157 protein-coding genes, 5 tRNA genes and 1 pseudogene (1 of these 163 only partly in view) are annotated in these 187,945 nt (G+C 60.0%); 73 read left to right on the top strand and 90 right to left on the bottom strand.

Annotated elements, in window-relative coordinates; all coding sequences use genetic code 11:
• Positions 1-156: 156 nt before the first annotated feature.
• Positions 157-363 (bottom strand): cold-shock protein, encoded by a 207-nt coding sequence (locus ACFOZ5_RS07470; protein ID WP_379886395.1) that lies wholly within the window; start codon positions 361-363, stop codon positions 157-159.
• Between the two features lie 497 nt (positions 364-860).
• Here ACFOZ5_RS07470 and ACFOZ5_RS07465 point away from each other — a divergent pair, with 497 nt between their 5' ends.
• The gene (locus tag ACFOZ5_RS07465) at positions 861-2,603 is read left to right on the top strand and encodes an aldehyde dehydrogenase family protein (protein ID WP_379886394.1); all 1,743 of its coding nucleotides are present in this window, start codon (positions 861-863) and stop codon (positions 2,601-2,603) included.
• 159 nt (positions 2,604-2,762) lie between these two features.
• Here ACFOZ5_RS07465 and ACFOZ5_RS07460 read toward each other — a convergent pair whose 3' ends face one another.
• The gene (locus ACFOZ5_RS07460; protein WP_379886393.1) at positions 2,763-3,134 is read right to left on the bottom strand and encodes a MerR family transcriptional regulator; all 372 of its coding nucleotides are present in this window, start codon (positions 3,132-3,134) and stop codon (positions 2,763-2,765) included.
• Between the two features lie 80 nt (positions 3,135-3,214).
• On the opposite strand from ACFOZ5_RS07460, the gene ACFOZ5_RS07455 reads away from it, so the two are divergent.
• A complete protein-coding gene (locus tag ACFOZ5_RS07455) occupies positions 3,215-4,246 on the top strand; it encodes an SDR family oxidoreductase (RefSeq protein ID WP_379886391.1) in 1,032 nt (343 codons plus the stop codon).
• Positions 4,247-4,296: 50 nt separating this feature from the next.
• Here ACFOZ5_RS07455 and ACFOZ5_RS07450 read toward each other — a convergent pair whose 3' ends face one another.
• The gene (locus ACFOZ5_RS07450; protein WP_379886390.1) at positions 4,297-4,974 is read right to left on the bottom strand and encodes a hypothetical protein; all 678 of its coding nucleotides are present in this window, start codon (positions 4,972-4,974) and stop codon (positions 4,297-4,299) included.
• Positions 4,975-5,564: 590 nt separating this feature from the next.
• Between ACFOZ5_RS07450 and ACFOZ5_RS07445 the strand changes: the two genes are divergently transcribed.
• The 3 genes from ACFOZ5_RS07445 to ACFOZ5_RS07435 all read left to right on the top strand — a co-directional run bounded on the left by ACFOZ5_RS07445 (position 5,565) and on the right by ACFOZ5_RS07435 (position 8,556).
• The gene (locus ACFOZ5_RS07445; RefSeq protein ID WP_379886389.1) at positions 5,565-7,154 is read left to right on the top strand and encodes an ABC-F family ATPase; all 1,590 of its coding nucleotides are present in this window, start codon (positions 5,565-5,567) and stop codon (positions 7,152-7,154) included.
• 96 nt (positions 7,155-7,250) lie between these two features.
• Positions 7,251-8,216: a zinc-binding metallopeptidase family protein gene (locus ACFOZ5_RS07440; protein WP_379886388.1), complete on the top strand. Its 966-nt coding sequence runs from the start codon at positions 7,251-7,253 to the stop codon at positions 8,214-8,216.
• A gap of 82 nt (positions 8,217-8,298) precedes the next feature.
• Positions 8,299-8,556, top strand: a complete 258-nt coding sequence (locus ACFOZ5_RS07435) for a TIGR02647 family protein (RefSeq protein WP_379886387.1) — start codon at positions 8,299-8,301, stop codon at positions 8,554-8,556.
• Between the two features lie 100 nt (positions 8,557-8,656).
• Here ACFOZ5_RS07435 and ACFOZ5_RS07430 read toward each other — a convergent pair whose 3' ends face one another.
• A complete protein-coding gene (locus ACFOZ5_RS07430; protein WP_379886386.1) occupies positions 8,657-9,319 on the bottom strand; it encodes a DUF2202 domain-containing protein in 663 nt (220 codons plus the stop codon).
• Between the two features lie 531 nt (positions 9,320-9,850).
• Between ACFOZ5_RS07430 and ACFOZ5_RS07425 the strand changes: the two genes are divergently transcribed.
• Complete coding sequence (locus ACFOZ5_RS07425) at positions 9,851-10,339, top strand: GNAT family N-acetyltransferase (RefSeq protein ID WP_379886384.1); 489 nt, start codon at positions 9,851-9,853, stop codon at positions 10,337-10,339.
• A gap of 137 nt (positions 10,340-10,476) precedes the next feature.
• Here the strand turns inward: ACFOZ5_RS07425 and ACFOZ5_RS07420 are convergent, their stop codons facing one another.
• Positions 10,477-12,249, bottom strand: coding sequence for a hypothetical protein (locus tag ACFOZ5_RS07420; protein WP_379886383.1), 1,773 nt, complete (start codon positions 12,247-12,249; stop codon positions 10,477-10,479).
• A 223-nt stretch (positions 12,250-12,472) separates the two neighbouring features.
• On the opposite strand from ACFOZ5_RS07420, the gene ACFOZ5_RS07415 reads away from it, so the two are divergent.
• The 10 genes from ACFOZ5_RS07415 to ACFOZ5_RS07370 all read left to right on the top strand — a co-directional run bounded on the left by ACFOZ5_RS07415 (position 12,473) and on the right by ACFOZ5_RS07370 (position 24,312).
• Complete coding sequence (locus tag ACFOZ5_RS07415; RefSeq protein WP_379886382.1) at positions 12,473-14,869, top strand: Lon protease family protein; 2,397 nt, start codon at positions 12,473-12,475, stop codon at positions 14,867-14,869.
• Positions 14,859-15,707, top strand: a complete 849-nt coding sequence (locus tag ACFOZ5_RS07410; protein ID WP_379886381.1) for a universal stress protein — start codon at positions 14,859-14,861, stop codon at positions 15,705-15,707. Before ACFOZ5_RS07415 ends, ACFOZ5_RS07410 begins: the two co-directional genes overlap by 11 nt.
• A 75-nt stretch (positions 15,708-15,782) precedes the next feature.
• Positions 15,783-17,402 carry a BCCT family transporter gene (locus ACFOZ5_RS07405; protein ID WP_379886380.1) on the top strand — a complete coding sequence of 540 codons (1,620 nt, stop codon included), beginning with the start codon at positions 15,783-15,785 and terminating at the stop codon, positions 17,400-17,402.
• Entirely contained in the window at positions 17,374-17,835 is a 462-nt protein-coding gene (locus ACFOZ5_RS07400) for a universal stress protein (protein ID WP_379886379.1), read from the top strand. The genes ACFOZ5_RS07405 and ACFOZ5_RS07400 overlap by 29 nt, the downstream gene beginning before the upstream one ends.
• Before the next feature lie 163 nt (positions 17,836-17,998).
• Entirely contained in the window at positions 17,999-20,203 is a 2,205-nt protein-coding gene (locus ACFOZ5_RS07395) for an OsmC domain/YcaO domain-containing protein (protein ID WP_379886378.1), read from the top strand.
• A gap of 102 nt (positions 20,204-20,305) precedes the next feature.
• Entirely contained in the window at positions 20,306-20,821 is a 516-nt protein-coding gene (locus ACFOZ5_RS07390; protein ID WP_379886377.1) for a PaaI family thioesterase, read from the top strand.
• 94 nt (positions 20,822-20,915) lie between these two features.
• On the top strand, positions 20,916-21,566 hold the full coding sequence (locus ACFOZ5_RS07385; RefSeq protein ID WP_379886376.1) for a cupin domain-containing protein: 651 nt from the start codon (positions 20,916-20,918) through the stop codon (positions 21,564-21,566).
• 232 nt (positions 21,567-21,798) lie between these two features.
• On the top strand, positions 21,799-22,581 hold the full coding sequence (locus ACFOZ5_RS07380) for an SDR family oxidoreductase (RefSeq protein ID WP_379886375.1): 783 nt from the start codon (positions 21,799-21,801) through the stop codon (positions 22,579-22,581).
• 172 nt (positions 22,582-22,753) lie between these two features.
• The gene (locus tag ACFOZ5_RS07375) at positions 22,754-23,437 is read left to right on the top strand and encodes a hypothetical protein (RefSeq protein WP_379886374.1); all 684 of its coding nucleotides are present in this window, start codon (positions 22,754-22,756) and stop codon (positions 23,435-23,437) included.
• A complete protein-coding gene (locus ACFOZ5_RS07370) occupies positions 23,434-24,312 on the top strand; it encodes a TraB/GumN family protein (RefSeq protein ID WP_379886373.1) in 879 nt (292 codons plus the stop codon). Before ACFOZ5_RS07375 ends, ACFOZ5_RS07370 begins: the two co-directional genes overlap by 4 nt.
• 60 nt (positions 24,313-24,372) lie before the next feature.
• Here ACFOZ5_RS07370 and ACFOZ5_RS07365 read toward each other — a convergent pair whose 3' ends face one another.
• Positions 24,373-25,536 carry a pectate lyase gene (locus ACFOZ5_RS07365; RefSeq protein WP_379886372.1) on the bottom strand — a complete coding sequence of 388 codons (1,164 nt, stop codon included), beginning with the start codon at positions 25,534-25,536 and terminating at the stop codon, positions 24,373-24,375.
• A 684-nt stretch (positions 25,537-26,220) separates the two neighbouring features.
• Here ACFOZ5_RS07365 and ACFOZ5_RS07360 point away from each other — a divergent pair.
• The 4 genes from ACFOZ5_RS07360 (at position 26,221) to ACFOZ5_RS07345 (ending at position 31,550) form a co-directional block, all read left to right on the top strand.
• Positions 26,221-26,940 carry a hypothetical protein gene (locus ACFOZ5_RS07360; RefSeq protein WP_379886371.1) on the top strand — a complete coding sequence of 240 codons (720 nt, stop codon included), beginning with the start codon at positions 26,221-26,223 and terminating at the stop codon, positions 26,938-26,940.
• On the top strand, positions 26,937-27,440 hold the full coding sequence (locus ACFOZ5_RS07355; RefSeq protein ID WP_379886370.1) for a Mut7-C RNAse domain-containing protein: 504 nt from the start codon (positions 26,937-26,939) through the stop codon (positions 27,438-27,440). Before ACFOZ5_RS07360 ends, ACFOZ5_RS07355 begins: the two co-directional genes overlap by 4 nt.
• A gap of 101 nt (positions 27,441-27,541) precedes the next feature.
• Entirely contained in the window at positions 27,542-31,255 is a 3,714-nt protein-coding gene (locus tag ACFOZ5_RS07350) for an AsmA family protein (RefSeq protein ID WP_379886369.1), read from the top strand.
• Positions 31,245-31,550, top strand: coding sequence for a BON domain-containing protein (locus ACFOZ5_RS07345; RefSeq protein ID WP_379886368.1), 306 nt, complete (start codon positions 31,245-31,247; stop codon positions 31,548-31,550). Before ACFOZ5_RS07350 ends, ACFOZ5_RS07345 begins: the two co-directional genes overlap by 11 nt.
• A 29-nt stretch (positions 31,551-31,579) precedes the next feature.
• Here ACFOZ5_RS07345 and ACFOZ5_RS07340 read toward each other — a convergent pair whose 3' ends face one another.
• Positions 31,580-32,533 carry a GlxA family transcriptional regulator gene (locus ACFOZ5_RS07340; RefSeq protein ID WP_379886367.1) on the bottom strand — a complete coding sequence of 318 codons (954 nt, stop codon included), beginning with the start codon at positions 32,531-32,533 and terminating at the stop codon, positions 31,580-31,582.
• A gap of 93 nt (positions 32,534-32,626) precedes the next feature.
• Here ACFOZ5_RS07340 and ACFOZ5_RS07335 point away from each other — a divergent pair, with 93 nt between their 5' ends.
• From ACFOZ5_RS07335 to ACFOZ5_RS07320, 4 genes are all read left to right on the top strand, one after another.
• Complete coding sequence (locus tag ACFOZ5_RS07335) at positions 32,627-33,403, top strand: MBL fold metallo-hydrolase (RefSeq protein ID WP_379886366.1); 777 nt, start codon at positions 32,627-32,629, stop codon at positions 33,401-33,403.
• Between the two features lie 200 nt (positions 33,404-33,603).
• Entirely contained in the window at positions 33,604-34,521 is a 918-nt protein-coding gene (locus ACFOZ5_RS07330) for a hypothetical protein (RefSeq protein WP_379886365.1), read from the top strand.
• A 150-nt stretch (positions 34,522-34,671) separates the two neighbouring features.
• Positions 34,672-35,064, top strand: a complete 393-nt coding sequence (locus ACFOZ5_RS07325; RefSeq protein ID WP_379886364.1) for a PaaI family thioesterase — start codon at positions 34,672-34,674, stop codon at positions 35,062-35,064.
• A gap of 87 nt (positions 35,065-35,151) precedes the next feature.
• Positions 35,152-36,147, top strand: a complete 996-nt coding sequence (locus ACFOZ5_RS07320) for a patatin-like phospholipase family protein (protein ID WP_379886362.1) — start codon at positions 35,152-35,154, stop codon at positions 36,145-36,147.
• A 9-nt stretch (positions 36,148-36,156) separates the two neighbouring features.
• On the opposite strand, the gene ACFOZ5_RS07315 is transcribed toward ACFOZ5_RS07320, so the two are convergent.
• Positions 36,157-36,867 carry an SIMPL domain-containing protein gene (locus tag ACFOZ5_RS07315; RefSeq protein WP_379886361.1) on the bottom strand — a complete coding sequence of 237 codons (711 nt, stop codon included), beginning with the start codon at positions 36,865-36,867 and terminating at the stop codon, positions 36,157-36,159.
• 248 nt (positions 36,868-37,115) lie between these two features.
• On the opposite strand from ACFOZ5_RS07315, the gene ACFOZ5_RS07310 reads away from it, so the two are divergent.
• A complete protein-coding gene (locus ACFOZ5_RS07310; RefSeq protein WP_379886360.1) occupies positions 37,116-38,132 on the top strand; it encodes a class I fructose-bisphosphate aldolase in 1,017 nt (338 codons plus the stop codon).
• Between the two features lie 41 nt (positions 38,133-38,173).
• Here ACFOZ5_RS07310 and ACFOZ5_RS07305 read toward each other — a convergent pair whose 3' ends face one another.
• From ACFOZ5_RS07305 to ACFOZ5_RS07270, 8 genes are all read right to left on the bottom strand, one after another.
• Positions 38,174-40,312: a 3-hydroxyacyl-CoA dehydrogenase NAD-binding domain-containing protein gene (locus ACFOZ5_RS07305; RefSeq protein WP_379886359.1), complete on the bottom strand. Its 2,139-nt coding sequence runs from the start codon at positions 40,310-40,312 to the stop codon at positions 38,174-38,176.
• Positions 40,313-40,382: 70 nt separating this feature from the next.
• Positions 40,383-41,726: an acetyl-CoA C-acetyltransferase gene (locus ACFOZ5_RS07300; protein ID WP_379886358.1), complete on the bottom strand. Its 1,344-nt coding sequence runs from the start codon at positions 41,724-41,726 to the stop codon at positions 40,383-40,385.
• A gap of 476 nt (positions 41,727-42,202) precedes the next feature.
• Positions 42,203-43,168 (bottom strand): tRNA-dihydrouridine synthase, encoded by a 966-nt coding sequence (locus ACFOZ5_RS07295; protein ID WP_379886357.1) that lies wholly within the window; start codon positions 43,166-43,168, stop codon positions 42,203-42,205.
• A gap of 111 nt (positions 43,169-43,279) precedes the next feature.
• Positions 43,280-45,454: a catalase/peroxidase HPI gene (katG, locus tag ACFOZ5_RS07290; protein WP_379886355.1), complete on the bottom strand. Its 2,175-nt coding sequence runs from the start codon at positions 45,452-45,454 to the stop codon at positions 43,280-43,282.
• 349 nt (positions 45,455-45,803) lie between these two features.
• Positions 45,804-46,025, bottom strand: coding sequence for a DUF2835 domain-containing protein (locus ACFOZ5_RS07285; protein ID WP_379886354.1), 222 nt, complete (start codon positions 46,023-46,025; stop codon positions 45,804-45,806).
• Positions 46,026-46,068: 43 nt separating this feature from the next.
• Entirely contained in the window at positions 46,069-47,961 is a 1,893-nt protein-coding gene (htpG, locus tag ACFOZ5_RS07280; protein ID WP_379886353.1) for a molecular chaperone HtpG, read from the bottom strand.
• Positions 47,962-48,097: 136 nt separating this feature from the next.
• Positions 48,098-48,532 carry a PaaI family thioesterase gene (locus ACFOZ5_RS07275; protein ID WP_379886352.1) on the bottom strand — a complete coding sequence of 145 codons (435 nt, stop codon included), beginning with the start codon at positions 48,530-48,532 and terminating at the stop codon, positions 48,098-48,100.
• Positions 48,529-48,999: a PaaI family thioesterase gene (locus ACFOZ5_RS07270; protein WP_379886351.1), complete on the bottom strand. Its 471-nt coding sequence runs from the start codon at positions 48,997-48,999 to the stop codon at positions 48,529-48,531. The genes ACFOZ5_RS07275 and ACFOZ5_RS07270 overlap by 4 nt, the downstream gene beginning before the upstream one ends.
• Positions 49,000-49,247: 248 nt before the next feature.
• On the opposite strand from ACFOZ5_RS07270, the gene ACFOZ5_RS07265 reads away from it, so the two are divergent.
• From ACFOZ5_RS07265 to ACFOZ5_RS07250, 4 genes are all read left to right on the top strand, one after another.
• Positions 49,248-50,519 (top strand): M48 family metalloprotease, encoded by a 1,272-nt coding sequence (locus ACFOZ5_RS07265; protein ID WP_379886407.1) that lies wholly within the window; start codon positions 49,248-49,250, stop codon positions 50,517-50,519.
• A gap of 217 nt (positions 50,520-50,736) precedes the next feature.
• Positions 50,737-51,297, top strand: coding sequence for an SCP2 sterol-binding domain-containing protein (locus tag ACFOZ5_RS07260; protein WP_379886350.1), 561 nt, complete (start codon positions 50,737-50,739; stop codon positions 51,295-51,297).
• The gene (locus tag ACFOZ5_RS07255; protein ID WP_379886349.1) at positions 51,294-52,478 is read left to right on the top strand and encodes an iron-containing alcohol dehydrogenase; all 1,185 of its coding nucleotides are present in this window, start codon (positions 51,294-51,296) and stop codon (positions 52,476-52,478) included. Before ACFOZ5_RS07260 ends, ACFOZ5_RS07255 begins: the two co-directional genes overlap by 4 nt.
• A gap of 189 nt (positions 52,479-52,667) precedes the next feature.
• A complete protein-coding gene (locus ACFOZ5_RS07250; protein WP_379886348.1) occupies positions 52,668-53,459 on the top strand; it encodes a substrate-binding periplasmic protein in 792 nt (263 codons plus the stop codon).
• Positions 53,460-53,481: 22 nt separating this feature from the next.
• Here ACFOZ5_RS07250 and ACFOZ5_RS07245 read toward each other — a convergent pair whose 3' ends face one another.
• Together ACFOZ5_RS07245 and ACFOZ5_RS07240 are read right to left on the bottom strand one after the other, a co-directional pair.
• Complete coding sequence (locus ACFOZ5_RS07245; RefSeq protein ID WP_379886346.1) at positions 53,482-55,968, bottom strand: ABC transporter permease; 2,487 nt, start codon at positions 55,966-55,968, stop codon at positions 53,482-53,484.
• Positions 55,968-56,645 carry an ABC transporter ATP-binding protein gene (locus tag ACFOZ5_RS07240; protein WP_379886406.1) on the bottom strand — a complete coding sequence of 226 codons (678 nt, stop codon included), beginning with the start codon at positions 56,643-56,645 and terminating at the stop codon, positions 55,968-55,970. The genes ACFOZ5_RS07245 and ACFOZ5_RS07240 overlap by 1 nt, the downstream gene beginning before the upstream one ends.
• 134 nt (positions 56,646-56,779) lie before the next feature.
• Here ACFOZ5_RS07240 and ACFOZ5_RS07235 point away from each other — a divergent pair, with 134 nt between their 5' ends.
• The gene (locus ACFOZ5_RS07235; RefSeq protein WP_379886405.1) at positions 56,780-57,448 is read left to right on the top strand and encodes an arylesterase; all 669 of its coding nucleotides are present in this window, start codon (positions 56,780-56,782) and stop codon (positions 57,446-57,448) included.
• 20 nt (positions 57,449-57,468) lie between these two features.
• Here the strand turns inward: ACFOZ5_RS07235 and ACFOZ5_RS07230 are convergent, their stop codons facing one another.
• Complete coding sequence (locus ACFOZ5_RS07230; RefSeq protein ID WP_379886345.1) at positions 57,469-58,479, bottom strand: YheT family hydrolase; 1,011 nt, start codon at positions 58,477-58,479, stop codon at positions 57,469-57,471.
• An 82-nt stretch (positions 58,480-58,561) separates the two neighbouring features.
• On the opposite strand from ACFOZ5_RS07230, the gene ACFOZ5_RS07225 reads away from it, so the two are divergent.
• Positions 58,562-58,637 (top strand) — tRNA-Asn (locus ACFOZ5_RS07225).
• A gap of 163 nt (positions 58,638-58,800) precedes the next feature.
• Here ACFOZ5_RS07225 and ACFOZ5_RS07220 read toward each other — a convergent pair.
• Positions 58,801-59,157, bottom strand: coding sequence for a DUF805 domain-containing protein (locus tag ACFOZ5_RS07220; RefSeq protein WP_379886343.1), 357 nt, complete (start codon positions 59,155-59,157; stop codon positions 58,801-58,803).
• A 338-nt stretch (positions 59,158-59,495) separates the two neighbouring features.
• Here ACFOZ5_RS07220 and ACFOZ5_RS07215 point away from each other — a divergent pair, with 338 nt between their 5' ends.
• Positions 59,496-61,127 carry a methyl-accepting chemotaxis protein gene (locus ACFOZ5_RS07215; RefSeq protein WP_379886342.1) on the top strand — a complete coding sequence of 544 codons (1,632 nt, stop codon included), beginning with the start codon at positions 59,496-59,498 and terminating at the stop codon, positions 61,125-61,127.
• 13 nt (positions 61,128-61,140) lie between these two features.
• Here ACFOZ5_RS07215 and ACFOZ5_RS07210 read toward each other — a convergent pair whose 3' ends face one another.
• Complete coding sequence (locus tag ACFOZ5_RS07210) at positions 61,141-62,436, bottom strand: M18 family aminopeptidase (RefSeq protein ID WP_379886341.1); 1,296 nt, start codon at positions 62,434-62,436, stop codon at positions 61,141-61,143.
• 574 nt (positions 62,437-63,010) lie between these two features.
• On the opposite strand from ACFOZ5_RS07210, the gene ACFOZ5_RS07205 reads away from it, so the two are divergent.
• Positions 63,011-63,553 carry a hypothetical protein gene (locus tag ACFOZ5_RS07205; protein ID WP_379886340.1) on the top strand — a complete coding sequence of 181 codons (543 nt, stop codon included), beginning with the start codon at positions 63,011-63,013 and terminating at the stop codon, positions 63,551-63,553.
• A gap of 6 nt (positions 63,554-63,559) precedes the next feature.
• Here the strand turns inward: ACFOZ5_RS07205 and rlmKL are convergent, their stop codons facing one another.
• Positions 63,560-65,737, bottom strand: coding sequence for a bifunctional 23S rRNA (guanine(2069)-N(7))-methyltransferase RlmK/23S rRNA (guanine(2445)-N(2))-methyltransferase RlmL (rlmKL, locus tag ACFOZ5_RS07200; protein ID WP_379886339.1), 2,178 nt, complete (start codon positions 65,735-65,737; stop codon positions 63,560-63,562).
• A gap of 333 nt (positions 65,738-66,070) precedes the next feature.
• Here rlmKL and rmf point away from each other — a divergent pair, with 333 nt between their 5' ends.
• On the top strand, positions 66,071-66,283 hold the full coding sequence (rmf, locus tag ACFOZ5_RS07195; RefSeq protein ID WP_379886338.1) for a ribosome modulation factor: 213 nt from the start codon (positions 66,071-66,073) through the stop codon (positions 66,281-66,283).
• 315 nt (positions 66,284-66,598) lie between these two features.
• On the opposite strand, the gene ACFOZ5_RS07190 is transcribed toward rmf, so the two are convergent.
• Complete coding sequence (locus ACFOZ5_RS07190; protein WP_379886337.1) at positions 66,599-67,630, bottom strand: quinone-dependent dihydroorotate dehydrogenase; 1,032 nt, start codon at positions 67,628-67,630, stop codon at positions 66,599-66,601.
• Between the two features lie 444 nt (positions 67,631-68,074).
• On the opposite strand from ACFOZ5_RS07190, the gene ACFOZ5_RS07185 reads away from it, so the two are divergent.
• Positions 68,075-69,220, top strand: a complete 1,146-nt coding sequence (locus ACFOZ5_RS07185; RefSeq protein ID WP_379886336.1) for a cation diffusion facilitator family transporter — start codon at positions 68,075-68,077, stop codon at positions 69,218-69,220.
• 28 nt (positions 69,221-69,248) lie between these two features.
• On the opposite strand, the gene ACFOZ5_RS07180 is transcribed toward ACFOZ5_RS07185, so the two are convergent.
• Entirely contained in the window at positions 69,249-70,736 is a 1,488-nt protein-coding gene (locus ACFOZ5_RS07180) for a RimK family protein (RefSeq protein WP_379886334.1), read from the bottom strand.
• A 191-nt stretch (positions 70,737-70,927) separates the two neighbouring features.
• Between ACFOZ5_RS07180 and rimI the strand changes: the two genes are divergently transcribed.
• Entirely contained in the window at positions 70,928-72,043 is a 1,116-nt protein-coding gene (gene rimI, locus ACFOZ5_RS07175) for a ribosomal protein S18-alanine N-acetyltransferase (RefSeq protein WP_379886333.1), read from the top strand.
• Positions 72,044-72,049: 6 nt separating this feature from the next.
• On the opposite strand, the gene ACFOZ5_RS07170 is transcribed toward rimI, so the two are convergent.
• The 3 genes from ACFOZ5_RS07170 to uvrB form a co-directional block, all read right to left on the bottom strand.
• Positions 72,050-73,066: a peptidoglycan -binding protein gene (locus ACFOZ5_RS07170; RefSeq protein ID WP_379886332.1), complete on the bottom strand. Its 1,017-nt coding sequence runs from the start codon at positions 73,064-73,066 to the stop codon at positions 72,050-72,052.
• Between the two features lie 27 nt (positions 73,067-73,093).
• Complete coding sequence (locus ACFOZ5_RS07165) at positions 73,094-73,900, bottom strand: flagellar motor protein MotA (RefSeq protein ID WP_379886331.1); 807 nt, start codon at positions 73,898-73,900, stop codon at positions 73,094-73,096.
• 119 nt (positions 73,901-74,019) lie between these two features.
• On the bottom strand, positions 74,020-76,047 hold the full coding sequence (uvrB, locus tag ACFOZ5_RS07160; RefSeq protein ID WP_379886329.1) for an excinuclease ABC subunit UvrB: 2,028 nt from the start codon (positions 76,045-76,047) through the stop codon (positions 74,020-74,022).
• Positions 76,048-76,190: 143 nt separating this feature from the next.
• Here uvrB and ACFOZ5_RS07155 point away from each other — a divergent pair, with 143 nt between their 5' ends.
• Entirely contained in the window at positions 76,191-77,375 is a 1,185-nt protein-coding gene (locus tag ACFOZ5_RS07155; RefSeq protein WP_379886328.1) for a pyridoxal phosphate-dependent aminotransferase, read from the top strand.
• A 123-nt stretch (positions 77,376-77,498) separates the two neighbouring features.
• A tRNA-Asn gene (locus ACFOZ5_RS07150) sits at positions 77,499-77,574 on the top strand.
• 258 nt (positions 77,575-77,832) lie between these two features.
• On the opposite strand, the gene pyrF is transcribed toward ACFOZ5_RS07150, so the two are convergent.
• The 12 genes from pyrF to purU form a co-directional block, all read right to left on the bottom strand.
• Complete coding sequence (pyrF, locus tag ACFOZ5_RS07145) at positions 77,833-78,537, bottom strand: orotidine-5'-phosphate decarboxylase (RefSeq protein ID WP_379886327.1); 705 nt, start codon at positions 78,535-78,537, stop codon at positions 77,833-77,835.
• A gap of 79 nt (positions 78,538-78,616) precedes the next feature.
• Positions 78,617-79,786 (bottom strand): lipopolysaccharide assembly protein LapB, encoded by a 1,170-nt coding sequence (lapB, locus tag ACFOZ5_RS07140; protein WP_379886326.1) that lies wholly within the window; start codon positions 79,784-79,786, stop codon positions 78,617-78,619.
• A gap of 255 nt (positions 79,787-80,041) precedes the next feature.
• Positions 80,042-80,350: a lipopolysaccharide assembly protein LapA domain-containing protein gene (locus ACFOZ5_RS07135; protein WP_379886325.1), complete on the bottom strand. Its 309-nt coding sequence runs from the start codon at positions 80,348-80,350 to the stop codon at positions 80,042-80,044.
• A 102-nt stretch (positions 80,351-80,452) separates the two neighbouring features.
• The gene (locus ACFOZ5_RS07130; protein ID WP_189573796.1) at positions 80,453-80,749 is read right to left on the bottom strand and encodes an integration host factor subunit beta; all 297 of its coding nucleotides are present in this window, start codon (positions 80,747-80,749) and stop codon (positions 80,453-80,455) included.
• Positions 80,750-80,949: 200 nt separating this feature from the next.
• Complete coding sequence (gene rpsA / locus ACFOZ5_RS07125) at positions 80,950-82,641, bottom strand: 30S ribosomal protein S1 (protein WP_379886324.1); 1,692 nt, start codon at positions 82,639-82,641, stop codon at positions 80,950-80,952.
• Between the two features lie 173 nt (positions 82,642-82,814).
• On the bottom strand, positions 82,815-83,504 hold the full coding sequence (gene cmk / locus ACFOZ5_RS07120) for a (d)CMP kinase (RefSeq protein ID WP_379886323.1): 690 nt from the start codon (positions 83,502-83,504) through the stop codon (positions 82,815-82,817).
• Positions 83,504-85,753: a bifunctional prephenate dehydrogenase/3-phosphoshikimate 1-carboxyvinyltransferase gene (locus tag ACFOZ5_RS07115; RefSeq protein WP_379886322.1), complete on the bottom strand. Its 2,250-nt coding sequence runs from the start codon at positions 85,751-85,753 to the stop codon at positions 83,504-83,506. The genes cmk and ACFOZ5_RS07115 overlap by 1 nt, the downstream gene beginning before the upstream one ends.
• Positions 85,743-86,864, bottom strand: a complete 1,122-nt coding sequence (gene hisC, locus ACFOZ5_RS07110; protein WP_379886320.1) for a histidinol-phosphate transaminase — start codon at positions 86,862-86,864, stop codon at positions 85,743-85,745. The genes ACFOZ5_RS07115 and hisC overlap by 11 nt, the downstream gene beginning before the upstream one ends.
• A 57-nt stretch (positions 86,865-86,921) precedes the next feature.
• Positions 86,922-88,019, bottom strand: coding sequence for a prephenate dehydratase (gene pheA / locus ACFOZ5_RS07105; protein ID WP_379886319.1), 1,098 nt, complete (start codon positions 88,017-88,019; stop codon positions 86,922-86,924).
• A gap of 2 nt (positions 88,020-88,021) precedes the next feature.
• Positions 88,022-89,104: a 3-phosphoserine/phosphohydroxythreonine transaminase gene (gene serC / locus ACFOZ5_RS07100; protein ID WP_379886318.1), complete on the bottom strand. Its 1,083-nt coding sequence runs from the start codon at positions 89,102-89,104 to the stop codon at positions 88,022-88,024.
• A complete protein-coding gene (gyrA, locus tag ACFOZ5_RS07095; RefSeq protein WP_379886317.1) occupies positions 89,097-91,718 on the bottom strand; it encodes a DNA gyrase subunit A in 2,622 nt (873 codons plus the stop codon). The genes serC and gyrA overlap by 8 nt, the downstream gene beginning before the upstream one ends.
• 75 nt (positions 91,719-91,793) lie before the next feature.
• Complete coding sequence (gene purU / locus ACFOZ5_RS07090) at positions 91,794-92,648, bottom strand: formyltetrahydrofolate deformylase (RefSeq protein ID WP_379886316.1); 855 nt, start codon at positions 92,646-92,648, stop codon at positions 91,794-91,796.
• Between the two features lie 164 nt (positions 92,649-92,812).
• Here purU and ggt point away from each other — a divergent pair, with 164 nt between their 5' ends.
• Positions 92,813-94,537 (top strand): gamma-glutamyltransferase, encoded by a 1,725-nt coding sequence (ggt, locus tag ACFOZ5_RS07085; RefSeq protein ID WP_379886315.1) that lies wholly within the window; start codon positions 92,813-92,815, stop codon positions 94,535-94,537.
• Positions 94,538-94,557: 20 nt separating this feature from the next.
• On the opposite strand, the gene ACFOZ5_RS07080 is transcribed toward ggt, so the two are convergent.
• Positions 94,558-95,013: an acyl-CoA thioesterase gene (locus ACFOZ5_RS07080; protein ID WP_379886314.1), complete on the bottom strand. Its 456-nt coding sequence runs from the start codon at positions 95,011-95,013 to the stop codon at positions 94,558-94,560.
• A gap of 82 nt (positions 95,014-95,095) precedes the next feature.
• Between ACFOZ5_RS07080 and ACFOZ5_RS07075 the strand changes: the two genes are divergently transcribed.
• Positions 95,096-95,839, top strand: a complete 744-nt coding sequence (locus ACFOZ5_RS07075) for a substrate-binding periplasmic protein (RefSeq protein WP_379886313.1) — start codon at positions 95,096-95,098, stop codon at positions 95,837-95,839.
• A 111-nt stretch (positions 95,840-95,950) separates the two neighbouring features.
• Here the strand turns inward: ACFOZ5_RS07075 and ACFOZ5_RS07070 are convergent, their stop codons facing one another.
• Positions 95,951-99,094 carry a hypothetical protein gene (locus tag ACFOZ5_RS07070; RefSeq protein ID WP_379886312.1) on the bottom strand — a complete coding sequence of 1,048 codons (3,144 nt, stop codon included), beginning with the start codon at positions 99,092-99,094 and terminating at the stop codon, positions 95,951-95,953.
• A 286-nt stretch (positions 99,095-99,380) separates the two neighbouring features.
• On the opposite strand from ACFOZ5_RS07070, the gene ACFOZ5_RS07065 reads away from it, so the two are divergent.
• Both ACFOZ5_RS07065 and ACFOZ5_RS07060 read left to right on the top strand, forming a co-directional pair.
• The gene (locus tag ACFOZ5_RS07065; RefSeq protein WP_379886311.1) at positions 99,381-100,241 is read left to right on the top strand and encodes an AraC family transcriptional regulator; all 861 of its coding nucleotides are present in this window, start codon (positions 99,381-99,383) and stop codon (positions 100,239-100,241) included.
• Between the two features lie 87 nt (positions 100,242-100,328).
• Entirely contained in the window at positions 100,329-101,117 is a 789-nt protein-coding gene (locus ACFOZ5_RS07060) for a universal stress protein (RefSeq protein WP_379886310.1), read from the top strand.
• A 46-nt stretch (positions 101,118-101,163) separates the two neighbouring features.
• Here ACFOZ5_RS07060 and ACFOZ5_RS07055 read toward each other — a convergent pair whose 3' ends face one another.
• Positions 101,164-101,505: a 4a-hydroxytetrahydrobiopterin dehydratase gene (locus tag ACFOZ5_RS07055; RefSeq protein WP_379886309.1), complete on the bottom strand. Its 342-nt coding sequence runs from the start codon at positions 101,503-101,505 to the stop codon at positions 101,164-101,166.
• Positions 101,506-101,624: 119 nt separating this feature from the next.
• Here ACFOZ5_RS07055 and imuA point away from each other — a divergent pair, with 119 nt between their 5' ends.
• The 3 genes from imuA to ACFOZ5_RS07040 are packed head-to-tail and all read left to right on the top strand — an operon-like array spanning position 101,625 to position 106,877.
• Positions 101,625-102,323 (top strand): translesion DNA synthesis-associated protein ImuA, encoded by a 699-nt coding sequence (gene imuA, locus ACFOZ5_RS07050; protein ID WP_379886308.1) that lies wholly within the window; start codon positions 101,625-101,627, stop codon positions 102,321-102,323.
• A gap of 3 nt (positions 102,324-102,326) precedes the next feature.
• Positions 102,327-103,745 (top strand): Y-family DNA polymerase, encoded by a 1,419-nt coding sequence (locus ACFOZ5_RS07045; RefSeq protein ID WP_379886307.1) that lies wholly within the window; start codon positions 102,327-102,329, stop codon positions 103,743-103,745.
• A 6-nt stretch (positions 103,746-103,751) separates the two neighbouring features.
• Complete coding sequence (locus tag ACFOZ5_RS07040; RefSeq protein ID WP_379886306.1) at positions 103,752-106,877, top strand: error-prone DNA polymerase; 3,126 nt, start codon at positions 103,752-103,754, stop codon at positions 106,875-106,877.
• A gap of 519 nt (positions 106,878-107,396) precedes the next feature.
• Here ACFOZ5_RS07040 and ACFOZ5_RS07035 read toward each other — a convergent pair.
• The 4 genes from ACFOZ5_RS07035 to dbpA all read right to left on the bottom strand — a co-directional run bounded on the left by ACFOZ5_RS07035 (position 107,397) and on the right by dbpA (position 112,447).
• The gene (locus ACFOZ5_RS07035; RefSeq protein WP_379886305.1) at positions 107,397-108,731 is read right to left on the bottom strand and encodes a sodium ion-translocating decarboxylase subunit beta; all 1,335 of its coding nucleotides are present in this window, start codon (positions 108,729-108,731) and stop codon (positions 107,397-107,399) included.
• A 13-nt stretch (positions 108,732-108,744) separates the two neighbouring features.
• Positions 108,745-110,547 carry a sodium-extruding oxaloacetate decarboxylase subunit alpha gene (gene oadA, locus ACFOZ5_RS07030; protein ID WP_379886304.1) on the bottom strand — a complete coding sequence of 601 codons (1,803 nt, stop codon included), beginning with the start codon at positions 110,545-110,547 and terminating at the stop codon, positions 108,745-108,747.
• Between the two features lie 42 nt (positions 110,548-110,589).
• The gene (locus ACFOZ5_RS07025) at positions 110,590-110,841 is read right to left on the bottom strand and encodes an OadG family protein (protein WP_379886303.1); all 252 of its coding nucleotides are present in this window, start codon (positions 110,839-110,841) and stop codon (positions 110,590-110,592) included.
• 229 nt (positions 110,842-111,070) lie between these two features.
• Positions 111,071-112,447, bottom strand: a complete 1,377-nt coding sequence (gene dbpA, locus ACFOZ5_RS07020; protein WP_379886302.1) for an ATP-dependent RNA helicase DbpA — start codon at positions 112,445-112,447, stop codon at positions 111,071-111,073.
• A 102-nt stretch (positions 112,448-112,549) separates the two neighbouring features.
• On the opposite strand from dbpA, the gene ACFOZ5_RS07015 reads away from it, so the two are divergent.
• Positions 112,550-113,089: a DUF2058 domain-containing protein gene (locus tag ACFOZ5_RS07015; RefSeq protein WP_379886301.1), complete on the top strand. Its 540-nt coding sequence runs from the start codon at positions 112,550-112,552 to the stop codon at positions 113,087-113,089.
• Positions 113,090-113,206: 117 nt separating this feature from the next.
• On the opposite strand, the gene mrtJ is transcribed toward ACFOZ5_RS07015, so the two are convergent.
• A complete protein-coding gene (gene mrtJ, locus ACFOZ5_RS07010; protein ID WP_379886300.1) occupies positions 113,207-113,668 on the bottom strand; it encodes a JDVT-CTERM system glutamic-type intramembrane protease MrtJ in 462 nt (153 codons plus the stop codon).
• A 179-nt stretch (positions 113,669-113,847) separates the two neighbouring features.
• On the opposite strand from mrtJ, the gene ACFOZ5_RS07005 reads away from it, so the two are divergent.
• A complete protein-coding gene (locus ACFOZ5_RS07005; protein WP_379886299.1) occupies positions 113,848-114,276 on the top strand; it encodes a hypothetical protein in 429 nt (142 codons plus the stop codon).
• Positions 114,277-114,351: 75 nt separating this feature from the next.
• On the opposite strand, the gene ACFOZ5_RS07000 is transcribed toward ACFOZ5_RS07005, so the two are convergent.
• The 8 genes from ACFOZ5_RS07000 to alaS form a co-directional block, all read right to left on the bottom strand.
• The gene (locus ACFOZ5_RS07000) at positions 114,352-116,040 is read right to left on the bottom strand and encodes a choice-of-anchor F family protein (RefSeq protein ID WP_379886297.1); all 1,689 of its coding nucleotides are present in this window, start codon (positions 116,038-116,040) and stop codon (positions 114,352-114,354) included.
• Positions 116,041-116,669: 629 nt separating this feature from the next.
• Positions 116,670-118,121, bottom strand: a complete 1,452-nt coding sequence (locus tag ACFOZ5_RS06995) for an alpha/beta hydrolase (protein WP_379886296.1) — start codon at positions 118,119-118,121, stop codon at positions 116,670-116,672.
• A 641-nt stretch (positions 118,122-118,762) separates the two neighbouring features.
• Positions 118,763-118,839: transfer RNA gene (locus tag ACFOZ5_RS06990), tRNA-Arg, on the bottom strand.
• Between the two features lie 279 nt (positions 118,840-119,118).
• A tRNA-Arg gene (locus ACFOZ5_RS06985) sits at positions 119,119-119,195 on the bottom strand.
• A 158-nt stretch (positions 119,196-119,353) separates the two neighbouring features.
• A tRNA-Ser gene (locus ACFOZ5_RS06980) sits at positions 119,354-119,443 on the bottom strand.
• A gap of 169 nt (positions 119,444-119,612) precedes the next feature.
• Positions 119,613-119,813, bottom strand: coding sequence for a carbon storage regulator CsrA (gene csrA / locus ACFOZ5_RS06975; RefSeq protein ID WP_189573723.1), 201 nt, complete (start codon positions 119,811-119,813; stop codon positions 119,613-119,615).
• 186 nt (positions 119,814-119,999) lie between these two features.
• Entirely contained in the window at positions 120,000-121,232 is a 1,233-nt protein-coding gene (locus ACFOZ5_RS06970; protein ID WP_379886295.1) for an aspartate kinase, read from the bottom strand.
• A gap of 172 nt (positions 121,233-121,404) precedes the next feature.
• A complete protein-coding gene (gene alaS, locus ACFOZ5_RS06965; protein WP_379886294.1) occupies positions 121,405-124,035 on the bottom strand; it encodes an alanine--tRNA ligase in 2,631 nt (876 codons plus the stop codon).
• 130 nt (positions 124,036-124,165) lie between these two features.
• On the opposite strand from alaS, the gene ACFOZ5_RS06960 reads away from it, so the two are divergent.
• Positions 124,166-124,702, top strand: coding sequence for an RDD family protein (locus ACFOZ5_RS06960; RefSeq protein WP_379886293.1), 537 nt, complete (start codon positions 124,166-124,168; stop codon positions 124,700-124,702).
• Between the two features lie 12 nt (positions 124,703-124,714).
• Here ACFOZ5_RS06960 and lptG read toward each other — a convergent pair whose 3' ends face one another.
• Both lptG and lptF read right to left on the bottom strand, forming a co-directional pair.
• Complete coding sequence (gene lptG / locus ACFOZ5_RS06955) at positions 124,715-125,776, bottom strand: LPS export ABC transporter permease LptG (protein WP_379886292.1); 1,062 nt, start codon at positions 125,774-125,776, stop codon at positions 124,715-124,717.
• Complete coding sequence (gene lptF / locus ACFOZ5_RS06950) at positions 125,763-126,872, bottom strand: LPS export ABC transporter permease LptF (RefSeq protein ID WP_379886291.1); 1,110 nt, start codon at positions 126,870-126,872, stop codon at positions 125,763-125,765. The genes lptG and lptF overlap by 14 nt, the downstream gene beginning before the upstream one ends.
• Before the next feature lie 192 nt (positions 126,873-127,064).
• Between lptF and ACFOZ5_RS06945 the strand changes: the two genes are divergently transcribed.
• The 5 genes from ACFOZ5_RS06945 (at position 127,065) to ACFOZ5_RS06925 (ending at position 133,616) form a co-directional block, all read left to right on the top strand.
• A complete protein-coding gene (locus tag ACFOZ5_RS06945) occupies positions 127,065-128,558 on the top strand; it encodes a leucyl aminopeptidase (RefSeq protein WP_379886290.1) in 1,494 nt (497 codons plus the stop codon).
• Positions 128,545-129,027, top strand: a complete 483-nt coding sequence (locus ACFOZ5_RS06940; protein ID WP_379886289.1) for a DNA polymerase III subunit chi — start codon at positions 128,545-128,547, stop codon at positions 129,025-129,027. Before ACFOZ5_RS06945 ends, ACFOZ5_RS06940 begins: the two co-directional genes overlap by 14 nt.
• Before the next feature lie 202 nt (positions 129,028-129,229).
• Entirely contained in the window at positions 129,230-132,082 is a 2,853-nt protein-coding gene (locus ACFOZ5_RS06935; RefSeq protein WP_379886288.1) for a valine--tRNA ligase, read from the top strand.
• A 1-nt stretch (position 132,083) separates the two neighbouring features.
• On the top strand, positions 132,084-133,043 hold the full coding sequence (locus ACFOZ5_RS06930) for a ketopantoate reductase family protein (protein ID WP_379886287.1): 960 nt from the start codon (positions 132,084-132,086) through the stop codon (positions 133,041-133,043).
• Positions 133,044-133,058: 15 nt separating this feature from the next.
• On the top strand, positions 133,059-133,616 hold the full coding sequence (locus tag ACFOZ5_RS06925) for a cob(I)yrinic acid a,c-diamide adenosyltransferase (protein WP_379886286.1): 558 nt from the start codon (positions 133,059-133,061) through the stop codon (positions 133,614-133,616).
• Here ACFOZ5_RS06925 and ampD read toward each other — a convergent pair whose 3' ends face one another.
• Both ampD and ACFOZ5_RS06915 read right to left on the bottom strand, forming a co-directional pair.
• On the bottom strand, positions 133,617-134,195 hold the full coding sequence (ampD, locus tag ACFOZ5_RS06920) for a 1,6-anhydro-N-acetylmuramyl-L-alanine amidase AmpD (RefSeq protein WP_379886285.1): 579 nt from the start codon (positions 134,193-134,195) through the stop codon (positions 133,617-133,619).
• Between the two features lie 117 nt (positions 134,196-134,312).
• Entirely contained in the window at positions 134,313-136,676 is a 2,364-nt protein-coding gene (locus tag ACFOZ5_RS06915) for a DUF1631 domain-containing protein (RefSeq protein WP_379886284.1), read from the bottom strand.
• A gap of 291 nt (positions 136,677-136,967) precedes the next feature.
• On the opposite strand from ACFOZ5_RS06915, the gene nadC reads away from it, so the two are divergent.
• Together nadC and ACFOZ5_RS06905 are read left to right on the top strand one after the other, a co-directional pair.
• Positions 136,968-137,837, top strand: coding sequence for a carboxylating nicotinate-nucleotide diphosphorylase (nadC, locus tag ACFOZ5_RS06910; protein ID WP_379886283.1), 870 nt, complete (start codon positions 136,968-136,970; stop codon positions 137,835-137,837).
• A gap of 51 nt (positions 137,838-137,888) precedes the next feature.
• Entirely contained in the window at positions 137,889-139,970 is a 2,082-nt protein-coding gene (locus tag ACFOZ5_RS06905) for a putative bifunctional diguanylate cyclase/phosphodiesterase (protein ID WP_379886282.1), read from the top strand.
• Here ACFOZ5_RS06905 and ACFOZ5_RS06900 read toward each other — a convergent pair.
• The 4 genes from ACFOZ5_RS06900 to ACFOZ5_RS06885 are packed head-to-tail and all read right to left on the bottom strand — an operon-like array spanning position 139,957 to position 142,788.
• Positions 139,957-140,292: a YqcC family protein gene (locus ACFOZ5_RS06900; RefSeq protein WP_379886281.1), complete on the bottom strand. Its 336-nt coding sequence runs from the start codon at positions 140,290-140,292 to the stop codon at positions 139,957-139,959. The two genes, ACFOZ5_RS06905 and ACFOZ5_RS06900, sit on opposite strands and share 14 nt — an antisense overlap.
• 58 nt (positions 140,293-140,350) lie before the next feature.
• Entirely contained in the window at positions 140,351-141,046 is a 696-nt protein-coding gene (hda, locus tag ACFOZ5_RS06895) for a DnaA regulatory inactivator Hda (protein WP_379886280.1), read from the bottom strand.
• Positions 141,043-141,600 (bottom strand): CDP-alcohol phosphatidyltransferase family protein, encoded by a 558-nt coding sequence (locus ACFOZ5_RS06890; protein WP_379886279.1) that lies wholly within the window; start codon positions 141,598-141,600, stop codon positions 141,043-141,045. The genes hda and ACFOZ5_RS06890 overlap by 4 nt, the downstream gene beginning before the upstream one ends.
• 24 nt (positions 141,601-141,624) lie before the next feature.
• A complete protein-coding gene (locus ACFOZ5_RS06885; protein ID WP_379886278.1) occupies positions 141,625-142,788 on the bottom strand; it encodes a DUF2066 domain-containing protein in 1,164 nt (387 codons plus the stop codon).
• A 219-nt stretch (positions 142,789-143,007) separates the two neighbouring features.
• On the opposite strand from ACFOZ5_RS06885, the gene purM reads away from it, so the two are divergent.
• From purM to ACFOZ5_RS06870, 3 genes are all read left to right on the top strand, one after another.
• Positions 143,008-144,069 carry a phosphoribosylformylglycinamidine cyclo-ligase gene (gene purM / locus ACFOZ5_RS06880; protein WP_379886277.1) on the top strand — a complete coding sequence of 354 codons (1,062 nt, stop codon included), beginning with the start codon at positions 143,008-143,010 and terminating at the stop codon, positions 144,067-144,069.
• A gap of 5 nt (positions 144,070-144,074) precedes the next feature.
• The gene (gene purN, locus ACFOZ5_RS06875) at positions 144,075-144,740 is read left to right on the top strand and encodes a phosphoribosylglycinamide formyltransferase (protein WP_379886276.1); all 666 of its coding nucleotides are present in this window, start codon (positions 144,075-144,077) and stop codon (positions 144,738-144,740) included.
• 91 nt (positions 144,741-144,831) lie between these two features.
• A complete protein-coding gene (locus tag ACFOZ5_RS06870; RefSeq protein ID WP_379886275.1) occupies positions 144,832-145,581 on the top strand; it encodes a DUF3108 domain-containing protein in 750 nt (249 codons plus the stop codon).
• Here the strand turns inward: ACFOZ5_RS06870 and ACFOZ5_RS06865 are convergent.
• From ACFOZ5_RS06865 to apbC, 4 genes are all read right to left on the bottom strand, one after another.
• On the bottom strand, positions 145,545-146,840 hold the full coding sequence (locus ACFOZ5_RS06865) for a valine--pyruvate transaminase (RefSeq protein WP_379886274.1): 1,296 nt from the start codon (positions 146,838-146,840) through the stop codon (positions 145,545-145,547). The two genes, ACFOZ5_RS06870 and ACFOZ5_RS06865, sit on opposite strands and share 37 nt — an antisense overlap.
• A 42-nt stretch (positions 146,841-146,882) precedes the next feature.
• Complete coding sequence (locus tag ACFOZ5_RS06860; protein ID WP_379886273.1) at positions 146,883-147,503, bottom strand: YjaG family protein; 621 nt, start codon at positions 147,501-147,503, stop codon at positions 146,883-146,885.
• A gap of 108 nt (positions 147,504-147,611) precedes the next feature.
• Complete coding sequence (gene dcd, locus ACFOZ5_RS06855) at positions 147,612-148,178, bottom strand: dCTP deaminase (RefSeq protein WP_379886272.1); 567 nt, start codon at positions 148,176-148,178, stop codon at positions 147,612-147,614.
• Between the two features lie 112 nt (positions 148,179-148,290).
• Positions 148,291-149,391 carry an iron-sulfur cluster carrier protein ApbC gene (gene apbC, locus ACFOZ5_RS06850; RefSeq protein WP_379886271.1) on the bottom strand — a complete coding sequence of 367 codons (1,101 nt, stop codon included), beginning with the start codon at positions 149,389-149,391 and terminating at the stop codon, positions 148,291-148,293.
• Positions 149,392-149,571: 180 nt separating this feature from the next.
• On the opposite strand from apbC, the gene metG reads away from it, so the two are divergent.
• The 8 genes and pseudogenes from metG (at position 149,572) to nth (ending at position 157,993) form a co-directional block, all read left to right on the top strand.
• On the top strand, positions 149,572-151,605 hold the full coding sequence (gene metG / locus ACFOZ5_RS06845) for a methionine--tRNA ligase (RefSeq protein WP_379886270.1): 2,034 nt from the start codon (positions 149,572-149,574) through the stop codon (positions 151,603-151,605).
• A gap of 19 nt (positions 151,606-151,624) precedes the next feature.
• A complete protein-coding gene (gene rsxA / locus ACFOZ5_RS06840; RefSeq protein ID WP_379886269.1) occupies positions 151,625-152,206 on the top strand; it encodes an electron transport complex subunit RsxA in 582 nt (193 codons plus the stop codon).
• Positions 152,207-152,219: 13 nt separating this feature from the next.
• A pseudogene (gene rsxB, locus ACFOZ5_RS06835) lies at positions 152,220-152,799 on the top strand (electron transport complex subunit RsxB).
• On the top strand, positions 152,799-154,859 hold the full coding sequence (rsxC, locus tag ACFOZ5_RS06830) for an electron transport complex subunit RsxC (RefSeq protein ID WP_379886268.1): 2,061 nt from the start codon (positions 152,799-152,801) through the stop codon (positions 154,857-154,859). Before rsxB ends, rsxC begins: the two are co-directional and overlap by 1 nt.
• Positions 154,856-155,902 carry an electron transport complex subunit RsxD gene (rsxD, locus tag ACFOZ5_RS06825; RefSeq protein WP_379886267.1) on the top strand — a complete coding sequence of 349 codons (1,047 nt, stop codon included), beginning with the start codon at positions 154,856-154,858 and terminating at the stop codon, positions 155,900-155,902. Before rsxC ends, rsxD begins: the two co-directional genes overlap by 4 nt.
• Before the next feature lie 16 nt (positions 155,903-155,918).
• Positions 155,919-156,611, top strand: a complete 693-nt coding sequence (rsxG, locus tag ACFOZ5_RS06820) for an electron transport complex subunit RsxG (protein ID WP_379886266.1) — start codon at positions 155,919-155,921, stop codon at positions 156,609-156,611.
• Position 156,612: 1 nt separating this feature from the next.
• Positions 156,613-157,329, top strand: a complete 717-nt coding sequence (locus ACFOZ5_RS06815) for an electron transport complex subunit E (protein WP_379886265.1) — start codon at positions 156,613-156,615, stop codon at positions 157,327-157,329.
• A 22-nt stretch (positions 157,330-157,351) separates the two neighbouring features.
• Positions 157,352-157,993 carry an endonuclease III gene (gene nth / locus ACFOZ5_RS06810; protein WP_379886264.1) on the top strand — a complete coding sequence of 214 codons (642 nt, stop codon included), beginning with the start codon at positions 157,352-157,354 and terminating at the stop codon, positions 157,991-157,993.
• Positions 157,994-158,353: 360 nt separating this feature from the next.
• On the opposite strand, the gene ACFOZ5_RS06805 is transcribed toward nth, so the two are convergent.
• The 17 genes from ACFOZ5_RS06805 to ACFOZ5_RS06725 all read right to left on the bottom strand — a co-directional run bounded on the left by ACFOZ5_RS06805 (position 158,354) and on the right by ACFOZ5_RS06725 (position 177,516).
• Positions 158,354-158,926 carry a chalcone isomerase family protein gene (locus ACFOZ5_RS06805; protein ID WP_379886263.1) on the bottom strand — a complete coding sequence of 191 codons (573 nt, stop codon included), beginning with the start codon at positions 158,924-158,926 and terminating at the stop codon, positions 158,354-158,356.
• Positions 158,927-159,129: 203 nt separating this feature from the next.
• Positions 159,130-160,140: an RNA polymerase sigma factor RpoS gene (gene rpoS, locus ACFOZ5_RS06800; protein ID WP_379886262.1), complete on the bottom strand. Its 1,011-nt coding sequence runs from the start codon at positions 160,138-160,140 to the stop codon at positions 159,130-159,132.
• A 321-nt stretch (positions 160,141-160,461) separates the two neighbouring features.
• On the bottom strand, positions 160,462-161,235 hold the full coding sequence (locus ACFOZ5_RS06795) for a peptidoglycan DD-metalloendopeptidase family protein (protein WP_379886404.1): 774 nt from the start codon (positions 161,233-161,235) through the stop codon (positions 160,462-160,464).
• Positions 161,236-161,570: 335 nt separating this feature from the next.
• A complete protein-coding gene (locus ACFOZ5_RS06790) occupies positions 161,571-162,461 on the bottom strand; it encodes a DUF368 domain-containing protein (protein ID WP_379886403.1) in 891 nt (296 codons plus the stop codon).
• Between the two features lie 44 nt (positions 162,462-162,505).
• The gene (locus ACFOZ5_RS06785) at positions 162,506-163,162 is read right to left on the bottom strand and encodes a protein-L-isoaspartate(D-aspartate) O-methyltransferase (protein ID WP_379886402.1); all 657 of its coding nucleotides are present in this window, start codon (positions 163,160-163,162) and stop codon (positions 162,506-162,508) included.
• Positions 163,159-163,908: a 5'/3'-nucleotidase SurE gene (surE, locus tag ACFOZ5_RS06780; RefSeq protein WP_379886261.1), complete on the bottom strand. Its 750-nt coding sequence runs from the start codon at positions 163,906-163,908 to the stop codon at positions 163,159-163,161. The genes ACFOZ5_RS06785 and surE overlap by 4 nt, the downstream gene beginning before the upstream one ends.
• Positions 163,909-164,061: 153 nt before the next feature.
• A complete protein-coding gene (gene truD / locus ACFOZ5_RS06775) occupies positions 164,062-165,090 on the bottom strand; it encodes a tRNA pseudouridine(13) synthase TruD (protein WP_379886260.1) in 1,029 nt (342 codons plus the stop codon).
• A complete protein-coding gene (ispF, locus tag ACFOZ5_RS06770) occupies positions 165,087-165,566 on the bottom strand; it encodes a 2-C-methyl-D-erythritol 2,4-cyclodiphosphate synthase (RefSeq protein WP_379886259.1) in 480 nt (159 codons plus the stop codon). The genes truD and ispF overlap by 4 nt, the downstream gene beginning before the upstream one ends.
• A gap of 24 nt (positions 165,567-165,590) precedes the next feature.
• On the bottom strand, positions 165,591-166,301 hold the full coding sequence (gene ispD / locus ACFOZ5_RS06765) for a 2-C-methyl-D-erythritol 4-phosphate cytidylyltransferase (RefSeq protein ID WP_379886258.1): 711 nt from the start codon (positions 166,299-166,301) through the stop codon (positions 165,591-165,593).
• Positions 166,302-166,579: 278 nt separating this feature from the next.
• The gene (gene ftsB / locus ACFOZ5_RS06760; protein WP_379886257.1) at positions 166,580-166,852 is read right to left on the bottom strand and encodes a cell division protein FtsB; all 273 of its coding nucleotides are present in this window, start codon (positions 166,850-166,852) and stop codon (positions 166,580-166,582) included.
• A gap of 235 nt (positions 166,853-167,087) precedes the next feature.
• A complete protein-coding gene (gene eno, locus ACFOZ5_RS06755) occupies positions 167,088-168,383 on the bottom strand; it encodes a phosphopyruvate hydratase (RefSeq protein ID WP_379886256.1) in 1,296 nt (431 codons plus the stop codon).
• Positions 168,384-168,467: 84 nt separating this feature from the next.
• Positions 168,468-169,313: a 3-deoxy-8-phosphooctulonate synthase gene (gene kdsA, locus ACFOZ5_RS06750; RefSeq protein ID WP_379886255.1), complete on the bottom strand. Its 846-nt coding sequence runs from the start codon at positions 169,311-169,313 to the stop codon at positions 168,468-168,470.
• A gap of 35 nt (positions 169,314-169,348) precedes the next feature.
• The gene (locus ACFOZ5_RS06745) at positions 169,349-170,974 is read right to left on the bottom strand and encodes a CTP synthase (RefSeq protein ID WP_379886254.1); all 1,626 of its coding nucleotides are present in this window, start codon (positions 170,972-170,974) and stop codon (positions 169,349-169,351) included.
• A gap of 87 nt (positions 170,975-171,061) precedes the next feature.
• Entirely contained in the window at positions 171,062-172,423 is a 1,362-nt protein-coding gene (tilS, locus tag ACFOZ5_RS06740) for a tRNA lysidine(34) synthetase TilS (protein WP_379886253.1), read from the bottom strand.
• Complete coding sequence (gene accA / locus ACFOZ5_RS06735) at positions 172,407-173,360, bottom strand: acetyl-CoA carboxylase carboxyl transferase subunit alpha (RefSeq protein ID WP_379886252.1); 954 nt, start codon at positions 173,358-173,360, stop codon at positions 172,407-172,409. Before accA ends, tilS begins: the two co-directional genes overlap by 17 nt.
• Before the next feature lie 133 nt (positions 173,361-173,493).
• A complete protein-coding gene (dnaE, locus tag ACFOZ5_RS06730; RefSeq protein ID WP_379886251.1) occupies positions 173,494-176,976 on the bottom strand; it encodes a DNA polymerase III subunit alpha in 3,483 nt (1,160 codons plus the stop codon).
• Between the two features lie 57 nt (positions 176,977-177,033).
• Positions 177,034-177,516, bottom strand: a complete 483-nt coding sequence (locus ACFOZ5_RS06725; RefSeq protein ID WP_379886250.1) for a TlpA family protein disulfide reductase — start codon at positions 177,514-177,516, stop codon at positions 177,034-177,036.
• A 76-nt stretch (positions 177,517-177,592) separates the two neighbouring features.
• On the opposite strand from ACFOZ5_RS06725, the gene arsC reads away from it, so the two are divergent.
• Genes arsC through ACFOZ5_RS06705 form a run of 4 tightly spaced genes read left to right on the top strand, consistent with a single transcriptional unit; the run spans position 177,593 to position 180,829 of the window.
• On the top strand, positions 177,593-177,964 hold the full coding sequence (gene arsC / locus ACFOZ5_RS06720; RefSeq protein ID WP_379886249.1) for an arsenate reductase (glutaredoxin): 372 nt from the start codon (positions 177,593-177,595) through the stop codon (positions 177,962-177,964).
• A 42-nt stretch (positions 177,965-178,006) separates the two neighbouring features.
• Positions 178,007-178,621, top strand: a complete 615-nt coding sequence (gene wrbA, locus ACFOZ5_RS06715) for an NAD(P)H:quinone oxidoreductase (RefSeq protein ID WP_379886248.1) — start codon at positions 178,007-178,009, stop codon at positions 178,619-178,621.
• A gap of 41 nt (positions 178,622-178,662) precedes the next feature.
• Positions 178,663-179,013 carry a DUF2069 domain-containing protein gene (locus ACFOZ5_RS06710; protein WP_379886247.1) on the top strand — a complete coding sequence of 117 codons (351 nt, stop codon included), beginning with the start codon at positions 178,663-178,665 and terminating at the stop codon, positions 179,011-179,013.
• A gap of 31 nt (positions 179,014-179,044) precedes the next feature.
• Positions 179,045-180,829 (top strand): GspE/PulE family protein, encoded by a 1,785-nt coding sequence (locus ACFOZ5_RS06705; RefSeq protein ID WP_379886246.1) that lies wholly within the window; start codon positions 179,045-179,047, stop codon positions 180,827-180,829.
• A gap of 28 nt (positions 180,830-180,857) precedes the next feature.
• On the opposite strand, the gene ACFOZ5_RS06700 is transcribed toward ACFOZ5_RS06705, so the two are convergent.
• The 6 genes from ACFOZ5_RS06700 to smrA are packed head-to-tail and all read right to left on the bottom strand — an operon-like array spanning position 180,858 to position 184,619.
• Positions 180,858-181,913, bottom strand: coding sequence for a DUF3080 domain-containing protein (locus ACFOZ5_RS06700; protein WP_379886245.1), 1,056 nt, complete (start codon positions 181,911-181,913; stop codon positions 180,858-180,860).
• Positions 181,891-182,586 (bottom strand): acireductone synthase, encoded by a 696-nt coding sequence (gene mtnC, locus ACFOZ5_RS06695; RefSeq protein WP_379886401.1) that lies wholly within the window; start codon positions 182,584-182,586, stop codon positions 181,891-181,893. Before mtnC ends, ACFOZ5_RS06700 begins: the two co-directional genes overlap by 23 nt.
• Positions 182,586-183,143 (bottom strand): 1,2-dihydroxy-3-keto-5-methylthiopentene dioxygenase, encoded by a 558-nt coding sequence (locus ACFOZ5_RS06690; RefSeq protein ID WP_379886244.1) that lies wholly within the window; start codon positions 183,141-183,143, stop codon positions 182,586-182,588. Before ACFOZ5_RS06690 ends, mtnC begins: the two co-directional genes overlap by 1 nt.
• Positions 183,140-183,775: a methylthioribulose 1-phosphate dehydratase gene (locus ACFOZ5_RS06685; RefSeq protein ID WP_379886243.1), complete on the bottom strand. Its 636-nt coding sequence runs from the start codon at positions 183,773-183,775 to the stop codon at positions 183,140-183,142. Before ACFOZ5_RS06685 ends, ACFOZ5_RS06690 begins: the two co-directional genes overlap by 4 nt.
• On the bottom strand, positions 183,772-184,011 hold the full coding sequence (locus ACFOZ5_RS06680) for a membrane lipoprotein lipid attachment site-containing protein (protein WP_379886242.1): 240 nt from the start codon (positions 184,009-184,011) through the stop codon (positions 183,772-183,774). The genes ACFOZ5_RS06685 and ACFOZ5_RS06680 overlap by 4 nt, the downstream gene beginning before the upstream one ends.
• A 26-nt stretch (positions 184,012-184,037) precedes the next feature.
• On the bottom strand, positions 184,038-184,619 hold the full coding sequence (gene smrA, locus ACFOZ5_RS06675) for a DNA endonuclease SmrA (RefSeq protein WP_379886241.1): 582 nt from the start codon (positions 184,617-184,619) through the stop codon (positions 184,038-184,040).
• Between the two features lie 172 nt (positions 184,620-184,791).
• Between smrA and ACFOZ5_RS06670 the strand changes: the two genes are divergently transcribed.
• The 3 genes from ACFOZ5_RS06670 to ACFOZ5_RS06660 form a co-directional block, all read left to right on the top strand.
• The gene (locus ACFOZ5_RS06670; protein WP_379886240.1) at positions 184,792-186,705 is read left to right on the top strand and encodes a putative nucleotidyltransferase substrate binding domain-containing protein; all 1,914 of its coding nucleotides are present in this window, start codon (positions 184,792-184,794) and stop codon (positions 186,703-186,705) included.
• Positions 186,706-186,718: 13 nt separating this feature from the next.
• Positions 186,719-187,426, top strand: coding sequence for a 3'-5' exonuclease (locus tag ACFOZ5_RS06665; protein ID WP_379886239.1), 708 nt, complete (start codon positions 186,719-186,721; stop codon positions 187,424-187,426).
• Positions 187,427-187,746: 320 nt separating this feature from the next.
• Positions 187,747-187,945, top strand: partial view of a DUF4212 domain-containing protein gene (locus tag ACFOZ5_RS06660; protein WP_379886238.1) — the 5' portion only. 68 nt of this gene lie beyond the right edge of the window; only the first 199 of its 267 coding nucleotides appear in the window; its start codon is at positions 187,747-187,749; its stop codon lies off the right edge, out of view.

The raw sequence follows: 187,945 nt of genomic DNA, 5'->3' as shown, positions 1-187,945 counted from the left end.
TTTAAAGCCCAGGTTGTAATCACGCTGCGTGCGCTTCTTCCGGGTGGGAGTATCGTTGCCCATCTGCTCATTCTCCAGATGACAACGTATTTCAGGACGGGACAGGGCCAACAAAAAAGGCAGCCGAAGCTGCCTTTCTGGTCATGCGGTCTGCTATCAGATAGCGACTACATTGTCCGCCTGAGGGCCTTTCTGGCCGTCGCTGACGCTGAATTCAACCTGCTGGCCTTCTGCCAGAGTCTTGAAGCCGCTGCCCTGGATGGCGCTGAAGTGAACGAAGACGTCCGGGCCGCTTTCACGAGTGATGAAACCAAAGCCTTTTGCTTCGTTGAAGAACTTGACCGTACCGGTAGTGTTAGACATATAAATAATCCTGAAATCAATATTTTGAGTTGCCGCCAGTACATCTGAATGATGCCCGGTCAGCGGTGTGCGGAAAAAATTATGAGGACTCGAAAACAGGACGGTGTACTACCAGTAACAACCAGTGAGGCGCCATATTCTTGAAGCTCGTAACACATCTTTTCTACGTCCCTACAATAACCCATTCCCCCACGATTACCTAATGATATTTACAGCGACCCGACGAAAGCTGTCATTAGCAACCTCTGGCCACCCCCCCAACCGGGATCGTAAACCCCACCAATCCGGACGATAACAGCCCGTGCCCGCCCTCGGTAAACCCGGGTGGCGGCCATAGCTCATACTACTGCTTTCATACTTTGCGACATGAACAAAACAGTTGTATTGCACACCTGTATTTACATGTTATAGATTAGTGTCAGGCCCCTCCCCCGGGGGCACTGGAACCAGAAGCCTCAGCGCTCTGGCTATCCACAACAACAATAAGGACAACAATAATGAATACCGCTGAAACCCGGGCCATGCCCGACGTGCGATTCAAATCGCTGGATCGCGCCGCCTCCGAACTCAGACAGAACGCCCGCAAGTGGGCACAAATGCCCGCTGTCGAAAAGGTCGAGATCCTGTCCGAGATCCGTGACCGGCTTCATAAGGTAGCGCCCGAGTGGGCAAAAGAGGCCGCCCGTCAGAAACAGATACCCAAGGGATCGCCGCTGGTCGGAGAGGAATGGATGTCTGGCCCCTACGCGGTCATGAGCGCCTGCAACCTGTTAATGGACACCTTATCCGGTCTTGAGGGGAAAACGTTCCTGAACAGGATTCCGACGCGTAAAACCGTCACCGGGCAGACCGTGGCGCAGATCGTTCCTCTTTCAGCCTGGGATCGCTTGTTGCTATCAGGCGTACAGGCCGATGTCTGGATGCAGCCGGGCGTTACCCCCGAGAACCTGGCCAGCCATACTGCCAGCGCACACGATGTGCCGCTGCAGGAGCGGGAAGGCAAGGTATGTCTCGTGCTGGGTGCCGGTAATATCGCTGCCATCCCGCCACTGGACTGTTTCCAGAAGCTCTTTACCGAGCACCAGGTGGTTCTGCTGAAGATGAACCCCGTCAATGAGTATCTTGACGTCTACCTGAAAGAAGCGTTTGCGCCACTTATCCGCTGTGGTGCGCTCAGGATTGTTCGCGGTGGTGTTGGTGTTGGCAAATACCTTTGTACCCATCCGGAAGTCGAGGAAATTCACATCACCGGCTCAGCCCTGTCTCACGACGCCATTGTCTGGGGCATGAAAGGCGAGCAGACCGCCAACAAGGCGGCGGGTACACCAAAGAATTCCCGGCGCATAACCTCCGAACTGGGTGCGGTATGCCCCACCATTGTTGTGCCCGGCCCCTGGAGCAAGGCGGACATTGCGTTCCAGGCGGAGCACATTGCCACCCAGAAGCTGCATAATTCCGGATTCAACTGCGTTTCCTGTCAGATGCTGGTGCTGCCTGAGAATTGGTCGCTGACTGACCGCCTGATGGATAAGGTCGAGCGGGTCATGTCCCGTCTGCCCTCCCGGTCACTTTACTATCCCGGTGCGACCGGCCGTATGGAGGACTTCTCCGCCAGAGGCGACAATGTTCTCAAATTTGAGCGCCCCGGCGCGGATGCCTGTGTGGTGGCACCACTGGATGGGGATACCACTGACTGGTTTGCAAGCACCGAGGTATTTGCCCCGGCCATGAGCACGCGGCGGCTGGCGGCAGAGAATGCCGAACAGTACCTGCGCAAGGCGGTGGCTTATGCCAATGATGAGCTGTATGGCACGCTTGGTGCCAACATTATCATTCACCCCTCAACGATCAAGGAGATAGGACAGGAGACCTTCGAGTCGATCATTGCGGATCTGCGCTATGGCACGATCGCCATCAACGCCTGGACAGGGCTTGGCTTCCTGATGCCTCAGTGTCCCTGGGGGGCATTCCCGGGCCATACGCTGGACGATGTGCAAAGTGGCATTGGCTTTGTTCACAACGCCTATATGTTCGACAAGGTCGAGCGCTGCGTGGTCACTGCGCCATTCCGGCCCTTTCCCAGAAACCTGCTGAGTTTCGGCGTTACCCTGTTGCCAAGGCCACCGTGGTTCGTCACCAACCGCAAACAGCATAAACTGGGTAAGCTCCTCACCAGCTTCCAGTATAAGCCTTCGCTGCTGAAGGTACCCCGAATCTTCCTGAACGCCTTGCTGGGCTGACATTGCCGGGGCGAGAAGCCCCACTAACGAACTGGCCACGCATGCCGCTCATGGCAAGGGCATGCGTGGTCCGGATCCACGACAATCCTGCACATGCCCGCATCAGGCGTACCTTCCTGCCTCCGGAAGCCCATCGTCAAGTTAAAGGGAAAAGCCAGCTCAGAGGGCGTTTCGCTGAGCCTCAGCGCTTGCCTCAAGGCGCTCCTGCTCCTGTTTCAGCATCACCTCGACATTCTGCAGTTCGCTGATTCGGGCGGCCACGAGGGCTCTTTTCTCGGCCATCAGCGCAGCACCCTGTGCACAGTCGATGCGGTTGTTCCGTACGGCATTGAGCAGGTCGCGAATTTCATTGAGCGAAAACCCCAGGTGTTTGAGCTGGCGCACCATGTTTACCCGGTCCACAGCCTGTTCCGGATAATCGCGGTAGTTATTGGCATGCCGCCTGACTTCCACCAGCAGTCCGGCCTTTTCGTAGTAGCGTAGGGTGTGCCGGCTGACGCCGGTTCGTTGTTCCAGTTCGGCGATGTGCATATTGGCCACTCCGGGGTATTGACCTTAGAGTTTACTCTATACCTTATCGTCACAGCTCACTCAATCAGAAGGAGCTTGTGATGAGCATACTGATCAGCGGAGCCACTGGCTTTATCGGGCGACACCTGTGCGCCCGCCTGACTGCGAACCAACAACCGGTACTGGCCTTGATGCGCGACGCCGGTCAACTACCCGCCCTGCGTGAGAAAATCGATGCCCTGGGCGGACAGGGCAGCCTCGTGCAGGCACTGGCCGGAGACCTGGACAGGCCCCGGCACTTGCTTTCCCTGGCGCTACCGGAAATCACCGCCATCGTTCACCTGGGAGCTCGCTTTGGCTGGCAGCTGGACAAGGAGCAGGCTCGCGCGACCAATGTATCCGGCAGCCTGGCTGTGGCCGAACTGGCCCGCCGCCTCGGTTGCCGCCTGGTTTTCGTCAGCGGATTCATGCTGGAAAACCACGCTCATCTCAGCAAACTGGGAATTGACCTTGCACAACCGGATAAAACAGCGTGGGACCGGGTCTACGACCGCGCGGGAGCCTATGAAGCCAGCAAGCTGGAATCCGCCTTCCGGGTGCGGGCCATGGTTACGCAGGGACTGGACCTGGTGGAGGTGCAGCCAGCGACGGTGGCGGGGCACAGCCGCAGCGGGGAGCTTGATACAGCGCAGCCCCTGTACCAGCTGATCGACAACCTGGCGCGAGGACGTCTGGCGATGGTACCCGGCTCGCCAGACCATTGGCTGCCGCTGGTAGCGGTGGATCATCTGGCCGCACTGCTGGCCCATGCAGCACTGTTGCCACAGGTGCCGGCCAGACTACTGGCGCTGGACCCGGGGACACCGAGACTCCAGCCCTTGCTGGCACAGGTGGCCGAGGTGTTGGACAGGCGCCCGCCAAAGCGGTATCTGCCAATCCCTGCGCTCGCCCTGCTCCTGAGGATTCCCGGGCTGAGCCGGCTGATGAATACCTACCCGGAAGCACTGAATTTCATCCAGACGACGCGCTTTGATACAGAAGTGGCAGACGGGTTTGGCGAACAGGAGGGGTTAGCCCATCCCGACATGAACAGGGTCATTCGCGCGAGCGCCGGATTCTACAAGAATCAGTGACCTGGATCAGGCTCGATTCAAGCGCCCGGTAACAGGCGGAGAATCACACCTTAAAGCGCAAACCAGTTCTTCTTGATGATTTCGTACTGCGCGCCGGTGATCACACCCTCCTTGTGCAGCCGGCGCATTTCAGCCACCGCCAACGGGACCCTCTGCTTGCCCTCGGGCAGGTCCCGTTGTCCCAGGGAAATCCCCGCGCACACCGTTTCAAGAAAGGCGCCAACCCTCGCCTGATCCGACGCCAGCGCGTCAACGCGGAAAAGCACAACATCACTGTTTAGCGCCAGAAAGTCGAAGTGGTGACGCCTCAGACGTACCGCCGCAACCATCAGTATCAGCGCAGTGATCACTGGCACCCCGAGCCATAGTGGAGAGAACGGAACCAGTGAATACACGATTGCGGGTATGGTCAAAAGACAGGTTGCGACAAACCAGAGGGTATAGCGGTAATCCTTGACCTCCCTCGGTTGAGGTTCCACAAAGGTCAGGTCGATGATCTGCTCGGGCAGTTCCTTCTTGCGGCGATGGGATTGGACGGCGATATAGTGACCGTTGAATCGCTTGAACAGGGTACTGGTTTTCGACCGGGCGTTGGTCTGGCGAAACTTGTTCTCAACCCGCCAGGTATCTTTCGGCGGGACCCCCCAACTCTGACGCTGCATGCCATAACCGGGCAGGCTCCAGTTATCCAGGTTGATGTTTTCAGCCTGATCCATCACCACATTCACTGTTATTTTCCTTTGTCGCTAAACCGGAAAGTCAAAACATCGGACCGTGTCGTGCCTTCGAGGCTGCGACACATTACATTCCTGACAGATCAGCAATTGTAAAATAATGTCAGAGAGGTTTTTCGAGACGTGATCTACGGAATAGAGAAACAGTGACAAAGACCAGGACGGTCGCTTTCGGGTAACTATCTTCGGGTAGCTATCGCCTGCTACCCCGATGCAGCAAACACCCTAGCGGCTACCCAGCGCGAGGCGACCCTTCGACGGCAAGAGCCTCGGCTAAGGATATGTGCGCAGTCATGCCGCCTATGACTGAGCCCCGCCAGGCTGTATACTGCGCACCCAATTTTTCGGGTATTGCTGGTGTCACGTCCGGCTAATTCCTTAACCTACTGAGCTTCTGAAAAGCCGAAGGGCTTGCCTCTGAGGACTCTGAGCCTGTGTTGCCAGTCCTTGCTGTGGAACCACCACACCTGCAGACTGGCGCCTTGGTCAGAGTCCTCAGAGGCAAGCAGTAGATTAAGGAATTAGCCGGACGGGACACTAGGGCCTGCGTGCTCCAATCCCCCTTCCTGCCAGGATTTTCTGTTTTGATCGCAACCGCAAACCTCACCATGCAATTCGGGGCTAAGCCCCTGTTCGAAAACGTTTCCGTCAAATTTGGCGGCGGCAACCGTTATGGCCTGATCGGCGCCAACGGCAGCGGCAAGTCGACGTTCATGAAAATTCTTGGCGGGGAGCTGGAACCCAGCAGTGGTCAGGTCATGCTGTCACCGGATGTTCGCCTGGGCAAACTGCGCCAGGACCAGTTCGCCTATGAAGACTACACGGTGCTGGATACCGTGATCATGGGCCATGAACGGTTGTGGCAGGTTCACGCCGAGCGGGAGCGGATCTACGGCAAGGCCGAGATGTCCGAAGAAGACGGCATGGCCGTGGGCGAGCTTGAAAACGAATATGCCGAGCTGGATGGCTACACCGCCGAGTCCCGGGCCGGCGAACTGCTGCTGGGGCTGGGCATTCCGCTGGAGCAGCACAATGGCCCGATGAGCGAAATCGCGCCGGGCTGGAAACTGCGGGTGTTGCTGGCCCAGGCACTGTTTTCCGACCCCGATGTGCTGCTGCTCGATGAGCCAACCAACCATCTGGATATCAACACCATCGGCTGGCTTGAGCAGATGCTGATCGCACGGGACAGCACGATCATCATTATCTCCCACGACCGGCACTTCCTGAACAGCGTGTGCACCCATATGGCCGACCTGGACTATGGCGAACTTCGGCAGTTCACAGGTAACTACGACGAATACATGACCGCCGCCACCCAGGCCCGGGAGCGTGTGCAGGCAGACAATGCCAAGAAGAAGGCCCAGATCGCCGAGTTGCAGACCTTCGTCAGCCGCTTTTCCGCCAACGCGTCCAAGGCCAAGCAGGCCACCAGTCGCGCCCGGCAGATCGACAAGATCCAGCTTGAGGAGGTCCGCCCCTCCAGCCGCATGAGCCCCTTCATCCGTTTCGAACAGCATCGCAAGCTGCACCGCCAGGCGGTGATTGCGGACAAGGTCAGTCAGGGTTTTGACGACGCGGATCTGTTCCGCAACCTCAACCTTCAGATTGAAGCCGGTGAACGCGTTGCCATTATCGGACCCAACGGCATCGGCAAGACCACACTGCTGCGCACCCTGGTGAATAACCTGGAACCCCGCAGCGGAACGGTCAAGTGGGCGGATGCCGCTGAGGTGGGCTATTTCGCCCAGGAACACGGCGACGACTTTGACAGTGACGACAACCTGTACGACTGGATGTCGCAATGGACGGACGGCGGCGAGCAGGTGGTTCGCGGTACCCTGGGGCGCATGCTGTTCTCGGGCGACGACATTGCCAAGTCGGTGCGGGTGATCTCCGGTGGGGAGCAGGGGCGCATGCTGTTTGGCAAACTGATCCTGCAAAAACCCAACGTGCTGGTCATGGACGAGCCCACCAACCATCTGGATATGGAATCCATTGAGGCCCTGAACCTGGCGCTGGAGCATTACCCCGGCACGCTGATCTTCGTCAGCCATGACCGGGCGTTCGTTTCCAGCCTGGCGACACGTATCATCGAATTGTCTGAGGACGGGGTCACTGATTTCAGTGGTAGCTACGACGACTACCTGCGGAACCTGGGTATGGCCGTCTAGTATCCCGGCGCCGCTCTTTTGCGCCGGCCGCTTGCGGACAGGCGGGAGTGTGCTCCACTATGGTTAGTCAAAGCCATAAACGGAGCCCCCCCCACAATGCGAGTTTTCTCCAATCCGGTCGGTGCCGGCTCCCTCTGGTTCGATAACCTGGCCACAGCCGACGGCACGCCTGTCGCCTATGACCCCCAGGCGCGGGCCTTTGTACCCATGCCGCCCTTCTGTGCCAACCGGGAAAGAATCGGTTGCAACTGGATAGCGCCGGAACAGGGTGCCTTTTGCCGGTCCTGTGCCATGACCGCGCTGGCACCCGACCCCTCGATTCCCAATGCCATTCCCAACTGGGCCCAGACCGAGGCCGCCAAGCGCTGGGTGCTGGATAATCTGGGTCGCTGGCACTGGTTCCGTCCGGAAGACCCCGGCACACGCCCGGTGTTCCACCTGCTGGCCGAGGGCCCTACTCCGGTACCCATGGGGCATGCGCAAGGCGTGGTGACCATCAGCGTTGCCGAAGTCGACCCCATCCTCCTGACCACTCGCCGAGAGGCTCTGCAGGAGCCCTATCGAACCATGATCGGCCACATGCGTCACGAGATCGCCCACATGATCTGGTGGCGGCTAAGCCTGCGGGATGACTTTCTTGACGCCTTCCGAGCCATGTTCGGCGATGAACGCATTGACTACCCGGCCGCGCTTCAGTACCACTACGAAAACGGCCCGCCAGGGGAGTGGAGGCAGTATTATCTGACCAGCTATGCCTCTGCGCATCCTCATGAGGACTGGGCGGAAACGGCGGCGCACCTGCTGCACCTGACCGACATCGCCGACAGCTTCGTGGCCACCGGCCTGTCATCCCGACAGATCCCCGGCCCCGAGTGGAACCCCTATACAGAGCCCGATGCCCGGCGGCTGGTCGATATTGCGGCCGCACTTACCGTGAGTGTCAATCATATCAACCGCTCCATGGGACTGTCGGATCTCTACCCGTTCGTGCTTTCGGAACATGCCCGTAATAAACTGGCGTTTGTCCACAACTGGCTTCGCCGGGGTGCCCTCGGGCTCTGAACAGGAAACAGCGGGCGGGCAGCCGCAACCGCTGCTCCGCCATGCTTTGGACAATGAAACCAAAACAACACAGGAACTTGCCATGCCGTTTTCCCAGGATCAGCTCAGCGAACTTAACCTGCTTGCCCTGTTCGACGATTCGTCGTCCCAGGAAGGCATCAAGGTACACCGGCATTCCGCGGAACCTGCGATGGTGGCCGCAGCGGAACGGTTGCACCGGAAGGGCCTGATTACCCAGAAGGATGGTGGTTATCTCACACCCTTGGGTGCTGAAACCGCTGAGCATGTGCAGAGAACACTCGCCGTGCTCAGCAGCAACGCTGGTGATACCGTTTCATAAAGCGGAACGCCTGACGTTTTCCCGTCCCGGGCTAGCGACACCGGCAGGCGAACGGAAGAAGGGCAGCCCAAAAGGCTACCCTTGCCGTTTTCAGGGAGGATTACTCTTTAACAGCACTTTCATCTTCAAGGATCAACCGGACTTCTTCCGGATCCAGGAGTTGAGCCTCGTAGGTCAGGCCCTGGGTTTCGATCACCCTGACAAAGGCCCTCAGGTGGCTCTTGGAGCCATCCAGGAGGTTGGAGTAGGCAATGATAATGGGGCGTTCGTCAGTCTGGTTAATCGCCGCGAGGATGTCTCGCATGTCCTTCTCTTCGATCAGTGCGCCTACGTAAAGCGCGTTAATGAAGGACGACTTGCCCTTCGCCACCAGTTCGTTATAAAGGGCCTGCAGTTCCTGATTGGTGAATACGCCGATGGTTTCGTTAACGACGGGATCCTCAACGCCAAACTTGTCGAGCAGGTAATCGACGGTTGATGTGTGGGTTTCCTCGGAAAGGGCGATCCTTGCAAAAACCTGGGTCTGAGCTCCCCATTGCCCGTCGAGAGTCAGATATACGTCCCGTGCCAGCTTTTCCTCCTCCCTCATATAACGGAGATCGCTGATTTCGAGTTCGGTAAGGCTCGGGTCGATGACCGCTGACGCGGGAGCGTCTGCAGCCTGCCCTCCTTTACCTTTGCCAGAACCGGCAACGGCAAGTGAAGCGCCACCAAAAACCATGGAACCGATAAGCGTAACGGTGATCAGGGATTTTGCGTTCATAACTACCTCTCTTTGAATGGGCGTAAAATTACCCGTACACATTGAATATGACGCTCCCCATAGAAAAAGGTTCGATGCTTTTTCATAACATTTACGATTTTTTTGTAGGTATATCTTCCTAAATCACTACATTTTCAAGAAAACGGGAAGTGTCCTCGTTTCGCTTTCCAATACCGTCTGGACTGGATCCAGCTTTATGATTCCGATTAACGAGGCGCTTTTCTTCTGCGGCAGCGACACTCTGGAACGCCATCAGGCACTTAAGCCTTCCTCCCCCACGGCGGACACCATTCTATGAACCGTGTAATAGCACGGCGTGACCACGACAACGTCAGGGCCGCTGATGCTCGTTGTCGTTCACCATCAAGCGTGGCTAAAAACTGACCATCAGGCATACCGGGACCCGGAAATCCCTGTACCAGCCTGCACCGTCAGGGGGCCACCCTGCCAGTTTGTAATGGAATTCCCGGTTTGCCACGGGGCTGTTTTGTCGTACTGTGTTCACCAGTAACATACCCCATGGAATCGCCAATGCCGCTCGACAATAATATCCGTATCCGTAAATATCAGATTCAGGATCTCAGTCCGCTGGTTCGCGTGTTCACCGAATCAGTCCACGAGTTGACCGCAACGGCCTATGACGAAACCCAACGCTATGCCTGGGCCTCACGCATGCCGCACCTTGACTCCTGGCAGCAACGGCTGGAATCCCTGGAAACCCTCGTGGCCGAAGATGGAGATGAGCTTGCGGGCTTTATTTCCTACGATCACGATGGCCATATTGACCTGATCTTCACCGCCCCCAACTATGCCCGGCAGGGCATTGCCTCGTCCCTGTACCGGGAGGCCGAGCAAAATCTCACTACACATGGCGTGAGCGAGCTTTATACCGAAGCCAGCGTGGTCGCACGGCCGTTCTTCGAAAGCCATGGCTTCAAGGCGATCGAGGAGCAGCGTGAAACCATACGTGGCAATCACCTGCTCCGGTACCTCATGCGCAAGTCTCTCAATAAGGGTTAGAGCGCTCCTCCTGTTGCCGGGCTTTCAATATAATGCCCTGATAGAATGTCACACTAGTGGTAAACAAGGGTCGGTACTGGGCCCGGCCCGGCGCTGATCGGCGGACCTGCTGGCGCAGGCCTCACCACCACGTCAGGTCACTGCTGCAGCGGATCGGATTCCAGCCGCAGGGTAAACGGGCCTGTACCCTCATAGCTGTCGGCGGTTATCCGGTAAGTTCCAGGTTGCAGGGCGGTGGTGATCCGGGAATTGGTCTGGCCGCCGCCGTCGTCATCCTCCAGGCTGATGCCCAAGCCTTCCAGGCTCAGCAGCGTATCAAAGGCGGTTGAGCTCATACTGACAACTACCTGCTCCGGCTCCTCCAGGACGAACTCATACTGCCGGGCATCCTCGCTGAGTTCATCGTAAACCGTCGCGTCAGATTCGATCGCGCAGGTGCCACTCTGGCCTTCATCACAGCCCTGCCTGATCGCTCCCTCATAGGGGCTGGTGCTGGTTTCAAGCAGGAACGGCCCCGACGCCGGGCCGGCGTAGCTGGAGACCTCGACAAGATACTCCCCTGGCCCAAGAACCGTGTTGAGGCGTGAATCCGTGCCGCCACCGCCATCATCGTCGGTCAGAGAAACACCCTCGCCCTGCAGCGTCAGCAGGGTGTCAAACACCGACGACGAGAGCCCGATAGTCACATCCGTGGGCTGGTCCAGCGTGAGGGTGTAGGCATTGGTTGCCACGCCATCGGCCATCCCGTGCAGCTGCTCGCCCGAGGTGAGGTCTCCGCTATTACGGAACTCCCCGTCAAAGGCGGTGGTTTCGACGTCAATGGCGTAAGCACCATATTCGGCCTCGAACCCCGACACCTTTATCCGGTAATCGCCGGGCATCAGCAGCGTATCCAGCCGTGGATCGGTGTTGCCATCGGTGTCGTCGACTTCGATATTGGTATCACCTCCACGGACCGTCAGCACGGCGTCGAATTCACCGGACGACACTGCCAGAGTGATGCGGGTTGGCTCTTCAACGGCAAGGGTGTATTCGTTTGTGGCAAAGGGCTCTGCCAGCGTACCGGTAATCTGGTCGCCGCTACGCAAGGGGCCAGCGTTGCGCTCGCCCGTCGCGAGACCAGAGAGGTCAAGCGACAGGCGGTACCCGTTGCCGGTGCTGGCAAAGGTATCGTCACACTGGTCATCAACCGGAAGCTTTTTCTGGCCGCCCGGGGTGAGTACGGCCTCGTATTCCCCGGCCGGGAGGTAGGCCGTCATAACCTGCTGGTCGTCGCCGCAGAGCGAGGGCCTGGCGGATTCCGCCTCCCCCCTCAGGGACAGACCGGCCCTGCCCCCGCCGGACAGCCGCAGGGACACACTGGAGGGCGCATCCACTGTAAACGGATACACCACCTCCTCTTCCGCCACTACCCCGGATACGGTGACGCCGTCGCCCAGCGTTTCTGCGACCGGTGCGGTCTGGGGTTCCAGGGAATAGGGACCGAAGTCCTTCAGGTTACTGCCACTGACCACCACCAGGTAGCACGCCTGACCGCCGCTGAGCAGCAGACTGGCCTGTGATTCCAGGGTGGAGTGGGTGTTGCCCAGCCAGTTGCCTTCGGTGTCATAGAGCGAAATGTCTCCAAGGAACGGGGCGTTCAACCGGTAAAGCACCCCGGCCTCATGGCCATCACCACACACCCAGTGGCGGCCCTGGCGAGAACCATCCTTGAGATTGATCTCGCTGCCAGACATCAACTCGCCCTTGATCGCGTCGCCGATGTTGGCCTCATCGGCCGACACAAAGCGATCGCCCTGGCCCGTACAGCCCGCCAGAATGGCCAGACCGGCCGCACCACCCGCCAGCAATCCGACACGAATGGCCCTGGCCAGTGGTTTTGGTGAGACAGCGTATCCTTCGAGAAACATGGTCCTTACTCCTGCAACTGCATTCCATTTTGAGGGGGCATTACGAACAGGCTCTTTTACCACATTTCCGGAAACTTACCCACTTCAGACCCGCGAAGTTTGATGTTGCTCATCATCGTCATGGGTAATTGATTCCAGACAACCCGGGGTTCGCACGACTGGTCTACCCTTGGGTTGAGGAACACGCATAATCATTGCCACATGGACCATGCTGGAGGACCGGATGACGTTACCCGCCGCGCTGACGGAAGATCAGGTTTACCGCCGCTGCCCACCAGAAGCACTCGATTTTGACACTACCGACACGCTGCAGGACCTTGACCAGCCCCCGGGGCAGGAGCGGGTACTAAGGGCCCTGGAATTCGGCGCCAGCATGGGCGCGAAGGGCTTCAACCTGTTTGTGCTGGGGCCATCCGGTGCAGGCAAGAATGAGCTGGTGGAACGATTCCTGGAAGACTACTCGGCGGGCCAGCCGGTTCCTTCAGACTGGTGTCATGTACACAACTTCCAGAACACGGACAAGCCCCACGCCATTGCCCTGCCGGCTGGTGAGGGCGTCCACTTCCGGGATGACATGCACGAGCTGGCCGGCGAGCTGAAAACGGCCATTCCGGCCACCTTCGAGAGTGAGGAATATCAGACCCGCCTGCAGGAGCTGCAGGAGGAGCTGGCCAGGCGCCAGCATGAGGGTCTGTTCAGGGTTCAGGAAGAGGCGAACCAGAGCAATATCGCCATGCTCACAACGCCGGCCGGCTTCACCTTTGCCCCCATGCGCGATGGCGAGGTGATCGACCCCGAGCAATACACCGAGCTGTCGGACGACGAAAAGGAACTTATCGAATCCAAGGTGGAGGATCTCCAGAGGAAGCTGCAACAGACCATCCAGCAGGTTCCGCGGCTGCGCAAGGAGTTGCGGGAACGAATCCATGCCCTGAACGAGGAAATGGTAGAGCTGACCGTCGGCAGCCCTTTCAGTGAACTCCGTGATATATGGGCCCACCTGCCCGATGTCATCAGCCATCTGGACGCGGTAAAGCAGGACGTGGTGGAACACGCGGAAGTCTTTCAGGACAGCAACAGTTCCCCCACTGGCCTCCTCAACCGCTACCGCGTCAACCTGCTGGTGAACAATGCGGACACAACGGGCGCCCCGGTGATCTACGAGGACCTGCCCAACCACCAGCACCTGGTGGGCCAGATAGAACACCGGGCCCACCAGGGCAACCTGTACACCGATTTCACCCTGATTCGTGGCGGTTCCCTGCACCAGGCCAACGGTGGCTACCTGATCGTGGACGCGCGCCGCATCCTGTCGCACCCCATGGCCTGGGAAAGCCTCAAGCGCGTGTTGTTCTCGGGGGAAATCCGCATCGAGTCCCTGGAACGGCTCTATGGCCTGGTCAGCACCGTCAGTCTGCAACCCGAACCGGTACCTGTATCGGTCAAGGTCGTGCTGCTGGGCGACCGGATGTTGTACTACCTGCTGTCCCACTACGACCCGGACTTCCTGGACTTGTTCAAGGTGGAGGCGGATTTCGAGGACGATATTGACCGGGACGGCGACAGCTACCGGCTTTACGCCCGGATGATCGCCACTATCGCCCGGTCGGCGGGCACCCGTGTAATGGACCGGGGCGCCGTCGCCCGGCTGATCGAGCACGCCAGCCGGCTGGCCAACGACCAGCAGAAACTCACGGCCCATGACCGGGTACTCAAGGACCTGTTAAGCGAGGCGGGCCACTGGGCCGCTCAGGCCAACAGTGACCGGATTGAAGCTGTTCACATCCAGCAGGCCATTGATGAACGGGAGCACCGGGCCAGCCGGGTGCGGGAACGCAGCCTGGAACAGATACGCCGGGGCGTGGTGATGATTGCGGTGCAGGGGCAGCAGGTCGGTCAGGTCAACGGCCTGTCGGTGCTCAGGCTGGGCGCCATGATGTTCGGCCAGCCCTCCCGCATCACCGCCACTGCCCGCCCCGGTAAGGGCCAGGTGGTGGATATCGAGCGGGAGGTAAAACTCGGCGGTCCGATCCACAGCAAGGCGGTGATGATCCTGTCCCGCTTCCTGGCCAACCGCTATGCCCCCATGGCGGAACTGTCGCTGTCTGCCAGCCTGGCGTTCGAACAGTCCTACGGCGGCGTGGAGGGAGACTCCGCCTCGGTCGCTGAAACCTGCGTGTTGTTGTCCGCCATTGCCGGCGCCCCCCTGACACAGTCCCTGGCGGTCACCGGCTCCATGAACCAGCATGGCGAGGTTCAGGCGGTGGGCGGGGTTAACGAGAAGATCGAAGGCTTCTTCAACGTCTGCAGGCAGTCCGGAGAAGTCAACGGCCAGGGCGTGCTGCTACCCGCCAGCAATGTGGAACACCTGATGCTGAACGAGGAGGTGCGGCAGGCAATACGGGCAGGTCGCTTCAGCATCTATCCGGTGACCCATATTGACCAGGCCATCGAGTTGATGACCGGGCTGGAACCTGGCCTTGCAAACGCCGACGGCGAGTTTCCCGAAGGCAGCTTTAACCGACGGGTGGCAGACCGCCTCGCCGCCTTCGCCAGCGTTGCCCACAAACAGGATGACGAGGGAGAGAACGGCAAAGGAGATAAGGACCATGGCCACTGATCAACAGGGTTCCGGCGGCCGTGTGCTGGTATTGCTGGACGGATCTCCGCTCAGCCGTTCAGCACTGACGGCAGCTGCAGACATTGCCGACGCCCGGGGTGCGGACGTGCTAGGTATCTTTGTTGAGGAAACCAACCTGCTTCGCAGCGGGGGATACCTGTTTGCCCGGGAAGTGGGGGCCAGTTCCGGCCAGATTCGCCCTCTGGACACATCCCGTATCGAAGCGCGGATGCAGTCGCTGGCCCGCCGGGCCGGCATGGCCCTGGAGCAGGTCATGCTGGACCGCGGCATTCGCCAGGCCCTGAAGCTGTGCCGCGGGCATGTGGTCGGTGAAGTACTGAACCTCGCCCGGCCCGAAGATCTGCTGATCCTGGGGCGGGCGGGCTGGTCCGCCAGCCCCGGCATGATGCTCGGCTCCACAGCCCGGGCGCTGGTTCGCCGCGCCCCCGGGGAGGTCCTTTTGTGGTGTGACAACCGACCGCGCGCCCATGGCCGGGTCGTGGTGCTACTCAACCATGACCAGGGCGCCAATCATCGGGCCGCTGACGTGGGAGCAGATCTGGCCCGGCGTTATCAGCAGCCGCTAACGATGCTGGTGAGAACCGGTTCCGACGATGAGCGCCCGGTAACGGATGACCTTCGCTCCTACCTGGAGCAGACTGGCATCATCGCCAGGGTCAGATGCCTGCCCATGACCGGAGCAGAGGAAATCATTCGCGCCCTGCAAGAGGAAAACGCGGCTCAGCTGGTGCTGAGCCGCAGCTGTCGCCTGTTCAACGAGCCGGAGGCGGATGCCGTGATGGGCACCATCAACCTGCCCATCACCGTGACTCAATAACCCACGGAAGGCGTCGAACCAGCCCGGCTATGTTACCGTGCAGAGGTTTTCACCGCTTGATACCCGGAGGCTAGCGTGCTCGAACGGCTCCAGCGCCGACTTGGATTACAAACCATTCCGGCGGTTTTCTTTACATCCGCTGGCATTGCCACTGTGTTCGTTATGCTGGCGGTTCCGTTTGATCAACAGGTGGCGGACAGCTTTGGCCAACTCACCGGATGGGTCGCCCATCACCTGGGCTGGTTCTATATCCTGTCTGTCAGCGGTTTGCTGGTGTTTCTGATTTCGCTTGCCATCAGCCGCTTCGGTTCCATCCGGCTGGGGGCCGACGACAGCCGACCCGATTATTCCAACCTCACCTGGTTCACCATGCTCTTTGCCGCCGGCATAGGCACCATTCTGATGTTCTGGGGCGTGGCCGAGCCGGTGTCGCATCTTTCAAAACCGCCATTCAGCGGTGTCGCGGCGGGAAGTGAAAAAGCGGCCAGTGATGCCATGACGCTGGCCCTTTATCATTTTGGCCTGCACACCTGGACCATCTTTGCCCTGCCCGGACTGGCGATCGGCTACTTCGCCTACCGCCACAACCTGCCCATGCGCATCAGCAGCCTGTTCTACCCCATTCTTGGTGACCGGGCGTTTGACCCGTGGGGCTGGGCTGTTGATATTGTCGCGGTATTGGGCACCCTGTTCGGCGTGGCCACCTCCCTGGGCCTGGGCACTCTGCAGCTGAACAGTGGCCTGTCCTACCTGTTCGGCATCCCGTCCGTCGGTCTGGTGCAGGTTGCCCTGATCACCACCATCAGCGGTATTGCGGCAACCTCGGTGGCCCTGGGCCTGGACAAGGGCGTTCGGCGGCTGTCCCAGATCAATATCATCCTGGCCATCGCGCTGATTGCTTTCGTGGCCGTGGCAGGACCGTCGGTGTTCATCGCCGAGGGCATGGTGCAGAGTGTCGGAGACTATCTGCATGCCCTGCCCTGGCTGGCGTTCTGGACCCAGACCTTCAGCGAGTCAGACTGGCAACGCCAGTGGACCCTGTTCTACTGGGCGTGGACCATTTCCTGGGCGCCCTACGTCGGCATCTTCATCGCCCGGATCTCCCGTGGCCGGACCATTCGAGAGTTTGTGGCAGGTGTTCTGCTCGCCCCGACCACGTTTACCCTTATCTGGTTCGGGGTGTTCGGTCTTTCTGCGATACACGTGGAAATGAACGGTCAGGTGGATCTGGCGCAGCAGGTGCAGCAGGATCCATCGGTGGCCATCTTCGCCTTCCTGGACACCTTCCCGCTTGCGGGTCTGGCATCGGCCCTGAGCGTGGTCATTATTGTGATCTTCTTTACCACCTCGTCCGACTCCGCTTCGCTGGTGATCGACATGCTGACCCGCCGGGATGACCAGCCGTCACTCGTTCGCCAGCGCATCTTCTGGGCCGCCGCGCAGGGGGTTATCGCCGCCACCCTGCTGCTGGCCGGCGGGCTGGATGCGCTGCAGAATGTCATCACGTCCCTCGGGCTGCCATTCTGCATACTGCTCGTGTTCATGGCGGTGTCGCTCTATCGGGCACTGCGAGCCGATTACCGGGGCTACAGCATGGGGGAACTGGTTCGTGGCCAGGCCCTGCCGGAAGTGGAAGCCCCGTCCGATGACTCACAGGAGAATGACTATGTACCGGAAACTTCTGATCGCCATTGACCCGGAGGACGACGGTGAGGGCAAGCGGGCGCTGGAAACCGGGTCGGACCTGGTTGACCCGGAGGGTGAGCTGCACCTGGCCAGCGTGTACCACCCCGAGGGGGGTGGCTTCTTTCCCCATGTCAGTGAACAGGCACCGGAAGAGAAAGAGGCGGAGGTTCGCCAATCCCTGGACCTGCTCGCCCGCAAGTATCTGCCCATGAACTGCGACGCCACCCTGCATGTGGTTGCCGGTAATGCGGGCGAAAAACTGGTGGCACTGGCCAGTCAGTTGAACACTGACCTGATTCTGCTGGTCTCGCGGGGCAGCACCGGCCACTGGCCACTTCGCCGGGCCACCGTGGAGTATGTGACGGTCAATGCCCAATGCCCGGTGTTGGTGCTGCCGGCCATAGACAAGGCTGAGCCCGCCGGGGAGTCCACCGCCGACTGATGGCGTCGGACTCCGGGCAGCCTCTGGTGATTTTCTGCCCTACGACCGAGACGACACGGTCCAAAAACTGGATAATGGCGAGCCTTGAGCCCCAGGGAGCCTCTGCACCTTTACTACCGCAGGCTTCTGGCCCGTCACATTCTCCAATCCGGGTAGTCTCGCCATGGAAATCAACGTCAACTTTCTCGACAACCTCCGCCTGGAAGCAAAGTTTGACGACTTCACCGTCGTCACCGACCAGCCCATTCGCTACAAGGGCGATGGCTCCGCCCCCAGCCCGTTTGACTACTTCCTGGCTTCGTCGGCACTGTGTGCGGCCTATTTCGTAAGGGTCTACTGCCTGGCACGGGACATTCCCACTGACAATATCCGTCTGTCCCAGAACAACATCGTCGACCCGGAGAACCGCTACAACCAGATCTTCAAGATCCAGGTGGAATTGCCGGAAGACCTGCCCGAGAAACACCGCCAGGGTATCCTGCGCTCCATCGACCGCTGCACCGTTAAAAAGGTGGTGCAAACCGGCCCCACCTTCGACATTGAACCCGTCGACAACCTGGCTGAAGACGCCCAGGCCCTGCTGACAATCGAGCCGGACGAGCAGCACCGTACCTATATTGAAGGCAAGGACCTTCCGCTGGAGCAGACCATTGCCAACATGACCGGCATCCTGGCGGACCTCGGCATGAAGATCGAGATTTCCTCCTGGCGCAACATTGTGCCCCATGTGTGGTCATTGCACGTGCGGGATGCCTCCTCCCCCATGTGCTTTACCAACGGCAAGGGTTCCACCAAGGAAAGTGCCCTGTGTTCCGCCCTGGGTGAGTTCATCGAGCGGCTGAGCTGTAATTTCTTTTACAACGACCAGTTCTTCGGCGAAGACATCGCCAACCGGGAGTTTGTCCACTACCCGGACGAAAAATGGTTCAAGCCCGGGCCTGACGACGAACTGCCGGAGGGCATCCTGGACGAGCGCTGCCTGGCCATCTACAACCCGGATAGTGAACTGCAGGGCTCCAACCTGATTGATACCAACTCCGGTCGGGTGGACCGGGGTATCTGCGCCCTGCCCTTTGTGCGCCGGTCGGACGATCAGGTGGTGTATTTCCCCTCCAACCTCATCGAGAACCTCTTCCTCAGCAACGGTATGAGTGCCGGCAACACCCTGCAGGAAGCCCAGGTCCAGTGTCTGTCGGAAATCTTCGAGCGGGCGGTGAAGAAGCAGATCATCGAAGAGGAAATCGCCCTGCCGGATGTGCCCCTGTCCGTGCTGGAGCAGTACCCCCACATCCTGGAAGGGGTGCAGGCACTGGAGAAGCAGGGCTTCCCCATTCTGGTAAAGGACGCCTCACTGGGCGGCCAGTACCCGGTCATGTGCGTGACCCTGATGAACCCGAAAACCGGCGGTGTATTTGCCTCTTTCGGCGCCCACCCCAGCTTCCAGGTGGCGCTGGAGCGCAGCCTGACCGAGTTGATGCAGGGCCGCAGCTTTGAAGGCCTGAACGACATGCCAGCACCCACCTTCAACAGCCTGGCGGTGACCGAGCCCAACAACTACGTGGAACACTTCATCGATTCCACCGGCGTGGTGTCCTGGCGCTTCTTCAGTGCCCGGTCCGACTACGGGTTCAGCCACTGGGACTTCTCCGGCACCAACCAGGAGGAAGCAGACCGGCTGTTCGGTATCCTGGAAGACCTCGGCAACGAGGTATACATGGCCGTCCATGAAGACCTGGGCGCGCCGGTCTGCCGCATTCTGGTGCCGGGCTACTCCGAGGTCTACCCGGTGGAAGACCTGGTCTGGGACAACACCAACATGGCCCTGGACTACCGGGAGGACATCCTCAACATTCACCGGCTGGACGATGACCGGCTCGCCGACCTGGTGGAGCGCCTGGAAGAGAGCCAGCTGGACAACTACATGAAGATCATCAACCTGATCGGTGTGGAGTTCGATGAGAACACCATCTGGGGTCAGCTCACCATCCTCGAGCTGAAACTGATGATCTACCTGGCGCTGCAACAGCATGAGGAAGCCCTGGACACCGTGGATGCCTTTCTGCAGTTCAACGACAACACCGTTGAGCGCAACCTCTACTACCAGGCTGTCAACGCGGTACTGGAAATCGTGCTGGACGATGAACTGGAGCTGGACGACTTCATCGTTAACCTGCGACGCATGTTCGGCGACGACACCATGGACGCCGTTGTGGGTTCCGTGGATGGCAGCGTGCGCTTCCAGGGGCTGACACCCACCAACATGCAGCTGGATGGCCTGGACCGGCACCAGCGGTTGCTGGAGAGTTACAACAAGCTGCATGAGGCGCGGGCTGCCCGGGCACAGGCGGCGAGTAGCCAGCCGGCCTAGTATGCCTTAAATATTCCCGCAAAAACCGAGCGACCGCTCGATTCACTTTGGGTATCAGGTTATGCTATCCCGTTCTAAGAGACGAACAAAAGGATAACGATAATGACCGATACCCCCGCCGCACTGCAGGACCTGGCCAGCCCGGACGGGATCTGCTTCGGCTGTGGCAGCGTTCACCCCACCGGCTTGCAGCTGAAAAGCTACTGGTCAGAAGATGGCAACCATGTCGTGGCCAGACACACGCCTGCCCCGGAGTACACCGGTTGGCCAAAGCTGGTCTACGGAGGCCTGCTAGCCATGCTGGTGGACTGTCACTCCAACTGGACTGCCATGGCCTGGCACTACCGGACTGAAAAGCGCGACCCCGGCACCCTGCCCCGTATTGACTGCGTAACCGGCAAGCTCAACCTCACCTATCTCAAGCCAACGCCCATGGGCGTGGAACTTACCCTCAAGGCCCGGGTTGAAGGTGATGTTGGCCGCAAGAGCCGGGTTATCTGCGAAGTCTGGGCAGCGGATGTGCTGACTGTGGTGGCGGATTCCGTATTTGTGCGCGTGGATACCGAGGAGCTTACTGACCAGGCCCATGGCCGGCAGGAAAGTGAGACCTCCAACTGATACCGAAGCATCTGAAGCTTCGTAGGTTAAGGAATAAGCCAGACGGGACACCAGTGCCAACGTCATACAGACCAGCTACCTACCGGAGGCCGACATGCTCAACATGAATTTCCAGGAACGGGTGGTTGTTAACACCAACCACCAGGACTGGGTGCCAAGCCCGTCCGGCGGCGTTCTGCGCAAGCCACTTGCCCGGCAAGAGGCGGAGCGCGGACACGCCACCTCGGTGGTGCGCTACGAACCCGGTGCGAACTTCAGCCGCCACGAGCACCCTCTGGGTGAGGAAATACTGGTACTGGACGGTGTATTCTCCGACGAAACCGGCGACTACCCGGCCGGCACCTACCTGCGCAACCCACCCGGAAGTGGGCATGCTCCTTTCTCCCGCGAAGGCTGCACCCTGCTGGTCAAGCTGCACCAGTTCGATCCCCGGGACCGGAAAGCCGTGCGGGTTGATACCCTGACTGCGCCCTGGCTGCCAGGTCAGGGTGGCCTGCAGGTCATGCCGCTCCACGACTTCGAGCACGAACACGTGGCCCTGGTGAAGTGGCCAGCCGGCGAGCATTTCCAGCCCCATCGCCACTTTGGTGGCGAGGAAATATTTGTGCTGTCCGGTGAGTTCCGGGACGAGCACGGCCGCTACCCGGCCGGCACCTGGCTGCGCAGCCCCCACCTGAGCCAGCATCACCCGTTCGTGGAACAGGAGACGGTTATCTGGGTCAAGACCGGGCACCTTCCCGTGTAGCACCGCGGGTCAGACGGTGACGCCCATGACCTGGCCCCGGCAATACCACATTCACCTGAGCCGCCTCTGGACGACCGGAAGCCGATCGTTTCCAACGTAACCTTTTCAGCATGCCCGGAAAAAGTCAGAATGGGCCGGTACTTCGCCGGGGTAACACCGCATCGAGGTCACTCAGGCGGTCGCCTTACACCGGTTACCTACCCTTATAATGACAATTTCCGGAGCATGAACGATGTTTGAAAACCTCTTTTCCCTCGAAGGCCGCACCGCACTGGTCACCGGCGGTTCCCGCGGTATCGGCAAGATGATTGCCGCCGGTTTTATCGCCCAGGGCGCCAAGGTCTATATCTCCTCCCGCAAGGCGGACCAGTGTGATGCCGCCGCCGAGGAATTGTCACAGGGCAACGGTCGCTGTATTTCCCTCCCCATGGATCTGTCCACCGTGGATGGCTGCAAGGCCCTGACCGAGGAACTCAAGTCCCGGGAAGATCATCTGGACATCCTGGTAAACAACGCTGGCGCGGCCTGGGGTGCGGATTTTGACGAGTTTCCCGAGCACGGCTGGGACAAGGTGATGGACCTGAACCTGAAATCACCGTTCTTCCTGACCCAGGCCCTGCACGGCATGCTGAAAGCAGGTGCTTCGGACCACCAGCCGGCCAAAGTGATCAATATCTGCTCCATTGACGGCATTCGCCTGAACCCGCTGGAAACCTATTCCTACCACGCCTCCAAGTCCGGCCTGATCTTCCTGACCCGCCGTATTGCAGCAAAGCTGGTTGAGGACCGTATCGTGGTATCCGGCATCGCTCCGGGGCCCTTCCCCTCCGAAATGAACCGCACGGCCCGGGACGAGGCCGACGAAGTTGCCAGGAAAACGCCCCTGGGCCGGGTTGGTACTGACGAGGATATGGCCGGTGCCGCCATTTACCTCGCATCCCGTGCGGGGGACTATGTGGTCGGCGACACCATCGCCGTGGATGGTGGTCATGCCTATGCAAAACTGCCCTCGTAACCGTCGCTGATTGAGCAGGGCCGGGCATCGAACCAGCGAATGGATGAGCCCGGCCAACTCGTCTTACCTCCGTCCGGACATGGCGGCGCCCCGCACCCGGGTCATGCTATAGTCTGTAGCCTCAGGCTCGCCCGATCCTTCAGCGATACACACTTCAAAAACAGGACCCCGGATGTTCAGTACACTGCTATCGGACAGCTTTATATTTTTCAGGAATCACTTCTCCGCCATTGCCGCGATTATCCTGCCCATCATCATACCCTTTGAGATATTTTCAGCCCTTTATCAGCACCTCATCGCCAGTGATGGATATGCTCTTGCAGACCAGCTGATACTGATGATTATCGGGCTCATGATCTATCCCATTTATGCCGGCGGCCTGGTTTTCTTCATTGTCTCTGTGCTGAGGCGTGAGCCCATCGACAACAACACCGCATGGCGAATGGCGTGGGCGAACTGGAGCCGCTATCTGCTGGTGACGGTAATGATCACAGTCGCCGTGATGTTCGGCCTTTCCCTGCTGATCGTGCCGGGAATTATCCTTGGTGCACGACTGGCCTTTTCAGAGTTCGAAGTACTCCTCGGTGGCAATGATCCGGTAACCGCCATCAGCAAGAGCTGGCAACTGACCCGGGAATATATGTGGTACCTGGCAGGCGGGTTCATCCTGTTCACGGTCGCCCTTTATGCTCCCTACATTCTACTGGAGTACATCTCGAGCCCGGACAGCCCGTTGTACTGGGCAACGTCCAGCGTACTGAATGTGCTGGTTGCACTGTTCGGCGCTCTCTATACCGTTTTCGCATTTCGCATTTACGACCTGGTAAAACCACAAACGCCCCCGGAGACCGAATGACCATGAACATCCAATGGATTGGTAGGGTTGTCCTGTTGTTACTGTGTCTGGCCCCTGTTGCCTCCCACGCCGAGACGTCTGTCTGGAAGGTCAGCGGGGACGGCAACCATCTGTACCTCGGCGGTACCATTCATATTCTGAACAAGGCGGATTTCCCCCTGCCCCGGGCATTCCAGAGTGCCTACAACAAGGCCGACATGGTGGTTCTGGAAACCGACATGGCCGTAGTAAGGTCCCCTGAATTCCAGCGAAAGATCCTGCTGCAGACCACCTATTCCGGGGATGGCAGCATTATCCAGGATCTGTCGGATGACACGGTGAAGCTGCTCAGAAACCACCTGGAGCAACGGGGCATTCCCCCGCCCTCCCTGTTCCGCTTCAAGGCCGGCATGCTGTCAGTCACCCTGACGGTGCTGGAGCTGCAACATCTGGGCTTTACCGAAGCCGGTGTGGATGAGTTCTTCTGGCGACAGGCGCTGGAAGACAACAAAAAACTGGGCTACCTGGAATCGGCGGATGAGCAGATCGAGTTCCTGGTCAATATGGGCAAGGGCCATGAAGACGAGCTGATCCGACAATCCATCATGGAAGTCAAAAAACTGCCCGAGTACATGCATGTTCTCAGGGAAGGCTGGCGACAGGGCGATATGGAGCAACTCGAAGCCGTCGGGCTTGAACCCTGGGTGGACCAGTTCCCGGAACTATACGACACCCTGCTGTTGGACAGGAACCGTAACTGGATACCGGAAATTGAGCACCTGCTGGAAACAGCGGATGTGGAACTGGTTCTGTTCGGCGCCCTGCATCTGGTGGGTGAAGACGGCATTCTGGCGCTGCTGGAAGAGCGCGGCTACCGTATCGAGCAGCTGGACTGACGGCAAACTGCGAGGCCGGGCACAGGCCCGGCCTCTGGTACTTCGGTTTTCCATTACACTTCAGAAGCTGGACAGGTTGGAGCTGGTGCAGCTCGCCCAGTTACCAATGCACACCCGGCCCGCATTGCGCAGTCGGCTGTTGGAGATGTGCGCGGTGGAACGGGAACTGTCGGTACGGAAAATGCCCTCGCTCATATTGGAGATATCACAGTTATCGACAGTGATATTGACCTCAAACGTGGTGCCACCGTTCTGGCGCAGGAACTTGCCCATGTTGTCCACCACACAGTTGGACACGGTGATGTTACTGGCCGCATTCGCCTGCAGGAACTTGTCCGAGCCGTTATAGCCCTCAATATTACGCAGGATCACGTTGCCTTCCGACTTCACCGTCATCGCGTCTTCACCCACGTCAGTCCACCGGATGTTTTCCAGGGTACCGCCATTGTAGACGTGAATGCCGTCAGCACCGTTCTGGCCGATAATGACGTTCTTCAGGGTAGCGCCATTTTCCAGGCGGAAGACCGGATCCTGCCCCTCGCTCTGGCTTCCGTCGCCCAACGCGGAGCTTGGGTTGAAGGTGCGACACTGGCCGTCATAGGTGCCACCATTCACCACGATGGTCTCGCGCACAAACTGGCTGCCGGTGGACTGACAGGTTGAGCCCTTGACGGTCGGATCGGTCGGGTTACCGGGATCGGATCCGGAACCGCCATCATCGCCGTCGCCAACCGGACGGAACTGCCACTGCTGGTTTACAGCGCCGGTTGCCCGCCACTGACGGATATCGCCACCGTTGGAGGTGCTCCACATCCACACGTCCAGCGGCAGACCACTGTGCCGTGAACTTATGGTGTGATAGCCGCCACCGGCATTGTCGATGGCCCACTGCTGGTTGTAGTTACCGGTGTACTGCCACTGGCGGATTTCGCCGCCCGGGTCGCTGCTCCACTCCCATACATCCAGGGACTTGCCGCTGTGCACGGGGCGGATGGTGTGGAAACCGTTGCCAAGATTCTCTACGTCAAATTGCTGGTTTTCGGTGCCGTTATACTCCCACTGGACAACATTGGCGCCATCGTCAGAGCTGCCATTCCGGACTTCCAGGGCCAGCCCGCTATGGCGGGAAATGATGGAATAGCGACCGCTGTCGATCGCCAGAGCCGTCATTGCCTGCGTGGAGAGAATGGCAGCCAATACCGGTACATAAAAGGAACGTTTCATTTCTGCACTCCATTATTGTGGTTGTCTCTAGTGTGCCTTAACACAAGTTTGTCGATTGTCAGCGAGCCTGTGTGAACGTTGGGCAAGGCGCACGAGTGCAGGACTGGTGGGCCAATTCAAGCGAGTGCAACACAGCCCAACGTTCACACAGGCTCGCCCTGCGGGAGCCCGCCATGCCCCTCAGGCCGGTGTTGCGCCTCTTGGCAAGGGAACCACCCTTACCGGCGAGTCGCGCCTTGGCCTGTGGGGCATGGCGGGCTCTGACAGTCGACAAACTTGTGTTAAGGCACACTACCCCGCCCGGGACAGGCCCAACGTCCACTATGGATAGCTGCCCCGCACGTCGTCCGAAGCCTGCGGGCCTTCCCGGCCCGCCAACTCCTTCGCGTTTTCTGCCCGACAGCATGTTCACAACGGCAGACAATAAAGTCCGGCCCTCTGGAGACCGGATCTTGCGGCGAGAGTACCGCAGGAGCAGATCACAGCCCATGGACCCGGTAACACGGGAATCCTCAGTAAAGGAATCACGTTGTTCGGGTAATTCGGCTTTGCAGAATTGCGTACCGTGTTGTGTACCAGAAGGCCACGGTTACCCGGATCAGGTTGTCAGCGCCCGTCCAGGGTATAAACTTCTAGTGTCCCGGAAAAACGGCGGAACCAGAGGTAATTGTTATCGAGAAGCCATTGTCCACAGGTGCCCGACACTACGCTCTGCTGCTGGCCCCGCATCTACTGGCCGATATGGATCGCGTGGGTCTGGCACGTATCGTCCACTGCTCCGGTTTCCCGGAACACGAGATCACCAGCCTCTACTTCGAATTCTCGTCTGTATGTCGGGTGTTGCCGGCCGAGCCGGAATCCATCCCCCCTGAACTCTGGGAATACCTCCTCCACTGCCTTCAGCTTGTCTCCACGCTGGTCACCACAGCCGAGCAGGCCGACATTGAGCAGGCAAGACATAATGCCGTCAGGAAGTTCCTGCCCCTGGCCCGCGATGCGGTACAGCATGAATACGAGGAACAGCAACAGGAAGGAACGGTGGAGCTCAGGCTGGCCGCCCTGATGCGGAACCCGTCATCGCCGGAACAGTCCCGTGAGCTGTGCAAGGAGGCCCTGAGGCTCGAACGGGAAGAGCGGTACGAGTCCGCTCACCACCTCACCACGGAGGGCCTGGGCCTTTCCAGGACGATGATAGTCGACTGCGCCCTTACCTACGCTCACCGGTGGATAGCCGACTCGCCGGATCACTTCGCGCCGGTAGACCTGGTGATACGATTGCTGGACCTGCTTTACACGGTTCGCCAAGAAGTCGGTACCGAACCCGGGGGCCCTGACGAGGACACCATAGACCGTATTGTGCTGGGTCTCGGCAATGTCCTGTTCAGCGATGAGCTGGGCCTGTGACTTCCATCAGCCCGTCCCCGCCAGCGTTCGCGCTAGACGCCATGCTTGGCCGTCTGGCCCGGTGGCTGCGGGCACTCGGATTTGACACAGTCTACCAGCCGGGTGTTGATGACCATGACCTCGTGGCCCTGGCCGACAACGAGTCCCGCATCCTGCTGACCCGTGACCGCCACCTGATTACCTACCTCCGCCCCCGTCGCGGCCTGCTGGTCACGTCCGGCAGACCACTGGCGCAACTGGGTGAAGTTGCAGAGCAATATGGTATCGGGCCAACGGACGATCTGTTCAACCGGTGCCTGATCTGCAATACCCGGCTCAGGGCCGCCACCTCGCATGAGGTTGCTACGCAGGTGCCAAAGCAGTCAAGAACCCTGCCAGGCCCCTTTCTCGCCTGCCCGGGATGTGGCCGGACCTACTGGCCCGGCAGTCACGTCAGGCGTATGCGGAGTGCCCTGGCAGAGCTTTTCCCGGAACTGGCGAGTCATAATCCGCAAGGCTGAAACCTTTCCATCGATGTCATCCGCCGCTTTCGTGCTTCCCTGGCCACCCATGCCCACTTTGACTATGTTGAGAGGAGGATTGACAGAAGGACCTCTCAACCATGCCAAAGGCACTGTTCAGGACACTGCGATGGGGTTTGGCGGGCATAGCTGGTTTGCTCGTCATCGCGGTTGTTGCGGTGGAGCTGATGCCGTGGAACTTCCTCAAGGCCCCCATCACTGAACGCGTTGAAGCAGCCACTGGTCGCCAACTGGAGATACGGGGCGATGTGTCCCTCAGCCTGCTGCCCCGCCCTCATATCGAACTGGAGCAACTCGCCTTCGCCAATACCACTTGGGCGCAGGTGCCCGTCATGGCGACGATCCGCAACCTTGAGCTCACACCCTCGATGACCAGCCTGCTCAGTGGGGATCTGGTCCTGGACGACATCCATGCTGAAAACCCGGTCCTACACCTGGAGGGTCGGGATCAGCAACCCGGCAACTGGGTCATGCCAGCGATGACTGCAGCCGGCGAAGACGGCGATCAAAACCCGCAGAACGGGGACGACAATGGGCCACCCATCACCATCCGGCAGTTCAGCGCAACGCAAGCAGAGATTCGCTATCTCGCACCGGGAGCCGACATCCCGCGGGTTCTGTCGTTACCGTCACTGACGATTTCCGGGAACAGTCTTGCCCTGGAGGCCGTGGTCAGAACCGGCACTGGCAACGAGGGCCAGGGGTTGCCGGTCTCACTCTCGGCCGGTTACCAGGCAGGCACCGGCAATGGCCAATGGCGGCTGAACGACCTGCAGGCCCGGATAAACGACATCGGCCTATCCGGTCACCTGCGCCTCGATACCGGGTCAGGTCCGCCCAGCCTGGAGGGCAAGCTGCACTCGCCCTCGGTCAATGTTCCCCAATTCCTGGCGGCAATGCCCAAACCACCGGAACCCTCCGATAAAGGTGGCTTGTCTGTCCCGGTGCTGCCGGTAATGGCAGGCGACCTACAGCTAACGGTGGACCAGGTGATACTTCAGCCGGCGACCCTGGACAGCGTCAAAGCCAACATTGACCTGGCCCGGCACCGGTTGATTCTGGACAACCTGACGTTTGACGTCGTGGGAGGTCAGATCGAGGCCACCGCAAGCCTGACCAGCAGCCCTGAATTCATTACCGCCGAAGTAAAGGCTCGGGGCCGGGAGATGGATCTGCACCCGTTGGGGATGGGTCAGAAAGCAGGCCATATCCTCGACGCCGAGCTGGACCTCAGCCTTGACCGGATTGCACAATCGCCCTCCCTGGACACTGGGAAGCTACTCGATAATCTGGTCATCGCAAAGGCGCAGGCATCCTACCAGACGGCCGACAAGGTGGCCGGGCCCGCCAGCGATCTGGACTTCGCCCTGGACCGGTCCGGCGAACGATCAGCTCCGGTGCTTTCCGTGGCCGGCCGGTTTCAGGGCAAGCCGCTGGAACTGACCATCGAGGGCGCCCCTCTTCCGCAACTGCGGGACGGACTGGAAGCCTACCCGCTGCAGGCACAGGCTCAATCCGGTGAGCTGTCGGCATGGGCTGATACCCGACTCGGGGCGATCCTCTCCCCCGGGACCTTTGCCGGGCAACTGGTACTCAGGGGAACGGACGGACGGGACCTTGAGCGATGGATCGGGCCGGTGCTACCGCCATTGCCAGACTACCGAATTTCCGGTCACCTGAGCCGGGACAATCAACGCTGGTCCGCGACAGACCTGGACGGCCACGTCGGTGTCACTGAGGTGGCCGGCGAGGTCCACTACACCCATGCCGATCGGCCTCGGGTAAACATCGACCTGGACGCCGGGAGGATCGAACTTGCCCGGTTTATCGCTGATAACGGGGAGTCCGGTGCTGCCACTAGCGGTGACGAATCTGCTGTAAACGAGTCACCAGTGTCAGCCCTGCGGGAATTCGATGGCCAGCTGGCCCTGCAGGCGGAGACGCTGGTGCTGCCCAACAAATCGGAACTGGCCAACCTCGACGTGGTCGCCAGCCTGCAGGAAGGCAAACTGGCCATCTCGCCACTGTCCTTCACGATCGGTGGCGGATCCTGGGACAGCAGCCTGAAGCTGGACGCCACCGACCAGCCCGCCTCCGGCACTATCAAGGCACAGTTTGACGCTATCTCCCTGAGCAGGGTCGGCGATACCTTTACCGCCATTGAGGATCGCCTTGGCAGGCTGTCCGGGCAGCTCGACGTGGAAATCACCGGGGCATCACCGGGCGGGCAACAGGAGGATGGTGTCCTTCTGCCCTTTGTCGGCCGGCTGGCTTTTGAACCGTCAACGCTGCAGTTCAGTGATTCCGAAACGGCGACCGATATGACCCTGAGCCTGCAAACTCGGGGGCTGGATGCCGGTGAGCAGACCTTCCATATTGACGGTGAAGGCCAATACGACGGGGCACCCTTTTCCCTGACGTTTCGTGGCGCCCCCCTGCTGGATGCCCGCGACCCGGACCGCCCCTACACCCTGGACCTGTCAAGCGATATCGTAGACAGCCGGATTGAGATCCGGGGAGCCATACTCCGGCCTCTGGCATTAAAGGGCCTGGACCTTCGCCTCCACCTGGAGGGCCCCAATCCTCATCGTCTGACGCGCCTGTTGGGGCTACCCCTGCCAGAGCTTCCCCGGTACTCGGTGTCCGGTGACCTGACGCTGGAGAATGAGCGCTGGGCCTTTACCAACCTCGCAGGCGAAATCGGCAATAGTGATGTTGGCGGTCAGATCTTCTTTGATACCGGTTCCCGCCCGCCTCAATTGTCGGCGGAACTGAATTCACGATCCCTGGAGCTTGAGGATCTAGGCGGCCTGGTTGGTAAGGATCCCGAATCATCGGGTACCAACGGGGCAGCCGATGCCTCCGGCGACCGTTTTGTTCTGCCCGACGATCCGCTCCTTTCCGATAACTGGCGCAAGCTCAATGCGGATGTCCGCTATCGGGGCAAGTCGGTGCGCGCGGCGGACATCCCCTTGAGCGACGTTGTAATCGACTTTTCACTGAACGATGGTCAGGCGGTTTTCGATCCCGTTCGGTTCGGCGTTGGTGACGGACGCGTGGACTTCAATCTCGATCTGGACGTAAAACCGGACCAGCCCGAGGGAACCATGCAGCTGGAAGTCAGGGCAGTTGATCTCAACAAGGCCCTGCGCGAATGGCCGATCGCTGAAGGCAGCGTTGGTACCATCGGCGGCCAGGGCAAATTCTGGGTCACCGGCTCGTCAGTGGCCGGGCTGTTGGGCTCCGCTGATGGCGGTGTGGTCCTGCTGATGACCCAGGGCAAGCTGAACGCCCTGCTGGTGGAACTGGCAGGACTGGACGCCTCACAATCGTTCCTCAGCTGGCTCGGTGGCCGCGATCCTCTCCCCATCGACTGCGCCTACATGGACCTGCAAACCCGCGACGGCGTCGTTGATCTTGATACCTTTGCGGTGGATACATCAGACACCACGTTTACCGGCACCGGCACCGTCAATATGAACAATGAACGGCTGGATATCACCATTGAGGCCCACCCCAAGGACCCCAGCGTGCTCTCCGCGCGCACACCTCTCCACCTGGGCGGCACCTTTAACAACGTTGATCCGGGACTGGAAAAGGGAGAACTGGCGTTAAGGGCGGGCGGCAGTGCACTCCTTGCCGCCGTGGCGGCGCCCGTTGCGGCCCTGGTACCTCTGCTCGACCTGGGCGCCGGCGATGAAGTTCCCTACTGCGATGGTCTGGCCAGTCGCTCCCGGGAAGCCATTGACAATCAGGAGGATGGCAGCGATGGAGCCGACAACGATGAAAGCTGACTGGCGTAATACGGTCTTGCTGCTTTGGCTGCTCATTATCAGCGGCTGCGCCGGTTTCCCGGGCGACGGTTCGGGCAGCACGGCTGAGCAGGACAACGCTGAGGCAGTCAGGCTGAAGGCCGTATTGCTGGAGGCCGAGGACCTGGCCGGCTCCGCGATCGATGTGACCGTTGGTGACAATCGTATCCTCCTGGAGGGCTTTGTGGAAAAAAGCTCCCAGCGACAACGGGCGGAAGACCTGGTCAGGGAGCACGCTGACATCGAGCGGGTCACCAATCGTATCGAAGTGAAATAACGCCTTGATGTGGCTCCCGGGGGCTCGCTTCACCACAGCGGGTGACGGGCAAAATGTTCCCGGTAGCCTCCCGGTGTCATTCCGGTAACCTGCCGGAAGCTCCTCCTGAGACTCGCTTCATCCGGGAACCCCAACACATGACCGATAACGGCCAACGGGTTATCCGTAGTGATCAGTTGTTCGCCAACCTGATTGAGTTTCACCAGCCGCATCAGCTCCCCACATCGGTAACCGCTCTCCCGCAACACACGGCGTTGCAGGGTGCGGGCCGACGTATTCATCGCTGCGGCAAGGCGCGCTGTGTCCAGTTCGCCGGCCGGTATCCCTTCAATGGTCTGGACCAGTGTGCGCATCCAACCACCGTGGTGAAGCAGGCCGGGCACATCCTGTAACGGCGTATGGCGGCCCTCTGGCCTGGGCAGAACCATATGCCGCCGGATATCGGCCACCAGAGACTCGCCGCACTGCTCCTCCAGCAACGCCAGGGCCAGCGGCAGGTAACCGTTCACCCCCGACGCGGTGGCGCATGCCTCGCGATAGACGAGGGTCTGATGAGGTTTCCAGTTCACCGCCGGAAACCGATGACCGACCAGGCCCCGCAGCCACCAGGTGGTGGTGGCCGGCTGACTGTCCAGCCGCCCGGTGCGCGCGGCCAGACAGACGCCGGTACAGTAGCTCCAGAGCCTGGTCTCCAACGGTAAGTGGGTCAGCGCATCGACCACCCCCTCGTCTTTGTCACTCAGTGCAGTGGAGGTATCCCGCCAGGCTCCCGGAACGAGCACCCCGTCGACAGGACGCTCTGCAAGAGGCTCAGTGGCCAGCGACAGGCCATTGGCGGTGGCCAGCGGCCCTCCCCGTTCGCTGAGCCAATGGCAGGCAAACCGCTGATGCCCAAGGCGAAGATTGGCCGCCATAAGCAGATCCGAAAAGCCGAACAGGCCCGCTGGCAGGCAATCCGGATAGACGAGCAATCCGATACGCATATGGCATCTTCCGCATCATTAATGACATTTTACGCCATAGTAGCAATCCGGATTCCTGCCGCACAATGGCGATGTCCAATGACGGAGATCACCATGAACATTACCCAGTTAAGAAATGCCACCATGATTGTCGAGATTGGCGGACACCGTATCCTTGTTGACCCGATGCTCGCCCCGATGGGCGCCATCCCTCCGCTGAAGTACGCAACCCGGGCCCGTCGGCGCAATCCGCTGGTCGACCTTCCGCAGGGCGCCGATGCCCAGTTGGGCACCGTGACCCAATGCCTGATCACGCACTGCCAGAAGGGCCATTTCGACCATCTCGACCGGGCCGGAGCAAAATGGCTCAGAAAGCACAATATTCCTGTGTTCTGCATGCGCGGAGACGCCGCGTTCCTGTCCGCCAAGGGGCTGTCGGTAACACCGCTGGAGCCCGGGCGCCGCCAGGGACTGCTGAATGGCGAGGTAACGCCGGTACCCTGCGTTCACGGCACTGGTCTGGTCGGTCGCTTCATGGCCCACGGTTTTGGCTTTTACCTGGAGTTTCCCGGTGAGCCGTCGGTCTACATCGCGGGGGACACCATACTGACCAACGACGTCAGGGACTTCATTCTTCACCATCAACCGGACGTGTGCGTGATCCCGGCCGGTGGCGCCAGCTTTGATGTCGGTGGGGAGATTATCATGGGTGCCGATGAGGTGGCTGCCGTCGCCCGGCTCAGTACCGGCGTGATCGTCGCCAATCATCTTGAAGCGCTGGATCACTGCCCGGTGACCCGCGAACAGCTGCGGGCACTGGGGGAGCGAGAATCCCTTGGCAGCCAGCTGCGCATCCCCGGCGATGGTGAAACCCTGAGGTTTCCGCTCTGATGCCGCCTGCCATTCGCCCCCTTTCAGGCAAGGACTCGACGGGTAGCTGCAGTTTGCCGAGCCCGGTGGAAGCCGGTCATTTCACAGTGGTTTCCCGTACACCAGGTCTTTGGCGATCCATGGAGATGGAGTATGGTTACACGCTGGCGTAACAAACCGAGCAACTCGGTATGGGATAACCCGACAATAAGGATCGATCCATGAGCTTTGACACCCCACTCTATCTTTGTGGCCCCTTGCGGGAACCCCGGCAGATGCTGGCGGATCAGGAGTACAGTGGTCACACTTCCATCCACGATGACTCCATGGCCGAAAAGCTTGGCTTCACGGCCGGCCCGATTGAAGGCCCCACTCATTTCAGTCAGTTCGTGCCTCTGCTCGCGGAAGTCTGGGGGCAGGACTGGTTCGAACGGGGGTGTTTCTCCGCGCATTTCCAGAACATGGTGGTTGAGGGGGAAAGTGTCCGGGCCTTTATCGAACGCCCCGGTCCTGGAGACACCAGAATCCGGGCCTGGGCGGAAAAGGCGGACGGTACGCCGGTGCTGGAAGCCAGTGCCAGCCTGGGACCAGACGACGGCGACACTCTGCTTGATCAGCGCATGGCACGCCTGCGTGAACCGGAAAAGCTGGTCATCCTGTCAGACCTCCACGTGGGCATGAAGGGGGCGGTGGATGAGCACGTGCGCATGGATGCGGACCAGAACATGGGTAACCTGTACCCGTTTTCCCTGAATCAGAAGCTGGAGAAGATCACCGAGCCGTCAGCCTGGTATCACCAGTCGTCATCGCCCTGGGGCCGCCCTGTGATTCCCCTGGAGATGATCAGTGTACTGGCGGAATACACCAGCAAAGAGGCGGATTTTCCGGTGAAGCATCCAGTGGTCGGGCTGTTTGCCGATCAGGAAATCCGCATGGTCGACGGGCCGCTGTTTGTGGGTGAGGACTATCTGATCCGGCGGGAAGTGGTCGCCCTGTCCGAGAGCAAACGCACCGAATCCTACTGGGTCCGTTCACGTATCTATGACGCGTCCGGCGAAACCCTGAAGGCCGAGATGCTGCTGAACCATGCCACCCTGAAGCACTCCTATCCCCACTACGACGACGAAGCAAGCTCCTGAGTTGCTCTGGTGACCCCCGCCGGGGTCACCGGTTAGCGTCATCCGGTCTTTCCTTTATCCGGAACCCTTTGCGCACTATCCTCTATACTCTCGCAGCGGCTCTGCCGCAGTGAACCGACAATAACAATACCCCGGCAAGGTTGAAGGCACATGATGAAACACCCGTTTCCGGACCTTATCGACATGGTCATGGAGGAAAGCGAGCCAGGCTGTAGTACCAACAGTATCCGGATTGGCGACAAGCATATGAACACCAATAATGTTGCACATGGTGCCGTGCTTTATGCACTGGCCGATACCGGCATGGGTTCTGCCCTCTATCCCACGCTGGAAGAAGGACAGGTATGTGCCACAATTGAGATCAAGATGAGCTACTTCAAACCGGTGTTTGCGGGCAAGGTGGTGTGCCAGACCAAGATGGTCAACAAGGGCAAGACCATTGCCAACCTTGAATCCCGGCTGTTTGTGGATGACATTCTTGTCGCCCAGGCCAACGGCAATTACGCTATCTTCCGGATCAGATCCGACAACGGATCTCGTTGATAGCGACATGGCCCGCATCCTTGGCGCCCCTCACCGGGACTTCATGGGAAAGGCAGCCCTGGAAGGTTGCCACCGAAAGAGGGTGTCATGAAAAAGACCATTCTTGCTCTGGACGGCGGAGGCATCCGCGGGGCTGCCTCCGCCCGGTTCCTGACCCTGGTGGAAAAGGAACTGAAAAAGGACAACCTGGATCTGAAATCCACGGTTGATCTATGGGCAGGCACCAGTACCGGAGCCATTATTGCGGTGGCCCTGGCTACCACGGACCTCACCATGGAGACCATATCGGAGCTGTATAACCCGAAACTGGCGAAGACGATCTTTTCCGAGAACAGGGGCTGGTTCGAACTCGACGGGATCAATGCCCCCAAGTACGAAGCCAAAGGCAAAACAAAGGTACTGAGGGACTACTTCGGTACCCGTACCCTCGCGGATGTGCCGGACGGCAAACATGTTCTGGCCATCGCCCACGGGGTGGAATGCAACCACCCGGTGGTACTCAAGAGTACCAAGCCAGAGTACAGGTCACTCCGCAGCAGCGAGGTGGTGGATGCTTCCTCGGCCGCCCCCACCTACTTCCCCACCAAGCGTGTTCGTTACCTGGAGACCGGCGACCAGGACTGGCTCATCGACGGCGGGGTTATCAGCAACAATCCCAGCGTCTGCGCCATGGCCGAGGCCCTTCGACACTGTGACGGTGCCAGCCTTGATAACCTACAGGTGCTGTCGGTGGGCACAGGCAAACCAACCCGCTACGTCTCTGGCCGCGATTCCGAAAGCTGGGGAGCGCTCGGCTGGTTTACCCGGGGAAGGATCATCAGTCTGCTGGGCAATGAGCAGGTGTCGGCCTACCAGGCCATGACCTTCTGCCCCGCCGGGCAGTATATCCGGGTGAATTCCCCTCTCGCCAAAATGCCGGGATTTCCGCTGACGGTAGCAGACGACATGGACAATGTATCCAGCAAGAACATCAGCAACCTGAAGGCCCTGGGCGAGTACTGGTTCGACCACTATGGCGAATCGGCCATCGCGCTTCTGAAGCAGCAGTACGCCGGGGAATCACTGGATTCCATGTCAGGCTGACGGCAGTGGCTACTCCAGGTAGTAATCGAAAGTGGATACCACCCGCACCGTCTTGAAGGGCTGCTGTTCCGCCGTTACGCCTGGCGCCTGATCGCGGGCAAGAATCTGGAAGACGCCCTGGTTGGCCCGACGCAGGCCGCCCAGTTCCGCATCCGCATCCCGGGCAAACTGCTGAGCGGACTCCCGGGCCGCTGCCGTGGCTTCGGAGATCATCTCCGGCTTGATGTCATTCAACCGCGTGAACAGGTAGGTCGGGCCAGTGGGACCGTAGTCGGAGGACAGGATCACACCGGAGTCCACCAGGTCACTGACGTTCTGGGCCGCCTGCCGCACCTTCTCCACTTCCTCGGTACGCACCATCAGTACCTGGTTGATAATGACCTTGCGAGCGCCATGCTCCGGCTGATAGGGATTGGCCTGGGTGTCCACCACGTCCAGGCGCTGGAGCTCCACAGACTCCTCGCTGATAGCCTGCAGGGACAGGAAGGCCATAACGCCGTCGCGGCTGCTGCGCGCCTTCTGCCGAGCGGCATCAAGGGTATCACCACTGGCTGCAAAACGGATCGGCCACAGTGCCAGGTCGGCAGTCACCTCCTTTTCCGCCACACCCTTGACGGTGACATAGCGATCACCCGTACGCAGTTCCTGGAGTCCATCCCTCAGCAGGGAGGCTGCGATAATCAGACTCACACCAAGAATCACCGATACCAGAACCTTCATGAACTTTCCTTTTCTGTTGAAGCCCTGCATGGCCAATTCCCGCAGGGATCATTGCAAGAATACTGTCTACCACACGAAACAACATACCGGGCTGGCCGAGGCAAAGCCACTGGCCGGAACAAATGGGCAGGAAACCACGCCGGCGCCCATCCGACTATTACAGACTTGTATCTGCGGCGGTCTACAATATCCGTTAAGGTATCCGGATATCCCATTGCACAAAACACACCAGGCAGAGGGAGTAGACCATGAATCTCCAGGACCAGCTTGAAAACACCATTTCCAAACTGACCGCACCCGGCAAAGGGCTTCTGGCCGCCGATGAAAGCACCGCCACAATCACCAAACGCCTGAGCGCGGTCGGTGTCGAATCCACGGAAGAAAACCGCCGTCAGTATCGCAGTCTCATCCTGTCTGCTCCCGGCCTGGGCGAGAGCATCAGTGGTGTTATCCTTTATGAGGAAACCCTTTCCCAGCGCGACGACAACGGTACGCCCCTGCCTCAGGTGGCCGCCCATCAGGGCATTGTGCCGGGCATCAAGGTGGACAAGGGTAAAGGCCCCATGCCGAACGCACCGGGTGACGAGATCACATCCGGGCTGGACGGGCTGGAAGAACGCCTGGAACACTACCGGGAGCTTGGTGCCCGCTTTGCAAAATGGCGCAGCGTCTACCATATCGCAGAGCACAACCCTGGCGCAGCCGCCATCGAGGCCAATGCTGAGGTACTTGCCCGGTATGCCGCCATCTGTCAGTGCCAGGGTGTGGTGCCCATTGTCGAACCGGAAGTGCTGATCAACGGCAGCCATGGCATTGATCGCTGCGCGGAGGTCAGCGAGGCAGTTATCCGGGCGGTATTCAACGCCCTCTATCGGCATGGGGTTCAACTGGAAACCATGATCCTGAAACCCAGCATGATCACGCCCGGCCAGGAACATTCCCGGCAGGCCAGCCCGGAAGAGGTCGCCGAGTTTACCCTTCGCACGTTCCGGCGTTGCGTGCCGGCAGCGGTTCCCGTCATTCATTTCCTGTCCGGCGGGCAGACCCCGGAAGAAGCCACCCTGAACCTTAACGCCATCAATCAGATGGCCCAGCCCTGGACACTTGGTTTCTCCTACGGCCGGGCCCTCCAGGAGCCGGCCCAGAAAGCCTGGGCCGGACACGCGGAGAACTGGCAGGCCGCGCAGACAGCGCTGCTAAAAAGGGCAAGGCTGAACAGCAGGGCATGCCTGGGCGAGTACCAGCCCACAATGGAAGCCGCGTAAGCCTGAGCGTCCCGTCCGGTCAGGCCGGGGCGTGTTCCGGATCAGCCGGTCGCCTGTTGTGACGTCGGTTCGGACGACCGCCCGTTGCCGTCCTCTGCCCAGCCGGGATCCGGAGCAAACCGGTCGCCGTAGCGGCTGGCAAGGGTTTCCAGCGACTGCCGGATGTCGGACGCGCCCCGTGTCCGGGCGTAGGCCATGGGCCCTCCCCGGAAGGGCGCAAAGCCGGCGCCAAAGATCATGGCGCCATCGGCCAGATCCTCAGTCTCGATGACCTGCTCCCGCAGGCATGCCCGGCAGGCGTTAAGCATGGGCAATAGCAGTCGATCGATGGTGTCATGGGGCGCATCCGGCACCTTGTCCTTTTTGTCGGCTTCACCCTTTTTCCAATGGTATAGCCCCTTGCCTGTTTTCTTGCCAAGGTCGCCGTTTTCCACGAGCTCTTCCAGCCAGGCCGGCGGAGGCGGCATGGGCGACTCCAGCCGCTCGCGGAGCATCTTGGCAACACTCAGGCAGATATCCAGCCCCACCTGATCGGCCAGTTCCAGGGGACCGACGGGCATGCCAAACTTCTCCGCTTCCCGGTCGATGGTCTCGGCGGCAATCCCTTCGTCCAGCATAACCATGGCTTCCACCAGATAGGGTGTCAGTACACGGTTCACCAGGAACCCGGGAGCCGTGGTGACCGGCGCCGGCAGGCGATCGATCTGGCCGGTGAATGCCCTGGCCCGTTTGACGATGTCGTCGCTGACCTTGTCATGACTGACCACTTCCACCAGAGGCATCATCGCCACCGGATTGAAGAAGTGCAGCCCCACCAGTCGACTGGGGTCCTTCAGTTTGTCACGAAGGGTCTCCAGGGGAATGCTCGAGGTGTTGGTGGCCAGGATGGCCGAGTCCTTCATGCGCGGCTCGGCTTCCTCATAGACTTTCTGCTTGATCTCGACCTTTTCCGGTACCGCCTCCAGCACCAGGTCCGCATGTTCGACACCGTTATTGCCGAAATCCGGCGTCAACCGGTCGAGGATCTCCCGGCGTTGCGCCGAGGTGCGATGTTTGCGGTCGCACAGGTCGGCCAGTTTGCCCACCGCGGTGGCGACTTTTTCCGGCTCCATGTCGAAGAGCGTGACCCAGAGACCGTTATAGGCACACCAGCCAGCGATATCGGCCCCCATTTCACCGGCCCCCACGATATGGACATGATGAACGGGCTCAGCCCCCGTGCGTGTCAGGCCTTTCATCTGTTCCTGCAGGAAAAACACCCGAACCAGATTGCGGGAGGTGGTATCCGTCATCAGCAGTTCGGCGAAGGAATCCACCTCTGCCCGCAGCATTGCCTCGTCATCGCCACCGTGCTTCTCCCACAGACGGATCAGTGCCTCAGGTGCCGGATAGTGCTCTGGTGGCGCCTTTTCGGCACTCTTTGAACGCATCTGTCGGGTTTCCAGCTGCCGCGCCGGTCGGGTGCTGAGGACCTTGCCCCGCAGACCATGCCCGGCCGGATCGATATCGCCGGCTACCGCTGCGGCAACCGCTGCCGCCACATGGCGCTCTTCCACCACCTGGTCCACCATGCCCAGCTTTAACGCCTTGTGGTGAGGCACCGTCTTGCCGGTGAGCATCAGGGTCATGGCTTCCAGGGGATCTATCAGCCGGGTCAGCCGGGCGGTACCACCGAGCCCCGGATGAAGACCCAGCTTCACTTCCGGGAAACCGAGCTTGGCGCCAGGTATGGCGATACGGTAGTTGCACGCCAACGCAAGCTCGAAGCCCCCGCCCAGGCACGCACCGTGGATAACGGCCACCGTGGTGTATGGCGCTTTCTCGAGGCGGTTCACCACCTCATGGGCGCGACCGAGTTTCGTTGCTGCCTCGTCACGGGATTCCAGCTTGCTGAACTCACCAATATCGGCGCCAAGGCAGAACCCGCTGGCTTTGGTGGAGCGGATCACCAGCCCTTTGGGTGGCTGCTGGTCAAGCTTCTGGAGAATAGCTTCCAGCTCCTTCAGTACCTCTGTGGAAACGACGTTGGCAGAGGTGTCCTGTTTATCAAAGGTCAGCCAGGCGATACCCTGCTCACCCTGGGCCAGCTTCCAGTGTTTCCATTCATTGCTCTCGGTCTGTTGACTGGGGCCCCTTTCCATTTCGCGGGCCGACAGTGCTTGAAGAATATGGCCGGTCATCGTGTCCTCCTGGTTCTCGTATGAGACTGTCCGGATAACCAAATAAGTGGCACTTGCACGTTGAATGGCGTTACAGGGCTTCGATCATCATGGCCCCGGACTGTCCGCCGCCGATGCATTCCGTGGCGATGCCCTTTTTCAGCCCCTTGCGGTGGAGGGCGTTCATCAGATGCAACACAATACGGTTGCCACTGGTACCGACCGGGTGTCCGATGGCCACCGCGCCACCGTCCACGTTCAGCCGTTCCGGATCCAGCCGCCCCAACGGCTTGTCAGTACCGAACGCCGCGCGGCTGAACTCCGGATCATCCCAGGCCTCCAGGCAGGCCAGCACCTGTGCCGCAAAGGCCTCGTTGATCTCCCACAGATCAATGTCGTTCAGTCCACTGCGCTGCCGCTTGAGGATGGCACTGGCACTGAGCACCGGCCCCAGGCCCATGATCTTCGGATCCAGCGCCGACCACTCGCTGTCGACGATGACTGCCTTGGGCGTCAGGCCGTACTTTTTCACCGCTTCCTCCGAGGCGAGAATCATCCAGCTGGCGCCATCCGTCACCTGTGAGCTGTTGCCAGCCGTGACCTTGCCATGGGGAGGCTCGAAGACCGGTTTCAGGCCCGCCAGCTTGTCCACGGAGCTGTCGGGCCTTACGCCGTCATCGTACTTGTAGAGCGTGCCGTCGGGCGCGACCGCAGCTATCACTTCATCTTCAAGCCAGCCCTCATCGACGGCCCGGGCGAGCCGCTTATGGCTGCTCACCGCGTATTCGTCCGCCGCCTTGCGGCTGATATTGAACTGTTGGGCCAGCACTTCGGCGGTCTGCCCCATGCTCAGGCCCACAACCGGATCCGTCAGCCCCTGCTCGAGGCTGATCCGGGGCTTGAAATCACCCGGTGAGAAATCAGTGACCTGGCGGGCATAGTCCTGGGGGGAGGAGGCGCTGTTGAAGTCGGCCAGCCAGTCCACCGCATCCCGGCTCAGCACCATGGGCGCATGACTCAGCGCCTCGGTCCCACCGGCCAGGATAAGATCCGAACTACCCTCGCGGATGTACTTGTAGGCGGTATCCAGGGACTGCATGCCCGAGCCGCAATTGATCTGCACGGTAAACGCCGGCATGGCCTCGCCCATCCCCAGGCGCAGCGCGGCAACCCGGGCCGGGTTCATCTCGGTAGGCACCACGTTGACACAACCCAGTATCACCTGATCGTAGGCATCGGCGGGTATGTTCTGGCGCATCAGCAACGGCCTGCCGCACTGCACCGCCAGGTCAACGGGTGAGAAAGGCCCCGGCCGCCCTCTGGCCTTCAGAAACGGCGTTCGGGCGCCATCGACAAGGTACACGCGCCTGGTGGCGGTACCCCGCTTTTCAGATGCCTTTGGGGTGGAGCGTTCCTTTGCCTTTGCAGCGGTCATTGGCTTACCTCCGTCTGAACAGCGGAATGTCTAGTGTCCCGTGCGGTTAATTCGCTGACCTACTGCGTGACGCTGGGGCCTCTGGCCAAGGCGCCAGTCCGCAGGTGTGGTGGTTCCACATCAAGGGCTGGCAACACCGGCCAGAGGCCCCAGCGTCGCGCCCTTCGGGAGCCACTGAGAGCCTTGAGAGCTGTGTTGCGCTGACTCGATTTGGAACCACCGGAGCGCCGGCCGCCAACCCTTCGCCATCGCGCCTTGCTCTCAAGGCTCTCAGTGGCTCAGTGGGTCAGCGAATTAACCGCACGGGACACTAGCTATAACCCTTGACCCGGGCGGGCGTAACTTCAAGGTGGGCTTTCCGAAGGTTCCGGCAAAACATCAATAACAACCGGAGCTTCGGTGAAGGTTACGATAAAGACAGGGAGGCTATGAACGTGCGGGGTGGCGGCCCCGCCCGGGCAGGACCGGTAATGGCATCAGGCGACTTTCAGGCCGCGACCATCGGCGCCGAGGCATGCCAGCATCGGTGCCACTTCCCGGATTTTCCGTGCCCGGGGCCAGAGCTGTTCGGCTTCAGTGAAGCCAATCCGCAGGTAGTTCAACCATTGCTTGATGCGGCCGGTCACGAAGCGATCTTCGAGTCGGGTCTGCAGGGCCGCAGCGTAATCCTCGATCAGTGCCACGGCTTCCGGCCAGGTCATGGGGGTGGCGTTCTCGCCTCGCTGGCTGGCCTTGATCTGGCGGGCAAGATCCGGGCGGGCAATCAGACCGCGACCGATCATGACCTCATTACAGCCGGAGACCTCGCGGCACCGCCAGTACTGGTCCACCGTCCAGATTTCACCGTTGGCGATGACCGGAATGGAGAGAGCTTCCCGGACCCGGGCGATGTGTTCCCAATAGGCAGGGGGCTTATAGCCATCCACCTTGCTGCGGGCATGGATGACCAACTCGGCGACACCGGCCTCCTGCAGGGCCTGGCCACAGGCAAGCCCCATGGAGCGGTCGTCATAGCCAAGACGCATCTTGGCGGTCACCGGAATGTGGGCGGGCACCGCCTCACGAACAGCCGCCGCTATAGCGTGCATCAGCTCAGGCTCACGCATCAGCACGCAGCCGCCCTTGTGCCTGTTGACGGTTTTGGCCGGACAACCGAAGTTGATATCCACCTGCCGGGCGCCCAACTCCACGGCACGGGCGCCATGAAGCCCCATCATCCCGGGATCGGAACCCAGTAACTGTATTGCCACGGGCGTGCCTGATGCGGTTCGGCACTGGTTATGCAGTTCGGGCGCGTACTTGTAGAAAATGCGCGGCGGCAGCATGCCATGGGTGACCCGGATAAACTCGGTCACACTGCGGTCGATTCCACCGACTCCGGAGAGCGTCTCACGGATCGGGGCGTCAACCAGACCTTCCATGGGGGCCAGAATGATGTGCATGGGTGCTCCCGGAGTGCATTGATCAGGATTTGAGCGGGAGGCAATTGTAAGGAAATTCTGAGGCAGATAACAGAAGGGAAAGCCGGCGCCCAGAAGGGCGCCGGATCAGTGTCAGGACTGAATGTCGAAACGGTCGTTGTTCATGACCTTGGCCCAGGCAGCCACGAAGTCCCTCACGAACTTGTCATGGTTGTCATCCTGTGCGTACACCTCAGCATAGGAGCGCAGGATGGAGTGGGACCCGAACACCAGGTCTACCCGGGTGGCAGTCCACTTCTTCTGGTCGGTCTTACGGTCGCGAACCTCATACAGGTTCTCGCCCACGGACTTCCAGCTGTAGGCCATATCGGTCAGGTTGACGAAGAAGTCATTCGTCAGCTGGCCTTCCCGGTCGGTGAACACGCCATGTTTGCTGCCGCCGTGGTTGGTGCCGAGTACCCTCATGCCACCGATCAGCACGGTCATCTGTGCCGCGGTCAACCCCATCAACTGGGCTCGATCCAGAAGCATTTCCTCAGGCTTGACCACATAGGCCTTCTTCTGCCAGTTGCGGAAACCATCCGCCAGCGGTTCCAGCGGCTCGAATGACTCGGCGTCGGTCATGTTATCCGTGGCATCGCCCCGACCTTTCAGGAACGGAACGTGTACCTCATAGCCGGCCGCTTTCGCCGCTTTCTCGATGCCCACACTGCCACCAAGCACAATCACGTCCGCGATGCTGGCACCGGTATCGGCAGAGATCTGCTCGTACACCTTCAGTACTTTGGTCAGGCGTTCCGGCTCGTTGCCTTCCCAGTCTTTCTGGGGGGCCAGGCGGATACGGGCGCCATTGGCACCACCACGCATGTCGGAACCACGGTAGGTACGGGCACTATCCCAGGCAGTACTGACCATGTCGCTGATGGACAGGCCGGCCTCGGCAATCTTTTCTTTGACCACCTCTTCAATGTAGTCGGTGCGACCTGCAGGAACCGGATCCTGCCAGATCAGGTCTTCATCCGGCACTTCCGGGCCGATATAGCGGGACTTGGGGCCCAGGTCGCGGTGGGTCAGCTTGAACCAGGCGCGGGCAAAAGCATCCTGGAACCGTTCCGGATCCTTGCGGAATTCCTCAAGGATCTTGCGGTAGGTGGGGTCCACCTTCATGCCCATGTCCGCATCGGTCATGATCGGGTTGTGGCGGATAGAGGGATCACTGGCGTCCACCGGCTTGTCTTCTTCGCGGATGTCGACAGGTTCCCACTGCTGGGCACCGGCGGGGCTTTTCTTCAGCTCCCACTCATGGTCCAGCAGCATGTCGAAGTAGCCCATATCAAATTTGGTCGGCTCGGTGGTCCAGGCACCCTCAATACCGGATGTGACGGCATTGGACGCCCTGCCCTGCATATTGGGGTTGTCCCACCCAAGACCCTGGCCTACCACGTCAGAACCTTCCGGCTCGGCGCCCAGCGCTCCGGCGTCGCCGTTGCCGTGACACTTGCCCACCGTGTGACCACCGACGGTCAGAGCGGCGGTCTCTTCATCATCCATCGCCATCCGGGCGAAGGTTTCACGCACCTGGGCAGCGGTTTTCATGGGGTCAGGCTCGCCGTTGACACCTTCCGGGTTTACATAGATCAGGCCCATCTGTACGGCAGCCAACGGGTTTTCCATGGTGTCCGGCTTGTCGACGTCGCCATAGCGTTCGTCGGAGGGCGCCAGCCATTCTTTCTCGGCCCCCCAGTAGATATCCTTTTCCGGGTGCCAGATATCTTCCCGGCCAAAGGAAAAGCCAAAGGTCTTGAGCCCCATGGACTCATAGGCAATGTTGCCGGCCAGGATCATCAGGTCTGCCCAGCTGATCTTGTTGCCGTACTTTTTCTTGACCGGCCACAGCAGACGCCGGGCCTTGTCCAGGCTGGCGTTGTCTGGCCAGGAAGCGATCGGGGCAAACCGCTGGTTACCGGTGCCACCACCACCGCGGCCATCAGCCAGGCGGTAGGTGCCGGCAGAATGCCAGGCCATACGGATCATGAAGCCACCGTAGTGGCCCCAGTCGGCCGGCCACCAGTCCTGGCTGTCGGTCATCAGGGCGTGCAGGTCCTGCTTGAGCGCACCAACGTCGAGTTTGCGGACCTCTTCCCGATAGTCGAAACCCTCATCCATGGGGTTGGTTTTGATGTCGTGCTGATGAAGGATGTCGAGGTTGATGGATTCCGGCCACCAGCCTGTCACGCTCTGGCTGCTGGCAGTGTTGGCACCGTGCATCACCGGGCACTTACCACCTGTACTGTTGTTCTGACTCATCATTGACTCCTGTTTTTAGCAAGCTGGCAAGGGACATGTTGTTTGAGGGGCATTACTAACCATAGGTTACCCCCACCGCCCCTGCTTGAAACTTTCCTAACGTCGGGATAGCAATTCGCTATGACCAGGCTCGGGCATAATGTCGATATTTGTCAGCAAGGATTCCGAGCGACTCCTGCCATGCTAGCTGGGTAAATCCGGAGAACACTGACATGGGACAACGCCTTCTCTGACTGGGACAACGTCACCTTAACCGCCAGCCAAAAAGAGCTAAAATCAATTAAATGAAAAGAGCTGAGAGTTTTTTTTAATCGACCAACATCAAAGGAAGCAATGTGATGACAAACATTCAGGCGAGGCGTTCCACCGACAGGAACTTACCCTGGTCATCGAAGAGGATGCGGAAGGAGCCGTGAATGCCATCACGGAGGTAGAAGCGGGAAAGGATACGGGCCGGGAAGCGGACGGAGCGTCCGTCCCGGGCCGTGGTGTGGACGTCGGTCGCCTGCCCGTTATAGAGCTTGATCCATTCGTCCGGGCTGACGTGAATGTCCACGATAATTTGTTGCATTATGAATTTCGTTATCTATGAATCATGAGAGACTGGTTACGTCTCAGTTTGACAGCTCCAGCAGCAGCCGGTTAAGCCGGCTGACGTAGGCACCCGGGTCGTCAAGCTGCTCACCGCTGGCCAGGGTGGCCTGGTCAAACAGGACGGCGGACAGCTCGTTGAAGCGCTCCTCGCCCTGCTCGGTTTCCAGGCGCTGCACCAGCGGGTGGTCCACGTTGATCTCGAAGATGGGCTTGCTGTCCGGAACTTTCTGGCCGGCGGCTTCCATGATCTTCTTCATCTGGGCGCCCATATCGAACTGGCCAACAACCAGGCAGGCCGGTGAGTCGGTCAGGCGCTTGGTGACACGCACTTCCTGGACACGGTCGTTCAGGGCGGTCTTGAGGCGTTCAATCAGGCCCTCGTGCTCTTTCGATGCCTCTTCCTGTTCTTTCTTGTCTTCCTCGGTTTCCACTTCGCCCAGGTCCAGGTCACCCCGGGCCACATCCTGTAGCTGCTTGCCATCGAACTCGTTGAGGTAACCCATCATCCACTCGTCGATGCGGTCGGACAGGATAAGGACCTCAATGCCCTTCTTACGGAACACCTCCAGGTGCGGACTGCTGCTGGCAGCGGTGTGGCTGTCTGCCGTGATGTAGTAGATCTTGTTCTGACCTTCCTTCATACGGCTGATGTAGTCTTCCAGGGAGACGTTCTGGGTGCTTTCGCCGGTATGAGTCGAGGCGAAGCGCAACAGCCCGGCAATCTTCTCACGGTTGCCGAAGTCTTCCGCCGGACCTTCCTTGAGTACGGTGCCGAATTCGTTCCAGAAGGTCTGGTAGTCCTCCGGCTGCTTCTTGGCCAGTTTGGACAGCATGTCCAGCACCCGCTTGGTCATGGCATTGCGGATGGATTCCACGGTGCTGTCGTTCTGCAGGATCTCCCGGGACACGTTGAGGGACAGGTCGTTGGAGTCGATCACGCCCTTGGTGAACCGCAGGTACAGGGGCAGGAACTGCTCCGCGTCGTCCATGATGAACACGCGCTGCACATAGAGCTTCAGGCCACGGGGAGCGTCCCGGTTGTACAGGTCAAAGGGTGCGCGCTTGGGAATGTACAGCAGGCTGGTGTACTCCAGCTTGCCTTCCACCTTGTTGTGGGACCAGGTCAGCGGGTCCTCGAAGTCGTGGGCGACGTGCTTGTAGAACTCCTTGTACTCCTCGTCCTTGATCTCGGTACGCGGCAGAGTCCACAGGGCCGTGGCGTCGTTGATGGTCTCGTCTTCGTCCTTTTTGCCCTCTTCCTCGGATTCGGCCTTCATGACCACCGGGAACGAAATGTGGTCAGAATACTTCTTGACCAGGTTGCGCAGGCGCCAGCCGTCGGCAAATTCCTTCTCATCCTTCTTCAGGTGCAGGACGATGCGGGTGCCATGGCCCGGCAGGTCGACATTCTCGATGGTGAACTCGCCATCACCGGCTGACTCCCAGTGAACCCCCTCGCTCTGCGGAGCACCCGCAGGACGGGTAAATACTTCCACCCGGTCAGCCACGATAAAGGACGAATAGAAGCCAACACCAAACTGACCGATCAGCTTGCTGTCTTTCTTTTCATCACCGGACAGTTGCTTGAGGAATTCGGCGGTGCCGGACTTGGCAATGGTGCCCAGGTTCTGGATGACGTTATCGCGGCTCATGCCGATGCCGTTGTCGGTAATGGTGACGGTGCCGGCCTCGGCGTCATAGTCGAGGCGGATCTTCAGATCCGTATCACCCTCGTACAAGCTGTCATCCTTCAGCGCCGCGAAACGCAGCTTGTCTTCCGCATCGGAGGCATTGGAGATCAGCTCCCGCAGGAAGATTTCCTTGTTGGAATAGAGGGAGTGGATCATCAGTTGAAGCAGCTGCTTCACTTCGGTCTGAAAACCAAGGGTTTCTTTCCGGGTTTCAACCGTCATGGTGGGGTGTCTCCTGCTGTTTTTGCACACGAATACGACAGACGCCGTAGTGACCAGGCACACGGCGCGGGTTGTTCTTTACGTGGACTCAAATCTGGGGGCCCCGGGACGCTTTTCAAGGCCCTCGTTGCCCAGTTTACCGATCCAGCAGAAAGTGGGCCCTGGCTGTGGCAATAGGCTCACGGCGGGATTTCTGCCAGGCGGTGATCATCACGTTGGCCACCCGGTTGCCCTGGCGGGTCAGGTGACACTCGGCGTAGGTTTCCCGGTCCAGGCCGGCGCGCAGGTAATCCAGCGAGAAATCGACAATCCTGGGCATCCGGAAAGTATCCTGGGACATCATCAGGTAGATCGCCGCCGACACTTCCATGAAGCCGCCGATGACGCCGCCATGAATGGCGGGTAGTAGCGGGTTGCCCAGGTTCGACGCCTTGCAGGGCAGCCGGAATATCAGGTCATCTCCGAAACGTTCGCATTGCAGACCGATATAACCAGCGTAGGGGATGCTTTCCAGCAACGGAGTGAAGTCACCGGTCTCCCGGGTTTCCCGCAGTACGTCTGCCATTTTCATTGCCCGGCTCCTGTAATCATGTCCCGGTAGGATTTCGGCGTTGCCTCCTTGCCGATGCGCATGAAGGTGCCAACGCAGGTGGCAATCACCTCTCCGTCCTCCTGGTAGGCTTCACAGCGGGTAAAGGCAATGTTGCGCGTCATCTTGCGGACCTCGGCGCGGGCAAAAACCGGCTTGCCAGGTTCCGCCGGCCGCATGTAGTCCACTCGCAGATCCAGCGTGGGGCATAGCTCAAAATCATCGAGGGCGCAGATCATCACTGACCCCGAGGCGGTATCCATCAGGGTGGTGATCGCACCGCCATGGATAACCCCGGTCTCCGGGTTACCAATGATCTTGTCACTGTAGGGGAGATTCAGGGTCAGCTTCCCGCTGGAAGCATCAGCCACGGTCAGCCCCAGTTCCTGAGCCTGATTGAGGGTACCCAGGAACCGTTCCACACGCTCAGCGAGTACTCTGTCTGTCACAACATCGGTCCTAACGTCAGTCATAGCAATCCTGTGGTCTGCCGTAAAACGCGGCGGATCATAACCCATTTTGGAAGCGCCCTGAACACGAGCGCTGCCCAGAGCGACACTTTCCGTTATCATTGGAGGGGTCCGTTCCATGATGGCCCATGCAGGGAAATAGCCAGGGAAACACGGTAAGGACACCCGCCACAGATCAATGATAGAAGTAAACAGGCAAGGAGACCCAAGTGATCCAACGTAATTTCATGACAGCCAGGATGGCCTTTGTATCCGCAGTTCTCGTCCTGGTCGCGCTGGCCAGCGGCTGCGCGACGAACCCGGTGACCGGCAAATCGCAACTCTCACTGATCGGGGAAGGCGAGGAACGCCAGTTGGGCCAGGAAAACTACCAGCCCACCATTCAGACCCAGGGTGGTCGTTTCTATCTGGATCCGGAACTGACCGTATACGTGCAGGAAGTCGGTAATAAAATGGCAGCCGTCAGTGACCGGCCCGACCTGCCCTACGAGTTTGCCGTACTGAACAGCAACGTGCCCAATGCCTGGGCCCTGCCCGGCGGCAAGATTGCCATCAACCGTGGCCTGCTGACAGAGCTGGAGAACGAGGCCCAGCTGGCGTCGGTGCTCGGCCACGAGATTGTCCACGCAGCAGCCCGTCACAGCGTCCAGCGCATGCAACAGGGCATGTTGCTGAGTGCCGGCATGGCCGGCCTGAGCATGGTGCTGGCCGACAACGACTGGGGTGGCGTGCTGATGGGGGGCGCCGCCATTGGTAGCCAGCTGGCACTGTCACAGTACAGCCAGTCCCACGAGCTCGAAGCTGACCGCTACGGCATCGAGTACATGGTCGAAGCCGGCTACGACCCCGACGCGGCGGCGGAACTGCAGGAAATTTTCGTCAAGCTGTCCGAGGGGCAGAATCCCGGGTTCATCGATGGCCTGTTTGCCACTCACCCTCCCTCCCAGGAGCGGGTCGAGGCAAACCGCAGGCTTGCCGCGAAGTATGATGACGGCGGTTATCTCGGACACGAGAAATACCAGAGCATGATTGCAGAAGCCAAACGCCTTCAGCCGGCGTACAACCTGCATGATGAGGCGATAAAACTGGCCACTGACGGCGACTATCAGGCAGCGCTGGCCAAGGTGAACCAGGCAGTGAAGATGGCGCCCCGTGAAGCCGCCTTTTATGCAACACGGGCACGTATTCACAAGGCCATGGATAACCCCGGGCAGGAACAGGAAGACCTGAATCGCGCTGTGGACCTGTACCCCGAGATGTTCAGTTACCGCCTGCTGAGAGGCATGAGCGAACTGGAAGCGGGTAACCTCGATGCAGCACAGGCTGACCTGGAAGCCTCTGCCCAGGTGGTACCCACTGCCATCGCGTACCTGCGCCTGGGGGATATTGCCGCCCAGAGAGGCAACCGGAACAAGGCCGCCGCCTACTATAACGAAGTGGCCAAGACCGAGGGTGCACTGGGCGACGAGGCACGCCGTAAGCTCTCGAACCTTCAGTAATCCCGGAAATCTGCGTCCGGCGGGGCTTCAGGCCCAGCCGGACCAGCCCCACCACATTTTCTTCAGCCGTTTTTATCCGGACATGGCCAGCCGGTCAACGCCCATTGACTTGGCGAGCCAATCACTCTACAACAACACCACGATACTCGGAAAAGTGCGGGCCTTGCGGTCCGGGCTTTGCCACCGGCGACCCTTGCCCTATACACAGGTATTGTCCATGCTCGAAAACCTCACCCGTTCCGCCGCTGTCAGGGCGCGGCGACACTATGTTCAGGCGATGTTCCGGTTTATGGGCCATGGCCTGGAGGCCATCTCCCAGGCGGACCGGAAAGTGATCGAGGACGTCCGTGTACTACCGAAAGGCTTCATATTCCAAATGATGGTGCTGCCGTCCGGTCCCTCCCTCGTGCTTGAGCACACCGGCGAGGGCAAACTGCGCTACCTGGGGCCGGATTATGACGGCAAGGTGGATCTTTCTATCCGTTTCAAGCATATGGCCCATGCCTTCCTGGTGCTGTCTTTCCAGGAGAAAACCACCGAGGCTTTCGCCAACGACCGCATGGTGGTGGATGGCGACATCAGCCTGGGTGTGCGCATGACAAGGGTTCTCAACCGTATGGAAGCCATCATACTGCCACGGCTGGTGGCCAGCCGCGCCGTGAAGGAATATCCGGACGACCTTGGTCTGCTGGAGAAACTTCCCGGAGCCATTGGCGTTTACCGTCGGGTTGCCTTCAGCATGATCCGCGATCTCAGAAAGGAGGCACTGCCGATATGAGCCGTTATTACGAGTTCTACTGCCCGGTCAAGGTTATCGCCGGCCAGGCCGCCCTGGAACACCTGCCCTATGAGCTGACCGGCATCGAATCCACCCGTCCGATGATCGTGACCGACCCGGGTGTGCGTTCGGCCGGTCTGCTTGATCCGGTGATCAGTGCCTGCCAGGAAAGCAATGTCACCATCGCGGCCATCTATGACGAGGTGCCACCGGATTCTTCGACCACCATCGTCCGCGACATTGCCAACCTCTACCGTCAGCAACAGTGCGATGCCCTGATTGCCATTGGCGGGGGTTCCTCCATTGATACTGCCAAGGCCGTCAACATCCTGGTTTCCGAGGGCGGAGAGGACATTGCCGCCTACAGTGGCGCCGGCGTGCTGACCCGGCCCCTCAGGCCGTTCTTTGTCATACCCACCACCGCAGGCACCGGGTCAGAGGTTACCTCGGTGGCAGTCATCGCCGACCGGGAGCGCTCGGTGAAGCTACCCTTCACGTCCTCGTTCCTGCTGCCCAATGCAGCCATCATCGACCCACGCATGACCCTGACGCTGCCGCCACATATCACCGCAGCTACGGCCATGGACGCCCTGACCCACGCCACCGAGGCCTATACCTGCCTGTCCAAGAATCCGCTCAGCGATGCCTACGCCACCGCTGCGATCAAGAAGATCGGCCAGTCCCTGATGAAGGTGATGGACGACCCGAAGAACGAACAGGGGCGTCTGGATCTGGCGGAAGCCTCGACCATGGCAGGCATTGCCTTCTCCAACTCCATGGTCGGGCTGGTTCATGCCCTGGGCCATGCCACCGGGGCCATAGCCCATCTACCCCACGGCCTGTGCATGAGTCTGTACCTGCCCTATGTGCTGGAGTACAACCTGGAGGAAATCCGCCAGCCCCTGGCCGAACTGCTGCTGTTCCTGGAAGGGCCCGAGGTATGGACCGCAACCCCCGCCTCCCGGCGCGCCGAGGCCACCATTTCCGCCATCCGACACCTGAGGGATGAGCTCCACCACCGCTGTGAGTTACCGCGAACCCTGCGGGAAACCGGCAAAGTTCATGAGAATCAGCTTGACCAGATTGCCCGGCAGGCACTGGACGATGGATCCATCATCTATAATCCGCGGGAAGCATCACTGAAAGATATCCAGGGAATACTCAATAAAGCCTGGGGTTAGTCCCCCCAAGGCTTGATATCCGCAATAATACCGGTAACAATTGGCATTCTCGAGTGATAACCCAACGCTCGCTGCTGAGCTATAAGCTCACGCCAAGATACTGTTTTGCACGGAGGCATTCAGTCCGGACCCTGGGCATGGATGTCAGACCACAACGTGACAACAGCCTCCACAGGGTATTTGCCTGCCATGTTCCAACCTTTGCAACGCACACTGGCTGCGGCAGCCATCTTTTTGCTACCCGCCCTTGTCACAGCCGGCGAGTCAGCCCAGCAGGCGTCTGACGAGGCATCAGGGGGTGAGGCACCGGTGGTACGTCTGAACGTCTCCACTGATGGCTACCCGCCCTACCTGATTGTCAGCCCGGAGCACGAGTACAGTGGCATCGCCTATGATGTGGTCACCCGTATTGCGGAACGCATGGGCTACCGTGTGGAAGCACTCGAAATTCCACGTAAACGAGTGGACAACCTGCTGCAGGAAGGCGTTGTCGACGCCACCCTGCGGGCGCGGGAGTGGACCAGAGAGCCGGACAACTTCCTGTTTACGGACACCATCGTTCCGATCAGGGAAGTCTTCTTTACCACTACCGATTCCAGCTTCCACTTTCAGGGCCTGGACAAACTCAGCGACGTCACCCTGGTAACGCCCCTGGGATACCACTACCCGCAACTGAAGCCATTGTTCGACAGTGGCGCCCTGGAACGGTATGAAGTCTCCCGGGACAGGGACATCTTCACGTTCATGCTGCACGGGCGGAACATCGACGCCGGTGTTGCCGACCTGCTGGTCGGACAGTGGCTTATCCGCCAGCACGGCTGGCAGGGCAAGTTCCGGCATAGTGAGCAGGCCATCAGCGAGTTCAACTATCGATTGATGGTACGACCCGACTGGGCCTTGTTCGCTGAGAGGTTCAACAAGCAGCTTGAGCAGATGAAAGCGAGCGGGGAACTGGAACAAATCCTCGACCAGTACCGCTGAGAGGGGCGCGAACGCGCCCCTCTCATTCCAGCCGCCTCAGCAACAGCATCGGGCTCACCTGCAATACCGGACGCAATTGCCAGCGCCCCAGCAAGGCCAGCACGATGCCGCTGATCAGCGGGATCGACAGCGCCACCTGCCAGTGCCAGCGGAACTCCCCGCCGAACATCCGGTATTGCAGCGCCCACACGGCAATTTCCGCCGCCATAACCCCCAGCACGCCGGCCAGCACCCCGGCGAGCCCGAATTCCAACATGGTACTGCGCACCAGCAGCGACTGTCGCCCGCCGAGTGTCCTCAACAGCGCGCCCTCCCGTTGCCGGTCCTGTAGTGTTGCGCTGACCACTGCTGCCATGACCACCAGTGACGACGCCAGGATCAGAGCGAGAATAGCCTCGATGGCCTGGGTCACCTGGCGGACGATTGCCTGAATGCGCTCGATGATGTGGTCCACCTCCAGCAGCGACACCGTGGGGTAGGCTTCAGCGAAGTCATTCAGCGCCGATTTACGGGACTCCGGAAGGTAGAAACTGGTTATCCACGTGGCTGGCAACCCCTCCAGCGCTCCACCGGGCGGGAAGGCCATATAGAAGTTGGGTTTCATGCTCTCCCACTGCACCGTGCGGATACTGGTCACGGGCTCGGCGATGGTCTGTGAACCGATGGTGAAACCAAGCACGTCACCCACTTCAACGCCGAGCTCAGAGGCCAGTTCCGCCTCCACCGATACACCCTCGGTCTGATCAGTGCGGAACCAGTCTCCCGCCACGATGCGGTTATCCTCCGGCAGCTCGTCCATCCAGGTGAGGTTCAGCTCCCGGTTCAGCGCATTGACGCTGTCATCCTTACTGACCACCTGCCGTACCGGCTGGCCATTGATCTCCGTCAGCCGACCCCGGACCATGGGATACAGGGTGTCGAGCCCCTGCCCCCGCTGGTCCCAGAAGGCTTCCACCCCGTCCACCGCATCCGGTGCGATGTTGATCAGGAAGTGGTTGGGGGTCTGTTCCGGGAGCTGGTCCTGCCAGTCCGCCAGCAGCGACGAACGCACCAGTATCAGGGTGCTGGCCAGCATCAGCGTCATGGCAAACACGGCGATCTGGGACAGGCTGGCACGACGGTGGCGGTACAGGCCCACCAGCGCGAGCCGCCAGGCATTACCGCCCCCGGTGACTTGCCGCAGTGCCATCAGCATCAACCAGCCCAGCAACGCCAGTATGCCCAGCAGGGCCACCAGCCCACCGATCAGCGCCAGCACCAGTGTTACTTCCCGGGCGTACAGCCAGACCAGACCGAAAATGGCCACTACGGCAATGGCGATATCGCTCCAGGCCCGGCTGTCCGCCTCGCCGGGCTGGCTGCGCAGCACCCGCATGGCGGGCACGTGACGAAGCCGCCGGATCGGCGGATAGGCGAACGCAAACAGCGAGACCACCGCTGTGGCCAGGGCCGGCGCCAGCGCAGATATGTCCACGATGAACGGCACTTCCTGCTCCAGGACCCGTGCCATCAGGTTGTTGAGAAAGGCATAGACCGGCATCGCCACCAGCAGCCCGCCAGCCATGCCCGCCACACCCCAGGCTGCAAGGCGCACCAGGTACATGCGACCAATACGCCGGCTCGACAGCCCCAGGGTCTTCAGCAGCGCAACCGTATCCCGCTGCCCCACGGCAAACTGTCGGCTGGCCACCGCCACGGCAACTGATGCCAGCAACACAGCGATGCTGCCACCGAGCAACAGGAAGCGTTCGGCCCGCTGAAGGGATTCCGACAGGGCCTCACCGTCGCGAATGCTTTCCCATTCGTGGGAGGGCTCCAGACGGGGCTCCAGCCATTGATAGAAGGTATCCAGGGCCGCTTCGTTGCCGGCGAAGAGGTTGACGTATTCCACCCGGCTACCTTCCTGTATAACACCGGTAGCCTCCACGTCGTCGGCGTGCATCATTACCCGGGGTGCCAGCCCGCCCAGGTTGAAACCGCCGTCCGGCTCCCGGACCAACAGCCCGGAAACCGTCAGCTTCAGGTTGCCGACCTCCACCTCGTCGCCCACCTCCAGCTCCAGCAGGCGCATCAGGCGCGGGTTCAGCCAGGCCTCGCCGGGGCGGGGACCACTCTCGAGCAGCTGGCGTTCACTGACAGCGTTATCCTGGTACTCGACCTGCCCCCGTAGCGGGTACTCATCGCTTACTGCCTTGATGGACACCAGCTGGAAGCGATCACCACCACTGAGCATGGTGGAGAACTCAACCATGCGAGCCGTCTCCAGGCCAAGGGCGCGTGCCTCTTCACGCCACTCCGCCGGAATGGGCTTGCCATGTTCAGCCTCCAGCTGACGGTCGGCGGCAAGGAACGAGCTGGCCGACGTAACCAACGTACGCTGCAGCTGGCTGGCAAACAACGCAATGATGGCCACGGTGGCTACCGCAATCACCAGGGCACTGAGCACCACCTTCACATCACGCTGGCGCCAGTCCCGTGCCACTGACCCCAACTTCTGACTGGCGGACATCAGGCCATCTCCTCCTGGCCGGCTTCCAGTTGCCCGGCTTCAATGGTCAGGCGTCGCTGGCAGCGGCCAGCCAGGGTTTCGTCATGGGTCACCATGACCAGGGTGGTGCCCTGCTCCCGGTTCAGATCCATCAGCAGGTCCTGGATCTCCTGGCCGGTCTGGTTGTCCAGGTTACCGGTGGGCTCGTCCGCGAACAGGATCAACGGCTCGCAGGCGAAAGCCCGGGCAATGGCCACCCTCTGCTGCTCTCCTCCGGACAGCTGGCGGGGCGTGTGGGTCAGCCGGTCCCCCAGGCCCACCCTTTCCAGAAGCTCTCTGGCTCTTGCCTGCGGGTCAGTAAAATCCGCCAGCTCAAGGGGCAACATGACGTTTTCCAGTGCCGTAAGCGCCGGCAAAAGCTGAAATGACTGGAACACAAAGCCAACCCGACGAGCCCGAAGGGCTGCCCTGTCGTCCTCGCTGAGGCGGCTGATGGCCTTGCCTTCCAGCACAACCTCCCCTTCCGATGGAGTGTCCAGCCCGGCCAACAGGCCCAGCAGAGTGGTCTTGCCGGACCCCGAACGACCAACAATGGCCACGGATTCGCCCCGCTTGATTTCAAGGGTGACCCCTTGCAGGATAGTGAGCGACTCCCTGCCCAGCTCAACACGCTGGGTCAGGTCGCTTGCCGTCAGGATGGGTTCAGAAGGTTGGCTGGGTCCACTGGAAAGGTCTGTCACGGGTACTCCGGGAACTGATTCGGTGTTTGCCCCTCCTACCCTGCATTTGCCGAAGCCTTTTTCGGATGAAGAGAGGTCGCTCAATGTTCGCTATGCTTATTGGTACGGTATTTTCACGCCAGAGATCAACGATTTTCGTTTTCTGGCTGCTGGCCTTTCTGGCCATCACACTGCCCGGCGCCGCCACCGCCAACACCCTGCTGGTCATGGGTGACAGTCTCAGCGCCGCCTATGGCGTCGAAACCGAGACGGCCTGGGTGAACCTGCTCCGTAAACGCCTGGATGAAAACAACCTGGACAACTGGCAGGTCGTGAACGCCAGCATCAGCGGTGAGACCACCGATGGCGGCGCCCGTCGCCTGCCTGAGCTGCTGGACAGGCACCAGCCGGACATCGTCGTCATCGAACTGGGCGGCAATGACGGCCTGCGTGGCTTCCAGCCACCCGTCATCCGCGACAACCTGTCAGCCATGATCAAGGCGTCCCAGGAGGACGGGGCCCGGGTGTTGCTGGTGGGTATGCAGATTCCGCCCAATTACGGCGCCAGATACACCCGCCTGTTTGCAGAGATGTATCACGAGTTATCGGACCAGTACGACACCGCGCTGGTTCCCTTCTTCCTGGAGGGGATCTACAACAGCGATGGCATGATGCAGAGTGACGGCATCCACCCTACCGGCGAAGCCCAGACAAAATTGCTGGATAATGTCTGGCCCCACCTTGAACCACTGCTGCAGGAGACTGTCTCCGCAAGCCGGTAACCGGAAGGCTTTTGCCATAGTCAGCCGACCAATGGTTGCAGAAAGTTCACCGCCCGGTGCTCCGACCAGTACCAGCCATCACGATGATGCTGCACAAACCCCACATGCCCGCCGTGCCGGGGTACTTCCAGACTGGTCCACGGGCCCAGCACCTCGCGGGATTCCGGAAAACAGCCCGCCGACAGGAAAGGATCATCAGCGGCATTAACCACCAGCGCCGGCACCCGGATATGTTTCAGGCGATACAGCGAGGATGCCCGGTACCAGTAGTCCCGGGCACTCTCGAAACCATGCAGCGGCGCGGTGTAACGTTCGTCGAACTGGTGGAAGTTACGAATCTCGTCATAGCCGTCCATGGAGATCCGATCGGGGAAACGCTGCGCCTTTTCCGCCATTTTCGGCTTCAGATCATTAATGAACCGTGACATGTATATACGCCGGCTGGGCCGGGCCAGCACCTCGGCGCCTCCGGCCAGGTCACAAGGCACGGAAAAAGTCACCGCACCCGCGATGCGACTGTCCACGTGCTCGCCCTGCTCACCCAGGTACTGCAGCGTCAGGTTCCCGCCCATACTGAACCCGGCAAGGGCCACAGCCCCATACCCCTGAGCCAGGCCATGCCGCACCACAACGCCGAGGTCTCCGGTGGCGCCACTATGATAGAAGCGCGGCTGATGGTTCATCACCCCGCCACAGGAGCGGAAGTTCCAGGCCAGCACATCCCAGCCCTCGGACAGCAGGGCCCGGGCCAGCCCCAGAACGTAGGGGCGGCGGCTGTGCCCCTCCAGCCCGTGGGAGATCACCACCAGCCGGTCTGACCCCTGGCGATACCAGTCCAGCCAGAGCTCATCGTCATCCGGGGTTGGTATCGCTTCCACCACCGGATCATGCAATGCCACACGCCGGAACAGACTCGGCCAGATGGACTGGGCATGACCATTGCGAAGCCATAAGGGTGCGCGATAGGGAGCCGCGGGGGCCGGGGCAACCAGGGACGTTTCTATGCTATCGGAAACCGCTGATTCAGACATGGATACTTTTTCGATTCCTGTGTTTTCAGGGGCTTGACCCCACCCCCCAAAGATCTTAATATGCGCGCCATCTCGACGCCAATCCCCGATAGCTCAGTTGGTAGAGCAACGGACTGTTAATCCGTTTGTCGCTGGTTCGAGCCCAGCTCGGGGAGCCATATTCAGGAAAGCCGCCACCTTTTACAAGGGTGGCGGTTTTTTTTGTTCGGGCCTCGCATAAGTGCTTTTTCAGAACTAAAAAACCCCGGAAACCTGTGCTTCCGGGGTTTTTTGTGTCGGGTCAAAAAAGCCGATTATGATCCGGCATCCAGTGAGCGACCTTCAGGCAACTGAAGGAGAGGCTACATGACCCGGAGCCGGTCCGAATCGATTATCACCCTCGGATTTCTGAACCAGGAAAAAAATCAGCACGAGACCGACGAGAGGAACCAGCGCAATCAGCTGCCACCACCCGGAACGGCCAGTATCGTGAAGACGACGAGCGCCATAAGCCAGGTGGGGGATGAGTGAAGCCAGCGCGAATAGACCACTAAGGGCCGGGAAGCCGATAAAAGCATCCACGATACTCAAGACGATATAGACGACAATATAGAACAGAAAAAACATCCAGAACTGTTCGCGCGTCGCCCTGCCACTAAAGTCCCCAAAACGCCTGTATCCGTCGAGAAAGTGTTCCACTTGATCAATGTCCTTATCAATAATGAATTCCAGCCCTGGCTAAGGGCCATCGTTGAAGTGCAAACATGCATTGGGAAAACCATTACGTCCAGTTTACTTTCCAGAAATGTGAAGCATTTCCGGGAGGGACCTGTATAGCAGACGCTTCCCAAATGGCTTTATGCCGCTCCGGAAAACACTCACGCCACTTTAAATCGTCAGCCACTTCCGCAAGCCCGGGCTTTCACCAGGCGCCCGGACTGTCATGTAAATGTCACATTAACCCACTCAAGAACCGGGCCACGGGGTCGTTACACAGCGTACACCCCAGCGATCGTCACCAGGAGTAAACCATTCCCATGGCCCTGTTTTCCCGAAGTATCCTTGCCCGCGTGCTTTCCGTTGTCGTGGCTGCAAACCTGTTGGTCGCTATCTGCGCCCTGGTCTATTTCAGCTACTCACTGAACTCGAACCGTGAGTATCACGCTCTGGCAAGCGAGGAGATGGTTCACGCCCTGGAGGCGGAAAACATCCTCAATCACTTCAAGACCCAGGTCCAGGAATGGAAGAACGTGCTGATCCGGGGCAAAGACGATAATCAGCGCACCAAGTACTGGCGACAGTTTCAGGAGCAGGAAGCTGCCATCCAGCGGGCCCTGGACACCCTGATCCCCCAGCTGGCGGAAGGCGAAGCCAGAACGCTCATGGGTCAGTTTCGCGACGCCCATCAACAAATGGGCCGGGCCTATCGGAAGGGCTTCGAGGACTTTACCGAAGCCGACTACGACCACAGGGCCGGCGACCAGGCGGTACAGGGCATAGACCGGGAACCGGCGCAGTTAATCGACGAGGCCTCGTCACTGATTCGCGAACAGGCACTGAACCACGCTTCAGAGCTGAATCAGTCGGTCAGCCGAAACACCACACTGATCGGAGCGCTGATGTTCCTGTCTATCGCCGCAGGCACAGTGATCTGCATCCTGATCATTTCCCACACCGTGGTGCGCCCGGTTCGCACGCTCACCGGCCAACTGCACCGTCTGAGCGAGGGCGACCTTTCCGACCCGGCCACCCTCAAACGCCAGGATGAACTGGGCCGACTGGCCGATGCTGCCCGTAGTCTGCATGCGTTCCTGGCTGATACCGGCGCTCTCATGGGACGATTTGCCGAGCAACTGGCTACCACCAGCAACAGTATCCGGACCAACGCGCAGGCCGTTTCAGACCATTCGGAACAGTCCCACCAGCGCATCGAGCAGATTGCCACGGCAATGAACGAAATGTCGGCGACTGCCCAGGATGTCGCCAACCACGCCACGTCGGTTTCTACGGAAACCCGTGAAGCCACGGCAGAAGCTGCCGATGTCGATAACCGCACGCAACAGGCGACCCACAGCATGGGCCGCCTGAGCGACCAGATCCGTCAGTCTGCAGAAACGGTAGAACGCCTGGCGGGTGATGGCCGCAAGGTCAGCGAAGTCATGGGGGTTATCCGGGAGATCGCCGACCAGACCAACCTGCTGGCCCTGAACGCCGCCATAGAGGCAGCCCGGGCCGGGGAGGCAGGCCGCGGCTTTGCGGTTGTGGCAGACGAAGTCAGAAGCCTGGCAGCCAAGACGCAGCAGGCCACCACCCGTATTGACGAAATCGTGGAAACCATCGCCCGTGGGTCCAATGACGCCACCGAGTTCATGAGGGCCAGCGAGATTGTGGCCGGCGAAACCAGCGAAGCTGTAGGCGCGGTGCGCGAAACCCTGGCGGGCATCAACAACCGCATGAAACAGATCAGCGATGCCACTATCCAGGTAGCGACTGCAGCGGAAGAGCAGACCAGCGTCTCCGATGACATTAACCGTAACGTCAATGAAGTGGCCGAAACCGCCGACGGCATGCGGACCAGTGCAGAGCAGAACCTGCGGCGGGTACCGGAGCTGGAAACCATGGCCCGGGACGCCAGGGAACTGGCCTCCCGGATCCGCCAGAAGGGCTAGTGTCCCGTGCGGCTCAGTTCACCTCAGGCCAGCCCATGAACGCCTGCAGCACCTGGTACAGCGTATAGCCGTCCCGGGTGCCGCACAGTTCACGGATGGAGTGCATACCCAGCTGTGGCACGCCGATATCCAGGGTGGTCACGCCCAGGTTGCCGGCCGTGATCGGCCCGATGGTGCTGCCGCATCCCATGTCGCTGCGCACCACGAACGTCTGGTGGGGCACGCCCAGTTCGTCACTGATGTGCCGATAGAGCGCCGCTGACCGGCTGTTGGTGGCATACCGCTGGTTGTGGTTCACCTTGATCACCGGCCCCTGGTTCAGCAGCGGACCGTGGTTCTCATCGTGGCGGTCAATAAAGTTGGGGTGGACCCCGTGGGCATTGTCGGCGGAGATCATCATCGAACGGGCGATCACCCGGCTACGATTCTCCGGCCCGCACCAGCGGTCCAGCACCGACGACAGGAACGGCCCCTGAGCCCCTTCCGCGGACATGCTGCCCACTTCCTCATGATCATTGCAGACCAGCAGTGCCGGCTCATCGCCGGTGGCATCCAGCAGCGCCTGCAGACCGATGTGGCAACTCAGCAGGTTGTCCAGTCGGGCGGAGGTAATAAACTCATCCCGCAGCCCTGACAGGCTGGCCGGCTGGGCATCATAGAAACTCAGCTCGTAGCCCAGGATCTTGCTGATGTCCTGCTGCGGATGTTCCTGTTTGACCTGTGCCTCCAGCAATTCCGTGAAGGCGGTTGTGTCGTCTTCAGGTGCCTGCATAAGCACCGGCGGCAGATCGGTCTGGGCGTTGATGGTGCGATTGCTGTTGGCGTCCCGGTCCAGGTGGATGGCCAGACTGGGAATGAACGCTACCGGCCGGCGGAAGTCCACCAGGCAGTCCTGTACCTTGCCCTGCTTGTCCAGCAGTGTGACCCGGCCGGCCAGTGACAGGTCGCGATCGAACCAGGGATTGAGCAATACCCCGCCGTAGACCTCCACGCCTACCTGATAGAAGCCCTTGCGGCGCAGTTCAGGATTGGGCTTCACCTTCAGGCAGGGGCTGTCGGTGTGGGCCCCGGCCATGCGAATGCCGGCTTCCAGGGGCGACCGTTTACCGGTGCGGAAGGCCACAATGGATGAGCCGTTGCGGACAACGTAATAGCCCTGCCCCTGCTTGAGGTCCCATTCCTCGCGCTCGTCCAGTACCTGGAACCCGGCCTTGTCGAGGGTTGCAGCCATGTTCCGGGTGGCATGCCAGGGTGTTGGTGAGGTGGAGAGGAAGTCGAGCAGGTTCTGGTTGAAGCTGGTGTGTTCCATAGGTTCTCAAAGACTCGTCACGGAAATTCAGTTGGCTGAAGTATCGCATGAGAACCGGTGCGCTCTCTACTGAGGGCTTTAGCGTATCAGGACCGCAAAAAGGCCCGAATCTGGAAAGGTAGACCATTCTTGAGCTATCACAGAGTCTGGGGTGCAGGGGGTGGGATGATTTTCCGGGACCTTCAAAAACAGGGGTGGAACGCGGCAGCGTTTCACGGCCCGGCCATGGATGGTCGGGCCTGGACCTTTACGGCGACGCAGGAGCAATTAGCCGTAAAGGTTTTTGAAGAGCCTCCATGGACGGATTTACGGCGTGTCCCGGAAAATCATACCGCTCCCTGGCCCATGGCACGGGATCACAGGCCTGGAAGACCAGGAATTCGAGAACGGTGCTTCCCTGTCGGCCCGCTATTGGGTAGCCTCTTCCAGGACACGCGGTGAATACATCCCTGTACGCTCTTCAAAAACGTCCCTGTTTTTGAAGGTCCTGGAAGAGGCTACCCAACACCGGTCCTCACTTCGTGCTGGCACGGTTACTTTTTAGCCGCTGATCATTGAATACTTAGGAGCAAGTATGCCGCAGGGCATCCCCCACTTTCTCGATATCGAGTTCTTCCAGAATGAAGAACTGTTCTTCCCCAAGGCCATTGCCTGGAGCCTCGAAGATGGCCGCATGAAAACCGTGGTGATTGAACCGGACGAAAGCTGGCTACCGCAGGACGCCGAGCTGGCCGACGACGAGCTGCTTTACCTGCGGGAACAGGGCGTGCCGCTGATCGAGCTGGCCCGGGCGCTGCACGAAGACCTGCCGGACAAGACCGTCTACACCGACGGCCTCGACCCCGATGAAACCCTTGTGGATCTTATTTTCGATGCCATCCAGATGCCCGTCCCCTTTGAGCTGGCGCCCGTGGAAGAACTGATCCCGGGCATAGACCGGGATACCCTGGAAGACCACCGTCGGGACCTCTTGTTCGAGCAGAGCCTGGAACCGCAAATGCCGGAAAACGGCGTCTACGCCCTGCTCCTGCTGGCCCAGCAGGAAGGCCTGGTTGAAGCACAGGAGCATGCCCCCGAAAACGAAGGCGACGGCAACATAGACGAAGAAGAATGGTAAGACCGTTCAGGCCTTATGCTGAATATGCCAGCATTGATGTATCCGGCTGTTGCGCTGAAAGTCCCGGTCCAGTGTCGACGGCGTGACATCCTGGATCTCATAGAGCTCATTCAGATCCTCATCCAGCTTGAAGCGGCGGAAGTTGTTGGAAAAAATCAGCAGGCCATCCCCGGTCAGCCTTGTCATCGCCTGACGGATCAGCGTGCCATGGTCCCGCTGGACATCCAGCACACCCCGCATACGCGCTGAATTGGAGAACGTCGGCGGGTCCATGAAAATCAGGTCGAAACGCTGGTCCGGGGTCGGCTTCTCCGCCAGCCACTTCACACAATCCGCCTGTTCCACCACATGTTTTTTCGGGTCGGCGCCGTTCAGATCGAGGTTGTCCCGGGCCCAGTCCACGTAGGTGTTGGACATGTCCAGACTCAGTGAGCGGCTGGCGCCCCCTGACACGGCCTGGACCGTTGCCGCACCGGTGTAACAGAACAGGTTCAGGAAGCGCTTGTTACGGGCATGATCCCGGATCCAGCGGCGCACCGGCCGATGGTCCAGGAACAGGCCGGTATCCAGGTAATCCCGCAGGTTCACCTTCAGACGGCTGCCCAGCTCCTCCACCGCCATGAACTCCCCGGTGGCATCCTGTTTTTCATACTGGCGGGTACCACTCTGACGCTGACGCTGCTTGCAGATCACCCGATCCGCCGGCACATCCAGCACCCCGGGTATCACCGCCATGGCCTCCAGCAGGCGCTCCTGGGCGCTCTTCTCATCCACGGATTTTGGCGCCGCGTACTCCTGAACGTGCACATGGTCGCCATAAACATCAATGGCCAGGGCAAACTCCGGCATGTCCGCGTCATAGAGCCGATAACACTGGATATCCTGTTTGCGGGCCCACTGGCCGAGGGTTTTCAGATTCTTCTTCAGCCGGTTCTCCAGCATTTGCGCCCGCTCGGGGTTACTGATCCTCGAGCGCAACTCGCCAGGGGTCGACAACTCCCGGGGCCGCACGGCGTTATCGTCACTGATAGTAAACAGCAATAGCTGGGCCGGAAGCTTGCCGTTGAAGAGGCGGTACTGGCGATGACTGCGCAGGCCAATGGCATGACCAAGTTCGGGCACGCCGGTAAACAGCCCCAGGCGCCAGCCCGGCAGATGCGTGCGCACACTTTCCCCCAGCTGCTGGTAGAGACCGCTGAGTGCTTTTCGCTCACTCAGGCGCTCGCCATAGGGCGGATTGACCAGTACCAGTCCCCTGTCGGCCCACTGGCCATCGCGGTGGAAATCCTCAATAGCGCGGGCTTCCACATGAATCAGGCCCTCCAGGCCAGCACGGGCAATGTTGCGCCAGGCCGTGGCAATTACCCGGCTGTCCTGGTCATAGCCGAGGAATCGCGGTAGTCGCCCCTGCTTTCCTTCCCAGGCACGGCGTTCCGCTTCCTGGCGTAGCTCCAGCCAGAGCTCAGGCTGGTGCCCGAGCCAGCGCTCAAACCCGAAAGCCTGGCGCAAGCGTCCCGGAGCCTGATCCATCGCCATCAGGGCTGCCTCAATCAGCAGCGTGCCGGAGCCACACATGGGATCGATGAAGTCACCACCATTGCCGGCAATTTCCGGCCAGCCAGCCCGTAGCAGCAGTGCGGCTGCCAGGTTCTCGCGAATTGGGGCAATCCCCTTTTCTGTCCGGTAGCCGCGCATGTGAAGGCTGTTGCCGCTCAGGTCGATGGCCAGCTCTACATGGCCACGGTGCAGGCGTGCCGACACCGTGATATCAGGGTCCTTCGAATCCACACTGGGGCGAACCGTGCCCTTGCCCCGCAGCCGGTCCACCACGGCATCCTTGACCTTCTGGGCGCCATACTGGGTATTGCGGATCAGCTCGTTGGTGCCGGCAAACATCACCCGGAACTTGCCGTCAATCTTCAGATGATCTTCCCAGGGGATGTCGTAAACCCCCTGATACAGGGCTTCATTGGAACGGGCATCCACGGTGGCCAGGTGGAGCAGCACCCGGTTGGCCAGGCGCGACCAAAGGCAGGCACGATAGCCCTCGGCCAGCCCGCCCTGAACCCACACTCCCGCAGGCGCGGTTTTCAGGGGCTTGAGGCCAAAAGACACCAGTTCATCCTGCAGGAGACCATCCATCCCCCGGGGACAGGTTACGAAATACTCATTGTGCTCAGCCACGGAAACCTCCGGAATGTCGACCCGACGCCAGCGCGCCTGTTTTCAAGGTAGCGCATGGTAACCGACAGCGGGTTATTTCACATAAACATAAAGACAGGGTCATATAGATGAAATAAATACTGTACTCGGCGGCCGTATTCATCATAGGGTGTATTTGACGCGTCAAATTCGAGGGACCAACCGAAAGGTGCTCTCTCATCAGGATCCTGACTGTTCTTGCGGAAACGAAGCTCCACAAATCGTCAATGATTTGTTTTTAGGGGGGTTCTCGGAAACCAGCAATGACAGACGTGTACACGCTTGTTCTGTAAATCCATGTAGGTGAGGAACAGCATGAAAAGACAGAAAAGAGACATGTACGCTCGCGCATTCAAGCGGGGATATCAGGCCGGCGTGTCCGGGAAATCCAAGGACAGCTGCCCGCTGGACCAGCCCGAATGCCGCCAGGAATGGCTCAACGGCTGGCGGGAAGGACGCACCGACAACTGGGAGGGTTTAACCGGCGTTTCCGGTATTCACAGGCTTGCAGCCAACGGAACGACCTGAAGGCGACCCTGATCAGTAAAACCCCGCGTGCTCCGAGCTGAAAGAGTGTCTCTACTGGACGTTTTTTCGAGCATTACAGAGACAAACCGCTTTCAGGCGGACACACAATCCAGAAATTCCAAGATCGTCGCCGAGACGATGGAAACACACTAAAAAAACTGGCTTGAGTACAGGGGCGCACCGGCTCCCCTTCAACAAACGCCGGAACCTGCAATCGGGTCCACCCGACCCGAATAAGAAAGACGTCAAGTCGCCACGGGGTTTATTCCCCGCACGGGCCCGCTCAGCGGGCCCTTTCTTTTTATACAGCCCGTGTCAGTTCGCCTGACGACCCAGTGCCCGGATCGCCTCTACGGCCTCCCCGATCAATGCGGGGCCACGGTAGATGAAACCGGTATAGACCTGGACCAGCTTTGCCCCTGCTCGGATCTTCTCGGCCGCACTCTCACCGTCACTGATGCCCCCCACACCGATAATGGGGATGTCCTCGCCCAGCTCCTGATAAAGCCGCTGAATAACCCTGAGCGAGGCCTGGCGTACCGGTTCTCCACTGAGCCCGCCAGCCTCATCCCCATAAGGATGCCCCTTGACCAGCTCACGGGATATGGTGGTGTTGGTGGCGACCACACCATCCATGCCCGCGTTGCGCAGCGCATTGGCAACAAACACAATCTCTTCGTCATCCATGTCCGGAGCTATCTTCACCGCGACCGGAACATAGCGACCACTTTGGTTGTGTTGTGTCCGTTGCTCCTGCTTGATCGCATCCAGAAGCCTTTTCAGGGAATCCCCGAACTGCAGGTCCCGCAAGCCCGGCGTATTGGGTGATGAGACGTTGACGGTAATATAGTCGGCATGATCGTAGACCCCGGCAATCCCTTTGCGATAGTCAGACTCCGCCTCTTCCGCCGGGGTGATCTTGTTCTTGCCCACATTGATGCCCAGCACCCCGGGGTAACGGCGTTTGGCAACGCGACTGATCAGGTGATCCAGTCCTTCATTGTTGAAGCCCATGCGATTGATGATGGCGCCATGCTCTGGCAACCGGAACATCCGCGGAGCCGGGTTACCCGGTTGTGGCTGCGGCGTCACCGTACCTACTTCAATAAACCCGAAGCCCAGGGCGCCCAGGCCCTGCAGGTGGTCCGCATTCTTGTCGAGCCCCGCTGCCAGGCCCACCGGGTTGGGAAAATCCAGCCCCATCACCGTTACCGGCAAATCCACCGGGGGGCGTACCAGGGCTTTCAGCAAGCCGCTGCCCGCGCCGAGGTCGAGACTGGCCAGAGCAATCCGATGAGCTGTTTCCGGTGGCAAAGCGAACAGAATATTGCGAAGGAGCGTATACATGCCTGATCCTGGATGTGCCGGGTGTCGTCAAAAACGACAAAAGAGCGTGTACGGCTGGAAATTTCTGGTACTATTTCGCGCCGAAAAACTGAGGTGCGAGTATAGCGGAACTTTTCCACAGTGGCTTCCATTGCATCCCGATGACCTCTAAATGACTGTATGGTGAAGGTCTTGTGACCTTTTCCACGAATTCTGTGGATAACCCTGTTGAAAATTCCCTTTCAACCGAGCAGATCCCTTGCCTCAAGCCGCTCTCTACAGATTGGTTATTTTTTGATCAGTTATATTTTCTATTATTATCAGTAACTTAAAGACAGCCAAGCAAAAATATCGCGTTTAGGCTAACATTTCGTAATTCGTTGGTAACGCCCATCTCTTGTGCATAAAGTAAACACAGGTTTGTGATGCCGAGCACAAAACCCGGGGCGTTTTACAGGAGTTTACATGTCGTCCAGTCACCAGCACCGACTTGATGGGGAATTCCGTGCTGCATCCCGCGTGACCATTATCGGCATGGTACTGGATGCAGTACTCGGGCTACTCAAATGCATCGGTGGCTGGCTGTTCCATTCCCAGGCCCTGTTTGTGGACGGCATCCACTCGTTTACAGACGTAGTATCCGACCTGGTGGTGCTCGCCGTGATGAAGGTCTCACGGCGGGAACCGGATTCAGACCACCCCTATGGTCACCAGCGCTTCGAAACCCTGGGCACCATGATTCTCGGCAGCTTCCTGATTGCCATCGGGGGCGCGCTCGCCTGGGATAACCTCTGGCGGCTGATTTCCTCGGAGGAACTGGTTGTTCCAGGCTGGCCGGTGCTGGTCGTTGCCCTGCTCTCGGTGGCCGGTAAGGAATGGATCTTTCGCTACACCCGGCATGTGGGCGAGCGCATCCGCTCCGACCTTATCATCGCCAATGCCTGGCATAGCCGCACAGATGCCTTTTCATCCATCGTCGTGCTGATAGGGGCTATCGGCGCCATGGCGGGTTTCCCCTGGCTGGATGCCGTTGCTGCCGTGATTATCGCCGTGATCATTGCCCATGTGGGCTGGCAGTTTACCTGGAGCAGCGTGCGGGAACTGGTGGATACCGGCCTGTCGGTCGAGGATACCCACCAACTCAGGACCATTGCCGGCGAGACCGAGGGGGTTCGCGGTGTACATGATCTTCGCAGCCGCCGGATGGGCAGTGACATCCTGCTGGACGTACACCTGGTGGTGAAGCCTGAAATCAGCGTATCGGAAGGACATCAGATTGGCATGCAGGTGGTCAGGCGACTGCGCGAAGCCCAGCCGCAGATTCGTGACATCAATTTTCATATTGATGCTGAAAACGACCAACAGGGCTCCGTTACCACCGGGCAATTACCCACCCGCCGTGACATCCACGAACTGTTCCGCCAACACCTGCCAGAACTCTCACAGATCCGGCATCATTTGCGCCTGCACTACCTGGACAACCAGCTTTATGTGGAACTATTCATCGACGAGCCCGGCCCTTCGATTCCCACCCGCGAGGATGTCCTGGACAGGCTCGGGCACCCTCCCTGGCTGGCCAGCCTGAAGCTCTGGCAACCAGCAAACACCTGACCGCGGCTGCGCCCTCCAACCACTCGGATTATCGTCGCTTCGCTTCCATGCGACTCAGAAATTCCTGCATCACCAGGGTGTACAATTCGCCGCCCAGAAAGCGGTCCTCAACATCGGAATCAATGCTGGGGTTGTCGTTCACCTCAATCACTGCCACGCGGTTGCCCGACTGCTTGATGTCCACGCCATACAGGCCGTTGCCAATCAGGCGGGTGGCATTCAGGGCTGCCTGAACCACGTTACGGGGCACCTCGTAAGTCGGCAGGGTGTCAAAGTCGCCGCTGTCCACCTGCTTGGCCTCTCCGTGCTGGTAAATCTGCCAGTGCCCTTTCACCATATAGTACTTGCAGGCGTAGATCGCCCGCCCACCGAGCACTCCGATACGCCAGTCATAGTCGGTGTACAGGTATTCCTGGGCCAGCACCAGGGCGGACTGACGGAACAGGGTTTTCAGGGCCTCTTTCAGTTCCTTCTCATCCTTCGCCTTGAGCACACCCCGGGAAAAGGCGCCGTCCGGAATCTTCACCACTGCGGGAAAACCAAGCTGCTCCACCACCTGGGCAACCGCGTCCTTCTGATCCTTTGACAGGATCAGGGTCTTCGGGGTGGGAACCCGGTTGGTGCGCAGCAGGTCTGCCAGGAACACCTTGTTGGTGCAGCGCAGAATGGACACCGGGTCGTCAATCACCACCAGCCCCTCGGCTTCCGCCTTACGGGCGAAACGATAGGTGTGGTGGTCGATGGCCGTGGTTTCCCGGATGAACAGGCCGTCGTATTCCGGCAGGCGCATGTAATCCCGGCGCCCGATCCGTTCCACATTGATGCCCAGCTTGCGGCCGGCCTTCTCGAAGCGTTCCAGGGCCACCTGGTCGCTGGGCGGCATCTCCTCGTCCGGGTTCACCAGCATGGCCAGATCAAACCGGTAGCGGCGTCGGGTGCGGGGCTTGCGCCAGACAGTGCTGCTGAACCGGTCCAGGGCGGCGGCAAAGATATCCTGCTGGGGTTCCGTCAGGTCCGCCGGTGCCGCCGGTTTCATGGACTCGATCTGCCAGCCCTTGCCTTTGCGGTGACGGAATTCCACCGTCAGGATCGGACACGGAAAGCGGTCGAACAGCGCCCGCGCCACCGGCTTCAGTTCAGGGACTTCTGCCTGACCAAAGAACGTGCTGACCCGAATACTCCGGCCACCCTTGCCGTCAGCGTCAACCGCGCCATCCAGCCACTGGATCACGGAAGGGTCGAGTTCGTCCAGCTGCAGGGAGAACAGCCCCTTTCGCCCCAAGTCATTGAGCGTCATTACCGAGGGCACCACGTGATGCCCCCGGGCTTCAGCCAGCAGTGAGCAGTAGTAGCCCTGGCTCAGGTAGCGGGCGCTCTGACACAGGTTGATAACCCGTACCCGGCTGTGGGCCGGAGCGGAAAACTGCAGGTACTGATCGAAGGTGAGCAGGTCCTCACTGGGATAGTAGGGGCCCCAGTCCCGGGCATGGTCAACCACAAGCAAAAGACGCGACATGAAGGCCCTCCGGCCGAACAGGATGCCCGGCTACAGGTTCGCCGGTTTCGCGCTACAGTATAGCCAAGGAAGCGCGACCACAATTGTCGCCAGGTGCGTGATTTTACGCATGGTGTGGCGCTATCCTCCGGCGCCGCCGTGCCCCATAATCGGCGCGCGTTCACCACCCACAGCCCGAGCTGTTACCTGATATGGCTGACCTGATCTTTCGCAATGCCACCCTGGCCGATACCGATGCCCTGGTCCGCCTTGAAAACCGCTGTTTCGACGAGGACCGCATCTCCCGTCGCAGCTTCCGGCGGTTTATCGACATGCCCCGGGACCGGGTGATCCTGGCGGAAGCCGGAGGCGAACTGGTGGGTTACAGCCTGGTGCTGATGAAGGCCAGTACACGACTGGCAAGGATATATTCCATTGCCGTAGCGCCCGAGACCCGCGGTGGTGGTGTGGGGGAAGCCCTTGTCCGGGAGTCAGAGCGTCAGGCTGCGGAGGCGGACCGGATCATCATGCGGCTGGAGGTGCGCACCGACAACGAGGCTGCGATAGCGCTGTATCGCCGCCTGGGCTACCGTCAGTTCGGCACTTTGCGGGACTATTACGAGGATCATGCCGATGCCCTGCGATTCGAGCGGCGCATTCTGTTCTACGAGCCCCAAGAGGGGTTCCCCGAGGTCCCCTACTATCCCCAGACTACCGACTTCACCTGCGGCCCGGCGTCGCTGATCATGGCCATGGCAGCGGTGCATGACGACCAGCCGATGACCACGCTGGAAGAGCTGCGCCTGTGGCGGGAAGCCACCACCATTTTCATGCTTGCCGGCCATGGTGGCTGTGGCCCCCACGGGTTGGCACTGGCTGCCTGGAAGCGTGGTTTTGAAGCCATCGCCTATGTCAGCCAGGAAGGTCCGCTGTTCCGGGAAACGGTCCGCAGCAACGACAAGAAGCGGGTACTGGAGCTGGTTCACGAAGGCTTTCTGCAGGACATCGGCGAGACCGGCATCGAACTGCACCATGATCCCCTCACCCTTGAGGAGATCGAACGGGCGCTGCTCCGGGGACAGGTGCCGGTGATTCTGATCAGTACCTGGCAGCTCAACCGCAGCCGCGTGCCCCACTGGGTGACGGTTTGTGCCGTTGATGACCAGTTCGTGTACCTCCACGACCCGGAGGTGGACGTGGAGGACGGCGAAACCATTGCCGACAAGCAGTATGTGCCGGTGGACCGGAAGGTTTTCGACCGCATGTCACGGTACGGGCGCAATCAACCGCTACAGGCAGCGGTCATTGTTGGCCCTCGAAGACGCTAGTCTCCACTAGCGGTCGGTCAGCTTGATCTCGATTCGGCGGTTCTTCCTCAGGGCCTCTTCCGAATTACCCTCGGCCACCGGGAAAAATTCACCAAACCCGGCGGCGGCCATGCGGTCTTCCGGTACCCCCTGCTCTGCCAGGTAACGCACTACCGCGACCGCCCTGGCGGTGGACAGCTCCCAGTTGGAGGGGAACGCCGGTGTGTTGATGGGAATACGGTCGGTATGGCCATCAATACGCAGGATCCAGTCGATGTCGTCCGGAATTTTCTCGACCACCTCCAGCAACACCCTGGCCAGCTTGTCCAGTTCCTGCCGGCCAGACGGTCCAAGCCGGGCGGAGCCGGAAGCAAACAGCAGTTCCGAAGGCAGCAGGAAGCGATCCCCCACCACACGAATGTTCTCGTTATCCTCAAGGATTTCCCGCAGGCGCCCGAAGAACTCGGACTGGTACCGCTCCAGTTGATCGACCCGCTCGGCCAGCAAGGTGTTGAGCCGTCGGCCCACCTCTTCCAGCCTTGCCTCTTTCTCGGCGGTCAGCTCTTCCTGGAGATCCAGTGCCGCCGTAATTTGCTGCAGTTGTTCCTGCAGCGCGCCAATGCGATTCGACAGCTGTTGCAGAAGCGCGCGCTGAGCGTCCGCCAGGCGTTCTTCCTGGTCGAGGGCCGCCTCCAGATCGTTTTGCCGGCCCACGGCCTGTTCACGGGTCTCCTCAAGCTCCGTCTCCAGCTCATCGTTCAAGGCCAGGGATTCGCCAAGCTGCTGCTGGACCCGCTGCATTTCCCGCGTCAGGGCTTCGTTCTGGTCCTGCTCCAGGCCCAGCATGGCGGAGATTTCCGCCAGCCGGCTGTTTAGGCGGGCCAGTTCCGAGTCGCGGTCCGACAGGGTCTGGGACAGGTATAGCTGGCTTACCACATACACCAGCAGCATGAAGATCACCAACATCAGCAAGGCTGACAAGGCGTCCACAAACCCCGGCCAGATGTTAATGGGCGAACGGGCGCGGCGGCGTGACCCGATCATTGGGCGTTGCTCCCGGCAGCCACCATGTTATTGCTCCCTGTCGGACAACTGGTCTTTGAGGTGCTGATTCTCCGCCAATACACGCTGAAGCTCCTCACGCTGAGCCATGCTGACCTCATCGCCACCGTCAACGGCATCCACCAGGTTGGTAACACCGGTAAGCCATTCCTCCAGGCTGTCATAGAACCGGTTCTGGGCGTGCCCGGCCTGGATATCCAGAAAACCAAGAATGAGCGATCCGCCCAAACCCAACAGTGACGAGCTGAAAGCGGTGCCCATTCCTTCAAGGGGCTCCAGCAGGCCCGCCTGCAGATCGCCAAACACCTGCCCGAAATCCGCCTGATCCATGTCCAGGCCGGTAATCACAGCCCCCACGGCGTTGATGGTGCCAAGCAGTCCCCAGAAGGTACCCAGCAGGCCCAGGAAAACCAGCAGGCTGATGAAGTAACGGGTGATTTCACGCTGCTCGTCCATGCGGCTATGGATACCATCCAGCACGGTACGCAGGGACATGGTGGACAGCGTGAACTGGTCGCGCTTGGCGTCCTCCCCCAGTTGCCGGGCCAGGGGCTTGAGCAGGCGCGGCTCCTGAAGCACGGAGAGCCCGGAATGGCCGGTGCGGAACTGGGCAACCCAGCGAAGCTCCGGCCGCAACATCAGCACCTGCCGGTACGTCAGTGCGATACCCACCAGAAGGACGAGAACAATCAGAAGGTTAAACACCCAGTTGGCCATAAAGGCCGTCTGCAGCGGGCGGTAGATCGCAACGCAGACCCCCACTACCACTGCCAGGAACAGGGTCATCCAGAAAAGCGTGCGCTTGAGGTTACTCATTCCGGGCTTCCAGCTGGCTCATGGGTTGAACAACGAAGGGCCCTGCGCACTCCCGCAGGGTCTTCCCTTAGACTGGCAAGTACCTGACGGGAATGCAAGAAAGCCCCGGTATCACGCCGTTAACCGAGGCGAACCGCCGCCTCCTTGAGCTCGGAAATCTCATCACGAAGGCGGGCCGCTGTTTCAAAGTCCAGGTCAGAAGCTGCCTTGTACATATCGTCTTCCAGTCGGGTGATTTCCTTTAGCAGCTCCTCCGGCGACCGGCCCTTGGCCTTGACCTGATAGTGTTCGGCCTCCTCGGCGGCCTTCTGCCCCGGCCTTTCCGCGCGACGACGACCGCGACCACCGCCGTGGGCGCCTTCCATGATATCGGCAATCTTCTTGTTCAGGCCCTGGGGCGTGATGCCGTGTTCCTCGTTGAACTCCTGCTGCTTGGCGCGGCGGCGTGCGGTTTCGTCAATGGCCCTTTGCATGGAGCCGGTAATCACATCCCCATAGAGGATCGCCTTGCCGTTGATATTCCGGGCAGCACGGCCAATGGTTTGGATCAGCGCCCGCTCTGAACGTAGGAAGCCCTCCTTGTCCGCATCCAGGATGGTCACCAGGGAAACCTCCGGCATGTCCAGGCCCTCCCGCAACAGGTTGATGCCCACCAACACATCGAACTCGCCCCGGCGCAGGTCGCGGATGATCTCCACCCGCTCCACGGTGTCGATGTCCGAATGCAGGTAGCGCACCTTTATATCGTGCTCCATCAGGAAATCGGTGAGATCCTCCGCCATGCGCTTGGTCAGGGTGGTCACCAGCACCCGCTCGTTAACCGCTACCCGCGCGTGAATCTCGCCCAACAGATCGTCCACCTGGGTGGACGCCGGCCGTACCTCAATCTCGGGATCCAACAGCCCGGTGGGACGCACCACCTGCTCCACTACCTGGCCGGCATGCTCGGCTTCATACTTGGAGGGGGTTGCGGACACGAAGATCATCTGGGGCGCGATGCGCTCCCACTCATCAAAGCGCATGGGCCGGTTGTCCAGCGCCGACGGCAGCCGGAAGCCATATTCCACCAGGGTTTCCTTGCGGGACCGGTCGCCCTTGTACATGGCGCCAATCTGGGGAATGGTCACGTGGGACTCGTCCACCACCAGCAGCGCATTGGGCGGAATGTAGTCGAACAGCGTGGGCGGCGCTTCCCCGGGATTCCGGCCCGACAGGTAACGGCTGTAGTTCTCGATGCCGTTGCAGTAGCCCAGTTCGAGCATCATCTCGATATCGTAGCGGGTGCGCTCCTCCAGCCGCTGGGCTTCCACCAGGCGGTTGTTGTCCCGCAGTTGTTTCAGGCGTTCGTCCAGCTCTACCTTGATATGCTCTATCGCTCCGAGCACCGTCTCCCGGGGCGTTACATAGTGGGTCTTGGGGTAGATGGTGACCCGGGGTACCCGCCGCAGGACTTCCCCGGTCAGGGGATCAAAGTAACTGAGGTTTTCCACCTCGTCATCGAACAGCTCGATGCGGATGGCCTCCTTCTCGGATTCCGCCGGGAACACATCGATCACGTCCCCCCGCACCCGGTAGTTGGCCCGGTGAAACTCCACGTCATTGCGGGTGTACTGCAGTTCCGCCAGACGGCGCAGGATGGTGCGTTGATCCACCTCGTCGCCCCGGTCCAGGTGCAGCATCATCTTGAGGTAAGACTGCGGATCACCCAGGCCGTAGATGGAGGATACGGTGGCCACGATAATGGCATCATCCCGCTCCAGCAGCGCCTTGGTGGCCGACAGGCGCATCTGCTCAATGTGCTCGTTTACCGACGCGTCTTTTTCGATGAAGGTGTCAGAGGACGGCACATAGGCTTCCGGCTGGTAGTAATCGTAGTAGGACACGAAGTACTCAACCGCGTTATCCGGGAAGAACTCCCGGAACTCTCCGTAAAGCTGTGCCGCCAGGGTCTTGTTGTGGGCCATGACGATGGTGGGGCGCTGGATCCTCTCCACCACATTGGCGACGGTAAACGTCTTGCCGGAGCCTGTTACCCCAAGCAGGGTCTGATGGGCCAGCCCCGACTCGATACCATCCACCAGACCTTCAATGGCGGCAGGCTGATCGCCAGCTGGCTGATAGGGAGAATCCACTCTGAACCTGGGCACTCAATTACCTCCACCCTCGCGGGAAACTTATCGTTGCAAATCTCTCATGGTAACATCCATGGGTTAAACAGCTCGTGTAAGCGGGGTAAGTCCCGCTTACCATCGCTGCCGCCCTCTCAGACGCATCTTTAAGGAGCGCAAGTTTGGACCTTCAACTTTCCACCCGTGTACAGGCCATCAAGCCATCTCCGACCCTCGCCGTTACCAACAAGGCCGCCGAGCTGAAAGCCGCCGGCCAGGACATTATCGGCCTGGGTGCCGGGGAGCCGGATTTCGATACCCCTGACCACATCAAGGAAGCGGCCATTGAGGCGATCCGTAACGGTCAGACCAAATACACTGCGGTGGATGGTACTCCCGCCCTGAAGAAAGCAATCATTGCCAAGTTCAAGCGTGACAATGGCCTGGACTACGAGCCCAACCAGATACTGGTATCAAGTGGTGGCAAGCAGAGCTTTTTCAACCTGGCACTTGCCACACTGAACCCCGGTGACGAAGCTATCATCCCGGCCCCCTACTGGGTGTCCTACCCGGACATGGTGCTGGTGGCGGAAGGCAAGCCGGTGATCCTCGAGACCAGCGCTGAGACCCGCTTCAAGATCACCCCGAAGCAGCTGGAAGACGCGATCACCGACCGCACCCGTCTGTTTGTCATCAACAGCCCGTCCAACCCCAGTGGCATGGCCTATTCCCTGGAGGAGCTGCAGGCAATCGGGGAAGTGCTGAAGAAGCACCCGGACATCATGATCGCCACGGATGACATGTACGAGCCGATCCTGTGGACCGGCCACGACTTCTGCAACATCCTCAACGCCACACCGGAGCTTTATGACCGTACCTTCGTTCTGAACGGTGTCTCCAAGGCTTACTCCATGACCGGCTGGCGTATTGGTTATGCCGCAGGCCCGGCGAAAATCATCGGAGCGATGAAAAAGATCCAGTCCCAGAGCACCTCTAACCCGGCGTCCATTTCCCAGGCAGCGGCACAGGCCGCGCTGGAAGGCGACCAGGCGTGCGTGGGCGAGATGGTGAAGGCGTTCCGGGAGCGTCACGATTATCTGGTGAAGGCACTGAATGAGATTCCGGGTGTTGAATGCCTGCAGGGCGACGGTACTTTCTATGTGTTCCCGAGCTTCAAGGGTGCCATCGAGAAAACCGAGAACGTGACCAACGATGTGGAGATGGCCGAGGTCCTGCTCAAGGGCGCCGGTGTTGCCCTGGTGCCGGGCTCAGCCTTCGGCACCCCGGGGCATATGCGCCTGAGCTTTGCCACCAGCATGGATGTGCTGAAGGAAGCAGTCGCCCGCCTCAAGAAGGCGTTGTCCTGATCGTTGTTGCAGTTCTGATGGTGGCTTTTGAGGGGTTCCTCGGGGGTCACCAAAAAGTCCGCTGAAAGGGTTGACGGGGTGGTAACGGCTCTTTAATATACGCGCCTCGTCGACATCGACTGTTCCCCGATAGCTCAGTTGGTAGAGCAACGGACTGTTAATCCGTTTGTCGCTGGTTCGAGCCCAGCTCGGGGAGCCATTATTCCGGAAAGCCGCCTCTGTTTATTCAGACGCGGCTTTTTTCGTGCCTGTTTTTTTCGTCAGCTTTTGAGTTTGGCCTTGTAGCCTTCCGGTACGGTGCCATACGGGACAGGTCGATAACGTTTTTCGGGACCTTCAAAAACATGGACGTTTTTGAAGAGCCTACATGGATGTATTCACGGCGTGTCCCGAAAAACGTTATCGGCCTGGCCCTACTGGCACCAAACCAGAAGGCTACAAGGCCAATCACCAGAACTCAGGAAATCTCGGAAACAATAGCCCGAAGAGCAGCCAAAGGATCAGCAGCCTGAGTAATAGGTCGACCAACCACCAGATAGTCACTACCTGCAGAAATAGCTTCAGCAGGCGTCATTACACGCTGCTGATCCCCACGTTCGGCCGTGGCGGGCCTGATCCCAGGGGTAACCAGCTTGAAGTCCGCACCCTGCTCCCGCTTCAGAACCGGCGCCTCCTGAGCCGAACACACCACCCCATCCAGACCACAGTTGCGGGTCAAGGTTGCCAGACGGTTGACCTGATCCGCCGGTGAGTCGGTAATACCAATACCCGCCAGATCCTCAGCACCCATGCTGGTCAGCACCGTCACCGCAATCAGTAGTGGACGATCCTCACCAAAGGCCTCCAACCGTTCACGACAGGCCGTCATCATCTTCTCGCCACCGGACGCATGAACATTCACCATCCAGACACCCAGCTCCGCCGCTGCCGCAACCGCAGCCGAGGTCGTGTTGGGGATATCATGGAATTTCAGGTCCAGGAACACCTCAAAGCCCCTGTCGTGAAACTTGCGCACAAGGTCCGGACCGCAGCGGGTAAACAGTTCCTTGCCTACCTTCAGGCGACAGAGGGTCGGATCGAGGGTGTCCACCAGTGCCAGGGCCGGTGCTTCAGAAGGAAAATCGAGGGCAACAACAATGCGGGGGCCGAGGGCAGCGGTCATCTAGGGCTCCTTTTTCCGAACGGGGGAAACTCCGGAAGGGCCGGAGTGAGTTCGGTCGGGGATTATGGCAGAAAACGCCCTACTCTGCCTCCACTCCCTGAATCGGGCGGACCGTCTCCCATTCCTTGCAGCTGGGACACAGCCAATGCAACTGCTGACCGGAGAAGCCACAGTTCACACACCGATAGACAGGGCGGTTGGTGAGGATCAGCTGGCCGATGCGGCTGACCAGACGGCCCTCGCCCGTAGGCAGCCCGCTCTCATAACCGGAAAGCTCCACCAGTCGCAACAGACCTCGAACACTCGGTCTGGTCTCCAGCTCCTGCCTCAGCAGGTCGATGGCGGCCTGACGCCCGGAGGATTGTTCAACCGCTTCGGCCAGGGCCAGCAACAGGCTGGTACCCTGGTGCTGCTCGTAAAGCTTGCGCAGTTTTTTAACGTTGCGCCCCACATCACCATGGGCCCGCTCCAGCTTCATGAAGCGATCGATCGCTTCGGGGCCGAATTCCGGATTCTGATCAAACACCTTCAGGCAGATAGTCGCCGCTTCCCGGTAATTGCCCTGACGCGCCTGCAGGTTTGACAGGATGAAACTGGCGCGAACACAGTCAGGGTCGATAGCCAGTGCTTCCCGCGCCTGCTTCTGGGCAGTCCAGCGATCATCTTTCTGAACCGCCTGGTCCGCCAGCTCACAGGTAATATAGGCCAACTGACGTGCCAGACGCGGATTGAGAGTGCCCTTCATCAGGGTGCGGGCAACCTGTGCTGCCTTGCCCCATTCTTTTTCCTGCTGGTACAACTCGATAAGATGACCGGCAGCACGCTCACCATAGCCACGGTCATCCATCAGTTGATGAAGCAGTGCCTCGGCGCGGTCCAGCAGACCAGCTGCCAGGTAATCCCGGGCCAGCTCAAAGGTGACCTGTGGGGAGAAGTGAGCGGGTAGCTCTGGACGGGCAAGCAGATTCTGGTGGATCAGGATAGCCCGGTCACTTTCGCCCTTATTGCGAAAATGGGCACCGATGGAAAGGTGCAAACCCACGGTATCCTTGTTGACGGCCAGGGACTGGACGAAGTTCTCGACGGCCTGGTCAGAGTAATTGGTAAACAGGAACTGCAGCCGTTCGCGCACGGACGACTCGTCGGAAATATCCCGGACAGACTGCTGGTTGGAGCGAAAATAACGCCCGATAAACCAGCCAGCGGCAACGGCGGCCGTAAGCAGCAGCCACTGAAAAAGCATATCCATTAGCGTCCCTTAATAACCGTTTGCAGCGTTTCAGCCCGCCATACAAGGTCTCTGGCAAGGCCCGGTTCGCAGGGAATGGCTGAAGCCCGTTCCAAGAGCCGCAACACCGCCAGCGGCCGTGTATGGCGAGCTTTTCGGGAGCCTGTGTCAGGCATTACTACAGCGTTGCACTCCTTGGAACCAGAACCACTATTCCCAGCGGAGCGCGCCTTGTAGTAGTGCCGGACACGGGCTCTGAAATGCTGCAAACGGTTGTTAAGGGACACTGGACCGGTCATCAGGTGTTCTGCTTTGCTCAAGGGCATGTTCAGCCTTGTCCAGGCGCTTGCGTAACTGTCGCCGGGAAACGGATACACGAACCGTGGCCAAAAGGGTCAGGACAACCCCCAGAAGAAGGCCAAATATGAAACCAAGAATCAGCCAAACGGCCACGCCCCTGGGCTGAGTCTCAAAAAACAGGAAGTTGAGGGACACTGCCATCTGGTTGTTCATGGAAAATACCAGCACCACAATAGCCACCAGTATCACGACCAGAAGGAGAATAATCTTCTGAAACCCTGCCATAGCACCCCTGCTCCAGGAATTGGGAATTCACGGTGAACCACGCCAATTGTACCCGAATTCGGGGTTCGGGTGGCTTGTCGCAAGCAACGGCAAATGAGCGGGTCAGAAGCCCTTCTTCATGCTGTCGTTGACCTGCTCACGCAATTCTTTGCCTGGCTTGAAGTGCGGCACAAATTTCGCCGGTAATTGAACGGCCTCTCCGGTTTTTGGATTACGGCCAGTCCGGGCAGCCCGATAATGGAGGGAGAAGCTGCCAAACCCGCGGATTTCTATCCGTTGTCCGTCTGCCAGTGATTGCGACATATGTTCAATAATCGTTTTTACTGCCAGTTCCACATCTTTCACAGACAGCTGAGTCTGCTTCGAAGCAATCAGTTCGACCAGTTCAGACTTTGTCATGAGGCCCATCCCTTTTCATTTTTATTACGAAGCCCACCATTCAGCTTCCTGATCCCACCTGCCCTGACTGATCCGGTTCCAGCTAACCCGATCAATGACTTGGGTAACAGGCAGGGACACTGCTAGTTTAGCTAAAGCTGAAAAAAAGACAAAAAAAACGGGCTCTTAGAGCCCGTTTTTTTGCCTTCAAGAGGAATGAATCACTCTTTGTTGGCGTTTTGCTGCTGCATCTGCTCTTTGATGAGATCACCAATGGTGGTCGCACTGGAGCTGTCAGCCGCCTTGCTGCGCACGCTTTCAAGGGCCTGCTTGTCGTCTTCAACGTCCTTGGACTTGACAGACAGGTTGATCACGCGGTTCTTGCGGTCGATGCTGATGATCTTGGCTTCGACTTCTTCGCCTTCCTTCAGCGCGTTACGGGCGTCTTCCACCTTGTCACGGCTGATTTCAGAGGCCTTCAGTACGGCTTCAACCTCGTCGTTCAGGGCGATGGTCGCAGCCTTCGCGTCTACTGCGGAAACGGTACCCTTGACGATGGAGCCCTTGTCGTTCAACTGTACAAACTCGGCAAACGGATCGCTCTCGAGCTGCTTGATGCCCAGGGAGATACGCTCACGCTCGGGATCAACAGACAGGATAACGGTTTCAACCTCGTCACCCTTCTTGTACTCGCGAACCGCTTCTTCGCCAGTCTCGTTCCAGCTGATGTCGGACAGGTGAACCAGGCCGTCGATGCCGCCGTCCAGGCCGATAAAGATACCGAAGTCAGTGATGGACTTGATCTTGCCGGAAACCTTGTCGCCCTTGTTGAAGTTCGCGGAGAACTCTTCCCAGGGGTTGGGCACGCACTGCTTGATACCCAGGGAGATACGACGACGCTCTTCGTCGATATCCAGGATCATGACTTCTACTTCGTCACCGACCTGAACCACCTTGGACGGATGGATGTTCTTGTTGGTCCAGTCCATTTCGGACACGTGAACCAGACCTTCAACACCCTCTTCCAGCTCGGCGAAACAACCGTAGTCGGTCAGGTTGGTAACGCGTGCGGTAACACGGTTGCCTTCCGGATAACGACCCTTGATGTCGACCCAGGGATCTTCGCCCAGTTGCTTCAGACCCAGGGATACACGGTTGCGCTCGCGGTCGAACTTGAGAACCTTGACGGTGATCTCGTCACCCACGTTCACGATTTCGCTCGGATGCTTGATACGCTTCCAGGCCATATCGGTGATGTGCAGCAGGCCGTCAACACCGCCCAGATCCACGAACGCACCGTAGTCGGTCAGGTTCTTGACGATACCCTGCAGGGTCATGCCCTCGGTCAGGGTTTCCAGCAGTGCTTCACGCTCGGCACTGTTTTCAGCTTCCAGAACGGCGCGGCGGGAAACCACCACGTTGTTACGCTTCTGGTCCAGCTTGATAACCTTGAATTCCAGTTCCTTGTTCTCCAGGTGCGCGGTGTCGCGAACCGGACGAACGTCTACCAGGGAACCCGGCAGGAAGGCACGGATACCGGACAGGTCGACGGTGAAACCACCCTTGACCTTGCCGTTGATCATGCCCTTGACAACTTCTTCCGCCTCGAAGGACTTTTCCAGAACCTTCCAGGCTTCGGCACGCTTCGCCTTTTCACGGGACAGACGGGTTTCACCGAAACCGTCTTCAACCGCGTCGAGAGCTACATCGACAACATCGCCGATAGCAATTTCCAACTCGCCTTTTTCATTTAGGAACTGGGAGGCGGGGATAACGCCTTCGGACTTCAGTCCGGCGTTAACGGTGACCCAGTCGTTGTCGATATCCACCACGGTTCCCTGGACGATGGAACCTGGTTGCATGTCAATTTCTTTCAGGCTTTCTTCGAAAAGATCAGCAAAGCTCTCGCTCATTATGTGTCCTATGTATTCAACGCAAGTTTCATCCGCGCGGCCAGCAGCACGGTCTGTTAGCAAAAATCCGGTAATGGCAAGGGGCTGGCATTCGCACCACTGCCGGATCCTTCAATCGCCATATCCGTTGCACTACAACTCGAAAACACAACAGAAATAGCAAAAAGGTGCAATCAGGCCTGACCCACCAGGGTCATCACCTTTGATAGCACCTCTTCAATACTTAAACCAGTAGAGTCAATGACTTGCGCATCTTCTGCAGGTTTAAGCGGGGCTGCGGAACGGTTCATGTCCCGTTCATCACGAGCCCGGATCTCGTCTAAAAGATGGTCAATATTAACATCCGCACCGGCCTCCTTCAACTGAAGATAGCGTCGTTGAGCCCTTTCCTCGGCACTGGCCGTCAGGAAGACCTTCACCGGCGCGTCCGGAAAGACCACTGTACCCATGTCACGACCGTCCGCCACCAGCCCCGGAGCCTTGCGGAAGTCCCGCTGACGCTGCAGCAGCGCATCCCGCACTGCCTGGATCACGGCCACCCTGGACGCGCCGTCACCGGTCTGCTCGGTGCGAATGTCCCCGGTAACATCCTCACCGTCGAGAATAACGCGCACCGGCTCACCCGCGGGGGTTGGCTCGAACGTAACATCCAGGCCGCCTGCGACGTTTACCAGGGCAGCTTCGTCATCCAGGGCAACGCCTTTGCGACGGGCGGCCAATGCGGTCAGGCGGTACAGTGCGCCACTGTCCAGCAGGTGCCAGCCAAGACGTCGGGCCAGCATCTGGGTAATGGTTCCCTTGCCAGACCCGCCAGGGCCATCCACGGTCACTACCGGCACGGTGTTGTCAGAAACGGACTGCATTACTGTTCCTCCTGGGCATCAATGCGGATGCCTGTCTGCCGCGCCATCTCCACAAAGCCCGGGAATGACGTCGCCACGTTGGCACAATCGTTGACCTGGATGTCTCCGGTCGCGCGCAAGGACGCCACCGCAAAGGACATGGCAATACGGTGATCGCCATGACTGTCCACCGTGCCACCGGCAATAGTCTGGCCGCCATCAATCACAATGCCATCGGGAGTGACGGTGGTTTCCACGCCCACCGCCTTCAGGCCATCCGCCATCACCTGGATGCGATCACTCTCCTTCACTCGCAGCTCCTCGGCACCGCGCAACACTGTGCGGCCCTCGGCACAGGCGGCGGCAACAAACAGCACCGGGAACTCATCAATGGCCAGGGGCACCTGTTCCTCGGGAATGTCGATCCCATGGAGTGTCGCACTCCGTACCCGCAGGTCCGCCACCGGCTCACCGCCAATTTCCCGCTCGTTGGAGACCTCGATGTCGGCCCCCATCAGTTTCAGGATATTGATAACCCCGGTACGGGTCGGGTTCATGCCCACATGTCGAAGGGTCAGGTCCGAACCTTCCGCGATACTGGCGGCCACCAGGAAAAAGGCGGCGGAGGATATATCCGCCGGCACATCGATACGGCCAGCGGTGAGCTTGCCACCGCCGTTCACGCTGGCAGTGGCTGCATCACGGTGTACGTGATAGCCAAAGCCTTCCAGCATGCGTTCAGTGTGATCGCGGGTAGGTGCCGGCTCGTGCACTGAGGTCATCCCTTCGGCATAGAGTCCGGCCAGCAGCAGGCAGGACTTCACCTGGGCGCTGGCTACCGGCATGTCGTAGTGAATACCGGACAACGTTTGCCCACCGCGGATTCTGAGCGGCGGCGTTCCACCCTCACCCGTTTCGATCACCGCACCCATGGCCCGCAGCGGGTCCGCCACCCGGCCCATGGGGCGACGGGACAGGCTGGCATCGCCCGTCAGTTCGGAATCGAAGGGCTGAGCCGCCAGCAGCCCGGTGAACAGGCGCATGGCGGTACCGGAATTACCCAGGTAAAGGGGGCCTCGCGGTGCCTGCAGGCCATTCATGCCGACCCCGCGAATGCGCACGTGGCCATTGTCCGGCCCCTCGATGGTAACGCCCATATCCCGGAACGCCTGTAGCGTGGCCAGGCTGTCCTCGCCTTCGAGAAAACCTTCCACTTCGGTAACGCCGTCGGCCAGGGCCCCCAGCATGATGGAACGATGGGAGATGGATTTGTCTCCCGGTACCCGGATATCGCCGGCAATACTGCCACCCGGCTGAAGCCGGAACCTGACCGGTTTCTGACTCATATCTGTCACGTAGGCCTGTCCTGATAGCATTTTGGAAAAGTGGTGACGTGCCGCCCTGGCACGACTGAAAACCCGTAACAGCGCGTCGCCATCCTGAGCGTCGATGGCTTGGCGCAACTGCGCCAGGTCGTCATTGAAGTGATCGATCACCCGCAGCACCGCTTCCCGGTTGGACAGAAAGATATCGTGCCACATGACCGGATCACTGGCGGCAATACGGGTAAAGTCCCGGAAGCCTCCCGCCGCGTAACGGAAGATTTCCATATTCTGATCCTCCCCCGCCAGGGTATCGACCAGGGAAAACGCAATAAGATGAGGCAGATGACTGGTGGCTGCCAGCACTTCGTCGTGACGTGCCACCGACATGGTCAATACCGTGGCCCCGCAGCCCTGCCACAATGAGGTCAGCCTGGACAGGGCATCGGCATCGACGTCCTCCGGCGGGGTCAGAATCACCTTGTGGTCGGCAAACAGGTCGCCCCGTGCCGCGCTGACCCCGTTCTTTTCGGAGCCGGCAATAGGGTGGCCGGGTATGACCCTGGGCGGCCACCCGCCCAGCACTTCGTTCACCACCGCCACGAAACTGCCCTTGGTGCTGCCTACATCCGTGAGCACCACATCCGGGCCGAGGAAGGGCCGGATCTGTTCCAGCACCTCACGGGTGGCCCTCACGGGGACCGCAACCACGACCAGGTCGGCGCCGGATACAACCTCCTCCATGGTGCCATAGCCGTCGATGACACCCAGTTCGACGCCCCGGGCCAGCTCATCCTCACTGCGATCCGCCGCCAGCACCTGCCCCACCAGCCCGGACTCCCTCGCAGCCCGGGCCAGGGAACCCCCGATCAGCCCCAGGCCAATAACGGCCATACGGGCAAACAGAGGCCCAGCCTGGGCGGACGATGCTGAAACATCAGGTTCCATGGGTGGCCAGTGTCCGTGTCAGAGCCCGCAGAAAACGTTCGTTTTCCTCGGGAAGCCCCACGGTGACCCGTAGGTGGCGGGGCATGCCGTAGCCCGCCACGGGGCGGACGATGACGCCCTGCTCCAGCAGGCCTTCGAACACGCCCTGGGCATTGTCGCCCACGTCCACCGCAACAAAGTTACCGGCGGAGGGAATCCACTCCAGCCCCAGCTCAGAAAAGCCCGCCTCCAGTTGCCGGAGCCCATGACGGTTCACCTCCCGGGAGCGCTCCAGGTATTCCAGATCCTCCAGTACCGCCGTGGCCGCCGCCTGCGCCACGGTGTCCACGTTGAACGGCTGGCGCACCCGGTTGAGGATATCCGCGATGGAGGGCGACGATACCGCATAGCCCACCCGCAGGGCGGCCAGGCCCCAGGCCTTGGAGAAGGTGCGGGTCACGATCAGGTTGCGATAGTCCTGCAGCAGGGTGATACCATCCACCTCATCGTCGGAACCGGAGAGATACTCACAGTAGGCCTCATCCAGCACAACCAGTACCCGGGACGGTACCTTGTCGAGAAATGCCCGGATAGCGGCCTCCCCTTCCACGGTACCGGTGGGATTGTTGGGATTGGCCACAAAGATCAGTCGCGTCTGGTCGGTGACCGCATCCGCCATGGCGTCCAGGTCGTGGCCCCAGTTCTTCGCGGGCACTTCGACGCCCTGGGCGCCTATGGCCAGGGTGACCAGGGGGTAAACGGCGAAAGCGTGCTGCGAGTAGATCACTTCCGCGCCGGGGGCAGCAAAACAGCGGGCGATAACCTCAAGCACGTCATTGGAGCCGTTACCCAGGGTCAGCTGAGTGGGAGCAACCGCCAGATAGCGGGACAGGGCTTTCTTGAGGGTAAAGGCGTTGCCGTCGGGGTAACGGCACATCTCTTCCAGCGCCTCCCGGGCCGCCTCAAGAGCCACGGGACTGGGCCCCAGCGGGTTCTCGTTGCTGGCCAGCTTGACGATCTCGTCCGGCGCCAGGCCATATTCCCGCGCCAGCTCCTCGATGGGCTTGCCTGGCTGGTAAGGCGTCAGGCTTTGTACACCTTCCACCGCCAGCGCCTGATAGTCGATAGACATATCCAAATCCTCCGGTTCTGTGCCCTGTTTCCCTGACTCCGTTACGCCCTGCGCCGATCAGAGCACACCGGCCGGATAGGAACCCAGTCGCTTGAGTTCAACGGCATCCTCTTCCAGGTCTTCCAGCAGCTTGCTGATGGCGGCATCGTCCATGTGGCCCTCAAAATCAATGTAGAACACGTAGGCCCAGGTGCCGCTGGGTGATGGACGAGTTTCAATCCGGGTCAGGCTGATACCGGCCCGGTGGAACGGCTCCAGCAACTGATAGAGGGCACCGGGCCGGTTGCGCATGGAGACCAGAATGGAGGTCTTGTCCTGGCCGCTGGGCCCGACGGACTCCCGCCCCACGATCAGGAAGCGGGTGGTGTTGTCCGGCCGGTCTTCAATCTTGCCGGCCATGATTTCAAGCCCATAAAGCTCGGCAGCCATGTCGCCGGCGATGGCCGCTGTACCCGGTTCACTGGCCGCACGGCGGGCTGCTTCAGCGTTGCTGCTGACAGTGACCCGTTCGATGCCATACTGGTGGGCATCCAGCCACTGCCGGCACTGGGCAAAGGACTGCTGATGGGAGTAGATCCGGGTCAGCGGCTGGTCGCCACTGTCCGGTGAGCGCATCAGGTGATGGTGGATACGCAACTGCACTTCACCACAGATCTTCAGGGGCGACGAGATAAACATATCCAGGGTGTGGTTGATCATACCCTCGGTGGAGTTTTCCACCGGCACCACGCCGTACTGGGCGGCGCCGGACTCCACCTCGCGGAACACCGCGTCAATAGCCGGCATGGGCTGGGAAATCACCGAATGACCGAAGTGCTTGAGGGCTGCGGCCTGGGTAAAGGTGCCTGCGGGCCCCAGGAACGCAATTCGCATGGGCTGTTCCAACGCCAGGCAGGCCGACATGATTTCGCGGAACAGGCGGGCCATTTCCTCATCGGCCAGGGGGCCCGGATTGGCGTCCTTGATACGGCGCAGAACCTGGGCTTCCCGCTCCGGACGGTAGAAGAAGACGTCCTGTTCAGGATTGGCCTCCATCTTTACGTGGGCCACCTCCTGGGCACAGCGGGCACGGGCACTGATCAGGTCCATGATCTGCTGGTCAAGGCTGTCAATCTCGTCCCGCAGCTCGCTGAGGCGGGTCTGCTCGTCACTCATGGTCAGCCATGCTCCTTCGCAAATCCGGCCATATAGTCGATGAGGGCATCCACACCAGCTTCCGGCATGGCGTTGTAGATGCTGGCACGCATGCCACCCACGCTGCGGTGGCCTTTCAGGTTGAGCAGCCCACGGGCCTCGGCACCCTGCAGAAAGTCACCGTTGAGCCGGTCATCCGCCAGGGTGAATGGCACATTCATCCAGGAGCGGAAACGGGGGTCGATGGGGTTGGCGTAGAAGTCATTGCGGTCAATGAAGTCGTAGAGCTTGGCGGACTTGCGACGATTGAGCTGTTCCATTGCGCCGACGCCGCCCTGTTCCTTCAGCCACTTGAACACCAGTCCAGCCAGATACCAGGAGTAGGTGGCCGGGGTGTTGTACATGGAGCCGTTATCGGCAATGACCTGATAATTCATCATCGTCGGGGTTTCTGCCCGGGCCTTGCCTAACAGGTCTTTGCGAACAATGACCACAACCAGGCCAGACGGGCCGATGTTTTTCTGGGCGCCGGCATAGATCAGGCCAAACTTCGATATATCCAGGGGGCGTGACAACATGGTGGAGGACATATCCGCCACCAGGGGCACCGCCCCGCTGTCCGGGATGAAATCGTATTCAAGACCGCCAATGGTCTCGTTGGGGGTGTAATGCAGATACGCTGCATCCGCCCGGGTATGCCAGGTTTCCTGCAAAGGCACGGTGGTGAAACCGCTGTCCTCGCTGGAGGCCGCCACATTCACGTCGGCGTAGCGGCTGGCCTCGGCAATGGCCTTCTTCGACCAGATGCCGGTATTGATATAGTCAGCGCACCCCTTGTCTCCAAGCAGGTTCAGAGGGATGGTGGCGAACTGGCTGGAAGCCCCACCCTGCATGAAGAGTACGCTGTAATCCTCTGAAATACCGGCAAGTTCACGAAGGTCTTTTTCAGCCGTTTCGGCGATCTCCACGAACTCGTCACTGCGATGGCTCATCTCCATCACCGACATACCGGTGCCGCGCCAGTCCAGCATTTCGTCCCGGGCCTGCCGCAGCACCGGCTCCGGCAAGGTTGCCGGACCGGCGCAGAAGTTGTACGCCCTACTCATCGCCTGACTCTCCGCTGGTTTCACCATTGCCGGCTTCCGGTGCGTTGTTCTCGCCGGCTTCGGCATCCTCGACGTCCTCGTCATCGGTTTCGGCAATCCGCTCGACCCCAACCAGGCGCTCGTCTTCCTGGCTCAGCTTGATCAGACGCACGCCCTGGGTGTTACGGCTGAGTATCGACACCTCATCGGTACGGGTACGCACCAGCGTGCCCTTGTCGGAGATGAGCATCATCTCGTCGCCGTCGAACAGCTGCAGGGCAGTCACCAGATTACCGTTACGCTCGGAACACTGCATGGCGATAACGCCCTGACTGCCACGACTGTAGGTGGGGAATTCGTCAATGGAAGTGCGCTTGCCGTAGCCATGCTCGCTGGCCGTCAGGAGAACGCCCCCCTCCTGCGGGATAATCAGCGACACCACCTGATGCCCTTCCGGCATGCGAATGCCGCGAACGCCACGGGCCGTCCGGCTCATGGCACGAACGGCTTCTTCATTGAAGCGGACAGCCTTGCCAGCGGTGGAAAACAGCATCACTTCGGCATCACCCTGGGTAATGGCGGCACCGATCAGGGTATCGCCCTCGTCCAGGTTCAGGGCGATCAGGCCATTGGACCGGGGCCGGGAGAAGTTCGGCAGAGGCGTCTTCTTGACCACACCATTGGACGTTGCCATCAGCACGTAATGGTCTTCCGGGTAGTCGCGTACCGGCAGGAAGGTGGTAATCCGCTCACCGTCGGCCAGGGGCAGGATATTCACCATTGGGCGGCCGCGGGAACCACGACTGGCCCGGGGAATCTCGAACACCCGCAGCCAGTAGACCTTGCCGTGGTTGGAGAAGCACAGGATGGTGTCGTGGGAATTGGCCACCAGCAGCTTCTCAATGAAATCCTCATCCTTCATCGAGGTCGCCGCCTTGCCCCGGCCACCCCGGCGCTGGGCCTGGTAGTCCTCAACCGCCTGGGTCTTGGCATAGCCACTGTGGGAGATGGTAACGACAAGGTCTTCCTCGTCGATCAGGTCCGCCACGGTCAGGTCACGGCGAGAGCTGACGATTTCGGTGCGACGCTCGTCGCCGTACTCGTCGACAATGGCCGCCAGCTCGTCGCGGATCACCTGCAGCAGACGCTCCGGGTCACCCAGGATGTCCAGCAGGTCGGCAATCTTCTCGACGATGTCCTTGTATTCGTTCTGGAGCTTTTCGGTCTCCAGGCCGGTCAGGCGGTGCAGGCGCAGGTCAAGAATGGCCTGGGCCTGCTCCGGAGACAGATGATACAGGCCATCACGCAGCCCATAGATCTCGGGCAGGTCATCCGGACGGCAGGCATCCTCGCCGGCCCGTTCGAGCATGGCCATGACATCGCCAGGGCCCCAGCCCTTGTCCATCAGCTTTTCCTTCGCCTCAGCGGCGGAGGGAGACGCCTTGATCAGCTCGATGATCTCGTCAATATTGGCCAGCGCAACGGTGAGGCCTTCCAGGATATGGCCCCGCTCGCGGGCCTTGCGCAGCTCATAGATGGTGCGACGGGTAACCACTTCGCGACGGTGGCGCACGAAGGCGTCGAGCATTTCCTTCAGGTTGAGGATCTTGGGCTCGCCGTTGAGCAGCGCCACCATGTTGATGCCGAACACGGTCTCCAACTGGGTCTGGGCGAACAGGTTGTTGACGATAACTTCGGGGTTCTCGCCCCGACGCAGTTCGATCACAACCCGGATGCCTTCCTTGTTGGACTCGTCCCGCAGCTCGGTGATGCCTTCCAGGCGCTTTTCCTTCACCAGCTCGGCGATCTTCTCGATCAGCCGCGCCTTGTTCAGCTGGTAGGGCAGCTCGGTGATGATGACGGCGTCGCGACCGGTTTTCTTGTCGTGCTCAATCTCGTGGCGGGCACGGATCCAGACGCGACCGCGACCAGTGCGGTAGGCTTCAACGATACCGGCACGACCATTGATGATGCCCTGGGTGGGAAAGTCCGGCCCCGGAATGATATCCATCAGCTCATCAATGGTGGTGTCCGGGTTGTCGATGAGTGCCAGACAGCCGTTGATGATTTCCGTCAGGTTATGGGGAGGAATATTGGTCGCCATGCCCACGGCAATACCGGAGGAACCATTCACCAGCAGGTTGGGTACCCGCGTGGGCAGCACTTCCGGAATCCGCTCGGTGCCGTCGTAGTTGTCGACGTAGTCCACCGTTTCCTTGTCCAGATCCGCCAGCAGGGAGTGGGCGATCTTCTCCATGCGGATTTCGGTGTAACGCATGGCAGCGGCGTTATCACCGTCGATGGAACCGAAGTTGCCCTGACCATCCACCAGCGGATAACGCAGGGAGAATGGCTGGGCCATCCGTACGATGGTGTCGTAGACCGCAGAGTCACCGTGGGGATGGTACTTACCGATAACATCACCCACCACACGGGCAGACTTCTTGTAGGACTTGTTCCAGTCGTTGCCCAGCTCGGACATGGCGAAGAGAACGCGCCGGTGTACCGGCTTGAGGCCATCACGGACATCGGGAAGAGCCCGGCCGATAATAACGCTCATGGCATAGTCCAGATAGGACTGCTTGAGCTCGTCTTCAATATTGACCGGCAGGATCTCTTTGGCTAACTCACCCATCGAGAATGGTTCCTTTGAATTTGCTGGATATCGTGTTGTTTAAGCGGTCGATACTACCACAATCGGGTGATCGGCTCAGTCAAAAACCACGGTCTTGTTTTCGTAGGTAATGACCCGGTCTTCCACATGGGCACGCAGGCCCCGGGCCAGTACATTCTTCTCCACATCCTTGCCCAGGCGGACCATATCCTCGATGGCATCACTGTGGCTGATGCGGATCACGTCCTGCTCGATGATGGGGCCTTCGTCCAGGTCCTGGGTCACGTAGTGACAGGTGGCGCCGATCAGCTTCACACCCCGGCTGTAGGCCTGGTGGTATGGCCGGGCACCGGCAAAGGACGGCAGGAACGAATGGTGGATATTGATCACCTTGCCGCTGTACTTCTCGCACACCTCGGCGGGCAGGATCTGCATGTAGCGGGCCAGAACGATGACGTCCGCACCGTAGGACTGGAACAGGTCATCAATCTCGGCAAAGGCTTCCGCCTTGTTCTCCTTGCTGACAGGAATACAGTGGTAGGGAATGTCGTGCCACTCCACCATCCTTCGCAGGTCTTCATGGTTCGAGATAACGGCGGCGATATCCACATTCAGCTCGCCGCTGTGCCAGCGGTACAGCAGATCGGCCACACAGTGGGATTCCTTGCTGCACATCAGAACCACTTTCTTGGGCTGGGCGGAATCGGCGATGTGCCAGCTCATCTCGAATTCCCGGGCGATGGGCTCGAAGGCAGCACGGAACTGATCCAGGCCGAACGGGATCGAGCTGGCCTTGATTTCATGACGCATGAAGAACCAGCCGGCCTGATTGTCGGAATGATGGCTGGCTTCGGTGATCCAGCCATTGTAGGTGGACAAGAAGTTACTGACTTTTGCCACAATACCCACCCGGTCCGGGCAGGAAATCACCAGACGGTATGTGTGTTCCATGAACCTGTCCTGTCGGAATGCTGAAATAACAGCGGGCCGGTTTCAGAGCCACCGGTTACCCGTATTGAAAAATGACCGGCTATCATAGCCTAAACCGGCCCCGGAACGAAGATGAGGAATCCCGTTTCGGCGCAATATCCACAGATACAGAAGGAGCCCGTCCCATGTCCGCCCACGGCCAATGCCATCGACTTACCTGGCTTGCCCTGCTCTCGCTTCTTGCCACCTTCGCCAGCGCCCAGGCCATTCTGGAAGGCGAACGACATCATCCGGTACCCGGAGACCGCGGTATGGTGGCCACCAGTCATCCCCACGCTACCGATGTGGCCCTGGAGGTGCTCAAAAACGGCGGCAATGCAGTCGATGCGGCGGTGACCGCCGGGTTTGCCCTGGCGGTCACCCAGCCCCGGTCCGGCAATATCGGTGGTGGCGGCTTCATGCTTTATGCACCCGGGGACGGCGGGCCAGTAAAGGCCATCGACTACCGGGAGACGGCACCGGCAGCGGCAACCCGCACCATGTTCCAGGACAGTGACGGCGACGTGGTTCCGCAGCGCAGCCGATTCAGCCACCTGGCCTCGGGGGTACCCGGGACTGTCGCGGGGCTGGCCATGGCGCTGGACGAATATGGCACCATCACCCTGGCCGAGGCTCTGAAACCTGCCATCGCCCTGGCCCGTGACGGCTTTGAAGTGCCCCATCGCTTTACCGAGGGCCTGGAACAGGCCCGCGACCGGCTGCACCCCTGGCCGGCCACACGATCTACGTTCTATCGCGAGGATGGCAGCGCCCCGCAACCCGGCGACATTTTCCGCCAGCCGGAACTGGCCGATACCCTGCAGCGCATTGCCGACCATGGTATTGCCGACTTCTACGAGGGCGAAACCGCCCGGCTGATCGTGGCGGAAATGGAACGGGGCGAAGGTCTGATTACCCTGGAAGACCTGGCCGGCTATGAACCGGTTATCCGCGAGCCAGTCATGGGCACTTACCGGGGCCATGAGATCTTTTCCATGTCGCCCCCCAGCTCCGGTGGCGCTCACATTGTGCAGATACTGAACATTCTCGAGGGCTACCCGATGGGTGATTACGGCCACAATTCCGCGCAGACCATCCATCTGATGGCCGAAGCCATGAAACGGGCCTACGCGGACCGTTCCGAATACCTGGGGGATACGGATTATGTGGAGGTGCCGCTGGAGGGCATTACCAGCAAGGACTATGCAGAGGCGCTACGGGAAGACATCGACACGGACCAGGCCACGCCCTCGAACCAGATCGCACCCGGTGACCCCCTGCCCCATGAAAGCAACGAAACCACCCATTTTTCCATTGTGGATCAGTGGGGCAACGCCGTTTCAAACACTTACACCATAAACTTCAGCTATGGCTCAGGTATTACCGTGGCCGGGGCCGGCTTCCTGCTGAACAATGAAATGGATGATTTCAGTGCCAAGCCGGGCGTACCTAATGCCTATGGCCTGATTGGCGGTGAGGCCAACCGGATCCAGCCCGGCAAACGGATGCTCAGTTCCATGTCGCCCACCATTGTGCGCAAGGACGGGGAGAATGTGCTGGTGACCGGCAGCCCCGGTGGCTCACGGATCATCACCACCACACTGCAGGTGATCATGAACGTGATCGACCATGACCTGAACATCCAGTCGGCGGTGTCGGCGCCCCGTATCCATCATCAATGGCTGCCGGATGAAATCCGTATTGAGCAAGGCATCAGCTCCGATACCATCGACCTGCTCAATGCCATGGGGCACACCGTGGAAACCGGCTCAGCCATGGGTGCCATCCAGAGTGTACTGATTGACGAGGACGGGGCTCTGTGGGGGGCGGCAGATCCACGTCGAAGCACTTCCAGCGCCCGTGGCTACTGAGCGTTGGTGGCTACTGCTGACTACTGAGAGGCACTATCCGCCTCTGTTATCAGCTTTTTCAGGGCGTTTCGGATGCCTTCCGGGATGGGGACCGGGCGGTCCGTTGTGCGATCCACAAAAACATGGACAAAGCGGCCGACCGCACAGGCTTCCGTCTCGCCCTGGCGGAAGATGCCAATGTTGTAGACCACTGAACTGTTGCCGAGCTTTTCCACTCTGAGCCCCGCTTCCACCCGTTCCGGGTAGGCAATGGGGCTGAAGTAATCACAGGACGAGTTCACCACATAGGCAATTTCCCGACCGTTATGGATATCCAGCCCGCCCTGCTCGATCAGGTACCGGTTTACACTGCTGTCGAACCAGGCGTAGTAGGTCACATTATTGACATGTCCATAGAGGTCATTGTCGGCCCAGCGTGTGGTAATCTCGTCAAACGCCGCGTAGGACACGCGATCTCGCAAAATTTCTGTTGTCATGCGCCTGATTTCCAGTGGTTTACAAATTCAAATAACGTCGCCATGCTAAACAAAAAACAACGCCAATGTTAAAGATCCATTCATGAGCAAGCTCCGAACTTTCTTCCGCGACGCATCGTTCGTGACAATGATCGCCAGCTCGCTGATGCCTTTTGCCTATGCAGCGGACCGCCCGGTCATTCGGAGCGCGTACATCGAGTTCCCTCCATTGGCCTACACGACCGAGTCCGGGGAGCTTGAGGGCAGTTTTATTGATTTGACCGAAGCGATTGCCGACCGTGCCGGGTACGATATCGTCTGGCAGGGTTTGCCCATTGAACGGGTCTACCTGTATCTGGAGTACGGCGAGATCGATATGTGGCCCGGTTCGGCAGGGATTCCCGAACTGGCGCCCTTTATCCGTGAAACCGACTTCCATACCGGTAGTATCCAGCTTAACGCCTATTCCCGGGCGGGAGCGGAGCCGGTATCGGAGATACAGGACCTGAGAGGAAAAAGCCTGATCCTGATTCGGGGCTACACCTACTTTCGACTTCTCGATCACCTGAAGGAGGATCCGGACACCGGGATCACCATTGCTCCGAACCATTTGTCGGCCATCCGCATGCTGGCGTTCGAACGCGGGGACTACCTTATCAATTTCCAGTCGCCGATGGAAAACTCCCTGGAGATCTCACCCTTGCCGGGGCTGAGGTATGACAACCTTCTGAAGTGGCCCACCACCCTCATTTTCTCACGGAATGCACCTGGTACCGACAAGATGCTCGAAGACATGAACAGGGCCTGGCGTTCCATGAAAGAGGAAGGTGCCAGGGTTGAACATTGAACGGCTGCTATAACCATGGCTGCCACCTGGGCAATACCCAACAAAAACCCCGGCTCAAAGGCCGGGGTTTTTGTTTTCAGGCAATTGCCTGGTGGCTGGTCAACTGACGGATCAGTTGCTTGCCACGTTGCGAACACCACTGCCCGGAGGCGTACAGGTGAAGGTCACCGAGGCGTCCTCGTCGTTTGCCTGAGACAGCAACTCGCTGCGGGTCAGGGACGGCGTGGCACGGTCACCCGGCACAAACTTCTCGTTGGCATTGAAGGCCCAACGCTTGGTCTGGCCATTGAACACCGCGGTAGCCACCAGGTCACACTCCGGACGCGGGTTGGTTACCAGGGCCCGCTCGATGAGCAGGTCCAGGCGGGCCTGAACGTCGGAGCGATTGCGGTTGTCCGGGTTCAGGGTAACCTGCTGACCCACGATGGGGTTCATCTCTGACGGGAACGCCAACGCCAGGTCCTGAACCATCAGACGACGCTCTTCACCCAGCAGCAGGAACACCGGTGCACTGAGGAAGTTGTCGATGGAACCGGAGGCACCCTGGTTATCGTAACCGAAGCCGCGGATCTGTGGCCCGGTCTCCGGACGATCCGCGCCATTCTTGGTGAACATGCCCACCTTCTGATACATGTTCCGCAGATGGGGGATCTTCATGTCTTCGTCAACATCCCCGCCTTCCGCAGACATGGTACCGTCGGTGCCGAACATGCCCTGGTCCGCATCCAGCGTGTGGCAACCATTACAGTTGGTCACGAAGTCAGAGTTTACGGTGTTGTAGACCTCCAGGGCCTCCTGCAGACGCGGGCTCAGACTGTTGTCCAGGGCCGCAATCGGGTTGGGCGGGTAGGTCAGCTCCAGGGCGAACTCGGCGAACCGGGTCATTTCCTGCTCGGTCAGCTCGGAGTCACGTCCCACCAGACCCGGGAAGGCCTCGTTGAACTCCTTGAAGGCTGCCATCTCGAGGGATTCACCCCGCGCCCGGTCTTCCCCGGTACGATCACCGCGCCAGTGCATGGGACCGTTGCCTTTCAGGCCGCGCAGACTCTGGGTGGTCATCGGGCCCTTCATGGCATGGAAGGTCAGGTTGCGACCGAACGCCGGAACGTTTTCGTTGTACTCGTTCGGATTGTCCTTGGAAGCGATATCCGGGTTGCCCAGATCCCAGGACAGATGATCCATGTCACCGAAGATGTGACAGCCGGCGCAGGAGGAATCCCCCCGGCTGGAGGTATAGGTGGCGTCGTACAGGAAGCGACGACCTTCAACCACCTTCTGGGGTTCCGGATTGGACATGGTCACGTGGGCCAGCTCACTCATGGTGCCGTCCACATCCACCACGGACACGCCATTGTCGAAGCGGGTGGTCACAAACGCACGGCCACGGGCTTCATCCAGCACCACGCCGGTAGCACCGCCACCACTGACCACCAGTTGGTCGTTGGTGTTGGGCTGGAAGCTGTCGCTTTCCAGGGCGCCAGTGTCATACCGTACCAGCTTGCTGGAGCCCATGCTGGCCATGAACAGGTCCTCGCCATCGGACGAGATCGCCATCTGCAGCGGAATGGCGACGGCGCGCTCTTTCTCGCTGGCAGTACCACGGCCGGGATCGGTGCTGTAGTCGATGTGCTTGTTCAGGTGGCGCGGCTGGGCATTGTGACCATCCACCACGGTGATGCGGCTCTGAACAAAGTTACCGTTAACAGTAGTGGAGGCCAGACCGGGACCTTCGAAACGGGTCAGGTTATTGGCTTCCTGATTGGAAACATAGACGTTACCGTTGCTCGGGTTGACCGCCAGGTTGAACAAGGTGGTGCCGACACCACTGGTGCGGGAGGCCACACGGGGTACGGAACCGCTGGTATCGATCTCGAACACGTCATAGTCCGGCAGTTCAAGCTTGACGTACTCGTCCCACGCCCGTGGCGCGTCACCATTGACGGGGTCGCCCGGGCCCATCCAGTTCTGGCCGTCGAACTGGACAATGAGGCCAGTGCGCGGCTGCTCGGTGCCATCAGCGGCGCGCTGCGGGCCTGGCTTGTCGAGACCACCATCGGGAATTTCCTCGTCCAGAACCGTGGTCTGGTTACCGGAGTTGAACACAGCGGTATACACCTTGCTGCCATCCGGACTACGGGCCAGGCCGCGCAGGGTATCGCCAAACATGTTAAGGATGGTGGCAGGCTCACCACCAAGCTGGGAACCGGGGTTGTTGGCATCAAACACCCACACATCGGCACGGCCGATGCCCGGAGTGGTCAGCTCGGGATCAAACGGAACATTCTGGCCACGGTGTGCTGCGGTAATGAAGGCCCATTGGTCGTTGTTGCCGGCAAATACGATATCCCGGGGCTCATCACCCACCAGCAGGGTGTTCTTGATGCGGGCAACGGAACCGGATACATCAACGATGCTGACACTGTCTGAAAGGTGGTTGACCACCCACAGCTCACCGTCGTTGCGAAGGGTAACGGAAACCGGCTCCATACCCACCGGGATGGTTTCCACCGGTGTCGGGGAGTCGCCGGACACGTCAAACACCTGAACGGTGTTATCCGGAGTATTGACGACATACAGACGGTTACCGTCGGAAGACAGGGCCATGGGACGGACGTGGCCGGATTCGAAGGTCACGAAATCGCCGGCTTCCGGCATGGGCTCGTTGTCACCGCCCGGATTGTCAGGGTTATCCGGGTTATCCGGGTTATCGGGATTGTCAGGATTGTCGGGGTTATCCGGATTGTCGGTGGCGCTACCTTCAAGCATGATGCTGCCCAGGCCAGCCCGTTCAAAGAAGCTGGAGGCATTGATGGCAAATTGCAGGTAGATCTGATCCTGGCCGCCGGCCGCATTTCCGATATCAACCGTCACCACTCCGGAGCCACTGTTGATGCTCTGCACGGCCTGGAAGGTAGTGCCATCGGTGGAAACGAAGGCTGTCAGTGACTCGCCAGTATCAAAACCGGATATATCCCGATAGAACGACAGGGTCAGATCGCTGGCGCCATTGACTGCAATGGGGCCGGTGCGGACCCGGGTATCGCTGGCTCCGCCACGCATGGCGGCCTCACCCGCAGTCATCGTATAGACACGCCCTTCGCTGGTGAAGGCACCAAGGCCACTCGAGAAGTTTTCCTCAAAAAGAACGGCTGCCGGTGCATTGGCCGCCGCCATTGCCAGAGCCAGGCCTGACAGATAGTGGCGACATGCCGAGGCCCGCCCTCTCATGAGCGGTCGTCTGATATTCTTATTCATTGGAACTCTCCATTGAACTCTCCTTGAAAAGCAATCGACTGCTCCCTGATTGCTCTATTTGCGTTATGCATCATCCATACTTCTTAAGGAGCGATCTGGTGCCGCCCTAACTGGAACCAGAAGGATACCCGTGAGGATTCCGGCATCATTTGTGCGGAATGATAATTCCGCACCATCTGAGCACTTGGTCACGCGGGTGTGACCTCACTTCCGGCAAATACCGGGTAGGATATGGAGACACCGATAACGGAGTTCGGAACCGTTTTCATCCCATGGAGGGAACCCTGTGCAAGCTCCGGCCAGCCATGTGCCTGCTCACATTTACATCTGGGACAATCGCGTACTCTACGCCGGCCCCAGCATTGAACCCCGATACCGCAACTATGGCAGTGCCGCCCTGGTGGTGGGTGTGGAAGGCAATCTACGGCTTCACCGGCAGACCCATGCCAACGAGGTGGTGGAGGCCCGCGCCTGCCTGATCAGACCTGGCCTGCCAGTCTGGCTCGAGAGTGACAGCCCGTCATTCATGGTGCTGTTTCTCGATCCGTTCCAGCATGACCTCAGGGCGCTGGCGAAAACGGCCGCCCATCAGGACTACGATATCTTCTGGTCACTGGCTGGCGAAGGGCAGCTGATTGACCTGGCCAGGTACATCCTGAAAGCATCTCCTGCTCCTCAGGCGATATTGGCAGGACTGGTCAAAGCGGGACTGCCGGATATCGACCGGCTGGATCCGGAAGGCGTCGACCCCAGGGTGGTCAAGGCCGTTGGCGTGCTCCGCGGGGGCCGCACGCAGAGCATCACCACGGAAGACCTGGCAGCTACCGTCAGCCTGTCTGTGCCCAGGGTCATCCAGCTGTTTCGCCAGTATCTGGGCATTTCCGCCGGCAAGTACCGCCAGTGGCATCGCCTGCACGCCACCACACTGGCCATTGGCCATGGCCAGACATTTACCCAGGCCTCGGTCGCATCGGGCTTTTCCGACCTGGCGCACTTTTCCAATACCTTTCACAGCATGATGGGCATCATGCCGTCCCGCCTGTTCCGGTCCAATGGGGGCGTCCGGTTCCATATCGACCCGCGGTTGTCTGCCCAGGGGTTCAGTGCACTGTCCGGAATCGATAGCGCTGTCTCCACAATGTGCTAGTTTTACTCCCAAGGCGTCTTTGAAAATGCCCCTTATAGCTTCTTTGCCAGGCATTCACACCTGACAATCCCATGGGAGAGCCCGAATATGCTGAGCCATCTGATTCTGAGCGTGGATTATTCCGACAACTGGGAGCAGGCCATTAAACAATTGCCTCCCCTGCTGGAACGGCTTGGGACCAGGAAATTGACTCTGACTTATGTGATTGAGCCCCATACCCGCAAGCACATTGAAGACAGTGATGAGGCCGTTGAAGGAAAACTCAGGGAACTGGCCCGGCAATACGCTGAAGAGTGGAAGGTAGAGACAGAATTCGAGGTCCGCCACGGCTTCGTGGCTTCCTGCATTCTGGAGCTGGCACGCCATCTGAAGGCGGATGGTGTTATCTGCTGCAGCACCCACCATTCCGCCGGTCGCGAACTGTTCATGGGCAACAACACCATGAATCTGGCCCGCATGACGAAACGGCCCCTGCTGATTCTGCCGGTGGAAGGCAAACCTTCCTCACCCCAGTCACCGGTTTTTCTGGCAACCGATGGTTCGGAGAACGCCGGACGTTGCGAAGACCTGTTCCGGGAACTGGTGAATGCTGGCCAGGAAGGGCGCGTGGTCTGGGTACGCCCGGATGATGCCCCTCCCGAAGCGGACCAGGTGGACAAACGGGTTCATGATATCGCCAACAGCAAGGCTTCGGTGCACGCCCGAATTCTCAACGGACACCCGGCCCGGGAACTGCTGAACCTGATTCAGGATAGCCAGCCGGCGCTGACACTGATTGGCAAGCGTGGCACCACGCCCGTGGAACAGCTCCCCCTTGGACACACGTCGGAAACCGTAGTGCGGGAGAGTCGTCACCCGGTGCTGCTGGTGCCTTGACCGTGAATGGAGCCGGCGCCAGAACTCTGGCACCGGCCAGATAGCCCTACCCCTCGAATAGCCTGTCCGTGCGCGCCGCCATGATGAAATCATTGCGATGCAAACCGCCAATCTTGTGGGTCCACCAGCGCACAGTCACCTTGCCGAACTCCAGCAGGAGGGCCGGATGGTGACCCTCCTCCTCAGCCAGGTCCGCCACCTTGTTGGTAAAGGCCTGGGCCTGGACGAAGTTCTTGAAACGGAATTCGCGGCGCAGCTGGGGAACACCCTCCACGTCGACAAGCTCCCAGTCGGGAACTTCTTTCAGCAGGGCTTTCTGCTCGTCTGCGTTGACGGTGGGGGCGTCAGCCCGGCAGGCCTCGCATTGCTGTTGTTCCAGTGCAGTCATAAGGATCTCCCTGTATCAGTGACTTCCATAACGTCAATTTTACGGTAACAGGTCAGTGCCATGGTTGAAATCCTGACGGGTTAATAATACTGTATATTTAAACAGTATTGGACAAAACCATGAGTGACCTGCTGAACACCCTGCTCGATGACGCCCGCCTGTGGCGAGGGCATCAACGGCACGCAACCACACCAACGCCGGAACAGACCGGCTTCGAGGCACTGGATAACCAGATCGACGGACTCGGATGGCCCCGGGGCGCCCTCAGTGAATGCCTGCTTGATGCGCCGGGCATCGGCGAACTGCAACTGGTACTGCCACTGCTCAGGCGAGTCACTACCCGTCAGCAGACGGTATTCTGGGTCAATCCTCCCCTGACGCCCTATGCTCCGGCCCTGGCCCGTGAAGGGGTTGACCTGGACCAGCTGGTGGTGGTGCAGACCGACGCCCATCCGGACCTGCTCTGGACCCTGGAAAACTGTCTGCGTTCCCCCGCCACTGGTCTGGTCATGGCCTGGCCGGACAGCCTGGCGGCACGGGATATCCGCCGGCTACAGCTGGCGGCCGAAGCTGGAGAGAGCAACTGCATTCTGTTCCAGACCCGGCGACAGGCCTGCCAGAGCTCACCCGCTGCCCTGCGCCTGGAACTGGAGCCGGACAATCAGCTGGGTTTGCGGATCAACATTCTCAAACGACGGGGTGGCTGGCCCGGTCAGGGCTGCACCCTGCCGCTACAAACACGGTCAGGGTGCACCGCCCCGGAAAGCGTCGCCACGGTTATTCGCGGGCCCTGGTCCGACGGACCAGACCCGGGGTAAATCATGATCTGGCTGTATCTCCACTTCCGACACCTGTTGCTGGACCATATCGCCCGCTCCCGGCAGGATCCGGCCCCCCTGGCCGTGTTATCCCAGGGTACGCGGCAGGTGCTGCAGGCCTGCCCCCGGGCCAGGCAACTGGGCGTACTTCCGGGTACGGCCCTGAAGACCGCCCTTAACCTGGCCCCGGAACTGGCCATGATCCACGCCGACGATACACGCCAGGCGGGCATCCTGGAGCAGCAGGCTCACTGGCTCTACCGCTATATGGATCGCATTACCCTGTACCCTCCGGACGGCCTGCTGGCAGAAGCCAGCAGCGTGCAGCGGCTGTACGGCGGCCTGGAACCGCTGCAACGGCAACTGCAGCATGCCCTGGAAGAACGGCAGCTGAACGCCACCATAACCACCGGCACCACGCCCCTGGCAGCCCGCCTGCTGGCCCGGGCCGGAATACACTGCTGTACCGGGGAGCACTCACACATGCACAGCCAGCTGGAGGCACTGACCCTGCCCCATGCCGGCTTTGACGACCGGACCCTGCAGCGCCTGACCCGCCTGGGTCTGACCACCCTGGGACAGGTCTTCCGCCTGCCTGCTACGGAACTTGCCCGTCGCCTGACACCGGAAACCCTTGCCTATGTACAGCGGGTACAGGGGCAACGCCCGGACCCCCAGGCCGTCTGGCGCCCTCCTCATTACTTCCTGCAGCGTGCCGACTTCGGCCTGCCCGTGGAGAAAACCCAGGGGTTGCTATTCGCCCTGCAGCGGATGCTGTCGGAACTGGAAAGTGACCTTCAGTGGCGCCAGCAGGACACGGACAGCCTGCTACTGGTATTACACCATTACCGACGGGAGCCCACCCGGCTGCGGGTACGCACCACCGGGCCGGAACACCGGGCGGACGCCTTTATCAACCTGCTCAGAATAAGGCTGGAGCAGCACCCCCTGCAGGCACCCGTGGAAACCCTGGAGCTGAAAGTTACCCGCTTCCTGGAGCGGCGGACAGCCAGCCATACGGATCTTCTGGGGGAAACCAGCGATCAGGGGGAAGCCTGGCACACCCTGGTCAGTCGCCTGCAGGCACGGCTGGGGGAATCTGCCCTGCGCCACCTCGCGCCAGCAGCCGACCACCGCCCCGAAAGAGCCTGGAGCGCCCGCAGTCTGACTGCCGGACTTCCCAGACACCCTGGCGGGGCAAGCCGACTGCCCCTGCGCCCCCTGTGGCTGCTGCCCCACCCCACGCCCCTGGAGACCACCCCGGAAGAATGGTTCAGCGGACCGGAGCGCATCAGTGGGGGCTGGTGGGACGGCGCCCGGGTACTACGGGACTACTATATCGCCCGCCTGCCCAGCGGCCAGTTGGCCTGGATCTACCGGGACAGCCAGCAAAGCTGGTTCGTTCATGGCTGGTTCGGATAACACAAGATGCCCATGGACTACGCCGAACTGCACTGCTTCAGCAATTTCACCTTCCTCACCGGAGCCTCTCACCCCCATGAGCTGGCAGAGCGGGCCCTGGAGCTGAAATACCAGGCCATAGCCATTACCGATGCCTGTTCCGTGGCCGGCATGCCCATGGCCTGGAAAGCACTGAAAGACAGCCCGGTAGCCCTGATTACCGGCAGCTACTTCGAACTGGAGCCAGCAGGCCCGGAACACTCCCCAGAGAGGTTGATCCTGCTGGCCCGCACCCATCAGGGTTATGGCCAGCTCTGCCAGCTGATCACTACCGCCCGGCGACGGGCCCCGAAAGGTCAATACCAGCTATTGCCGGAGGACCTGGAAAGCCATGCCCTGGATCACTGTCTCTGCCTGTGGCTGCCCCCGGCGCCGGAACAGACCGGTTTTAACGACGCACGACGTACCGGCGAATGGCTGCTGGGGCTGTTTCCAGGGAGCCTGTGGCTGGCCGCCAGCAGAACCCTGGAATCCGGCGAGGAGCAGGCCATCCAGCGCATCCGGGCCCTGTCCCAGCAGTTGGAGCGCCCCGTGGTGGCCACCGGCAATGTGCATATGCATTGCCGGCAACGCCAGCCCCTGCAGGATGTGCTGACTGCTATCCGTCATAACACCAGCCTGGAACAGGCCGGCCATCACCTGTTCCAGAATGGTGAACGCTATCTGCGACCGCTGCCCGTACTGAAGCGCCTGTTCCCCGAAGCCTGGCTGCAGGAAACCCTGGCCATTGCCGATCAATGCAGCTTCAGGCCCTCCGAACTCCGCTATCACTATCCCTCAGAACTGGTGCCCGCCGGGATGTCGCCCGCCAGCTGGCTGCAGGAATTGACTCGCCAGGGCGAGCAACGGCGTTTTCCGGAGGGTACCCCGCTTCGTGTCCAGGCCCTGATCCACAAGGAGCTGGCGCTGATCCATGAGATGGAGTACGAACATTACTTCCTCACCATTCACGATATTGTCAGTTTCGCCCGCAGCGAAGGCATCCTGTGCCAGGGGCGTGGCTCGGCTGCCAACTCGGCGGTGTGCTATTGCCTTGGGATCACGGAAGTGGACCCAAGCCAGATGGAACTGCTGTTTGAACGCTTCATCTCCAGGGACCGTGGCGAGCCCCCGGATATCGACGTGGATTTCGAACACGAGCGCCGCGAGGAAGTCATCCAGTACATCTACCAGCGTTATGGCCGTGAACGTGCCGCCCTGGCCGCCACGGTGATCCGATACCGGCCCCGTAGTGCCATCCGCGATGTGGGTAAGGCCCTGGGCTTTGACCCCGCCCAGGTGGAACAGTTGCTCAACGGCATTGACTGGCGCGACAGGGAAACCGACTGGCGAGGCCAGATCCTCGACAAGGGCCTGACCCGGCACAAGCGTGTCGCCAACCAGTTCTTCACCCTGGTGAATACCCTGCTGGGTTTCCCCCGCCACCTGTCCCAGCATGTAGGGGGCTTTGTGATCGGCTCGGGGCCATTGTCGGAACTGGTACCCACCGAAAATGCCGCCATGGAAGGTCGCACGGTGATCCAGTGGGACAAGGACGACCTGGAAAGCCTGGGGCTGATGAAGGTGGATGTGCTGGCCCTGGGCATGCTGACCGCCATTCGCAAGTCCCTGGCGTTGATCCCGGGGAGGAATGGCCAGCCCCTCGACATGCAGGACATTCCCCGGGAAGACGAAGAAACCTACAACATGCTGCAGACCGGTGACAGCATCGGCGTGTTCCAGGTCGAGTCCCGGGCCCAGATCAACATGCTGCCCCGGCTGAAACCGGAGAAGTTCTACGACCTGGTGATTGAAGTAGCCATTGTCCGGCCCGGTCCGATTCAGGGGGATATGGTGCACCCCTACCTCAAACGCAAGCATGGTCTTGAGAAAGTCACCTACCCCAACGACGACATCCGGGGCGTGCTGGAACGCACCCTGGGGGTGCCCATTTTTCAGGAGCAGGTGATCAAACTGGCCATGGTGGCCGCCGGTTTTACCGCTGGCGAAGCCGACAAGCTGCGCCGGGCCATGGCCGCCTGGAAGGCCCATGGAGACCTGACTCCCTTCCGGGACAAACTGATCAACGGCATGCTGGCCAGAGGCCACAGCGAAGACTTTGCCGAACGGCTGTACCTGCAGATCTGTGGCTTCGGCGGCTATGGCTTCCCGGAGTCCCACTCCGCCAGTTTTGCATTGCTGGTGTACGTATCTGCCTGGATCAAGCGTCATCATCCTGCGGCGTTCTATTGCGGATTGCTGAACAGCCAGCCCATGGGGTTCTACTCACCCTCCCAACTGATCCAGGACGCCCGCCGTCATGACGTCGTCGTGTTGCCGGCGGATGTAAACCACAGCCACTGGGACTACACCCTGGAGGGCCCCCAACAGCAGTTGCGTGTTGGCCTGCGCCAGATAAAAGGTCTCAACCGGCGAAGTGCCAATGCCCTGTGCCAACAGCGACCACCCGGGGGCTACCGCAGCATAAAGGAACTGCGCCAGCTCACCGCCCTGCCCCAGCGGGATATGGAACTGCTAGCCGGCGCCAATGCCCTTGAGAACATCAGCGGACATCGCCACCAGAGTTACTGGCAGTTGCTGGGTCATGAAACCGCCGCGCCCTTATGGGTTTCCGACGCTAATGATGACCCGGGCTATCTGGCGGAAGATAACGAAACTGCCCTGCCCGCACCCTCGGAAGGCCAGAATATCCTGGCGGATTACGCCAGCCAGGGCCTGAGCCTGCAACGCCACCCCATGGCTTTGCTACGAGAACAAGGCCAGCTGCGCAATTGCCTGAACTCGGAACAACTGAAAACCGCCGAACCCAACCGCCCGGTCCAGGTCGCCGGCCTGGTCACCGGCCGCCAGCGCCCGGGCTCCGCTTCCGGCGTCACCTTTGTCACCCTGGAAGACGAGTTCGGCAACATCAATGTGGTGGTCTGGCTCAACACCGCCCGACAGCAGCGCAAGCCTCTGCTGACCTCACGGTTACTGCATGTGAAAGGCATTGTGGAGCGGGAGGGAGACATTGTTCATATCATGGCCGGGAAGCTTACTGACCTTAGCCATCTGATTCAGACACTGCCGGTGCCTTCCCGGGATTTTCAGTAATTTTCTGCGATTCAGGTGATTACTACAGATATTACTGCCCTAGCCTGGGGATTTGGTGGAGGGGCACCAGGGTGGGGGAAGCTTTCTCTGCCGCAATTCACGGCCCATCCCTGGGCCGACCTTGCTCCGCACCATCCCTGGCGCTGCGACGAAAGCATCCCCCACCCTGGTCCCCTTACCGTTCTCACTCGTGTCCGAAACATTCGGACAAGCACATCACATTAGACCAGAATGCCCCGAACTGACTTTGAGCTCACAGGAAAATCCGAATTCTCAACGGCTTTCCATTATTTTTAAGTTTCAGGCGCCACGATAGTCCCTTCGGCCTGGGGGTATGGGTGGCCCTTTCGCAGCAGCGCCAGGGACGGCGCGGAGCAAGGTGGGGCCAGGGACGGCCCCTGAATTGCGGCGAAGAAAGGGCCACCCATACCCCCAGGCCAGGCACCAACAACCGAAGACAAAAAAAAGCCCCGAAAGACTCAATGTCTCTCGGGGCTTTCAGGCTACCAGCTACAGCAATCAGCCAAGCAGCTTGATCATGACACCGGCAGCTACCGCAGAGCCGATAACACCGGCCACGTTCGGACCCATGGCGTGCATCAGCAGGAAGTTCTGCGGGTTGGCCTCAAGGCCTACCTTGTTGGATACCCGTGCTGCCATCGGCACCGCAGATACCCCGGCAGAACCGATCAGCGGGTTGATCTTCTCTTTTACCAGGGCGTTCATCAGCTTCGCCATCAGAACACCACAGGCGGTGCCTACACCGAAGGCCACGATACCCAGCGCCAGAATACCCAGGGTCTGCGCGTCCAGGAACTTGTCGGCCATCAGCTTGGAACCAACGGACAGACCAAGGAAGATCGTCGTGATGTTGATCAGGGCGTTCTGGGCGGTATCACTCAGACGCTCGACAACACCACATTCCTTCATCAGGTTACCGAAGCAGAACATACCCAGCAGCGGTGCGGCGTCCGGCAGGAACAGGACGACAGCAATCAGCACAACCAGCGGGAAGACGATCTTCTCTTTCCTGCTCACCGGACGCAGCTGACTCATCTTGATGGCCCGCTCCTTCTGGGAAGTCAGAGCCTTCATGATTGGCGGCTGGATCATTGGCACCAGAGCCATATAGGCATAGGCCGATACCGCAATCGCACCAAGCAGGTGGGGAGCCAGTACACTGGACACGTAGATGGACGTCGGGCCATCTGCGCCACCGATGATACCGATAGCCGCTGCTTCCAGGATGGTGAAATCCAGGATACCCAGCCAGTCAAGCAGCGCGGCACCCAACACGGTACCAAAGATACCGAACTGGGCAGCAGCGCCCAGCAGCATGGTTTTCGGGTTAGCCAGCAGAGGACCGAAGTCGGTCATGGCACCAACGCCCATGAAAATGACCAACGGCCCGATGGTGCTGCCGATAACAACCGAGTAGAAGTTGTAGAGCATGCCATTGCCATACCCGAAATCCTGGGCAATCGAATTGGCCATTGCCATTTCGGAGTAGCTGGCCTCTTTCACGGCCACCTTGAACGCGTCTTTCAGCTCGGGCGTGATTGCCTGCCCGGCCTGGTAAGCCACGTCCAGAGGCGCTGCCAGCGCTGCCAGAATTTCCGTGCCACCATCCTTCAATGCGAAGTGAATGGCATTTTCCGCCGCAGTCAGGGCAAGCCCTGCCTCCGGGATATTCGCCAGAATGCCACCGAAGCCAATCGGCACCAGCAGCAACGGCTCAAAGCCCTTGCGGATCGCAAGGAACAGCAGCAGCAGGCCGACGAGAATCATGATCGTCTGGCCGGCCGTTATGTTGAACAGGCCACTGCCTGTCCAGAGCGTTAGTAATTTATCCATGGAATGCTGGCCCTTATGCGATTGTCAGCATTTCATCATCAGGGGATACGGCATCACCGACCTTGACGAAGACTTCACCGACGGTGCCGGATTTGTTGGCGCGAACCTCGGTTTCCATTTTCATGGCCTCGAGGATAATCACCACATCACCTTCTTCCACCTGATCCCCGGGGGATACGTGAACCTTGAAGATGTTGCCACCCAACGGCGCAACCAGGGCCTCTCCCTCGCCAGCAGCCGGCATTGCCGCAGCGGCAACAGGTGCGGAACCACCAGCTGCACCGCCCTTGGCTTCGATCTGGCTGATCTCGCCACCTTCGGACACGGCAACCACGTAGTCCTTGTTGTTGACGGTGACCGTGTAGGTTTCAGGACCGGCCGCCTTCTTCGCAGCAGCAGCAGCAGGAGCCACATCATCGGCACTGGGCACCGGCTCAAACGCATCCGGGTTATCACGGTTCTCAAGGAACTTCAGGCCGATCTGCGGGAACAGAGCGTAGGTGAGCACGTCATCCACTGCCTGGTCCGCCAGCCTGATGTTCTTCTCTTCGGCGAGCTTTTTCAGCTCATCGGTCAGCTTGTCCATTTCCGGCTCGATCAGGTCCGCCGGACGACAGGTCACAGGCTCTTTGCCGTCCAGAACCCGCTCCTGCAGCTCTTTATTGAACTGGGATGGCGCTGCACCGTACTCACCCTTCAGGATGGCGGCGGTCTCCTTGGAGATCGACTTGTAGCGCTCGCCGGTCAGAACATTCAGTACCGCCTGGGTACCAACGATCTGGGACGTGGGAGTTACCAGCGGGATAAAGCCCAGGTCTTCGCGAACCTTGGGAATTTCCGCCAGAACCTCATCGAACTTGTCGGTGGCGTTCTGCTCGCGGAGCTGGTTCTCCATGTTGGTCAGCATACCGCCGGGCACCTGGGCAATCAGGATGCGGGAGTCAGTGCCGCGCAGGCTGCCTTCAAACTTGCCATACTTCTTGCGCACCTGACGGAAGTAACTCGCGATTTCTTCCAGAAGCTCCAGATCCAGCCCGGTGTCGCGTTCGGTGCCTTCAAGGATGGCCACCACGGCTTCGGTGGGCGAGTGGCCATAGGTCATGCTCATGGAAGAGATGGCGGTATCCACGTTGTCGATACCCGCCTCGGCGGCCTTGATGGCGGTGGCGGTAGACATGCCGGTGGTCGCATGGCACTGCATGTGGATGGGAACATCCAGCTCTTTCTTCAGGCGGCTGACCAGCTCATAGGCCACGTAAGGCTTGAGGATACCGGCCATGTCCTTGATGGCGATGGAGTCCGCGCCCATATCGGCCACTTCCTTGGCCAGCTCTACCCACATATCGACGGTGTGCACCGGACTGGTGGTATAGGCGATGGTGCCCTGGGCATGCTTGCCGGTCTTGCGAACCGCCTTGATGGCGCGATCCATGTTACGGGGATCGTTCATGGCGTCGAAGATCCGGAACACGTCAACGCCGTTCTCGGCGGCACGTTCGCAGAACCGGTCTACCACGTCATCCGCGTAGTGACGGTAACCCAGCAGGTTCTGGCCACGCAGCAGCATTTGCTGTTGCGTATTCGGCATGGCTTTTTTCAGCTCCCGGATCCGCTCCCACGGATCCTCGCCCAGGTAGCGGATACAGGAGTCAAACGTTGCTCCACCCCAGGATTCCAATGACCAGAAGCCAACCTTGTCGAGCTTCTCGGCAATCGGCAGCATGTCGTCCAGGCGCATGCGAGTTGCCAGCAGGGACTGGTGTGCATCCCGCAGGATAACATCCGTAATCCCCAGTGGTTTCTTGGTGTCAGTCATCGTGTCAGCCTTCTGTTAAAAGGTTCTAGTGTTCTGCGCCGGTCACTTCTTGTGGCGGGACCGGTATTGTGCAATCGCTTGTTTTATTGCTTCCGCCGTATCGGGATCAACCGGGGCGGGTGCAGACGCTTTGGCACGTGGCGTCCTGGCCGGTGTAGCCGGCTCGGGCGGCGCGAATCGGCCAATGATTTTCGACATGAGCAGCGTTGCGAATACCAGGATAACCAGGAATACGAACACGAAACCCATGCCTGCGATCATCAGGTCGATCGCCTGTGACATCAGCTCACTCATAACATGTGCTACCTGTGTTGAATTAGATGATTCTTCCTCTGGCAGTGTCTTTCAGACGCTGTCCAGGTCAAATGAAAACCATTGCCAGAGGCAAAATCCTGCGTAATTTACCGTTTTATGTCTGGGGGAGCAACAAATCCCCCATCTATAACGCCGCATATCTTCAGCATTTCACAAAACACAATCGGCAGAACCACGTATCAGTCTTGCACGATGACTGCTGCTCTGCCTACACAACCTTCACCCGGAACTTCCTGCCCTTCACGCGCCCCTCCTCAAGTCGCCTGAGTGCCTTGCTCGCCATCGCCGCCTCTACCGCCACAAAACTCTGGAACGGCTGGATATGGATTTTGCCCACCACCTTGCCCGGAAGCCCGGCCTCCCCCGTCAGAGCCCCGAGGATATCCCCCGGCCTTACCTTGTCCTTCTTGCCGCCGGCAATGCACAAGGTGACGTACCGGGACCGGGGCGGAGCCAGCGGAACGTTCAGCAGGTCATCGACTGGCAGCGGCTCGATTGTCTCACCGGTTGCCTGCTCCAGCCGGGTGATCTTGTGGCCGTGGGCCGGGGTGAAGAAGGTAACCGCCAGCCCCTCGCGACCGGCGCGGCCAGTGCGGCCGATCCGATGGGTATGGGTCTCCGATGAGCGTGCAGGCTCAAGATTGACCACCAGCGGCAGATCGTCAATATCCAGCCCACGGGCAGCCACATCGGTCGCCACCAGCACAGTGCAGCTCTGGCTGGCAAAGCGGATCAGCACCAGATCCCGTTCCTTCTGGTCCATGTCGCCATGCAGCGGACTGGCACTGAACCCCCTTTCGCTCAGCGAAGCGGCTACCGTATCGCAGTCCTGCCTGGTGGCGCAGAACACCAGGCACCCCGAAGGCTGCTGCTCTGACAGGAGGCCAGTGAGCGCATCCAGTTCCTGACCGGGGGCCAATTCGTAGAACCTCTGCCGGATATCAGGCGCCGTCTCTTTGTCATCAGAAACCGTCAGGCTGACCGGATCACGCTGATACCGGCCACTCAGCTTGCGGATCTGGTCGGGCCAGGTGGCGGAGAAAAGCAGGGTCTGGCGATGTTCCGGACAGCGGGAAACGATGGACTCCACCGCTTCCTGGAAGCCCATATCCAGCATGCGGTCCGCCTCATCAAGGACCAGCATCTGCACACGGTCCAGTGATAGTGTGCCCTTGTCGAGATGGTCCTGAATCCGACCGGGTGTCCCCACGACTATATGGGCGCCGTGACTGAGTGAACCGATCTGCGGCCCCAGCGGCGTTCCCCCGCACAGGGTCAGGATCTTGATATTGTGCCTCGCCCTGGCCAGTTCCCTGAGTGCGCTGGCCACCTGGTCCGCCAGTTCCCGCGTCGGGCATAGCACCAGGCCCTGCACCGAAAACCGCTTCACATCCAGCCGCTCCACCATCCCGATACCAAAGGCAGCCGTCTTGCCGGACCCGGTACGGGCCATGGCAATGACGTCACGACCCTCCAGCACGGCAGGGACCGTCACCTCCTGTATCGGGGTTGGCGCTTCAAAGCCAAGCGTCTTCAGGTTGTCGAGCATGGCGCTGGACAGGCCGGGAATCTGGAATGCAGTCATGGGGTAATCCGGATCGATAGAATGGAGGTTACGGTAAGGGCGCCGAGGCGCTTATAATACCGGAAACTCGCCTTCAATTCAGAAACGCCGACGGAAGCAAGCATGGCATCACTTCAGGACCAACTGCTCAAGGCTGGCCTTGCCGACGAGAAGAAACTCAAGGCCCACCAGAAAGAAAAGAAAAAGCAGCGCAAGCAACAACCAAAGGGCGCCGTCCAGCAGGACGAAACCAAACTCCGCGCGCAGAAAGCACGGGAGGAGAAAGCCGAGCGCGACCGCCAGCTCAACCAGCAACGCAATGAGGAAGCCCGCCGCAAGGCCATTGCCGCCCAGATTCGTCAGCTGGTGGAAAGCAATCGTCTTGACCGAAACCGTTGCGACACGGACTACCAGTTTGTCCATGGCAAGAAGATCAAGAAGATCCTGGTAGACGACACCATGACTGACCAGCTCTCACGGGGGCGGCTTGCCGTGGTGTTTGTGGATGAACGTTATGAGGTGGTGCCGGAGCCGGTGGCCCGCAAGATCATGGAACGGGATGAGGATTCCGTGGTCGTGCTGCACGAGCGCGCGCAGCAGGCGGACCAGGATGAAGACGATCCGTATGCAGGGTACGAGATTCCGGATGACCTGATGTGGTAACCGGTTGCAGACAGCGCCAGGAGACCATCTCAGGCACCCTGCCCCGGCCATCACTCCGGGGCTAAACCAAACCCTGGCGATTACCGGTCACCAGACGTCCGTTATTCCAGGCCCCGTTCAGGGCATACCAGCTGCAAGGAACGTCCCGTTGAAAAGTACATGCAAAAAAACGGGCACCCCAATCCCCTGATAACGTTCCCGGAAATACCCTAACACCAATGAAGGCAGCGCCACCGCCACAGCCCACCCCAAAGGCTGGTTCATGAGGTGGAGCAGGACAAATAACGCGCTTGTCACCACATTTGCCGCACTGATACCACTGAATGACCTGGCAAAGAATGGCCGGCGCAGAAGCTCCCCCTGGATTACGCCCCGGAACAGCACCTCCTCCACCAGGGGATAAATCAGCAGGAAACCTGAAAGTGTCATTGCATCACTGAGATAGCCGGCGGCAAAACCATCCGGTAACAGCCAGTGCATCAACATGCCGATTACTGCGGTGAACACAAGCAGCACCAGAACCTGGCCATCTCGCCAGGGCCTGGAAGCTCCAGCCTCATTTACGCCATACCAGGTCATCAACGGGGTTCCCTTCATTTCAGTAATCCAGTTTCAGGGAATCCTGGCCCATTGACAACGTTGACAATCCGGTACCGTCGCGCTGCGGCGTAAGAGGCGCATAGGTATGAATGCCAACACCCCCTACCCTGGAGATTGATCTAGACTCAAAGAGTTGTAACAGGCTCAGGAGCCAACCCATGACTATGACAAGATCGTTCGTTCATACTGCCGGCATCGCGCTGCTTGTCGGCATGGTCAGTATGCCACTGGCCGCACAGGAAGATGAGCCGGTTTTCGGTCAGCAACTGATGACCCAGCAGGAATTGCGGGAACATCGTCAGACCATGCGCGGCTTCAATACCAATGAAGAACGGGCCCAGTACCGCGAGCTTCATCGTGAGCGCATGCTGGAGCGTGCTCGCGAGCGCGGCGTTGAGCTCGGCAATGGTCCGGGCCAGGGCATGAGACAAGGCCAGGGAGCCGCTCAGGGACAAGGAATGGGGCAAGGTCAGGGCAACCGACAGGGTATGGGAGCGGGCCAGGGTAACCGCCAGAACAAGCAAGGCACTGGCGGTGGCCAGGATTACCAGCCAGAAGGTTCCGGCCAGGGTGGCGGTAACCGATAAACCTCGCCAACCATAAAAAACGGGGCTGATCTCCAGCCCCGTTTTCATTTATGCCTTTACTGACCTTTTGCAGACTCAGGCATCAGTACGACGTTTCCGCGCCCACAGCCCCGCCAGCGCGAGCAGCACCATGCCAGGCAGTACCGGATCAAACGGCGAGCCCGGTCCACCAACGGTGCAGCCGCCACCACCACTGCTACTGGACTGCGGTGTCGGTGTTTCCGGAATCGCCGGATCATCAACAAGCTCGTTCAGACCGGTGACTCGCATCGTGAACGTACAGCTTGTCTCGGTACCATCACTGGTACAGGTAGGCCAGGAGGCCGTATCGGCAACATTGATGATCGTATTCAGGTTCACGTTGGCCAGGTCTTCAACCGCACCCTGAACGTAACCGGCAACACGCACCAGTTCACCCTCTGAGACGTTAATCATCTCGTTCATTTCTTCGAGGGTCATCGTTGAGCCGTCTGCCAACTCGTAAAGACCTTCATCGCCAGCATCCGGGAGCCAGGTAGCGAGAGTGGAACCATCGGTGGTGTCTTTGACGGTTGGGGGATTATCCGCCCAGGTTTCGAAGTCAGCGATCGTTACCGCCTCACCGTCGATTAACACCCTGAAAGTGCCGTCGTAAAGATCAGCTGCAGTCTGGCTGGTCAGCAACAATGCGTCTTGCACCGCATCTTCCGGATCACCTTCGTCCAGTGTCGCAACTACTGGTCGCACATTGCTCAGATCATAGATGGTCGTATTATTGCCTTCGGCATCGAAGGAGGCCCCATTGGGGTCATAGGCGGTGGCAGAGACTTCGGCCGTCCCACTGCCATCCAGAAGCACAGCATCGACCAGCACATCCTGAAGATCCTTCCTGTTGGTTTGCCAGTCTGTGCCATCATTCCAGGCCAACAGGATTGAGTCGTTGGCCGGGTTACCGTCGTGGTCGATAAACCAGCCCGTTGGTACGTTGGCCAGGGCATTCCAGTCACCAAACAGCCCCGAATACTCGGTTGGGATCACACCATCCGTTTCCATGGTGTCCTCATCCGAGGCGGTAGTGCCTTCTGTGAACAAAGCAATATCTGTGCTGAAGAATGGTAGGCCTTCCACCCGACTGCCACCGAACAAACCACCGGGATACTTGCCGATGGGGCCAACAGAGAGCTTGCTGGCCCCGTCAGCAGCCATGCCAAACGACAAACCATCTTCCGCTGACGACGGTGTGAACTCGTTGCCCACGCCAAAACCGGTTTCAATCCGGAATGCCTTGAGGCCCCCCTCCACTGAGTTAGTGGTATCCGTCAGGTTGGAGAACTTGCCGATCACCCGATACAGTTTCGAAGCATCATCGGCGGACACATTGAATACAAGATCAATGGGGCCGTTGGTTTCCGTTGTCTTCAGCTTGAAGCGCTTTCCGGAATCACCAGGCGCCTGGCAATTAACCTCGAGATCAGGCTGGGCCATGATGCAGCCGGCGAACTGATAAACCTGCTCATCAATGGTGCCGTTGAAGACCTCGTTATAGACCGAGAGCCCCAGTCCAATATCGCCACTGTCATTAACCGGGTCGAGCCAGCCGAAGCTCGCAGTACCCGCTGTATCGGTATAGATCAATGTCTTGCCTTCCACTGGCGGGACAGCGAGGTTATCGGTGTTGACGCTGTCTACGGTTGCCGCGAACACTGCTGGCGCAACACCCAGAGCCGAACACATAACCGCACAGGCCAGCGGTTGCCTCACAAACCGTCTCGTCATTATTGTCATAGAGCTTACCTTTGGGATGTCAGATTTTTGGATACCACGGCACTAACGTTAGATAGGGATCGCATGAATAATAAAATAACTTTTAAGAATAAGCGACAAGCGGATAAGATTCAGATGAGTTTATTACTCATGGCGACGAGAGTGGTTTAAACCGGACATTGCTCGCCGTTAGCGTTAAATAATCGAAAGAACGCAAGTTTGTTAACTTTTCGCCACTTTATGACGTACAAGGAGTGCCCCTCATATCGGTACAGATACTGGCCAGGAGACCGCGAAACGCTTGAAATGGACTTGGACAGAGGGTGTGACATATTGACGCAGGCATGAAGTGCCCCCAGGAGCGTGGCTTATCTGGGGGTATCAACGAGAGTTCTCACGTCTGGCGCCTGTCTCTCGCACCACCGCGGGGCAGATGCATCAAAGGAAATGGTTTCGGCAACGACGAACTCCCTACCGTCATGCCCAAGGATCTGTTCCGGCCAATCCCGCCAGATAGCACTGATACAAGGCGAAGTGTGAGTAATTGGAAGAGATATAATGGAAAACGCCCCGGTCAGAGGAGGCTCCAGACTAGGGCGTTTAATAGACTTCGATCAGGCCTTCAGGGGGTCAGGCCATCTCATAGTCGGTCAGCGTGAACAGGCTGGCAGTCCAAGTGCTGCTCGCCCCTGAGTACCGTCATTCACAGTGAACTGACAACCGTACTCCGGATCCGCCACAACGGCCGGGTCAAGAACCTCGTCGCCACTGGGCTTTGAACCACCATTCACCCAGGTCAACCAGTCAACAAGCGCTGTACTGATCTCGGTTCCCGTGAAGTCACAATGACTGGGTGCACGAATAGCGCGCTGAACGAGCATGTCTTCCGCGCTGTTCGTGATGGCACGCTCACGATACAGTTGCTGATGCTTGAACGGTACATAGAAGTCACCCAAAGTATGAAGAGTGAGGACCGGTACGTCGAAATCACCCTGGACAAGCGGCAGCCATCGCACGCCGTCATCCCTCAGTGGATTGACACCCGGATCAGCGCTGACCCGGTCGATCGCCTCATTAAAGTTTTCCTCTTCAACCGACATCGGATCACTGTCAGTCCAACGATAGGTCCGCCCGATATTGTCATAAATATTCCGGGCCAGAATACCGGTGATATCTCCCTCACTTCCTCCGGTTCCGAGCACGGCGTACTGCAAGCCGGTACTGGGGAAACCAAAGTCATAGAAAATCGGCCGTTCGCCACCCGTCAACTCCATGGCGATCTGTTTTACCCTTTCGCCGTTCTGGTTGGCTGGCTCCCACGTGATGTTCCCGCTTCCATCGGTCTCGAACAGGCTTACAAGCATGCTTGGGAGGTTTGCCTGGAATTCCTCGTAGGGATCTTCACCAAAACCCGAGAGCTCCTGAACGACTCGTGGATAATCACCTAGCCACTGGAACTGATTCTGCTCGGCCTGACAGAACGGTAAGGCGCCCTTGTAATCCACCGGATAGGCGGTCCGTTCCATGTTCTCCCGCTCAACAGCCGCTGCAGCCGTATGTCCGCCCAGGGAATAACCGGAAATCAACACTTGCTGAGGAGAAGCATAAGCTTGGCCAAAATCTGCCTCGATGTAGTCTGTTACTTCCAATGCCAGCTTGTTGGTATCCTCGATAGCCGCCCGAACGTCATAGTAATTGGCAGAGTAGGACGAGGCTGCCCAAGCATAGCCTGCTCCAAGGACCGTTGCGCGCCATGCCGGGTCCGGCACCGAGACAGCAAGCTCCGTGCCTTCACCACGGTAGCCATGGGTGTACATGACAAGTCCACCCCCATCCCAACCATCGGGGACTTCAGCCGCGTAAACCGCCGGCCCCTGAATACCCTCGTAAGTACCATAATAGGCCGATGCCGACGCTGAGGCCTCAAACGAGATGTCAGCCGCGGGCTCAAAGCTGCGCGTATCATGAACACGCGTAACTTCTGCTTCGCCTCCGCTGTCACTGTCAGTGTCGCTACCACTGCTACTGCCGCCACAACCGGTCAGCATCAGTGCACTTAGTGTCGCAGCCGTAACCGCAAGCCCGAGTTTGTTTTTATTCAAGGTAAACCTCCCACTTTATTGTTTTGTCATGGCTGACAACGAGTTCCGCAATGCGGAATATCATTTTGTACAACCAAGATAGATTAAAAGGCAGGAATGAACATTCTGCGAACACATGAGATACGCACATAGTGCGACTACATGTATCTCGAGTCATTTTTGATAAATATTTGCAATCCTGTGACAAAAACGGATTTTGGTGGGTACCAACGAAAAACGCCTCAGCCAGACGGGTGCTCCAGACTGAGGCGTCTTTATATAATTGGCGCGGCTGGGAGGATTATGCGGGCCTCCGGCCCTTCCCCCTTCGGGGCCGCCGTCGCTGCGCTCCCGCGTTCCTCCGTGCGCTTCGCGCACTACGGTCGAACCTCTATCGGTTCAAATCCTCCCAGTGCACAACGAAAAACGCCTCAGCCAGAGGGGTGCTCCAGACTGAGGCGTCTTTATATAATTGGCGCGGCTGGGAGGATTAGGCGGGCCTGCGGCCCTTCCCCCTTCGGGGCCGCCGTCGCTGCGCTCCCGCGTTCCTCCGTGCGCTGCGCGCACTGCGGTCGAACCTCTATCGGTTCAAATCCTCCCAGTACACAACGAAAAACGCCTCAGCCAGAGGGGTGCTCCAGACTGAGGCGTCTTTATATAATTGGCGCGGCTGGGAGGATTCGAACCTCCGACCGCCTGGTTCGTAGCCAGGTACTCTATCCAGCTGAGCTACAGCCGCGCAAAACCTTGCAATTCTGTTGAGCCATTTTGGGCTCTTGGCCGATCGGACTCCGGAATATGTCTGTGGTCCGGATTTGCGACCGGGTCTTCAATAAGTGGCGCGGCTGGGAGGATTATGCGGGCTTTCAGCCCTTACCCCTTCGGGGCCGCCGTCGCTTCGCTCTGGCGTTCCTCCGTGCGCTGCCGCGCACTACGGTCGAACCTCTTCCGGTTCGAATCCCATCGTACTCCGAAGTTTGTCGCGCTCTCCGGGTTCACGATGCGATAGTTTTATAAGTGGCGCGGCTGGGAGGATTCGAACCTCCGACCGCCTGGTTCGTAGCCAGGTACTCTATCCAGCTGAGCTACAGCCGCGCATCAAACTCTACTGCTCTCGGTCGAACTTGCGACCGCCTGGTTTGTAGCCAGGTGCTTTATCCAGCCGGCCGGCGCCCCGGGGAGCTACAGCCGTGCATCGGTTGATTGCTATCTCAACCTGCTGCCCTTCTTCCCTTTATTTACAATAAAGGAAATGGCGGAGAGGGAGGGATTCGAACCCTCGGTACGATTGCTCGTACGGTTCCTTAGCAGGGAACTGGTTTCAGCCACTCACCCACCTCTCCGTGACAACGGCGCGTATACTACCATAATTTTTCTGTTTTCATAGGGTTGACACGGATTTTTTCTGGCCGACCGCCTCATGCCCCTAATCCACAATGAAAAAACCGCCACACCATTCAGTTGCGGCGGTTTTAAGGGTGATACCGATCCTTGCGAGAGCGGTTATCTCAATCAGCTATTGCCGGGCTCCGGACCTTCCGGGTCGCCCTTTTCGCTTTGAATGCGCTGATAGATTTCTTCACGGTGTACGGCTACTTCTTTCGGCGCGTTAACACCAATACGTACCTGGTTTCCTTTCACACCCAGCACAGTCACGGTGACTTCGTCACCGACCATCAGGGTCTCGCCTACACGGCGGGTCAAGATCAACATGTCCTTTACTCCCTATTCCAGAGCTACCTGTTCCGACTTGAACAATTAATTTCTAACTTATAGAGGGATTTACCAAACCAAAAGTCGAACAATCCCTTACAGGCAATAGTGTGACGACTCGAAAACGGCTTTGGTTCCCTTTTTATAGCGAGACCTTGGCGGACCGACCTGTTTATCCGCCTTATTTCAGGCCTCTGTCTCGGCTGTATGCAGATCAAACGCACTGTGAAGCGCCCTGACTGCCAGCTCAAGATACTTTTCGTCAATCACCACCGAGATCTTGATTTCAGAGGTGGAGATCATACGGATATTGATGCCCTCGTTGGACAACGCCTCAAACATGCGCGTCGCAACCCCGGCATGGGAGCGCATGCCAACGCCGACAATACTGACCTTGGCGATCCTGTCGTCACCGGTTACCTCACGGGCACCCAGTTCAGTGGCCAGTTTTTCCAGAATTTCGCGGGTACGGCGGAAATCGTTGCGATGAACAGTAAACGTGAAATCCGTATGGTTATCAGCACCCACGTTCTGGACAATCATGTCGACTTCGATGTTGGCATCGCTGACCGGCTTGAGTATACGAAGCGCAATGCCGGGTGTATCAGGTACGCCCGATATGGTCAGTTTGGCTTCATCTCGGTTAAATGCAATGCCGGAAACAACCGGTTGTTCCATGGTGCTTTCGTCCTCAAAGGTAATCAGGGTGCCCTCGCCCTCCTGAAAGGAAGATAGCACCCTTAGCGGAACATTGTACTTGCCAGCGAATTCCACGGCCCGTATCTGCAGGACTTTGGAGCCAAGGCTCGCCATCTCGAGCATTTCCTCGAAGGTAATGCGGTCAAGGCGCCGTGCCGTGTCCACCACCCGGGGATCAGTTGTGTAGACACCATCCACATCGGTGTAGATCTGACACTCATCCGCCTTCAGCGCCGCGGCCAGCGCTACCGCCGTGGTGTCGGACCCGCCCCGGCCCAGGGTGGTGATATTGCCGTTCTCATCCACACCCTGAAAGCCCGCGACCACGACGACACGCCCCTTGTCCAGGTCACCACGCATATTGCGCTCGTCTATATCCTGGATGCGCGCTTTGGTGTGGGCGCTGTCAGTCAGGATACGCACCTGGGAACCCGTATAGGAGCGGGCATCACAGCCGCGTTTTTTCAGCGCCATGGCCAGCAGAGCAATAGTGACCTGCTCACCGGTGGACACCAACACATCCATCTCACGGGGGGTAGGTTCCTCCATGATGTCATTGGCGAGCCCAATCAGTCGGTTGGTCTCACCACTCATGGCAGACACCACCACGACAACATCATGCCCCTCGTTACGGAATCGGCAGACCTTGTCGGCGACTGCACCGATCCGCTCGACGGAGCCGACGGATGTACCTCCGAATTTCTGAACCAGCAGAGCCATGTTCTTCCTGAAATTGTCCGGTCAGGGATACCAAGCGGCCCGACCCCGGCAATAACCGGTGTCGGGCCGCCCCAGAAGCCGGGCACCCATGCGCCCGGCCAAAAAAATCGCCGAATTATACACTCGGTTATCGACCAAAAGACAGCCGCGAGCAGGCGATTTCACATTTCATTCAGTCAGTGTTTTCCTCAACCCACGCCGCCACGCCCTCAAGCGCTGCCGGCAGGGCGTCGGGGTTGTTGCCACCACCCTGAGCCATGTCGGGACGGCCGCCGCCCTTGCCATCCACCTGACCCGCAAGGTGCTTCATAAGGTCGCCGGCCTTGATGCGCGAGGTAGCCGACTTGGTGACACCGGCCACCAGGGTAATCTTGCCATCCTCGACACTGGCCAGAACCACCACACCCTCACCCAGCTTGTTCTTGAGCTGGTCGGCGGTTTCCATCAGCGATTTGCGGTCCGCGCCGTCGAGTTGCGCAGCCACCACCTTCAGCCCCTTCACCTCAACCGCAGAACCGGCGAGGTCAGCACCGGCGGAACTCGCCAGCTTGCCCTTGAGTTGCTCAACCTCTTTTTCCAACTGCCGGCTACGATCTATGACGGCCTGCACCTTCTCGACCACCGATTCACGGTTACCCCGGACCAGCTTGCCGACCCGATCGAGGGTCTCCTCGGTTTCGCTTACCCTGCGCAGTGCGCCAAAACCGGTCACCGCCTCAATACGACGGACACCGGCGGAGATTCCGCTCTCAGAGGTGATGCGGAACAAACCTATATCACCGGTGCGTGCGACATGGGTTCCGCCGCACAGTTCAACGGAATAGTCGTCGGCACCCATGCTCAATACCCGAACGGTGTCGCCGTACTTTTCGCCGAACAAGGCCATGGCACCTTTTTCCATGGCGCTGTCCATGTCCATCAGGTCTGTCTGGACCGGCGTATTGGCCAGGATCTGCTCGTTGACCTGATGTTCGATTTCCCGCAACTGGTCATCAGTGAGCGGCTCGAAATGGGAGAAATCAAAGCGCAGCTTGTCCGGGTCTACCAGTGAGCCCTTCTGGCTCACATGCTCGCCCAGCACGTTACGCAGGGCGGCGTGCATCAGGTGCGTGGCGGAGTGGTTCTTCTTGGTGTCTTCGCGACGCTTGTGGTCGATACGGGCATCCACCTCCTGGCCAGCCGTAAACTCGCCCTCCACCACGGTGCCGATATGCAGATGGTTGTCCCCTTCCTTGCGGGTGTCGTTCACCTGGAAGCGGCCACCGCTCCAGGTCAATAGGCCGGTATCACCCACCTGGCCACCGGATTCGGCGTAGAAGGGTGTACGCGCCAGCACAATTATCGCCTCGTCACCGGCTTCGGCCGGCTTTTCCTCGCCCCCCACCAGAACCGTGCGGATGGTTTCATGGCCATCGATACACTCATAGCCGGTGAACTCGGTCTTGCCTTCGATCTCGATACCGGCGGCGTTATAGTCGATGCCGAACTTGCTGGCGGCGCGGGCCCGCTCCCGCTGCTGCTCCATGGCCTTCTCGTAGCCCTCGTAGTCGAGGGTCAGGCCACGCTCACGGGCGATGTCATTGGTCAGGTCCACGGGGAAACCGTAGGTGTCGTACAGGGTGAAAATGGTCTCGCCGGGAATCTCATTGCCCTTCAGGTCGGCAATATCCTGCTCCAGCAGGCGCAGGCCTTTATCGAGGGTCTTGGCGAACTGCTCCTCTTCCTGCAGCAGCACCTTTTCAATCTGTTTCTGACTGCTGCGCAACTGCGGGTAGGCGTCTCCCATCAGGTCCACCAGCGCAGCCACCAGCTTGTAGAAAAAGGAGCCGGACGCGCCCAGCTTGTTACCGTGGCGCGCCGCGCGGCGAATGATGCGGCGCAGCACAAAGCCCCGGCCCTCATTGGACGGCATCACACCGTCAGCGATCAGGAAGGCACAGGAACGGATATGGTCCGCCACCACCCGCAGGGAGGCCTCGGTGGTATCCACGCCACCCAGTACATCCGAAGCCGCCTTCAGCAGATCCTGGAACAGGTCGATTTCGTAGTTGCTGTGCACACCCTGCAATACGGCGGTAATGCGCTCCAGCCCCATGCCGGTGTCCACCGACGGCTTGGGCAGCGGAAGCATCTCGCCATCCGCAGTACGGTTGTACTGCATGAAGACCACGTTCCAGATCTCGATGTAACGGTCGCCGTCTTCTTCCGGGCTGCCGGGGGGGCCGCCGGCCACTTCCGGACCATGGTCGTAGAATATTTCCGAGCAGGGGCCACAGGGGCCGGTGTCACCCATCTGCCAGAAGTTATCGGAGGCGTAGCGGGCACCCTTGTTGTCGCCGATGCGAATGATGCGTTCGGCGGGAACACCGACTTCCTGGTTCCAGATATTGAACGCTTCCTCGTCTTCCGCGTAGACAGTGATCCAGAGCTTTTCCTTTGGCAGTTTCAGCCATTGATCACCAGTGAGGAAGGTCCAGGCAAAGTTGATGGCCTCACGCTTGAAATAGTCACCAAAGCTGAAGTTGCCCAGCATTTCGAAGAAGGTGTGATGGCGGGCGGTATAACCCACGTTCTCCAGGTCGTTGTGCTTGCCCCCTGCCCTGACGCACTTCTGGGAGGTGGTGGCACGAACATAATCACGCTCCTCACGGCCCAGGAAGACATCCTTGAACTGGTTCATACCTGCATTGGTGAACAGCAGCGTGGGGTCGTCGTGTGGGACCAGCGAACTGCTCGGAACAATGGTGTGCCCCTGCTGTTCAAAATACTTGAGAAACGCCTGACGCAACTCTGCCGTTTTCATAGAGCTTTGATACCTTTCCAGAAACACGGGGAATCGTCCCCGGGGCCGCGATTGATTACATGCCTGTGCAAATCCGCTACTCTAGCACACGCCGAAATCAGGAAAAACGTGAAACCACACAGGAGCCCCCATGCCCCGTCGCTTTCATGACGCCGAGGAATTACAGCCACCGGCCTCCGCGCTCAAGCGTGCTCTCGCCATCATCTACGATGGCCTGATCTGCATCGCCGTGCTGCTGGTGGCCACCTGGATCTATACCATGATTGCGGGCTGGGTAACCGGCTGGGAGCGTTACGAACAGATGGCGGAAGCCGGCCAGTTGTCCGGCGACCCGGGGCTGACCTTCGTGCTGTTCCTGGTGCTGTACCTGTTCTTTGCCTACTTCTGGACCCGTGTTGGCCAGACTCTGGGTATGCAGGTCTGGCGCATCCGCATCGAGAATCTCGACGGCACATCGGTAAGCTGGACCCAGGCGCTGCTCCGGTATGGCACCGCGGCTGCCGTCGTTTTCCTCACCATGCTGGCCGGCTATTACATTGGCGCCGTCACTCTGCTGCTGACCGTTCCCGCGATCATCGCACTGTTCTACCCGATCAACGGACTGTCACTCACCGATCGGGCTTCCAACAGCGTGGTAGTGGCAACACCAAAGCCAAAGAAGGCCTGATAACCCGAATATCTATCCGGCCCGGCGCATCAGCCAGGCGCCGACAGCACCATTGATCAGGATAGGGATAAGTATCGCCAACACCGGGTTGAAGCCAAATACCAGGCTCATGGGCCCGAGCAGATCCTGCATGTACTTGAACAGCAGACCAACAATCAACCCGGTGAATACGCGAAAGCCCATGGTGACGGAGCGTAATGGGCCGAAGATAAACGAGATGGCGACAATCACCATCACCCCGGTACCCAATGGCATCAGCACCTTCTTCCAGAACGCCAGCCAGTACTGGCCGGACGTGAGCCCCTGCTGGTCCAGGTAACGGGCGTAGGTATACAGCCCGCCCAGGGGCAGATTCTCCGGCTTGACGACCAGCACACCGAGCACATCCGGCGTCAACCCGCTTTCCCAGCGTTCCTGTGCCACCCGCTCCTGCCGGGTTCCATCACGTGACAGGAATGTCTTGCGGACATCCTGCAGTTGCCAGTAACCACCCTGATAGGTCGCGGTCTCCGCGTAACTGGCGGATACCAGCCAGCGTTCATCGTTGAAACGGAAAAGCGCAACCCCCTGAAGGCCCCCCCCGGGCTTGACCGCGTTCAGGTGGATGAAGGTGTCTCCCTCCCGGTGCCAGACGCCGCCGGAATCAGCAATATTACCAGCACCACCCCGGGCGACTGCCTTCTGGCTCTGGGCCATGCGCTCCGCAGGTGGCGCCACATACTCGCCAATAACCAGGCCAATAAGCACCACGACCAGCGCAGGCTTCATGGCCGACCAGACTATGCGACGAATGGAAACTCCCGCCGCCCGTATCACCGTCAGCTCCGATGAGCTGGCCAAGGCACCCAGCCCCACCAGGGCCCCCATGAAAGCACCCAGCGGCAGATAATCGTAGATTCGCCGCGGCAGGGTCAGCAGCATGTAGATGACCGCCTCAAGGGCCTGGTAATCGTTTCGAGTGTCCTCAAGCTCGGCGATGTAGCCGAAGATCAGGTCCAGTGACAGCACCACCAGCATCACCAGGAACATGGCACCGCCCACGTTGCCCATGATGTAACGGTCAAGCCGGCGCACGATCACCTCCTTCACGCTCAAGCCGGCGCCGGCGCAGCCATGCCGGGCCAAACTGAAGCCAGAGCCCCAGCCCCAGGAACAGCAGGTGCACCCAGGCCATGCCTATCCACTCCGGCACCCGACCGGAGGCCATGGCATCGCGGGCAGCAATCAGCAACCCCAGGTAGAGGATATAGATCATCATCGCAGGCAACAGATGAAAGAACCGCCCCTGGCGAGGATTGACCCGGCTCAGACGTACCGCCAGCAACGTCACCACCGGCACGATCAGGGGCAGTGAAAAACGCCAGTGCAACAGGGCACGCAACTCCGGGTCATCGGAGCGCATCAGGGCGGCGGTGCTCATGCCCTCCTCGTCAATACTGCCTCGCACATCCTGTTCAGCGACCTTGAGCCCGTACGCCTCGAACTCCGTCACCGAGTAGTCCAGCTCCCCGGGCAACCCCAGGAACCGGGCGCCATTCTCCAGCACCAGGAAGCGACTGCCGGTGTCGTCGTCCACGAACTGGGAGCCTTCCTCCGCCACTACCAGACTCAGCTGCTGATCAACCTCCGAATACTCGGCGATGAAGACGCCCTGCAACTTACGCTTGTCCCCACTCAGGGACTGGGTGTAGGTCACCCGTTCACCCTCACCCAGGCTCTGGAAGCGCCCCGGCGCCAGCATCTCGAATTCCGTGGCCTGGCTCTGTTCATTGAAGATACGCTCGACGTTCTTCATGCCCCAGGGCGTCACCCACAGACTCATGGCCCCGACCATCAGCATCACCACAAACCCGGCAACAAGTGTATGGCCAAGCACCTGACGGTCACTGACACCGCAGGCAAACAGCACGGTCATCTCGCTTTCCAGATACATGCGACCATAGGCAAGCAGGATGCCGATAAAGAAACCCAGGGGAAGAATCAGCTCGAGAAAGCCCGGGAAGCGATAGCCCATGATGGCAAACAGCACGTCACCTGACAGCTCACCGGCCGCCGCATCAGCAAGGTACTTGATGAACCTCCCACTCATGAACACCATAAGCAGCACACCGGAAACGGCGAGCATGGTGGCCAGGGTCTGGCGGGTCAGGTAACGAAAAATGATGCTCAAGAACGGCCTCGCAAAGAGCTGTGACGCGCACAATGAATGGGCGCTATTCTATGGAACCTGCTCCGCAAATGACAGGGCATAAACCAACTTCACCTGCCTGCAAAAAACATCTACACGCTTGATAAATCGGGAACAGACCCCGATGCTATAGGGATATCCTTCTCACCCCGCCGACAACCATCAGGAGTCGACATGAATTTCACCCTGAGCAGCAAAGCAATCAGCAGTTCCAAAACCGAATGTCTGGTCGTGGCCGTACCGGAAAAAGGCGACTGGCCCGCCTCCACCACTCAGGCCGACGAGGTCATGGGCGGACAGCTGAAGGCCCTGCACAAAAACGGTGATATCTCTGGCAAGAACGCCAGCACCCTGTTAATCCCCTCCACGGACACCCCGTGGAGCCGGGTACTGGTCGTGGGCACCGGCAAGGACGAGGAACGCAAACCGGCGGACTACCGCAAGGCTCTCATTGCCGCGGCCGGCGTACTCAAGGACAGCCCGGCCAAGGACGCGATCGTGGCACTTGCTGACACACCGCTCAAGGGTGAGGATGCAACCACCTCCGAGGGGGCCAGGCTGAGCCTGATCGGCCGCACCCTGGAGGAGCAGTTCTACACTTTCTTCGACTACAAGAGTGAAAAGCCGCCCAAACGTAAACTCTCCAAAGTCACTGTGCTGGCATCCGGCGCGGGAAAGGCTCTCAAGGACGCCTTCAATCTGGGCCTGGCCACGGGGCGCGGCATGAACTTCACCCGTGACCTGGGCAACACACCCGCTAACGTCTGCCACCCCAGCTGGCTCGCCGACCGGGCGAAGGAACTGGCCAAGTCACATGACGTCATCAAGACCGACGTGCTGGACGAGAAGCAGATGAAGAAGCTGGGCATGAACAGCCTGCTGTCCGTTTCCGCCGGCAGCGCCCAGCCAGCCCGCCTGATCGTCATGGAATACAAGGGCGGCAAGGCCAAGGACAAGCCCTACGTGCTGGTTGGCAAGGGCATTACCTTCGACACCGGCGGCATCAGCCTGAAGCCGGGTGAGGGTATGGACGAGATGAAGTACGACATGGGGGGCGCGGCCGCGGTGTTCGGCACCATGCAGGCCATTGCCGAGACCAAGCCGAAGATCAACGTGGTAGCAGTGGTAGCCGCCGCCGAAAACATGCCCAGCGGCACAGCCACCCGCCCCGGCGACATTGTCACCTCCATGTCCGGCCAGACCATCGAAATCCTCAACACCGATGCCGAAGGCCGCCTGGTCCTGTGTGACGCCCTCACCTTCGTCAAGAAATACGATCCCGAAGTGGTGGTCGACATGGCCACGCTGACCGGCGCCTGCATCATCGCACTGGGCAGCCACGCGACGGGGCTGCTGGCCAATAATGATGATCTGGCCAACGATCTGCTGGCTGCCGGCGAGCGAGCCGGCGACCGTGCCTGGCGCCTGCCGTTGTGGGACGAGTACCAGAGCCAGCTGGACAGCAACTTCGCCGATATGCAGAACATTGGCGGCCGGCCTGCCGGTACCATCACCGCGGCCTGCTTCCTGTCCCGCTTTGCGAAAGACTACCGCTGGGCACACCTGGACATTGCCGGCACCGCCTGGCTGTCCGGCAAGGCCAAGGGTTCTACTGGCCGCCCGGTACCGCTGCTGGTTGACTACCTGATGTCCCATGCCGGCAAGTAACACCACGTCCGGGCGTGCCGGTGAGCCAGGGGATCGTTCCTACTGGTTCCACATCCTCGCCGGAGCCACCCCGGCGGACCGCAACCTCCATGCGGTCCGCCTGGTGGACAAGGCCTGGCAACAGGGGGACCGGGTCTGCATCGTCTGCGATCACTACAGCCATGCCGAGGAGCTGGATGAGCTGCTGTGGAGCTTTACCCCCGAGGCGTTCATTCCCCACAGCATCGTCCCTGACTCGGCCACCCGATGCCCCGACCCCGTGGGCATCCTACTGTGCGAGCCCGTAGCGGACGACTGGGACACGGTAGTTATACTGTCCGCCAGACTGCCGGCAGACGCCGACCGTTTCAGCCGGTTGGCTCTGGTCGCCCACAACGATCCGCAAACCCTGAACACTGCCCGCTCCCAGTTCAAGCAGTTAAGGGCATTGGGCATTGAGCCCAGGGTCCATGACCAGAGAACGCGATAAGCGCCCCGCAGCGTAGTCTCCGCACCGAAAGCCTGCACCACAGTTGAAGCATGCGGGGTGAGATTGTTTTCCGGGACACCCCCGCAAACTACGTCACCATATATCAACCGCCATCCATTCGCCGCAACACCAGTGACCATGTATAATCGAGGCCTTTCATTTTTCCCTTGCGAATCAACCAGACGGTCACCAGACAATACCCATGGAAAAAACCTACCAGCCAGAAAACATCGAGCGCCAGTGGTACAAAAACTGGGAAGCCAAAGGGTACTTCCGCCCCAGCGGTGAAGGGCAGTCCTACAGTATCGCCATCCCCCCGCCCAATGTAACCGGCAGCCTGCACATGGGCCACGCTTTCCAGCACACCATCATGGACACCCTCACCCGCTTCAAACGCATGCAGGGCCGAAATGCCCTGTGGACGGTGGGCACCGACCATGCCGGTATCGCCACCCAGATGGTGGTGGAGCGCAAACTGGCCAGCGAGGAGGATAAAACCCGCCACGACCTGGGTCGTGAAGCGTTTATCAAGCGCATCTGGGACTGGAAGGAACAATCCGGCGGCACCATCACCGGCCAGATGCGGCGCCTCGGCACCTCCGTGGACTGGAGTAACGAACGCTTCACCATGGACGACGGTTTCTACAGGGCCGTGCAGGAAGTGTTTGTGCGCCTTCATGATGAAGGTCTGGTGTACCGCGGCAAACGGCTGGTGAACTGGGACCCGAAACTGCACACCGCCATCTCCGACCTCGAGGTGGAGAACAAGGAAGAGAAGGGCCTGTTCTGGCACCTGCGTTACCCGCTGGCCGATGGCGAAAAGACCGAAGACGGCAAGGACTACGTGGTGGTGGCCACCACCCGTCCGGAGACCATGCTGGGCGACACCGCCGTGGCCGTGCACCCGGACGACGAACGCTACGAGCACCTGGTGGGCAAGCATGTGATGCTGCCGCTGGTGAACCGCCGCATCCCCATTGTGGCGGACCAGCACGCCGACCCGGAGAAAGGCTCCGGTTGTGTGAAAATCACCCCGGCCCATGACTTCAATGACTACGCGGTGGGCAAGCGCAACAACCTGCCCCTGATGAACGTCATGACCCAGGAGGCTCACATCCGTTCCGTGGCGGAAGTGTTCAACGCTGACGGCACCGAGAACACCGAACTGGACGGCACCATGCCCGAGGCCTATGCCGGCCTGACCCGTGAAGACGCCCGCAAGCAGATCGTGGCCGACATGGAAGCCGCCGGTCTGGTGGAGCAGGTGGAAGACCATGTCCTGAGCGTGCCCCGCGGTGACCGCTCAGGCCTGATCATTGAGCCCATGCTCACCGACCAGTGGTTCGTTGACGCCAAGACCCTGGCCAAACCCGCTATCGAGGCGGTGGAAGACGGTCGCATCCAGTTCGTACCCAAACAGTACGAGAACATGTACTTCGCCTGGATGCGGGATATCCAGGAATGGTGCGTTTCCCGCCAGCTGTGGTGGGGCCACCGTATTCCCGCCTGGTACGACAATGACGGCAACATCTATGTGGGCCGGGACGAGGCTGACGTTCGCCGGAAGCACAGCCTCGCCGACGACCTGGAACTGCGCCAGGACGAAGACGTGCTGGACACCTGGTTCAGCTCCGCCCTGTGGACCTTTGGCACCCTGGGCTGGCCGGAAATCACCGAACGCCTGAAAACCTTCCACCCCACCGACGTGCTGGTCACCGGCTTCGACATCATCTTCTTCTGGGTCGCCCGCATGATCATGATGACCATGCACTTTATGAAGAATGAAGACGGCACCCCCCAGGTGCCTTTCAATACTGTCTATGTGACTGGCCTGATCCGGGACGAACACGGCGACAAGATGTCCAAGTCCAAGGGCAATGTTATCGACCCCCTGGACATGATCGACGGCATCGGCCTGGACGACCTGCTGGACAAGCGCACCGGCAACCTGATGCAGCCCAAACTGGCCGAGAAGATCAGCAAGCGTACGAAGAAGGAATTCCCGGAGGGCATCTCCGCCCATGGTACCGACGCCCTGCGCTTCACCCTGGCGGCCATGGCCACCACCGGCCGCGACATCAACTGGGACATGAAGCGCCTGGAAGGCTACCGCAACTTCTGCAACAAGCTGTGGAATGCCGCCCGCTACGTGCTGATGAACACCGAAGGCGAGGACTGCGGGGTCAATGACGAGCCGGTGGAACTGTCCCTGGCGGACCGCTGGATCATCAGTGAACTGCAGAACTGCGAGCAGGACGTGATCCGCCACCTGGATCAGTACCGTTTCGACCTGGCGGCCTACGCCCTGTACGAGTTCATCTGGAACGAATACTGCGACTGGTACCTGGAACTGTCCAAGCCGGCGCTGAACGACGATAGCGCCAGTGCCGAAGCCAAGCGGGGCACCCGCCGTACCCTCGTCCGGGTGCTGGAGGCCGTGCTGCGGCTGGCCCACCCGATCATGCCATTCATCACCGAGGAAATCTGGCAGCGCATCGCGCCCCTGGCCGGCAAGAGCGGCGACAGCATCATGCTGCAGCCCTTCCCGGAACCGGACAGCAGCAAGCAGGACGCCACCGTTGCCAAAGACATTGAGTGGCTCAAAGGCGTGATCGTGGCGGTGCGCAATATCCGCGGCGAGATGAACATCTCCCCGGCGAAACAGATTCCGGTACTGCTGCGCGGACAGGACGACGAAGACCGCCGACGCATGGACGACAACAGCCAGTTCCTGATGTCCCTGGCCAAGCTGGAGAAACTGGAGTGGTTCGAGGGCGACAAGGCCCCCATGTCCGCGACCCAGCTGGTCGGAGAGATGGAAGTACTGGTGCCCATGGCCGGCCTGATCGACAAGGATGCTGAACTCAAGCGCCTGGACAAGGAACTGGAGCGCCTGCAGAAAGAGATCGGCCGCCTGGAAGGCAAGCTGGGCAACGAAAAGTTCACCGCCAAGGCGCCGCCCGAGGTGGTGGAAAAGGAGCAGGAAAAACTGAGGGATGCCCAGGGCAGCCAGAGGCGCCTGAGCGAGCAGCGTGCCGAGATCGAGGCCATATAGGATGCCCTCCTCGAGGACATCGTCCAATCCCTCCCAGTCCGGCCTCGAGGATGACCGTATTGCCATCCTCGGAGCCGGTGCCCTGGGACGCCTGTGGGCCGCCTACCTGCCGGCGGGAACCACCGGATTTGTACCCCGGAACGCGTCGGCACCCTCCTCGTTCAAACTCAATTACCACCTGGAAGATGACAACGGGCGGGAACACGCCATCGTAAGGCCGTGGCTGACTGGCCTTTCCGGTACCACGTTGCTGCTGGCGACCACCAAGGCGGGAGATACCCTCGACGCGCTGGCGGATATCATCGACCAACTGCCCGACACCTGCCCCATCGTGCTGTTCCAGAATGGCCTTGGCAGTCAGCAGGCGGTAGCGGAGCGGTGGCCCTGGCGCCCTATACTGGCTGCCAGCACCACTGAGGCGGCCAACCGTCCGGCACCGGATCGGGTGGTGCATGCGGCCCGTGGCCACACCTGGGTCGGCGCCCTGACAGACTCGGCCGCAGGCCTCACGGCCACGGTGATCCGTCAGCTATCCCGCTCAGGCCTGGAAGTTCGCGGGGAAGCCCGCATTCTGGAAAGGCTCTGGGGCAAACTCGCCGTGAACGCCGGCATTAACCCCTTTACAGCGATTCTGGACTGCCGCAATGGCGACATACTGGAATCTTCCCTGTTCCTGGACCACATCGACGCCCTGTGTGAAGAGCTGGCCAGGCTGATCACGGCAGAAGGCCTGCCGGCGCATTCGCCCCGGGAACTGCGGGACGACATCGAGCGGGTTGCCAGGAATACATCCGCCAATACCTCCTCCATGCGCGGCGACTTCCAGGGCGGTCGCGCGACCGAGATCGATTACATTAACGGCCACGTAGCGAGGCGTTCCCGGGAACTGGGTCTGGATGCACCAGTGAACCAGATGCTGACGGATCGAGTAAAAGCTCTGGCACCCCATCAAGACTTGTAAACGGAGCTTCCGACCATGGGCAACCGACTGTCAAAGATCTACACCCGCACCGGTGACGACGGCTCCACCGGCCTGGCCGATGGCAACCGCATTGCCAAGAACGCACAGCGCGTCGAAGCCATGGGCACGGCCGACGAGCTCAATTGCCATATTGGACTGCTGGTCGAGCAGCTGGAAGGTGAAGAGGCGATTGCCGAAGCCATGCGCCGCATCCAGCACCACCTGTTCGACCTGGGTGGCGAGTTCGCCATACCCGGCAGTCAGGTGATTGGCGAGCAGCACATCCACTGGCTGGAAGAGACCCTGGACCATTTCAATGCCGACCTGCCCGCCCTCAAGAATTTCATCCTGCCCGGCGGATCAATGGCGGCAGCCCAATGCCATATGGCCCGGGCGGTATGCCGACGGGCGGAACGGGTAGTGGTGGCCCTGAGCCACGAGGATTCCATCAACCCTGACGCCCGCCATTACCTGAACCGGCTGTCGGACCTGCTGTTCGTGGTAGCCAGGGTGCTGGCCAGGCGCGATGGTGGCGATGAGGTGCTCTGGGAGCAACACCGCTCGGGTATCTGATCAGCCGGCGAGCAATCGGCGAAAATAACACCAGTCAAAAGCCGGGCCGGGATCCGTCTTGCGCCCAGGCGCAATATCGCTGTGGCCGGCAATACGGTCTTCCGTGATGGCGGGCCAAGCAGCCATGATGTCACGGGTAACCTCGGCCAGCTTCCGGTACTGCTCCTCGGTATAGGGAATCTGGTCCGCCCCCTCCAGCTCGATGCCAACGGCGTAGTCGTTACACTCTTCCCGGCCGCAGAACACCGACCGCCCCGCATGCCAGGCCCGGTCCCGCAAACTGACAAACTGCAGCAGTTCGCCGTCACGGCGAATGAGCAGGTGGGATGACACCTTCATGCCGCCGATTTCCTCGAAGTACGGGTGGGCTGACGTGTCCAGCCGGTTGCAGAAGAAGTCCTCGATGTGCGACCCACCGAACTGCTCTGGCGGCAGACTGATGTTATGGACCACCACCAGGGAGACATCGTCCGCATCCGGACGTGGTCCGAAATTGGGGGACGGACACCAGCGGGCCGTGGGAAGTCGGCCGGATTGTCTCAGTGCAGAGGAAAAGCGGGGAGATTCGGGTTCAGACACGGGGTTCCTGCAAGTTGGTTCGGTTTCGGAACCCGAATTGAATCATAAAGGTCACGCCGGGGCGAGTGGACTGTCACCTGATGTCCCGTGTGGCCAATTCACTGGCCGCACGGGACACTAGTCCCGGCGGTTGTGGCGAAGATTGTCGATGATCGATTCCAGCGCCCGGTCGAAGATCAGGCCGTCATCCAGAAGCGTAATTTTGCCTTCTGACAGGGTCTGGGCGAGCTCGCTCTGAAGGTACTCAGCCACCTTCGCGCCGTTACGGTTGACGAAGATATACTTGCCGGTAGCCCGGATGATCGCCGCCAGCTTGCAACGCAGGCGGCCATTGTCCCGGGGCATCTCCACCCAGCAGCCAACCCGCAGGCCGGCAGCCTTTTCCATCCACACCGGATCGGCTTCCGGAGCTGAGGGGGCTGGTTCGGCTGTCGCCGGTTCGCTGGATTCCGGGGCAGCAGCGGGCTCCGGGGCTGGCTCGGTTTTCTCCTTTGGCTCGGGCTCGGGCTGCCGTGTTTGCGGTGCAGCAGCACGGGCCTCAGGCTCAGGCTTGGGCTCCGTCCGGTTGGTGGCCGGAACGGGCTCAGCAGCGAGCTCATCCGCCGGACCGGCGGGTAGCGGCTCTTCTTCCCTGACCTTGTTGGGGCGTGTGATCAGGCCCTGCAGGACATCAACATGGGCCAGCTCGAGGTCGCGGACAGCGGCATCAATAGCGAACGGGTCCCAGGAAATTTCGTGGAGCCCGCTACGCAGGGCATCGGTAACGCCCGGAATGGCCTTCAGCAAATCGTCGCGGGTGGTATCCTCCACCGGTTGCGGGTCCAGGCTCCAGGCCAGCCTGATGGTCAGGTCGGTTGCCTCCTGCCAGGCAGCGGACTTCTCTCCTTCCCGCAAAAATACCCATTCCAGGTACTTGCGCCAGGGCTCGCTCACAATCGCCCGCGCTTTTTCCGGCAGTTCATAGGTTTCCAGCAGCCCATTGAGCAGGACACTGATCTTCTCCCGGGCCAGCTCGTGCCGTGCCCGGCCTTCTTCCGCATCCCTCAGTCGCTGCTCCACCAGGTCACGGCGACGACGGTCCAGATCCATGAAGTGCTGGAAGTCCTTGAGCAGCTCATCAAACAGGCTCACGTTGTCGGTAAACTCGTTCAACAACCGATCAACGACACCCTCAACCTTCTCCCTTAACGGGTCTCGCTGGTTATCGCCACGGGGCGTCCAGCCGATGCCGGCCATGGCCAGCTCATTCAGAAGCTTACGGGCCGGGTGACCGCCACGGTTGAAGAAGCTACGATCAAGCAGCGCCACCTTGAGCACAGGGATCTGCAGACGCCCGATCAGCATTTTCATCACCGGGGGCAACTGCCGGTCATCCAGAATGAATTCGAACAGCATGGCCACCAGGTTAATGACATCACCATCGACCTGGTTGACCGGCAGGCTCCGGGCCGAGCCCCGGTTCAGTGCCCGCCCCAGCAACTGGGAAAGGGGGACCACCTGTCCGTTCTCGCTGGTCATGGTGGAGGCCTGGAGACCTCCCAACTGGTTCATCAGGTCACTGGTGTTCAGTGCCACCGAACCGTCAGACTCGCCGTATGCGCCACCAGCCCTGTCGGGCTGACCAGTGTCGTTGCCGTGGAGTAGCGCGGTAAGTTCGGAAAAGGTTACCGAGGACTGCCCGTCAGAGCTTTCAGCACCCGGCGCGCCAGTCCCGGTCGTTGGCCCAGTGGCTCCACCAGTACCGGTGGGGGGAACCGGGCGTCTTGGTGTGCCCTGATTCTCCCGGGTTCCGGCGGGCGGCCGCTTGAGGTCCGGCAGCACACCTTCGGCAACCAGCAAGCGGTTCGCATCCTGGTAGAGCGCGCTCAGGCGATCCAGCAACAGGCGATCGAACAGCTTGATGACCACCAGACGCGCGCGAATGTCGATGTCGAGCTCGCCACTGGCCTCACCCAGACCGGTACAGATCACTTCAGGACTCAGGGGCATCTGACGGGCAGCAAGCTCCCGGTGGCCGGAGACGTGGGCAATACGGACGCTCAACAGGCGAACCTGTTCGGCATACCGGGTAGCCAGTTTGTTGATCAGGCTTTCGATGGCCACCTTCTGTTCCAGCTCGCTGTCATCGAGCAGAGTCAGGGAGTCCTGGTCCACGTCCTCCAGACCACGGCTGCGGGGCATGGGGTCAAACCGGCCGATCTCGTTAAACGCCCTTCCCACCCAGTTGAGAATGCTCTTGGTCATGGCCTTACGGCGCAGACGTAGCTCCCTCATGGCATCAAAATAGGCAATCTGGTCCTGATTCGAACCAGCGCGATCCGCCATGCCGAAAAGCACGTCATCAGCACTGTCGAAAAACTCCGACATGACTGTGCCCAGGGATCGTGCAGAGGCGTCCCTCAGACGAATCAACGCAGGGGGTAACTCAATGCGCGGTCCCTGCGCCTCTCTGAGACTGACTACCTTGCTTTCCTGTGCCATGACTTCCGGCCCCGTTTAACATTGATTTACACTTCACTGACTATCATATGCCTTAGACCCGTCAATATGTGTCAGTTTTTGTCACCGTTTGTGAACAAGGGAACACCATCACATTTCCATCACACTGCACCGTATTTTCGGTGCGCGGGGTGATCCAGACAGTCGCCTTTCGGTAAAAACTGACGTAAAACGTCACCCCATGATGCAATCGGAGAACTGGCTGGGTGTTTCCAGTAACACGCCCTGTCGATACAATCACCGGCCTTATTCCACTGACCGGAAACCTTTGACATGACGCCCCTGTCCGATGAGCTTTTGCGCCAATCCCGTATTGAGTCCGTTGCCCAGAGTCTGAGAGAAGATATCGGTACGGGTGACATTACCGCCGCCCTGATTCCGGAAGGCCGGAGAGCAAGGGCCCGGGTCATTACGCGGGTACCGGCGGTCATCGCCGGGCAGTCATGGGTGGATGAAGTGTTCCGCCAGCTCGACCCTTCGGTCACCGTGACCTGGGAAGTGGCTGACGGGCAGCAGGTGTCCGCGAACCAGACGCTCTTTACCTGCGATGGGCCGGCAAGAAGCCTGCTGACCGGAGAGCGGTCTGCCCTGAACTGGCTACAGACCCTGTCCGGTGTCGCCACCCGGTGCCGACAGTTTGCGGACCAGGTGGCTCATACCAGCGTGCAACTGCTGGACACACGCAAGACACTGCCAGGCATGCGCCTTGCGGAAAAGTACGCAGTGACCTGCGGGGGCTGCTATAACCACCGCATAGGACTTTGGGACGCATTCCTGATCAAGGAGAACCACATTGCCGCCTGTGGTTCCATTGCGGAAGCAGTCCGTCAGGCGCGGCAGATCGCCCCCGGGCGGCCGGTGGAAGTGGAAACGGAAAATATGGACGAACTACAGCAGGCACTGAAGGCGGGCGCCGATATCGTGATGCTGGATGAGTTTTCGCTGGAAGACATGAGAGCCGCTGTCAACCTGGTCGCAGGAGCGTGTCGCCTGGAAGCGTCCGGCGGCATCAACCGGGATACCCTGGTACCGATAGCAGAAACCGGTGTCGACTATATATCCATAGGGACACTGACCAAGGATGTGGAAGCCATCGATTTATCCATGAGGCTTCACGTTCAAGCCAGCCCTGATCCGGGCTGACTTCAATCGATGATCGGGCCGGCCCAAAAAGCCGGACAAAGGTAGGGATACGTGGACAAATCCGGGAATGCACGAACGCGGGACCGCTGGTTGCCCATTCTGGCAGACAGCCTCGTCAGCCTGGTGATTCTGGCGCTGGCTCTCAGCCCGCTGATGCTACTGACCGCACCCAAGGTGCCCATTGAAGAGGGCACCCTGCTGCAGTTTCTGTGGTCCGCCGGGCCCGCCATGCTGGTGCTGGCAGGCACGTTTGTGTACGTGCGGGCGCTACTGCGGGAGCGCCGTCGGATAGAATTCCGGCTGGAAGAAGTGGTGGAGGACCGCACCCGGGAGCTGCAGGCCATTAACCAGGAACTCCGGGACGAGATTTTCGTACGGCAGCAGGCCGAACGCTCCTTCCGGCGGTCATCCCGGCATTTCAGGGCGCTGTTTGACACCGCTGCCACCCCCATCATGCTGATCGATGCCACCTTCCGCATTCGCCAGTGGAACGCCTCCTCCGAGGCGCTGTTCGGTTACAGCCGCGACGAAGCCGTGGGCCGCAACCTGGTTGAGACCTTTATCCCGGAGGAATACCGGGATGAGATGAGCTGGAAAATCCTGAAGACCCTGGGTTCCGGCCACAATACCCAGGAAACCCTGGAAACCGGGATTCAGGGCTATGATGGCACAGATCACATTGTCCTCTGGAATCTGAACCTGCTGCAGGACGAGGAAGAAGACCGCCAACAGCTCATCCTGATCGGGCAGAACATTTCCGAAATACGCAAGACCCAGGATCAGCTGCACTACCTGGCCCATTTTGATGTGCTCACCGGCACCGCCAACCGGCGGCTGTTCGAGGACCGTTGCCGTCGGGCCCTGGCCAGCGCCAGTCGCCATGGCCACAACTGCGCCCTCATCAGCCTCGATGTCGACCACTTCAAGCGCATCAACGACACTCTGGGCCACGATGCCGGCGACACCCTGCTCAAGTCCCTGGCGCAACGGCTGAAGGACAATGTCCGGGAGGAAGATACCATCGCCCGCCTTGGTGGCGATGAATTTGCGGTACTGCTTCATCACGTGGCCGGTGCGGAAGGGTCTGAAAAGGTGGCCAGGGGCATTCTGGAAGCCATCACCGAGCCGGTATCGGTTCCCGGTGGAGAGCTTGTGATCACCTCCAGCATCGGTATCACGGTGGCACCTGACGACGGCTGCAGCTACGAACAGTTGCTGAAGAATGCCGACATGGCCATGTACCGGGCCAAGAAAGCCGGCCGAAACAATATCCAGTTCTTCAGCGAAGACATGAACCATGACATGCAGCGGCAGATGTCCCTGGAGCAGGAACTTCGCGCCGGCATCCGCGCCGGCGAACTGGCCCTGCACTACCAGCCGGTGCTGGATGTCCGCACGGGACGGGTGGTGGGGCTGGAAAGCCTGCTGCGCTGGCACCACCCCGGTCGTGGTCTGCTGACTCCGGGGGACTTCCTGGAAGTGGCGGAACAGAGCGGGCAGCTCCAGGCCATCGGTGAATGGATCTGCAACAATGCCTGCCTCCAGGCCCGTGCCATCCAGGCCATGAGCGGGACGCCGGTGCGCATCAGCATCAACCTGTCATCCCGCCAGTACAATCACCCCCACCTGGCAGCGGAACTGCAGCGCACCATTGCCGATACCAATCTCGACCCTGCCCTGCTGATGGTGGAGATCGACGAACGCATCCTCTCGGATCGTCTTGATGAAACCTCGGCGGTGCTGCACAAACTCAAGGAGGTGGGTATCGGGCTGACCCTGGATCGGTTCGGCAGCGGGCTGTCATCGCTGACGCTGCTGAGAGAGCTACCCTTCGACCAGGTCAAGATTGACCCGGCCCTGTTGCGCCGGGCGCCGGAGGATGAAAATACCGCCGCTATCACCCATACGCTGATCAGCCTGGCGCGGCAGTTGTCGCTCACCGTGGCAGCCGCCGGCGTGGAGACCGAGGATCAGGATCGTTTCCTGCGACAATCGGGCTGCCATCTGCTGCAGGGGCACCGCTTCAGCCCACCGGTGTCCAGCGACGAGCTTGCCGACCTGTTCGAGGACGTACGTGAAGGACGTGAGCTACTGCCTGATCTGCCGGGTAATGGCGCACTCAGGAATCGCTGAGCAGCTCGTCAATCGCTTCGAGTTCACGCAGCAGAGCGTCGCCGGGTTCCGGGCGCGAACGGAAATGCTCTTCCGCCATGGGCGCAATGCCGGAAACGCTGGGCAACCCATGCCCCTGCTCCACAATGAACCTCATCCGCTCCAGGAATACGAACTGTAGCCATTCCGTAAACTCAAGGGTATCAATGCAGAACGGCTGATTACTGGCGAGTGCATTCTCCGAGGGCGGCTCCCCGGACCACACTTCGATACGACGCATTTCGATCTCGATGCCCAGAAGGCGGTCGGCCACTTCGGAATACAGTTCCGGGGATGCGCTCATGGGGAGGATTTCCTCTCTTGAAAACGGTGGTGCAAATCAGGGTGAATAAACGCTGATATTACCATCCCATCACGGACTTCACGAAGGGGATGGTCAGGCGCCGCTGGGCCTGAAGCGAGTTCTCATCGAGCTGGTCGAGTATGGACAGCAGCGCACCCAATCGCCGGGACGACCGACGCATGATGAAACCAGCCACCTCACTGCTCAACACCAGGCCCCGCTGCTCGGCACGGGCCTGGAGGATAACCACGCGGTCGTCATCCCGGTAGGTGCCGAGCTGGACCAACAACCCCTCCTGGAAGCGGGAGCGCAAATCCGCCAGGGTGAACCCATGGGCGGCCGGCGTATCGTTCAGGGTGATCATCACCTGATGGCCCAGATCCCTGGCCCGGTTATAGAGGTGAAACAGGGCCTCTTCCCACTCGGGCACGCCAATAACCAGATGCACATCGTCGAGCGCTATCAGCTCCATGGCTTCAATGCCCGCCAATGCCTGCGGCCCCAGCTCCCGCAACTCGGCAAGACTGAAACACGCGGCACTGTGGCCGGTACTCTCGTAATCGTGGCACGCCGCCTGTAACAGGTGACTCTTGCCGGTATCCTCGTCACCACAGATAACCAGGAGCGGGTGTGCGGGATCCCCACAGGCCGCCCGAATAAGCGACGCTGCCGCAGCATTACGCTCACCGTGGAAGTTGGCCCAGCGAGCATCGTCACGCAGGCGCACCCCCAACGTCAGCTGTGTGCCGCTCATGATGGCCTGCTGCGCAAAGCTCGCAGCCCCCACAGCCCCACATAGTGCACCCCGCTGATCACAGCCATGCCCGCCACTGTCGCAACGGCAATGTCATGGGTCCGGGCAGGCAGAGGGAAGCCTGCCTCGGCCAGCATCACTGCCAGGACCGCGAGAATCTGCACCAGGGTGTTGAGCTTGCCTAATATACTGGGCTGGACGTCAAATGGTCCTATCAGACGATGAAACACCAACCCCCCTGCCACAATCACGAGATCACGCCCCAGAACCAACAGAAACAACCAGATGGGAAGGACACCGGTAACGCTCAGCATCAGGTAGGCCACGACCAGCAGCAGCTTGTCGGCCAGGGGGTCGGCAATGGCGCCCAGCCGGCTTTTCCAACCGAACATCCTCGCCAGCAGACCATCCAGGCCATCGGTGGCCGCCGCCACGAAGAAAAGCACCAGAGCGGAACGGTAGTGGTCGTTTGCCAGGCTCCAGGCGAACGGCAGCACCAGCAAAATACGCAGCAAGGTCAGTCCATTGGGTATCCACCGCCAGCGATTCAACATCGGGTCCCTCTTCCTGACACCGGTTTATTGGCCGTTCGCCCCTGAAGGCGCGATAACCGATTCCTGCCAACGGTAGACCAGAGTCTGCGCAACGGTCTCGAAGCTGCCTTCCCCGGCACCATTCTGCTGCCCGCCGGCAGTATCGGATGGGTCACCGCTCAGCATCCGGAAGCGATCGTCCAGGGAGATGTTCTGCCGGAGCTGGGCAACTTCTCCGCTATGCTCGACCCGAAAGACCAGTCGCTCGCGGGATACGCTCATGGCCCCCACAGACTTAACGGGGTTCAGCTGCGACAGGGCGCGCTTGACCGCGGCATAGTCAGAGGGTGAACGCACGCCCTCCACGACCAGACGAACATAGGGCCCGGTATTGATGGCACCACCGGTAACCGCATAGCGTGAAGCGAGCTCCTCCGTCCAGGCATCCACCAGGGCGCCGGCAAGCGCTTCCGGGCTGTCAGCGGATACGGACCGGGACTGCTCAATCCCCCGCCCCTTGTAAAGCCAGTTGGCCTGCCAGCTGCCATTCCGGCGGCTGACACGCACCACCGCCAACAGGTCGTGATCAATACCGGACGACGCCCGGGAAACCTGATACATGAACTGGCCCCACACATCGGACAGCAGTGTACGATCAGCAGCCCGGTCTGCCGGCGGCAGCACCAGCGGCAGGCCCCGGTCACGGGCGTGGTTCCTGACAAGAGCTGACCAGCCCTGCTCCGACGACTCACCTGTCTCCACCAGCAAGCCCCGGTCGCCGCCGTCCTGCACGGCAATCCAGGCCAGCGTCAGAGGACGGTTGGCCCCCCAGACCGGAGCGCCAGCGTCGGCCAGGACCTGGTTGACAGCCCCTGGGGAAAAAGTCATCCGCAGGCGATCATCGCCGACCCGACCAGGCTCTACCTGCGAGCTTGCAAGCAGGGCTTGCGCATTCTCCAGGTGAGCCCCCACGCCTTCCCTGCTGACCACATCCCGGTCACCGGACACCCGAACCAGCACACGCTCCAGGCCGGCCTGATAGCCCTCCGCCAGTTGCGCTTCGTCCTGCCCGGAAACCGGCACCGACGCCTGGTAAAGGTCATCGACCACAACCGCCTGAGCGTCCACAGATACTGTCAGTGACCACGCCAGGGCCATCAGGACGATGCCGACGGGGTACAGAAGATTCTTTTTACACGCTACAGCCATGGCTCACCCTGCGTTGCCAGTATTCGGAGGTAGTGCCCCGCCCGGGTAATTGGTTGACCTACTGCGAATTAACCAAACGGCACACTAGGATACACCATGGTCCAGACACTGAGTAGAAGCGTCCCTGACCCAGCGTGAGGCCAATCATATTTGGAGCACTTGACGGCAACTGGTAAAATCCCGCGCTTACCAATACCGACCAACATGGCTGACCCCAACATGAGCGAACAGAAGCCCTCCCTTACCTACCGGGATGCCGGCGTGGATATCGATGCCGGCAACGACCTGGTCGACCGCATCAAGGAAACCGCAAAGCGTACCCGTCGCCCGGAAGTACTCGGAGGGCTTGGCGGCTTCGGTGCCATGGTCTCACTGCCCACCGGTTACCGCGAGCCGGTGCTGGTATCCGGTACGGATGGGGTCGGCACCAAGCTTCGCCTGGCCATGCAGCTGCAGAACCACGACACCATTGGCATCGACCTGGTAGCCATGTGCGTCAATGACCTGGTGGTCGGTGGCGCCGAGCCCCTGTTCTTCCTGGACTACTACGCCACCGGCAAGCTCAATGTCGATGTGGCCGCCACCGTGGTCGAGGGTATCGGCAAGGGCTGTGAACTGGCCGGCTGCGCGCTGGTTGGGGGTGAAACCGCGGAAATGCCGGGCATGTACGAAGGCGACGATTATGACCTGGCCGGTTTCTGTGTGGGCGTGGTGGAACGGGACGATGTTATCGACGGCACCCGGGTGCAGCCCGGCGACGCCCTGATAGCCCTGGCCTCGTCCGGCCCCCACTCCAACGGCTACTCGCTGATCCGCAAGATCCTGGACGTGGCCAACGCCGACCTGGATCAGCCCATCGGTGAAGGAACCCTGGCACAAAGCCTGATGGCGCCAACCAGAATCTATGTAAAGAACCTGCTTCAACTCATTAAAACTGTTGATGTTCGGGCCATGTCACACATCACGGGCGGCGGCCTTCCTGAGAACATTCCCAGGGTACTGCCCGACGGCACCATTGCCGCCATCGATACCGCCAGCTGGCAGCTGCCCGAAGTGTTCCAGTGGCTCAAGGACAACGGCGGCGTGGAAGACGCCGAAATGTATCGTACCTTCAACTGTGGCGTCGGCATGATTGTCTGCGTACCCGAAGAACAGAAAGACCTGGCCCTGGACACCCTGAGCGCACTGGGTGAGCACGCCTGGCAGATCGGTGCCATTGAGGCCGGGGAAGCCTCCCAGCCGGCGCGGGTACGCTACGCGCCAGGCCTGATGGAGGAATGAGCCGTATGCAGGCAGATCCGGTAGACAGGCCCCGCATCCTGGTTCTTGCGTCCGGCAGCGGTACCAACCTGCAGGCGCTGATCGAGGCCACCCGTGAACGGGATTTCCCGGGCGATATTGTCGCGGTGGGCAGCAACCGGCCCCAGGCTTTCGCCCTGGAGCGCGCGGCACAGGCAGGCATTGAAACCTTTACCGTGGATCACACCCGATACGATTCCCGGGAGGCATTTGATGCTGCCCTGCGCATGGAAATGGAGCGCTACCAGCCGGACCTGGTGGTGCTGGCAGGCTTCATGCGCATTCTGACGGAGGAGTTCGTGCGCGCTTTCCAGGGGCGTATGCTGAACGTACACCCGTCCCTGCTGCCCAGGTACCGTGGCCTGAACACCCACCAGCGGGCACTCGATGCCGGCGATGAGGTGCATGGAGTCTCCATTCACTTCGTGACGGAAGATCTCGACGGTGGTCCGGTGATTGCCCAGGCCGAGGTGCCCGTCCAGCCTGACGACACGGCTGAGACCCTGGCGGAGCGGGTGCAGACCCAGGAGCATGTGCTCTACCCCATCGTTATCCGGTGGTTCTGCGAGGGCCGCCTGCAGCTGGCCGGAAACGACAGCATCCTGTTCGACGGCACCCCGGTGCCGGACGTACTCACACTGCCTGCAGCCTGAAAGCAGCAGCGCCCCGGGTGAAGAAATGGTCATGGGAACACCGTGTTGCGAGCGCTACACTCAGGCTAACTCAGCAGTAGAGGAAACGCCTGTGACCGGACTTCAGTCCCGACCGCTCCCCGGACGACATCTGCTTGCCAGCATTGCCATGCTCCTTGGTGCCTGCACAACGGCACTTGCAGCAGAGACCGCCACGCAACATCCCGACCTGACACCGATGTCAGCCACCTATGGTGCCTCCATGGACAAGGGCCTGGCCATTGACGGTTCGGCTACACGCACCCTTGAACAACAGGCAGACGGCACCTGGCTCTACCGGTTCGATGTGGACTCGTTTATTGCCGATATCACCGAGTCCGTCACCTTTCGCTGGGAAAACGGCCATATCCGCCCCCTGGAGTACCGGTATGCACTGAAGGGCCTCATGGTGCGTGATCGCAGCCGTGCCATGAACTTCAGCTGGGCGGCCAACAGCATCAGCGGCAGTTTCGAAGGCGACAGCTTTACCATGGAGATGGCAGAAAACGCCCTCGACCCACTGGGATTCCAGTTGCAGATGCGACAGGACCTTAAGGCCGGGAAACAGGAAATGACCTATGCGGTGGCAGACGATGGGGACTTCGACCACGACCGCTTCACGGTGATCGGCGAGGAAACCCTGACAACCCCCATGGGCGAGATGGCAACGCTCAAGGTGGAAAAGGTACGGGATGAAGACAGCAAACGGGAAACCCTGATGTGGTTCGCCCCGGAACTGGACTACCTGCTGGTCCAACTGGTGCAGGTAGAGCCCGACGGCAGCCGCTACGAAGTCAATCTGGAGGACGCGGAGCTGCCCTGATGTTCCGCCCAGATGTTCCTGACCTCATCGGCAATCAGGCGCATTCCTGCGGCAACCCGGTCATCGTCCTGGGAATAGGTCACCCGGATACACTCATGACGATGCCGCCAGTCATTCTCCGGCAACCCCGGAAAAAAGTAGTGGCCGGACACCACCAGCACGCCGCGCCGCTTCAGCCGCTGGTAAAGCTCCAGGCTGGACACCGGCAGGTCGGGGAACCAAAGCCACAGGAACATCGCCCCCTCGGGCTTGTGCACATACCAGCGACAATCATCCCCCAGGGCATCGGTAAATACCTGCACGGCCCGTTTCATCTTGGCGTGATAGAAAGGACAGACCACCTCACGGCTCAGGGACAGGATCTCACCACTCTTCACCAGCGGCTCGGCCAGCATGGCACCAAAGCTGCCGGTGGCCAGGTTCATGATGGCATTGATACCTGACAGCGCCTTGATGATTTCGGGTGCGGCTATCACGATACCCGTCCGCGCTGCCGGCAGGCCCAGCTTGGACAGACTCAGGCACAGGACAATCTGCTCATTCCAGCGAGGCCGGGCATCCACATACAGCAGGCTGGGGAATGGCGTGCCATAGGCGCCGTCGACAATCAGCGGAATATCATGGCTGCGGGCAAGCTGCTCCAGGCGCGCCATTTCCTCGTCCGTCACGACATTGCCGGTGGGATTGGTGGGGCGGGAGACGCAGATGGCCCCGGTTTCTCCGGTGACTTCCACCGCATCGAAGTCCACCCGGTACTTGAACTCGTGGGCACCGGTGAAACTGATCTCGGGCTCCACCGCCCGGAACAGCTCCGGCGCGATACCGGCATCGGCATAACCGATATATTCCGGCGCCAGGGGCAACAGGATGTGCTTGTGCACACCCTCGCCAAAATCACCGCCAAACATGTTGAACAGCATGAAAAAGGCGGCCTGGCTGCCATTGGTCAGGGCGATATTCTCCTCGCCCAACTCCCAGCCATACTCCCGGTTCAGCAACGTTGCCAGTGATGCAATGAACTGCTTTTCGCCCTGAGGTGGATCATAGATCCCCACCAGTCGATTCATGGCCTCCGGGTCGCGGGTCATGTCCGTCAGGATCTCCGTCAACCGGTGCTGCATCTCCGGGACCTGCCCGGGGTTGCCGCCGCCCATCATGATCATGTCATCACCCGACGCCAGGGCGTTACCCAGGTCGTCCATAAGGGAGGTGATGCCGGCATCAGCGGTAAACTTGCGACCAAAAGCAGAGAGTTTCATGACCACTTCACTTGATTCTGTCTATGAATTGTTGGATGCCCACTACCCTGAACGACCCGGCTCATCGTCCGACAGGGTGATCCCGAGATTGCTGACACCGTCATTGGCGGCCAGATTCTGCAATTCCCGGAGATAGTGCTCCTTGGGTACCCGCTGACGTTTCAGGCCCAGAATCAGGTCGCGCTGGAACACCTTGTCTTCCTTCATCAGCGGATGGCTGTCCAGCAGGCGAACCAGTTCACTCTCGTCCAGGCCCTCCCCTTCCGAGAAGGCAATGAAGTTCATCACCGTGCCGGTTGCCACCCGGGAGGCCTCGGTGGCCCGATGCCTGGATGGGTTCAGGCGACTCAGCAGCGCCTCCTCCAGCAACAGGCAGAACTCAGAGGCTGGATAGACCCCATAAGCATCGTAGGCCTCCACATCGGGGCTCAGGCTCTCCAGCTTGGCCAGCAGCTGCGGAATCTGGTTTTCAGCGGACTTCTGCTCGAACAGTCCCCAGCCCGTGTCCAGCAACTGACGCATCTTGCCACCAGCCTTGGTACCAATCGCCTCGCTGAACAAGGCATAGTTGGGAAATGCCCGTTCCGCCAGTGCCAGCAGAAAGGCCGTCTGTCGCCAACCCTGGAGCTGCTCAACCGCTTTCAGAAACTGGTTTGCATTCACATGCGGCTCCCGTTATCACTCTCATTAAAGACCATGCAACACCAAAAACAGGGTCTACAACCAAAAAGCGGGCCACCGGGGCCCGCCAGAACTGCCAGTACCGATGATTCAGGTCTTGGGCAGGGTTACTCCGGTCTGACCCAGGTACTTGCCGCCTCGGTCCTTGTAACTGGTCTCACATTCCTCATCGGATTCAAAGAACAGCATCTGCGCCACGCCCTCATTGGCATAGATCTTGGCAGGCAGATTGGTGGTGTTGGAAAACTCCAGGGTTACCTGGCCTTCCCACTCCGGCTCCAGCGGCGTCACATTCACAATGATACCGCAGCGGGCATAGGTCGACTTGCCCAGACAGATGGTGAGTACCTGGCGGGGGATACGGAAGTACTCCACGGTGCGCGCCAGGGCAAACGAGTTGGGCGGAATCACGCACACATCGCCGGTGTAATTGACGAAGCTGTTATCGTCAAAGTTCTTCGGATCCACTGTGGCGGAATGCACATTGGTAAAGATCTTGAACTCATTGCTGCAGCGCACGTCGTAGCCATAGCTGGAGGTACCGTAGGAGATCACCCGCCCGCGGGATGTTTCCCGCACCTGGCCTGGCTCGAAGGGCTCGATCATGCCCTTTTCTTCCGCCATACGGCGAATCCACTTGTCGGATTTGATACTCATTGATGCCGTCTCTTTCCTGTCGGTGCGCTGATGCGATGAAAACCCGGGCGCGATAGTTTACCTGTCTGTTGCGCCGGCGGCAAAGAACGCCGGCGCTATCGCCACTATGACCTCAGTCGTCACTGATGGAGATGCTGGGGATCGGGCCAGTCTCGTTCCTGGCCCGGGTCGACAGGCCCGCCGACAGCCGGCGGGCGATATCCCGGTAGCGACGGGACACTTCCGAATCCGGCTCAGCCACCACCGTCGGATTGCCACCATCGGTCTGTTCGCGAATGGTCAGGTGCAAAGGCAGCTGGCCGAGGAGCTCGGTCTGATAATCGTCGGCAACGCGCTCACCGCCACCGTGACCGAACAGGGCTTCCTCGTGGCCACAGTTGCTGCAGATGTGAACACTCATATTCTCCACGATGCCCAAAACCGGGATATCCACCTTGCGGAACATCTCGATGCCCTTCTTGCAGTCCAGCAGGGCTATATCCTGGGGCGTTGTTACCACCACGGCGCCGGTCACCGGCACTTTCTGGGCCAGGGTGAGCTGAATATCGCCGGTACCCGGCGGCATGTCGACCACCAGGTAGTCCAGTTCCTTCCATAAGGTCTGGGTCAGCAATTGCTGAACCGCCCCACTGACCATGGGCCCGCGCCAGACCATGGGGGTCTTGTCGGTCACCAGGAACGCCATGGACATGGCCTGGATGCCATGGGCCTCCACCGGCAGGAAGTACTTGTTGCCTTCGGTTTTCGGGCGCTGCCCCTCGGGAATGCCCAGCATCATGCCCACGCTGGGGCCGTAGATGTCGGCATCGAGAATTCCCACCCGGGCACCTTCAGCCGCCAGGGCCAGCGCCAGGTTGACGGCGGTGGTTGATTTGCCGACCCCACCCTTGCCGGAGGCCACGGCAATGATGTTCTTCACCCCCCCGATAGACTCCAGGTCGCGCTGGGCCTTGTGGGCATGGATGTGTTGACTGACCTGCACGTCGGCGCCGGTGACACCGTCCACGTTTTCCAGGCTGGTGGCGACAATCTGTTTCAGGCCGCCGGCAATACCCTCGCTGGCATAAGGCAGCTGTACCGTGACCGATACCTGGCCCGATTCGTCCACCTCCAGAGCCTTGACGGCACCCAGCTCATAAAGGTCCTTTTCCAGATAGGGATCGCGGTATTCGCGAACCGCCGCTTCAAGGGCTGTACGGGAAATCTCGGCCATGGTCTGCTCCGTGGATCAGAGTTCCGGGCTCAATGGGGAAAACACCGCCCGGGAAGATGAAAAGTAACGGCATGGAAGGTATCATTTGTGCCCGTTTCTGACCATACGGAGCTTACCGGGAGCTCATTGACAGAATCCCGCAAGCTTTCTCACAAAGATCACCGAGGTTCGGACATCACCATGACGCAAGCGAGTGCCAAACAGCGCGATATCCTGGTTACCAGCGCCCTGCCCTATGCCAACGGGCCGATCCACCTGGGCCATCTGCTGGAATACATTCAGACGGACATCTGGGTGCGCTACCAGAAGATGCGTGGCCACAACTGCTACTACGTTTGCGCCGACGACGCCCACGGCACTGCCATCATGCTGCGGGCCGAGCGCGAAGGCATTACGCCCGAACAACTGATCGACCGTATCCGGGATGAGCACCAGGAAGACTTCGCGGGCTTCAATATCCGCTTTGACAACTATTACACCACTCATTCCGATGAAAACCAGCAGTTTTCCGAGTTTATCTACCGGAAACTGCAGGAAAACGGTCACATCGCCACTCGCCAGATCACCCAGTTCTTCGACCCTGAAAAAGAGATGTTCCTGGCGGACCGCTTCATCAAGGGCACCTGCCCCAAGTGCAAGGCGGAAGACCAGTATGGCGACAACTGCGAGGCCTGCGGCGCCACCTATACGCCAGCGGAGCTGATTAACCCGCGCTCGGCCGTGTCAGGCGCAACACCCGTGCAGAAAGAGTCTGAACACTACTTTTTCAAATTGCCGGACTTCGAAGACTTCCTGCGCAAGTGGACCCGCAGCGGCACCCTGCAGGAGCAGGTGGCCAACAAGCTGGCCGAATGGCTGGACGCCGGCCTGCAGGAGTGGGACATCAGCCGCGACAAGCCCTACTTCGGGTTCGAGATTCCGGATGCCCCGGGCAAGTACTTCTATGTCTGGCTGGATGCCCCCATCGGGTACCTGGCCAGCTTCAAGAACCTGTGCAACCGGGAAGGCATCGACTTCGAGCATTTCTGGAAGTCGGACTCCGAGGCCGAGGTGTACCACTTCATCGGCAAGGACATCATCAACTTCCACGCCCTGTTCTGGCCCGCCATGCTGCACGACGCCGGCCTGCGCACGCCGACAGCGGTATGGGCCCATGGCTTTGTCACCGTCAACGGCAAGAAGATGTCCAAGTCCCGGGGCACTTTTATCATGGCCCGCACCTACCTGGACCACCTGAACCCGGAATACCTGCGCTACTACTTCGCCGCCAAACTCACTGCCGGCGTTGATGACATGGACCTGAACCTGGAAGATTTCGCGGCACGGGTGAACTCCGATCTCGTAGGCAAGGTGGTCAATATCGCCAGTCGCAGTGCCGGTTTCATCACCAAACGCTTTGACGGTCGCCTGGGCAAGATCACGGAAACCGATAAACTCAACGAATTCATCGCCGCCGGCGAGGACATTGCCGATTTCTATGAAGCCCGTGAATTCGGCCGTGCCATGCGCCGGATCATGGAGCTGGCAGATATCGCCAACCAGTACGTCAACGACGAGCAGCCCTGGGTCATTGCCAAGCAGGAGGGCCAGGAAGCAAACCTCCAGGCCATCTGCACCAACGCCATCAACATGTTCCGTCTGCTGATGACCTACCTGGCGCCGGTTCTTCCGAAAACCGCCGAAGGCGCTGAGAGCTTCCTCAATGCCCGACTGGACTGGAACAACCGCGACGGGCTTCTGGAAGACCACCCGATCGACAAGTTCAAGCCCCTGATGAATCGGGTGGAGATGGCCCAAATCGAGAAAATGATCGACGCCTCAAAGGAGGAAATGTCCACCGCCACCGGTCAGCCGGCCGAATCAGCCTCCGACCTGGAACCGGTGGCGGACGAGATCGAGTTTCCGGACTTTGCCAAAGTGGACCTGCGGGTCGCGAAAATCGTCAAGGCGGAACACGTGGAGGGTGCCGACAAGCTACTTCGCCTGACCCTTGATGTAGGGCATGGCGAGCGCAACGTGTTTGCGGGTATAAAGTCTGCCTACAAACCTGAGGAACTGGAAGGCCGAATGACGGTCATGGTTGCCAACCTAAAGCCCCGCAAGATGAAGTTCGGGCTGTCGGAAGGCATGGTTCTGGCCGCCGGCCCAGGGGGCAAGGACATCTTCATTCTTTCACCGGATTCCGGCGCCACGCCCGGCATGCGGGTCATGTAATCTTCGGAGCACAGGGCGGATGAGCGAATACCTGCTGATCCTGGTCAGCACCATACTGGTGAACAACTTCGTGCTGGTACAGTTTCTTGGACTGTGCCCCTTCATGGGGGTATCCGGGAAGCTGGAGACCGCCATGGGCATGTCACTGGCCACCACGTTCGTGCTGACCCTGGCCTCAGTGTGCAGTTACCTGGCGTATACCTGGTTGCTTGAGCCGCTGGACCTGATGTTCCTCCGTACCATCACCTTCATCCTGGTGATCGCCGTGGTGGTTCAGTTCACGGAGATGGTGGTGCGTAAGACCAGCCCGCTGTTGTACCGGGTCCTGGGTATCTTCCTGCCGCTGATCACCACTAACTGCGCGGTGCTGGGGGTGGCCCTGCTGAACATCAACCGGCAGAACGATTTTGTGGAATCCGTGCTCTACGGTTTTGGTGCCGCCGCCGGTTTCTCCCTGGTGCTGGTGCTGTTTGCCGCCATGCGCGAGCGTATTGCCGTTGCCGATGTGCCTGTCGCCTTCCGGGGCGCTGCCATCGGCATGGTCACCGCCGGCCTGATGTCGCTGGCCTTCCTGGGTTTTACCGGCCTGGTAAGCGTCTGACGGAGTTTATGTCATGTGGACCGGTATTCTCATAGCCGTTGCGGTATTGCTTGCCCTTGCCGTGGTGTTCGGCGCCCTGCTGGGCTACGCCGCCGAACGCTTCCGGGTGGAGGGCAACCCCATCGTGGAACAGATCGATGCCCTGCTGCCCCAGACCCAGTGCGGCCAGTGTGGCTTTCCCGGCTGCCGGCCCTATGCCGAATCCATCGCCAATGGCGATGCCATCAACAAGTGCCCACCGGGGGGGGGAGAGTACCATCAAGGCCCTGGCCGATCTGCTGGATATAGAGCCCCAGCCACTGGACGCCGAACACGGCGTCGAGCAGGCCAAGCGGGTGGCGGTCATCCGTGAGGACGAATGCATCGGTTGTACCAAGTGCATACAGGCCTGCCCGGTGGATGCGATCCTGGGCGCTGCCAAACACATGCACACCGTCATCGAAAGCGAATGCACCGGCTGCGACCTGTGTGTGGAGCCGTGCCCGGTAGACTGCATTGACATGGTGACCCTGGACGAAGACATTCGCAGCTGGACCTGGCAGCCGCCAAAACCGGCCATCATCGCCACCGACCGCCAGGGAGCCAGCGCCTGATGACGCAGTTGTGGAGCTTTCCCGGGGGGATTCACCCGGCCGAGAACAAACATCAGTCCACAAACGGCCCCATCCGCTCCGCCGGTCTGCCAGAACGTCTGGTTCTTCCGCTGCAGCAACACATCGGCGAACCGGCTGAACCGGTCGTGCAGCCCGGAGATCAGGTGCTCAAGGGCCAGAAAATTGCCGATGTAACGGCAGGCATGGGGGTTCCCGTTCATGCCCCCACCTCCGGCACCATTGTCAGCATCGAACGGCTGCCCGTCCCCCACCCATCAGGCATGGCTGACTGGTGTATCGTGCTGGAACCGGACGGCGACGATGCCTGGTGTGAGCTCAGGCCCATCGCCGATTATCACTCACTGGACCGGGAAGCGGTGCTGGACCGGATTCGCGATGCCGGTATCAGCGGCATGGGTGGTGCCGGCTTCCCCACCAACATCAAGCTGAGACCACCCCGGGACCGCAACGTCAGCACGCTGATCCTGAACGGCGCGGAATGCGAGCCCTATATTACCGCCGACGATATGGCCATGAGGGAACGGGCCAACGAGGTCCAGAAGGGCCTGAAGATCATGGCCTGGATCCTGCGCCCGGAACGCTGCGTGGTCGCCATCGAGGACAACAAGCCGGAAGCCATCGAGGCCATGCGCAAGGCCACCGAAGGCACCCAGACGGAAGTGGTGGTGATACCCACCCAATACCCGTCCGGTGGCGAAAAACAGCTGATCCAGATTCTTACCGGCATGGAAGTGCCCAGTGGCGGCATCCCGGCAGACATTGGTGTGATGTGCCAGAACGTGGGCACCGCCATTGCCGTGTCCCGGGCCATATACCGTGGCGAACCGCTGATTTCACGGGTAACCACCGTCACCGGTGCTGGCGTGTCTGAACCAGGCAATTTCGACGCCCTGATCGGCACCCCCATCCGTCACCTGCTGACCCTGGCGGGCTTTGACAAGTCCCGTATCAACCGGCTGATCCTGGGCGGCCCGATGATGGGGTACACTCTGGAGGACACCGCTGTTCCGGTGGTCAAGACCACCAACTGCGTGATTGCCGCCACCGAATCGGAATTGCCCACGCCGCCGCCGGAACAGCCCTGTATACGCTGCGGCATGTGCGCCGAGGTCTGCCCCATGGAGCTGCTACCACAGCAGCTTTTCTGGCACGCCAAGGCCCAGGACTTCGATCGCGCGGAACACCTGAACCTGTTCGACTGCATTGAATGCGGCGCCTGCTCATATGTGTGCCCCAGTTCCATTCCCCTGGTGCAGTATTACCGCTACGCCAAGGGCGAAATTCGCACCCAGCGGGCGGAACAACTCAAGGCAGACCGGGCGCGGGAGCGTTTCGAGGCACGCCAGGCCCGGCTGGAACGGGAGCAGGAAGAAAAGGAACTCCGCCGAAAGGAACGCGCCCGTGCCGCTGCCGAAGCCCAGCAGAAGAAAAAGGCCGAGGCGGAGCAGGCTGTGGCCGACGGCGACGCCAAAGACGAACGTTCCGCCAAAGCCGCCATGGTCCAGCAGGCACTGGAGCGCAAGAAAGCCAGTACCGCCACCCCCGCCCCGGAAAAACCGGACACAGGCGATCTTGAAAAGCAGCTGGACCAGGCCCGCAGCAAACTGGAAACCATGGAAGGCATGCTCGAAGAAGCCAGAGCCGCCGAGGCCGACAATGTAGAAAAGCTGGAGCGGGCTGTCGCCAAGAACGTGGACCGGGTCAAGCGCGCCGAACAGGCCCTGGCCGAGGCCCGCAACTCCACCGCAGGCGCTGCAGAAGGGGAATCGCCCACTGACGGGCAGCAGCCTCGGGCACCAGAAGCCCCGACCACTGCGCCAGCAGAGGTACCGGATCTTGACGCCCTGCAGAAACAACTCGATCAGGCCCGTGACAAGCTGGACAAAATGACCGGCATGCTCGCGGACGAACGGGAAGCCGACGGCGACAATGTGGAAAAATTCGAACGGGCGGTAGCCAAGAATGAAGTCCGTGTACAGCGTGCCGAAGAGGCCCTGGCGGAAGCCCGCAAACAGCTTGCAACGGAGACCGGCGAATGAGTCTGGTGCAGCAGTCGTCACCCCATGCCCGCGGGGCTCGCCCCACCTCCCGGGTAATGCTGATCGTCATCCTGGCGACCCTGCCCGGTCTGCTGGCACAGACCCTGTTCTTCGGCTGGGGTAACCTGATCAATGTGGTCTGGTGCGTGCTGCTCGCCCTCGGCGCGGAAGCCGCGATGCTGATGCTGCGTGGCAAGCCGGTGAGCTTTTTCCTGAAAGACAACACCGCCGCCGTCACCGGGCTGCTACTGGGCCTTTCGCTGCCACAGTTCGCGCCCTGGTGGGTGTCAGCGGTGGCCGTGATCTCTGCCATCGTGCTGGCCAAACAGCTCTACGGCGGGCTTGGCGCCAACCCCTTCAACCCCGCCATGGTGGGCTATGCCCTGGTACTGGTGGCGTTTCCGGTGGCCATGACCACCAACTGGGCCGAGGCTTCCATGCTGGCTGATGCGCCGGGATTTGGCGAAACCCTGAACATTATCTTTACCGGCCAGCAGACCACGGTGGACGCTTACACCATGGCCACACCGCTGGATGAGTACAAGCACAAGATCGCCACTCACACCGCCGTGGAGGTACTGCAACATCCCACCTTCGGGTCGGGCGTGGCCAGGGGCTGGGAGTGGGTGAACGGAGCCTTCCTGCTGGGCGGGCTGGCGCTGGTGGCCCTGCGCATCATTACCTGGCACATTCCCGTCAGCCTGCTCGCCGCGCTGGCCCTGATGAGCCTTGCTTTCGGGGCCAATGAGGATCTTTACGCCCCCCTGTCACTGCACCTTCTGGCCGGGGGCACCATGTTGGGCGCCTTCTTTATCGCCACCGATCCGGTTTCCGCTGCCACCAGCCATCAGGGCAAGCTGATCTACGGCGCCTGTATCGGTGTGCTGATCTACATCATCCGCAGCTGGGGCAATTACCCGGACGCAGTGGCGTTCAGCGTCCTGCTGATGAACTTCGCGGTGCCCTTCATCGATCACTACACGCCACCGCGCACCTACGGCCATCACAAGCCCCGGCGCGGCATTCCGGGCAAGACGGGTTAAGGATAAAGGAAACACCATGGCAGCACTGGCACAATCCATCCGCAGGAGCGCCATTGGCCTGGGCCTGTTCGCCATCATTACCGGCGGCACCATCGCCCTGACCCAACAGCTGACGGAAGACCGCATTCAGGAACAGGTGGCCCGGGCAGAAGCCGCGGCACTTTACGAGATTATTCCGGAATCGGAACATGACAACGACTTGCTGCAGGACACCGTTACTCTGCCCCCTGGAGAGCGACTGGCTATCGACGGCCCCATAACGGCCTGGGTCGCCCGTCGGGACGGACAGCCGATCGGCCTGATTTTCCCCGCTGTGGCCCCGGATGGCTACTCCGGCAACATCAAGATGCTGGTTGGTGTTAACCTCAAGGGTGAAGTCCTTGGTGTTCGGGTGACCAGCCACCGGGAAACCCCCGGCCTCGGCGACCGCGTGGAGCTGAAAAAATCCAACTGGGTGCTGTCCTTTGAAGGGCGTTCCCTGGGCAACCCGGAACCCCGCAACTGGAATGTCAAAAAGAACGGCGGTGTCTTCGATCAGTTCACCGGCGCGACCATCACTCCCCGGGCAGTGGTCAAGGCAGTCCAGCATACGCTGATCTACTTCCGCAAGAACCGCCGGGAAATCCTCTCCAGGGCCGGTGCGGACCCGGCTTCCGGGCCGCAAGGCCGGGGCCGGGGCAAGCAACAACAGATCAGGGAGCAACGCTGACATGAGTACCAAGACCAGCGCCGAAATCGTCCGTGATGGCCTTTGGACCAACAACCCTGCCCTGGTGCAGGTGCTCGGCCTGTGCCCGCTGCTGGCAGTGACCAGCACTGTGGTGAACGCGCTCGGGCTGGGCATTGCCACGCTGCTGGTGTTGATGGGTTCCAACCTGGCGGTGTCGCTGATCCGCAACTTTGTCAGTGACTCGGTACGCCTGCCCGCCTTCGTGATGATCATCGCCTCGTTCGTGACCTGCGCTGAGTTGCTGATGCAGGCCTTCACCTACGAGCTGTACCAGATCCTGGGCATTTTCATTCCACTGATCGTCACCAACTGCGCCATCCTCGGTCGCGCCGATGCCTTTGCCTCCAAGACAACGCCGTTACCCGCGCTGCTGGACGGCGCCATGATGGGCCTGGGGTTCCTGGCCGTGCTGATTGTCCTGGGCGGCATGCGAGAGCTGATCGGCCAGGGCACCCTGTTCGTCGACATGGACCTGCTGCTCGGGCCAATGGCCGCCGACTGGACCCTCAACATTTTCCGGGACTATCCGGACATGCTGTTCATGGTGCTGCCGCCCGGGGCCTTCGTGGGTCTGGGACTGTTGATTGCGCTGAAAAACGGCATCGACAACAAGCTTGAAGAACGACGCAAGGCCCGTAATACCGATGTCGTAACCGCCGGCAGCAAGCGGGTGCGCGTAACCGGTAACATTTCCTGACCAACAACGACCACCGGCATTCATGAACAAACAGAAGCGTATTGAAATCTTCACTCGCCTGCGTGAGGCAAATCCCAGCCCCACCACGGAGCTGAACTACAGCACACCCTTCGAGCTGTTGATTGCGGTTATCCTGTCAGCCCAGGCCACTGATGTAGGGGTTAACAAGGCCACGGCGAAGCTCTATCCGGTGGCCAACACGCCCGAAGCCATCCTGGCCCTGGGAGTGGACGGCCTGAAGGAGTACATCAAGACCATCGGATTGTTCAACAGCAAGGCAGAGAACGTCATCAAGACCTGCCGCGCGTTGATTGACCGGCACAACAGCGAAGTGCCCAATACCCGTGAACAGCTGGAAGCATTGCCGGGCGTCGGCCGCAAGACCGCCAACGTGGTACTCAACACCGCCTTCGGCGAGCCTGCCATGGCGGTGGATACTCACATCTTCCGGGTATCCAACCGTACCGGCATCGCCCCGGGCAAGAACGTGCTGGAAGTGGAAAAGCGCCTGATGCGCCTGGTGCCGAAAGAGTTCCTGCTGGACGCCCACCACTGGCTGATACTTCACGGCCGTTACACCTGCACCGCCCGCAAGCCCAGATGCGGGGCCTGCATTATCGAGGATCTTTGTGAGTTCAAGGACAAGCGGGATTATATGGACTAGCGGGTATCGTTCATTGCCTTCTGGCCCTGGTGACGGGGCGATGCAGTGGGGGAAGCTTTTCTTTCGGAAAAAGAACTCGCTGCGCTCAGACACCTTTTTCCTGCAGAAAAGCTTCCCCCACTACCTCACCCCACGGGCCTGGTAGCCAGCCAGCCTCGCGGAGTAAAAAAGCGGCTACTCTCAGATTCCTGGGCCAGGGGGCGGTATGGGTTTTATCCGCCAGAAAAAGGTGTCTGAGCGCAGCGAGTTCTTTTTCCAAGGAGAAAACCCATACCGCCCCCTGGCCAGGCACCCAAACTTTCATGCTTAACTCTTTGAACCTGCACTAATCAAGGGCGACCAAAGCCGCCCCAAAGAGTGTCAATCGTCCAGCATATCGTCCTTAAGGCTGCCCTGGGCCGGCTCGTCACCCATCCAGATACCGAACAGGGCTTCCTTGAAGGCACGGTCGCCAATGGTCTTGCCAAGCTGGCCGTTCTTGATCACACGAACGCCGTCATTGGGTACGTAGACCAGTTCAAAAGTATCCCCCTCATTGATCTCGTCAGCGAATACGGTCAGCAGTTCATCCACTTCCTTCTGGATCGGCGCAACATTACCGTCGGTGGAGTTCTCGAAGCCCTCCATGGTGGCTTCTGTCATGTTATCGCTATTGATGCGACCGGAAATGACGTGGAGGACAATGGCCTGGGTCTCGTCGGCTGGCAGAATGGCCGTTTCGTCAGATGACTTTGACGGCAAATACAACGCAGCTACATACAGGTCAATAAAGAACTTGGACCGGACACCAGCGCCATTCAGTACCAGGCTGGTGCCATCCACTGTTTTTGATTCGCTGACATTGACGCCTTCGACTTCCACGGCGGCGGCGTTGGCCGCGACCAGAACACTCAGGCAAAGCCCACACAGCACGGCCATCAAACGTGAAACCATGGTTAACTCCTGTTCTTGATTATTGAGAGGTCGGCAGCAACCGCAGACCTGGGGGTACCTATCTATCGGGATAGCGCTGATATGGTAACCGAGATCCAAACCGTTCGGAGACTACCCAAAGCAACCCGCATCACAAATTTTCCATCACAAAAAAGCCGGCCATGGGCGTGACCGTGGCCGGCTCTGCAGTACGGAGACAGGTATTACTTGAACAGCAGATTACTCGACAGACCTTCCTTCTCGAGGATCTCCCGGAGCCGGCGCAGGGCCTCTACCTGGATCTGACGCACACGCTCCCGGGTCAGGCCGATTTCCCGGCCGACTTCTTCCAGCGTGCTGGTGGGATAACCCCGCAGACCGAAACGGCGGGAGAGCACTTCCTGCTGCTTGTCGCTGAGCTGGTCGATCCAGTTCTCCAGACAGCTGCAAAGATTGTTGTCCTGCAGCATGTCCGCCGGGTCATGGGCACCTTCATCAGCCACCGTGTCGAGCAGGGATTTTTCACCGCCGGCGCCAATGGGCGTATCCATGGAGGCCACACGCTCATTGAGACCAAGCATCCGCTCAACATCGCTGACCGGCTTGTCGACCATGTTGGCGATTTCTTCCGCCGACGGCTCATGATCCAGCTTCTGGGTCAGCTCCCTGGCCGCCCGCAGGTACAGGTTCAACTCCTTGACCACATGGATCGGCAGACGAATGGTGCGGGTCTGGTTCATGATGGCCCGTTCAATGGTCTGGCGTATCCACCAGGTAGCATAGGTGGAAAACCGGAAACCACGCTCCGGATCAAACTTTTCGACGGCCCGGATCAGACCCAGGTTACCTTCCTCGATCAGGTCCAGCAGGGTCAGGCCCCGGTTCACATAACGCCGGGCGATCTTGACAACAAGACGCAGGTTGCTCTCTATCATTCGCTTGCGGCCCGACTCTTCGCCCTTTCGGGCCAGGCGCGCGAAGTAGACTTCCTCTTCCGGAGTCAACAGTGGTGAGAAACCGATTTCATTGAGGTACAGCTGGGTTGCATCCAGCTGCTTCTGGGTGCCGAAATATCGGTTATGGGGTGTAAAACCCTGCTCATCCGCGGGTGCGGCAGCAGCATCGGCCGTTGTGGGGGTGTCTTCCGCGGCAACCTCCGTGGTTTCCGCTTCGTCGTCGGTCTCTTCTACATCAGCAACACGATCGATGATCATCTCTTCATGTTCTGCAGACATAACTCTGGCCCCGCCTTTCAAATGATCCTGTCGACAAGCGCCTGACACCGGAATTGCACATCCCCAGGTCCTGCCGGATTTACGCCCGCTCATTTTTTTTGTTGCGGGCCCCGTTTGTTATTGATCCATTGTTCCAGATTCAGGACATTTCGTTCTGGATCAGCCGGCTAACGACTGACGATTCATCAATGTTCTTATCTTGCTCCTGGCTTTCATTCGTTCTGTCAGAAAGCACCTGCTCACGTTTTCACGTTCTGCTGCCTCCTTGCATTATCACAGGTTAAGTGTTGTCGATCCGCCGTCACCAACAGACAGATTCCCCTATCGCGGAGGAAGGTAGGGCAACGGATCCACGGGATTACCGCTTTTACGGATCTCGAAGTGGAGCTTGTTGCCATCGGTGCCCGTACTTCCCAATTCGGCGATGGTCTGCCCCTGCTTCACGTTTTCCCCTTCCTGCACCAATATACGCCGGTTATGGGCATACGCACTCAGGTAGTGCTCATTGTGGTTGATGATAATCAGATTACCGTAACCAAGCAGGCCATTGCCGGCGTAAACCACATTTCCGTCGGCGGCAGCCTTAACCGGATCCCCGGAATTGCCGGCAATATCAATGCCTTTGTTGACTTTCCCGGATGTCGAATATTTTGCAATTACGGTGCCAACGTGGGGCCAGCGCCAGTTGATGTCTGACACGGTCTGGCTTTGCTTCGACAGGTCTACGTTACGATTCGGCTGGCGGGTAACCTTTGGTGCAGGCTCCGGCTGCGGCCGGGGAGTGGTGCTGGAGCGCGATGGGTTATTGGCAGGGGGGCGTGACGCAACTCGTGGGGCGTTGGCCGGAACCCGTCCCTTGCGATCAAGCCGGATGACCTGACCGGGATGAATGGTGTACGGCGGGGCGATGCCGTTGGCATTACCCAGTTCCCGGTAATCACGGCCATAGCGCCAGGCGATGCTATACAGGGTATCTCCCCGTTCTACCACATGCCGCCCCCAGTAAACGGGAGGATTGTAGGCACGGTCACCGTAGATGGCGGACGTGTTACACCCGGTCAGGATGGTCAGTGCAAAGGCCGTAATAACCAGCAGAAGGAGGGGTTGCCTCCACCGGGAGCGGGAGCGCAGGCAGGTGGCTGACCCCCTTTGACGCTGACTACGGCTATAATTCACGGATATATTGATATCGTTTTTATCTCGAAATTATCTTTCAGATTGGACCAGCCTTCCTGAAGGTCCCGTAAACCTTTAATTTATTGCATCTTTTGTGAACATGTCCAGGTTACCGAAAATCGGTAAGTGTTACCTGAAGAAACAAGCGGAGCGTCAGAAAGGTAACACCCATCTCAAATATTGCGTGAGCAATCGCACAACAGAGCCAGGTAAATGTCGCAAATTACTGCACTAAATCACATATCAGTTGCGGCTTACGACGATGTCGCTCTGCGTCCCGCCACCCATTCACCAACCAGCACGATCGCCAGCCCGGCCAGCACCGCCACAATGGCGACGGTAACCTGTGCAGGCTCTCCTGTCAGTTCAGCATAACGCATTGGCGAGACACTCACCTGCTCCAGGGGTACCTGATTTCCACTACTGTCAGTTCGCCAGGCAATCACCTCCTGCCAGGGCCAGACACGGTTCAAGGCCCCCACCATGAATCCGGTCAGTACTGCCAGCACCAGATCATGGGCCTTGCGAAGGGCCAGCCCCAACAAACGGGCGAAGCTGAGCAGCCCCACCAGACAACCACCCAGAAACAGCCCGATCAAGGCCAGGTCCAGCTCACGCACTGCATTGAGCACCGGCCCATACATGCCCAGAATCAGAAGAATGAAACTGCCGGACAACCCAGGCAGGATCATGGCACAGATGGCCAGAGCACCGGACAGGAAGAACACCATTGCCCCCGGGTTGACCTGACCGGCAGAAAGAGTCGTAACCCACCAGGCAATGGCGGCCCCCAGAGTGACGGGAATCATCAGCCACCAGCGTCGCTCGTTCATCTGACCCGACACGTGCCAGACAGACGCCACGATAAGGCCGAAAAAGAAGCTCCACAGAGCAATCGGATAGGTCTCAAGGGCCCAGGTAATCAGGTTGGCCAGGGTCGCTATACTGACCAGGATCCCGGCAAGCAGCGCAACCAGAAAGGAACCGTCGACCTCATTCCAGAAACGGCGCCAGCGCCCCCTGAGAAAGGAATGGTAGAATGCCGAAGGGACCGCACCAATGGCCCCCAGCAGCCGGAAATAGATGCCGGTAATAAAAGCAATGGTGCCACCGGAAACACCTGGCACCACGTCCGCGGCGCCCATGGCCACGCCCCTGATAAAGATCCCTGCGTATTGTCGGATTCCTTTCAACGAACCACTCCGCCCAGCAGAGGGACGAACCGGACCGGCTCCATTTCCTCGGTGTGAAACTGGTCGCCGTCGCGGGTCACCTTTACCAATACCTGGCGCTCCTCCCCGACCGGAGCCACCATGACGCCACCATCGGCCAGCTGATCAAGCAGTTCCTGAGGCAGAACCCTCGGCGCCGCAGTCACAATGATGCCGTCGAAAGGCCCCCGGTCGGGCCACCCCATGGGGCCGTCGGACAGCTTCAGCATCACGTTGCGCAACTTGAGCAGGTGCATCCGTTCCCGCGCCTGGTCCTGCAGGGCCTTGATCCTTTCAACGCTGTACACCTCGTCACAGAGCTTCGCCAGGATGGCAGTCTGGTAACCGGAGCCGGTTCCCAGTTCAAGCACCTTTTTCGGGTTGGCGCTCATCAGCACCTCGGTCATGCGGGCCACAATGTAAGGTTGCGAGAGCGTCTGGCTGTTGCCGATGGGGAGGGCTGTGTCCTCGTAGGCCCGATGGGACAGGGCTTCATCCACAAAAATGTGCCGGGGCACTTCTTCCATCACGCCGAGCACCCGTTCATCGCTGACGCCGGCTTCCCGCAGGCGCTGTATGAGCCGCATACGGGTCCGGCGTGACGTCATTCCGATTCCGTCAAGAGCAACCATCAGCGTGCAGCCTCCACCCAGTGCCTCAATGACGACAGGGCATCGTGTTTGGTCATGTCGATATGGACCGGGGTGATGGATACATAATTCTCACCTACAGCGTGAAAATCCGTACCCGGCCCCGCATCCGCGCCCTCACCGGCGGCGCCAATCCAATAGCGTTCCTTGCCCCGGGGGCAGGTCATGGGTACCGCCCCTTCGGCACGACCACGGTGGCCCAGGCGCGTTACCCGGAACCCGGCAATGGCTTCCCAGGGCACGTCCGGCACATTTACGTTCAAAATACAGCGGCCGCCCAGGTCGGGCCAGTCATCCCGCTCCAGCAGGGTACGGACTACCCGGGCAGCTGTTTCATAGTGAAAGTGGCCATTGTTGACCAGGGATACGGCGATAGCCGGCAGGCCTAAATGGCGCCCCTCGGTAGCACCCGCCACGGTTCCCGAGTAGATAATATCGTCACCCAGATTGGCGTGGGTGTTGATACCGGAAACCACTCGATCGAAGGGGGCGTCGAAAAGGCCATTCACCGCCAGGTGCACGCAGTCGGTAGGTGTGCCATCCACCGAGCGGAAGCCGCCGGGGTGCTGCTCAACCGTCAACGGACGGTTCAGGGTCAGGGAGTTGCTGGCACCACTATGGTCGCGGTCCGGTGCGACCACTTCCAGTTCTGCCAGTCCTTCCAGGCCGGCGTGAAGGGCTACCAGCCCGGGGGAATGCACCCCATCATCGTTCGACAGCAAGATACGCACGATTTCCAGTCTCTCCGAGAATTGTTCTGGTGGCGCAAAGCGGTAGCCACCTCAATGGTAAAAAGCCAAATCGGAATTCTAACGGATAAACGATGACATTTGTGTCATGAGCAATCCGTTCTGACAAGTTGCTCCTGAAAAAACCAGTACAGGTCAGGGTGCCGATATCAGCCTTATCACGGAAGAAAGCATGGTCGTCGCGTATTGGCCGGGCGTAAGGGTGAATGACAGCCCGAGACTACGGTCACCATCCTGTCGCGTATGGGTCCATTCCAGGTCCGTGGGCAGCAGTCTCAGCGGACGACGCTCCGGAGCCATGCGGGTGCTGGCAAATACCGCCTCGATCTCCGGCGAGCGGGCAACCACATCCCGCTCCAGGGCGCCCTGCATATCCTCGGCCATCGTGCCGCCATCGCCCCACAACGGCCCCGTTGGCATCTCATGGGGCTCTCCTGGCAGCCGCTGTAACCAGTTGCCCTGAGCCACGCGCTCGGCCAGGACCTCGTTGAACAGCCATGATCGGGCCGCGGAGAAATACAACCCTTCCCGGCCGCCGGAAGACTTGCGACCACGACGCCGACGGGCCGGGCGGGAGGCCATGGCGACGGCCCGGTCCAGATTGTTGCCGTCATGACCAAACCGCTGCAGGCCAAAATAGTTCGGGCAACCCTCCCGGGCCAGTGTACCGAGCCTTTGTTCCAGGCCGGCCGGATCTCCGGTAACCGCCCGCAGACGAATCCGGAAACGATTGGCGTAGTGTTCTCCCCGCCTGAGCTTGCGACCACGACGGGCCACGGCCAGCACCTGCCAGTGCTGCTGCAGCGTCTGAATAAAGGCCTCGTCGTCGGCCTCCAGCCCGGGCCGCTGCACGCTGAACCACTGGCGGGTTACCGCATGGCGGTCCTTCAACCCGCTGTAACCCACGCCACTGTCGCCACAGCCGGCAAGCTCCCCCAGGCGCTGGGCCACCCAGGGGGTATTGTCACCCGTCTTTTCCAGATAGATGAGCAGATGTTCCCCCTGCCCCGGTACCAGAAGGGAGCGCCCGCTGTCCGGCTCATATATCGGGCCGCCGGTATCCAGCAACTCGGTGACCCGGAAATCCTCGGGGATGCTTTTCAGGTGGGCCGATGCTTCCGGTGCACCGCCCGGTACTGGCCAGTCGAGCTGCCAGCGACTCATGAACGGTCGTCGTCCAGCAGGCAGATAGCCTGGCAGGCGATACCTTCCTTGCGGCCGGTAAAGCCCAGCTTTTCGGTGGTGGTGGCCTTGACACTGACACGCTCCATGGCGATGCCCAGGTCCTCGGCTATATGCTGACGCATGGCGTCCACATGGGGAGCCATTTTCGGGGCCTGGGCGATGATGGTGCTATCAACGTTAACCACTTTCAGGCCGCGCGCGGCCACCTGCCGTCGAACTTCCCGCAGGAGAATCCGGCTGTCGGCTCCGGCCCACTCGGCGCTGGTGTCAGGAAACAGGTGACCTATGTCGCCCAGGGCAGCCGCCCCGAGCAGTGCATCGGCAATGGCGTGGAGCAGTACATCGCCATCGGAATGGGCCTTGAGGCCCTTTTCGTAGGGGATCGGCACACCACCGATCTTGATCTGGGAACCTTCACAGAACGCATGGACATCGAAACCCTGACCTATCCTCATGACACCTGCCTGAACTGAACGGAATTACCCGGCGTCCTGGCGGGCGAGAATAAACTCGGCCAGTGCCAGGTCCTCGGGAACGGTAATCTTGATATTGTCGGTACGCCCGGGCACGACCCGTGGCTGCCACCCGGCCAGTTCCATGGCAGATGATTCATCGGTAATAGCGCCGCGATACTTGCCCACGCCGTTTTCCAACGCCGGCAGCAGGTCGCCATAACGAAACATCTGCGGCGTGAACGCACGCCACAACTGGCGGCGATCCGCTGTTCCGCTGATGTAACCGGAGCCCGGCACAACCTGTTTGATGGTATCGGATACCGGTGCCGCCAGCAGCCCACCGGTGGTGCCAGCAGCCAGTTCGGCTCGCAGGCGATGCAGGTCATCGCTATGAATACAGGGGCGAGCCACATCGTGTACCAGGACCCAGTCGTCCTTGCCGGCCCGGCCTTCCAGATAACGGAGCGCAGCCATCACCGAGTCCACCCGTTCCGCACCACCAGGGCAGGTTTCAATACGGCTATCGGCTGCACTCTCGCTGCGGGGCCACCACTGGTCGTCCGGATGCAGCGGCACCACACATCCCGCCCAGGTACTGGCGGCGAGCAGGCGGGACAACGTAACGTCCAGCACGAAACGGTCTGCGAGGGTGAGGTACTGCTTGGGAACGGCGGACTGCATGCGCTGGCCAATGCCGGCGGCAGGCACGACCAGCCAGAAACGGTGGGAAGTCATAGACAACAGGGAACCTCGTGTGCCTTAACACAAGTTTATCGATTGTCAGCGAGCCTGTGTGAACGTTGGGCAAGGCGCACGAGTGCAGGACTGGTGGGCCAATTCAAGCGAGTGCAACACAGCCCAACGTTCACACAGGCTCGCCCTGCGGGAGCCCGCCATGCCCCTCAGGCCGGTGTTGCGCCTCTTGCCAAGGGAACCACCCTTACCGGCGAGTCGCGCCTTGGCCTGAGGGGCATGGCGGGCTCTGACAGTCGAGAAACTTGTGTTAAGGCACACTAGGGCTCCAGAACCAGGAAAAAGGTTTCATCATCGCGGATTAATCCCAGATCCTTGCGGGCCCGTTCCTCGACGGCCCCCTGGCCGGAACCCAGGTTGCGCACCTCAGCGTAGAGGCGTTCATTACGGGCGGCAAGCTTGGCGTTTTCCTGACGCTGCTCGGCGATGGTTTCACTCAGCCCCCAGACCTGGGCATAACTGCCTTCCCCCACCCACAGGCGCACCTGCAGCAGGACAATCAGTATCACCATGATGGACCAGAGCACTTTCATTGTACGATTCCGTTATTCCATTTGGCCCGGAGCGTTAGTCACCGTCGTTATCTGAGTGCCACAGGGCCATCCATGAGCAGTGGCATTATGCCACTTGCTCCGGTAGTTCCCTGCCCTGAAGCCACAAAACCGCCGGCGCAGCGGGATATCCCGCTACAGCCGACGGCCCTGAGAGTCTAGCCTAGTCAACGCAATCATGCACTAAGCACTGCTCTCTCATGTTAACTCTTACCCGTTAACCCTGGCCCTTGATCTCGCTCAGGCCACGATACGGTGCCTTTCCATCCAGGGCTTCCTCGATGCGAAGCAGCTGGTTGTACTTGGCCACACGGTCGGAACGGCACAGCGAACCGGTCTTGATCTGTCCGGCACAGGTTGCCACAGCCAGGTCGGCGATCGTGGTGTCCTCGGTCTCGCCGGAACGGTGGGAGATCACCGCGGTGTAACCGGCATCCTGGGCCATCTTGATGGCGTCCAGGGTCTCGGACAGGCTTCCGATCTGGTTGAACTTGATCAGGATGGAGTTGCCGATGCCCTTCTCGATGCCTTCCTTCAGGATAACCGTATTGGTCACGAACAGGTCGTCGCCCACCAGCTGCACTTTGCTGCCCAGCTTGTCGGTGAGTATCTTCCAGCCGTCCCAGTCGCCCTCGTCCATGCCATCTTCAATGGAGACGATGGGGAAACGCTCGCACAGGCCGGCCAGATAGTCGGCGAAACCGGCGGAGTCGAAGTTCTTGCCCTCACCGGCGAGCTGGTACTGGCCATCCCTGTAGAACTCGGAAGAGGCACAATCCAGGGCCAGGGTCACGTCGGTGCCCAGCTTGTAGCCGGCGGCCTCGACCGCTTCCTGGATAACCGCCAGGGCCGCTTCATTGGACGGAAGGTTGGGGGCAAAACCACCCTCGTCGCCAACCGCCGTATTCAGCCCCTGCTTCTGCAGTACCTTCTTCAGGCTGTGGAAAATTTCCGCGCCCATGCGCAGGGCTTCCGCGAAGTTCTTTGCCGAGACCGGCTGCACCATGAACTCCTGGATATCCACGTTGTTGTCGGCGTGCTCGCCACCGTTGAGAATATTCATCATGGGCACTGGCATGGAGTACTTGCCAGCGGTTCCGTTAACCTCGGCGATATGCTCATAGAGTGGCTTGCCCAGGGAGATGGCGGCAGCCTTGGCAGCCGCGAGGGAGACCGCCAGAATGGCGTTGGCACCCAGCTTGGCCTTGTTGTCCGTACCGTCCAGGTCAATCATGATCTGATCCAGGGCGCGTTGATCCGCCGCGTCCTTGCCGCTCAGGGCGTTGCAAATATCACCATTTACCGCTGCTACGGCCTTGGTAACGCCCTTGCCCAGATAACGACCCTTATCCTGGTCGCGAAGCTCCAGCGCTTCCCGGGAGCCTGTGGAGGCACCGGAAGGGGCACAGGCCCGGCCGAGGGTGCCATCCTCAAGGATCACATCGGCTTCCACCGTGGGGTTGCCGCGGGAATCCAGAACCTCACGGCCCTTGATATCAGCGATTTTGGTCATGCTTTTCCATCTCCGGATAGTGTCTGAATTAATGTCGTTATCAACGTAGAAACCAGAAAGTCATGGCCTTGCCCGCAGGCAACCTCAGGCCGTGTCGAGGGGTTCGAAACCTTTTACCAGTTCATCCATGGCCTTGACCTGTTTCAGGAACGGCTCCAGCTGGTTCAGCCGCAGGGCACAGGGGCCATCGCACAGGGCCTTGTCCGGGTCAGGATGGGCTTCCAGGAACAGCCCCGCCAGTCCCTGGGACATGCCTGCCCGGGCCAGGTCCACCACCTGGGCACGACGACCGCCGGCGGAATCCGACCGGCCACCGGGCATCTGCAGGGCGTGGGTCACGTCGAAGAAGACCGGTACCCCCAGCGCCTTCATCTGACCGAAGCCGAGCATATCGACCACCAGGTTGTTGTAACCGAAGCTGGTGCCCCGCTCGCAGAGGATCAGGCGGTCGTTGCCGGCTTCCTCGCACTTGCTGATGATATGGGCCATTTCACGGGGTGCCAGGAACTGGCCTTTCTTGATATTGATGGCCGCACCGGTCTTCGCCATGGCCACCACCAGATCAGTCTGGCGGCTGAGGAACGCGGGCAACTGGATGATATCGCAGACCTCGGCGGCTGGTTCCGCCTGCCAGGGCTCGTGGACATCAGAAATGACGGGAACCCGGTACTTCGCCTTGATATCAGCCAGCAGCTGCAGGCCCTGCTCAAGCCCGGGCCCACGGAAGGAATGGATGGATGACCGGTTGGCCTTGTCGAAGGATGCCTTGAATACATAAGGGATACCCAGGCGCCGGGTGATATCGACATAGGCCTCGGCCACTTCAAAAGCCAGGTCCCTGGACTCCAGTACATTCATGCCGCCAAACAGTACGAACGGCTGATCGTTGGCGATGGTGAGGTCGGCGACCGCAACAGTATTCTGTGCCATGGCAGCGTATCCTTGAATGGGCCTTTACCGGGGCCTCAGCGCCCGGCGTGCTTCAGTGCGGCTTCCACGAACCCGGTGAACAGCGGATGACCATCACGGGGCGTGGAGGTGAACTCCGGGTGGAACTGACAGGCCACGAACCAGGGATGGTCCGGCACCTCCACCACTTCCACCAGCTTGCCATCGGTGGAGCGGCCGGACACCCTGAGGCCGGCCTGCTCCAGTTGCGGCACAAAGTGGTTGTTTACCTCATAGCGGTGACGATGACGCTCGCGAATCACCTTCTTGCCGTAGCACTTGCCAATGGTGGAGTCTTCGGTGACCACACAGTCCTGGGCGCCCAGACGCATGGTACCGCCAATATCCGACTCCTCGGTGCGTTCCTCGCGCTTGCCGGTGGCATCCAGCCATTCGGTGATCAGGCCAACCACGGGCGCCGGGGAGTTTTCCCGGAATTCACTGGAATGGGCCCCTTCCAGACCTGCGACATTGCGGGCGTATTCAATGACTGCCACCTGCATGCCCAGGCAGATGCCCAGGTAAGGCACCTTGTTTTCACGGGCGTAACGCACGGTGGTGATCTTGCCCTCCACGCCGCGCTCGCCAAAGCCGCCAGGCACCAGAATGGCATGGGCCTTTTCCAGCACGCCAGTGCCGTTGTGTTCGATATCCTCGGAGTCGATGTACTCGATACGCACCTTGGTGCGGGTCTTGATGCCAGCATGGAGCAGGGATTCAATCAGCGACTTGTAGGCATCCAGCAGTTCCATATACTTGCCCACCATGGCGATGGTGATTTCCTGCTCGGGGTTGGTAATGGCGTCCATTACCGCATCCCACTCGCCAAGATCCGCTTCACCGGCCTTGAGGTTGAAGCGCTCGATAATCAGCTGATCCAGCCCGAAATCATGGAGTTTACGGGGGATGGCATAGATGGAGCTGGCGTCTTCGAGGGGAATAACCGCCCGCTCTTCCACGTTGGTGAACAGCGCGATCTTGCGACGGGAACCGGCATCCACCTCATGCTCGGAACGGCACAGCAGGATATCCGGCTGCAGGCCGATGGAACGCATTTCCTTGACGGAGTGCTGGGTGGGCTTGGTCTTGATCTCGCCAGCGGTGGCGATATAGGGCACCAGGGTCAGGTGCATGAACAGGGCGCGCTGCGGGCCCACCTCTACCTTGAGCTGACGACAGGCCTCCAGGAACGGCAGTGACTCGATGTCGCCTACAGTGCCGCCAATCTCCACCAGCGCGACATCCACCCCGGCGGCGCCTTCCACCACGCGACGCTTGATCTCGTCGGTGATGTGCGGAATTACCTGTACGGTTCCGCCCAGGTAGTCACCCCGGCGTTCCTTGCGGATCACTTCCTCGTATACACGTCCCGTGGTGAAGTTGTTGCGACGGGTCATGGGGGTGCGGATAAACCGCTCGTAGTGGCCCAGATCCAGATCGGTTTCTGCACCGTCTTCGGTAACGAAGACTTCCCCGTGCTGGAACGGGCTCATGGTCCCGGGGTCCACATTGATATAGGGATCCAGCTTGAGAATGGTGACCTTCAGGCCACGCGCTTCAAGGATTGCCGCCAGGGAAGCTGACGCGATCCCTTTCCCCAATGAGGACACAACACCGCCGGTGACGAAAATATAACGCGTCATGCAGATTCCGTGATTGTCAGGTTCAGTAAAGGAGGGAGATTGTCATCTCGAGATGGGACATCAGATTACCAGAAAGCCCCCCGCTGCTCAATCCGGGCCGGACGCAAAAGTCATCTCTGACACGCGCTCCGGAACCCCCGGTTCCCGCCGTATTTCCAGCCACCAGTGTTTTGCTGCTTGCCCCCCTGCCAGCTCGGGCTTACACCACAGATCCGCCACAGCGACCAGCTCCTCGTTGTCCCGGAATACCAGGGGCAACCGGTCCCGCTCCCAGGGCGGTATCTGTTGCTCCTGAAGCCATTTTTTCAGGGGCCGGCTCTGGCCACCTGCCGCCGGCCTGAACCGTTCGCCGCCCTGACGGTGAGCAAGCCGAAGGTGTGGAATACCGTTATCGCCACACCGGCCACGCAGGCAGAGACGGAAGTCGCCATCCTGTATGACCCTATCCGGCACCAGCGGCTGGTCTTCAGCCAGGGGCGGACGGCGCCGGGGAATCCGGTAAATATGGCCCTGAAAACGCCGCAGGGCAAACTCACCGGTGAGGATCTCCGGGCTGGCATCCTCCGGCGCTTCCAGCAGGTCATGGATTTCATCGTCCCCCAGGGAACGGCCCAGACTGCCTTCCAGCCACCACTGCAGCAGGTTGCGACAGGCTGACATGGGCAGTGCCCGCAGCCCGGAAAGACGAATGCGGTGCGGGCCTTCCTGTAGCTGATCAAACTGGGTCTGCGCCAGCAGGTCCGCCAGCTCGGCACTTTCGGCACAGGCCCGGGCGGAGGCAAGCAGGCGCCGGTCCAGTTGTGGCCAGCGTTCCTGCAATGCGGGCAGAATCCGGTGCCGCAGGAAATTGCGGTCAAAGCGGTCATCGGCATTAGTGGGATCTTCTGCCCACTCCCAGCCCGCTGCCCGCGCCTGTTGCCTCAGATGCTCGCGGGGCACGTCCAGCCAGGGCCGGATCAGCCGCCCTCGGCCCAGGGGGCGCTCATCGGGAATGCCCGCCAGCCCCCGCACACCAGAGCCACGCAGGAACCGAAACAACAGGGTTTCCGCCTGGTCATCGCGATGGTGAGCCATAAGCAACACCTCGCCCGGCGCCAGACGCGCCGAAAACACCTGATAGCGGGCGTCCCGGGCCCGGGTTTCGATACTGCCGGGGCCGGTGTCCACCTGCACATGGACGACCTCCAGGGGCACGCCCAACTGGTCGCAGCTCTCGCGACACAAGGATTCAAAGCCAGCGGCATCGGGCTGGAGCTGATGGTTGACGTGAAGGGCGGACAGCGTTCCCGGTCGATGACCGAACACGTGGTGGGCCAGGTGAAGCAGGACGATGGAATCAAGGCCGCCGGAGAGGGCGACCCGAACCGGACCGGAAACCGCCAGCGCCTCCAGGGGCGCCAGCAGTTCCGGCAGAAGGGTGTCGGGCGGCCGCTTACCGCCCTGTGTCATAGCGGGTCAGGCGCTCATAGCGCCGGGCCACCAGTTCTTCCTGGCTGAGGCTGCCGAACTCGTGCAGCCCCTTGAGCAGCTCTTCTTTCAGGTTGTCTGCCATTTCCTGGGGGTTGCGGTGTGCACCGCCAAGCGGCTCCTTCACCACGGTGTCCGCCACGCCAAGTTCTTTCAGTCGGTTGGCAGTCACACCCATGGCATCGGCGGCCTGGGCGGCATGGTCCGCACTCTTCCACAGAATGGAGGCGCAACCTTCCGGAGAAATAACCGCGTAGGTGGAATACTGCAGCATGTACAGGTGATCACAGACACCGATGGCAAGGGCGCCGCCAGAGCCGCCCTCCCCCACCACGCTGGACAGGATAGGAGTCTTCAGCCGTGACATAACGGCCAGGTTACGGGCGATGGCCTCACTCTGGCCCCGCTCTTCGGCGCCAATACCGGGATAGGCACCGGGGGTGTCGATAAAGGTCAGCACCGGCATGCGGAAGCGCTCTGCCATTTCCATCAGACGCATGGCCTTGCGATACCCCTCGGGCCGGGGCATGCCGAAATTACGCCGTACCTTGTCGCGCACTTCACGACCCTTCTGGTGGCCAATGACCATCACTGGCTTGCCGTCCAGCCGGGCAGTGCCACCGACAATTGACTTGTCATCAGCGTAGGCCCGGTCACCATGCAGTTCGTCAAAATCCTCGAACATCATGTCGATGTAGTCAAAGGTGTATGGACGACGGGGGTGCCTGGCCAGACGGGCCACATCCCAGGCTTTCAGATCCGAGAAGATACTCTCGGTGAGATTGACACTTTTGGTCCTGAGCCGGTTGATCTCGTCAGTGATGTTGATTTCGGTGTCGTTGCCCACCATCCGCAGCTCTTCAATCTTGGCTTCCAGGTCGGCAATGGGCTGTTCAAAGTCCAGGTAGTTAGGGTTCATGGTGTTCCATCAACTTGTCTTGGTTCAGCGCCGTTTCGGGGCACAGCTTGGAATTTAGGGTAAAGATAACAACGCAGGGGCCTTTTAAAAAGCGGACCTTGGTCTGAGTGTGACACCTGACGTCCAGTCAGCCCTAATCATAGACCAGTTCCACCTGGTTATCCCCCACCAGGTATTTCAGCTCATAGAGCAGATTATCGTCTGGCTGCACACGCCAGCTTTCCCCCAGCTCGATCCGGGTACTGGCGTTGTCGCCCACGTATTCAATCCACACCGGGCTGCCCTGGCTGCGGAAAGGTCGCAGGGTATTGTCCAGCTTGTCCAGCAGACCATTGTGCAGCTGTTTCGCATCAATCCGCAGCTGCAGCCCCCGGCTGAACGACTGCCGCGCGGTGGCCACATCCATGACCGAACTGACCCGCATTTTCATCTGGCCGGAATAGTCATCATGGCTTACCTGCCCTTCCAGCACGATCACCTGATCCGACTGCAGCAGCTCCCGGTTCTCGTTGAAGGCCTCGGAGAACAGCGTGGCCTCAAGGCGACCACTGCGGTCGTCCAGGGTGACAAAGCACATGGTGGAGCCGGTACGGGTCTTCATTGTGCGCTGCGCGACGATCAGCCCGGCCACTCGCTGGGGTGAGCGGGAAGGCTGGACATCGGCAATGGCCGAGCGCACGAACCGCCGCACTTCCTTTTCGTATTCGTCGAAGGGGTGGCCTGTCAGGTAAAGCCCGAGGGTGTCCTTTTCGCCCTTCAACCGTGCCTTCTCCGTCCATTCCCGCACATGGGCCACATCGGCGAAGGGGTCGACGCCTTCATCGCCACCCAGGATGTCGCCAAACATATCGGTCATACCGGCCGACTCATTGCGGGACTGCTGACCTGCCTGCTGAATGGCCTTGTCGATGCTGGCCATCAGCTGGGCGCGACCGGGACCAAGCTTGTCCATGGCACCGGCGCGGATCATGGCCTCCAGGGCGCGCTTGTTGACCTTCTTCAGATCCACCCGGCAGCAGAAGTCAAACAGGTCCTCGTAGTGACCGCCTTCCCGCCGGCCCTCCACAATACTCTGGATCGGCCCCTCACCCAGGCCCTTGATGGCACCCAGGCCATAGACCACCTGGCCTTCGTCGTTCACGGTGAAGGTGTATTCGGAGGTGCTCACGTCCGGCAACACCAGCTCCAGGCCCATGGCCCGGCACTCTTCCACCAGGGTCACCACCTTGTCGGTGTTCTGCATATCGGCAGTGAGCACCGCCGCCATGAACTCCGCCGGGTAGTGGGCTTTCAGCCACAGGGTCTGGTAGGAAACCAGGGCGTACGCCGCCGAGTGGGACTTGTTGAAGCCGTAGCCGGCGAATTTTTCCACCAGGTCGAAGATGTTCTCCGCCAGTGTCTTGTCGATACCGTTATTGGCGCAGCCTTCGAGGAAAATCTCTTTCTGCTTGGCCATTTCCTCGGGCTTTTTCTTGCCCATGGCCCGGCGCAGCATATCGGCGCCACCCAGGGTATAGCCGGCCATCACCTGGGCGATCTGCATGACCTGCTCCTGGTAGAGGATGACCCCGTAGGTGGGCTCCAGGACCGGCTTCAGGCCTTCGTACTGATAGTCGGGGTGTGGAAAGGACACCGGCTGTCGACCGTGTTTACGGTCGATAAAGTCGTCCACCATGCCGGACTGCAGCGGGCCCGGACGGAACAGGGCCACCAGGGCGATCATGTCTTCCAGGGAGTCCGGCTGCAGGCGGCGGATCAGATCCTTCATGCCCCGGGATTCCAGCTGGAACACCGCCGTCGTTTCCGCTTTCTTCAGCATGGTGAAGGACGGCACGTCGTCCAGCGGAATGTCATTGATGTCCAGCACCGGCTCGCCCCGCTTTTCCCGGCGGGGATTGATCATCTTCAGCGCCCAGTCGATGATGGTGAGGGTCCGCAGGCCCAGGAAGTCGAACTTCACCAGGCCGGCGTCTTCCACGTCCCCCTTGTCAAACTGGGTGACCAGGCTGCCGCCCTCGTCGTCGCAATACAGTGGCGAGAAATCGGTGATCTTGGTGGGCGCGATGACCACGCCCCCGGCGTGCTTACCGGCGTTCCGGCAGACCCCTTCCAGCTTCAGGGCCATTTCCCAGATTTCCTGGGCTTCCTCGTCCTGCTCCAGGAAGTCCCGCAGCTGTTCTTCCTGTTCCAGCGCCTTCTCCAGGGTCATGCCCGGCTCGAAGGGGATCATCTTGGAGAGCCGGTCCGCCAGGCCATAGGATTTGCCCTGTACCCGCGCCACGTCACGCACTACCGCCTTGGCCGCCATAGTGCCGAAGGTGATGATCTGGGACACCGCCTCGCGACCGTACTTCTCCGCCACATAGTCGATGACCCGGTCACGCCCCTCCATGCAGAAGTCCACGTCGAAGTCGGGCATGGACACCCGTTCCGGGTTCAGGAAGCGCTCGAACAGCAGGTCGTACTGCAGCGGGTCCAGGTCGGTGATGAGCTGGGCGTAGGCCACCAGGGAGCCGGCACCGGAACCCCGCCCCGGGCCCACTGGCACGCCGTTGTTCTTGGCCCACTTGATGAAGTCCATCACGATCAGGAAGTAACCGGGGAACCCCATCTGGATGATGATATCCAGCTCGAAGTTCAGGCGCTTGAAGTAGGCGGCCCGCCGCTCCTCGTAGTCCGGATCGTCGGGGCTGAGGATGGTTTTCAGGCGATCTTCCAGGCCCTCCTCCGACACCTTCCGGAAGTAGTCATCCATGGTCATGCCATCGGGAATCGGGTAGTTGGGCAGGAAGTACTCACCCATACGCACCGGCACGCTGCAGCGGCGGGCGATTTCCACGGTGTTCTCGATGGCTTCGGGAATGTCCTCGAACAGCTCGACCATTTCCTCGGCGCTGCGCAGGTATTGCTGGTCGCTGAAACGTCGTTCCCGGCGAGGGTCCGCCAGGGTGCGGCTTTCGCCGATGCAGACCCGGGCCTCGTGGGCCTCGAAATCTTCCTGCTCCAGAAAGTGCACGTCGTTGGTGGCCACCACCGGGCAGCCGGCTTCCGACGCCAGTTCAACACAGGCGTGCAGGCAGTCCTCATCACCGGCGCGGCCGGTGCGTTGCAGCTCCAGGTAATAGCTGTCCGGATACAGATCCATCCAGTACCGTAGGCGTTCCCGGGCCAGGTCCGGTTTGCCCGCCATCAGGGCCTTGCCAACGTCACCCATCTTGCCGCCAGAGATGGCAATCAAGCCCTCACGACGAGCCTCCAGCCATTCCTTGCGAATGATCGGTTTGCCGTAGCGCTGACCTTCGGTATAGCCCAGGGAAATGATTTCGGTGAGGTTGAGGTAGCCATCCTTGTTGCGGGCCAGCAGGGTCAGGCGGAAAGGGTTGTCCGGCTCGTCCGGGTTTTCCAGCCATAGGTCCGCGCCCGGAATGGGCTTGACGCCGGCCCCCATGGCCGCCTTGTAGAAGCGCACCAGGGAACACATGTTGGACTGCTCGGTGAGCCCCACCGCCGGCATGCCCAGCTCCTTCACCCGGTTGATCAATGGCTTGACCCGGATCAGGCCGTCCACCATGGAGTACTCGGAGTGGACGCGGAGATGGACAAAATTCTGGCTCATAAAACTCGTGTTCCCGGTGGTCGTTCCAAACAGGGGATTCTATCCCATGGGACTCGTTCAGTCCCGTTTCATCAGGGCCATTAACCCCGCTTCGGTCTGCGCCCCCATCAGGGTTTCCCGCAGCTCGCCGTCCGGCGCCACAAGAAAGGTCGCGGGAAGCCCTTGTGGCATGGCCCAGCCCAGTGCCGGCGCCGGATTGTCCGACAACATGGTGAAACCGATGCCCATGCGCTGCCCCAGATCCACCAGTTGCTGGCCCGAGACGCCGTCGAAGTTCACGGCCAGCACCGTGATACCTTCGTGTTCATTGACATCGTTCAGTTCCGGGATTTCCTCCAGGCATGGCTTGCACCACTCGGCCCAGTAGTTAACCAGCACCCAGTCTCCCCTGAGCGAGGCCCATTCGATGGGCTCTCCCGCCGCAGTGGTAAACACCGGATTGTCGTTACCAGTGTCTGCTGACGGCACAGGCTCACTACAACCGACCAGCATCACAGCCAGTGCCAGGGCAAGAATCCGGACAACAGGGTGCTTCCCCATCACTCCTCCTGATAGACTTGGCAGCCTTTCGCGTATACAACCCATGGTAATCACCGGCAGAGAACCGAAAAACGACATGGCTGACACCCAAACCTTGCCTGACCACACCCGCATCTTTCACAACCCACGCTGCTCCAAGTCCCGCCAGACCCTGGCGTTACTGGAGGAAAACGGTCTCCGGCCGGAGGTGGTGAAGTATCTGGAAACCCCACCAACAGCTGGCGAACTGGCGGCACTGGTGGACGCCCTGGGCTGCTCCGTGCGGGATATCATCCGGGTAAAGGAAAGTGAATACAAGGAACTGGGTCTGGATAACCCTTCGCTGTCCGACGAGCAGCTGCTGGAAGCGCTGAGCGCGAATCCAAGGCTCATCGAACGCCCTATTGTGACACACAGGGGCAAGGCTGCTATGGGTCGCCCACCGGAGCAGGTTCTCACCCTGCTCTGATGTTTCGCACTCACCGCCACGCCCGGATACGAGGAGTCCATCATGCCCAGCGACCAGCCAGAGCTGCCCTACGTGCTCGTTCTTTACTACAGCCGCACCGGCCAGACCGCAGCCCTGGCCCGGCAGATTGCCCGGGGTGTTGCCCGGGTTGACGGCATCGAGGCGAGAATCCGCGCCGTGCCGCCGGTGTCACCGGATACCGAGGCCTCCCAGCCGGCAGTACCGGATGAAGGCGCTCCCTGGGCCACCCGTGCCGACCTGGCCGGTTGCGCCGGGCTGGCCATTGGCAGTCCGACACGGTTCGGCAACATGGCCGCGCCGCTGAAGTACTATCTCGACGGCACCGGCGACCTCTGGGCCAGTGGCACACTTGCCGGACGCCCCGCAGGCGCGTTTACCTCCACCGGCAGTCTCCATGGCGGTCAGGAGTCGACGATCCTGACCATGATGATGCCGTTGCTGCACCACGGTATGGTGCTGTGCGGCGTGCCCTATAGCGAGAAGGCCTTGGCCGAGACCCACTCTGGCGGCACGCCCTACGGGCCGTCCCACTGGGCTGGAACCGAAGCGGAAAATCCGATGACGGACCATGAAAAGACCATCTGCCAGACCTTCGGTGAACGCCTCGCCCGGCTGGCCCTCAAACTCGCGCACTGAATCGCCGGAACCAACCACCTGCTACCCTGTCAGGACATGTCATGCTGTACTCTGAAAACGCAAAAAAGACCCGTGCCCTGGCCGCCGGGCTCTATACTCTGTTTCTGGTCCTGCTGGTTGTTACCACCTTCTGGCCGGACCCGGTGGAGGACGTCTCGATAACGCTGATGCTGGCGGTAAAGCTGCTGCCATTGCTGCCTTTTGCCTGGGTGGTATTCCGGGGCCATAACCGGGGTTACATCTGGATGAGCTTTGTACTGATCTTCTACTTTACCGAGGCCGTGGTCAGCGCCTGGCTGAGCGAAGGGGCGCCGGTGCCGGTACTGATGTCAGTACTCAGTGGCACGCTGTTTACTGTCGCCATGGTTCATCTTAAGGTGAACCGGCCCTGACCGCACCCTGTCCGCACACATGAGGTAGTTCATGGCAGAAACCCTGGCCCGCGAGACCCGTCCGGAGCACACCCTTACCCTGCGGGAACTGTGCAATGCCCTGGCAGATACCGGTGAAGTGAGTCGTGAGGATTCCGAACGTGTGCTGTCCGCCAACCTGGGCGCCAGCGTGGAAGCCAGGCACCCCCTGGAAGTGATCGCCATCGCCGGGCTCACCAGCCTCCGCGACCATCGCACCCTGGACCTGGAACGGCTCACCCGCTGGCTGTCGGAATGGGCAGGCCAGCCCTATTACCACATCGATCCCCTGAAGATCGACGCCCCGGCCATTGCCCGCGCCATGTCCTACGCCTTTGCCCAGCGCCACCATATCCTGGCCGTTGAGGTGGCCGACGACGAGGCGGTGATCGCCAGTGCGGAACCCTTCAAGAGTGACTGGGAAACCAACCTGCGACACGTGCTGCAGCGCCCCCTGAAGCGCGTGGTGGCCAATCCGGAGTCAATCCGTCGCTTCACGGTGGAGTTCTACCAGCTCGCCAACTCCGTCAACAAGGCCGGCGGCCAGCAGGGCCGCGGCGCCGGCAACCTGCACAACTTCGAGCAACTGCTGGACATTGGCCAGGGTACCAGTCACGACGCCAACGACCAGCATGTGGTCAAGATTGTCGACTGGCTGCTGCAATACGCCTTCGATCAACGGGCCAGCGATATCCACATCGAGCCCAGGCGGGAGGTGACCCGGGTGCGGTTCCGCATTGATGGCGTACTGCACAATGTCTACGAGTTTCCTGAGCAGGTGGGTGTGGCGGTAACCAGCCGGCTGAAGATCCTGGGTCGCCTTAACGTCGCCGAAAAACGCCGCCCCCAGGACGGCCGCATCAAGACCCGCAAGCCGGACAACAGCGAAGTGGAGCTGCGCCTGGCCACCATGCCCACGGCCTTTGGCGAGAAAATGGTGCTGCGGATCTTCGACCCGGAGGTGCTGCTGAAGACTTTTGAACAATTGGGCTTCTCTGCAGACGACCGGGAACGCTGGCACGAGATGACCAGTCGCCCCCATGGCATTGTGCTGGTTACCGGGCCCACCGGCTCCGGCAAGACCACCACGCTCTACTCGACACTGAAACAGCTGGCCTCGCCGGATCAGAACATCTGCACCATCGAAGACCCCATCGAGATGGTGGAGCCGGCATTCAACCAGATGCAGGTGCAGCACAACATCGACCTGAGCTTCGCCTCCGGCGTAAGGGCTCTGTTGCGGCAGGACCCGGACATCATCATGATCGGTGAGATCCGCGACCTGGAAACGGCGGAAATGGCGGTGCAGGCCGCGCTCACCGGCCACCTGGTGCTGTCCACCCTGCACACCAACGACGCCCCCAGTGCTTTCACCCGGCTACTGGAACTGGGCATACCGCCGTACCTCATCCGTGCCACCGTGATCGGCGCCATGGCCCAGCGCCTGGTGCGCCTGCTATGCCCCCACTGCAAGAAACCGGCGCCACTGGAAGATGACGCCTGGACCACCCTCACCCGGCCCTGGAAGGCCCCCAAACCCAAACAGGTCTACCAGCCCGTCGGCTGCCTTGAATGCCGCGACACCGGCTACCTGGGCCGCGCCGGCGTGTACGAGATCCTGGGCCTGTCCCGCAACATTGCAGGCCAGATCAACGACCGCTGCGAACTGGAACAGCTGAGACTGGATGCCTACAAGGATGGCATGAAGTCATTGCGACTGAGCGGCGCCCAGAAGGTAGCTGCCGGACAGACCACGATCGAAGAAGTATTGAGGGTGACTCCGGAGAGCCAGCGATAAGGGTGAGGGTCAGAATGACAACGGCCACCTACACCCCGGGCCGCAACCCACACTGTTCCAACTGCCGCTGCCAGAGTTCAACATGCCGTTGCTGACTGGCATCCAGTTCCGCCCACAGGGAGTCGCCATCCAGTTTCAGGTATTGCTCATACCAGCCCTCGAAACCCTCGGGCATGACCTTTGTCTGCCGTTCTGCCAGGCGGGACAGCGGGCGAATGATGTCCTCCCGGCCTCGGCGTACCTGGGCAAGGTATGGCTGAACCCTTTCAATGAACACGCTGAAGAACATACTCTGGACGATGTCTGACTGATTGTTGGGCTTGCCGTCCAGGCACAGGGGGCGGTCGTCCAGACGAGATTCGATCACATCGCTGGCATCATCCAGGCGGGTGATCAGCATACGGGCGGAGAGGATCAGTTGCCCGGCGGCCTCGTGGGCCTGCCATTGCTGGTGGATGGCACCAAGTTCGTCAAGCCTGACGTCGGTTTCGCCTTGCCAAAGGGGCTTCAGCAGGGCGTTGAGTGCCTCAAGATCTGTCGCCAGACTGGCGATGCCGGATCCGGGCTCCAGGGGATACAACCCTTTGCTGCGGGTGAGCAGAGCCTCTATTTCTTCCACGCCCCAGGTGGCATTCCAGATAGCCACGGGCAGCGATTCGCGCTTGCTCTCGACAGCATTGGTAACGTCAGCCCTGAGTGACTCATCGTCGATCTCCGGCAGGCACTCCTGCGCGGCATTGATAAAGCGGACCTCGTAACGCAGGCGGTTGGCCGGCTGCATGACCCGGCCGAGTACCGACGCACGCTCACCGGCCACCACCTGCAGTTCGCAACCAAATATCGACAGGAAATCGAGCATGCCCAGTTCCACCGCGGGCATCTCGAGTACGCGTTCGCGGCGCCTGGGCAGCGGATCGGTGGCGGGGATAGTACTCAGTTGGTAGGGCTGGTCGAGCACGCGGGCGGTTCGCTCCACGTACTCGTCCATCATGGATTCGGGGGCGCTGAACGGGTTGCAGCCCGCCAGCGCCAGGGTCATGAGCAGCGCCGGGAGGCTACGCTCAATGGCGCTGAAGCAGCGCATCGACCTCACGGAAATCCCGGGCCACCGGGCGATGGTCAGTGTCCGGCAGGTCGCCCTCCCTTACCAGCCAACAGGTTTTCAGGCCGGCGGCCTCGGCAGCTTCCAGCTCGGCATCCACATCCGACAGGAACAGGACGGTTTCCGGCTCGACGCCCAGCTTGTCGATGATGGTGCGGTAGGAGGCGCTCTCCTTCTTGCCACCGACGTTGGTATCGAAATAACCGCTGAAGAAGGGGGTCAGGTCACCTTCACTGGAAAAACCAAAAATCAGCTTCTGCGCCTTCACAGACCCTGATGAGTAGACGTAGAGCCGCAGGCCACGGTCATGCCAGAAGCGCAGGTACTCAGCGGCATCGGGGTACACGTGGCCATCGAAAGCACCGTGCTGGTAGCCCTGCTCCCACAACATACCCTGCAACGTCTTGAGGGATGTTTCCTTGCGATCCTCGTCAATCCACTGCTCCAGTGTGCGAACCAGATCATCGATATCGTCACGATCGCACCCGGACACCTCGGCCACCCGGTCAAGCTGCTCGCCCACCGCCGGGTCCTCATGCCGCCAGTCACGTACAAACTCGCCCATATGCTCGCGGGCATAGGGAAACAGCACCTCATGCACGAAGGAGATGGAACTGGTGGTGCCTTCAATATCGGTGAGGATCACACGAATCATCATGCCGCTCCGGCGAGTTGCTCGTATCGGGGTAAGCGACTGGCAATATCCTCGCCCGTGAACTCGGCCACCCAGCCTTCCGGGTTGGTAAACAGGCGAATGCACGTGAATTCAGGCTCCGGCCCCATATCAAACCAGTGGCGGGTACCGTGGGGCACACTGATCAGGTCGTTGCGTTGGCACAGGATGGCATAGACCTGTTCACCCAAATGAAGATAGAACAGGCCCTGGCCGTGCACAAAGAATCGCACCTCGTCTTCACTGTGGGTATGCTCATCGAGAAACTTCTGACGAAACGCTTCCTTCTGGGGATTATCCGCCGTCAGACTGACCACATCGGCAGTGGCAAATCCACCCTCGCGCTTCAGGTGGTCCACCTCATCGGCATAAGCATCGAGGATATCGTCCTGACTGGCATCCGATGGCAGTGCCCGGGTTGGCCAGCGTTCGAAACGTATGCCCTGCTCGCCCAGCAGGCGGGCAATGTCTGCGGGGTTTTCCACCACCTGTTCCGGGGTCTCCGGCCGGCTCTGGTCAAAGATACTCAGGGTAGTCATCCACGGACCCTCATGGTTTCAAGTTCACATTCAAACAGAAATTCGAATGCCTCCACATGGCGCAGGCATTCGTTCATGTCCTTCCCCCAGGTATAAAGGCCATGGCCACGGATCAGATAGCCCGGCTGGCCGGGGTTGTCCGCCAGCCAGCGGCTGGTATCCGCCGCCAGGGCTGTCATATCCTGGGTGTTGGCGAACACCGGCACGGTCACGCGGCCCTCATGGGTGTCGACGCCGGCAAAGGCCTTTTGCAGCTCGTAGTCTTCAAGCACCACGGCCTCACCTTCCGGTACCAGCCGGCTGAGCACGGTGGCCTTGACCGAATGGGTGTGAAGCACCGCGCCGATGTCCGGCCGGTCACGGTAGATCACCGTGTGCAGCAGGGTTTCCGCTGACGGGCGGCAGTCGCTCTGTACCGGCCTGCCGTCCAGATCCACTACCATGATATCCGCTTCGGTCAGTTGCCCCTTGTGACGCCCGGAAACCGTAATGGCCACGTGACGGTCACTGATCCGGCTCGAATAATTGCTGCTGGTGGCCGGTGACCAGCCCCGCTGGTACAGGAACCGGCCCGCCTCACAGAGTGCCCGGGCCGCCTGGCTGTGCCGGGTAACATCAAAGGATTCGGTCACTGGATCACCGGGTTGCCTTCGGCGTCGTTCCAGATCTTGCGACCCCCGGTATCCATCTTGCCGTTGGAGTCCCAGATCTCCCGGTCGCTGGTGGACTCTTCAACCTGCCCGTTATCGTCCCAGACTTCCCGGTCGGTGGTGGCTTCTTCCACCTTGCCATTATCATTCCAGAGGGCACGGCCCTGGCAACCGGCCAGTGCCACAACAGCCAACATCGCAACAAACAGCTTTTTCATACCACTCTCATCTTTCAGGTAAAGGTTTATCGCGCCCCGTGTATTTCCCGGTTACGCTGCTTCTGCTGATCGCTCTTGCGGACCATGACATACACCGCTCCGGTTCCGCCATGGTGCTTCTGAGCTGAATGGAACGCCAGTACATCCTCCAGTTCCGGCAGCCAGCGGGCAACGTAGCTCTTGATCTGGGCAACACCATCGGGATTCCTCTCACCCTTGCCGTGCAGGATGATCACCGACCTCAGTCCATACCGTACGCAATCCTTAACGAAGCCGAAGACTTCCCGGCGGGCCTGCTCCACCGTCATACGGTGAAGGTCAAGCCGCGCCTCGATCGGGTACTGCCCCAACCGGAGCTTGCGGAACACACCATGCTGCACCCCCGGCCGCTGCCAGCTGAGAATATCGTGGGCGGTCAACGGGTCCACGTCTGACGCCGTCAGTGGATTGGCATCGCGGGACCTGGCATCCACGGCGGCACGCTGGCGCTCCAGGTGCCCTGGCGTCAGCTCCTTCGGGGTGGAGACCTCTGCCCGGTTGGGTCGCCGGATGCGGCGGACATCTTTCATCTGTTCAAGGAACAGCAGTCGCTCATCTTTTGACGTCATGGTTTCACGCAGAACACAGTTGAATGGGCACTTTACCACCGGCCACCGGAGGCATAAAGCAACAACGGACCGCAAACCGGGGTCTGGCTATAATACGACCAAAGGCCGACATCGAAGCACCCCGGTAATGGGTTACACTCTTTGAAATGACAACAATAAGTGAGCCGAGTTCATGACCCAGGAACAGGAAGCCGCGCTGCCCCAGAACACCCGGTCAATCATGGCCTTTCTCCGGGAACACGCGCCGTTCTCCGGTATGGACGATTCTCACCTGGCCCTGTTCGCCGAACATGCCAGCCTTCGGTTCTTCGCCGACGGTGACACGGTGCTGTCGCCTGAGGACGGCCCGGTCCGAACCTTCAACGTGGTCAAGCAGGGCCGCATTCGAGGAGAAAGGGTCAACACCAAGACCGGTGAGCCGGAAACCACCTTCGAGATCAGCCAGGGCGAATGCTTTGCGCTGGCAGCACTGGTGGGCGAACGGCCCACCCAGACCCTGCACCGGGCGTCAGGTGACACGTTTTGTCTCAGCCTGGACTACCAGCATTTCGTCACCCTGTTCTCGGAGAGCGACGGCTTCCGGGACTTCTGTCTACGGGGCGTCAGTAGCCTGCTGGACCAGGTCAACCAGCGTATCCAGTCGGGGGCCATGGCATCGCTGGGTTCGTCCAATTCCCTGGATACGCCCCTGGAACGTTACGCCCTGCGCAATCCCATTGTCTGTTCCCCGGACATGCCGGTACGCAAAGCCGTTGCCAAGATGCATGACAACAATGTGGGCAGCATCATTATCACGGACGACCAGCGTTTCCCGAAAGGGATATTCACCCTCCGGGACCTGCGCACCCTCGTGGCGGAAGAAACCTGCACCCTGGACACCCCCATCAGCCAGGTGATGACGGCCAACCCTCATCACCTGCCCGCCAGCGCCGATGCCTTTGAAGCGGCCATGCTGATGGCGGAACATCACTTTGCGCATATCTGCGTGGTGGATGACGAGGAGCGACTGATCGGCGTGGTCTCCGAAAGGGACCTCTTCGCCCTGCAACGGGTGGATCTGGTGCATCTGGCACGCACCATTGGCACCGCCACCCATCTGCAGACCCTGGTGGCGCTGAGGGATGATGTGTCACGGCTGGTCGACGCCATGCTCGCCCACGGTGCCGACTCCGGCCAGGTGGTGAAGATCATTACCACACTCAACGACATTACCGTGCGCCGGGTACTGGAGCTCAACCTGAAAAAGGACGACCCCGGTATTCCCTTTACCTGGCTTACCTTCGGCAGCGAGGGCCGCCAGGAGCAGACCCTGCTGACCGATCAGGACAACGGCATACTGTTCACCATTCCGGATGGCATGACCGCGGACCAGGTGAGGGAAAAGCTGCTGCCCTTCGCCGAAACCATCAACAAGGAGCTGGCCACCTGCGGCTTTACCTGGTGCAAGGGCAACATCATGGCCAGTAACCCCAAGCTGTGCCTGAGTATCGAGGAATGGGACGACTGGTTCCTCAAGTTCATTGATGCCTCCACCCCCCAGAATCTGGTGTACTCGTCCATTTTCCTGGACATGCGCGCGGTCTATGGTCCGACAGAGCCCCTGAAGGACCTGCTGGAACTGGTGCTCACCCGCATCCGCAAGAATGCCCTGTTCCAGAAGATGCTCGCTGGCAATGCCCTGCAGCGGAAGCCGCCCCTGAACATATTCCGCGGCTTCCGCTATGCGCCGGACGGAGACCGCCACAGCCTGGACCTGAAGCGCCAGGGGCTGGCGCCGTTTGTCGAGTCAGTGCGGGTGTTCGCCCTGGCCAATGGCGTGGCAACCGCCAACACGCTGGAGCGGATGGAGCAACTGGCCAGGAAAAGCATTTTCGACGCCAAGGACGCCAATGCCTGGCAGGAGGCCTACAGCCTGATCCAGGCCATCCGCATGCGGGCCCACCAGGAGCAGTTGCAACGGGGCGAGGAACTGTCCAACTATATCAACCCGGACAACCTCAACCCCCTGGACCGCCGGATCCTGCGGGAGTCCTTCCGTCAGGCACAGCGGCTCCAGCAGAAGCTGGAAGTCACCTACCAGTTGTAGGGCGGCAAAGACGATGCTCGACGACCTGAAAGCGTGGATCAACGACAAGTTCGCAGGGACCGTGGAACACCATGACCTCAACCAGCTGCCCGCACCCAAGAGCGTGGGTGGACAGCGGCTGGAGGACCTTCGCTTCATCGTACTGGACCTTGAGACCACCGGTCTCAACCCGGCCAGGGACAAGGTCATCGCGATTGGAGCAGTAGCCATCGACCGGCTTGCCATCCCCCTGTCGGACCAGTTCGATCTCATCCTTCGGCGGCCCGAACTGGACATCAGCGAAACGGTACTGATCCACGGCATAGGCCCGGAAGCCCTGACCCGTGGCCACGAAACCCGGGATGCTCTGCTGAAGTTACTGGAATGGATGAACGGCGACCCGATACTCGCGTTTCACTCTGCGTTCGACCGCAAGTTCCTTGAGAAGGCCCTGCGCCAGCAACTGGGCTACACCAGGCCCCACGAGTGGCTGGATGTTGCGGAGCTCATGCCGGCCTTCTTTCCCAAGGCCCGGGAGGGCGTCAAGCGCCTGGATAACTGGTCCGAACACTTCGGTCTGGAAAATGCCGCCCGCCACCACGCGGCAGCCGACGCCCTGGCCACCGCAGAACTTTCCCTGATCGCTTTTCGGCAAGCCCGCCAACAGGGTGTGGGAACGCTGGACGAACTCAACCAGAAACTACGTTACTACCAACGCCTCAAAACCCTTCGCCGACTGTGAAATGGCTCTCATTCCACTTGATGTGCCGCTTTTTCAGGCTCTGTCACTAGCTCTATAAATTCTTATAAACCAATATCTTAGGATTAACCGAAACGCCCTTAGACCTTTTGCCAATATCCATTAACTTCCCGACAGGTAAAGTCGGTGATGGTAACCAGCAGGAGAATAAACCTTGAACAACAATCTCTCTTGGTTGCATCACAAGGAAAGCTCCGGTCAGAGCCCCGCCGCATACGCAAGGGACTGTGGCCGTGCCGGCTTTGATTCTTCTCAAACTTACAAGCGTCTAAATCCTACAAAAACAAAACAGGAGACCTGTTATGTCTGACGCAAACAGCAATGCTGTCCAGTACTGGAAGGCGAATCTGCGTCTGATACTGGGATGCCTGATCGTGTGGGCACTCGTATCCTACGGCTTCGCCATTCTGCTACGTCCCCTGCTTGCCGGCATCCCGGTGGGCGGTACCGACCTCGGGTTCTGGTTTGCCCAACAGGGCTCGATCCTGACCTTTATCTGCC

The organism is Marinobacter lacisalsi, from assembly GCF_042651045.1.
Lineage (GTDB): Bacteria > Pseudomonadota > Gammaproteobacteria > Pseudomonadales > Oleiphilaceae > Marinobacter > Marinobacter lacisalsi.
The sequence above is the reverse complement of the archived record's forward strand: the minus strand, read 5'-3'. Positions and strand labels throughout refer to the sequence as shown.

Coding starts and splice junctions, on each gene's coding strand:
- ACFOZ5_RS07470 (WP_379886395.1), bottom strand. CDS start 363: ATGTCTAACACTACCGGTACGGTCAAGTTCTTCAACGAAGCAAAAGGC.
- ACFOZ5_RS07465 (WP_379886394.1), top strand. CDS start 861: ATGAATACCGCTGAAACCCGGGCCATGCCCGACGTGCGATTCAAATCG.
- ACFOZ5_RS07460 (WP_379886393.1), bottom strand. CDS start 3,134: ATGCACATCGCCGAACTGGAACAACGAACCGGCGTCAGCCGGCACACC.
- ACFOZ5_RS07455 (WP_379886391.1), top strand. CDS start 3,215: ATGAGCATACTGATCAGCGGAGCCACTGGCTTTATCGGGCGACACCTG.
- ACFOZ5_RS07440 (WP_379886388.1), top strand. CDS start 7,251: ATGCGAGTTTTCTCCAATCCGGTCGGTGCCGGCTCCCTCTGGTTCGAT.
- ACFOZ5_RS07435 (WP_379886387.1), top strand. CDS start 8,299: ATGCCGTTTTCCCAGGATCAGCTCAGCGAACTTAACCTGCTTGCCCTG.
- ACFOZ5_RS07430 (WP_379886386.1), bottom strand. CDS start 9,319: ATGAACGCAAAATCCCTGATCACCGTTACGCTTATCGGTTCCATGGTT.
- ACFOZ5_RS07425 (WP_379886384.1), top strand. CDS start 9,851: ATGCCGCTCGACAATAATATCCGTATCCGTAAATATCAGATTCAGGAT.
- ACFOZ5_RS07420 (WP_379886383.1), bottom strand. CDS start 12,249: ATGTTTCTCGAAGGATACGCTGTCTCACCAAAACCACTGGCCAGGGCC.
- ACFOZ5_RS07415 (WP_379886382.1), top strand. CDS start 12,473: ATGACGTTACCCGCCGCGCTGACGGAAGATCAGGTTTACCGCCGCTGC.
- ACFOZ5_RS07410 (WP_379886381.1), top strand. CDS start 14,859: ATGGCCACTGATCAACAGGGTTCCGGCGGCCGTGTGCTGGTATTGCTG.
- ACFOZ5_RS07400 (WP_379886379.1), top strand. CDS start 17,374: ATGTACCGGAAACTTCTGATCGCCATTGACCCGGAGGACGACGGTGAG.
- ACFOZ5_RS07395 (WP_379886378.1), top strand. CDS start 17,999: ATGGAAATCAACGTCAACTTTCTCGACAACCTCCGCCTGGAAGCAAAG.
- ACFOZ5_RS07390 (WP_379886377.1), top strand. CDS start 20,306: ATGACCGATACCCCCGCCGCACTGCAGGACCTGGCCAGCCCGGACGGG.
- ACFOZ5_RS07385 (WP_379886376.1), top strand. CDS start 20,916: ATGCTCAACATGAATTTCCAGGAACGGGTGGTTGTTAACACCAACCAC.
- ACFOZ5_RS07380 (WP_379886375.1), top strand. CDS start 21,799: ATGTTTGAAAACCTCTTTTCCCTCGAAGGCCGCACCGCACTGGTCACC.
- ACFOZ5_RS07375 (WP_379886374.1), top strand. CDS start 22,754: ATGTTCAGTACACTGCTATCGGACAGCTTTATATTTTTCAGGAATCAC.
- ACFOZ5_RS07370 (WP_379886373.1), top strand. CDS start 23,434: ATGACCATGAACATCCAATGGATTGGTAGGGTTGTCCTGTTGTTACTG.
- ACFOZ5_RS07365 (WP_379886372.1), bottom strand. CDS start 25,536: ATGAAACGTTCCTTTTATGTACCGGTATTGGCTGCCATTCTCTCCACG.
- ACFOZ5_RS07350 (WP_379886369.1), top strand. CDS start 27,542: ATGCCAAAGGCACTGTTCAGGACACTGCGATGGGGTTTGGCGGGCATA.
- ACFOZ5_RS07345 (WP_379886368.1), top strand. CDS start 31,245: ATGAAAGCTGACTGGCGTAATACGGTCTTGCTGCTTTGGCTGCTCATT.
- ACFOZ5_RS07340 (WP_379886367.1), bottom strand. CDS start 32,533: ATGCGTATCGGATTGCTCGTCTATCCGGATTGCCTGCCAGCGGGCCTG.
- ACFOZ5_RS07335 (WP_379886366.1), top strand. CDS start 32,627: ATGAACATTACCCAGTTAAGAAATGCCACCATGATTGTCGAGATTGGC.
- ACFOZ5_RS07330 (WP_379886365.1), top strand. CDS start 33,604: ATGAGCTTTGACACCCCACTCTATCTTTGTGGCCCCTTGCGGGAACCC.
- ACFOZ5_RS07325 (WP_379886364.1), top strand. CDS start 34,672: ATGATGAAACACCCGTTTCCGGACCTTATCGACATGGTCATGGAGGAA.
- ACFOZ5_RS07320 (WP_379886362.1), top strand. CDS start 35,152: ATGAAAAAGACCATTCTTGCTCTGGACGGCGGAGGCATCCGCGGGGCT.
- ACFOZ5_RS07315 (WP_379886361.1), bottom strand. CDS start 36,867: ATGAAGGTTCTGGTATCGGTGATTCTTGGTGTGAGTCTGATTATCGCA.
- ACFOZ5_RS07310 (WP_379886360.1), top strand. CDS start 37,116: ATGAATCTCCAGGACCAGCTTGAAAACACCATTTCCAAACTGACCGCA.
- ACFOZ5_RS07305 (WP_379886359.1), bottom strand. CDS start 40,312: ATGACCGGCCATATTCTTCAAGCACTGTCGGCCCGCGAAATGGAAAGG.
- ACFOZ5_RS07300 (WP_379886358.1), bottom strand. CDS start 41,726: ATGACCGCTGCAAAGGCAAAGGAACGCTCCACCCCAAAGGCATCTGAA.
- ACFOZ5_RS07295 (WP_379886357.1), bottom strand. CDS start 43,168: ATGCACATCATTCTGGCCCCCATGGAAGGTCTGGTTGACGCCCCGATC.
- katG (WP_379886355.1), bottom strand. CDS start 45,454: ATGAGTCAGAACAACAGTACAGGTGGTAAGTGCCCGGTGATGCACGGT.
- ACFOZ5_RS07285 (WP_379886354.1), bottom strand. CDS start 46,025: ATGCAACAAATTATCGTGGACATTCACGTCAGCCCGGACGAATGGATC.
- htpG (WP_379886353.1), bottom strand. CDS start 47,961: ATGACGGTTGAAACCCGGAAAGAAACCCTTGGTTTTCAGACCGAAGTG.
- ACFOZ5_RS07275 (WP_379886352.1), bottom strand. CDS start 48,532: ATGAAAATGGCAGACGTACTGCGGGAAACCCGGGAGACCGGTGACTTC.
- ACFOZ5_RS07265 (WP_379886407.1), top strand. CDS start 49,248: ATGACAGCCAGGATGGCCTTTGTATCCGCAGTTCTCGTCCTGGTCGCG.
- ACFOZ5_RS07260 (WP_379886350.1), top strand. CDS start 50,737: ATGCTCGAAAACCTCACCCGTTCCGCCGCTGTCAGGGCGCGGCGACAC.
- ACFOZ5_RS07255 (WP_379886349.1), top strand. CDS start 51,294: ATGAGCCGTTATTACGAGTTCTACTGCCCGGTCAAGGTTATCGCCGGC.
- ACFOZ5_RS07250 (WP_379886348.1), top strand. CDS start 52,668: ATGTTCCAACCTTTGCAACGCACACTGGCTGCGGCAGCCATCTTTTTG.
- ACFOZ5_RS07245 (WP_379886346.1), bottom strand. CDS start 55,968: ATGTCCGCCAGTCAGAAGTTGGGGTCAGTGGCACGGGACTGGCGCCAG.
- ACFOZ5_RS07235 (WP_379886405.1), top strand. CDS start 56,780: ATGCTTATTGGTACGGTATTTTCACGCCAGAGATCAACGATTTTCGTT.
- ACFOZ5_RS07230 (WP_379886345.1), bottom strand. CDS start 58,479: ATGTCTGAATCAGCGGTTTCCGATAGCATAGAAACGTCCCTGGTTGCC.
- ACFOZ5_RS07215 (WP_379886342.1), top strand. CDS start 59,496: ATGGCCCTGTTTTCCCGAAGTATCCTTGCCCGCGTGCTTTCCGTTGTC.
- ACFOZ5_RS07210 (WP_379886341.1), bottom strand. CDS start 62,436: ATGGAACACACCAGCTTCAACCAGAACCTGCTCGACTTCCTCTCCACC.
- ACFOZ5_RS07205 (WP_379886340.1), top strand. CDS start 63,011: ATGCCGCAGGGCATCCCCCACTTTCTCGATATCGAGTTCTTCCAGAAT.
- rmf (WP_379886338.1), top strand. CDS start 66,071: ATGAAAAGACAGAAAAGAGACATGTACGCTCGCGCATTCAAGCGGGGA.
- ACFOZ5_RS07190 (WP_379886337.1), bottom strand. CDS start 67,630: ATGTATACGCTCCTTCGCAATATTCTGTTCGCTTTGCCACCGGAAACA.
- ACFOZ5_RS07185 (WP_379886336.1), top strand. CDS start 68,075: ATGTCGTCCAGTCACCAGCACCGACTTGATGGGGAATTCCGTGCTGCA.
- ACFOZ5_RS07180 (WP_379886334.1), bottom strand. CDS start 70,736: ATGTCGCGTCTTTTGCTTGTGGTTGACCATGCCCGGGACTGGGGCCCC.
- rimI (WP_379886333.1), top strand. CDS start 70,928: ATGGCTGACCTGATCTTTCGCAATGCCACCCTGGCCGATACCGATGCC.
- ACFOZ5_RS07170 (WP_379886332.1), bottom strand. CDS start 73,066: ATGATCGGGTCACGCCGCCGCGCCCGTTCGCCCATTAACATCTGGCCG.
- ACFOZ5_RS07165 (WP_379886331.1), bottom strand. CDS start 73,900: ATGAGTAACCTCAAGCGCACGCTTTTCTGGATGACCCTGTTCCTGGCA.
- pyrF (WP_379886327.1), bottom strand. CDS start 78,537: ATGACCGCTGCCCTCGGCCCCCGCATTGTTGTTGCCCTCGATTTTCCT.
- lapB (WP_379886326.1), bottom strand. CDS start 79,786: ATGGATATGCTTTTTCAGTGGCTGCTGCTTACGGCCGCCGTTGCCGCT.
- ACFOZ5_RS07135 (WP_379886325.1), bottom strand. CDS start 80,350: ATGGCAGGGTTTCAGAAGATTATTCTCCTTCTGGTCGTGATACTGGTG.
- ACFOZ5_RS07130 (WP_189573796.1), bottom strand. CDS start 80,749: ATGACAAAGTCTGAACTGGTCGAACTGATTGCTTCGAAGCAGACTCAG.
- rpsA (WP_379886324.1), bottom strand. CDS start 82,641: ATGAGCGAGAGCTTTGCTGATCTTTTCGAAGAAAGCCTGAAAGAAATT.
- cmk (WP_379886323.1), bottom strand. CDS start 83,504: ATGCAGTCCGTTTCTGACAACACCGTGCCGGTAGTGACCGTGGATGGC.
- ACFOZ5_RS07115 (WP_379886322.1), bottom strand. CDS start 85,753: ATGGAACCTGATGTTTCAGCATCGTCCGCCCAGGCTGGGCCTCTGTTT.
- hisC (WP_379886320.1), bottom strand. CDS start 86,864: ATGTCTATCGACTATCAGGCGCTGGCGGTGGAAGGTGTACAAAGCCTG.
- pheA (WP_379886319.1), bottom strand. CDS start 88,019: ATGAGTGACGAGCAGACCCGCCTCAGCGAGCTGCGGGACGAGATTGAC.
- serC (WP_379886318.1), bottom strand. CDS start 89,104: ATGAGTAGGGCGTACAACTTCTGCGCCGGTCCGGCAACCTTGCCGGAG.
- gyrA (WP_379886317.1), bottom strand. CDS start 91,718: ATGGGTGAGTTAGCCAAAGAGATCCTGCCGGTCAATATTGAAGACGAG.
- purU (WP_379886316.1), bottom strand. CDS start 92,648: ATGGAACACACATACCGTCTGGTGATTTCCTGCCCGGACCGGGTGGGT.
- ggt (WP_379886315.1), top strand. CDS start 92,813: ATGTCCGCCCACGGCCAATGCCATCGACTTACCTGGCTTGCCCTGCTC.
- ACFOZ5_RS07080 (WP_379886314.1), bottom strand. CDS start 95,013: ATGACAACAGAAATTTTGCGAGATCGCGTGTCCTACGCGGCGTTTGAC.
- ACFOZ5_RS07075 (WP_379886313.1), top strand. CDS start 95,096: ATGAGCAAGCTCCGAACTTTCTTCCGCGACGCATCGTTCGTGACAATG.
- ACFOZ5_RS07070 (WP_379886312.1), bottom strand. CDS start 99,094: ATGAATAAGAATATCAGACGACCGCTCATGAGAGGGCGGGCCTCGGCA.
- ACFOZ5_RS07060 (WP_379886310.1), top strand. CDS start 100,329: ATGCTGAGCCATCTGATTCTGAGCGTGGATTATTCCGACAACTGGGAG.
- ACFOZ5_RS07055 (WP_379886309.1), bottom strand. CDS start 101,505: ATGACTGCACTGGAACAACAGCAATGCGAGGCCTGCCGGGCTGACGCC.
- imuA (WP_379886308.1), top strand. CDS start 101,625: ATGAGTGACCTGCTGAACACCCTGCTCGATGACGCCCGCCTGTGGCGA.
- ACFOZ5_RS07045 (WP_379886307.1), top strand. CDS start 102,327: ATGATCTGGCTGTATCTCCACTTCCGACACCTGTTGCTGGACCATATC.
- ACFOZ5_RS07040 (WP_379886306.1), top strand. CDS start 103,752: ATGCCCATGGACTACGCCGAACTGCACTGCTTCAGCAATTTCACCTTC.
- ACFOZ5_RS07035 (WP_379886305.1), bottom strand. CDS start 108,731: ATGGATAAATTACTAACGCTCTGGACAGGCAGTGGCCTGTTCAACATA.
- oadA (WP_379886304.1), bottom strand. CDS start 110,547: ATGACTGACACCAAGAAACCACTGGGGATTACGGATGTTATCCTGCGG.
- ACFOZ5_RS07025 (WP_379886303.1), bottom strand. CDS start 110,841: ATGAGTGAGCTGATGTCACAGGCGATCGACCTGATGATCGCAGGCATG.
- dbpA (WP_379886302.1), bottom strand. CDS start 112,447: ATGACTGCATTCCAGATTCCCGGCCTGTCCAGCGCCATGCTCGACAAC.
- ACFOZ5_RS07015 (WP_379886301.1), top strand. CDS start 112,550: ATGGCATCACTTCAGGACCAACTGCTCAAGGCTGGCCTTGCCGACGAG.
- mrtJ (WP_379886300.1), bottom strand. CDS start 113,668: ATGACCTGGTATGGCGTAAATGAGGCTGGAGCTTCCAGGCCCTGGCGA.
- ACFOZ5_RS07005 (WP_379886299.1), top strand. CDS start 113,848: ATGACTATGACAAGATCGTTCGTTCATACTGCCGGCATCGCGCTGCTT.
- ACFOZ5_RS07000 (WP_379886297.1), bottom strand. CDS start 116,040: ATGACAATAATGACGAGACGGTTTGTGAGGCAACCGCTGGCCTGTGCG.
- csrA (WP_189573723.1), bottom strand. CDS start 119,813: ATGTTGATCTTGACCCGCCGTGTAGGCGAGACCCTGATGGTCGGTGAC.
- ACFOZ5_RS06970 (WP_379886295.1), bottom strand. CDS start 121,232: ATGGCTCTGCTGGTTCAGAAATTCGGAGGTACATCCGTCGGCTCCGTC.
- alaS (WP_379886294.1), bottom strand. CDS start 124,035: ATGAAAACGGCAGAGTTGCGTCAGGCGTTTCTCAAGTATTTTGAACAG.
- ACFOZ5_RS06960 (WP_379886293.1), top strand. CDS start 124,166: ATGCCCCGTCGCTTTCATGACGCCGAGGAATTACAGCCACCGGCCTCC.
- ACFOZ5_RS06945 (WP_379886290.1), top strand. CDS start 127,065: ATGAATTTCACCCTGAGCAGCAAAGCAATCAGCAGTTCCAAAACCGAA.
- ACFOZ5_RS06940 (WP_379886289.1), top strand. CDS start 128,545: ATGCCGGCAAGTAACACCACGTCCGGGCGTGCCGGTGAGCCAGGGGAT.
- ACFOZ5_RS06935 (WP_379886288.1), top strand. CDS start 129,230: ATGGAAAAAACCTACCAGCCAGAAAACATCGAGCGCCAGTGGTACAAA.
- ACFOZ5_RS06930 (WP_379886287.1), top strand. CDS start 132,084: ATGCCCTCCTCGAGGACATCGTCCAATCCCTCCCAGTCCGGCCTCGAG.
- ACFOZ5_RS06925 (WP_379886286.1), top strand. CDS start 133,059: ATGGGCAACCGACTGTCAAAGATCTACACCCGCACCGGTGACGACGGC.
- ACFOZ5_RS06915 (WP_379886284.1), bottom strand. CDS start 136,676: ATGGCACAGGAAAGCAAGGTAGTCAGTCTCAGAGAGGCGCAGGGACCG.
- nadC (WP_379886283.1), top strand. CDS start 136,968: ATGACGCCCCTGTCCGATGAGCTTTTGCGCCAATCCCGTATTGAGTCC.
- ACFOZ5_RS06900 (WP_379886281.1), bottom strand. CDS start 140,292: ATGAGCGCATCCCCGGAACTGTATTCCGAAGTGGCCGACCGCCTTCTG.
- hda (WP_379886280.1), bottom strand. CDS start 141,046: ATGAGCGGCACACAGCTGACGTTGGGGGTGCGCCTGCGTGACGATGCT.
- ACFOZ5_RS06890 (WP_379886279.1), bottom strand. CDS start 141,600: ATGTTGAATCGCTGGCGGTGGATACCCAATGGACTGACCTTGCTGCGT.
- ACFOZ5_RS06885 (WP_379886278.1), bottom strand. CDS start 142,788: ATGGCTGTAGCGTGTAAAAAGAATCTTCTGTACCCCGTCGGCATCGTC.
- purM (WP_379886277.1), top strand. CDS start 143,008: ATGAGCGAACAGAAGCCCTCCCTTACCTACCGGGATGCCGGCGTGGAT.
- purN (WP_379886276.1), top strand. CDS start 144,075: ATGCAGGCAGATCCGGTAGACAGGCCCCGCATCCTGGTTCTTGCGTCC.
- ACFOZ5_RS06865 (WP_379886274.1), bottom strand. CDS start 146,840: ATGAAACTCTCTGCTTTTGGTCGCAAGTTTACCGCTGATGCCGGCATC.
- dcd (WP_379886272.1), bottom strand. CDS start 148,178: ATGAGTATCAAATCCGACAAGTGGATTCGCCGTATGGCGGAAGAAAAG.
- apbC (WP_379886271.1), bottom strand. CDS start 149,391: ATGGCCGAGATTTCCCGTACAGCCCTTGAAGCGGCGGTTCGCGAATAC.
- metG (WP_379886270.1), top strand. CDS start 149,572: ATGACGCAAGCGAGTGCCAAACAGCGCGATATCCTGGTTACCAGCGCC.
- rsxA (WP_379886269.1), top strand. CDS start 151,625: ATGAGCGAATACCTGCTGATCCTGGTCAGCACCATACTGGTGAACAAC.
- rsxC (WP_379886268.1), top strand. CDS start 152,799: ATGACGCAGTTGTGGAGCTTTCCCGGGGGGATTCACCCGGCCGAGAAC.
- rsxD (WP_379886267.1), top strand. CDS start 154,856: ATGAGTCTGGTGCAGCAGTCGTCACCCCATGCCCGCGGGGCTCGCCCC.
- rsxG (WP_379886266.1), top strand. CDS start 155,919: ATGGCAGCACTGGCACAATCCATCCGCAGGAGCGCCATTGGCCTGGGC.
- ACFOZ5_RS06815 (WP_379886265.1), top strand. CDS start 156,613: ATGAGTACCAAGACCAGCGCCGAAATCGTCCGTGATGGCCTTTGGACC.
- nth (WP_379886264.1), top strand. CDS start 157,352: ATGAACAAACAGAAGCGTATTGAAATCTTCACTCGCCTGCGTGAGGCA.
- ACFOZ5_RS06805 (WP_379886263.1), bottom strand. CDS start 158,926: ATGGTTTCACGTTTGATGGCCGTGCTGTGTGGGCTTTGCCTGAGTGTT.
- rpoS (WP_379886262.1), bottom strand. CDS start 160,140: ATGTCTGCAGAACATGAAGAGATGATCATCGATCGTGTTGCTGATGTA.
- ACFOZ5_RS06790 (WP_379886403.1), bottom strand. CDS start 162,461: ATGGGCGCCGCGGACGTGGTGCCAGGTGTTTCCGGTGGCACCATTGCT.
- truD (WP_379886260.1), bottom strand. CDS start 165,090: ATGAGTCGCTGGCAGCTCGACTGGCCAGTACCGGGCGGTGCACCGGAA.
- ispF (WP_379886259.1), bottom strand. CDS start 165,566: ATGAGGATAGGTCAGGGTTTCGATGTCCATGCGTTCTGTGAAGGTTCC.
- ispD (WP_379886258.1), bottom strand. CDS start 166,301: ATGACTTCCCACCGTTTCTGGCTGGTCGTGCCTGCCGCCGGCATTGGC.
- ftsB (WP_379886257.1), bottom strand. CDS start 166,852: ATGAAAGTGCTCTGGTCCATCATGGTGATACTGATTGTCCTGCTGCAG.
- eno (WP_379886256.1), bottom strand. CDS start 168,383: ATGACCAAAATCGCTGATATCAAGGGCCGTGAGGTTCTGGATTCCCGC.
- kdsA (WP_379886255.1), bottom strand. CDS start 169,313: ATGGCACAGAATACTGTTGCGGTCGCCGACCTCACCATCGCCAACGAT.
- ACFOZ5_RS06745 (WP_379886254.1), bottom strand. CDS start 170,974: ATGACGCGTTATATTTTCGTCACCGGCGGTGTTGTGTCCTCATTGGGG.
- tilS (WP_379886253.1), bottom strand. CDS start 172,423: ATGACACAGGGCGGTAAGCGGCCGCCCGACACCCTTCTGCCGGAACTG.
- accA (WP_379886252.1), bottom strand. CDS start 173,360: ATGAACCCTAACTACCTGGACTTTGAACAGCCCATTGCCGACCTGGAA.
- dnaE (WP_379886251.1), bottom strand. CDS start 176,976: ATGAGCCAGAATTTTGTCCATCTCCGCGTCCACTCCGAGTACTCCATG.
- ACFOZ5_RS06725 (WP_379886250.1), bottom strand. CDS start 177,516: ATGGGGAAGCACCCTGTTGTCCGGATTCTTGCCCTGGCACTGGCTGTG.
- arsC (WP_379886249.1), top strand. CDS start 177,593: ATGGCTGACACCCAAACCTTGCCTGACCACACCCGCATCTTTCACAAC.
- wrbA (WP_379886248.1), top strand. CDS start 178,007: ATGCCCAGCGACCAGCCAGAGCTGCCCTACGTGCTCGTTCTTTACTAC.
- ACFOZ5_RS06710 (WP_379886247.1), top strand. CDS start 178,663: ATGCTGTACTCTGAAAACGCAAAAAAGACCCGTGCCCTGGCCGCCGGG.
- ACFOZ5_RS06705 (WP_379886246.1), top strand. CDS start 179,045: ATGGCAGAAACCCTGGCCCGCGAGACCCGTCCGGAGCACACCCTTACC.
- ACFOZ5_RS06700 (WP_379886245.1), bottom strand. CDS start 181,913: ATGCGCTGCTTCAGCGCCATTGAGCGTAGCCTCCCGGCGCTGCTCATG.
- mtnC (WP_379886401.1), bottom strand. CDS start 182,586: ATGATTCGTGTGATCCTCACCGATATTGAAGGCACCACCAGTTCCATC.
- ACFOZ5_RS06690 (WP_379886244.1), bottom strand. CDS start 183,143: ATGACTACCCTGAGTATCTTTGACCAGAGCCGGCCGGAGACCCCGGAA.
- ACFOZ5_RS06680 (WP_379886242.1), bottom strand. CDS start 184,011: ATGAAAAAGCTGTTTGTTGCGATGTTGGCTGTTGTGGCACTGGCCGGT.
- smrA (WP_379886241.1), bottom strand. CDS start 184,619: ATGACGTCAAAAGATGAGCGACTGCTGTTCCTTGAACAGATGAAAGAT.
- ACFOZ5_RS06670 (WP_379886240.1), top strand. CDS start 184,792: ATGACCCAGGAACAGGAAGCCGCGCTGCCCCAGAACACCCGGTCAATC.
- ACFOZ5_RS06665 (WP_379886239.1), top strand. CDS start 186,719: ATGCTCGACGACCTGAAAGCGTGGATCAACGACAAGTTCGCAGGGACC.